Below are 226866 nucleotides of genomic sequence, written 5' to 3'. Positions count from 1 at the left end.
GAGTTCATCGCTGCTCGCGTACGCGCTGCGAACCGAGAAGCTGCGCTCCTGCTCGATGTACTCCATGATCGAGCCGCCGTCGCATGCCGTGAACCGCACCGCGTTCATGATGATGTTCGAGAGCACCTCGTCGAGCACGAGGCTGGAGCTCACCGCCTCGCCGACCTCGCTCAAGGCCTCCAGCTGCTCGACGCGACGCGCGAGCTCGACGCCGCGCTCCTCGAGCTCGAGCACGAGGTGCACGTTCCGGACGACGATGGCGGCCTGCGCGGCGAACGCCTCGAGGAGCGCGATCGCGCGTTCGTCGAACGGCTCGACCTCGGTGCGGACCAGCGAGAGCGCTCCGACCGCCTCGTCGTCGAGGAGCATCGGGGCCGCCATGGTCGTCCGGAACTTCTCGATCTGCTGGACGTCCTGCCGGCCGTACTCCGGGTCGGTCAGCACGTCGGCGATCTGGGAGATCTCGCGATCGAGTGTGACGCGGCCGAGGAGGGTTCCGCGGTCGATGCGGAAGGGGTGCTCGCCGATCCGGCTGACGAACTCGGGCGAGAAGCCGACGGATGTCGCGAGGGTGAAGTGGTCGCCGTCGATGAGGTAGGCGGCGGCCGCTTCGGCCCGACACAGGCGCCGAGCGCTCTCGACGACGCTCTCGAGCACCGCGTCGGGATCGGAGGACGACCGGCCGAGCGCGGTGAGCACCTCGTTCATCGCGGCGAACTGCTCGGTGGCGTCGGTGTAGTCCTGCTGGAGGCTCCGGTAGTCCTCCTCGCTGATCCGACGATCCCGCTCGGTGATGCTGGCCTCCTTCGTCAGAGACCGTCCGCGGCAGTGCGACCCGGGCGTATTCTCCTCGCGACCGGCCGGACCCGCAATGGCCCGGGACGCGGGAGGTTCGGCGCTCAGCGCGCCGGGTCGTCGTCGCGCTCGCGCTCGTACTCGGCGATGTCGCGGCCGAGGTCGTCGCGGATGAGGAGGTCGCGGCGCAGCGCGTCGGAGCGGTACGAGGCGCGGCCCAGCATGTGCGCGGTCATCGGCTGGGTGAGCAGCTGGAACGTCATGATGAGCACGACCGTCGACACGACGCCCCAGCTCGGCACGCGCAGCACGATCGCGAGGAGCACCACGGCGAGGCCGAGCACCTGCGGCTTCGTCGCGGCGTGCAGCCGGCTGAGCACGTCGGGGAAGCGAAGCGCGCCGATGCCCGCCGCCATCGACAGGAAGCCGCTGAGGAGGATGATGGCGCCCACGCCCACTTCGACGGCGCTCACGATCGGTCCTCCTTCCCGATGAACCGCGCGATCGCGATCGACCCCACGATGGCGAAGAGCGCGAGCACGAGCAGCACGATCAGCGTGTCCGTGTGCCGGTTGATCGCCATCTCGGCCGCGAGGCCGCACATCGCGATCGCGAGCAGCACGTCGGTCGCGAGGGCCCGATCGAGCGTCGTCGGCCCGCGGATGATCCGCACGAGCGCGGCGATCGCTCCGACGCCGAACATGACTCCGGCGGCGACGCCCATCACGGCGAGCGGGCTCATGCGTCCTCCTCCCGGTCCGGTATCTCGACGGGCTGGGTCTCGGACTGCGGCCGCCCCTGCGACTTCCGCTGCCGGCGAGCCTCGCGGACGGCCGCGGCCTGCTCCCGCGTGCCGATCGCGAGCACGATCCGCTCCTCGGTCGCGAGCACGTGCGCCGTGGCCTTCTCGAGGTCGGCCTCACTGCGCGTGGCGAACGCGTGCAGGTAGAGCAGGCCGCGCTCGCGGTCGATGTCGACGACGACCGTTCCGGGGACGACGGTGATCGCCTCGGCCGTGAGGGTCGTCACCAGGTCGGAGCGCGTGAGGAGCTGCACCGCGATGATCGCGTTCATCGGCTGCCAGCCGGGCTGCACGGCCCGGGCGGCGACCTGGATCGACGCGACCGTGACGTCGTACATCATGACGAAGCCGAGGAGCAGCCCGCGCCACGGGTTGAACCGCCCGCTGAGGAGCACCGGGGGCAGGTACAGCGTGCGCGTCACGACGATCGCGAGGATCACGCCGGTGGTCACGGTGAGCACGTCGACGTGGTCCCACAGGAACAGCCACAGCGCGACCAGCACCGCGAGCAGGGGCAGCTGGCGCCACACGACCTGCCAACGGGTGAGGTCCTCGCGGCGCGGCGGGGGCGGGGCGGCGGCACCCCGGTCGGCCGCGACCGGCTCGCGGGCGGCATCCGTCATCGCACACCCCCCGGGAAGACGATCGAGACGTACACGCTCGCATCGCGCAGGTTCTCGGCGGCACGACCCGACAGCTCGAAGAGCGGCCCGGCGAACACCGTGAGCGCGATGGTCAACGCGACGAGCGCGGCCGTCGCCGCGAGCATCAGGACCGGGGTGGTGCGCGTGGCCACGACCGTGGCGCCGGCGGGCGCCTCCTGCACCGAGTCGATGATCCGGGAGCGATAGCCCTCGAGCTCGGACTTCGGGCGCCAGAACGCGAGGTTCCAGAACCGCGCCAGGGCGTACAGCGTCACGAGCGAGGTCGCCGCTCCGATCGCGACCACGGTCCAGATGAGCCACGCGGGGCCGGGCGAGGACGTGCCGAGCGTCTCGGTCGAGGTCGTCCCGCCCGCGGCATCCGCCCCGGCGACGAAGAGGCCGACCTTGCCGAGGAAGCCCGAGAACGGCGGGATGCCGCCGAGGTTCATCGCCGGGACGAAGAACAGGACGGCGAGCATCGGCGACGCGCGCCGCAGCCCGCCGAGGCGGGTGATCGACGTCGACCCGCCGAACCGCTCGATGAGCCCGGTCGTGAGGAAGAGCGTCGTCTGCACGGTGATGTGGTGGATGACGTAGTAGATCGTCGCTGCGAGGCCGACGATGCTCGCGAGCCCGATGCCGAAGATCATGTAGCCGATGTGGCTCACGAGCGTGAACGACAGCAGGCGCTTGATGTCGGCCTGCGTGAGCGCACCCAGGATGCCGACGGCGAGCGTCAACCCGCCGATCACGAGGAACAGCGTCGACAGGTCGGACTCCGGGAAGAGCACCGTCTCGGTGCGGATGATGGCGTAGACGCCGACCTTGGTGAGCAGGCCGGCGAACACCGCCGTGACCGGTGCGGGCGCGGTCGGGTACGAGTCGGGCAGCCAGAACGACAGCGGGAACACGGCCGCCTTGATGCCGAACGCGATGAGCAGGAGCAGGTGCAGGATGAGCTGCACGTCCTGCGGCAGCTCGGCGAGGCGCACCGACAGCTGCGCGATGTTCGCGGTGCCGGTCGCGCCGTACACGAGCGCGATCGCGCTGAGGAAGAACAGCGACGACACGAGGCTCACGATGATGTACGTCACGCCCGCACGGATGCGCTCGCCCGTTCCGCCGAGCGTCAGGAGCACGTAGCTCGCCGAGAGCAGGATCTCGAAGCCGACGTAGAGGTTGAAGAGGTCGCCGGCGATGAACGCGTTGAACACGCCCGCCGACAGGATCAGGTAGGTCGGGTGGAAGATCGACACCGGCGTCTCACGGTGCTGGTCGGCGATGCCCTGGCCGACGGCGTAGACGAGGACGCCGAGCAGCATCAGCGCGGAGATGATGATCATGATGGCCGACAGGCGGTCGACGACGAGCACGATGCCGAACGGCGGCGGCCACGCCCCGACCGCGACCGAGATGCCCGAGCCCGACGCGTCGACCTGCGCGAGCAGCACCGCCGCGATCACCGCGACGGCGGCGAGGACCAGGGTGCTCACCGCCATCTGGGTGCGCAGGCGGCGGCCGAGCATGAGCGCGACCGCCGCGCCGAGCAGCGGCAGCAGCACCATCAGGGGCACGAGTGCGTCGGTCATCCGCGGCCCCCGTCCTCGTCGCTCGCCTCGAGCACCGCCTGCACTGCGCGGTCGTCCTCCTCGGAGCTGCGGTAGAGGTCCGCCGTCTCCTCGGCGTCCTCGGCCATCTCGTCCTCGTCGACGATGAGGTCGCCGCGCTCGCCGAGCTGCGCGAGCCACCAGCTGCGGTAGATGAGCGCGAGCATGAACGCGGTGATGCCGAGGTTGATCACGATCGCGGTGAGGACGAACGCCTGGGGGAGCGGGTCGGAGATCGCGTCGGGGTCGACGCCCTCGCCGAGGATCGGCGCCAGCCCGGGCGCCCCGGCCATGGTGAACATGAACAGGTTCACGCCGTTGCCGACGAGCAGGAACCCGATCAGCACCCGCGTGAGGCTCCGCTCGAGCATGACGGTGATGCCCGTGCCGAAGAGCACGGCGGCCACGATGACGAGGGTCAGCGATGCGGTCATGCGCCCACCCCCGCCGGGTCGGCCGGGACGGCGTCGGGGCCGGCCTCGTCGAGCTGCCGGTCGATCTCGGCGCCGAGCGTCCGGAGGATGTCGAGGACCAGCCCGACCACGACCAGGTAGACGCCGATGTCGAAGAGCGTCGAGGTCCCGATCGAGAGCGTGCCGAGCACCGGCACCTCGGTCTCGAACCAGCTCGACTCGAACACGGTCAGGCCGAAGACGAGCGAGGATGCCGCGGTGCCCGCCGCCACGAGGAGCCCCGTGCCGAGCAGCAGGCCCGCATCCAGCGGGGCGGCCTCGCCGAGTTCGTAGCGTCCGCCGGCGAGGTAGCGCGCGACCAGCGCGAGCCCGGCGACGAGACCGCCGGCGAATCCGCCGCCGGGGGCGTTGTGGCCGACGAACAGGAGGAACACCGAGACGACGATCGCCGGATGGAAGAGCAGGCGGACGAGCACCTCGATGAGGATAGAGCGGTTGCGCGGCGAGATCGTCCGGCCCGCGAGGAGCCACGTCTGGCGCGTCGCGGCGGCCGCGGACGCGGCATCCGTCTCGTTCTCGACGTCGGCGAGGCGCCGACGCGCCGAGCGCATGCTGTCGGCCTGCTCCGGCACCGGCCGGAAGCGACTCCGCCGGTCGACGCGGTCGAGGCGGGGCGCGCCGCCCTGGCGTCCGGAGACGAAGATCAGGCTCGCGACACCCGTCGCCACGGCGACCAGCACCGAGATCTCGCCGAGCGTGTCCCAGGCGCGGATGTCGACGAGCAGTGCGTTCACGAGGTTCTTCGCGTGCGCCTCCTCCGCGAGCGGGGGCAGCCCCTCGGCGATCGTCGGCTCCCTCCGCGCCCCGAGCGCGACGACGCCGACGACGGCCATGACGATCCCGGCGAGCGCGCCGAGCGCAATGCGCAGCGGCGCCCGCACGACCGCGCGGCGGTCGGTCACCCGTCGGGGGAGGCGTCGGAGCACGAGGACCACGACCACGATCGTGATCGTCTCGACGAGCGCCTGCGTGAGCGCGAGGTCGGGAGCGCCCGCCATGCCGAAGACCAGCACCATGCCGTAGCCCGTCGCGCCGACGAGGAGCACGGCCGTCAGGCGCTGCTGCACGACGACCGCGGCCGAGGCGGCGAGGATCATCGTGAACCCGATGAGGGGCTGCGCCCAGCCGTCGGCGAGGCGGATGCCGTCGGGCCAGACGCCGTTCGCCGCGGCCGCGCCGCCGAGCCCGAGAATCAGCACGGCGACGATGATCGCCAGGTATCCGGGCAGGCCGCCCGACTGGATCACGGTCGTCACGCGCGCCGCCCCGCGGTCGACCGAGCCGATGATCCGGAGGTAGCCGCGCTCGGCGTCGATGGCGTCGGGCAGGCCGGCCTGGGCGCGGGCGACGGCCTCGCGCTTCCAGACGAGCAGGGCGCCGACGCCGAACACCAGTGCCGAGATCGCGAGCGCGGGCTCGAGGCCGTGCCAGAGGCCGAGGTGGTACTCGGTCGGCCCGGGCAGGGCCGCGGCGTAGGCGTCGAGCAGCGGCTCGACGAGCGGGATGGCGAACGCGGTCGCGAGGGAGGTCGCCGCGAGGACGCCCGGAGCGAACGACATCATCGCGGGCTCGTGGTGCAGCGGCGTCGGCTCGGCGTCGCGCCTCGATCCGAACGCGCCCCACACGAAGCGCGCGCTGTAGGCGAACGTGACCATCGAGCCCAGCACGGCCGCCGTGAGCGCGACCCACGCCCAGGTCGCATCGGGCCCGCCGGCGGAGCCCGCCTCGAGCTGCGCCGTGAACACGGCCTCCTTCGCCACGAACCCGAGCAGGGGCGGCAGGCCCGCCATCGACGCGGCCGCGATCGTCGCGAAGGCCGCGAGCCACGGCATCCGTCGTGCGAGCCCCGACAGCCTGCGCTTGTCGCGCGTGCCCGCGGCGTGGTCGACGATGCCGACCGTGAGGAAGAGCGCGGCCTTGAACAGGGCGTGCGCGAGCAGCAGCGCGGTGCCCGCGAGCGCCGCGTCGCGGGTGCCCTGGCCGACGACGAGGATCAGGAACCCGAGCTGGCTCACCGTGCCGTAGGCGAGGAGCAGCTTGAGGTCGGCCTGCCGGAGCGCGCGCCATCCGCCGACCAGCATCGTGAACCCGCCGATGCCGATGACGATCGGATGCCACACCGCGAGCTCGGCGTACCCCGGCGCGAGCACCGCGACGAGGTACACGCCCGCCTTCACCATCGCGGCGGCGTGGAGGTAGGCGGACACAGGGGTCGGCGCCGCCATCGCCGCGGGGAGCCAGAAGTGGAACGGCACGAGCGCGCTCTTCGAGACGGCGCCGACGAGGACCAGCGCGATGCCGACCTCGGCCGCTGCGCCGGTGACCGGATCGGCGACGAGCTCGGCGAGGGAGGTCGTGCCGCCCGCGACCGTGAGCAGGACGAGGCCGACGAGCATCGCGAGTCCGCCGAACGTCGTGACCGTCAGGGCCTGCAGCGCGGCGCCGCGGGACTCCCGCTTCGTCGCGTCGTGCCCGATCAGCAGGTAGGAGAGCACGCTCGTGGCCTCCCAGAACGTGAAGAGCACGAACACGTCGTCGGAGGTGACCAGCCCGAGCATGACGCCCGCGAAGCCGAGCAGGAGGGCCGCGAAGCGGCCGAGCGACGGTTCGTCGTCGCGGAAGTACCACGTGCAGTACAGCAGCACGAGCGCGCCGATGCCGGTGACGATCAGTGCGAGCAGCAGCGACAGCGGGTCGAGCCGGAACGAGAGCGCGATGTCGAGCGACGGGATCCACTCGATGCGCTCGGTCACGACCTCGCCGCCCGAGACGGCCGGCACGAGCGTCAGCAGCCAGGCGAACACGATCGCCGGCACGAGCGCGATGATCGGGAAGACGCGACGGCCCAGGGGCCCTGCGGCGAACGGCGTGACGAGGGCCACGGCGGCGAACGCCACCAGGGAGAGGATCATCCGTACTCCCCCCGAACGCGCGCCGACCGTCCGAACAGTCTAGGCGAGGCGCGGCAGGAGGACCGGGCGCGGCACCGCCCGGACCGCGTCGGCCGGACGACCCGGCACGGCCGGGCTGCGAGGATGGCCCCATGCCGATCCTCATCGATCCGATCGACCTCGCCGCCCGGCTCGACGCGGAGCGCGGGGCGCCGGCCGGGGCGCCGCTGACGCGCGTGCTCGACATCCGCTGGACGCTCGCCGAGCCCGACGGGAGCCGCGCATACCGCGCGGGGCATGTTCCCGGAGCGGTGTACGTCGACCTCGACGCCGAGCTCGCCGACCACTCCGCGACCGGCCAGGGGCGGCATCCGCTGCCCTCGGAGCCGGCGTTCGAGCGCGCGATGCGGCGCTGGGGCCTGCGTGGCGGCGACACGGCGGTCGTCGTCGACGATGCGGCCGGCATGTCGGCGGCGCGCGCGTGGTGGCTCCTGCGGCACGCGGGCTTCGGCGACGCGCGCATCCTCGACGGCGGCCTCGCGGCGTGGCGCGCGGCGGGACTCCCGCTCGAGCAGGGCGACGTCGTCCCCGAACCGGGTGACGCGACCGCGCGGTTCGGCGCCATGCCCGTGATCGACCTCGACGAGGCCGACGCGCTCGGGGCCGCCGAGGGCGGCGTGCTGCTCGACGCGCGCGCGGCGGAGCGGTACCGGGGCGAGGTCGAGCCGATCGACCCGAGGGCCGGGCACATCCCGGGCGCGGTGTCGGCACCGGCGGCGGGGAACCTCGACGGCGACGGCCGGTTCCTCCCGCCCGACGAGCTCCGCGCGCGCTTCGCCTCGCTCGGGGTCGACGTCGACCACCCGGTCGCGGCCTACTGCGGCTCGGGCGTCAACGCCGCGCACGAGGTGGCCGCGCTCGCCATCGCCGGCATCGAGGCGGCGCTGTACCCGGGGTCGTTCAGCCAGTGGTCGAACCACCCGGAACGGCCGGTCGCGACGGGGGCGTCGCCCGGCGGCGACGCGTAAGTCCTGCTATCCCTCCGCGAGCCCGCCATCGACCGGGGCCTCCGGGCGACGGCCGATCCCGATGAGCGTCGTGATGTCGACGGATGCCACGCCGCGCTCCTCGATCGCCGCGAGGTAGCGGTCGCGCACGTCCTCGATCGCCGCCTCGTCGAGGTCGCCGAGCATCGCGCGCATCCCGGTCCCGACGACGAGGGCCCACGACACGTCCGGCGTGAGGTCGAGATGCCGCGGCACGGCCTCGGCGCGCACGTCGACGAGCCCGCGCTCGACGAGCCAGTGCGCGAGCCCGCCCGCCGTACCGGCGCCGGGCATGGCGGGTCGGTCGTCCTCGTCGAGGGTCGGCACGCGCGCGTCGTCGTCCGGCAGGACCGACGCGAGCACCTCCGGGAGCGGCTCGAACGCACCATCCGCCCACACCGTCACCGCGACCCGCCCGCCGGGTCGGGCGCACTGCACGAGGTGCTCGACGCCGGCCGCGACCTCGTCGAAGAAGAAGACTCCGAGCACGCACTGCACGAGGTCGTAGCCCGTGTAGGGCCAGGTCGACGCGTCGGCCACGTGGACCCGCAGCCAGGGCATGTGCTCGCCCGCGCGCTCGCGCAGGGCCGCCAGCATCTCGTCGGAACGGTCGACCGCATCGACGAGCCCGCCCGGCCCGACGAGCTCCGCGGTCGGCAGGGCCGAGGCACCCGCACCCGCGCACGCGTCGAGCACGCGCTCGTCGAACCGCGGCGCCGCGCGCAGCACCGTCGCCCGCGAGATCGGGTCCCACAGCACCTCGTCGAGCTCGGTGAACGTCGCGGCCGCCTCGCTGAACACGGCGGCGACGTCGGGCTCGGTTCCGACTTCCCCCATGTGCACATTGTCACTCCCGCGTCACGCATCCGTGAAGACTCAGGCAATCGAGACATCCGCCGTGCAGACTTGAGGTTCACGTCTGCTTTCGAATCTGAAACGAGTACCCTCCATGAATCGTGCCCTGCGTCGTGGCGCGCCCATCGCGCTCGCATCCGTGGCCGCCCTGCTCCTCGCCGGATGCGCGGGCGGCGGCGAGGCCCCCGAGCCCACGTCGACGGATGCCGCCGCGGCCTGCCTCGAGGTCGAGGCCGGCGAGCAGAGCGACGCCATCGAGGTCTCGGGCGACTTCGGCGCCACCCCGACCGCCACGTTCGACACGCCGCTGGAGGCGGACGAACTGCAGCGCACCATCGTGATCGAGGGCGACGGCGACGCGACCGTCCCCGGCGACCAGGTGAGCGCCCAGGTCACCGCGTTCTCCGGGAGCACCGGCGAGCAGATCTTCTCGCAGCCCGCCACGCTCGAGCTGGAGGAGGGCACGCTCTTCGACGGCTTCCGAGCGGGCGCCGACTGCGTCCCCGTCGGCTCGCGCGTCGTCACCGTCGCACCTGCCTCGTCGATCTACGGCGACGAGGGCAACGAGGGCATCGGCGTCGCGCCCGGCGAGACGCTCGTCATCGTGACGGACGTGCAGGAACTCGTCGAGCTGCCCGTGCCGAGCGAGTGGACCGAAGACGTCCCGACGGTCGAGTACGACGCCGACGGCGCCCCGACCGTGACGATCCCCGACGCCGAGCCGTCCGACGAACTGCTCGTGGCGGTCCTCGAGGAGGGCGACGGCGACGTCGTCGCCGAGGACGACGTCGTGACCGTCGACTACCAGGGCGTCGTCTGGGAGACCGGCGAGGTCTTCGACCAGAGCTTCGGCAACGCGCCCGTGCCGTTCTCGATCTCGGGCGTGATCCCGGGCTTCGGTGCGGCGCTCGTCGGCCAGCCGGTCGGCACGAAGCTGCTCGTCACCATCCCGCCGGCGCTCGGCTACGGCGAGGAGGAGTCCTCCAACGGCCTCGGCGGCCAGACCCTCGTCTTCTACGTCGAGATCACGGAGACCCGCGCCGACGGCTGACCCGTCATCGGCTCGCCGCGCCCGCGGCTCGGCGAGCCGACGCAGCCTGCTCGAGTTCGGCGGCGATGACGCTCACGCCGTCGACCTCGGCGATGCGGCGCGCCATCGCCCGGGCGCGCTCGCGGAAGGACGGCTCGGCGAGCACGCGGTCGACGGCGGCCCGGACGGCGGACGGCGTCGGGCTCCCGGTCCGCAGGGTCAGCCCGGTCCCCGTCCACTGGACCCGCATCGCGACGTCGGGCTTGTCCTCCGTGTCGCCCGCGGCGACGATCGGGACGCCGTGGCTCAGGGCGTACTGGGTGCCGCCGAATCCCGCATTCGTCACGAAGACGTCGGTCTTCGGCAGCAGCAGGTCGTAGGGCAGGAACTCGGCCGCACGGGCGTTCGCGGGAAGCCCGCCGAGTTCGGCGACCGGCCGTCCGCCCGTGGCGGCCACGACGAGCACGTCGCGGTCGGCGAGTGCGTCGAGCGTCGGGCGGATCAGTCGGGTGAAGTCCTTGTTGTCGATCGTGCCCTGGCTGACGTGCACGACGGGCCGGTCGCCGTCGAGGTCGGGCCACCAGTCGGGCAGCCCGGCGGGCGCGGGCGACGGCGGCAGGACGGTGCCCGCGAACCGCACGTTCGGGCTGAGATCGCTGCGCGGGTACTCGAACTCCGCGGGCGAGAGCTGCAGGAAGCGATCGCACCGTGTCGTGAAGTCGAACAGGAACTCCTCGAGTCCCGGCCGGCCGAGCTCGCGCACGGTGCGATCGGCGAGCGCCTGGGTCCTGCGGAAGACCACCTTCGCGACGAGCGCGTTCAGGACCCGGTTCCGCAGTCGCCCGACGGCGTCGGAGCGGGGCGGCAGGCCGAGCCCGCCCGGCGCGGTGTCGACGCTGCGGTGCGAGAGCGGGATGACGCCGACGCCGATGACCGGCGGACGTGAGGCGGGGTCGTCGAGCAGCAGCGGGATGACGCCGGTGAAGGCGGCCTCGTGGAGGATCGCGTCGGGTGCCAGCTCCACGATGAGCGCTTCGAGCGAGCGGAACTGCTCCGGCATGGGGCGCACGAAGATCCGCTGCACGTCGTACTCGAGCTTCGCGATGCCGTGGTGCCGGTCGCGCTCCGGCAGGTGGTCCTGGATGACCCGGTCGTCGAAGTCCGCGACGCCGGTGAGCGCACGGTGGCGCGCGCCCGCCGCCTCGACCGCGTCGCGGAACCGCGAGCCGGTGAGCACGGTGACGTCGTGGCCGCGCGCGACGAGGTCGTGGGCGATGGCGATGACCGGGGCGGCGTGACCCTGGATGGGGCTCGCGCAGAGCAGGTACGTGGACATGGTCGGAGACTTCCTGGAACGACGGGATCGCCCCGCAGGGCGGTCGTGCCGGCATCGTTCGACGGCACCCGGCCGACGCTACGGCTGCGCGTCCAGCGGAGGATCAGGGATATCCATGGAGATCCGGAGGGTTGCCACCGAGACTCGGGAATGCCCCGGTCAGCCCGGATGTTGTACCTGTATCCGGCACCCCTATGGCCGGACGGAATGGAGGACGAGTGGGCATCAGCTACGTCGAGTTCGAAGACGATGCCGGCATCCTGCGCCGATACCGCAAGCACGTGAACGGTCGCGGCCTCGTGGCGACGACCGCGAAGGTGGACGCAACGGCATTCGTCGACCCGACCGCATACGTCGATCCCGGCGCGGAGGTGCAGCGGGGCGCGACCCTGTCGCACGGCGCCTGGGTGGAGCAGGACGCGATCGTCGCGGAGAACGCGACGATCGGCGTGAACGCGCGCATCGGCCGCGGCGCCGTGATCGGCCGCTTCGCCGTCGTCGGGCCGTACGCGGCCGTCGGCGCCGGAGCACGAGTGCAGAACGGCGCACGCGTGCCGCGCGAGGCGACCGTCGCCGAGGGCTCCGAGCATCGGGCCTCGGGCGACGACCTGCGCCGCCTCGGCCTCGCGGCCTGAGCCGCGCATCGAGCAGCGGATGCCCCGGGCGCACGCCCGGGGCATCGTCATGTCCGGCCGATCCGCGCGACCCGACTCGCTCGACGGACGGATGACGTGACGCGCTCGGCCTGCGAGGATCGGGGCATGGCGAACGAACGCGAGCCCAGGCATCCGTCGACCGCCCCGGACTGGTGGAAGTCCGCCGTGGTCTACCAGGTGTACCCACGCAGCTTCCAGGATTCCGACGGCGACGGGATCGGCGACCTCCGCGGGATCCTCCAGCGCCTCGACCACCTCGAACGCCTCGGCGTCGACGTGGTGTGGCTCTCGCCGATCCACCGCTCACCGCAGGCGGACAACGGGTACGACATCAGCGACTACCGCGACATCGACCCGACCTTCGGCACGCTGGCGGACTTCGACGCGCTCGTCGCGGCGATGCACGAGCGCGGCATCCGCCTCGTCATGGACCTCGTCGTGAACCACACGTCCGACGAGCATCCGTGGTTCGTCGAGTCGCGCTCGAGCCGCGAGAACCCGAAGCGCGACTGGTACTGGTGGCGCCCGCCGCGCGAGGGCGCGCACGGCGGCGATCCCGGCGCCGAGCCGACCAACTGGGAGTCGTTCTTCTCCGGCTCGACGTGGGAGTGGGACGAGTCGACGGGGGAGTACTACCTCCACCTCTTCGACGTGAAGCAGCCCGACCTCAACTGGGAGAACCCCGAGGTGCGGCACGCGGTGTACGAGATGATGCGCTGGTGGCTCGACCGCGGCGTCGACGGTTTCCGCATGGACGTGATCAACCTCATCTCGAAGCATCCGCACCTGCCCGACGGTCCGGTCCGCGCGGGCCGGCGCTTCGGCGACGGCGGCGCGGCCTACACGAACGGGCCGCGCCTGCACGAGTTCATGCAGGAGATGCACCGCGAGGTGTTCGACGGGCGCGAGGGCCTCATCACGGTCGGCGAGACGCCCGGCGCGACGATCGAGGAGGCGATCCTCTTCACCGATCCCGAGCGGCGCGAGGTCGACATGGTCTTCCACTTCGAGCACGTGGGCCTCGACCACGGCGCGACGAAGTTCCACCCCCGGCCGCTCGCGCCAGGCGAGCTCGCGGCATCCCTCGCCAAGTGGCAGGAGGGCCTCGCCGACCGCGGGTGGAACAGCCTCTACCTCGAGAACCACGACCAGCCGCGTTCGGTCAGCCGCTTCGGCGATGCCGAGGCGCACTGGTACTCGTCGGCGACCGCGCTCGCGACCGTGCTGCACCTGCAGCGCGGCACGCCGTACGTCTACCAGGGCCAGGAGCTCGGCATGACGAACGCGCCGTTCGCGAGCCTCGACGAGTACCGCGACGTCGAGTCGCTCAACGCGTACGCCGAGGCCGTCGCGAGCGGCACGGCGGTGGCCGACGCGCTCGACGGGCTGAGCCTGATGAGCCGCGACCACGCCCGCACGCCGGTGCAGTGGGATGCCACGCCGAACGCGGGCTTCACGAGCGGCATCCCGTGGCTCGCGGTGAACCCGAACCACGTGACCATCAACGCCGCCGCCCAGGTCGGCGACCCGGGGTCGGTGTTCGAGTACCACCGGCAGCTCATCGCGCTCCGACACGGACGCCCCGTGGTCGCCCACGGGTCGTTCGTGCGGGTGGACGCCGGGCACCCGGCGATCTTCGCGTTCGAGCGCGTGCTCGACGAGGACCGCCTGGTCGTCGTGGTGAACCTCTCCTCGGTCGAGCACGACCCGGTCTTCGCCGAGGGCCTCGCGGATCGCTGGCGGGACTCGCTTCCGGTGCTCACGAACACGCTGCCCGACGCGCCGGGAGCGTTCGACGCGCCGCTCGGTCCGTGGGAGGCGCGGGTGAGCTCACTCGCCTGAGCGCCCGGGCGCCCCGCGCCCCGACTACGCGGCGAGGCGCTCGGCGAGCAGCTCGAGCGTGCGGACCCGGCCCGGCGCGACGTCCGCAGACTCGGCGGCATGCGCGCCCGCGATCGGCGCGACCATGACCTCGTCGATGCCGTGGCGCTCGGCGAGGGTGCGCACGGCGGATGCCGCGGCATCCGCCTCGCCGATGACCCACCGGGTGCGCATGCGCGCGATCACGTCGTCGGAATCGGAGTCGCGCGGTGAGGCCTGCGCCTCCTCGACGGTCTCGAGGGGACGCATCGGGCGGTTGAGGCGCAGTCGCGCCATCGCGCGCAGCTGCGGCAGCGCGCGGGCCTCCGCTTCGTCGACCGTGTCGGCGACGACCGCATTCAGCGTGAGGATCGTCTGCGGCGACGGATGCCGCTCGCTCGGGCGGTAGCCGGAGCGGTAGAGCTCGAGCGCCTGCTCGAGGCCCTCGCCCGAGAAGTGGTTGGCGAACACGTACGGCAGGCCGAGCTCGGCCGCGAGCCTCGCCGAGTAGTCCGAGCTGCCGAGGAGCCACAGTTCGGGCACCGCGGTCGCCGCGGGCGTCGCCTGGATCGGGTACTCGCGGCCGCTCGTGAGGCGCAGCGTCGCTCCGTCGGGCGAGAGCAGGCTGAGGATGTCGGCGACGTGGTCGGGGAACCGGTCGACGTCGGCCGTCGGGCCGCTCACGCGCAGGAGCTGCGTGATCACGGGATCGCTCCCCGGCGCCCGCCCGATGCCGAGGTCGATGCGGCCGGGTGCGAGCGCCTCGAGCGCCGCGAACTGCTCGGCCACCACGAGCGGCGCGTGGTTCGGCAGCATCACGCCGCCCGAGCCGACGCGGATGCGCTCGGTGCGCGCCGCGGTCGCCGCGATGAGCACGGGCGGCGTCGTCGACGCCACCGACGGCATGTTGTGGTGCTCGGCGAACCAGTAGCGGGTGAAGCCGAGCCGGTCGGCGGCCTGCGCGAGGCCGACGGATGCCGCGACGGCCTCCGCCGAGGACTGCCCGCTCCGGACGGGGACGAGATCGAGGACCGAGAGGCGCGGCATGAGAGACATCCCCACCTGCAACCGGCCCCGCCGGCGCGCTATTCCGCGGGGTCGAGGGGTCGGCGGATCGCGTCCGGAAGCTCGGGATAACCCTGAGCGGATCGGCGGGATCGTCCTGATCCTCGTCCTTCGTCGGCGCCGTTGTATGGAACCTGCGTCGCGAGCGCCCCCGGTCATCCGGGCGGCCGTCGGACCAGGCCGTGACGGCCGCCGCCCGGCCCGCGACCCCTATCCCGTGAAAGGACCACCAGTGAACCCGCTTGCCTCCGAGACCGTCGCGGCCGAGACCGCGGCGGCCCCCGAGACCACCGCCCCGGCCGTCCAGGCCGAGTCCGCCGCGCCGTCGATGTCGCTCCGCGAGTCGTTCGCGATCCTCGCCGAGCGCCTCGACGGCCGCCTCTCCCTGCCGGGCGAGCCCGACTACGACGCCGACCGCCTCGCATGGAACCTCGCCGTCGACCAGCGTCCCGCCGCGGTCGTCGTCGCGGCATCCGTCGCCGACGTCGCCCGCACCGTGCGCACCGCCCGCGAGCTCGGGCTCGGCGTGGCGCCGCAGGCCACCGGCCACAACGCGGGACCGCTCGTCGAGGGCCACGGCCTCGCCGACGCGATCCTGCTCCGCACGCACGAGCTGCGCGGCGTCGAGGTCCGCCCCACGCAGCGCATCGCACGCGTCGAGCCCGGCGTGGTCTGGGGCGACGTCGTCGCCGCGACCGCCCCGCACGGGCTCGCCGCGCTCGCCGGATCGAGCCACGACGTCGGCGTCGTCGGGTACACGCTCGGCGGCGGCGTCTCCTTCCTCGGTCGGGCGCACGGCCTCGCGGCGAACCACGTCGTCGCCGTCGAGCTCGTGACCGCCGACGGCGAGTTCCGTCGGGTCGACGCGCAGCACGACCCCGAGCTGTTCTGGGCCGTGCGCGGCGGCGGCGGCGACTTCGGCGTCGTGACGGCGCTCGAGTTCGGGCTCTTCGAGATCGAGCAGGTGGTCGCCGGTGCGTTGTTCTTCCCGATCGAGCGCACCGAGGAGGTGCTGCAGGCGTGGGCCGAGTGGACGCGTTCGGTGCCCGACACCGTCACCTCGGTCGGTCGCGTGCTGCGCTTCCCGCCGATGCCGGAGCTGCCGCCGTTCCTCTCGGGGCAGTCGTTCGTGCTCGTCGAGGCCGTGATCCAGGACTCGGCCGACCGCGCCGACGCCCTGCTCGCGCCGCTCCGGGCCCTGGGGCCCGCGATGGACACCGTGCACCCGCAGGCGCCGGCCGAGCTGCTGCAGCTGCACATGGACCCGCCCGGACCGACGCCGGGCCACGGCGACGGGATGACGCTCGCCGACCTCCCCGCCGAGGCGGTCCGCGCGTTCGTGGCGGCCGTCGGACCCGACGCCGACACCGCGCTGCTGTCGGCCGAGATCCGCCACCTCGGCGGGGCGTTCGCGCCGTCGGCCGCGCTCGAGGTCGCCGCCGATCGCGGGCTGCCGATCCCCGGCGCGGTCGGGGGCTTCGAGGCCGAGTACCTCGTCTACGGCGTCGGCGTCGCCGTGCCCGAGACGATTGAGGCCGTCGTCGCCTCGCTCGGACGGCTGCTCTCGCGCATCGAGCCGTGGCGTGCCCCCGTCGAGTACCTGAACTTCGTCGAGCGTCGGACGACCGGGGCGCGGTTCTTCGGCGACGAGGGCCGGCTCGCGCGACTGCGCGCGATCAAGCACGCGGTCGACCCGACGGGGGTCATCCGCTCGAACCACCCCGTCGGCCGCTGACGCGGCGACGCAGCGTACGGGCCCGGCGATCGCGCCGGGCCCGTACTCGTGCCGGCCCCGGGTCGGCGCGACGAATGGGTCTGTCGGTTCCGCGCCGAGGTTCCTAGGCTGGGGGACACGCGACGACGTCGTCGCCGGACCTGGGGGAGGGACGCATGACCGTTCACCATGAACTGCCCACCACGACCGATTTCTCGACACTGGCGGGCGAGCACCATCCCGCGATCACGATCTACGCGGCCACGTCGCCCGTGGTCAGCGAGCGCGAGCGCGCCGAGGTCGCCGTGAAGAGCGCGTTCGACGAGGCCATCGACCGGATCCGCAGCGACGGCGCCGACTCGGCCGAGGTCGACGCGCTCAAGGCCGAGCGCGACGCCGTGCTCGCCGACCGCTCGCTGTGGGCCGGGCTCTCCCGCTCGCTCGCGATCTTCGTCGCGCCGGGCTTCACCGACGTCTACGTGCTGCCGAACCGCCTCGACGACGCGATCCACGTGGGCTCGCACTTCGTGCTCGGGCAGCTGCTCCGGGCGCCCAGCCAGGATCAGGAGGCCTTCGCGGTCACCCTGTCATCGAACGAGTGGGCGCTGTGGCACGCGCTTCCGACCGCGCGCGCCGAGCAGATGCCGCTCGACCCCGAGCTGCCGCGCAACCTCGACGATGCGGCGAACCGCGAGGCCGGCGAGGGTCTGCGCCGTCGCAGCGGCGGCCACGGAGATCGGGGGACGAACGAGGGCGACCGGCGCCCCGAGATCCACGACCTCTACGCCAAGCGCGTCGCCGACGCGGTGTGGCACGAACTCCAGGAGCACGACCCCGACGCGAGGGTGCCGTTGTTCGTCTTCGCCGCCGAGCCGCTGCTCACCTCGTTCCTCGACCGCGCCCACAACGGGCGGCGCGTGGTCGGCGTGCAGGGCGGGCCCGACCGGCTCGGCGCCGCCGAGATCGACGGGGAGCTGCGCCAGCAGCTCGCGCAGCTCAACGTGAACGAGGCGAGGAGCGCGCTCACCGGCCTCGCCGACGGCAGCGCCGGGCGCGTCGAGCGCGACCTCGCGGCCATCGGGCGCCTCGCCGCCGACGGGGCCGTCGAGCGGCTGTGGTTCGACTTCACGACCTCGGTCAACGGCACCCTCGACCACGAGTCGGGTGCGATCGAGTTCGCGACCGACCACGGCAACGGCGATGCCCTTTCCGACGGCCGGCGCGCCGGGGACCTCCTGCCGCAGATCGCGATGCTCGTCATCGCGCGCGGCGGCAAGGTCGTCACGGTGCGCGGCGACGACCTCGAGCACGCGGTGTGGAGCGGGCCCGCGATGGCGGAGCTGCGCTTCGCGCTGGCCTGATCCGGCCGCCCGCCCACGTCGGCCGCACTGCGCCGCGTGGGCGGCGTCGCCCGTCGTTCAGACGGCGACCGCGAGCCCCGGCGCGAGCGTGGCGAGTCGCGTGCGCAGCGCGTCGATCGCGCCGCGCGCGGCATCCGTCATCGCGTTCGCGCCCACTGGCATCGCCCGGCTCACGGGCATCGCGCGGCCCGCGACGCCGACGCGGCGCCGCGCCGTGGCGCGGGCTCCCGCCCCGAACGAGTCGTCGGCCTCGAGGACCGGAAGCACGACTGCGGGCTGGCACTCGAGGTGCACCTCGACCTCGTGCGTGCGCTGGTCCTCGATGATCGCCTCGAACGGCACGCGGACCGTCCGGAAGCGGCCGCGACGACGCGGCGGCGCGGACCGCAGGCCGATGGCCAGGCGGTCGGTCGGCGCACCGGCGAAGGGCGCGCGCGCGACCGCGACGACGTCGACCCTCCACAGTTCGCTGGGACAGGTCGCGACACCCGAGAGATGGATGACGCGGATGCCGCCGCTCGTGACCGCGACGGCGGCGAGGTCGTCGACGATGACGTGCGCGTGATCGATCGTGTGGGCCATGTTCGCCGACGCTACGGATGTCAAGGCCCCCCGACATCAGTGCTGGCGCTGAGAACGGCGACCATAGGCTGGCCGGATGCGATTCGGATTCTTCGTTCCCCAGGGCTGGCGTCACGACCTCGTCGGCATCGATCCCGCCGACCACTGGTCGACGATGCACGGCCTCGCCGCCTACGCCGACCGCGACGGCTCGCCGTGGGAGTCGATCTGGGTCTACGACCACTTCCACACCGTGCCCGTGCCGAGCGAGACGGAGGCGACGCACGAGGCGTGGTCCCTCATGGCCGCGTACGCCGCGTCGACGTCGCGAGTCCGCCTCGGCCAGATGTGCACGTGCATGGCCTACCGGAACCCGGCGTACCTCGCGAAGGTCGCCGCAACCGTCGACGTCATCTCCGGTGGCCGCGTCGAGATGGGCATCGGCGCCGGATGGTACGAGCACGAGTGGCGTGCCTACGGGTACGGGTTCCCCGACGCGCCGGCCCGGCTCCGGATGCTGCGCGAGGGCGTCGAGGTCATGCACCAGGCATGGACGACCGGGAGGGCGAGCCTCGACGGCGAGTTCTACACGGTCGACGAGGCGATCGTGCAGCCGCAACCGCTGCAGCAGGGCGGGATCCCGATGTGGGTCGCCGGCGGCGGAGAGAAGGTCACGCTGCGCATCGCGGCGAAGCACGCCGCGTACACGAACTTCTACGGGAGCCCCGAGGAGTTCAGCCACAAGAGCGAGGTGCTCCGCGGGCACGCCGATCGCCTCGGTCGCGACTTCGGGTCCATCGTGCGCAGCGCCAACTTCAACACCGTGATCGGCGAGACCGATGCCGACGTCGAGCGCCGGCTGCAGGCCATCGAGGCCCGCCTGGCGGGCTCGGCGGGCCCGAAGGCCGCGGCGAAGTTCATCCACGAGTTCCGCTCGGATGCCGCGATCGCCGTCGGCACGCCGGACCAGGTCGTGGAGAAGCTGCTCGACATGCGCGAGCGCGGGCTCGGGTACGCCATCCACTACTTCCCGGAGGCGGCGTACGACCGCTCGGGCCTCGAGCTCTACGAGCGCGAGGTCGTGCCGGCGCTCGCCTGAGTGCGGCGGCGCCGCGCGTCAGGCTGCGGCGCCGTCCTGCTCGCGGTCGACCTCGTCGAGCTTCGCGTCGAGCTGCGCGTCGGTCGGCTCGGTGAAGTGCGTGCCGTCGGGGAAGACGACGACGGGGATGTTGGTGCGGCCCGAGATCGCCTTGGCGCGGTCTGCGCCGTCGGCGACGACCATGAGGTCGACGTACTCGTAGTCGACGCCGCGGCGGTCGAGCAGCGCCTTGGAGCGCCGGCAGTCGCCGCACCACTCGGCGCCGTACATCGTGATTCGGGCGGGGTTCAGGTCGGTTGCAGTGGAAGTCACCCCGATAACCTACGCGGGTATCCTGTGCGGCATTCCCAGCTGCGCGGATGCCTCGGTCAGGGGCTCCGTCTTCGGCCGGTCGGGCGCTACCCGACCGGCTCGCGATCCCACGCCGGGAGTTCGACGCCGACGAGCCGTGCGAAGGCGCTGAGCTGCGCGACCCCCTGTGGCGTGCGCGGAAGCGCGTCGAGGAGGCCCGGCGAGTGGATGAGGTAGGCGGCGACCTGCGCGCGTGAGATCGCGACGTTCAGACGGTTCTTGAGCAGCAGGAACTCGACCCCGCGCGGCGCGGCAGCGGCGGATGACGCGGCCAGCGAGACGATCGCGACCGCGGCCTCCTGCCCCTGGAACTTGTCGACCGTGCCGACCGGGACCGCGGTGTACCCGGCGCGATCGAGTGCGTCGCGAACGACCGCGAGCTGGGCGTTGTAGGGCGTCACGACGATGACGTCGGACTGCTCCAGCGGCCGGGGCCGGGCGCGGTCGGGTTCGCCGTCGCCGTGCGCGATGTCCGTGAACGCGCGGCCGAGCAGCGACCCGACGATGCGGACGACCTCGGCGGCCTCTTCGATCGACTCCGTCGTGTTGCCCTCGTGCTCGATCGGCACCGGCGTCAGGCCCGGCTCGACGCCGTCGATGCCCCGAAGCGCCGCGGACGGGTGAGACGCCAGTTCGCCCTCGTACGACAGGGCCGAGACCGACGCCGCCAGGGCGGGGTGCATGCGACGGCTCTCGGCCAGGAAGTACCCGAACTCCGATGGCAGCACGTCATGGCCGTCGGCGACCCAGCCGAGGGCGGACATGTCGACGGGTTCGGGGTGGGTGCCCTGGCTCACCTGCGGCAACTGCTGCGGGTCGCCGAGGAGGAGGAGCCTGCGCGCCGCGACCGAGGCGGCGATGGTCGATGCGAGGGAGAACTGGCCCGCCTCGTCGACGACGAGCACGTCGAGCGCACGTCGAGCGACCCGGTCGGCGTTGGCGAAGTCCCACGCGGTCCCGCCGACCACGAAGCCGTGATCGCGGTTGGCCGAGATGAACGACGTCATCGCGTCCTTCTCGATCGCGGTCCAGCCGCGCTCGGCGCCATCGCTCCGATCCTTCGGCGCCTTGGCGATGCGACGCGGGTCGAGCCCTGCGCCCACGACGGCGTCGAGCAGGTGCTCGACGACCGCGTGCGACTGCGCGACGACGCCGACCTTCCAGCCGTGGTGGCCGACGAGGCGCGCGATGACGTGCGCCGCGACGTAGGTCTTGCCGGTGCCGGGTGGACCCTGCACCGCGAGGTAGGAGTCGTCGAGGTCGCCGAGCGAGCGCACGACCGCGCCGACGTACTCGTGGTCGGGCAGCGGGGCGAGTGCGCCGGAACGCGTGCGCGGCGGGAGGCGGCGCAGCAGGTCGACGCCGGGGTCCTTCGGCCACGCCGGGTGCCGGTCGACGATCGGGCGCGCCCACTCGGCGATCGCCGCCTTCTGCCGGCCGGCGGGAGGCGGGTTGCCCGGGACGAGTGCGAACGGCAGGTCGCGCCACGTGTCGTCGACGGTCGACCGCTCCTCGATGCGGACGCCGTCGGGCGTCGCCTCGAGCACGGTCGCCTTGGCCCAGGCCCGCGAGCCGGGACGACGCGAGAACGACGGGAACGGGGCAGGCCAGTCGTAGAGCAGGTAGAGCTCGGCGCCCGCGCTGAACCGCGAGCCGGGGGCGATGCGGCCGCGGAGCAGCAGTTCGCGGCGGTCGAACTGCTGCCGGCCCTCGCGGTACCAGTCGTGCAGCACGACCGTGCGGGCCGGATCGACGACGAGCACGTCGCGGTGGTCCTCCCACGCCTCGAGCGGCTGCTCGACCCGGAAGAAGTGCCCCCACCAGAACGTCTTGAGCTCGCGTTCGTGGTAGTCGATCGCGGCGGAGGAGAGTGCGAGCGCCGTGCGGTCGGGGTCGTCGCGACGCTCGTCGGCACCGCCCGCGAGCGCGGACAGCGCCGTCGCGAGCGGACTCGCCGCGTACTGCTTGACGGTCGGCTCGGCGAGCAGGAGCGCCGGCACGGGCGCGACGCCGTTCGACCTGGCGAGGCCGAGCAGCCAGTCGCGCAGGCGGAGCGTCGAGACGCAGTCGTACTCGTTGTACTCGGCGAGGTCGTCGAGCACGAGCTGCGCCGCCTCCGCGTCTCCGGTCGCGGCGAGTTCGCGCGCGCGCACGTACTCCAGGATCGAGTCGCCGCCCGACTTCACGTCGGCCTCGCGGAGCCGCTCGCCCATGTAGAGGGGTTCGAGCTTCTTGATCGAGTACGAGCGGCTGCCGACGCGCACCGCGCGCTTGACGATCGGGTAGAGGTCGACGAGCACGCCGTCGGCGAGCAGCTGGTCGACCTCGGCCTCGCCGACGCCGTGGCGTGCCGCGATCGACGTCAGGTGCGTGCGCTCGTAGCTGGCGTAGTGGTAGATGTGCAGGTTCGGGTGCCGCTCCCGACGCTCCTTCACGAGGGAGAGGAACTGCACGAGCGCCTCGCGCTCCTCGGCGAACCCGTGCGCCCAGATCGGCGTGAACCGCTCCTCGACGTCGATCATGCCGAACAGGTAGTCGAGACCCCACTCCGTCGCGGCGCCCTCGGTGTAGAGCGGGTCGCCCTCGAAGTCGAAGAAGAGGTCGCCGGCGTCGGGCTCGGGGATCGCCGCGAGCGCGCCCGGCTCGCGCACCTCGACGGGCGGCGGCAGCGGCGGATCGTCGGGCGAGCGGTCGCCCGACGCCTCGGCGGCGAGCGCTTGGGCCTCGGCGGCGAGCTGCAGCCGGGCCTGCACCCGCAGGCCCTCGAGCGTGGCCTCGAGCACGCCGTCGACGGGCCCGGCGGATGCCGCGAGCTCGTCGATCGTGGTGATGCCGGCCGCATGGAAGTGCGCGCGCTGCGTGATGCGGAGCCCGGCGACGAGCAGGAGGTCGCGGTTCGCCTGCACCTCGAGGTCGCACGTCGGGCATCGCCCGTCGAGCGCGTAGCGCGGGTCGCCCCACGCGACCGGCCCGTCGTCGGCGAGCCGCTCCTCGACGATCTGCCGCAGCCGGTCGCGGCGGAGGAGGAACACCGGCTCGATGTCCTCCAGCCGGTGCGAACTGGTCGTGCCGTCGCCGAGCAGCAGCTCGACGGTGTCGGCTCTCGGGATGCCGATGCGGTCGAGCTGCGCCGCATAGGCGGCGAGCTGCAGGAGCGCCGTCACCCGCGCACGCCGCGCGAGCTTGGAGTCCTGGACGAGGTACCGCCCGTCGGGCTGTCGCACGATGAAGTCGGCGAAGCCGACGAACCCGTCGTCGACGAAGGTGGCCTGGAACACCACGGGTGCGCCCGACTCGAACGCCGCACGGGTCGCCGCGACGGCGGCCTCGAGCTGCTCGGGATCGCGCAGGTCGGGTCGCGCGATCTCGACGACGCCGTCGCCGAACTCGTCGCGATAGCGCTCGAGGACGCGCAACTCGTGTGCGTCGCCCATGCGACCGGCGCGCTCGAGCATGGCATCGGCGACCGGCTCGAACAGCGTCTCGCGCCCGAGCTTCACGTCGAGCTCGCGCAGGAACGCGAACTCGCAGTCGGACGCCTTCTTGAGGTCGCTCGCGCTCGTGACCACCGTGCCGTCGGCCAGGTACATCGGGCTCCCTCCGCCGTCGTCGTGGTGCCCACGCTAGCGGCGGCATCCGACATCGCGGCCGGCGCGGCGTAGGTGCGGCCTCCGACGACGGAGGCGAGCTCCGGCACGCGCGTGGTCAGTCCGGGACGGTGAGCGCACCGCGCTGGAGGCCGAGCATGCCCTCGACGGCCCCGTGGATCAGCGACCCGCGCTCGCTCGCGTCGCCCCAGCGCACGAGCGCCTGCGCGTTGAGTCCGTCGACCATGCCGAGGATCTGCCAGGCCGCGGCATCGACATCCGGTGCGCGGAACCCGGCGTGAGCGACTCCCTCCTCGATGATCCGGCGGAGGAGGGCCTGCCAGTCGTCCATCTGCGTCCGGACGGATGCCGCGAGCGCGTCGTTGCGACGGCCGAGCGCCCAGGCCTCGACCCACACGATCGTGACGTCGTCGCGTGTGCCGTCGAGCAGCGTGTCGAGCAGGGTGCCGAGGCGCTCGCTGGGTCCGGGGAGGGACGCGAGGAGGCCGGAGAGCTCGTCGAGCTCCTCTGCGACGATGTGCGCGAAGGTGTCCGCCACCAGCGCGTCCATGCTCGGCTGGTAGTGCGCCACGAGCGCCGGTGCGACGCCCGCGCGTGCGGCGATGGCGCGCAGGGTGACCGCCGTGAGGCCCTGTTCGAGCGCGACGAGGCGCGCGGCCTCGACGATCTCGGCGGATCGCTCTGCGGGGCTCTTGCGCGCGGCGCGGGTGCGGACGGGTGTTGACATCGTGCTGCCAGTCTAGGTAATCTCCCACCTTATTGATCGCATGATCAATATATCGATCCGCTCGATCGAACATCCCGCCGTCGAACGATGAGGTTCCGCACATGAGCATCCAGACCCCGGAGGAGATCCGCGCCGCAGACGCCGCGACGTCCTCCGCAGCGCCCGCCGCGACCGCGGCATCCGTTCCCGCCCCCGCGACCGACCGAGTCGGCCACGTCGAGCAGCACGGCACCGAGCACGTCCCCGCCTCCGAGCGCCACGGCCGCCCGTCCAGCCTGTTCTGGGTCTGGATGTCGGCGAACGTCGGCTACCTCTACTTCGTCGTCGGCGGCGTGCTGATGCTCCTCGGCCTCCCGCTCTGGGAGGCGCTCGCGATCACCGTCGTCGGCAACCTCTGGTGGGCGCTCGTCGGGTGGCTCGCGGTCAGCGGTCCCGCCTCGGGCTCGCCGAGCGTCGCGATCATGCGGGCGTTCTTCGGCATCCGGGGCAACAAGGTCTTCGGCGCCGGGCTCGGCGTGCTCATCGGGCTCTTCTACGAGGTCATCAACGTCGCGTTCGCGACGCTCGGCGCGATCGCGCTGCTCGCGCACTTCGGCATCGGGCTGCCGGCCGGCGGCGAGTGGATCGTCCTCGCCGTGATCGGCGTGCTCAGCTTCGTGATCGGCGTCTACGGCCACGCGACGATCCTCGCCCTCGCACCGTGGTTCTCGGCGGCGCTGGCCGTCGTGTTCGTCGTGCTCGCGGTCTTCGTGTTCGGTGCGGCCGACTGGGCGTACACCGCCGAGCCGCTGCCCGTCGCCGACCACTGGGCGCTCGTCATGCTCGGCTTCGCGATCGTCGCCTCGAGCCCGCTCTCCTGGGGCATCGGCGCCGACTACGCCCGGTACCTGCCGGCGGACGTCTCGAAGAAGGCCGTCGCCTGGTACACGGCCCTCGGCGGCTTCGTGCCCGCCCTGCTCATCGGCGCACTCGGCGTCATCGCCGGCACCGCCATCGACATGACCGATCCCGAGCTCACGATCGGCGAGATCGTGCCCGCGTGGTTCACGCCGCTGTTCCTCGGCATGATCGTCCTCTCGAGCATCACCAACAACGTGCTCGTCGCGTACTCGACCGGCTTCTACGCGCAGGCGCTCGCCGAGCGCATCTCGCGACCCGCGACCACGATCGTCACCGGGATCGTCGCGACCGCCGCGGCCGGCTGGGTCCTCTTCCTCAGCCCGAGCTTCCTCGATGCGCTGAGCGCCTCGCTCGAGCTGTCGGTCACGGTGTTCGGCCCGCTCGTCTCGATCTACGCGATCGACATCGTGCTCCGTCGCAACCGCTACCGCGGCGCCGACCTCGACGACACGCGCAAGGGCAGCCCGTTCTGGTACCGCGGCGGCTGGTTCCTCCCCGGCGTGGTCGCCATGGTCGGCGCGATGACGATCGCCGTGCTCTCGGCCAACACGACGCTCTACGTCGGTCCGATCTCGGCCGCCCTCGGCGGCGCCGACCTCTCCGCGCTCGTGGGCCCCGTGCTCGCCGCCGGCATCTACGCGATCCTGTGGCTGACCACCGACCCGTACCGCGATCCCGCGAAGCGGCCGGGCGCGGCATCCGCTGCCATGATCGAGACGGATGCCGCGGCATCCGCCCGCACCGAAGGAGTCGACGCATGACCTGGCGCATGCCCGCCGAGACCGCACCGCACGAGCGCACCTGGATGGCGTTCCCCCGCGAGGGGATCACGCTCGGCGCCGAGACGTCGGAGCGCGAGGAGGGCTACGCGGCCTGGACCGCCGTCGCCCACGCCGTCGCCGAGTTCGAGCCGGTCACGATGGTCGTCGACCCCACCGAGCTCGGCCGCGCGCGCCGGATGCTCGGCTCGCACGTCGACATCGTGGAGGCCCCGCTCGACGAGTTCTGGATGCGGGACTTCGGCCCGACCTTCGTGCTCGACGACGAGCGCCCCGGAGTGCTCGGCGCGGTCGACTGGGTCTTCAACGGCTGGGGCGCGCCCGAGTGGGCCGAGTGGAAGGTCTCGGCCGAGATCGCCCGCTTCGCTGCCGCGCACGTCGGCGCCGAGCTCGTGAGTTCCCTGCTCGTGAACGAGGGCGGAGGCATCCACGTCGACGGCGAGGGCACCGTGCTGCTGACCGAGACCGTGCAGCTCGACCCGCGGCGGAACCCCTACGCCGACCGGGCGCGCGTCGAGGCCGAGATGGCCCGCACCATCGGCGCGACCAAGGCCATCTGGCTCCCGCGCGGCCTCACGCGCGACTACGACGACTTCGGCACGAACGGCCACGTCGACATCGTCGCGACGATCACCTCGCCCGGACGCGTGCTCCTGCACCACCAGGCCGATCCGGCGCACCCCGACTTCGAGGTCACGCGCGCGCTGCGCGCGCAGCTCGAGGGCGAGACGGATGCCGCGGGCCGAGCGCTCGAGGTCGTCGACCTGCCCGCGCCCGCGACCCTCCGCGACGAGGAGGGGTTCGTCGACTGGAGCTACGTCAACCACCTCGTGGTGAACGACGGCGTCGTGGCGTGCGGCTTCGGCGAGCCCGAGGCCGACGAGCGCGCCGCGACGATCCTCGCCGACGCGTACCCCGGCCGGAGGGTCGTCACGATCGACGCGCGCCCGATCTTCGCGCGCGGCGGCGGCATCCACTGCATCACCCAGCAGCAGCCCGCGCTGCCGAACGAGGAGACGGAGCGATGATGAGCGACACCCGCACCGAGTCCCGCACCGACACCGGCTTCGACGTCGTCGAGGCCCCGATCGCCGACCTGCGCGCCGCGCTCGAGGCCGGCCGCACGACCGCGGTCGAGCTCGTCGAGGCGTACCTCGCGCGCATCGACGCCTATGACGGGCCCGACACCGAGACGGCGCTGAACGCCGTCGTCGTCCGCAACCCCGACGCGCTCGAGGAGGCGCGCGCCTCCGACGCGCGCCGCGCGCGCGGCGAGCTGCTCGGGCCGCTCGACGGGATCCCGTACACCGCGAAGGACTCCTACCTCGTGAAGGGGCTCACCGCGGCATCCGGTTCGCCGGCGTTCGCCGACCTCGTCGCGCAGCGCGACGCGTTCACGATCGAGCGGCTGCGCGGCTCCGGCGCGATCTGCCTCGGCCTGACCAACATGCCGCCCATGGCGAACGGCGGCATGCAGCGCGGTGTCTACGGTCGGGCCGAGAGCCCCTACAACGCGGCGTTCCTGACGGCCGCGTTCGGCTCGGGCTCGTCCAACGGGTCGGGCACCGCGACGGCGTCGTCGTTCGCGGCGTTCGGCCTGGGCGAGGAGACCTGGTCGTCGGGCCGCGCGCCCGCCTCGAACAACGCGCTCTGCGCGTACACGCCCTCGCGCGGCGTCATCTCGACGCGCGGCAACTGGCCGCTCGTCCCCACCATGGACGTCGTCGTGCCGCAGACGCGCACGATGGCCGACCTGCTCGAGGTGCTCGACGTGATCGTCGCCGACGACGTCGAGACCCGCGGCGACTTCTGGCGCGCGCAGCCGTGGATCGAGCTGCCTGCGGCTTCCGCGGTCCGGCCCGCCTCGTACCCGGCCCTGGCGACGGATGCCGCCGGAGCCCCCGCCGCGCTCGCGGGCACGCGCATCGGCGTCCCGCGCATGTACGTGAACGCCGACCCCGATGCTGGCACGGCTGCGCCCGGGGAGTCCGTCGGCATCGGCGGCGCGACCGGGCAGCGCATCGAGACCCGGGCGTCGGTCATCGAGCTCTGGGAGGCCGCGCGCCGCGACCTGGAGGCGGCCGGCGCCGAGGTCGTGCTCGTCGACTTCCCGGCCGTGACGAACTACGAGGGCGACCGCCCCGGCGCGCCGACGATCGCGACCCGGGGGCTCGTCTCGCCGGAGTTCCTGAAGCGCGAGATCGTGGACCTCTCGGCCTGGGGCTGGGAGGACTTCCTGCGGGCCAACGGCGACCCGGCTCTCTCGTCGCTCGCCGACGTGGACGGCGCGCGCATCTTCCCGCACCCCGAGGGGGCGCTACCCGACCGGTACACCGGCTTCGACGACGACATCGCCGAGTACCCCGACTGGGTGCGCGCGCACCCCGACGCGACGTGGGACGACATGCCCGAGCTCGAGGAGGGGCTCCGCGGCCTCGAGGAGACCCGCCGAGTCGACCTCGAGCAGTGGATGGACGAGCTCGGCCTCGACGCGGTCGCGTTCCCGGCGGTCGCCGACGTGGGTCCGGCCGACATGGACGTGAACCCGGCATCCGCCGACCTCGGCTGGCGCAACGGCGTCTGGGTCGCCAACGGCAACCTCGTGCCCCGGCACCTCGGCATCCCGACCGTGACGGTGCCGATGGGGCTCATGGGCGACATCCGGATGCCGGTCGGCCTCACGTTCGCCGGTCGCGCGTACGACGACACCGCCCTGCTTCGCCTCGCCGCCGCGTTCGAGGCGCTCGCACCACGCCGCACCGAACCGCCCCGCACGCCGCGCCTCGGCTGAGCGATCGCGCCCCCTCACCGCCCCGGTCCCGGGGCGGGTCAGGGGGGCGCGACTGCTCGAGGGCCCTGCGGAGGCGGGGCTTGTCGAAGAGCTGGAGCATGGTCGTCGAGATCACCTCCACGCGGAGGCCGAGGAGCCGCGACGCGACGTGCGAGAGGTCCCAGGCGGCCTGCCCGCCCTCGACGATGTCGGTCTCCGCGAGGAGCACGAGTCCCGCCTCGCCCGGTCCGGCGGGTCCCGTGTCGAGCAGGCGGATGCCGCCCGCCCCGTGCGTCGCGAACGCACGCACGAGTTCGGTGCGCCGAAGGGCGAGTCGCTGCAGCGGCGCCAGGTCGAGGACGGTCGGCCGAGCGCTCGCTCGGGCGTCGCCGGTGCCGTGGTCGCCGGGCGCCGCGCGCTCGCCGCCACCGTCCTGCGGGCCGAACTCGCCGTCACCGCCTCCGCAGCTCGCGGTCGTGGCCGTGAGGTATCGATCACGCTGCTCGGAGTACTCGGCGACCGCGATCGCAACGACGGCCTTCTTCGTGGTGCGCAGGAAGTACGCGAGCTCCGAGACCGTCCGATCGGTCGCCGCATCGACCTTGATCGGCTTCTCGTTCATCATGGGCGCTCCGCTTTTCTTCTCGGTCCTTCGTCATCGTCGCGGGGGAGGGCGACATCGTTTCCGGACTCGGTACCGAAGTACCGAAGTACCGGGCTTCGCCGGACACGGACAGCCTGCGCCGCGGCTCGACGTCGGGCCGGCGCGCAGCGGAGCCACGTGGAACGTGACGGCGTCGCCCGAGCAGTGGAGGAGGAGACGGCGCGAGGTCGTCAGCGGACGTCGAAGGTGCGCTCGTGGTGGCCGGTCGCACCGTCGGGGGCGACCGGGGCGCTCTCGGCCGTCTGGACCTCGCCGTCGGCGGAGATCGCCCGGACCCGGATCGTGTGGCGACCGGGCGCGGCATCCCATTCGTACCGCCACTGCACCCAGGTGTCGGCCGAGATCGCGGTGGCGAGGGTCGCGGGCTGCCAGGGGCCGTCGTCGATCCGGACCTCGACCGCCGAGACACCCGTGTGCTGCAGCCACGCGACACCGGCGACGACGACCGTGCCCGCCTCGACGGACTGGCCCGCGCGCGGCACGTCGATGCGCGACGAGAGCTTGATCGGGCCGCGCTCGCTCCAGCCGCGATCCGACCAGTACGCGCGGTCGCGATCGAACCTGGTGACCTCGAGCTCGGTCACCCACTTGGTCGCCGACACGTAGCCGTACAGGCCGGGCACGACCATCCGCACCGGGAAGCCGTGCTCGACCGGCAGCGGATCACCGTTCATGCCCACCGCGAGGACCGCCTCGCGGGCCGGGTCGGTGAGCGCGTCGAGCGGCGTCGACGCCGTGAACCCGTCGATGCTCCGCGAGAGCACCATGTCGGCGTCCGCGGTCGGGGCGGCCCGCGCGAGCAGTTCGCGGATCGGGTAGCCCAGCCACACGGCCGTACCGATGAGCTCGCCGCCGACCTCGTTCGACACGCACGCGAGCGTCGTCACGCTCTCGCCGAGCGGCAAGGCGAGCAGCTCGTCCCAGGTGAGCTCGAGCTCCCGGTCGACCATGCCGTGGATCCGCAACCGCCACTCCGCCGGATCGACCTGCGGCACGTTCAACGCGGTGTCGATGCGGTAGAACTCGCCGTTCGGCGTGATGACCGGCGCCAGCCCGTCGATGCCGAGCTCGGCGGATGCCGGAACCGACGCCGTCGTCGCGGGCGCGGGGAGCCGGAGCGCCTCGCGGACCGTGCTCACCGCGCGCGACCCGGCCGACAGCGCGGTCGAGGCGATCGCGGCGAGGACGCCGACCGCGGCCGTTCCCCCCGCCCACACGAGGAAGCGACGCCGGTCCACCCCGTCGATCGCCCCGCCCGGCTCGTCGGACGCGTCCGGATCGGCCGGCGCGCCGGCCGATGCCCCGGCCGGGACGGACGCCATCGCGGCAGCGCGTGCCGCGGGCAGCCGCGTCAGCAGCATCGACAGCGCGCCCATCGCCGCGAGCGCACCGACGGCGGCCGGCAGCACCGCGAGGAGCGACGCGCTCGCCCGGGTCGCCGCGGCGACCGCACCGAACACGCCGAGGAGCGCGAAGATCCCGCGACCCCAGCGCGGATGCCGCGACTCGAGCACGCCCGCGAGGGCGCCGACGACCACGAGCACCACGCCCACGCCGATGAGCAGGGCGGCCTTGTCGGCCGTGCCGAAGAGGGCGATCGCGGCATCCTTCGCCCACGGCGGGGCGAGATCGATGAGCAGGCCGCCGATCGACGTGAACGGAGAGGCGGTCGCTGCGATGATCGCCGCCGTGAGCTCGCCCGCTCCGGCGCCGAACGTCGCGGCCGCGACGCCCGCCAGCGCGGGACGCAGCCGTCCGCGGGGCGCACGCTCGGTCGGCATGCCCTCAGGCTACGTCGACCGAGCACGCACGGCGCCCGCGAGGGCGCCGCCGTAAGCGGTTCGTAAGGAGAACGGGTCGGGCCTCGAACCTCGACGAGGAACCGACCCCGGCTAGGGCAGCAGCGGGAGCAACTGATCGGTCAGGAACGCGAGCGACTGCGTGACCGCGCTCATGATCCATCCCAGCAGCACGACGGCGGCGGTGACAATCCAGGCGATCGTCTGCTCCTGCCGGGTGCCGATGACGCGCCGGCCCTCGGCGTCCTTCGCGGAGTTCGCGAGCGTGAGGACGAGGTCGACGAGCCACCAGATGCCGAACCCGCCGATGGTGAGCAGCTTCAGGATGCCGGTGCCGACCTTGCCGAGGTAGAACCGGTCCACGCCGAGCACGCCGAGCAGCCACGCGAAGAGCCACGTGGCGATGAACGCACGCTCCGAGGTCGCGGCCCCTGCGGCATATGCGACCTGAGGGTCCTGGCCCGACGCGGGCGCGGGCGGATAGGCGGTCATGGCGATCCCCCTTCGTCACCGTCCACGATGCCGTTCGGGTGGCTCGCTGTGCGGGGCCTAGGTCCTGCGGACGGGATCAGGTGTGCGCCGCGAGGAACGCGGCCACCCGCGGTGCGAGTCCGGCGCCGATCTCGGCGGCGGGGCGCTTCGCGCCCTTCACCTCGAACGAGTGGTTGGCGCCGTCGATCCAGTCGAGCACCGCCGACGGGGCGAGGTCGGCGACGAGCCGATCGAGCTGCTCGTTCGGGATCGCGAACGGATCGTTGCGGCCCTGCAGGAACAGCATCGGCACGCCGGCGAGCTGGGGGAAGTGCTCGTCACGCGACTTCTCGGGCCGCCCGGGCGGGTGCAGCGGGTACCCGAGGAACACCAGCCCGGCAGCGTCCATGCCGTCGGCGACGGCCATGGACGCCATGCGCCCGCCGAACGACCTGCCCGACGCCCAGACCGGCACGCCGTCGCCCGCTGCACGACGGGCGGCGTCCACGACCGCCCGCCAGGTGGCGATCGCGACCGGAGGGCGGTCCGGGAAGCGCCGCCCCGCCGCCCGGTACGGGAAGTCGAAACGCAGCGTGGCGACGTCGAGGTCGTCGAGCGCCCGGCAGAACCCGGTGAGGAACGGATGGTCCTTGCCGGCCCCCGCACCGTGCGCGACGACGAGCGTCGCGGTCGCGCCATCCGGTCGCCGCAGGACCGCCGGCACTTCGCCGATGCCGTCGCCGACGTCGATGGAGAGAGGCCGTTCGTCGTCGCTCATGCGTTCCATGGTGCCCGAGCGGGTGCCGGGCGCACGACCCGCGCGAGCCGGCATGACGACGGCGGGGCCGGGACGACCCGAAACGCCCCGGCCCCGCCTGCTGCGCCCCCGCGCAGCTCCGTGTCACCCGTGCCCGGAGGTCCCCACCCCTCGGTCGTCGCGCGTGGAGCGTCCGGCTCCGATCCGCGCGACGAGGGTGACCACGATCACGACCGACGCCGCGATCGCCGCGGCGATGCCGGTCGACGCCGACGCCGGTTCGTCGGTGAGCCTGCCCACCGCGACCCACGAGAGACCCCAGGCGAGCGACAGCGCCGGGGCGATCCGGCCGCGGCCCCACAACGCCAGCGCGACGCCGACCACGGCCGCGGCGGCGATCACGCCGATCGCCCACGCCTCGGCCGGGAGCCCCCACCCGTCGAAGCCGGCGGCCTGCAGCACGGCGGTCGCGTTCGCGGCGGTCGCGACGACCACCCAGCCCAGGTACAGCCCGATCGAGCCGTCGGTCACGACCGCGTCGACGACGCCGCTCGGAGGCATCCGTCGCAGCTGCACGAACAGCCACGCGAGGACGACGAGCAGGGCGACGATCACGGGCAGGCTCGCCCACAGCAGGTCGAGCTGCACGACGCCGATCCACACGGCGTTCAGCACGAGCGACGCCGCGACGGCGTAGCCGATCCGACGGTGCCGCGCGCTCGCGCGCTGGGCGGGCAGCACCTGGAAGATCGCGTAGGCGAGCATCCCCGTGTAGATCACGCTCCAGATGCCGAACGCAGACCGTGCCGGCGCGATCAGCGTGGAGTCGGCGTCGAGCCATCCGCCGGCGGCGTCCTGGATCGGCGTGCCGCCCGCGGCGCCGGATCCGATGAATGCGGCCACGATCGCCAGGAGCGACGTCACCAGTACGAGGATCTGGCGCACCGTGTCGGCGGCCGTGCCGCGTGCGCTCGGTCGGGTCTCGGAGCGGGTCTCGGTCGATGTCACGGGTGCCTCCCTCGGCCTGCTGCCGCGATCGTCCGACTCGTGGTCGAGGACCGATCGGGCGTTGGTGCGGCCAGCGTACGAAGGAGCGGCGGCGGCGGCGTCAACCGTTCGATTGAATCCGGCGGCCGCGGTCCCACGAGGGCCCGGGCGAGCGCCCGCCCATGAGGCCCGCGGTGCGGCCCGGGTCGGACGACGTGCTCGCGCGCGCGGTGATCGTCGCCGCGAACAGGCGCCGGAGGCCGGCGACCCCGCCCCGGTTCCACGCGGCGAGCTGCCGGCTCGCGCCCGTGCCGTCGCGGAGCAGGCGGCCGAGCAGCTGGCGCACGAGCTCGCGGTCGCCGGTTCGCTCGAGCGGCTCGGCGAGGTGCCGCTCGAGCCGGTGGACGAGGTCGTGGGCGGGCGCGAGCCGACCGCTCGCGGGATCGAACGCGCCGCCCGACAGGCCGGCGTGCGCCGCGTGCAGCGTCGCCGCACTCAGGAGCTCGGGCGGCACGTCGGGGTCGGGTTCGTCGAGCGACCGCAGTGGACGGGCGACCGCGGGGTCGGCGCCGAAGCGGTCGTGCTCGTCGATCGCCCGCATGACGAGGGCCCGGCACAGGGCCGCGACGAGCAGCGTGTCGTCCGCGGTGAGCTGCGCGTCGGCCATCCGGAACTCGATCGTCGGCACGTGCTCGGAGAGGCGCACGTTCCACGCGATCAGCGCGAGTTCGACGAGCCCGCCGAAGCCGAGCATGTCGTGGATGCGGCGGTCGTACTCCGCGGCATCCGCGAATCGGGGCGGGCACCCGGCCGTCGTCCACCGGCGCAGCTGCACGGTGCGCCAGCTCTCGTAGCCGGTGACGGCTCCGCGCCAGAGGGGCGAGTTCCCCGTCATCGCGGTGAGCAGCGGCAACCAGGGTCGCACGGCGTTCATCGCGGCGATGCCGTGCTCGCGACTCGGGATGCCGACGTGGACGTGGAGTCCGCTCATCTGGTGGTCGGCGATGATGCCGGCCATGTCGCGCACGATCCGGTGGTAGCGATCCGTGTCGGTGATCGACGGGAACCGGGGCGCGTCGGGCGAGGTGCCGATGCTCGCGACGCAGACCGCGTGGCGGCCCGCGTCGGCGTCGACCTCGCGGCGGAAGGCGACCAGCTGATCCGCCGCCTCGGCGAGGCTGTCGAACACCGGCGTCGCGAACTCGACCTGGGATGCGAGGAACTCGGGGTGGACGTGCTCGCCCCAGCGCGGGTCCGCGGCGAGCCGGTCGTGGACCTCCTCCGCGATGTCCGCGGGGAGCATCGTCTCAGGGTCGAGGAAGAAGAACTCCTCCTCGATGCCGAACGTCGTCATCGTCGCTCCCGTCTGAGGCGCATGCCGCCGGGAGCGGTTCCGTGCGCCTCATGCTCGCAGCGTGCGACGCGGCGCCCACGGTGTCAAGGGGCTATCCGCGGACGGTGCGGGTGTGCCTGCGGGGCGCGTCGACGGCACTCGTGGCACCCTCTTGTGCCGTCGCCGGCGGTCACCGGCGCCCTGCGTTCACCAGCCCTCCGCGAGCACCCGGTCGAGCATGGCGACGAAGAAGTCGGCGCTCTCGCGCGTCACCACGAGCGGCGGCTTCACCTTGAGCACGTTCTGGTGGTCGCCGGTCGGCTGCATGATGACGCCGAGCTCGCGCAGCCGGTCGCAGATCGCGGCCGTCTCCTCGGTGGCGGGCTCGAGGGTCGCGCGGTCGCGGACGAACTCGACGCCGAGGTAGAGCCCGAGGCCGTGGACGGCCCCGATGAGCGGATGGCGCTCCGCGAGCGCCTCGAGCCGCGACTTCAGGTGCGCGCCCGTCTCGGCCGCGTTCCGCTGCAGCCCCTTGTCGCGGAACGCGTCGAGCACGGTGAGCCCCGCGATGCTCGAGGCCGGGCTGCCGCCGGTGGAGGAGAAGAAGTACCCCTGGGTGCGGAACCGCGCCGCGATCTCGCGGGTCGTGATGACCGCGCCGAGCGGGTAGCCGTTGCCGGCGGCCTTCGCGACCGCGATGACGTCGGGCACTACGCCCTGCTGCTCGAAGCCCCAGAACCACCGGCCGAGCCGGCCGTACCCGGCCTGCACCTCGTCGGCGATCGCGAGCCCGCCGGTCTCGCGCACGGCCGCGTACACCTCGGCGAGGTAGCCGTCGGGCAGCGGGATGCCGCCGGCGTTGCCGTAGAAGGTCTCGGCGATGAACGCCGCGGGCGGTCGACCGGATGCCGCGAGCTCCCGGATGCGCTCGGCCGCCTCGGGCGCGTACCGCGCGGCCTCTTCGCCCCGGTACCGGCCGCGGAAGGGGTTCGGCGCCTCGACCGCGTGCACCCAGTCGGGCCGGCTGGCGAGCGCGTTCGGGTTGTCGGCCGTCGACGTGCTCACCGCGTCGGACGCGTAGGTCCAGCCGTGGTACGCCTCGAGCACCGAGACCACGTCGCGGCGCCCGGTCGCGGCCAGCGCGACGCGGATCGCGAGGTCGGTCGCCTCCGAACCGGAGTTGACGAGGAAGACGGTGTCGAGGGGGTCGGGCGCCATCGCCGCGAGGCGCTCGGAGAACTCGACGACTGCGCCGTAGTTGAACCGCGAGTTCGTGTTCAGCGTGCGCAGCTGCTTCGCGACCGCGGCGGCCAGCGCGGGGTGGCCGTGGCCGAGCGGCGTCACGTTGTTGACCATGTCGAGGTAGACGCGCCCGTCGGTGCCGACGAGGTGCTCGCGCCACCCGCGCTCGATGCGCGGCGGTGCGTCGTAGTAGTGCTCCTGGACCTCGGCGAAGGTGCGATCGCGCCGGGCGACCAGGTCCGCGGCGTCGCGCGCCGCGTCGCCGCGGTCGCGCGCGCTCGGCGCGAGGCCGATCGCCACGGCCGGGTCGGCCGTGAGGGCGAGCCACCCCGGGGCGACCTCGGGCCGCACGAGGTGCGGCACGTGGGCCGGCGCATCGGGAGCCTCGAGCCGGATCCGGGCGCGCGTGCGCGCCGGCACGGTGCCGTCGAGGATCGTCATGCCGTCGGCGGCCTCGACGACGAGCCGCGCGTCGTCGCCCCCGGCGGACACGCGGGTGGCGACCGCGAACCACACGTCGATGCCGGTCGGCACGGTCTCGGCGGAATCGGGTGAGTGCGTGCGGCTCGCGGTGAGGCGGGGCGTGGCCCGCTCGAGCCACGCCATCGGCGCGCCCGCGTCGAGCGCCGCCAGGGCGAGCCGATCCTCGAGGCCGGGCGCGAGCCAGGCGCCCGCGTCGACCTCGTCGGAGGTGATCGACACGTCGAGATGGACCGTCCGGGCATGGTCCGGTGCCGGGTCGAGGCCGATCCGGGTGGGGCGGTGGCGCGAGGCATCCGCTCGCCCGTCGGCGAGCTCGACGCCCAGCGCTTCGGCGATCAGCCGGGTCATCACGGCCGACGGAACCGAGGTCGCCTGCTCGAAGATGCGCCACTCGCGCTCGACGCCCTCGGCGGCGTACGCGTTCGCGCCGCCGTCGATCTGCACCTGCTGCTCGCCGCTCACGACGAGCACGGCGCCGCGGAGCACGACGAGCGGCCACAGCGCGCGCACCTCGGAGGCCGACAGCGGACGCAGCGCGTGGAACGCCCGCACGGCGGGCAGCACCGAGACCGGCTCGGCGCCGGCGTGGTGCAGCACCGACGAGATCGTGATCGCGAGCTCGGACACCGCCCAGCTGCGCGTCACGTCGCCGAAGTCGATCATCCCGTCGGGCAGGCGGATGCCGCGCTCGGTCGTGCACACCACGTTGTCGTCGGTGAGGTCGAGGTGCACGGCCTGCTGGGGGAGCTCGCTCGCGACGGCCTGCACGTCGGCCCAGGCGCGGGCCGCGGCATCCGTCACCCGCTCCCGCTTCGCGGGGTCGGGGTGGTAGCGGGCGAGCAGGTCGACCACGCGGTCGGCGACCCGGAGGTCCCACTGCAGCACGCGGTCGAGGCCGGGGTGGTCGAAGCCCGAGAGCGCAAGGCTCGCGTGCGCCGCGACCTCGCCCATGCGCGCCACGACCGCGCGGGAGAGGTACGTCGGGCCGGTGAGGGTGCCGCCCGGCAGGTACTCGAGGAGCCGGACGGCGAGCGGCCCCTCGCTCGTCTCGGCCACGATCGACCGGGGCGAGCCGTCGTCGGCGACGCTCGTCGTGGCGATGCGGAGGTGCGGCGCCGCGTCGGCGATGCGCGAGGCGGCGTGGTCCTGCGCGTCGAGCTCGTCCGCGGTGAACGCGGGGTTCGTGATCTTCACGACGCCGATCGGAGCGTCAGGCTCGCCCGCGTCGTCGGCGCGGTGCGCGGGCACGCGCGCACGAGCGAGGAAGTTCTGGTCCTGCTGGCTGCCGAGCCCGTCGAGCTCGACGTCGAGGCCCCAGTGCTCGCGCACGATCGCGACGACCTCGTCGGTCGGCAGCGCGGGGGCGGGCAGCTCGCCCGCCGAGAAGAAGTCGAAGCCCCGGGTGTTCGCGGGCTGGCTCATGTTGGCCCCTTTCCGCCTCGAACATAGTCAGGGCGGATGCCTTCGGCCGAGCGCCGCCGTGTCGATCCTCGTGCCGTTCGTCCACCGACCGGGCGACGCGCGGGACGCCTGCGATGGATGTCGGCGGTCGCTCGTACCGTGAGGGCCATGACGAACCAGCCGCTTCCGACGCTCGAGCCCGACGTGCTCGACGAGCCCTGCCTGCGCTGCGGCTCCGCCGCGGTCCGGGTCATCGTGTACGGCCCGCTCGATCTCGAGGTCGAGGCCGATCTCTCGGCCGCCGGCCTCTCCGGCGAGGCTCCGATCTTCGACTGCCGCGACTGCGGCTTCGAGTGGGGCGAGGCGGTCCGCGACCTGCTCGCCTGAGGTCCGGAGGTCGGAGGCCGGAGGCCGGAGGTCGGCGTGCCGGCTATCGGTCGTCGGCGCTGCTGCGGTCGGTCCGCAGGGTGAGGATCGCGGCGCGCGCCACGAATGCAGACCACGCGAGCAGTCCGAGCAGCTTCGCGCCGTCCTCCACGAGCACCGAGGCTCGGGTGGCCGGTTCGACGAGGACGTCGACGATCGCCGAGGTGCCGAGGCCGGCGAACATGGCCACGAGCAGCGCCGCGTCGAGGCGCTCCACGATGAGGTCGCGGAAGCGGAGGGCGAAGGCGAGGAAGGCGATCGCGTAGGCGGCGGCGAGCACGAGGCCCGATCCCGGCCCGAACGCGGCCGTCTCGTGGAGCAGGAGCAGGTCGTCCAACGCGACGACCAGCGTCAGCGTCAGGCTCCAGGCGAGCAGGCGGCGGACGTCCCGGCGGCGGGGACGGAGGAGGAGCGCCGTGCACGCGGCACCGGCGGCGAGCAGCATCGCCACGATGCCCAGGTTCGAGACCAGTCCGTACGCCGGGCTCGCGTTGCCGCGCGCGGCCGCGACGACCTGGGCGTCCCGGACGAGGTCGGTCGGCACCATCCACGGCTGGGTCGCCACGACCGCCATCGCGATGACCACGGCTGCGGCGATCGCCGCGAGGAGCCAGCCCGGGGTGCGATGGAGCGCGTCGCGGATCCGTTGCGGCGCGCGGGTCTCGGTCGTCGTCGTGATGGTGTTCCTTCCCACGCCGCGATCGCGGCGCTCCGACCGTGCGAGCGTAGTCGCGACCTGCGCAAAGGCGAAGTCCTTGACATCCGGGCCCCGGCGCGACATCGCGGGAGCGCGCGTCGTCGCGGGCGCGCGGCGTTCAGGAGTAGATGCGTCCGCCGAGGTACTTGAGACCGTGGTCGCAGGCGATGGTCACGACGCGGTGGCCGGCGCCGAGTTCGACCGCCAGGTCGATCGCGGCGCTGACGTTCATGCCCGTCGAACCGCCGGCGAAGATGCCCTCGGTGCGGGCGAGCCTGCGGCAGGTCTCGAACGCCCGCTCCTGTCCGATCGTGCGGATGCCGTCGAGCACGCCGCGGTCGAGGAACGGCGGGTCGGGGAACACCGCGACCCCCTCGACCGCGTGACCGTGCGAGACGCCCTCCGTCAGCAGGGGCGCCTCGGCGGGCTCGAGGGCGACGACCTGCGGTTCGAGGCCCGCGCCGTGGAGGCCGCGGAGCGTGCCCATGAGCGCGCCGCCCGTGCCGACGCCGGTGCAGAACACGTCGATGCCGTCGCCCAGCGCGGCGCCGATCTCCTCGCCCATGGAGGCGTACCCGGCGATGACATCGGGCGAGCCGAACTGGTCGGCGTAGTAGTGGCCGGGCTGCTCGGCGAGCGCGTATGCACGTTCCCGCATCCGGCCCACGAGTTCGGGCGTGATCCCGTCGCCGTGGCTCGCCTCGACGAGGACCTCCCCGCCGAACGCCTCCATCGCCTGCTGCTTGCTCGCGGAGAACGCGTCCGAGAAGACCGCGGTGAAGCGCAGCCCGAGCACGGCCGCGACGAACGCGAGCGAGGTGCCCGTGCTGCCGCCCGTGTACTCGACCACGGTGTCGCCGGGCGACACGTCGCCCCGGGCGACCGCCGCCGAGAGCACCGACACCGCCATGCGGTCCTTGTAGGACCCGGTCGGATTCGCGCCCTCGATCTTCACCCAGACCTCGGCGGCGCCGTCGGGAACGAGCGACTCGAGCCGGACGATCGGCGTGCCGCCGATCGCGTCGAGCACCCCGTTGTCGTCGTGCGCGTCCATGGCGCCTCCCGTGCGCAGGCTACTCCCGTGCGCGGCGCGCCGTGGGTTCCGGTGGGAGATCGTCCTCCAGGAGCTCCTCGCGGATGCGGCGGAGGTCCTCCATGAGCGAGCCGATGAGGATCCAGTGGTCCGACTTCGGCGGCGCGATCTGGAGCGGCGCCGTGAGTGCCGGGATCGCGGAGGTCAGGGGCTCGGGGTCCACCTCGGCGAGGTGCACCGCGAGCCGGATGTCGTGCGCGACCCGCTGCAGCTGCTCGGCGATCGCGCGGACGGTCGGTTCGGCGGCGAGGTCGTCGTCGTAGTGGTCGACGAAGGCCCGGGTCATCCCGCCGACCTGGGTCACGATGGGACTGAGCCGTGCCAGCAGGCGATGCTGCTCGACGATGCCGCTGCGATGCGCCGACCGTCGCGGGTTCAGGGTCAGCGACTCCTCGGCGTCCGCGATCGCGGCGGCCGCGGCATCCCGCATCGGCCGCATGAGGCGGACCTCGAGCATGAGCTCGGTCAGGTCGGCGGGGCGCTGCGGGGCGCGCAGCGCCTCGGCGAGTCGGTCGGTGGATGCCGCGAGCTCGCTGCCGAGCCGCGCGAGGTGCTCGCGGGCGGGGTCGACGAGCACGGGCGGAACGATGAGCGCGTTGACGACGATGCCGATCACCGCTCCGATGAGCGTCTCGAGCACGCGGTCGAGGGCGTACTCGGGCGAGGTGCCGCCGAGCGCGAGCACGAGCATCGCGCTGATCGCGACCTGGTTCGAGGTGCCGGCCGTCATCCGCAGCGCCCACGCGACGAGCAGTGCGATGAGGATGGCGGCGAGGATCACCCAGCTCGTCGGTCCGAATGCGAGGCCGAGGAGCGAGGCGATCACGACGCCCGCGATCACGCCGACGCTGCGCTCGAGCGCCTTGCCCAGCGACTGGTTGACGCTCGGCTGCACGACGAGGAGCGCGGCGATCGCGGCGAACACGGGCAGCGGACCGGGGATCAGCCACCCGGCGAGGAGCCACGCCGCGACCGTCGCCACCGCGGACTTCAGCACCTGCAGGATCGGCGCCCGCTTCGTGGCGCGGAACCGTTCGGACAACCGCATGCGACTCACGCTAGCGGTCGAGGGGAGGGCACGCCCGGTGTACGACGCGGGCCCGCGACCGTGCGGTCGCGGGCCCCGTTTCCCCCGCTCAGCTCGCGGCGGCCGTCTCGGTGCCGGCGGCGTCGCGCTTCGGCAGGCGCCATCCGGGCCGGACGAAGTGGCAGGTGTAGCCCCACGGGATGCGCTGCAGGTAGTCCTGGTGCTCGGGCTCGGCCTCCCAGAACTTGCCGGCCGGGGCGACCTCGGTCACGACCGGGCCGGGCCAGATGCCGGAGGCGTCCACGTCGGCGATGGTGTCGATCGCCGTGTCGTACTGGGCGTCGCTGGTCGGGAAGATCGCCGAGCGGTAGCTCGTGCCGACGTCGTTGCCCTGCCGGTTCTTCGTGCTCGGGTCGTGGATCTGGAAGAAGAACTCCAGCAGCTCGCGGTAGCTGAGCTTCGTCGGGTCGAACACGACCTCGAGCGCCTCGGCATGCGAGCCGTGGTTGCGGTAGGTCGCGTGGTCGACGTCGCCGCCGCTGTAGCCGACGCGCGTGTCGATCACGCCCGGCAGCTTGCGCACGAGGTCCTCCATGCCCCAGAAACAGCCGCCCGCGAGGACCGCGGTCTCGGCTCCGGGAACGGTGGTGATGGCGCCTGGGGTGGTCATGCGGTCTCCTCGGTGATGGTGACGAACAGGGTGAGGTACTCGCCGTAGCCCTCGGCCTCGAGGTCGTCGAGGTGCACGAAGCGGAGCGCGGCGGAGTTGATGCAGTAGCGCAAGCCGCCGGCATCCGTCGGCCCGTCGTCGAAGACGTGGCCGAGGTGGCTGTCGGCGCCGGCCGAGCGGACCTCGACGCGCTTCATGAAGAACGAGCGGTCGACGTGCTCGGTGACGGCCGCCTGGTCGATCGGGCGCGTGAAGCTCGGCCAGCCGGAACGGCTGTCGTACTTGTGCACGCTCGCGAAGAGCGGCTGGCCCGAGACGACGTCGACGTAGAGGCCGGGCTCGTGGTTGTTCCAGTACTCGTTTCGGAACGCCGGCTCGGTGGCGTCGTCCTGCGTGACCTTGCGCTGCAGCGGGGTGAGGCGGTCGAGCGCCTCGGGAGTCCTGCGATAGTCCTGTGACACGGTTGCTCCTTCTCCGGCGACACCGGCTGTGCCGCCCCGGACCGGGGACACCGGCTGTGCCGGTTACTCCTGCGTCCATGAGGAAGAACCCCGTTCGGGCGGCCGATGTTCCGCAGGATGCGCCCCCACGCTGTGGGTTCGCTGTGAGCGCCCGGAGCGCGCGCGACGGGTGCTCGAGGTGCCGGTCGTGCCGATGCGGGCGTGCCCTCGTCGGGCGGTGGTGGGAGGATCGGCGCATGGCCGACCGACTCATGCTCCTCGACACCGCCTCGCTGTACTTCCGGGCGTTCTACGGCGTGCCCGACTCGCTGAAACGGGCCGACGGCACGCCCGTGAACGCGGTGCGCGGGCTGCTCGACATGATCGCCCGCCTGGTGTCCGAGTTCGAGCCGACGCATCTCGTCGCATGCTGGGACGACGACTGGCGGCCGCACTGGCGCGTGGAGCTCATCCCGAGCTACAAGGCGCACCGGGTCGAGCAGGTCGTGCCCGCCGGGCCCGACATCGAGGAGGTGCCCGACCCGCTCGAGGCGCAGCTGCCCATGATCCGCGAGACGCTCGGCCTGCTCGGCATCCCGATCGTCGGCGTCGCCGCGCACGAGGCCGACGACGTGATCGGCTCGCTCGCGACGCAGGCGACCATGCCGGTCGACGTCGTGTCGGGTGACCGCGACCTGTTCCAGCTCGTCGACGACGACCGGGGCGTTCGCGTCATCTATACCGCCCGTGGCATGAACCGGCTGGAGCTCGTCGACGACGAGTGGGTCGTCGCGAAGTACGGCATCGAGGCGTCGCAGTACGCCGACTTCGCGACGCTCCGCGGGGACTCGTCCGACGGGTTGCCGGGCGTCGCCGGGATCGGCGAGAAGACCGCGGCGGGCCTGCTCGGCGACTTCGGCTCGCTCGATGCGATGCTCGCGGTGGCGTCGGGCGACCCGGATGCCGCGGCCGCCGCGCCCGCGACGATGTCGGCCTCCATGCGGGCGAAGCTCACCGGCGCGCACGAGTACCTCGCGGTCGCCCCGACCGTGGTCAACGTGGTGCGCGACCTCGACCTGCCGTCGGCGGAGGAGCTCGACGCCCGGCTCGCGCCAGTGACGGGTGCCCGCCGCGAGACCCTCGAGGACCTCGCGGAGGAGTGGAACCTCGGCGGTGCGGTGCAGCGCGTGCTGGCCTCGCTGGACCGTGCGTCGGCGGAATAGCGGGCGCGTCGACCCATCGCGTGCGGGACGTGAGCCTCGGGGGGAGGTTCTCCCGCCGAAACCTCGGTACCGAAGTACCGAAGTACCGAAGTACCGAAGTACCGGGCGTCCTGAACCCGGACCGCCCCGCCGCTCAGCAGCCCGGGCCGTCGCGGACCGCGCTGCAGTCGCCGGTCACCAGGACGGTGTCGAATTCGCCGACGAGCACGTTCATCTGCGGTGCCGGCAGGCTGAGCGTCCCGTCGATCCATCGCCAGGCCGAGCCGTCGAATCGGTACTCCGCCACGTAGACGACGGTCGGGTCGACCGTGTACCGACCGGATGCCGCATACGCGTGACTCGTCGGCGTCGTCGTGAACTCGGCGACGCCGAGGTCGTCCCAGGTCGCACCGGGATCGGCGGAATGGACGAGCCCTCCGTCGGAATGCGACCACCGGTAGGCGACCGGGTGGAACCGCACCTCGGCGGGGCGACCGAGCAGCGTGCCGGAACGCGTCTCGACGGACGCGCGCCCGATGAAGTTCGCCGGGAGCCCGACGACCGCCCACCCGTCGGGCTGCATCTCGCCCGACGGCACGTCCGGCCGGAACGAGGCGATGTCGCGCAGCGTCACGGTCGGCTCGCCCGGCGCCGGCGGCTCCGGCTCGGCGCCCTCGAACGCGCAGACGGTCGGATTCTCGGGATTGCACACGTCGCGCGGCGGCTCGGCCGGTCGTTCGGGTTCAGCCGCGCTGATGGTGTCGACGTCCGGCGTGTAGCCATCTGCGGAGGAGTCATCGGTGGTCCGGCTGCCCTCGGCCACGGAGGAGTAGTCGCCTCGAAGCTCGACCGAATCCTGTGTTGCGGACCCGCTCACCTCGCAGAGTTGTGCCAACTGCATTGCGACCGTGCAACCGGAGGCTCCCGCGGTCGGCCCAATGGACGTCACGAGAGCGGCGCTCAGCAGAAGTTCTCGCCAGACCACACTTCGTTCCCGTCGATCAGTAGATCCTCGTCGCCGAGTGAGACTGCCTTGATTAGGAGCGCAGTACGTGCTTCTCGATCTGCTGGAGTCACATCTTCGTCCGCCGCGTTGAGAAGCTTCACGTCGGAAACGTCTTGACAGGCATAGAAGGCAACGTAGCCCGCGGAAGATTCCGCAAGCCTCGCCGAATCGACGGCTGAGCGTCCATCTGTACGTAGTCCGGCGTCTTGAAACGCTGCGAAGTCGATCTCGCTGAATTCAGCGAAATCGGGTGTCGTAACGTGTCGGATTCGAGCAGAGTTGGTGCCGCCATCTGCTGTGATGCTGTCGCTTACCGCGAGATACGCCTCATACGCCTCGACCGCCGCCGCCAGCGCCTCCTCGTCGGATGCGAACAGCGGCGTCTCGGAGGCATCCGTCGTCGGGAGCGGGGACGGAGTGGTCTGAGCCGCGGCGCACCCGGTGAGGGCGACCAGCGCCGCGCCCGTCAGGGCGAGCACGACGAGGCGGCGGAGGCGTCGGGGCATGCGGACCAAGGTAGGCGATCCGCGAGCGGGGGCCCGGCGTCATCCACAGGGTGCGCACAATGGGAGGCGGCGGCATCCGTCGACGAAGGGGGAACCGGATGGGCGAGGCGAACGGCATCGACGAGCACGACCTGGCGCGGCTGCGACGATGCGTCGAGTTGGCGCGGGCCGCGCGCGAGCGCGGGGACCATCCGTTCGGGTCGATCGTCGTCACCGGTGACGGGCGCGTCGTCGAGGGCATGAACACGGTGGTGACCCGGCGCGACCCGACCGGGCACGCAGAGACGAACGTCGTGCGCGATGCGGCAGCCGTCCTCGACGAGCGCGAGCTCGCCGCGGCGACGCTCTACACGAGCACCGAGCCGTGCGCGATGTGCTCGGGCGCCATCTACTGGAGCGGGATCGCGCGGGTCGTGTTCGCGCTCTCGGAGGCCGGGCTCCGCGACATCGTCGCCGAGCAGGAAGGCGTGCCGACGCTCAGCCTGCCGTCGCGCGAGGTCTTCGCCCGCGGCGGACGGTCGGTGATCGTCGACGGACCCGCCGACCTTCCCGAGGCCGCCGCCGTCCACGACGGGTTCTGGACCTGATCGCGGGCCGCGCCCCTCAGGAGCGTCGTCCGACGATCGTCCAGGCTCGCGCGTTCAAGGCGATCGACCCGTCCGGCCGGGTCGCCGGCTCGACGGTCGTGCGCATCCGGTCGCGGACCGCCGTGCGCGCGGCATCCGTCGCCGACGCGAGGTACGACGGCGCCGGACCCTGTCCGCCGAGGAACGGGGACCACAGGTCGTCGAAGTCCGAGAACACCGTCTCGACGTCGACCGCGTCGACGCGGACGGAGTCGCCGTCCATGCCCGGCGCGGCCGACCAGAGGTCCCGGAGCGGCTGCGGGTCGCAGATCGGGAAGCGCCGCCCCTCGTCGAGGGCGACCGCGGCGGGGTCGACCGCTGCCGCGGCATCCCAGAAGTGGCGCAGCATGCGCATGCCGCCGGAATAGTCCCAGACGTAGGCCGCGACGAGTCCGCCCGGCGCGGCGACGCGCGAGAACTCCGCCACGGCGGCCGCGGCATCAGGCACGAAGTTGAGCACCAGGCCGGACACGACGGCATCCGCGGCCCCGTCCGGCAGCGGGACGTCCTGCGCATCGCCCTCGACGAACCGCACCTCCGGACGGCCGACGATCCCGGGCCGATCCCGCGCTGCGGCGAGGAAACCCTCGGACGGGTCGACGCCCACGATCGAGCTCGGTGCGTACCGTTCGACCACGGCGGCGGTGAGCGCGCCCGTGCCGCAGCCCACGTCGACCCAGCGGATGCCGCGTTCCGCATCGAGCGCTTCGAGGAACCGGTCCGCGACCGGCCTGCTCCACCGTCCGATGTACCGCTCGTACGGTCCCCCGTCGTGCCATCGGTCGGCGACCACCATGACGCGTGTCTACGCCGTGCGGCGTGGTGCCGCAACCCGGCCCGCATTCAGGGCCAGCCCTGTGCCGGCTGCGCGGAGCCGGCGGATACGCTCGCCGGGTGGATCCGAAGCCCAGCGCCCGCGTGCGCTCCCGTACCGGAACGGCCCTCCTCGGGGCCATCGCACTGACCGCGCTGCTCGCGGGGTGCACGGCGACCGGGACGCCGTCGCCGTCCGAGGCGCCCCCCGCGACGACGCCGGTGCCGACCGCGAGCGACATGCCGCCGGCATCCGACGGACCCGGCGCGGCCGTCGCCGATCGCCCGCTCGAGGCGATCGATGCATACGCCCTGTGCCGCGCGCAGACCTACGCGTTCTACCCCGGAGACTTCGCACTGCTCGAGTACGCGCCGTTCGACGAGGCATCCGTGCTGCTCCGTGGTGACGGGCTGTGGTTCGTCTACATCGAGGTCGACGACGGCAATCGATCGGCCGACCTGGTCGAATCCGGGGCGAGCAACTGCATCGTCGGCGGCACGATCGGCGAGCCCCAGTGGGAGGTCTTCGGTGTCGTCACCCGGGGCGACGACGCCGTCGACGACTACGACGCGCCGCTGCCGAGCGCGTGACGAACGAGCGCGCGGTGTCGCGGCTCAGGTGGGCACGCCCGGCGCGGGCGCGGTCGGACCGAGCCAGTACGACGGCGCCGGCAGCTCGACGCCGCCGCTCGCCGCGACGATGACGATGAACGCGTAGATCGCGACGCCGATGGCGAGCGCGCCGAGCACCGTCGCGAGCGGCACCGCCCATGACACGCGCACTCCGGCTCGCCGGTAGCGCGCGGGCGCCATCCACGCGACCCACATCGCGGCGGCGCCGAAACCGGCGATCCACACCGTGCGCAACGCCTGGCCCTCGAGCGGCGCGAACAGCGCGATGCCGAGCGCGCCGGCGCCGAGCAGCACGGCGGCCCACGCGAACAGCCGACCCATGCCGAGCCCGCCCACGTCGTACTGGTCGCCGAACCACGGCGTCGGCGCCTGGCCGGTGGGGCCGGTCGCGTCGCTCACGCCGTCGTGCTCGTCGTGGTCGTCGGGCTCGCGTCGGGCGGGATCGGTCATGTGGTCGATCGTACGGGCGCGGGATGCCGCGGTGCCCGCCACGGGCGACTCCCTGCTCGGCTGGGGTCGCTTCGCGGGCCGATGCGCAACCCGGGTGACGCCCCGGCCGTGTCAGGGCAGGATGGGGACCCGGGGACGACGACGAGGAGGGCATCCATGCCGAAGCGGATCTGCGTCACTGGCGCGTCAGGGCTCGCAGGGCGGGCGGTGGTGGCCGACCTGCTGGAGCACGGGTACGAGGTGCTCGCGACCGACGTCACGCCGCCGTCGCCGAAGCTGCCGGCCCGATGGTCGCGGCCCGACCTCGTGTACACGCAGGCCGACCTCACCGACTTCGGCGACACGGTCGAGGTGCTGCAGGACGTCGACGCGGTCGCCCACCTCGCCGCCATCCCGGCGCCGACGATCTTCACGCCCGCGCGCACGCTCAACGTCAACAACGCCATCAACTCGAACGTCTTCCTCGCGGCGGCCAAGGTCGGCCTCGAGAAGGTCGTGTGGGCCTCGAGCGAGACCACGCTGGGGCTCGACTTCGGCCCCGACGGGCTGCCCGACTACCTGCCGCTCGACGAGGACCACTACCCCAAGCCGAACTCGACGTACTCGCTGTCGAAGGTGCTCGGCGAGACGATGGCCGAGCACGTGGCCGACTGGACCGGCATCCCGTTCGTCGCGCTGCGCTTCTCGAACGTCATCGATCCGGAGCGGTACGACGAGTTCGCGGCGTTCGAGGACGACCCGCGGTCGCGGCTGTTCAACGCGTTCGGCTACATCGACGTGCGGGATGCCGCGCAGTCGGTCCGTCGCGCGCTCGAGGCCGACGTCGACGGAGCGCGCGCCTACGTCATCGCGAACGCCGACACCGTGATGAGCCGGCCGACGCGCGACCTGGTCGAGGAGTTCTTCCCGGGCGTCTCGCTGAAGCGCGACTTCGAGGGCACCGAGTCGCTGTTCTCGATCGAGCGGGCGCGTGACGAGCTCGGCTTCGAGCCGGAGCACGGCTGGCGGGAGGGGCGCTCGTGACCGCGCGCTCGGTCGGCTGCAAGATCCGGTTGGATGTCGACCAGCCCGTGCGCCTGGCGTTCCAGGTCGCGGTGGCGAGCGACGTCGAGGCGGTCGAGCGCCTCGAGTTCCGCACCGACGGCCGCCCGATCGATCCGACGGAACTGACGGATGCCGCGGGCAACCGCCTGCACGTCGTCGATGCGCCGGCCGGCTCGCTCGAGTGCTCGTACACGGCCGAGGTGCCGGGGCGCGCGCGCGAGGCATCCGTCAACGCGGCCGACCTGCTGACGTACCTGCGACCGAGTCGCTACGCCGAGTCGGATCGCCTGGCCGCGACGGCGGCCGCCGAGTTCGGGGGCGTCGAGGGCGTCGACCGGCTCGCGGCCGTCTCGTCGTGGGTCGGCACCCGGCTGTCGTACGTGCCGGGTTCGAGCAGTCCGACGGATGGCGCGGTGCAGACGCTCCTCGCCCGTCAGGGCGTGTGCCGCGACTACGCCCACCTCGTGGTCGCGCTCCTGCGCGCCCTCGACGTGCCGGCGCGGCTCGCGGCGGTGTATGCGCCGGGCCTGGATCCGATGGACTTCCACGCCGTCGCCGAGGCCTGGGTCGAGGGGGCGTGGCACGTCGTGGACGCGACGACGCTCGCGCCCCGGGACACGCTGGTGCGGATCGCGACGGGGCGCGACGCGGCCGACACCGCGTTCCTCTCGGCGTACGGCGGCGCGATCCGTCTCGAGTCGGTGGAGGTCAGCGCGGTGGCCGACGAGCTGCCGGACGATGACGTGCGGCGGCTCGTGCGACTCGGCTGATGCGTGGGCTCAGCCGGCTGCGCCGGTCGAGCTCGGCATGAGCAGTGCCGGGAGCACGGAGATCCCGACGATCGCGAGCGCGCCGACACCGAGCCACACGGCGGCGATCGCGGCCGTCGACGGCCGTTCTCCCGCACGGCGGGCGCGGCTGCGCGCGACGAGGCCGAGGGTCGACGTGAAGACCGCGAGCGCCGCGAGCAGCGCGGAGCCGAGCGACTCGCGGTAGGGCGTCGCGAACGCGAGGATCACGGCGGTGAGGCCCAGGACGAGTGCGGCGGACCCGACCGTGCGGCCGGAGGACGCCGAGGGGTCGCCGACGCGCAGGCGGTCCTCGCCCGACTCGTGCGACTCGGCTGCCGACATGGTGATCCCCCGGGGTGCTCGCGTGACGACGCCGCGGGCCGGGAGATCCGGCACGTCGTCGTCCCGGCTCGCGGTGATGCTCACGACATCCTCCCGCGATGCACGGGCGTGCCACGCCGGTTTCCGCCGCCTGGCGGTCTCGATCCGGTCACGACGGTCTCGATCCGGTCACGACGGTCTCGCCCGCATCACGAGTCGAGGTGCGTCTCCGGTTCAGCCGGCGCTCAGGTCGATGTCATCGACAGGTGTTGATCAGGGGTCATCCGCGCGTCGTCGCGTGCTCCCCCGTCCGTTCCGGTCAGGCGCGGACGAGGCCCAGGTCGAGCAGGCTCTGCGCCGAGGCGAGGATCGCCTCCTCGCGGGACCGCGGCGTCCAGCCGAGCATGCGCGTGGCCTTCCCGTGCGACGCGTCGCCACGTCGGCCGAGTTCGCTCGCCATCAGTCGGAGCTCGCGGCTGAAGGGCGCGCCCGCCTTGACGACCCAGTCGGGGATGACCCGGGTCGGCGCGCGCCGGGCCCGCTCGCCGAGCCGGTCGCGCAGGAACCGCGAGAGGTCGAGGTAGGTGATCGCATCGCCCGAGACCGCGAGGAAGCGCTCGCCCGCCGCATCCGGGTGGCGCATGGCGAGCACGTGCAGGTCGGCCACGTCGCGCACGTCCACGGCGCTGACCGTGCCGTTGGGCACGACGGGGTAGCCGCCGTCGAGCAGCTGCCGGAGCAGTTCGAGCGAGGTCGAGAGGTCGGTGCCGATGGCCGGGCCGAAGATCCCGACCGGGTTCACGGTGGCCAGCTCGAGCCCGCCGCCCTCCCGGTCGATGAACTGCCACGCCGCATGCTCGGCGAGGGTCTTCGACCTGATGTACGGAGTGACCCCCGGCCCGTCAGGGTCCGTCCAGTCCTCCTCGGTGTACGCGCGGCCGGGGTTCGGGCGGCCGTATCCGATCGCGGCGAACGACGAGGTCTGCACGACGCGCCGGACCCCTGCGTCGCGTGCGGCGCTGAGCACACGGAGCACGCCCTCGCGGGCGGGCGCGATGAGCTCGTCCTCGTCCTTCGGCTGGCGCACCGGGAACGGCGAGGCGACGTGCAGCACGTGCGTGACGCCGGCGACCGCGTCCGGCCACCCCGCGTCGTCGAGCAGGTCGGCGGCCACGACCTCGACGCCGTCCGGGTCCGCGCCGCCCAGCCGGACCAGCTCGCGCAGGTCGTCGGCGCGCGCGAGGTCGCGCACCGTCGTCCGCACGCGCGTGCCGTCGGCCAGGAGCCGGATGATGCAGCTGACCCCGACGAAGCCCGTGCCGCCGGTGACCAGGATCGTTCCCTCGTCCATGCGCACCTCCCGCGTCGGACCCTACTCCCCTCCGCGACCGCCGGGGCCACCCGAGGCCGCCGACCGGATCTCGCGCCTCATGCCGGGGTGGTGGCCGCGCGGCCGGTGACCGCTGACCAGGCCGACCTGCTCCGGGAGTGTGGATGCGCGATCCTTGCGATCGGTGGCATCCTTGCCACGGCGGGCACGCGCAGGTCGCGCGGCCCGCATTCGGGAGGTGCGGGTGATGTCGCGGTCGAACCACCGGGTCGCGGTGCTCGTGCTCGAGGGTGCGAAGCCGCTCGACGTCGGGATCCCGGCGCAGACCTTCACGACGCGCGCGAGCATGCCGTACGAGGTGCGGGTGTGCGGCGCGCGCCCCGGCCCCGTCACCGGCGGCGACGGGCTCTCGTACCACGTGGCCGATGGGCTCGAGGCGTTCGAGTGGGCCCAGACGATCTTCATCCCCGGTTACCGGCACCCCGACCGCGAGGACCCGCCCGCCGCGGTCGTCGACGCGCTGCGCGCCGCGCACGCGCGCGGGGCACGGCTCGCCGCGATCTCGACGGGCGCGTTCGCACTCGCCGCGACCGGGCTGCTCGACGGGCGCCGGGCCACGACGCACTGGCACTACACGCGGGCGCTGCAGGCGAGGCATCCGCTCGTCAGGGTCGACGAGAACGTGCTGTTCGTCGACGAGGGGCAGGTGCTGACGTCGGCGGGCGCGGCATCCGGCATCGACCTCTGCCTGCACCTCGTGCGACGCGACCACGGCGTCGCGGTCTCGAACCACGCCGCCCGCCGGCTCGTCGCCGCGCCCTACCGGAGCGGCGGCCAGGCGCAGTACGTGCCGCGCGCGCTGCCCGAACCGCTCGGCGAGGTGTTCGCGGCGACCCGCCAGTGGGCGATGGAGCACGTGCAGGATCCGCTGACGCTCGCCGACCTGGCGCGGAACGCGAACGTGTCGCCGCGGACGTTCTCACGACGGTTCGTCGAGGACACTGGCTACACGCCGATGCAGTGGATCCTGCGCGCCCGCATCGACCTCGCCCGCGAGCTGCTCGAGCGCACCGACCTCGGAGTCGAGCAGGTCGCCGATCGGGTCGGCCTCGGCACGGGTGCGAACCTGCGGCTGCACTTCCACCGCATCCTCGGCACGTCGCCCACCGAGTACCGGCACACGTTCTCGGCGTGAACGCGGGGTGAAGGGCGTCAGCCGCGGTCCGCGGGCGCGCGGCTGCGCGCGCGATCGTCCGGGGTGATGCGGATGCCGCCGGTCGCCGTCCGGGTCGCCTGCAGCGGCGACGTGCGCGTCGCCTCGCGCGCGTACGCCGCGCGACGACGGGCCTTCAGTGCGGCCGGGATGCTCGCGATCGCGTCGGAGATGCGCGCGATGAGGATGCCGATGACGGCACCGAGCGTATTGGCGACGAGGTCGCGCGGGTCGGAGATGCGGTCGGCCATCGGGATCTGGGCGACCTCGATGAGCAGGGCGAACCCTGCGCTCATCACGGCCGGCACGATCGCGGGCGCCCCGCGGAGCGCGAAGGCGAGCAGCGCGCCGAACGGCACGAACAGCAGCACGTTGAGCTCGAACTCGGTCTGCGAGCCGATCGTCCACGTGTCGGAGTCGAACCAGATGCGGGGATCGAGGATCCCGCGCGTGGCCTGGTTGCCGGATACGGCGCCGGGCGCCGGGCCGAGCGTGACCCACATCATGACGACGGCGTACGCGAAGAGCAGCACGGCGGCGGTTCGTGAGGGGCGCATCCCTCGATCGTCGCGAGCCAACCTTTGTCCCTCCTGTGCGTCGGGTGGGAGCCGGATCGGCCTCTTGGCGAGATCCTTTCGCATGCTGTCGCTCCAGCCACTGCCGCGGCATCCGTCCCACCATCATGCTGGATCACGCAACAGAGGAAAGGACCCTGACGTCATGACCCGCATCGCCGTCAACGGATTCGGCCGCATCGGCCGCAACGTCGTCCGCGCGCTCATCGAGCGCGACGCCGACTTCGAACTGGTCGCCGTGAACGACCTCACCGAGCCCGCGGCGCTGGCGCGCCTGCTGAAGTACGACACCGTCGGCGGCCGCTTCGGCCGCCCCGTCGAGGTGGACGGCGACGTCCTCGTCATCGACGGGCACCGCGTGAAGGTGCTCGCCGAGCGCGACCCCGCGAAGCTGCCCTGGGGCGAGCTCGGCGTCGACCTCGTCCTCGAGTCGACCGGCCGGTTCACCGACGCGGAGGCCGCGAAGGCCCACCTCGAGGCGGGCGCGAAGAAGGTGCTCGTGAGCGCCCCGTCGAAGGGTGCGGACGTCACGCTCGCCTACGGCGTGAACACGGACGCCTACGACCCGGCGTCGCACACGATCGTCTCGAACGCGTCGTGCACCACGAACGCGCTCGCACCGCTCGCGAAGGTCCTCGACGACCTCGCCGGCATCGAGCACGGCTTCATGACCACGATCCACGCGTACACGCAGGACCAGAACCTGCAGGACGCCCCGCACTCCGATGCGCGACGCGCTCGCGCCGCCGCCGAGAACATCGTGCCGAGCTCGACCGGTGCCGCGAAGGCCATCGGCCTCGTCCTGCCGGGCCTCGACGGCAAGCTGAACGGCGACTCGATGCGCGTGCCGGTGCCGGTCGGCTCGATCGTCGAGCTCAACGCGACCGTGTCGAAGGACGTCACCCGCGACGAGGTGCTCGCCGCCTACCGCGGCGCCGCCGAGGGCCCGCTGAAGGGCGTGCTCGAGTACTCCGAGGAGCCGCTCGTCTCGAGCGACATCGTCGGAAACCCCCACTCGTCGATCTTCGACGCCGAGCTGACCCGAGTGGACGGCAAGCACGTCAAGGTCGTCGCCTGGTACGACAACGAGTGGGGCTTCTCGAACCGCGTCATCGACTCGCTCGGGCTGCTCGCCGCGGCCTGATCGCACCGACTCCGGTCGGCTCGGGGGGCGGTACCCGGGCCGATCGGCCAAGACATCGCGTCGGCGGGGGAGTGGAGCCCCCGCCGACGCGATTCACATGCCGGGCGCCGTCGCGGGCTCAGCTGTACTGCGAGTGGTGCGGCGAGAAGTCGATGCGCTCGACCTCCTCGAGCACGCGGTTCGCACGCTCGGCCGCGCGGCTGGCGAACTCGGCCGCGTCGCGAGCCTGGGCGGACCTGGTCGTCGCCGCCGCGGCGCCGATCTCGTCGAGGATCCCGCCGATGACGGACGCGAGGCCGTGCTCGAGCTCGCTCAGGTTGGTGCCGCCGATGAGGAGACGGCGGTCGGCGGGGCGCAGCGTGACGTGCGCGTACCCCGCCTTGGCGAGGGCGGTGTCGACCTCGGGGGCCACGAGCAGCTCGAGCTCCTGCGGCAGCGGTCGACGCGTGAAGACCGCCGTGACGGTGTAGCGCTCGGGTGCGTCGACGGTGCCCAGCTCGGGCGGCAGCTCGGTGACGAGGATGCGGTCGACCGCGAACGAGTCCGACTCCTTCGCGGTCTGGCTCGGCGGAGGAGGGGTGGTCTGGGAGTTCGCGTTCATCTTCGGAGCGTAGGCCTCGAACATGTACTCCCTCACAGTTTCGCGGCGCGTGCGCGGAGCTCATCGGCGGGCTCGTTCAGGGTGAAACTGAGAGTTCCTCTGGACTTCGGGGCGGCCCCGGAAAGCGGACGTAGCCTGAAGGAAAGGCAGGACCGGCAGGCGCCGGATGGCGACGAGAGTAGTCCCGCCGGCGCACCGTCGGTGCGGGGAAGCAGGTCGTCATGACCGGAATCATCGAGGTCGCGACCAGGACCGCCGGACGGCGCCCGGCTCAGACCAACAGCGACTTCACGGATCTCGCGCGGCTCGTCAAGGCCGCCGGGCTCATGCGGCGGCGCTACGGCTACTACTGGACCAAGCTCATCGCCGTGCCGCTCTCGTTCGCCGCAGCCATCGCCGTCTTCATCTGGATCGGCGACACCTGGTGGCAGATGTTCACCGCCGCCGGATTCGCGGTGCTGTTCACGCAGACCGCGTTCCTCGGCCACGACGCCGCGCACCGCCAGATCTTCCGCTCGGGCCGATGGAACGACTGGATCAGCCTCATCATCGGCGACCTGTTCGTCGGCATGAGCTACGGCTGGTGGCAGCACAAGCACACCCGTCACCACGCCTCGCCGAACCAGATCGACGCCGACCCCGACATCGACCTGCCCGTCGTCGCGGTGACCCCCGAGCGCGCCGCGCGTGCCCGCACGCCCGTGATGCGGTGGATCATGTCGCACCAGGGCGTGTTCTTCTTCCCGATCCTGCTGCTCGAGGGGCTGTCACTGCACGCGTCGAGCATCCGCCGCGTGGTCGTGCGCGACCCCGTCGCACGACGCCCCGTCGAGATCGCCTTCCTCGCCGTCCGCATCCTCGGCTACGTGACGCTCGTGTTCCTGGTGCTCTCGCCCGGCGTCGCGGCCGCGTTCCTCGCCGTGCAGCTCGGCCTCTTCGGCGTGTACATGGGAATGTCGTTCGCACCGAACCACAAGGGCATGCCCATCGTCCCCAAGGGGCTCCGGCTCGACTTCCTGCGCCGCCAGGTCCTGATGAGCCGCAACATCCGCGGAAGCCGGTTCATCGACGTCCTCATGGGCGGACTGAACTACCAGATCGAGCACCACCTGTTCCCGTCGATGCCGCGGCCGCACCTGCGACGCGCGGCGCCGATGATCGAGGAGTACTGCCACGACCGCGGCGTGCGATACACGGTGACCGGGCTCTGGGAGAGCTATGGGATCGTGCTGCGCTACATCAACCGCGTGGGCCTCGGCGAACGCGACCCGTTCGCGTGCCCGCTGGTGGAGCAGCGGGCGAGTCTCACGGCCTGACGGCCCGCCCGCGGTTCGGTTCCACTGGGTCGAACGAGCTGCCTCCGGACGTGTGTCGATTCCGGGGCGCCTCGTTCGACGTCCAGAATGAGAGGCACCTCCGCCTCGCACGAACCGAGCAAAGGACGACCCATGCGCACCCTCATCGTGACCGAGTTCATCACCCTCGACGGCGTCATCGACTCCCCAGGAAGCGGCGACCACCCGCGCGCCGGCTGGACCTTCAAGGAGGTCCCGTTCGTCGAGGAGGCGTACGAGATCAAGGGCCGTGAGCAGCTCGAGGCGGGCGCCATGCTCATGGGCCGGGTCAGCTACGACGAGTTCGCGCCCATCTGGCCGACGATGACCGAGGACTTCGCCGAGTACAACGCCATGCCGAAGTACGTGGTCTCCTCGACGCTGACCGATCCCGAGTGGGAGGGCACCACCGTGCTCCGCTCGCTCGACGAGGTGGCGGCGCTCAAGGAGGGCGACGGCGATCCGATCATCGTGCACGGCAGCGCGACGCTCGCGAAGGGCCTCGCGGCCGCCGGCCTCGTCGATCGGTACCACCTGCTCGTGTTCCCGGTCGTGCTCGGCGACGGCAAGCGGCTCTTCGACGGCAACGAGCAGGGCACCCTGAAGCTCGTCGAGCACGAGGCCTACTCGAACGGCGTGGTCAAGAACGTCTTCGACGTCGTCCGGTGAGCGAGCGGATGCCGCCGGCCCCGCCAGGATCGGCCTCGGTGCTCGCGCAGGCCTGAGCGGGCGCTGGGCATCGCGGATTCCGGGAACAGTGCGCCCGAGGCATCCGTTGGCCACACCATGACCACTCTCGGAATCATCGGAGCAGGACACATCGGCAGCCAGGTCGCCCGCGCGGCGCTGGCCAATGGACACCAGGTGGTGATCGCCAACTCGCGCGGGCCGGAGACGCTCGAGGCGCTCATCGAGGAACTGGGCCCGCGGGCCCGCGCGGCGACCGCCGCCGAGGCCGCCGGGGCAGGAGAGGTCGTCGTCGTGACGGTGCCGTTCCGGGCGTACGGGGCGATCCCCGTCGAGCCGCTCGCGGGCAAGGTCGTCATCGACACGAACAACTACTACTGGGAGCGCGACGGACGCGTCCCGGCGCTCGACGAGGGCCGCGCCACGGTCTCCGGCATGCTGCAGGAGCACCTGCCCGAGAGCCGCGTCGCGAAGGGCTTCAACCACATCCGGGCTGCGGAGATCACCTCCGACGGCCGCCCCGCCGGGGACCCGCAGCGCCGCGCGCTCGCGACCGCGAGCGACTTCGAGGAGGCCGCGGCCGTGGTCGCGCACCTGTACGACGAGTTCGGCTTCGACACCGTGAACGTCGGGCCCCTCGAGGAGAGCTGGCGCGTCGAGCGAGACCAGCCGGCGTACGGCGTGCCGCAGACGCGCGAGGAGCTCGTCGCGAACGTCGCCCGCGCGGAGCGGCCTGCCGCTGCAGCCTGACGCCTGCCGCCCGCCTGCGGTCCGGGTGCGCGTGCCGCGCGCATCCGGACAGCGGGCCGGGAGGGCGGCGTGCGAGGCGCCCGCGCCCATCCCCGGGTCGTGCGATGCGGGCCGAGGGCCGACCGGACGGCGCCCCGACCGTTGCAGAAGGTGACGGCGACACGTCCACCTTCGACTTTGCGGTGACGCCGGGACGCGGTATCTTCCTCTCCACCGGTTGACGACGACGTCATGATCGCTCCGACGACCGAAATGAGGAGACCATGATCTACGAAGACCGGGACCGATTGAAGCGAGCCCTGCAGGCCAGCGCCGAGGGCACGCATCGTCAGGTCGAACTCGATGAGGCGGCGCGTGAGTGCGCCGAGGCCCTGCTCACGGGCTCGATCGACCTGGCGCAGGTCCATGCGAAGCGGTACTCCGACCTGAAGGGCGAGCCCGCCGCAGCGCCGGCCGGAGCCTGACGCCGGAGCCCGGCAGTGCCGTGCGCGAAAACCGCGCGAAACGCGCCGGGTGCATACTGATCCCGAGCACCGGGCCCGACTTCCCCCGACCGGGACCCCGGCTGGGAGGAGACCCGGCATGAACCGATCCGTGCGCTTCGACGACATCCGCGCCCTGCTCGTGTGCCATGTCGACAACGCCGGCATCTCGCGCGTGAAGGTGCTTCCGCACCGGAAGCTGCTGTCGGCGAGCACGCACGGCGTCACGATCTCGAACAGCGCCGGCGTGCTGTTCTCGGTCGACGACCACCTGAATGCGACGGCCGACGTCGACCCGGTGGTGGGCGACCTGCGCGGCATCGCCGACACGTCGTCGATGGCCATGCTCGACCGCGAGGCGCGGCTCGCATGGGCCCCCGCCGACCTGTTCTCGCTCGACGGGTCGCCGCACCCCACGTGCCAGCGCACCGCGCTGCGGCGCGTCGTCGACGACGCCGAGGACGCCCGGCTGACCTTCGTCGTCGGGTTCGAGCTCGAGTGCACGGTGTTCCGCCCGTCGCCCGTCGAGGGCGAGCCGCCCGTGCCGGCGACGACCGGTCCGGCCTACTCGACCCGCGCACTGCTCGAGATCGAGTCGTTCGCGTTCGCGGCGCTCGAGGCGCTCGACGTGGCCGGGGTGCCCGTCGACCAGATGCATCCCGAGTTCGGAACCGGCCAGCTCGAGTTCGCGTTCGCCCCGCGCGACCCGCTCGCCGCGGTCGACGACCTCGCCCTGGCGCGCGTGGTGCTCACCCGCGTCGCGCAACGCCACGGACTCATGGTGTCGTTCGGCCCGGTGCCGATCGTGGGCGGTTCGACGAACGGATGCCACGTGCACCTGTCGGCGCGACGCGACGGGCGCAACGTCTTCGCCGACCCGAAGGCCAAGTTCGGCGTCACGCCCGTCGGCGCGAACATGATCGCCGGCATCCTGGACCGCCTCGAGGAGGGCGTGGCACTGCTCGGCGGCAGCGTGCTCTCGTTCCACCGGCTGCGCCCGCACGCGTGGGCGGGCGCCGACGTCTGCTGGGGCGAGGGCAACCGCGAGGCGGCGATCCGCTTCGTGCCCGGGCAGGCGGGCATGGGCGCCGAGCAGTCCAACATCGAGGTCAAGCCGGTGGACGGCGCGGCGAACCCGTACCTCGCGGTCGCCGCGATCATCGCGGCCGCGGTCGACGGTGTCGCGCGCGACGCGACGCCCCCGAAGCCGGTGCGGGTGGACCCCTCGACGCTCACGGCCGCGCAGCGGCGCACCGCCGGCATCCGCCCGCTGCCCGCCGACCTCGGCTCGGCGCTGCACCGGCTCGAGTCGAGCGAGTTCTACCGCGGCGTCTTCGGCGACGTGCTGGTCGACGCGTACGTCGCGGTGCGCCAGCACGAGTGGGAGGCGTACGGCGAGCACGTGCCGGAGGACGTCGCCGAGCTCGTGCGCTGGAAGTACTGAGCCTCGGCCTTACCGCGTCGGGCGCGTCGTGGCGGCTCCGAAGAGTCGCGCGATCGCCGCCAGCAGGCCGCCCTCGCGGGCGGGTCTGGGTTCGCCATGCAGGTGCACGGGGCCCATGAAGGCCATCGCACCAGACCACCCGGGGTCGGCCCACGGGTCGGCCCCGCCGTGCTGGTGCGTCCGGGGGATGCTCGTCGCAGCGTTCATGAAGTCCTCCTCGACCTGTCGTCGTCGACCGTCGGATCGCGCCGACGCTGCCCGACCATTCTCCTCCTCTCGGCGCCCGACCGCGCGGGGATTGCGCGGAACGCCGCGGACGGGGCCGCGCCGCGGACCGCGCCGCGGCCTTGCCGGGTGTCGGCCGGTCCGGCGAGCATGGGCGCATGGATGCCACCTCCGAGCCCGGGCGCACGCCGGCCGACCCGCCCGAGGCGATCTCGCCGCAGCGGTTCCACGACGCCGAGGGCGTCGACGACTGGCGGGTGCTCTACTGGGGTGCGCACGCGTTCTTCCGGGCGGCGTCCTATGCGGCGGGCGCCGCGTTCGTCGCCGCGATGACCGCACGCGACGAGGTCGCCCGGCACGAGCCCGACGTCGACCTCCGCCGCGAGGGCGTCGCCGTGAAGCTCATCAGCCGCGACGTCCGCGACCTGAGCACGCGCGACGTCGAGGTCGCCCGGCTGATCTCGGCCGTCGCTCGCGAGCACGGCCTGGTCGCGGATGCCTCGGTGCTGCAGGTCGTGCAGACCGCCGTGGCGTCGCCCGAGGGGGCCGACGTGACGGCGTTCTGGACGAGCGTGCTCGGCTACGTGCGCCCGAACGAGACGCACCTCGTCGACCCGCTGCGGCGAGGCTCCTCGGTGTTCCTGCAGCCGACCGACGCCGTCGGCCCGCAGCGCGGGCGCATGCACGTCGACGTGTGCGTGCCGCACGACCAGGTGCACGCGCGCATCGAGGCGGCGCTCGCCGCCGGCGGCCGCATCGCCGACGACTCGTTCGCGCCCGAGTGGTGGACCCTCGCCGACGCCGAGAACCACAAGATCGACGTCACGACGTGGTGGGGGCGGGAGTCGACGCGACTCGAGGAGGAGCGCCCGCGGTAGTCCCGGCGGTCGTGCGGGCGCCCGCCCGGTCGGCCTAGGCGAGCGCGAACACGATATCGCCGTCGGCATCGACCGCGACCGTGGGGCAGAACCCGCCCGTGCCGAAGGTGAACGAGGGCACGATCGGCTGCAGCGACCGCTCGACCTGATCGGCGATCCAGTCCTCGAGTCGCCAGAACTGGCCGAACGACACCACCGTGCCGAGCACCTCCGTCAGCACGTCGAAGTCGACGTTCGCGTGCAGGTCCTCCGCCGTGATCGAGAGCGTCGCCGTCTCGTCCGCCTGGTTGCAGCTCATCGCGAAGCGCAGCGTGAAGTCGATGTCGATCTCCGGATCCGCGAGCACGGGCACGTCGGCCTCCAGGTCGATGTCGACGTGCAGGCGTTCCGCGTCGAGGAACGTCGCCTCGACCCACGCAGGGCTGTGGTACTCGCCCCAGTGGGCGGCGCTGCCATGGATCGCGTGGCCGACGAGGGATTCGACCCGGCTGACGACGTCGTCGTTGGGGATGCGGAACGGCGGCTGGTGGTTCGCCGTCTCGAAGGCCTGCCACTTCGGGTCTGCGCGCAGCTCGCCGTGCCAGATCGTGTGCTGGGGCTGGTGGCCGTCGCCGTCGTCGATCCAGAGGCAGGATGCCGCGGTCTCGCCGAACACGCGACTGAACACCTCGGTCCCGTTCACGAGCAGGCCGAGCTCGGCGATGCCGACCGCGTCGGTGCCCTCCTTGGCGAGCGTCAGCATCGAGATGTCCGACAGCTGGCCGATCGCGCCCTGGTCGAGGTCGTACGTGAACTCCCGGTCGCGGCCGAAGTCGTCGCGCCATCCGAACGGCCCGGCGCCCTCCCAGCGCGGACCGTAGTCGAGCCACCTCCGGTTGCCGTTCGGCGAGAAGGTCCGCAGCGGCGAGGTCAGGCGCGCCTCGACGGGGTCGGTGGTGCCGGCGTTCGCGACATCGGCCGTGCGCACGCGCAACTGCACCCGCCACACGCCGACGGGGTCGACCGCGCGCGTGTAGCCGCCCGCGCGGTCGTCGAGGCCGGTGGTGACGATGCCCTGGTCGTTCTCCGACCGTACGCGGTAGCAGTACAGGGTGTCGTCGTCGAGTCCGTCGTCGACATGGGTGGTCCAGCCGGTGAGGTCGTCGAACTCGGCGACCTGATCCCAGGGCCCGGCCTCGCGCTGGCGCAGCAGCACGTTCCGGGAGGCCGAGGTCGTCGGGTTCTTCCAGGTCACGGTGAGCGAATCCGACGCCCGGGCGGTGACGCGGATGGTCTTCACGCGATCGGGCGGGCCGGCCCAGGTGGGGTCTCCGACCGGGGGATCGAACGTCGGCGGGGCGAGGACGTCACCGAGGTGCGCCCCGATCCGGCCGCTGCCGACGGAGATGCGTCGGCGCAGTTGCACCACGCCCTGGTCGCCCCGGCGCGTCTCGTCGACGGCGCGGCGGAGTTCGTCGACCTCCGCTCGTGATGCGCGCAGGGCCTCCGGCGGCGCGGTGTCCTCCAGTTCGCGGATCGCGGTCTCGAGGGTCGCGATCGGCCCGCGTTCGAGTCCGAGCAGTGCGGCCTCGTCGAAGGCCTTGCGCGCGGCATCCGCCTCGGCCTGCGCGGCGACGGCATCGCCGCGTTCGGCACGGAGCACGGCGTCGCGGTAGTGCCGCTCCGCCTCGCCGAGCACGTCGGGCGCGTGGAAGCGGTCGCGCTCGCTGTACATCGCGCCCACCCTCCGTCGGGAGACGTCGGCGAGCAGGTCGGCGGATCGACTCGCGCGGGCCTCGGCCTCGGAGAGCGCCGCGACCGCCCTCTCGATGCTCGCGTCGCGTTCGGCGTCGGGCGCGGCGACCGCCGACCGCCAGGCGGCCATCGCCTCGTCGAACGCGCGTGGCGCGTACGTCGGGATGTCGGCTCGGCGTGCCCTCGCGAACGCTGCGGCGAGCCCGCCCAGGTCGGTCGGCGGGCGTCGTCGCCCTCGATCGCTGCCGGCCGTCGTGGATGTCTCGGTGTCGGTCATCAGACCCAACTTCCCTGTGTCGGCGCAGACCCGCTGGTCTCTCGCATCAGCGACTCCAGGCTCGGCCAGTCTGGTCGCTGCGCGTCGGCCTGTCGAGGGGCGACGGGTCGCATGGCACGGATGACGGCCCGCGGGCCGTTCGACCCGCGTCCGCCGGGGTCGGGCGCCTAGGGTGGCGAGAGACGCGGAGGAGGCTCGTGATGATCCGGAAGCGTGAGTCCGACGACGACGCGCAGACCGAGGCGGAGGTCGAGGCGGAGGCGGAAGCGGAGGCCGAGGAGGTCTGGGACGACGAGGGCGGAGCGGACGGTTCAGCGGAGCCGCAGGCCGGGACGGAGTCCGCGGCGGAGGCCGAGACCGAGACCGGAGCCGAGTCCGAGGCCGAGTCCGTCGACCGGGCCAAGCGGTGGACCGACGAACGCGCTGGGCACTGGCACGGCGCGTCGTCGTCGTCGACGACCCAGGATCGCGCCGACACGGAGTGACCGGACCGACGCCGTGGGACGCTCGGCCGTAGCCGCAGGCCGTCGACGGCGTTACCCTCCTCCCGTGGCCCACCTCCACGAGGCATCCGCTGCCCGCCGGATCGACCGCGCCGACCTCGACGCGGCCCGGAACTCCGCGCTCGTGCGCCGCATCCGCGAGTCGGTCATCGGCGACGACCAGGTCGTGCCGGGACCGTACGGGCCGCGCCGGGTGACCTACGCCGACTACACGGCATCGGGTCGGGCGCTGAGCTTCATCGAGGACTTCATCCGCGACGAGGTGCTGCCGCGCTACGCGAACACGCACACCGAGTCGAGCGGCACCGGGCTGCAGACGACGCGGCTCCGCGAGGATGCGCGCGCGACGATCCGCGACGCCGTCGGCGGCGACGACGACACGGTCGTGATCTTCACGGGGGCCGGCTCGACGGGCGCGATCGACAAGCTCATCGGGATGCTGGGGCTGCGCGTGCCATCCGCCCTCGACGACCGGTACCACTTCGCCGCGTCGATCCCGCCGGAGGAGCGGCCGGTCGTGTTCATCGGCCCGTTCGAGCACCACTCGAACGAGCTGCCGTGGCGCGAGTCGATCGCCGACGTCGTGACGATCCCGCAGGACCCCGACGGCCGCATCGACCGGCGCGTGCTCGAGGCCGAGCTCGTGCGGCACGTCGACCGGCCGCTGAAGATCGGCTCGTTCTCGGCGGCGAGCAACGTGACCGGCATCGTGAGCGACACCGCGGGCATCTCGGCGCTGCTGCACGAGTACGGCGCGCTGTCGTTCTGGGACTTCGCGGCGGCCGCGCCCTACGTCGACATCGAGATGACGCACGGCGACCCCGCGATGGCGCTCGCGACCGGGAAGTACAAGGACGCGATCTTCCTCAGCCCCCACAAGTTCATCGGCGGGCCGTCGACGCCCGGCGTGCTGATCATGCGTCGCGGACTCGCGACGAACCGGGTGCCGGACGTCCCGGGCGGCGGCACCGTCGCGTTCGTCAACCCGACCGAGCACGAGTACCTCGCCGATGTCGCGCACCGCGAGGAGGGCGGCACGCCCGCGATCGTCGAGTCGATCCGCGCCGGCCTCGTGTTCGGCCTGAAGGACGCGGTCGGCGTGCCGACGATCCGGGCACTCGAGGAGGACTTCCTGCGCCGCGCGATCGCCGCCTGGCACGACGAGCCCGCGATCGAGGTGCTCGGCAACCTCGGGGCCGAACGCCTGTCGATCGTGTCGTTCGTCGTGCGCGCCCCGAGCGGGAGGTACCTGCACCACAACTTCGTGGTCGCGCTGCTGAACGACCTGTTCGGCATCCAGTCGAGGGGCGGATGCTCCTGCGCGGGCCCCTACGGACACGACCTGCTCGGCATCGACATCGAGCGGTCGCACGAGTTCGAGCGCGAGATCGCCCGCGGCTGCGAGGGCATCAAGCCGGGCTGGGTGCGCATCAACTTCAACTACTTCATCTCGGAGGGCGTGTTCGACTACCTCGTCGAGGCGGTGAAGCTCGTCGCGCGCGACGGCTGGCGGATGCTGCCCGACTACACGTTCGACCCCACGAGCGGCATCTGGCACCACCGGCGCGGGCCGTCCGAGCCGCCGCTGCGTCTCTCCCAGGTGTCGTACGACGCCGACGGCCGGCTCGTGTACCCACACCACGAGGACCGCGCGCCCGAGTCCGCGCTCGCCGGGTACCTGGCCGAGGCCGAGCGGGTGTTCGCGGCGGGGCCTGTCGGGGTCGGGTCATCCGCCGCAGCCACCGCGGGCGACGAGACGACGGATGCCGCGCCCGCGCGCCTCTCGGACGACTTCGAGCACCTCCGCTGGTTCGACCTGCCGGCGGTGTGCCTCACGGAGTGACGGCCGCGCGACGCCCGTGATCGAGCACGTCGTGCCCGGCGCGCGCGGGTCGTGGCATCCGTTTCGCATCGCCCGGTACTTCGGTACTTCGGTACTTCGGTACTTCGGTACCGGGTTCGCGCGCGGAACAGGTCGGCGGCGACGCCGAGCGCCGAGCGCCGAGCGCCCGGGCGAACCGCTAGTCGGCCGCGCTCGCCCGCTTCTCGACCTCGCGCGCGTAGTCGGGCACCGAGTTCGTCCACTGGCGCGGCGGGCGCTCGTAGCCCGTCGACGGCGGGCGGTCGGGGATCTCGATCGGCACCTGCGGCACGGGCTCCCACGGCACCTTCGAGAGGATGTGGGCCATCACGTTGATGCGCGAGCGGCGCTTGTCGTCGCTCTCGATCTCGTACCAGGGGGCCTCGGCGATGTCGGTGTGGAGGAACATCGTGTCCTTGGCGCGCGAGTAGTCCTCCCACTTCGTGATCGAGCTGAGGTCGGTGGGGCTGAGCTTCCAGCGTCGCATCGGGTCCTCCAGGCGCGAGCGGAACCGCTCCTCCTGCACGACGTCGGACACGCTGAACCAGTACTTCAGCAGGATGATGCCGTCCTCCACGAGCATCCGCTCGAAGATCGGCGCCTGGTGCAGGAAGCGCTGGTACTCCTCGTTCGTGCAGTACCCCATGACGCGTTCCACGCCGGCGCGGTTGTACCAAGAGCGGTCCATGAGCACGATCTCGCCTGCGGCCGGCAGGTGCGGCACGTACCGCTGGAAGTACCAGCGCGTCTTGTCGCGCTCGCTCGGGGCCGGCAGCGCGACGATGCGCGTGACGCGCGGGTTCATGTACTCCGACACGCGCTTGATCGCGGAGCCCTTGCCCGCGGCATCCCGCCCCTCGAAGATCACCACGACGCGCGCGCCCGACTGCTGCACCCACTTCTGCATCTCGACGAGCCGCGCCTGCAGGTCCGTGAGTTCCTGCGTGTACAGCGGCTTCGGCATCCTCTTGCCCATTCGCGCACCCCTGCACCGAAGCCTAGGGCGGATGCCGCGCCAGGGCGCCGCACTGCGGCGCGGCGCGCTGCCGTGCGGGTGGGGTGGTCCACCGAGCCCGCCCCTCCGGCCTGCCTGCTGAGCCCGCCCGCGCGGCTCAGCGGGTTGCCGCTTTGGTCGGGAACGGTCGCCGCGTTCCCGGCGGAATCGGCAATCCGGTGTGGTGGGGGGTCGGAGGCGCGGGTGCGGGGTGCGCGTCGCGCGGCGCGGCAGGAGTACGCTCGCGCCTAGCGGCTGCGATACGGCGGATGGCGCGTCCCGGCCGCGGCGAGGAGGCGGAGATGACGGTCCCCGAGATCAACTACTGGGCGGTGCTGCTGGCGACCCTGTCAAGCATGCTCGTCGGCACGATCTGGTACGCCCGCGGGGTGTTCGGCACCCGCTGGTCGAAGCTCGCCGGGGTCGACATGGACCGGCCGGGCTCGAGCGCCGTCGGCCCGATCGTGGTGACCGTGCTCGTCAGCTTCGTGACGGCGTGGGTGCTCGCGGGCGCCTCGACGATCGCGTGGCACTTCTACGGCGGCAGCTACCTGATCGCCGCGCTCTTCACGGCGATCATCCTCTGGGCGGGCTTCACCGCGGCGCGCGTCATCACGCACGACGCGTTCGAGGGGCGCCCATCGTCGCTGACGATCCTCAACATCGCGCACGAGCTCGTGACGGTCGTCGTGATGGCGATCATCATCGGCGTGTGGCCGCCGGCCGGCACCGTCTGAGCAGGGCCCGCGCTCTCGGCGAAGGCTCGGCGGGCCGACCCTAGGATCGAGGCATGGCCGGGTTCTGGGGCAAGCGCAAGCGCGAGGAGCAGCAGCAACTCGAGGCGCTCGACGCCGACCTCGCGATCCGGGCACGAGCCGCGCTGGTCGCCGCCGACGAGCGCATCCGCGTCACGACCGACGAGCTCGGCTTCGCCGAGGCCGAGCTGGGAGCCGAGTCCACCGAACCGCTGCGCGAGGCGCTGACCGCGGTGCGCACCCACCTGGCCGAGGCGTTCCGGCTGCACCAGCTCAACCACGACCACATCCCCGACACTGCCGAGGAGCTGCGCACGCGCAACGCTCGGATCGTGCAGCTGTGCGATTGGGCGGAGGAGGTCCTCGACGATCGGACCTCCGACCTCGCCGAGCGGATCGCCCGGGCGCGGCGCGCCCCGGAGATCATCGCCGGCATCCGCGTCGACATCGACCGCCTGCGCGCGCGCATCCCGCACGCTCGCGAGACCGTCGACCGGCTCGCCGTGCGGTACGCGCCCGAGGCGCTCGCCCAGGTCGACGCGAACCCCGCCGAGGCCGACCAGCTGCTCGGCTTCGCCGAGCACGGCGTGGGCGTCGCCGAGCGCCGACGCGAGGCCGGGCAGCGCGAGCAGGCGAACCTCGCGCTCGAGGCATCCGCCGAATCGGTTCGTCGCGCGACGACCCTGCTCGACGCGGTCGAGACGTTCGAGGTCGAGGCGCTGCGCGCCGAGTCGACGCTCGCGGCGATCGTCGAGGACTCGCGCGGCGACCTCGTCGTCGCGCTCAAGGAGCCGCACTCGCCGGGCGTCGCGCAGGCGATCGCCGACCTGCAGGCGGCGCTCGCGAGCCTGCCGCCCGCGGGCGTCAACACCGACCCGTTCACGCACCTCGACCGGTTGCGCGAGGCGAACTCCGGGCTGGATGCCGCGATCGCCGCGGCGCGCGAACGGGCGGCGCGCCCGATCCCGCCGCTCGAGCACGTGCGCCACGCCATCGACGATGCCGACCGGCAGCTCGCCGTGACGCGCGACGTCATCGCAGGCCACCGCGGCTGGATCGGCGCCGACGCCCGCACCCGGCTGGCCGAGGCCGAGCGCACCCGGCAGGACCTCGACCGCTACCTCGGCGAGCCCGCGGCGACCGCCATCGTCATCGGCGACGACCACCGCGAGCACGCGATGGCGATCGCCCGACGTGCCGCGGCCCTCGCCGGCGAGGCGCTGCACCTGGCGCGGCGCGACATTGACTCGTCGCGGCCGCAGGATCCCGGACAGTGGGGCGGGCCCGGCGGCGGGCCGGGCTGGGGCGGCGGGCGCCGCGGTGGGGGATCCGACGTGATGGGCGGCATCCTCGGCGGGCTCGTGATCGGCAGCATCCTCGACGGGATCTTCGACTGACGCGTACCGGGGCGCCGCGCCGGGTCGCCGCGCCGTGGCTCGCCTCCCGCTCGGTCGCGGGCGGTGCATCCTGCGCGCTGCGGCCCCCGGCCTCGCCGCCCGACCCGCCATGGCGCCTGTCAGGCGGCGCTCGTAGAATTCAGGCATGGCCGGGTTCTGGGCCAGGCGCAGGCGGGGTGCGCCCGAACTTCAGGTCCACGACGCCGACGCAGGGTTGGCGACGCGGGTCGGCTCCGCCCTGGTCGCCGCCGACGATCACCTCCGCGCCGCCGCCGACGAACTCGGCTTCGCCGAGGCGGAACTCGGGTTCGACGCGACCCTGCAACCCGCCGAGGTGCTCGCGGTCGCCCGCCGGCAGCTGAGCGAGGCGTTCCGCCTCAACCGGCGCAACCACGAGGCTGACGCAGGATCCGCCGACGAGGTGCGCGCGCGGTACTTGCGCGTCGTCGACCTGTGCGAGGCCGTCGAGCGCGTGCTGGACGAGCAGGCCGCAGACCTGGCAGAGCGGATGTCGCGGGCGCGACGAGCCCCCGACCTCATCGCCGGCGTGCGCGCCGACATCCTGCGCCTGCGGGCGCGCATCCCGTACGCCCGGACCACGATCGACCGGCTCGGGGCGCGCTACGCGCGCGCCGCGCTCGCCGACATCGAGGCGAACCCCGCGGACGCCGCCCAGCTGCTCGCCTTCGCCGAGCACGGTGTCGGCGTGGCCGAACGCCGGCGCGAGGCCGGTCGGCGAGACCACGCGGACGTCGCGCTCGAGGCATCCGCTCGGGCCGTTCGTCGCGCGGCGGCGCTGCTCGACGCCGTGGAGACCTTCGAGGTGGAGGCGCTGCGCGCCGAGGCCACGCTGGCCGCGCTCGCGGACGAGTGCCGCCGGGACCTCGCCGCCGCGCTCGGGGCGCCGCGCTCGCCGGCCGCTGCCGACGCGATCGCCGAGTTGCAGTCGGCGCTCGCCACCCTCCCCGTGGCCGGCGTGAACACCGACCCGATCGCGCACCGGCAGCGGCTCCGCGCGGCGCGGAACGCGCTCGACAGGGCGCTCGCGGCGACTCGCGAGCGCGCGACGCGCGAACCGTCGTCGGTTCCTCCCGTGGTGCACGTGCGCCACGCGGTCAGGGACGCCGACCGCCGCCTCGACGTCGCCCGCGATGCCGTCGCCGGCCACCCCGGCTGCATCGGCGCCGAGGCCCTGGCGCGGCTCGCCGAGTCGGAGCGCATCCGGGTCGACCTCGGCCACTACCTCGGCAGCGCCGCGGCGGAGACGACGGTCGCGACCGCCGACCTGACGCACCGGGCGCACGTGATCGCGCTGGCCCGGCGCGCCGCGGCGCTCGCGAGCGAGTCGCTCGCGCTCGCCCGCCAGGACATCGGCGCGTTCCGCGCGCAGCGCCTCGGCGCGTAGGCCGGCCCGGCCCGGCCCGTGCCGCCCTCGAGGTCGATTTCTGCGCTGGAGTGCCGTTTCGAATCGACCTCGAACGCAGAAGCCGACCGTGGATGCAGCGCACTCCGCGCGGGAAGGTCGATCAGTGGTCGGGCGACTCCGTGCCATCCGCCGTCCGCAGGAAGGTCAGGACGGCGAGCACGCGGCGGTGGATGCTCTCGTCCTCGCCGAGGCCGAGCTTGTTGAACAGGTTCGTCACGTGCTTCTCGACCGTCCGTTTCGCGGTGGATGACGCGGGGCTGGTGCTGTCCGACGCCGAGGCGCCGTACGAGAGCGACGCCGTGCTGTTCACGGACTTCACGTGGACGCGCGTGTTGTAGCGGGCGGCGGTACGGAGGCGGGTCGCTCGGGCGGCCCGCCTCCGGCGCTGCGCGTGTGGCGAAGCGCGGTGGCGCGGAAGCACGTAGCCGCCGCCGCGTTCTGGCTCTCATGCGGCCGACCTGGACGCGGGCAGCGCGAAGCGCGCGCGGCCGCCGAGTCGTGGCACGCGATCGGGGTCGACGTGGGGTGGAGGGATGAACCACACCTCGGTTCGGGTCGCGCGGATGCCCCACCCCTCACGGTGGACGCGGTTGTGGCAGAAGGAGCAGAGCATGACCCCGTTGGCGAGATCGGTCGGGCCGGCGTCGCGTTTCCACCACCTGATGTGGTGGGCGTCGACGTAGGCGATGTTCTGGCCGCAGGAGGCGCAGCCGCCGTCGCGTTCGGCGAGTGCGAGCCGTTGGGCCCGGCTGAACAGCCGAGCGGAGCGGCCGAGGTCGAGCGGCTCGCCGTCGCCACCGAGCACCATCGGGATGATCTCGGCGTCGGCGGACATGCGACGGGCTGTGGTCGCCGAAATCGGGTGCTCGATGCCGTCGATGCGCGCGGCACCGAGCCCGTCGATGAGGGTCGCGTGGTCGAGGCGCACCACGACCGTGGTCTTGGTGAGCGGAGCGAGGGTCTGCTCGCATCCCAGGCTGTGGCGCGCGATTGCAGCGAGTGCATCGGCCTGGATCTGGGGGATCGAGCGCTGATCGTCGATGACGGCGGCTCGAACCGGAGCCTCGGGATCCCGTCGGCGCAGCGCATCGCGCACAAGCGACTCGACCGCTGCCTTGATCGGCGCCGCGGTCTCGGGATCGAGCCGAGCGTGCAGGTGAACCATGCCGGCCGCGTCTTCGCGCATCGTGAGCGATCGTTCGCCGCGCAGCCGCTCTTCACGGGGCTCGACGCCATCGCGGTCGAGCCTCGTCTCGGCTTCACGGACGCCCCGCATGAGCAGGTCGAGCGGCACCCGCGCAGCGAGTTCGACCAGGGCCGCCTCGACGGTGTCGGCGAGCTCCGGGTCGGCGCGCCTGCCCACCCGCTCGAGCATCGAGGTGATCGCCGACGCCGCGTCGAGGCCGATCGCGGCCGACTCGAGGGCCGACGCGACGTGCGGATGCCGCGACGGCAGCCGTTCACCGCTGAACGTCTGCCGCTCGGCCGTGGAGGTGCCGACCGCGATGAGCTTCGCCGCGTCGCTCCGCGACGCTCCGGTCGACGCGGCGATCAGTCGCACCGGGTTGTGGAAGCCGTGGGCTCTGGCCAAGCTCGCTTCGCCTAACTCGGTGCTCGATCGCTTCGAGACCTCGGCGGCGACTCGAGCGAGCAGTGCGTCGGCGTCGCGGCGGACCCGCGCGAGCGCGTCGGTCACCCGGACCAGCCCGGCGTCGCTCATCTCGGCGATCTCGGCCTGCGTCGTACCCTCGATTGCCCCAGACAGCGCCCCGCCGTCGGTCGTCCCGAACGGCGGCATCGCGCCTATCCACGCCGTGCGCAACGCCTCGACGTCTCGGTCGAGTGCGCTGAGCGGCGATTCCATGTCTCGATTCTGCAGGCACCCACTGACATCCGCCGGCCATCGAAAGCACGGCTGACCGGGGAAAACGCCTGTGCATCGATGCGGCCGCAACCGCGCTGTGGAGGACGAGTCGTCGTGCGTGACGGTGTCGCCCGCCGCAACCGCGACGGATGACGCAGGCCCGCTCTGGTCATGCCCGGTTCACGAGTCGCAGCTGTCGATTCCTGGCCGACCGCCCGTCAACGCCCTTCGTCGAGCGGGGTACCCCGGGGAAGATCCGGCACGCGGCATCCGTCTCGAGCACCTCGCCGGCGGTGACATGCCTCGTGCGCTCGCCGTCGACGAGAAGGCGGTGAATCGTGGCGCGTCAGCCGCCGTCGCCCCTCACCCCACCGCCGCGGTCAGCTCCGCGAACACCTCGCCCGCGTCATCCCGAACCGCGAGCCGCCCCGACTGCCCCATCCACAGGGACTGCAGGTCGCCTCGACCGACGCGCACGGCCTCGGCGCGGAAGCGCCCCGTGATCCAGTTCTGCATCGGGAACGGCGCCCTGCCGCCGGCCGCGGTCAGCTCGCGCACCGCCCGGTTCTCCGCGCCGCGCGCGAGCCGACCGCTCATCACCCGCGTCAGCACCGTGTCCTCCGCGGCCGTCGCGACGATCGCGTCCCGGTGAGCATCCGTCGTCGCCGACTGCCGGGTGCGAAGGAACGCCGTCCCGACCTGAACGCCCGCCGCCCCGAGCGCGAGCGCGGCCGCGACGCCGCGACGGTCGGCGATCCCGCCCGCGGCGATGACCGGCACCTCGACCGCGTCGACGACCTGCGGGATGAGCGAGATCGACCCGACCAGTCCCTGCTCCGGCTCGCGCAGGAACGCGACCCGGTGCCCGCCCGCCTCGAGCCCGGTCGCGACGACGGCGTCGATGCCGCCGTCCTGCAACGCGACCGCCTCGGCGACCGTCGTGGCCGTGCCCACCAGGCGGATGCCGCGCTCACGAGCGCTCTCGACCACGCTCGCCGGCGGCACCCCGAACACGAAGCTCGCCACCGCAGGCCGCACCTCGAGCACGGCCGCCCACTGCTCCTCGAACGTCGGCAGGAACCGCTCGGGCGGCGACTCCGGCGCCGGCACCCCGAGCTCGTCGAAGAACGGGCGAGCGGATGCCACGGCCCGCTCGAACGCGCCGGGCTCGGGCGCGGCATCCGTTGCCATCGGCAGCCAGAGGTTGAGGGCGAACGGACCGTTCGTCGCGGCCCTGATCGCGGCGGCCGTCTCGCGGATGCGAGCGGCGTCGTACCCGTAGAGACCGTACGAGCCGAGGCCGCCGAGCTCGCTCACCATCGCGGTCAGCTCGGCGGACGACAGCCCGCCGAACGGGCCCAGCACGATCGGATGGCGGATGCCGAGCAGCTCGGTCAGCCGGGTGCGTGCGTCGGTCATGGTGCTCCTCGATTCCTCCGGATCAGAACGGCCAGATGAGCGGGACCCACAGGACTGCGATCACCACGTAGGCCAGCCCGAGCGGGATGCCGAGGCGCCAGTAGTCGCCGAAGCGGTACCCGCCGGGCTCCATCACCATGAGGTTCACGGGCGTGGCGATGGGCGTGAAGAAGGCGGCCGCGCCGACGACGGTGAGGGCCATCATGAACGGCTGCACCGAGGCATCCAGGGTGGCGGCGACCGAGACGGCGATCGGGATCATGACGAGCACCGTCGCCGTATTGCTGATCACCTGCCCGAGCGCGAGCGTGAGCAGGCAGAGTGCGAGTAGGGCGAGATGCGGACTCGCCGTGCCGACGAGGTCGAGCAACGCGCCGGCCACGAGTTCCGCGGCGCCGGTCTCGATGAACGCGGTCGACAGGGGGATCAGCCCGGCGATGAGCACGACCGTGCTCCACTGGATCGACCGCCACACCTGCGGCAGGTCGAGCACGCGCAGCAGCACGAGCGCGCCCGCCGCGAGCAGGCCCGCGACGACGGGAGGCACCAGCCCCGACGCGAGCAGCACCACCATGGCCGCGAGGACGGCGATCGCGCGCCGAGCGCCGCGACCGAGCGGCACGGCCCGGCGGAGCGACTGCGGCGTGGTGACCGGGATGATGCCGGGCAGTCGCACGTACCGCTCGAGGGCATCCCACGGGCCGCGCACGAGCAGCGAGTCGCCCGGGCGCAGCGCCTCCGCGGAGTCCTCATCGGGGGACGCATGCCGCTCGCCGTTCCGCCGGATCGCGATGATCACGAGGTTCTCGCGCAACGTGGTCATGCCCGGGAACACCTTGCGCCCGATGTACTCCGAGCGCGGGGCGATCATCACCTCGGCGACCCCCTCGTCGGGCGTGTAGAAGGTGCCGGTGTCGAGGGTCAGGTCGTAGCTGCGGCGGAACTCCCGTGCCATGGCGTCGGGGTTCGCAGGTGGGGTGTCGGCGAGCTGGTCGGCCTTCCGTTCGGGCAGGAGCCGGTCGCCGAATGCGACGAGGATCGCGATGCTGAGCGCGAGCAGCGGAAGGCCCGCCAGCGCGAATTCGAAGTACCCGAACGTCCTGCCGCCGGCATCGGCCGCGGCAACCGAGACGAGCACGTTCACCGGGGTGCCGGTCAGGGCGAGCAGGGAGCCGGCGTGCGACGCGAACGCGAGCGGGATGAGCAGACGGGATGGCGCGATGCCCGCGTTGAGCGCCACGACGACGACCACCGGCAGCAGCGCGGCGACCGCGCCGTTCAGGCTGATGAAGGCGGTCAGGACCGCCACCATGAGCGCGATGATGACGGTGAGCTGCCGACGGCCGGTGCCGGCCCGGCCGATCACCTGCTGCCCGGCCCACGCGGTCACGCCGGTGGCGTCGAGGGCTTCGCTCACGACGAACAGCGTCGCGATGAAGACGACCGTCGTATCGCCGAAGCCGGCCAGCGCCTGGGGCAGCGTGATCACGCCGGTCGCCCACAGCGCGAGCGCCACCCCGACGGCGACGATCGCGATCGGGACGCGGCCGGTCACGAACCCCACCATCGCGAGCCCCAGGATGATGAACGTCGCGACGATCGGGTCGACCATGACTCGACGCTAGTCGGCGCAGGCGGTGGTTGCATCGGGATTCTGCTCGGGTTCGGCCCGGGGCGGCCGCGCGCGGCTCGCGGCCAGTCACGCGTCGGATGCCCGGTGCGATGTCGTCAGCCTCCGCTATCGTCGTGTCCAGGTTCACGAGTGGCAGCTGTCGGTACCTGGCCGGCTGCCCGGCAACCCCCTCCGTCGAGCGGGGTGCCCCAGGGGAAGAACCGGCCCGCGGCATCCGTCTCGGGCAAGTCGACGGAGGTGACGCGCCTCCGAGCGAGAGGAGTTCACCATGCCCGCAGACGAGTACTTCATCCGCCACGACGGCCCCCGCGAGACGGCACAGGAGGCGGTGGAGCGGTCGCCGGGCTACACGCCCGAGCGGCGCCGCAACCCGTGGGGGGAGGTCCCCGAGCCGGCCCGGCTGGACTGGTGCCGGGCGCTGCTGGACTTCCCGACCTTCTTCCCGGGCCCGCTGGCGATGGGGTTCGCGGCGCGGACCATCCGCGCTGACAAGGCCACGGCTGCGGTCGCGCAGTGGGCGTGGCAGGCCGACGACTTCCACCGCGCCGGTTTCACGGCCGATGACTGGTACCTGCTGCGGCTGTGCGTCGATCGCCGGCTCGAGTCGCTCCTCGCTCGCGAGGACGGCCGGTTCGTCATCGACACCACGCGCATCGGATACCGGTCGATCGCGCTGATCGCCGAGGACTGGGCCGACTGGCTCACGCTCCGTCGAGCCGGCCTGACCCCGAAGCGGGCGCTCGACCTGCTCGTCGACGGCGACCGCCGGTCGTGGCCGGGCGGTCTCGTCATCGACGGCGACGGGAAGATCGTCCTGTCGTCCTGAGCGGATGCGGCGCCCGGCTGCCTCGCGATGCACGTGCACTGCGGGGCAGCCGGGTCACGCTCAGAGCCCGAGCGCGTCGGCGAGCTGCCGCTTCAGCGACCGGATGTACGCGTGCGCGTCGGGCAGCAGCGTCTCGACGACGATGTCGACGAGGAGGAACGCCTCGTCCTCGTACCCCGGGCACTCGGGATCGGTGCACCGGCACGGGTAGTTCATGCTCAGGAACTCGGCCACTCGGGCCACGGCGATCTGCTGGTCGGTCATCTCTCGCTCCTCGATCGGTCTCGGCGTACGCCGACCGGCCGCAGGACGCGGCTCGGTATCAAGGAGCGGATGGCTCGACGGTCATGCTTCCACGGGCCGCCGACAGTCTGGGTGTCGCCGTGATGCCGCGACGGTGGATTCGCCCAGCCGCCGCGTCGAGTGCTGGAGGTTCGAGGGGCGCGCCTATGTTCGTCGAGTGATCGATTTTCAGAACGGAACGTTCGTCAAGCTGTCGAAGGCGGATGTCGCCAGCATCGAGCCCAGCGTCCGCGACCTGTACGTCGACGGCGAGACGTCGATGGTCGCGGCGAAGGGCATGCGCGACTTCATCATGTTCACGAACAAGCGGATCATCGCCGTGAACATCCAGGGCATGACCGGCAAGAAGCGCGACACCACCTCGCTGCCCTACTCGAAGATCCAAGCGTTCTCGATCGAGACCTCGGGCACCTTCGACCGCGACGCCGAGCTCGAGATCTGGCTCAGCGGCCTGGGACGGGTGCGGCTCGAGTTCGCCGGCAACTTCGATGTCGGCTACCTCGCGAAGCTGATCGGGTGGGCGGTGCTGTAGAGCGGATGCCGCGTGCCCGAGGAGGACCGCCTGGCGTGCTGCCGGCCCTTTCCGGACTCCTGCAGGGCATCCGGTCCGTGGTGGATCCGCAATTCGTCGCGTTGTCCTCGCTCCAGCACTCCTAGGATCAATTCGGCGCACAGCCAATTTCCGCATCCAAGGGAGTCGCATGAAGATGTCTGTCCGGAGCGCGGCCGCTTCCGCAATGATCTGCGCAGCCCTTGTTTTCGTGGGCTGCGCAGCGGCGGACAGCGGCGCGTCCGTCAATGGGGTCGATTCGACTGATGGTCCCATCGAGGTGGAGGAGAATCTGGCCACCGTCGACGTGAGGATCGCGCGGTCCCTGGCTGATCCCGAGGGCTCGATGTCGGACGAGGAGATCGTCTCCGCTGCTGCTGAGAAGGGGATGACGGCTGCTGTCGACGGCGACGCCGTCATCTACACCCTGACCAAGACGCAGCGCGACGAGATGCTTGACGAGTTGCGATCGTCCGCCCAAGACGCCGTGGACGGCATCATCGCGGACGACTCGAATTCCGTCACCGCTGTGGAGTTCAACGATTCGATGACCGCATTCAAGGTGTCCGTCGACGCCGAGCGATTCTCGCCCTTCGAGAGTCTTCTCGTGATCGGCTTCTACCTCCAAGGCGCGCTCTACCAGCAGTTTGCGGGCACCTCGGCAGATGATCTCGATGTCGTTGTTGAATTCGTCGATGACGCGACCGGTGAGGTGCTCGAAAGCGGCTCGTATCAGGAGTGGCGCACGAACCTCGAGGGATGAGGGCAGCGGCGCAGTTCGGGCCGCACACCCGAGTTCAGGGCTCTGGGGGCTGAAGGTCAGGCGCGCAAGGCGCGTCAGTTCGGTTCTCGAGCGACGCGCCGGAACCTTGGCCTGATCCCAGTTCGATGGGCACCGCGTCGTACGTGGTCAAGGGCCAGGGGATCGAATGTTGTTGAACGCTTCGCCGCACGGTGCGGGCCGGACGTAGTCGCGCTCCGCCGCCCGGCGGACCTTCACGCAGGATCAGCTGCGGGAGGCGATGGCCGGCATCGAGTTCCGCGACACCGCCGCGTTCATCGACGAGATCCCTGCAGCGTACAAGCCGATCGACCGAGTGATGGCGGATGCCGCGTCGCTCGTGCGGGTGCGGCACACGCTGCGGCAGGTGGTGAACGTGAAGAAGGGGGACTGAGGGGTCGGTCGCGACTGCTCAGAAGGTGACGGATGCCGCGGCTCGCGCCCGCCCGGAAAGGGGAGGGTCCAGGTCCGCGGTCTTCCGACTTTCCCTGCCGACTGAGAAGGCACCCATTGCGCGCTTCATTCAGGCGGGGCGCGCACAGGCGACAGGGGGTGGCTGTCCACAGGACAGTCACCCCCTGGTTCGGGTCAGTAGCCGACGGCCTTCAGGCCGTACTCGGCCTGCTCGGGGGTGAACTGTCCGCCGTACTCGCTGGTGAGCTGCTCGTACAGGCCCTGTCGAGAAAAGGAGGAGTAGTCGAGGTACTCCTGCGCCTGCTTCGCGGCCTGTTCGTTCCAGTCCACCTTGAGGTAGTCGACGGCCCAGGTGGATACGTCGACCGGGAAGCCCGATCCGTACTCGCTGGACATCTGATCGATCAGGCCCTGCCGCGAGAACGACGAGTAGGCGAGGTATGAGCTCGCCTGATCCAGCGCGTTCTCCTGCTCGAGTGAGAGCTTCGGCTTCTCCTCTGCGGTGACGGTAACCACGGTGCCCTCCTCGACCTCGGTGCCGGCGGCCGGGTCGGTGCCGGTGACCGTAGCGTCGCCGTTGTTCGTCGTCTGCGGGTTGAGGTTGGCGACGGTCAGGTCGCGTCGGGCGTCGCTGACCGACTTGCCGACGACGTCGGGCACGGACACCATGACGGGCTCGGGCTCGGGCTCCGGCTCGGCCTGCTCGGTGACCTGCTCGGTGAGGGTGGGCTTGGCGTCCGCGACCGGCTCGGCGTCGCTGTTGCCGCGGGTGGCGTTGCCGATCGCGCTGATCACTATCAGGCCGGCGACGACGCCGGCGGTGATTAGCACCCACCGACGCTTCCAGAACGGCGGCTTTGCCTCGGCAGTCGGGGCTTCCAGGGCAACCGGCTCCCAGGTGTTCTGTTCGGTCAGCACGTGACCGTTGACCACGTCGCCGACCTTGTGGGCCGGCTGCTCGTTGAGGGTGTTGCTGGCAGCCGGGGTCTCCGGGGCCACCGGCTCCCACGTGTTCTGTTCGGTCAGCACGTGACCGTTGACCACGTCGCCGACCTTGTAGGCCGGCTGCTCGTTGGGTGTGTTGCCCTCGGACATCTTGCTCCTTCTCGGGTGTTCCCTGGCGCCGGTTGCGGCAGGGCGGAGGGGCATGCGGACTCCACCGCTCGCCCCTAGGGTTGTCAGTCCCAGAGCACCGTCCGGGCCTTCGCGTCGTCGGTCGACGGCACGGCGCCGACCACCAGATGAGCCACGTTCACGATGTGCACGCCGGCCCAGATCGCCCCCGAACCGAACGTCTCGGCGTCGTCTTCGTCGATGACGGCCCCGTCGTCGTAGTAGGCGAACCGGGCCTGGTTCGCGTTCCTCGATCCGATACGGTGAGCACCTCGTCGCCCTCGAGCGTGCCGAGGAACAGCAACTGCCCCTCGGTGGTCAGGCCGTCGTCGGATTCGAGTCGGGCCTCGATCCATGCCGCCAAGTCGAGCATTTCAATCCTTCGTAGGGGGGATATGTCTCCGAGGCTAGGAGTGCGTGGGTGGCGAGGGCGAGGGCGAACCGCACTGAGTCCCTCGAACTGGGGGCATGTGAAGTCGGCCGGGCCTAATCCTGGGTTCGATGGGCACCGCGTCGTACGTGGTCGAGGGCCTAGGTGATCGGATGTCGCTGAACTCCTCGCCGCACGGTGCGGGCCGGACCTACTCGCGCTCCGCCGCCCGGCGGACCTTCACGCAGGATCAGCTGCGGGAGGCGATGGCCGGCATCGAGTTCCGCGACACCGCCGCGTTCATCGACGAGATCCCTGCAGCGTACAAGCCGATCGACCGAGTGATGGCGGATGCCGCGTCGCTCGTGCGGGTCCGGCACACGCTGCGGTAGGTCGTGAACGTGAAGGGGGACTGAGGGGTCGCTCGCGACCGCTCAGGGGTGACGGATGCCGCGGCTCGCGCCCGCTCGGAGACGGGCGGGTGCGGGCCGCCGGCAAACAGGACCGGCCGCCGGCTCGCTACGCGGTCGCAGCTCTCCCGGTCGCCCTCCGCAACATCTCACCGAGCCCGATCGAGTCGGCGAGTTCGTAGAGCTCAGCCTCATCCGGATGTGACGGGAGCACGGAATCCCATGCAGCGAGCGCCAGCGCGAAGCTGATCACCTGCGTTCCGAGCGCGAACTCGAGGTGGTCGTAGTGCGGTCGTTGGACGAGCGCGATGCCCTCAGGGTTGGACGTCGTCGCAGGCACCTGTCTGGAGTACTCGTTCAGGAGTGGCACGCCGCCGTGGGATGCTTCGGAGAGGAGCCGGTAGTACGTGTAGAGCCGCTGACCATCGGGAATTGCCCTGCATCGACGTTCGAACACGCGGGCCTCCGTCTTCACGAAGTCTGAGTTGGCGCTGAGGACCCGATCGATCGAGGCGGTGTCCGAGGGAGCGTTCGGTCGGAGGCGCGCCATCGCACTCGCAAGATGCCGGCTTTGGCGAGCTGCCTCATGGACCGAAGCGCGAACTCCGGTCGGGTCCGACGCCCACCACACCGCGTTGACCGCACACTCGAGGCTGAGCCTGATCAGGGGCGCGGTCGACAGGTAGATGTTGCTGCGGATCAGCTCGATAACCGAGGCGGTCAGTTCCGCGATGTGCTCGACCTGCACGTGGATCGCCATGCCGGGCATCGGAGTCCCATCAAGCCACGGAATGCTCGCGCCACCGTCACGTGCGTGCCAGATGCCGAGCAGACGGTGCAGCACCGCGATCGACTCCTCGGGGCTCGGAACCTCGGCTTCGGATCTCACTGCCCGCCTCCGAGATTGCCCACGAGGAGGTTCAGCCCGACGATCGCGGCGCCGACGAGCAGTGCGGTCCGAATGAGTTCGGCCCAGAGCTTCCGGCGTCGGTTGGTCTTTCGGGCGGACGGTGCGGCGCGCGACGGGCGAGCAGCTGCGACCGGCCTGGTACGGAGCCGCGATCGGCTGGTCGGGTGACTCTGATTCAGACGCTGCTCGAGCGAGGCGAACGCGGTGAGCAATGCCGCCGGGTCGGAAGCGACGAGCGGGCGAGGGCTCCACGTCTGCGGCCGCACGACGGCTTCGATGATGCGCTGCACCTGGGCGTCGCTGTACGCCCTGCGTTGCTGCAGCGCGCCGAGGAGTTCTGAGTCGCGAACGACCCGAATCCGCACGTCGCTCGGGTCAGGCTCCTGCTTGATGGTGACCTGACGTGCGCCGACGAGCACGATGAGTCCGGTCACCTCCACGGTCAGCCCGCTCTCCCGAGCCAGGAGATGTTGGGCGCGCCGAGCCTCGTGAATGGCGTTGCGGATGTAGGGCTGGTACTGGCCGTCGACCTGCAGAACGTTGCCCGCCACCCAGATCGACTTGCCGGCGTGGTGCTTCGTGTTGATCGTGAATGCCCCCGGCGGACCGACGATCACGTGATCGATGTCGCTCCCCTCCGTGCCCATCGGTACGGAATGGAGCACGGTCCACTCCGCGCCGAGCTGTTGGAGCAGCCATCCGACATGTCGCTCACCGACCGCACCGGTGTACCAGGAGCGGAGTTCCTCGACAGGTGAGGCAGTGCCGACAGCGCTGGTGCCCGATGCGGCGAGGTGTTCAAGCAGCGATTGTGCGGGGAGTCGGCCGCGCAGGTCGGTCATCAGGCGGGTCTCAGTCGCACCTTCCGGGAGGTACATCTCGAGCGCATCGGGATGACGCGGGTGTACATGCTCGGTCCACGACGTCCCGGACCACCAACGCCACTGCTCTGCTTCCCAGTCGACGTACCAGCCCTTCGGTGCAGGCGGGGGTGTGACGGCTCGACGCGATCGCTCAGCGTCCGGTGTCGTAGGGGACATTCGGTCACGGTAGCCACCTTGAGGTCAGTCTCGCTGTCCCCAGATCACGGCGCATTCAGGCCGGCGGTCGCAGCTGGGGTCGCTCGGCAGCGGCAACCACTTCATCGAGGTCTCGCTCGATGAGACGGATGCCGTGTGGCTGTTCCTGCACTCCGGAAGCCGGGGCGTGGGCAACAAGATCGCGCAGCACCACATCCGAATCGCGCAGGAGCTCTGCCGGAGGTGGTGGATCGACCTGCCCGACACGGACCTCGCGTACCTCGTCGAGGGCACGCCGGAGTTCTCGCGGTACATCGCGGAGCTGCGGTGGGCGCAGCACTTCGCGCTGCTGAACCGGGAGGAGATGATGGACCGGGTCATCCGGCAGGTCTCGGAGTGGGTCGGCGCGCCGGTGGAGGAGCGGGAGCGGATCAACTGCCACCACAACTTCACCGAGAGCGAGGAGCACTTCGGCAAGCGAGTGTGGGTATCGCGCAAGGGCGCGATCCAGGCCGATGCCGGCCGGCCGGGCCTGATCCCGGGTTCGATGGGCACCGCGTCGTACGTGGTCGAGGGCCTGGGGGATCGGATGTCGCTGAACTCCTCGCCGCACGGCGCGGGTCGGACCTACTCGCGCTCCGCCGCCCGGCGCACCTTCACGCAGGAGCAGCTGCGGGAGGCGATGGCCGGCATCGAGTTCCGTGACACCGACGCGTTCATCGACGAGATCCCGGCGGCCTACAAGCCGATCGACCGGGTGATGGCGGATGCCGCGTCGCTCGTGCGGGTCCGGCACACGCTGCGGCAGGTGGTGAACGTGAAGGGGGACTGAAGGGTCGCGCGCGACGACTTAAGAGGGTGACGGATGCCGCGGCTCGCGCCCGCTCGGAGACGGGCGGGTGCGGGCCGCGGCCAATCGCGCGATCGGGTGGGTGACACATGGGTATCGATATTGCTACCCTTGTGTCATGCCATACGGGGTCGCTGAATACGCCGCGAAGCTCGGGGTGTCCCGAGCAGCGGCGTACAAGCGCGTCCGGAGCGGCGCCGTCGGGGCGTACCGGGTGGGTTCGCAGTGGGTCGTGCCCGAACAGGCCTTGGCCGCACCGCGACCGTCTGCACGGCCAATGTCCGCTGCGAACGCCGAGATCCTGCTCGCGGCGATCTCGAGCGGTCGCGTCGCCGCGTCCGACCCGGTGGTCCGGCGGAGGATCGACGAGAAGGCGGGCCTCGTGCGGTCGGGCGATGTCGACGCGCAGCGGTTCTGGAGCTGGGTCAGGGCGCGCTCGCCCCGCCTGGCGCTCGGTGCCAACGCGGCGGACCTGCCCGGCCTGCTCGAAGATGCGCGTCTGTCGCCGTCGGGGGTCTCCGACCCGCGCGCCGGCCTGGCGGCGTCCGCTGTCGCCGAAGGCTACGTGTCGCCCGCGGATGTCGACGCGCTCGTGAAGGACTACCTGCTCGTCGAGAGCGACCGCCCGAACGTCTGGCTGCACGTGGCCGACATCGCGCTCGACGATGAGGGCCGCGTCCCGATCGGCTTCGTCATCGCCGACCTGCTCGACCACACCGGCGCGCGCGAGCGCGGGCAGGCGGAGCAGCTGTTGAACGAGCTGCGCCGGTGAGCGACGACCCCCCCTGATCGTCCTTCCGCCGCTGGCCGGCGCCGCTCACGAGTCCGGGGCCGGAATCCTCGATCTCGCCGACGAGGTGCCCGAAGGTGGTGCCTGATCGGCGGGTTCATGGTCTTGCTGCACTGCCTCGAGCGTCGCGCGGTGCCGACCCGGCCCACCGATGACGGGGATGCAGTCGTCGACGCCCGCGCGCGTCCGACGATGCTGCGGGACCTCACCGCGTCGCTCGTGCGGGTGCGGCACACGCTGCGGCAGGTGATGAGCGTGAAGGGGGCTGAGGGGTCGTTCGCTCGCCCACATCATGGGGTGACGGATGCCGCGGCTCGCGCCCGCTCGGAGACGGGCGGGTGCGGGTCACGGTGACTCGTCGAATGCGACCACTGAACTGACTGAGCGAATCACGAGCATGTGGCGCATGTGAATTGGACATCAAGAACCCGACGACGGTTGAATGCACCGCCGGACCGCCTCTTGGACCCGATCCGCGACGGCCTCGGGCGGTTCATGCTCCCAAGACCGCAGGGCGATCCAACCGGCGGCGCGAAGTCGTGCGGTGGTGTCTGAATCGCGCTGAACGTTGCGCTCGATCTTGCTGGCCCAGTAGTCCGCGTTCGTGACCGGTCGAACGTAGTGCTGCGGACAGCCATGCCAGAAACAGCCATCTATGAACACCGCGATGCGACACCGGGTGAACACAATGTCAGCGCGCCGCCGCGGTGTGGGCGGTGGGGCGAAGTCCACGCGGTATCTGAGCCCTCGGGCGTGGAGTTGGCGCCGGACAGCGAGTTCCGGGTTGGTGTCTCGGCGCCGATTGCCCAGCATGGTGCTGCGCGTCGCCGGTGATGAAGCCCAGCTCGGTCTCCCTCTGTCAGCGGGTGCCGCCATGATCTCATTCTGCGGGATGCAGGTGCCATCAGTGCCGAGAGGGTTCGACCTGGTAGCCTGGTGCTCGCCGTTACGACCAGCTCAAGTGCGCGAAGGACGAAATGATCCCTGTAATCGACCTGTTCGCCGGGCCGGGCGGGCTGAACGAGGGCTTCTCGAGCGTGCGAGCCCTCAACGGGGATGCCGTCTTCCGTACGGTGGGCTCGTATGAGATGGAGCGGGCAGCAACAGACACCCTCACGCTTCGCGCTGCGATCCACCGGGCATCCGAGCATGGGGACGAGGGTGCCTACTACCGATTCCTCCGTGACGAGATTCCATTCTCGGCCCTGACGGACGATCCGCGATTCGGTCGAGCCCTCCGAGATGCGGCCAATCATGTTCACCGCATTGAGTTGAGTGAATCGACGCGCGCGGAATATGCGGCAAGCATTCGCGCCAGCCTCAGCGGTGTCTTGAAGGGTGGAGATCCCTGGGTGCTGATCGGGGGCCCCCCTTGCCAGGCCTACTCACTCGTGGGTCGCGCCCGGCGGACTCACGATCGGGAATTCGAACAGGACAAGAAGCACTTCCTCTATCGCGAGTATCTTCACATCATCTCGGAGTTCCGACCGCCCGTCTTCGTCATGGAGAACGTGAAGGGACTGCTCTCCTCGACGCACGGCGGGACGGGAATGTTCGCGAGGATCCTGTCGGATCTGAAGCGCCCCGCTTCCGACCTCCGGTACAACGTGGTCTCGCTCACGGTCGAGGGTGACAGTGACGCGCTCGAGCCGTCAGACTTCATCATTCGGTCGGAGCAGTTCGGGGTGCCACAGGCCCGCCACCGAGTCATCCTGCTGGGCATCCGTTCGGACGTCCAATTCAACAGCGGTGGTCCATCGCGTCTGCGTCGCTCTGAGGCGGTCACCGTCGGCGATGCGCTTCACTCGATGCCGATGCTTCGCTCCGGCATCAGCAGATCGTTCGACGACGACTTCGCGTGGCATGGGCTTCGGGATGCGTTCGCCGCCGCTGCGCGCGAAGACGGGATCGACTCGCAGCCGTTCGACGATCGAGCGCTCTCGCGTGGCAAGAGATTCATGCCGTCGGGTACCGTCATGCTCGCGGGGTCAAAGGGTGGCTATGGCTCGTTCGTTCACGACAGCCGCATTGGCGGTGTGGTGCAGCACGCGACGCGCGCCCACATGGTTACTGACCTCGAGCGCTACTACTTCGCTGCCTCGTTTGCGCGACAGAATCGTCGGTCGCCCAAGCTCGGAGACTTTCCTGGCCGGTTGCTCCCCAATCATCGCAATGCGACCGCGGCGATGCGCCCTTTCGAGGATCGGTTCCGCGTGCAATTGAGTGCGAAACCTTCATCCACGATCGTCTCCCACATGGCCAAGGATGGGCACTACTTCATCCACCCGGATCCGAGTCAGATGCGGAGCCTCACGGTCCGGGAGGCTGCGCGTCTCCAGAGCTTCCCCGACAACTACTTCTTCATGGGAACTCGGACTCAGCAGTACACGCAGGTGGGAAACGCAGTCCCTCCGTACCTCGCGCATCAGATCGCGCGCATTGTGGCCGGTCTCTTCGGGGCTGCGGTCAGTTTCCCGTGAAGCCAGCGTCCTTGGCTCGCTTCTCGAGGTCGACCAGCGCCGCGGACTGGAGTTCGGACGGAACCCCGTTGCCTGACTCTCCTATGGCCACCGCGAGGATCCCTAGCTCCTTCGAGGAGACCAAGTTCAGCTTGCGCGCGAAGTCCCGAAGCCGGTTCCAGTATCGAGAGCCCTGATTCACGACATGCATCTGAGCGGCGATACCGGTCAACAACCTCTGGTCGCGCCGCTCGTCTCGTCGCGCCTGCACTGCGTCCGCTCCCGCGACTGTGTATTGCGCGAGCATCGCTCCGTCGGTGAAGCGAATCGCGCGGACGGCCTCCCACGCCTTCTCGCGCTTCGCCCACTCAGTGACATTCAGCACAGGTCGGTCCTCGTCGGTCAGGACGAGAAAGACTCTCTGAGCAAGACGGTCTGTGATCTCAAGGAGGCCTTCGTCAGGCGACTGTGCGAGCCAGATCCGACCGAAGTCGAGATCTCCTCTGCCCGAGACAGCGTGGGCTTCGTGAGCGAGTTTGGCCATCGTGTACGTGACGATGTTGGCCAAGTAACCACTGGTATACCAGTCGGACTTCATCACCCGAAGGCGTATCGCGTTGAACAGTATCCCCTTGGCAACCAAGCTTCGAAAGTAGTCGTCGCCGAACCGCTCCTTGTCTGACTTCCATGCCTCTTCGATCTGCTTGGCAAACTCGAGGAAGTTCTTCTGAGCACCCGCACTCACCACGTGGGGCTGCTGCGCCCACGAGACCAAGTACTTGGCTGCATCGGTCTTGGTGACAACCTGTGACCGGGGATACTGCGCCTCGAATTTCCGGGCACCCGCGGGCGTGAGCTTTGCCTTCTCGCTCTGATACTGCCCGCGCGTTCGCTCGTAGTACCACTTCGTCTGGAAGGCGGAGCCTGCCTGCGCCGGCGCCAACAGCCTCCGGGACTTCTCCTCCATCCGCTGGTGGAACTCGTGATTCGAGAAGAAGTCGGCCTCGCTGACAGCGTTCTGGGAGTTGGCGAAGCGGCTGATCTTGGGGACGAGATCCGTCTCGAACTCACCCTCGACGATGATGAGCTTCATCTGCACGAAGACGTTCGTCAAGTCGGCGCTCTTCTCGTCCTTGTCCACATAGAAGAGTGATGCGGTCGTCTGGCCACCGTTCACGATCTGAAGGTCTCGGATCGAGGTGAGTACTGGGCCGTCTGGTGTGCTGTCGATAGTCACCCGACTGGCAGTTGCGGTGATTCCGTTGTTGTAGCTCAGGAACATCTCTGGTTGCTGAAGCAGAGTTCCCCGGATCCCCTTGTTCACCTTCCCCCGAGTGCTCAGGAACGATCGGACGTTCGATTCAAGGACGCGTGTGCCGTAGCGACGATAGATGCCGGCCAGTACCGATCCGGGCACAACGGCGAGCAGCGTGGACACCTCTGCTGAAGTGATGGCCGCGCGGAGGAAGCGGATTCCGTCGGGCGCCCATTCTCGAAGATCGACGTCGATCTCCTCCCGTCCCAGACTTGAAGCTTCCACTCGGTGGAAACGGTCGATGTCCCAAGGGTGGAACTCGAACGTAATGCCTCGCTGTTGAACCGAGGGGAACTCCTTGATCTTCGAGCTCAGTCGGTCGTTCGTGAGCAGGTAGATCCGAACCTTGAAGAGCTGCTCCCGCCGCTCCCTGAGGGATTCCGCGACTTCGAATGCCTGGCTGCTCTCCTCCAGCAGATCGAACAGGCTCCCATCGAGCGCACTCTCAACCCAACCTTGTGCCTGACCGAATCGCCGAGTGGCCTCTGCGTTCGTGACCGTTTGAATTTCATCGGATTCTGAGAAGGCCGCCACAGCAACGACGGCGTGGCCATCCTCGTCGTCGAAGTCGTAGGCATCGATGCGAAGGCGCTTCCCTCTGCCGCCGGTGCCCTCGAAATAGCACGGGGTCAGCGCGTTGACCTCCTCGGCTTCCGAGAGCTTCGCCGCAAGCTCACTGACGAAGGCCTCCTCGGTGTAGGCCCCGCCCACTGACGCCGCCGCTCGAATCCGGTTGGCGAGTTCGTCTCGGTACTCTGTGATCTCGTCTGTCACTTTCGCTACGGTTCCTGTCATGCCTGCAATGGGGAGGCGCTCAGAGCGTCTCCGAGCTCAATGCTGAACGGTTCTAGTGCGGTCAGTCGAATGTCGTATCGAACATTCTCAACGCCGGCCCTCACGCTCGAAGACTCGACCCGGGGGAATCCATCGGAAGTTCTGAAGACACGAATCCCAAGGCAGCGAAATGCCAGCTCCTGGTACCGAGCGTCGGAGGTGTCGATCCCGACGGCGGCCAAGCGTCGATCGAACGCGTCGAGATCATCGGAGGAGGACCGTAGCCCGGAACGGATCTCGTCGATCAACTCGGGGAGAGTTCGAGCATCCTGCGTCAAACGCATTGGGTCCTCGGCGACCTGGATGACGACCAGGTCGACCTTCGCAGCCGGAACAGGGTCGAGCTGTTCAAGAGAGGAGATCTTCACGCGCTTGCCGTCGAGCCCTACGGCCTTGACCTCGAAGTTGCCCAAAGCGAAATGCCTGAAGTCCTGACCACCGCCCAGTGGCCCATCCCAAGACTGGACCATTTCGCGGAAGGAGGTCGCGCGACCGAGCTCCAAGCCGAACGTCAGCTCGGCGAAGAGGCCTCGCATCTGCTCGGGCGACAGACTGCGCATCGTCAGGCCGGCCAGCATCAACTGCCAGTGATTGAGGGTCGCATCGAAGAGTCCGACTGCTTCCGCCTCGCCGACGGCGTGGGCCGTCCGGCGCGCGAGCTCGAGGCACATGCCCATGAAGGCATCGGCGTAGTCGGAGGACGACAGCGAGAGAACGGCAACCCATTTCCCGTCCTCGCGACGGCGTACCTGGATCGTGACGACCCCACTGATTCTCGGGGGCTTGGGTTGCACCTCGCTCACAAGAAGGAAGACTGGGGAGCCAGCACTCTCGATGCCGAAATACAGGTGAAGGGGGTGTTCGTCCATCAAGCGGTGCTGATGGACTCCCGACTCGAGCAGCTCGAGCCAGACCCGCCCAGCCTCGTCAATACTCGTCATCTTCCTCTCCGTAGGTGTCGAAGTCGGGGAACCACAAGCGCTTTGCGACCGCATTCAGCCAATACGTCACCTGATCGGGGGATGAGGTCGAGCTTCCACTCCCCGGCACGCCAATGACGATCGCCACGAGTGTCTCGGCCTCGCTGGGAGCGGCGTGATTCTTGTCGTTCGAGTCGCGCCGTTCGACGGGGTAGACAAGCAGAGTTGGGCGATCGAGCCGCTGCACGAACTCCGTGTCCGGTGCGCGATTCGCGTCGCTATGCGTCTCGAGAAACGCCGCCTCGATCTCGGCCCGCCTCTCTGCGCTCAGAGGCGTAGCGATATCCCCGGGGCCGGCGACGCGGCGGTTCGCTCCCGAAATGACCCACGTTCCGCTGGAAAGTGAAGCGCGACGGACCGGGCGCTTGATCGTCACGCCGCCCAGACTGATCTCCTCACCGGTTCCACCGACGAGGACTACGTCCCAGTCTTGGAGATCGTCAGCCTGCGCGTTCAGCGCGAACTTCGCCAGTGCGTTTCCATAGAACAGAGCGGCGGAATCAGACGCCGTGAAGCCCTCCAGGAATGATGCGATCATCTTCTTCGGCACACGGCGCCAGAGTCTGCGATTGCCCCTACCGACAGCTTGGGCTTCGATGCCCGCCGACCGGATCGCTTGGAAGAGCTCGTCAGCAGCACGGATATTGTCGGCAATGCGCTTCTTGCCCGAGGACAGCGTCGTCGACTCGATCGGTCTACCGCGTAGGGAGATCGACTTCTGCCCGATCTCGGCCGACCGCATCTTGTTCCGAGCTGTGATGAGCAGCGCCCCAGGGTGGTTGCGCACAGCCAAGCCATACTGTTGGGGTGTGAGCTTCTGATCGCGCATGCGTTCAAGTTCCAAGCGCAGGTCGAGCAGAGACTCAGCAGTCTGAGCGTACGCACTCACAACCTCTGCGGACAGCCACAGCCTGCAGAGATCCTCATAGCCGTCCCGATAGCCGAACCACCGACCCATCTGCATCAACGTGTCCGAAGCGGCCGTGCGGCGGTAGAAGTAGCTGACGATCAGGCCTTCGAGGGTCAGCCCTCGGCTGAGCAGGTCGCCGCCGATGGAGATCTGCCGGGGGGCATCCTCGTCGCGAAGCTCCTTCTCCTCCTTGGCCTTGTCTCGCTGCGAGTTGACCACTTTCAGCTCGATGTCTGCGACGGCTGCTGGAAGTGCGCCAAGCACCTTCGACCAATCGAACCCCGTGGCTCCGAATTCCGCGTGGAACGTGTCTCTCAACGCTTCCAGCTCGGCGTTAGGTCGCCCATTCGCAAAGGTGACCGCGTGACTGTTGATGGCATTGCGGTATGCGGCGAGCTCACCTAGGAGCAAGTCGCCGAGGCGCTTCTGGACGGCATTGAAGCGCGACACGTTGACGAGCATCGACCGAGGTGTGCCCGCTTCGCCGCGCAGGTCTCGAATCGCGTTTGCAAGCAGGAAGGTGCGCAGCGCCTCCAGCAGGCTCTCCGGGAGCCCGGACACGGCGAGGGTGCTCTTGTGACTTGCGGGGAAGTACTCCTCGGCATCCTCGAGGATTCGGATTGCGTCGTCATCACCGGCGACCTCGTTGTCCTCAGCATCGACGGATCCGAACATTCTGGTGGCGCCGCGGTAGTTCGTGGGCGCGTCCAGCGCGTAGATGAAGTCACGAGGAAAGAGATCCTTGTCGTCCTCGTCGTTGATGAAGATGTTCGCGAAGGGGGTGGCGGTGAACCCGATGTAGGAGTTGCGGCTACTCGTTGCCAAGATGCGACGAATCGCATTGTTGATCGCAGTGGGATCCAGTTCAGGCTTGTTCGTGTTGATCGACGCGAAGTCAGCTTCGTCATCGAGGAACAGGAGAGGGTGCTTCAACTTGCCGCCGTGCTGCTGACTCTCCAGCCAGTCCGCGATCCGATCGAGGACAATCTTGTTCTTCTTCGTGACGAAGACGATCGAAAGCCCTTCGCCGGGCACGATGTTCATCGCCTCAGCTGCAGACTTCTTGAAATCAGTCAGCATGGTTGTCGTTGACGCAATCGAAGAGTTCGACTCGAGCTTGAGCCCGACTCCGAGGCGGTTGTCCTTGTCGCCCGCCACCCCGCGTCGTGCTCCCAAGAGAGCAGCCGCCGAGTCCCTCCCGATCATCCCCTCATCGATACGTGCTTGTGTCTGACGGCGGAGCGACTCAGTGTTCCCGGTCAGGACGATGAATATTCGGTAACCGGCATCCGCGGCCTTGTCCATGAGGCCGATGTACGTGCTCGTCTTGCCCGACTGGACGTCGCCAATGACGAGCCCACGGCGCTCCCAGGGCTCGGAATCTCCGGGATCTCCCATGTGGTCGAGGATGATGTCCAACGACCTGTTGAGCTTGTCGAGTACCAACGGGGAGCGGCCGTGCTCGGCCAAGTACGCCGAGTAGGCGTCCCACAGGCGCCAGTCGATCGCGGATCGCCTATTCTCCACCCATGGGAGGTGCTGAGCGCCTTCGATAACGGCGCCCATATCCATCCTGATGCTGAGAATCCGAGAGACGTTGTCGAAGACCGAATCGATGTCGTCGCTGTTCAAGTCCGGCGCGACCAACACTTTCATGCCAACCAAGATCGCGCGGACGGCATCCTCGTCCGGAACGGTTGAATTCGTTCCAGCCCAAGTCAGGACAACCTTTTGAAGCTGTTCTTTCTGGGCGGACGTGTTCACATTCGTCATCCGTTGTCCATCTCTGTGCTGCTCTGGGTGATTCGATCGAGGGCCTGTCCTCGGTACTCAACCAAGATGTTGAAGGGCTCACTGCCCATCATCATGTCGACGAACTTGGCGGGGTCTCCAGACTTGCCTGTGAGCGTCCATGACTGCACCAAGGCGTCGAGAAGCTGCTCGACAGGCGTCTCGGCAGCTTGATTGACAGGTACGTCGTTGGACATCCGATTGAAGACATCTTGAACAGGGAACGTTGATTCGATGACCAAGAGAGCTTCCTCGAGCAACCCTGTGCCCCCAGATGGCAGCGCGTCGAAAAGCTGCTGCAACGCCGGATGACCTCTGTTGATCTCATAGCGCGTTGAATCCCGGTCCTCGACCACCGACCACGTTCGGACGATGCCCGTCGTGTCAACCGCCTTTCTGCCCCGGAACGTGTGGATACGATTGCTCGGCTCCACGAACTTGGTCGCAAGTTCTCGGAGGCGGTTCCGAACAACTGTGGGCGGCACTGCCGCGGACTTCTTGATGTCAAGACTCCAGAGGTGGTCAAGGGAGTTGGGGATGTCGACTCTGACGCGCGTGAGGCGGCCCATCTCGTTCTTCGGCGTGAGGCGAAACCATGTTCCCCACACCACCAGACGACCCGCGCGGTAGATGTAGAACCCCTGCGAGTCTCGCAATGAGCCATGAGTGGTTGCGTCCTCGCGCTCACGCTTCGACATCCTGTTGATATACGGCAGCGTGTACGCCTGCACCTCGACTCGCTCGTCACCAACGTTGACCGTCTCGCTTCGGTGCACCTGCGTGCCCTTCGACTTCGACAAGAACGGGTCGAGGGCTCTCAACTCCCGGTAGTTCAGCTGGATGCTGACTCGTCGTGACGCGTCCCCGGTGAGGAAGCGGTGGAACACGAGCGACAAGTGCGCGCGCACTAGCTCCATCTGGCTGTCGAGGTAGCGCCCCTTGTCATGTTCCTCGCCCAGCAGACGGTCGAGCTTCGTCCACACGACGAGAGTTCCGTGTTCCTGGGCCAGTAGGTCGTTGGCATGCGGGACCTGAGCGAGCTCGCCCTCTTCGTGCACGAGAAGCGACCACCCGCTCGACTCCTCGACGACGTCGAGATCCCAGCTGAGCGCCGTCGTCACACCGCCTCGTTTGGTGATCAGTGTCACGCGCCGGCACTGGGAGAGCGATGCGGTCTTCAGGCCTAGGCCGAATCGACCCAGGTCGGCAGCGTCGCGTTGCTCGTTCGCGTTCGTTCCAGCGAGCTGCATCGCTGATCTAGCGGACTCCGGCCCCATGCCCCATCCGTTGTCGAGGATGGCCACATAGGGATCCTCTGCGGAGCCGTCGAAGAGCACGTTGACTGTAGTTGCGTGGGCAGCGATCGAGTTGTCAGCGACGTCGGATATTGCAGTTGGCAGAGAATATCCGACGGCTCTCATGGACGCCAACAGCATCCCACTTGGCGGGCAGTCCTCAGTACGCATGGGCCTCCCTCGCAGGGGTCGCCAGCGATCGGGTCGGATTCACAGCGAATTGCGTTTCAGCGCGCACGAGTTGACCCTATCGAGCCAGAAATCGACCGTGTTGTCGAACGGCCCGCGCCAAACTCCGGAATTCGTTCCATCGCCGAGCCCAGTTCGCCGATCGCCGCGCGGTCACATCACGGGCCATGCCACGCTGCATCGCGACGCTCTTTCCAACAGACTCTGCGACTCTGCGAAGATGCACTCGCCAGACCAGCTGCGTCCGCATTGCCGGCGAGCCGAGGCGTCGGGCGAAGGACGAGTCGCGCGTACTCGTGCATGTCGGCGCCTGGTCGGAACACGCCGGCCGAGGTCGGCTGTTGCGCTCGTGCGTGGGGCTTCGCGATGTCGGAGGCTGGTTCGCCCCCTCGAGAGCGGTCAAGAAAAGTAGCTGTTCGCCAGTGGAACTGAGTGATCGGATTCGAGCCGGGTCTCGATCCATGTGGTGGAGGGAGAGCATCCTTGGTCCTTCGTAGGGGAGGGAGACGCCTTCGAGGCTACGGGGGCCGGGGCGTCCGCGGGAGGCCGAACAGTCTGGAGACCCTCGAACTGGGGATATGGTTCTGCTGAGATGAGTTGACCCTTTGACTCAGCGATCTCGGAGTGGGTCGGCGTTGCCGAGGGCGAGCGGAATCGGATCAAGTTCCACGCAACTGCACCGATCGCGATGTGCAATTCGGCAAGCCGACGCACACCGACCGCGCCTGTTCCCGGCATCGCAAACAACACAGCACGCGCGGTTGAGGGACCTAGTTAGCTGAATGTCGCTTTGGGTCCTCGCCCCTCGCGCAGCGGGCCTCCACCCAGGATCAACTGCGCGAGGCGATGGTCGCGGCCCGAACGTGATAGGTCGTGCGGGACTTACGCTGCATAATTCAGAGGTCCTCAAGTATTCCTGCTGCGAACTCAGCGGTTCGAGCCTCGATCAGTTCTCGAGTCCACTCGTCAACCTGCAGGGTCTGGAGGCTGCGTGGAAAATCCGAAACTCGCGGAATAAGGTAGGTCTGCTTCTTATCGGAAAAGTCCCTGTTCTGAGCACTGGAGTTCTTGCTCTTGCTGAGGAGCACCAGATTACCGGCTTGGTGAACAACGTCGGCGATATCCTCCGCAGAGAAATCGTTCAGCCATTGACTGTCAGCGCCCGGGTTCTGAGGGAGGACGTGCTCGATCGACTTGACAGCAAAGGATCGTGGCTCATTCAGTTCGCTCGCCAGCATTTCTGCCCGCACCAACAGGTACTTCGCGTAACCCGCGGTGTAGAAGTTCTTCACACGGCACCCTTCGCGGATGGCCTCTAGATCCGCAGATATCAGCTTGGTGGCCATGGTTCCGGTCTTGGCAACCTCTATGCCCTTGAGGATGTCCGTGTAGGTTTCGTAGCGCTCGTCCTTGCGCATCCCGCTAACCCAGTGCTCGAGATACACCTTCTCGATCTTCAGTGCGAACTCGTAGATGCCGGCCTTCCCGAACTTCCTCGCATACTGCAGCAGACATGCGCGCCATTCACTTGCGCGGAACTCTGATGTCATCGCGTTCAGCAGTGTGGTGAATCTGCTTGCTTCAGGCGTTTCGTCGAGATAGTCGCGGGACACGAAGAGATGATCGTAAAGCTCGACATACTGACCAAGTGTGTCAATGAAGTTCGAGCCCCGCGTCGGCCTCCCTGGTTTGCCAAAGATTCGCGCTTCAAACTCTTTCAGAAGGTCACCCTGAGGCTTGTCTTGCACATATATCAGACGCAATGAATGAAAGATATCCTCGAAGTGAGCTTCGCCGATCTCATCTTCAAGCCCCTCCCACTTCTTTGCATACGCTGCACGGAGTGTGGGATCCGAGATGACGTCAGGGGAGACGTTCTGCGCTTTGAGAATGTCAATGCGTCGGAGTTGCTTCCCGCGATCGTTGACAACGGTGAAGAGTCGGAACGCGTCATCGAAGCTCTTCGCTGCTAGGAAGATGACGACACAGCGCTGAATAATGAACGACGCGAGGTCTTGGACTTGTTGGTCGGTCATCGCGGCTAGGCCCGCGTGAAAGATCTGCACCGCATTGCGGTACCGCGAGCCCTCGTTGCCGGTTAGCGATTCGAGCCCTAGTTGGTCGGCCGTGCCGCCATCGGTGCCAACCACATCATTGAAGGCGGTAGTGGCCTTTACATGAAGTCTCGGCTTAGCTTGGATTCCCGCTAGAGGACGAGCCGGCTGGACAAGCATGTCCTGAAGTTCTACGACATCCACAATCTTGCCGGTATCGCGAATGCAGGCGATGAGTATGCACAAGGCCGTGAGGCGTTGTTGGCCATCGACTACGTCGTATGTTGCCTCACCGACCTCGTGCAACACGAGCGTGCCGAGGAAATAGTCCGCATCGCGTGGTGCGGCCGTCAGGTCGTCGATCAGGTCAGTGAGGTTGTCCACATCCCACGAGAACGGTCTCTGGTAGTCAGGGATGTGGAAGTAGAAGTCCTGACTAAATAGGCGACCTACGTTGATCGTTTGGCTGTTGAGCTCAGGCAATTCAGGTCCTCTCTTCTGTCCCTCATCAACGCTAGTGCGAGCCCTAGCACGCTGGATGATGATGCGTACGAGGGCCCCTCAACCGGCCGGGCTGGCGATGGCTGGGCGGAAGGGAACTCGCACTCTCTGTTCCACGAAAAAGTCCGCGTGACTTGGAACGTGCGCGATGCACCGCTGACAATACGCCCTTGGGGTGGACGTGGGGACGAGCTCCGGGTCCACCCCGATGCATCCGCTCTTACCTAGGCGCATGATCCCTACGGAGCCAACGGCCGGCCGCCCGCGCGCGGCGCCCAGCGCACGCGCGCGCACGACCGCCATCCGCAACGGAGGGGAGCGGATCATGGGCATGATCGACGGCACGGAGCTCGACCCGGTCGACACGCCGGACGTGCAACCGCGGGTGGTCGTCAAGGTCACCGATGCGGCGCGGCGCGAGCGGGCGCTGAAAGAGCGTCCGGGTGAGCGGCGGGCGGGGGAGCAGGAGGACGACGTCGGCCGTGAGCTGGTCGATGCGGTCGCGTACCTCGGCGATGTGATCGCGGAGTACCAGCGGCGGGTGGCCGGGGAGGCGTACCTCGAGCCGATGGTGGGGCGCGACGAGCGGGAGCGGCTCGGGCGGGGGCGGCGGGCCCGGTTCGACGGGTATGCGGCGATCACGGTGCGGGACGAGGCATCCGCTGCCGAGCTCGCGAAGGAACTCGACGCGCGCGACGACGTCGAGACCGCCTACGTCGAGGGCGGGCCGACGCCGCCGCCGGTGAACGCGGGCGACGACCCGCGCAGCGGGAACCAGCGGTACCTGGATGCCGCGCCCGACGGCATCGACGCGCGGTGGGCGTGGGGTGCGGCGGATGGCGCGGGCATCGGGTTCGTCGACCTCGAGCAGGGGTGGACGCTGAACCACGAGGACCTCGCGGCGGCCGGCATCACGATCATCTCGGGCGTGAGCCAGGCGTACCACGGGCACGGCACCGCGGTGCTCGGCGAGGTCGTCTCGGTCGACAACACGAAGGGCGGCGTGGGCGTCGCGCCCGGGGCATCCGCTCGGGTCGTGTCGCAGTACCGCACATCGACGAGCTACAGCACCGCGGCGGCCATCATCTCGGCGGCCGACGCGATGTCGCCCGGCGACGTGCTGCTGCTCGAGGCGCAGACCACCGCGGCCGGGTCGTCGACGTCGTACCTTCCGGTCGAGGTCGAGCAGGCGGTGTTCGACGCCATCCGCGATGCGGTCGACGCCGGCATCGTGGTCGTTGAAGCGGCCGGCAACGGCGGCAACGACCTCGACGACTGGACGGATGCCTCCGGCCGCCACCTGCTGAAGGTCGGCGACGACGACTTCCGCGACTCCGGGGCGATCATGGTCGGCGCCGCGTCATCCGCCGCGCCGCACTCGCGGCTGTCGTTCTCGAACCACGGCAGCCGCGTCGACTGCTACGCGTGGGGCCAGAATGTCGACACCACGGGCGACGGATGGACGGGCACCTCGACCACGGCGTACACCGGCGGGTTCGGCGGCACGTCGGGTGCCAGCCCGATCGTCACGGGCGCCGCGGTGCTGCTGCAGAGCTGGCGGAAGGCGCAGAAGGGGCATCCGTTCGACCCGGCGACCGTGCGGTCGTGGCTGTCGTCTTCGCTCAACACGCCCAGCGCTGACTCGGCCACCGATCGCATCGGGGTCATGCCGGATCTGCGCGCGATCTTCGATCGCATCGAGAAGAACGAGCGGTTCCGCATCGATCGCCGCTACCTACTGTGGGTGTACATCCTGTTCGGCGTCATCGACGATGCGCCGGGCGTGATCTGGGTGCCGGGCAAGGGCCCTGTTCCGGTCGATCCCGACTGGCGTTCGCAGGCGGTGAGCGGGCGACGTGAACTCGTCGCGGCGATCGCGAAGGAGGCGCGGGCGTTCGATGGGCGGTTGACGCCGAAGCAGTTGGACCGGATCGCGGAGAAGGCGTTCAAGAACCTCGGGCGGTGAAGGGCGGATGGCCCGGGGAACGGGCTGGAAATCCGCCGGCTCCGTGCAAGACCACCCATTCCCGCGCCGAATCCACCCCGTGATCCGGCACTGACGTTCCTTCTGGGACTCGTCGACGACCGGTCACGGGTGTAGATTTCCCGTGCGAACGAGGCATCGGCCTGGCTCGAGCGGATGCCTCGGGATGGTGGCGCGCATGAGTGCGGCGATGCTCTTCGACTGGGCGGCGCAGTCCGAGTCCCGTGCGACCGTGGCGCTCGTCTGCGCTGTCGCCGGTGGACTCTGCGTGGTGCTCGCAATCGGGTTCCTCATCGCCGACCACATCTCGGAACGACCCGGGTCGATCTCGATGACATCCGATGCGCCGACCGTCCCTGAGCACGCCGGACTCCAGGCGACCGCGTTGGTGACGGTGGGCGCTGAACGATGGGTCCCGGCGGCGATTCTCCAACTCAGCTGCACCGGTCGACTCGCCGTCATCGATCGACGCACCGTCGACCTCGGCCAGACCGGAGTGTGGGACCGCTCCGTGCTCTGGCTGGAATACACCGAAGATCCGGGCGCGATCGCGCTGCTCCGAAGTGCCGGCGAACCCGGACAACGGTTGATCCGAGCGCTCTATGGGGGAACGCCAAGGCTGGGCGAGCAGGTCGAGCTGATGCTGACGGACGCGGTCGCGGCCCGACTCGGCGACCTGAGCATCGCGGGCTACGAGCAGAGCCGAGCCGCGTATGCATTCGAGCCACTGCGGGACATGCGCGGGGGCAGAGCGTCCGTCGTCACGTTCCTCGCCGGAGCTGCTGGGCTCGCCGCGGTCGTCTTGGCGCTGGTCGAGCGCGACGGGGTCGTGGCGGGAATCGGCTTGGGCGTCCTGGCGACGAGCGTCGTGACCTACGCCGCGGCATCGATCATGCGGATGCCCCTGCCGGGAGATGCGTTGGAGACGCTGAACGAGACCGGCGAGTACCTGCGCGCGAACGCCGAATGGAGGCGGGCGGAGGTCGCCGGTGCCGAGTGCGCGAGCGTGTCCGAAGTGGAACAGGTCCTCCCGTGGGCGGTGCTGTTCGACCTCGGCCGTCCCGTCGAGCGACTCGGCGAGCTCATCGACGTGACGGGAATCGTGCCGACCTGGTATCGATCGGACGCGCCTGCCACAGGACGACGTGTCGTGTCGTGCATCGACGACCTCGTGGCGCGCATGCGCACGCCGCTCGCTCCCAGGCCCTACTGACATCGCGGCGCGACGGGGCCGGCGTTCCGGCCGCAATTGGCATCTCGATCACGACCCCGGCTCGCCCTGCAGCGCCCGCACCTCGATCGGCGTCCGAAGCGCGCGCGACGCACGAGTCGCCCACTCGACCGCCGCCGTCTCGTCGGCCGCCTCGATCACCCAGAAGCCGCCCACGTACAGGGGCGCCTCGACGAACGGCTCGTCGAGCACGCGCGGCTCGGCGCCCGAGGCATCCACGGTCTTCGCGGTCGACGGCGGTGCAGGCCGCCGGCGAAGCGGAACGCGCCCGACTCCACGAGCGCGGTGTTGAACTCGTCGACCGCGGCCATCACGGAGGCGAGCTCGGCCGGGTCCACGGCCTGCATGGACTCCATGGTCGGCTCGTCGGCCGAGTCGTGGGGCATGGTCAGGAAGTACTGGGTCATCGGTCTGTCCTCTCGTGGCGGGCGGATGTCGCCCTCACTGAAGACGTCGAACGGGAAGCGGGTCGATCGACACGGGGCGCCGCGGCGGCGGCCTACTCCGCGACGGCTGTCGGCCAGTTGACGTCGCTCGCGAGCGTCCTGACGGTCCGGTCGAAGAGCTCAGACGGCGAGGCGGTCACGAGGGTCGCCCCGGCCTCGCGGAGCCGCTCCGCGTTCCGCATTCCGCGGGAACTCGCGTAGATGAAGATCGGCGGATGCGCTTCGCCTCGCTGCACCACCTGCTCGATCAGTTCGAGGCCGGCCATCGACTTGAACGCGCCGTTCTCCTTGCGGCCGAGGTCGCTGATGATCAACCCGAACTCCGCTCCGTCGAGGGCGCGGAGGGCCTCCTCCGTCGACGTGGCGAGCCGGACCTCGATGTCGAGGTCGCGGAACGCCCGGATGAGCTCGACGTTGTTGTCGGGTCGATCATCGACCCACAGCAGGGAGGTGAACGACCCGGCGTTGCGGGCGATGCGGTCGGCGCTCCGCGCCGCGCGGGTGATGTCGGAACGCGAGTCCGCGTCCTCCGCGTCGTTCGAGGCGTTGGACAGGCGGCGGACCAGCAGGTCGCGTCTCGACTCCTCTTGGGCATCCGCTTCGCTCGTCTCGAGGAGCACCCGCAGCCGTAGCCTCGCCCAGAGGTAGGCGAGCAGGAAGCCGACGCCGAAGCCGTAGAGGACGATCGCGACCGTCACCTGCGGACCGGCTTCGCCGAGGTCGCCGCCCAGGTAGTCGCCCATGCTGCGGAGGGCGCCCGGCACCGCCGCCAACTGCACCAGTCCCGCTCCGACGAGGATCTTCGTCAGCCAGTCCGAGATCTGCTCGAGGTTCGAGTTCGGCTCGAACCTGATGAACGCCGTGCGGTCGTCGTCCGCGGCATCCCCGGATCGGTCGGCATCGACCCGGGCGACGACGGGGCGCGCCCGCGGCACGCCGAAGATGAACCCGAGGATGCCGGCGACGGCGACCGCGGCGAACATGAACAGGATCAGCTGGAACGCCTGGGGCCACCGCGGCCAGCCGTTCTCGCCGAGCGTGACGACGACCGAGACCACCGCCCCGGCGAGCACCGCCACGGCGCCGGCGATCGAGACCCAGAACCGCTGGTGCCGTGCGCTGTTTCCCCCCATGATTCCTCCCACGGAACGAGCATCGAACCGTCGTTCGACGGATATTTCGCCTGACCAGCCATATGAGGGAACTTGGCGGCATCGTATCGGCGGGTCGGCCAGGCTGTCCACCGATCTCGACGAGCGGCATCAGGCTCGCCCTCCCGGGGTTCGGGGCGGGTCCTCGGGGGCGACGGCGTCAGCGCCGCGCGCGGTCGGGCATCGTGCTCCAGACCGCCCACGCCACGAGCACCGGCTGCAGGAACAGCCGCAGGAACCGCGCCCGGTCCGTGCGCATGAGCGGCACCGAACGTCCGGTGCGCCAGTGGTGGATGTTGCCCGGGAACACCGCCACGAAGAACGCCGCGATCGCGAGGCCGACGCGACGGCGCTCGCGGGGGAGCGCGATCGCGGCCGTGCCGAGCATGATCTCGGCCGCGCCCGACGCGATCACGACGGCATCCTTGTCGGCCGGCTCGGTCGCCACCCAGTCGGGCACCGCGATGCGGAACCCCTTCCGCGCCCAGAACAAGTGCGAGAGCCCGGCGAACACCAGCATGCCCGCGAGCACCCAGCGTGCGACCGTGCGGATGACGGTGAGCGGACCGGGTCGGCGGGGGCGTCGGGTTCGCGCGGGGCGTCGGGTGCGGGTCGGCATCGGGCCAGTCTGGCAGTCGTGCGCGCTGATGGGCGGCCGGGGCCCCGCGCCGGTTCCGGCAGGGCGCCCGCGCGAAGCGCCGCCTACTCCTCGACGCCGGGGTCGCCGCCGTCGAGCCCGCCGTCCGTCGACTCGCTCATGGGCTGGGCGTCGCCGGTCTCCGACGTGCTGCCGTCGCGCACCTCGTCCGGATCCTCGGTGCGCTCCCGAGCGTCCTCGTAGCCGTCGGGTCGCTCGGGCATCTCGGCTGATCGATCCGTGTCGCTCATCAGCGGCTCCCTTCCTCGGGGACGGCGACGCGGTCCGAGCCGCGCGGCCGTCGCGTGATCTCCGTTCCAGCCTCGCCCGATCTGCGCGGCACCGGCAGGGCTTGACACCCGTCGCAGGTCGCGTCCGGGCGAGCATCCGCCCACGCGACCCTCACGACGCCGGTTCGAAGTCGGATGCCTCTTGCCTCGCGACGATCAGTGCAGAGATCTTCCACGTGGGACGCGCTCCGCTCGTCGTAATGCCACTTCTGCGCCTTTCGCTATCTGAGTTTCCGGGGAAAGCGGCAACCCGCGAGGGCGACGAGAGGGCGGGCCGCGGGGCGGGGAGCAGCAGCGGGTGGGCACGCGCTCGGCGGGAACGCGAGCGAGGCCGCGCGAGTGCTCGTGCACCCGCGCAGCCCCGTGGCATCCGCTGCCGCCCCTCAGCGAGGCGCTCAGCCCCGCCTCAGACCAGCGCGGCCTCCCGCTTCGCCGCTTCCATCCGGCCGAGTCGCTGCCACGTCTCGACGACCGTGTCGGGGTTCAGCGAGATCGACGAGATGCCCTGGGCCATGAGCCACTCGGCGAAGTCGGGGTGGTCGCTCGGGCCCTGGCCGCAGATGCCGACGTACTTGCCGCGCGAGACGCACGCCTCGATGGCCATGCTCAGCAGCTTCAGCACCGCGGGGTCGCGCTCGTCGAACACGCGGGACATCTCGGCCGAGTCGCGGTCGACGCCGAGCGTGAGCTGGGTGAGGTCGTTCGAGCCGATCGAGAATCCGTCGAAGTGGTTGAGGAAGTCGTGCGCGAGCACCGCGTTGCTCGGCACCTCGCACATCATCACGACCTGCAGTCCGTTCTGCCCGCGCACCAGGCCGTTCTCGGCGAGCGCCGCGATGACGGCCTCGGCCTCGGCGATCGTGCGCACGAACGGGATCATGATCTTGATGTTCGTCAGCCCCATCTCGTCGCGGGCGAACTTCAGCGCCTGGCACTCGAGGTCGAAGCACTCGCGGAACCCGGGCGAGACGTAGCGCGACGCGCCGCGGAACCCGAGCATCGGGTTCTCCTCGTCGGGCTCGTACCGCTCGCCGCCGATCAGGTTGGCGTACTCGTTCGACTTGAAGTCCGACATCCGCACGATCACCGGGTTGGGGGCGAACGCGGCCGCGAGCGTCGAGACGCCCTCGGCGACGCGCTTGACGAAGAAGTCGCGTGCGCCGGAGTACGGCGCGATCCGCCGGCGGATCTCCTTCGCCACCTCGGGGGCCTGGTCGTCGACGTCGAGCAGCGCCTTCGGGTGGATGCCGATCTGGCGGTTGATGATGAACTCGAGGCGGGCCAGGCCGATGCCGTCGTTCGGGGTCTGGGCGAAGTTGAACGCCTGCTCGGGCGTGCCGACGTTCATCATCACCGACGTCGGGATCTCGGGGAGGTCGCCGAGGTCGGTGTACTCGATCGAGTAGTCGAGCGTGCCGTCGTAGACGTACCCGGTCTCGCCCTCGCCGCACGAGACGGTGACCTGCTGGCCGTGGACGAGGGCCGAGGTGGCATCCCCCGCACCGACGACGGCGGGCACGCCGAGCTCGCGGGCGATGATCGCGGCGTGACAGGTGCGCCCGCCGCGGTTGGTGACGATGGCCGAGGCGATCTTCATCACCGGCTCCCAGTCGGGGTCGGTCATGTCGGCGACGAGCACGTCGCCCGGGTTGAACTCGTGCATGTCCTCGATCGAGGTGAGCACGCGCGCCGGCCCGGCGCCGATCTTGTGCCCGATCGCGCGCCCCTCGGCGATGACGGTGCCGCGCTCGTCGAGGCTGAACCGCTCCGTGCGACCCGTCCGCCGGGCGACGACCGTCTCGGGTCGGGCCTGCACGATGTACAGGCGGCCGTCGATGCCGTCCTTCGCCCACTCGATGTCCATGGGGCGGCCGTAGTGCTTCTCGATGCTCACCGCGTAGCGGGCGAGCTCCTCGATCTCGGCGTCGTTCAGGCTGAAGCGTCGCGCCTCGGGCGGGGTCACCGGCACGAACTCCACGGTGCGGCCGACGGTCTTCGACTTCGTGTAGATCATCTTCGTGGCCTTCTCGCCGACCGTCCGCTTCAGGATGGCGGGGCGCCCGGCGTTCAGCGCCGGCTTGTAGACGACGAACTCGTCGGGGTTCACGGCGCCCTGCACCACGCCCTCGCCGAGTCCGTACGCCGACGTGATGAGCACCGCGTTCGAGAAGCCCGACTCGGTGTCGAGCGTGAACATCACGCCGGAGGAGGCGAGGTCGCTGCGCACCATCCGCTGGATGCCCACCGAGAGCGCGACGTCGAGGTGCGCGAAGCCGTGGTGCACGCGGTACGAGATCGCGCGGTCGTTGTAGAGCGACGCGAAGACCTCGTGCACGGCGCGCAGGATCTGGTCGATGCCGCGGATGTTGAGGAACGTCTCCTGCTGGCCGGCGAAGGACGCGTCGGGGAGGTCCTCGGCCGTCGCGCTCGATCGCACGGCCCAGGAGACCGGGTCATCCGGGTCCTCGCCCTCGGTCAGCGCCGCGTACGCGGACCGGATCTCGGCCTCGAGGTCCTCCTGCAGCGGGGTGGAGATGATGTCCTCGCGGATGGTGCGGCCGGCACGAGCCAGGGCCAGGGTGTCGGAGCTGTCGAGCCCGAGGAGCGTCGCGGCGATCCGGTCTTCGAGGCCGGTCTGGGCGAGGAACGTGCGGAAGGCGTCGGCCGTGGTGGCGAAGCCCTCGGGCACGTTCACGCCCGCAGCCCCGAGGTTGTGGATGAGTTCACCGAGTGAGGCGTTCTTGCCGCCCACCTTCCCGATGTCGTCGAGGCCGAGGTCGGAGAGCCAGAGGATGTTGGTGGTCACGGTGGACTCCCTTTCGTGAAGTGGCGGGGACCGGGGTGTTCCGGTGATTCGAGATTGCCTCACGAATGGAGCGCGCCCCTGCCAGAACGGCGCGAAAGAATCGAGGAAATTACGCGAATCGTGCGGAAATCGCGCCATTGACCTGCCTGACACGCAAAGAACGCGTGAATATTTCGTGCGTATTACACGATCGGGTGCGTGGCGAGGTGCGCGCGGCCGTCAGGCCCCAGCGGGCGGCGTCGCCTCGCGCAGCAGCCGGAACTCGTGCCGGCCGAGCAGCCTGAGCACCCACTCGGCGGGCGGCCCGAACGCCCGGAGACCGGCATCCGTCGCCATCGGCTCGGGCGCCTCGACGGCGATCTCGCGACGCTTCCAGCCCACGGTGCCGCCGCCCGCGGCGATGAGGTTGCGGTACCAGTTCACCTCGTCGCCGTAGGTGAGCTCGGCGACGAACCCACCCGGCACGCGCGCCAGGATCAGCGGCGTCTCGAACGTACGGCCGCTCCTGCGCCCCACGGTGCGCACGAACGAGAACGGCGGGATGCCGCGGCGCGCCATCCCCAGCGTGACGTGGTTCAGCGTGTGCTTGATGAACGTCAGCCACCCGCGCGTGAACCGTCCCATCGCCATGCTCCGACCGTACGGCGCACCGAACGCGGCGTCGAGCGGATGCCCCGCGGTTCGCGGTGCGTGCGGGCGCCGTGCCGCGGCATCCGTCGTCGTCGCCGGAGCGGGCGGTGCCCGCCCGACCTACCGGTGCAGGTGCGCCGGCTGCCCGGTCGCGCCGCGGATGTCCTTCTCCGCGGTGTGCAGCATCCGCTCGGCGAGGTTGCGGAGCGCGCGCGAGACCGCGAGCTCATCGCCGATCTCGGGCACGCTCGGATCGAGCGGATTGCGCTGCGCGTGGCCGTCGCCGGTCACGTCCAGGCCCGCGGGCGTGTGCAGGCTGACGTGCGCCCACGTCGTGTCCTCTTGCTCGTCGATGTCGACGGTGACGCTCCACTGCTTCGTCGCAGTCATGGAACTCACCACCCCTCCCCGGTCGGTTCCATCGTCAGCGTAGCGACGGGGCCGGAGGGCGGCGGCAAGTCCGTGCAAGGTGTCCACCCGGCGGCGATGCGGGTGCGGATTCGCAGGATGAGCCGGGCGATGGGGGCGTGAGCGGATGGCTCGGGCGCGTCATCCTGCGAACTCGGACCTTGCGCGAGATGACCGCGCCACCGCACCCGCGCCACCGCCCGCGCGCTACCGCACGAGCCCGATCGCGAGCCCGTCCCACCCCTTCGCGCCGACGGTCTGCAGCGCCGTGGCATCCACCCGCGGGTCGCTGCCCAGCAACTCGAGGCCGCGCCTCGTGCCGACCACCATCGGGTCCACGCTGCCCGCGTCGGCGACCTCGCCGCCGCGCCCGACGTTGTCGACGACGATGACGGTGCCCGGATGCCCCAGCCGGATCGCCCAATCGAGGTAGAGCGCGTTCGACTCCTTGTCGGCGTCGATGAACACGAGGTCGAACGGCTCCTCGCCCTGCCCGGCGAGGCGCTCGGCGAGGAGGGGCAGCGAGTCGGCGGCGCGGCCGACGATGATCTCGACCCGGTCCGAGACCCCCGCCCGCTCGAGGTTGGCGCGGGCCACGGCGGCGTGCCGCTGCTCGAGCTCGAGCGTCACCACCTGGCCGCCGGGGCGGATGCCGCGGGCCAGGTGGATCGTCGAGTACCCGCCGAGGGTGCCGATCTCGAGCGCACGTCGGGCTCCCGTCATGCGCGCGAGCAGGGTGAGGAACGCGCCGGCGAGCGGCGTGACCTCGATCGCCGGGAGGCCCGCGGCGAGCGAGTCGCGACGCGCGGCGACCAGGTCGGGGTCGTCGTCGAGCAGGGTCGCCGCGAGGTAATCGTCGACCCGGCGCCAGTTCTCGAGGGTGGGTTCGGTCATGGCGTCAGCATCGTCCGGGTGGGGTGCGGCGTCAACGGGGTGCCGAACGGCCACAGTCCAGCCAGGCCCCGAGCTTCTCCGGGTTCATCACGATCCACACGTCGACGACGCGCCCGGCGACCACGTTGAGGTTCACGATGCCGATGAGGGAGCCGCCGCGGACCACCGCGAAGCCCGTGCCGTCCGTCGTCGCCCGCGGCTCGATCCGGTCGCTCGGGTTCTTCGCGAGCAGCCCCAGCAGGAACCGCGCCACGTTCTCGGCGCCGAGCACCGGCTTGCGCGCCGCCGAGACGACGCCGCCGCCGTCCGAGCGCAGCATCACGTCGGGGTCGAGCACGCGGGTGAGCGCGGCGAGGTCGCCGGCCTGCGCGGCGGCCGCGAAGGCGGCGACCACGGCGTCGTGCTCCGCACGCGAGACCCGGCGGGAGCGTTCGGCCGCGACGCGCCGACGGGCCGACGTGGCGAGCTGCCGCACCGCGGCGGGGGAGCGGCCGACGATCTCGGCGATCTCCGGGAAGGGCACCGCGAACACGTCGTGCAGCACGAACGACACGCGCTCGGGCGGCGTCATCGCCTCGAGCACGACGAGCAGCGCGCTCGACACCGCCTCGTCGAGTGTCACCCGGTCGAGCGGGTCGGCCGCGACATCGGTCTGGGCGGTTACCGAACCGTCTCCGACACCGGCTGAGGCGGTCGCAGCGGATGTCGCGGCCGCGCCGGTCCCGGCCGCGAAGAAGCCCGCGGGCAGCGGCTCGGGCAGCCACGGGCCGACGTACCGCTCGCGCCGGGCCCGCGCGGTGCCGAGGAGGTCGAGGCACACGCGTCCCGCGACGCGCGTCAGCCAGCCCTGCGGGTTCGCGATCGCGGCGCGCTCGGCGTCCGACATCCGGTACCAGCGCACGTACGTCTCCTGCACGGCGTCCTCGGCATCGCCGGTCGTGCCGAGCATGCGGTACGCGAGCGCGAGCAGGCGTCGGCGCTCGTCGACCACGTCGGCGAGGTCGTCGCGGGCGCGGTCGTCGCGGGCGCGGTCATCGGTGCCGTGGCCGGCGGTCCGCCCCGGGTCATCCGTCATCGTCGTTCCCCTTCCCTTCACCAGCATGACGACACCGCGCCCGGAATCGTGAGGCGCCTCACACATCGCGCCGCCGTTTCGTCAGGTTGGCATGAGCAGAATCCACACGGCCGCGCTCGCAGCATCGGCGGCCATCGCGTTCCTCGTCGGCGGCTGGGCGTGCTTCGCGCCCCGCTCCTTCTACGACTCCTTCCCCGGCGTGCTCGGCACCTGGATCTCGACCGACGGGCCCTTCAACGAGCACCTGATCCGCGACGTCGGAGCCCTCTACCTCGGGCTCGGCGTCGCGAGCGTCGCCGGACTCGTCTGGCGGACCCCCGCGCTGTTCCGCGCGCTCGGCCTCGCCTGGACGGTCTTCGGCGCGCTGCACCTCGGCCACCACGTCACGCACCTCGGCCACCAGGACGCCGCGGACGACATCGCCGCCATCACCTCGCTCACCATCGCGCTCGCGCTCGGCGTCGTGCTGCTGATCCCGGGGCGCGATCGAGGGCGAGCGGATGCCGCGGCGTCGACGGATGGCGCGACGGGCGCGGATGGCGCGGCGGCACTGGATGTCGCGACCCCGGGGGCGGCGGACGGTACGTCGGGGGCGCCGCACGCCCGGACGTCGGATCCCGCCGACGTGGGCGCCCCGCCATCCGTGCCGGCCCAACCCGCCCGCACGACGGAGGTGACGCGATGAGGATCGCGATCGCCGGAGCGACCGGCGTCGTCGGACGTCACGTCGTCGCCGCCGCGGAGGCGCGCGGGCACGACATCCTGTCCCTGACCCGCCGGACCGGGCACGACCTCGAGCGGGGCACCGGGCCTGCCGGCTCGTCGCTCGCGGCCGCCCTCGACGGGGTGGACGCCGTGATCGACGTCACGAGCGTGGGAACCACCTCGGCGAGCCGGGCGCGCGAGTTCTTCACCGCCGTCACGCAGAACCTGCTGCGCGCCGAGCGCGACGCCGGGGTCGGCCACCACGTCGCACTGTCGATCGTCGGCATCGACGGCGCCGACGCCGCCTACTTCGCGGGCAAGCACGCGCAGGAGCGGCTCGTCGCGGCCGCCGACGTGCCGCACACGATCCTGCGGGCGACGCAGTTCCACGAGTTCGCCGAGCAGATGACGGCGCGGCTGTCGCTCGGACGGATGCTCACGCCGATCCCCGTCGGGCGCTACCGGCCGGTCTCGGCGCGCGAGGTCGGCGTGCGACTCGTCGAGGTCGCCGAGGCCGGGGCGATCGGACGGGCCCGCGACCTGGCCGGTCCGCGCGAGGAACGGCTCGCCGAGATGGTGCGGCGCATGTTCGCGCACGACGGCGTCCGGCGGCCCGTGCTCGAGTTCCCGCTGCCCGGGCCGTACGGGCGTGCGTCGGCGTCGGGCGCGCTGCGCGGCGGCGCCGACGCCGACCACGCGGCGATCACGTTCGACGAGTGGCTGCGGTCTGCCGACCACACGCCGATCGGGGCGCGGGCGGATGCCGCGGCATCCGCTCGGGGTTCCCGCGCCGACGGCCCGCGAGCGAGGGGCTGACGGCCTCGCGGCGGCGGGTATGCAGGATGAGCCGCGTCATCCGCCTCGCAAGAGGTGCGTGAGGCGGCTCATCCTGCGAACCCGCTGGTGGCATCGACCGCGCGACGCGAGCCCGGCGCATCGGTCGGCCGAGTATGCAGGACCAGCCGTGTCATCCGTCGTCGGCGGCGCCCATGAGCGGCGTCATCCTGCGAACTCGGCGAGGCGAGGCGCAGCGCAAGCCGGCATCCCCGTACGCGCGATGCGACCGCCACGTCCGATTCCCGCCACCGAACTCCGCCTCGCGCGCCGCGCGACGCGCGAGAATCGACGCATGCCCCGCCGCCACGCCACGCTCACGACCGGGATCGGCGACCTGCTCGTGGTCGCCGACGACGGCGGGCTCGCGGGGCTGTACTTCCCGGGCCACTGGCATCCGCCCGCCCCGGAGTCGCTCGGCATCGTCGTCGATGCCGCCGACGATCCGCTGTTCCGCCGGCTCGGCGTCGAGCTCGACGAGTACCTCGCGGGGCGACGCATCCGCTTCGACCTGCCGCTCGCGCCGACCGGCGACGAGTTCCAGCATGCGGTGTGGGGGATGCTGCGCGAGGTCCCGTTCGGCGAGACCGTGGCGTACGGCGAGCTCGCCGACCGGCTCGGCGGCCGGAACCTCGCAAGGCGCGTGGGCGGGGCCGTCGGGCGGAACCCGATCAGCATCATCGTGCCGTGCCACCGCGTGGTCGGCGCCGACGGGTCGCTCACCGGCTACGCCGGCGGGCTCGAGCGCAAGCGTCGGTTGCTCGAACTCGAGGGCGCCGAGGTCGTCGCGCAGCGCCGCCTCTTCTGACGCGCCGCGGGCGCCGCGGCGTCATCCGTCACCTGTCACCTCTGTCACCTGGTCTCACCGGAGTGCGGTTTCTGCGTTGGAGTGCGGGTTGGTTCCGTACTCGAACGCACAAGTCGCACTTGGATGGGGGGCGTGGCGTGCGGTGAGCGCCGAGCGCCGAGCGCCGTTCCGTGCGAATGCAGGACGAGACGCGCTGCGGCGCCTCATGTACGCCCATGATCCGCCTCATCCTGCGTATTCGGCCGGGTCGGTCGGGTCGGGTCGAGCGCGACCCCGACCCGCGCGGTGCGAACGCACCATCCGCCCTGCCCGAAGGCGACGGCCGCGCCGACGCCGCGTCACGCGACGGAGAGCGGCGTCCGGATCGCGCCGATCAGAAGGTACCTGATCGAGACACGCCGGAAACACTGCGGCGATACGGTGACGTCACCGCTGAGGCCCGAGCGCGGTGAGCAAAGCCCCCAACGCCCGTGCAGGACCCATCGGAAGAGGCACGTCATGAAGCTGCTCCACATCATCGCCAGCCCGCGCAGCCAGGCATCCAACACGCTCCGGGTCTCGAACGCGCTCCTCGACGCGCTCGGCGAGCGGATCGCCGACCTGGAGGTCGAGGAGGTCGAGCTGTTCCAGGCCGACCTGCCCGCCATCGCGGGCGACAACATCGAGGCGAAGTACACGCTGATGGTCGGCCAGCCCATCGACAAGAGCCACGCCGAATCCTGGAAGCAGATCGAGCGCGAGATCGACCGGTTCACGCACGCCGACGCCTACGTGATCTCCACGCCGATGTGGAACCTCAGCATCCCCTACGCGCTCAAGTACTACATCGACTGCATCGTGCAGCCGGGATACATGTTCCGCTACGACGAACTCGGCCGCGCGCTCCCCCTCGTGCACGGCAAGAAGATGGTCGTCGTCACGTCGCGGGGCGGCGACTACTCCGAGGCGAGCCCGCTGCATGCCTTCGACTTCCAGGAGCCGTACCTGCGTGCGATCTTCGCATTCGTCGGCATCACCGACGTGACCTTCGTGAACGCGCAGACGATGGATGTCTCGCCGGAGTTCCGCACGGCCTCGACCACGAACGCGATCGACGAGGTCCTGCGCGTCGCGGGCTCCGAGGATTGGGCCACGCTCGGCGGCGCCGCCGCCTGACGGTTTCTCGGCATCGGCCGTACCTCGCGCCCGGGCGCGTCGGTCCTGCCGGTGAACGCAGGATGAGCCGCGTCTCGGGCTCCGAACGGGGACCCATAGGCCGGCTCATCCTGCGAATTCAGGGGGCGAGCCCCGCGCGCCGAGTGGAAACTGCGCGCGAGCGCGGGAATTGAGACGGGTGTGGGACGCGAACGCAGGATGAGCTGCGTCACGGGGTCGAGCGAGGGCACATGGTTCGGCTCATCCTGCGAACGCGGCTGCCCGAGCCTGCGCCGAGTGAAGCCTTCGAGCGATCTGCGCGTATTGAGACGAGTGTGGGACGCGAAAACAGGATGAGCCGCGTCACGGCCTCGCAAGAGGTCCCGTAGTGCGGCTCATCCTGCGAATGCGGATACCCGAGCCCGCGCGTCCGCCGCGACACCGGCCGGGGCCCGGGAGGGCCGCGCGCGCGCCCGCGCGGCCCCCCGGCCGGCGTGATCGCCCTCCGCGAACGGCGGGCCCAAAGTCTTAGCACTCTCACGTCGAGAGTGCTAATCTCGGATCAAGTTGAGTCGAGGGGACTCAACTCCAGATCTCACGAGAGGAGACGCTCATGGCAATGAGCTGGGACCCGTTCCGCGACCTCGACCGTCTCGCGGCGAGCATGATCGACTCGAGCCGAGGCCCGCGGATGATGCCGATCGACCTGCACCGCGACGGTGACCACTACGTCCTGTCCGCCGACCTGCCCGGGGTCGACCCCGGTTCGATCGACATCGACGTCGACGGCCAGCTGATGACCATCCGCGCCGAGCGCACGCTGCGCAACGACGAGAACGTGCGGTGGCTCGTGCACGAGCGGCCGAGCGGGTCGTTCCTGCGCCAGCTCACCCTCGGCGAGGGCATCGACACCACCGGCATCAGCGCCCACTACGACAACGGCGTGCTGAGCGTGATCATCCCGGTGTCCGAGCGCGCGAAGCCGCGCAAGGTCGAGGTGCGCTCCGCGGCCGACGACGTCGTCACGCCCGAGGTGACCTCCAGCGGCAGCTGACCCGGCGCGCCCCGCGAGGGGTCGTCGGGCCGACCGGCACGGCGGGGCGGATGCGCGGCATCCGCCCCGCCGCCGTGTGTCCGGCCGGGTTCGTGACGCCGCCCGGGCCGCCCGGCACTGCGCGGGCGGCCGCGGCCCGTGACCGTCCGGTCGAGTTCGGCCGAACCGCGCGTGAAGGGCAGCGGAGAATCGGTCGAAGCCGTACGATCGGCGTACGCGCGAGCCCGCGCACCCGACCGCCACCCCACGCCGACCCGCGGCGCCCCGCCGCTCCGCCGACACGACGCCCCCGATCCCCTCGGAGCACCCCGTTGAGAGCCCCCGCCGATGACGAGCCCATGCCCGACTTCGGTGCGCCCGGCGACCGCCCGGGCCACGCTCAGCGCGGCCGACGCTCGCGCGACGGGGGCGCGTCCGACGAGGTCGGCGTGCTCGAGCGGGATCGCTGGGCCATGCGTGCGAGCGCGAGCCCGGGACGCCGTCCGCGCCGCCGCGCCGCGACGGTCGTGCTCGACTCCGACGAGCACGCGGATCCCGACCGGCGCCGGTATTTCCTGAGTTCGCTGCAGCCCAGCGGCGACTACGAGGCCGTGATCGTCGCGATCACCGATGGCTCCAGCCGCCGCTACTTCAGTTCGCGCGACGGCTCGCACTTCATCGAGGTCGACGAGCTCTCGTTCGAGCAGCGACGCAAGAGCGGAACGCGATCCCTGCTCGAGATCGGCGAGCACGAGCTGCGCGAGCTCGAGGGTGCGCTCATCTTCGTGCGGCCGCTCGACGGTCGCGACCCGATCGCCGAGGTCGCCGCAGCGAAGAAGGCGTCGCTCGAGGCGACGCGTCCGTTGGCGATCGTGCCGGTGACCGCGCCAGGCGCGGTCGATGCGACGACGGATGCCGCGGCCGGCGGCTCCGCGGACGCCCTCGGGTCGGGCGCCGACGCCGCGCCGGCCGAGGCCGCAGCGGATCGCGCCCACTCCGAATCGTTTGGGTCTGCTGCGGCGGTCGAGTCGTCGGACGCGGACGCGGACGCGGACGCGGATGCGGACGTGCCGCCGGGGCCGCGGCGCTCGACGTTCGAGCCGGTGGTGCCGAAGCCGTCGGCCGGCGTGCCCGCCGACGACGCGGATGCCGCCGCGGGTGCCCCTGCGGACCGCGACGCAGACGCGGGGGACGAAGCCGAGTCACCGGCCGGAGCCGAGTCGCCCGCCGACGCCGGATCGCCGGTCGGAGCCGGATTACGCGTCGGAGCCGAGTCGCTGGCCCGAACCGAGTCGCCGGCCGGGGCCGAGTTGCCCGCCGAAGCCGAGTCGCCCGCCGAAGCCGGATCGCCGGCCGAAGCCAAGTTGCCCTCCGAGGCCGAGCCGCACGCCGAAGCCGAGCCGCCGGCCCGAGAAGAGTCGCCGGCCGAAGCCGAGGCCGAATACGCTGCCGCACCCGACGCCGCTGTCGAAACCGACGCCGTCGTCGATGGCCGCACCGCTACGGCCGAGGCCGGCGCCGCCGACGGAGTCCACCCGGCCGCCGTCCACGACCCGGCGGCATCCGACCGGGCGCTCGCGCCCAGCCCCGCGACCACGGCACGGCCCGATGCCGTGCCTGCCGAGGCATCCTTTGCCGACGCCGTTGCCGACGCCGACGCCGACGCCGACGCCCCAGCCCACGAGCCGGCCGCGCCGCACCCGGCCGCGCCGCGCTCGCACGGGTCGCTCTCCGCGCTCGACGCCGTCGCGCAGGTCGCGCTCGCGAAGGGCATCGCGTTCGCCGCGCACCGCGGCCAGCTCGACAAGAGCGGCACGCCGTACATCGACCATCCGGGTCGTATCGCCGAGCGGTTCGATCCGGTCACCGACCCGATCGCGGCGGCGGCGGCGTGGTTGCACGACGTGCTCGAGGACACGCCGATCACCTCGCGCGAGCTGTTCGAGGCGGGCGTGCTGCTCGAGGTCGTCGGCGTCGTCGAGCTCCTCACGCGCCGGCCCGAGATCACGCCCGACGAGTACTACGCGCGCATCCGGCGCCATCCGGTCGCGCTGCGCGTCAAGCTCGCCGACATCGACGACAACACCGCGCCCTGGCGGCTGCGCCGCCTCGACTTCGCCAAGCAGGCGCGCCTCGCCGAGAAGTACCGCCACGCGCGTCGCGCGCTCGGCGTGGACTGACGGGCCCCGGGACCTTCGGCCCGGGTGGCGCGGCCGCCACCGCGAGTAGCGTGTGGCCCGCGTCCGGCCGAGCCGTGAGACAAGAGCGGGAGTACCGGGTTTCAGGCGGCCTTCCCTTCGGGGCTGCGCCAAGCAGAGCACGGCTGGTCCCACCCGCCGCCGGACGCGATGTCGCGGGTGGGCGCCGACGGCGTCAGGCGGATGCCGCGGCATCCGCCCGGTCGAAGACGAGCGCCTGCAGCAGCAGCTCGAGCGAGTGCTGCACGCGGTCGTCGGGCCAGCCCTCCGGATCCTCGACCGACTTCACCTCGTAGCCGCGGCAGTAGAGGTAGAGGATGTCGGCGATCCGTGCGGCCTCCTCGCGGTCGGCGGCGCGTGCGCCGTCGAGGAAGCTCTCGTAGGTGGCATCCGTCACCGTGCGGAGCAGGTCGTAGGCGCGGTCGTGGCCGGCGCGCACGTCGGCGATGACCTCGATCCAGAGGCTGCGGAACACGGATTCCTCGGGGGAGGAGGTGCACATCCAACGCGTGAGGGCGGCGAGTCGCTCGACGCCGACGAGGCCGCCGAGCTCGTCGCGGCGCTCGTCGTCCCAGCGGGCTCGGGCGAGTTCGAGGGCGTTCGCCATGAGCTCGGCGCGGCTCGGCACGAAGTGCGTGATGAACGCGGTGGAGCGGCCGAGTCGCTCGGCGACCGCGCGCAGGGTGACCGCGTGCGTGCCGCGCTCCTGGGCGACGGCGACCGTGGCGCGCGCGATGTCGGCCAGGCGTTCGGCGGTGTCGACTTCGGCCGGCAACGGCGGCTCCCTTCCGGCGGGGCGGATGCCGCGGCATCCGCTCGTTGACATTCCGACGGGCACCACACTAACGTCGCTGCAGGTGTTGTGAAACACTGTTTGAAAAAAGATGGAGGACGTGTGGCGGGCGACGGAGTCACCAATGGCGGGGTCTCGTTCTGGATGCAGCAGGTCGGCGTGCCGGCCGAGCGCCCCGCGCTCGCGGGCGACCTCGACGTCGACGTCGCGATCGTCGGCGGCGGCTACACCGGCCTCTGGACCGCGTACTACCTCAAGCGCGACCAGCCCGACCTGCGGATCGCGGTGCTCGAGCAGCGGTTCGCGGGCTTCGGCGCCTCCGGCCGCAACGGCGGATGGCTCACCAACTCGGTCACGGGCGGTCGCGAGCAGTACGCGAAGAGCCACGGCCGCGACGCCGCGATCGCGCAGCAGCGCGCGCTGAACGAGACCGTCGACGAGGTGATCCGCGTCACGGGCGCCGAGGGCATCGACGCCGGCATCCACAAGGGCGGCGAGCTCGAGATCGCGACCGCGCCCGCACAGCTCGCGCGCCTGCGCGCCGCCGCGGCGGCCGAGCGCGAGTGGCCGGCGACGGATGTCGAGGAGCTCGACGCCCGCGAGACGGCGGCCCGCGTGAACGTGTCCGGCGTGCTCGGGGGGCTGTGGCATCCGCACTGCGCCCGCGTCCATCCCGCGAAGCTCGCGCTCGGGCTCGCGGCGACCGTCGAGCGGCTCGGCGTCGCCATCTACGAGGGCACCCGTGTCACCGAGATCGCGCCCGGCGCGGCGCGCACCGAGCACGGCACCGTGCGCGCCCAGTACGTGCTCCGCGCGACCGAGGGGTTCACGCCGAACCTGGCCGGCGAGCACCGCACGTGGCTGCCCATGAACTCGTCGATGATCGTGACCGAGCCGCTCGCGGCATCCGCCTGGGACGAGATCGGCTGGAATGGCCGCGAGACGCTCGGCGACTTCGCCCACGTCTACATGTACGCCCAGCGCACGGCCGACGACCGCATCGCGTTCGGCGGTCGCGGCGTGCCGTACCGGTACGGCTCGCGCGTCGACGTCGACGGCGCCACCCAGCCGCGCACCATCGAGAGCCTCACCGAGCTGCTGCGCCGGTACTTCCCGGCCGCCGCGGGCGCCGCGATCGAGCACGCCTGGGCGGGGGTGCTCGGCGTCCCGCGCGACTGGGCCGCGACGGTCGGTCTCGACCCGGCGACCGGGCTCGGCTGGGCCGGCGGCTACGTCGGCACGGGCGTGACCGCGACGAACCTCGCCGGCCGCACGCTCCGCGACCTCGTGCTCGGCCGCGACACCGAGCTCACGCGGCTGCCGTGGGTGAACCACCGTGCGAAGCGGTGGGAGGTCGAACCGCTGCGCTGGCTCGCCGTGCAGGCCATCTACACCGCGTACCACGCCGCCGACCGCGCCGAGCTGCGCGGTCGAGCGACCACCTCGCCGATCGCGAGGGTCGCCGACCTCGTCGCGGGCCGCTGACCCGTCGCCTGCCGCTGACCCGTCGCCTGCCGCTGACCCGTCTCAGGCGGGCTGCACCTCCGGGAACATCCACGACCCGTCGAGGACCTCGGTCCGGGGCCGGTACATCCGCACGCCGTAGTTCCAGCCCTCCATCAGGCCGAGGCGGTTCGGTCGGCCGTCGTCGGGCCCCCCGAAGTTCACGGTCGTCGTGCCGTCGTCGTTGCGGGTCGCGGTCGTGCTGTTCACGCTCACCAGGCCGTCCGTGACCTCCATGAAGCCCTTCGGGTTGTACACCGTGACCGACCAGAACGCGTCGACCGGCACGTCGCCGAGCTCGAGCCGATAGGCGCCGAGCGGCAGCTTCGGTTCGACGTTGAGGTAGAACGCCTCCGACTTCGGCAGTCCGCCCCACCCGACCGCCGTGCCGATCAGGTGGTGCACGGGATCCACCTCGTCGCGACGGCCGAACGCCGTGGTGAAGCCCCGCACGCCTCGGCCGAGGGCGAGCAGTGCGTTCCGCGTCTCGGCGAGCGACGCCTCGTCGTACTCGGGCATCGGGAACGGCCCGCCGGTCGTCGCGTCGAGGACGAGCCCGTCCTGGAGCGCGTTGACGGCGGCGACATCGTCCGGGTCGTCCGGGTTCACGAAGATCCGGGGCACGAGCACGACCCACTGCGTGTCGAAGTCGTCGGCGGTCAGCCGGTGCTCGCCGGGCTCGTGGAGGATGGTGGGGATGTAGTGGTCCTGGTCCACGATCATGAGCGACAGGTATCGGTCGCCGGGGTCGGGGATCGTGACCGTCGCGCCGTCGGTCACGTCGATCACGGCCATGCTGTACAGCGTGTCGCGGTTCTGCCGGACGACCGGCTGGTTGTCGAGCGGCGTGGGCGTCCGACTGTGCACCCAGCGCCCGGTGCCGCCCGATTGCGCGGCGAATGCCGCGAACATGCGATTCGTCTCGGCGCGTGCGAAGTTGTCGACGTTGACGAGCTCGGCCATCTCGGTTCCCCCCGGATCGGTGGACGGTCGGGCACAGCCTAGTGTGCGACGGATGCCGCGGGGGACGTCGGTCCCGCGCGGCCGCCCAGACGTGCGCGGCCGTCGAGGACCGCGTCGCACGTGGTCCCGGGCCCGCGATCGGAGTACCGTGCGAGTCAGCGGCACGCACGGTCGCGCCGAGTCGGGAGCGACGGATGGACCTCGCTGCGTCGGGCGGGAGCGGGCTGGGTCTCGCGGTGCTGCCGCTCATCGCTCTGTTCGCATCGCTCGTGGCTGCCACGGCCGTCGGTTCGCTCGTCGTCGCGTGGTTCCAGAAGCCGCGCGCCGCGGCGGACCCGTCGCTCGTCGACCCGGAGACGGTCGGACTGCTTCCGGTCGCGTACGTCTCCGGTTCCGCATCCAACCGTTGGCTGCCCGCAGCCGTGGTCGAGCTCGCGCTCGACGGCGTGCTCACGATCGAGGACCGTCGCCCGGGTGGCGCGAGCGAGGACGTCGATTCGGCTCGCGGCATCCGCCTCGTCTACGCGTCCGACCTGCCCTCGTCGAGGGCGGGGACTCCGCGCGACGCGTCGCCCGACCTCGTCCTCGCCGTCTTCGGGCCGGGGGCCACGGGCACGGCCTCCGTGATCGCGCACGGCGCCACCGTTCCCGTCGACCGCGTCGTGGTGCAGAACGGCGAGCTCGCCTGGGCCACCCGCCGACGGTTCCTCGACACGGCCGGGCGCTACCGCGAGCCGCGGCCCGTCGGACGATTCCGCACGGCATCCGTCGCCGGGGTCGCCGGCGTCGTGCTCGGCTTCGTCGCCCAGTTCATCGGGAAGGGGACGGATGACTCGATCGCCTGGATCGCGCTCGCCGTCGGTGCGGTCTCACTCGTCGTACGTGCCGTGCTTCCGCGCTGGATCCCCCTCAACGCGACCGGACTCGCACTGCGGGAGCGGGCGAACGACCTGCGCGAACGGATCGCCGGCGCCGACCTCCGTGACGTGGCCGCCGCCCGATCGGCGCTCCCGTGGGCCGTGCTCTTCGGCCAGGACGAGGTCATCGCACGGGCGGCCGCGACGCTCACGCTGCGCGATGCCGAGTCCCGCTGGTACGGCTCATCGGAGCCGGCCACTCCGGAGCGGCTCGCGTCGTGCCTCCGAGTGGCCGCCGGGGCACTCGTCCAGCCGATCGCCGTCGGCGACCGCGACGACGGGCGACTCGGGAATCGGCTCCTGGAGCAGCGGGGCCTGAACACCGATGGCGGGTACTTCAGCGAGACCAGGGGGTGGGGGCGGGGCGCGATCTACGGCGGCGCCGCCGGCGACGGGTTCGACGGCGGAGGCATCGGTGGCTTCGAGGGCGGCGGTGGCTTCGACGGCGGTGGCTTCGACGGCGGCGGTGGCGGCCCGTAGGGACGGGAGCGGGCGGTCGTCCCGTTCGGCGCGTCGGTACCGAAGTACCGTGGATCGCGTGAACCCGCCCATGCCGCCTGCGCCGGAGCGGGTCGGCGTGCGGGGCGTCGCTGCGATCGCCGGGCTCGTGCTCGCCACGTTCGGAGCCGTGCTGCCGCAGGCGATGAGCGCCCCGACGCTCGCGCTCACGGCCGAGTCGTATTCCGCCACGGTCGCCGAGTCGAGCTGGGCGCTCACCGCGACGCTCATCGTCGCGGTCGCCTCGACGCCGGTCCTCGGCCGACTCGGCGACGCGTTCGGTGCGAGGCGGATGCTGCTGATGCTCCTGCCCGTCGTCGCGATCGGCCTCGTCATGGCGGCGCTCGCTCCCGACCTCGGCTGGCTCATCGCCGGGCGCGCCGTGCAGGGACTCGCGGGCGGGGCGTTCCCGCTCGCGATCGCCTGCGTACCCCACGTCGTGCCGACGCGTCGTCGCGCCGCCGCGGTCGGTTTGGTCACCGCGACCTTCGCGACCGGCACGGGCTTCGGCGTCGTGATCGCCGGGCTGCTCGTCGACCACGTCGGCGTGCGGGCGCTGTCATGGGTGCCGCTCGCGTTCCTCGCCGCCGCGGAACTGCTCATCGCCGCGTCGCTCCCGCACATCCCGACCCACCCCGACGTGCACCTCGACGTGCGCTCGGCGGTGCGGCTGTCGCTCGGGCTCGCCGCCCTCCTCGTCGCGCTCACCGAGGCGCCGCAGTGGCCGCTGCCCGCGGTCGCGACGGCCGGATGCCTCGCGCTCGGCGCCGGCCTGATCGCGGCGTGGCTCGTCCGCGAGCACCGCAGCCCGGATCCGCTCGTCGATCCGCGGACGCTCCGGCGACGCGGTGTCTGGTCGACGCACCTGACCGCCATGCTGCTCGGCGCCACGCTGCTCGGCAGCTTCGTGCTACTGCCCGCCTTCGCTGAGGCCCCCGCCGAGACCGGACGCGGGCTCGGACGAACGGTGACGGATGCCGCGCTGCTCCTGCTGCCGGCATCCCTCGCGATGCTCGCGGTCGGGCCGCTCTCCGGCGTGCTGCGCCGCCGCATCGGCACCCGCGCGCCGGTGCTGCTCGGCGCCGTGACCGCCGCCGCCGGCGGGTTGGTGATCTTCGCCGCGACGCGCGACTTCGCGGCGCTGCTGGTCGGGACCGTGCTCCTCGGCGCGGGCATCGCCGTGGCCTCGGCGGGCATGGTGAACGTGCTCGTCGACCAGGTGCCCGACGACGAGGTCGGCGTGACGACCGCCGTCAACGTGGTGGCGCGGCAGGTCGGCGGCGCGCTCGGCGCGGCGGGGGTCGCAGCGGCGCTCGCCGTGGGCGGCGCGGGGCCGGACGACGCCGACTACGGCGCGGCGTTCGCGGTGCTCGTCGTGCTCGCGGGGCTCGGGGTGCTCGCGTCGCTGTCGATCCCGCGCCGGGCCGGCGTGCCTGGAGCCTGAGTCGCCGCCCGGCTGAACCCGACTCGGGTCGTCAGGGCGACCACGCCGGCAGCGTGATGCGGGTCCCGGTGGACCCGCCGTGGGCGATCTCCTGGTGCGCGACGACCGTCTCGGCGGCGTCGACCGCGGGTTCCCCGGTTCCGGGGTTCCGCGCGAAGCGCGGGTGCGCGCCCGAGCCGACCTGGACGCCGAGGCGGTGTCCGGCGGCGAACCGGTGGAAGGTCGGCCACAGCGTCACCGCCACCTCGCGGAACCCGTCGTCGTCCGGGTCGGGGTCGGTCGCGACCGTGCCGGCCGAGCCGATGCGTCGGATCCCGTCGCAGACGGTCATCGAGCGTCCGTCCGGGTGCACGTCGGTGATGCGGACGAACACGTCGAAGCTGGGCGCGCTCGATCGGACGCGCACGGTCGCGACGGGCTCGCCCGCGACGTCGAGCGGCGCGCTGAGCGGGCCGGATCGGTAGGTTGCGACATCCGGCCGCTGCTCGTGCTCGGCATTGTCGACCGGTTCGGCACCCCGCTGTCGCATCGGACCGCCGACGGCGGGCGTGGGGTGCTGCGGGTCGTACGTGTACGACGTGATGCCCGGCGCCGCGGCATCCGGGGCCATCCCGAGGTCCGCGCCCAGGTGCCAGACCCGGTCGGCGGTCGGCGGCGGCCACTCGGGAAGGTCATGCCAGCGCTCGGCCCCCGTCTGGTACGCGCGCACCGGCGCCGGTCGGTCCCACGCGTCGCCGAGGAACGTCTCGCGGAGGAAGGCGACGGTGTCGGGATGCGACGCGGAGGCGCGTTCCGGCGATCGGTGGCTCCAGGCCCCGATGGTCAGGCGCGGCGGGTTCCCCGCCTCGACGAGGCGCCGGTACGAGCGCAGGTGCGAGGGCAGGAAGAGGTCGTACCACCCGGTGGTCATGAACACCGGTGAGGTCACGTCGGCGACGGACGCCGCGTGCGACTGCCGCGTCCAGTACTCGTCGGCGAGGTCCTCGTGCCGGAGCCACTGCTGGTACCACTCGATGGGATGGCCGGCGGCGGCGGTGTCCCCCGCGCCGAGCGGCAGGACGTCGAGGGCCTGCTTCAGCGCGCGATCCGGCAGGAGCATCCCGAGCATCGCCGCGGGGCCCTGGCGCAGGCGGTCCATTCCCCGGCTCCAGCCCAGCGCGGTGTTCAGGGCGAACGCCCCGTTCTCCCAGGCGACCGAGCCGAAGTCGGTCAGCGCCACCTCCACGACGAGCGCCTCCGGCGCGTCCTCCGGATGCTCGCGCTGCAGCGTTCCCGCGGCCGCCCACTCGGCGTAGGCCATGTAGCTCTCCCCGGTGGTCGCGAGACGACCGGTGAACCACGGCTGGCGCCGCACCCAGCGGTAGGTCGCGATGGAGTCGCGCTGCTCGTCGACCCACGGACTGAACTCGCCACCCGAGCCCCAGGTCCCGCGGCAGCTCTGGAACAGGACCGGGAACCCGGAGTACGCGAGCACGCGGGCGATCGTGCCGATCCCGCCGCGCCGACCGTACGGGCCGCGGATCACGATGGTCGGCATGCGGCCGTCGACGTCGACCGGGAGATAGAGGTCGCCGAGCAGTTCGACGCCGTCGTCCATGGGCGTCCGCAGGTCGCGCTGCACGGTGATGTCGTGCGAGCCGAGCTCGACGCCGCGCCAGAGTCGCCGGTCCAGGGCTTTCGTGATCCGCCAGCGCGTCGCGGTCATGCCGTCTCCTCACGGTCGCCCGTCCCGGGGCCGGGCCGGCGCCGCCCCCGCGCTGTCAATGTAGCGCGCGCCCGCCGCGACCGGACGTCCCCGAGCGGGTCACGCCTCCACGAACGCCCGACCGTAGAGCGCCTCGGCGTTGCGCCACGCGATGCCCTCCGCGACGCGGATCGCCTCGTCGATCGGCCAGCCGTGGTCCTCGACGTACCCGCCGAGCACGCGCGCCGCGGCATCCCGCCACAGCCGTGCGCCGAGCAGCACGCGCTCGGGAACGCCCCACGCGTCGGTCGAGAACAGCACGCGCGAGAACGGCGCGAGGTCGAGCGACTCGCGCACGACCGAGTCGGCGTTCGCGCCGAGGAAGCCGACCGCGAGCCCGACGTCGAGGAAGACGTGCGGGAAGACGTGGGCGAGCCAGCCCGCCTCGCGCACGTACGGGTAGCAGTGCAGGAACGCGATGCGCCCGCCGGTGCCCGCCGTGGCCGCGACGAGCGGCTGCATGCGGGAGGGATTCGCGCGCTCGAGCACTAGGTCGGCGTCGCCGAACCCGGCGTGGACCTGCAGGACCGCACCGCGCTCGAGCGCCCACCAGATGAGGCGGCGGATGATCGTCGGGTCCGTGAGGCGCGGGCGGGCGGATGCCCCGGGGCCGGCGGCCTCGGCGAACCACGCGTCGGCCGCCGAGCGCAGCTCGATCGAGGTCGGCTTCGACGGGTCGAGGTCGAGGCCGCACCGATGCGCGGCGACGGTCTTGAAGCCGACCGCGTCGGCGGCGGCCTGCTCCAATGCGGGTTCCAGCCGGTCGGCGAACTCGGCAGCTGATGCGCTCTGCGCGAGCACGGTCTCGGCGATGGTCTCGAGCCGGGCGACGCGATGCGTGGGCGCGCCGGCCAGTCGCGCCATCCGCTCGTCCGCCATCAACAGGTCGGGGCGGTGGCCGTCGTCGACGAGGTACGCGGCGACGCCGGAGGCGCGGAGGAGCCGGCGGGCGACGTCATCCGGTCCCAGCGCGCCGCGCGCGGCGAGGTAGTCGTCGGGGCTCGCGAAGGCCGGCAGTCCGAGGAGCGGCGCGCAGTGTCGTCGCAGCGCGAACCCCTGCGCGCTGTCGAACACGTCGGCGGGCGACGCGGTGTGGTCGGCCTGCGTGAGCGCGCCGAGCAGGTCGGCCGCGGTCGGGTCGGGCAGCATGCCGTGCACGTGGTGGTCGACGAGCGGCATCCGCTCGATCGCCTCGGCCAGGTGCTGCACGGTATCCGCGCCCATGCCGCGATCCTCTCGCGATCCGGTCGCGGCGACTACCCGAGGCGCTTCTCGAACCAGAAGTCGGCGTAGGGCTCGCCGTTGAAGTCGGGGATCTCGACGTAGCCGTGCGAGCGGTACATCGCGATCGCCTCGGTGAGCGTGCGGTTCGTGTCGAGCCGGACGGCGGCCACCCCGAGTCCGGCCGCTGCCGCCTCGATCTCTCGGAGCAGCCGCGCCCCCAGGCCGAGGCCCCGCGTGCTCGACGCGACCCAGAGCCGCTTGACCTCCGCGGGCTCGTCGCCGTGCAGCTTGAGGCCGACGCAGCCGACCGGATCGCCGTGCAGGAACGCGACGAGGAACGTGCCGTTCGGCTCGCGGAACTCGTCGTCGGGCGTGGGACGGGTGCGCGCCGGGTCGAAGCCGATGTCGAACCGCGAGGCGAGTTCGGTGAAGTACGCGGCGACGCTCGCCCGGGCCGCCGGGTCGGCCGGGTCGACGGTGCGGACCTCGACCGCCGAGGCGGTCATCAGGCGCCCGACCTCGTCCATCGCGGCGAGCAGCCGTTCCCGCTGCCGGTCGGTGAGCGGGTCGAGGATGCCGCCGACGAGCGCGTCGGACGAACGGTCGAGCTCGGCGCGCTCGGCGACCCCGGCGGGCGTGAGTCGCGCGACGCGCACGCGCGTGTCGTCGGGCGACGTCTCGACGCGCACGAGCCCATCGGCCTCGAGTGCCCGGAGCTGCCGGCTGAGGTAGCCGCTGTCGAGCTCGAGCCGCTCGCGCAGCTCGCGGAGCTGCGCGCCGCCGTCGCCCGAGGCGCCGATCTCCCACAGCAGTCGAGATTGGCCGAGGGGCCGGCCGCGCGAGAGGTACCCGTCGTCGAGCGCGCCGATCCGCTCGGTGACCGTGCGGTTGAACTGCCGCACCCTGGCGATGGCATCCATATCTCTGACTCTAGTCAGAGAACTGCGGGATGTCAGCCCGGGCAACTTCTCGGACGGGGTCCGCCGACCGCGACGGCACGAGTTCGCAGGATGGTGCGGCTCATCCTGCTCGTATCCGACTCATCGACCGGCTCATCCTGCATATTCTGGCGGCGCGCCCGGCCTGCGGCCGCCGCCCGGACCCCCGCCGCCGCCCGGCCTGCGGCCGCCGCCCGGCCTGAGGTACCTCAGGCCCGTCCGACGCACGGCGGCGGCCCAAGATAGGACACCCTCCCGATACGCGTGGCCCACCTCAGCGAGGAACCTGAGTGCAGGTGGTCAGCCACCGCACGAAGGGATCGGGATCATGGACCTCGCACACGGCTTCCTCGCACAGCAGGTGACCGAGCACGACCAGCGCACGGCCGAGTTCGTCGCCGAGCGCCGCATGGCGCGCGCACGCCGCGGCGCGGCCCGGGTCGCCGAGGCCGTCGCCGCACCCGGCCGAGGCGCCCGCGGCGCGGGCCTGCTCGCCCGACTCCAGTTCGGTCGGGCGCGCAGCGCGCACTGATGCGGCCTCAGCCCCCGGCGTTCATCCGCACCGACGGGATCCACTCGACCTCGACCGTCGACGGGTCGACCCCCGCCGTGGTCAGCCGATCGGCGAGGTCCGCGACATCCGGTGCCTGGTCGCCGCCGGTGATGCGCACGAGGTACGACAGCGCCGAGACGTAGTCGACCGAGATCACGTCGAGGTCGCTCGTCAGGGCCCACGCCCTCGCCGCCTGCGTGATCGTCGCCTGCTGCGTGTTCAGGGTCGTCGTGATCCAGGTCGACACGGTCAGGGGGATCGCGACCAGCACGAGCATCCCCGCGATCGCGAGGTTCGACCGCTTGCGGTTCACGGTCTTGGTCCCCGGGGGCGGGGGCTGGTGCCCGATGCGTCCCCATCGCTGCACGCGGTAGACGGCCATGATCACCACGCCGGTGCCGAGGATCGCCGCGACGTTCGCGATGAACAGGATGAGGGAGCCGATCGAGCTGCCCCAGTCGCCGGACTCGGCGGCGATGCCGACCACGACGAGCGGCGGGACGAGCGAGATCGCGATCGCGACGCCGGGCAGCGTGTCGGAGATGTCCTTGCGGACGAGTGCGATCGAGCCGACCGCTCCCGTCGCGAGCGCGGCGAGGAGGTCGATGAGGCCCGGCGTGGCGCGGGCCGCCACCTGCGAGTTCGTCTGCTCCGTGATCGGGCTCGCCGCGAGCAGACCGACCGCGTAGCCGATCGCGATCGCGGCCGCCGCACCGCCGATCATCATGAGCAGCGACAGCGTGAGGTTGCGCCGGTCGCCCAGCACGGTCGCGAGCATCGTGCCCTGGATCGGGAGCATCATCGGCGCGACGATCATGGCGCCGATGACGGTCGCCGTCGAATCGCCCACGACGCCCGCCGCGGCGATCACGGACGAGAGCGAGAGCAGGATCCAGAAGCGCTGGATCTTGCGACGGCGCTTCGGCCCGTCCAGGAACACCGACTCGCGCATGTCCTCGATGCGGTTCAGCGCATCGGAGGGCGGAGGCGGGTAGACGGGTTCGTGCTCCGGCGACGGCTGCGCGGCGGGAGGCTGGGACATGGCTGGCTCCTCGGCTCGACCGGGGCGCGATCCCGGTGCTCAGCCGAGCGTACGACGGGCGGTGGCGGATGCCGCGGCACGGTCGGCCGCGGCCGCTCGTGTCGCGGCATCCGCCTCGCCATCGATCGCCGGATGCGCTCAGGCGGCGGCGCGCTGCGTCTCCACGAGGTCCCGGAGGGCGTCGACGAGCGGCGTCGTGGGACGCCCGATGAGGCGCGCGAGCGTCCCGTCCGACTCGGCGAGGTCGCCGCGCGCGATGCCCTCGTCGATCGCCGCGACGAAGCCGGCCGTGCCCTCGTCGAGGCCTGCCTCGATGAGCGAGGCGATGCGCTCCTGCGGCGTCTGGTCGGCGAACGCGACCTCGCGGCCGAGCACCTCGGATGCCGCCGCGGCGAGTTCCGCGAACGTCCAGGGCTCGTCGCCGCCGAGCTCGTAGACCTCGCCGACGTGCCCCTCCTCGAGGAGGACGACCGCTGCGGCCTCGGCGTAGTCGCGGCGCGGTGCCGACGCGACCCGACCGGTGCCGGTCGCCGCGGCGATCACCCCGGTCGAGGCCGCGACCGCGACATCCTGCGCATAGTTTTCGGTGTACCAATTGTTGCGGAGGATGACGGCCGGGACGCCGACCTCGGCGATGACCTCCTCGGTGCCGCGGTGCTCGGGCATGAGCACGAGGTCGCTCGTGGACGCCTTGGGTCCGCTCGTGTAGGCGAGCTTGGCGACGCCGGCCGCCTTCGCCGCCTCGATGACGGTGCGGTGCTGGGCGACGCGCTCGCCGAAGGCGGTGCCGGAGACGAGCAGCACGGCGTCCACGCCCTCGAGCGCGGCGGCGACGGTGTCGGGTTGGTCGTAGTCGACGACGGCGGTGCGGATGCCGCGTGCCGCGAGGTCGGCGAGCTTGGCCGTGTCGCGGGCGCCGGCGATCACGTCGGCGGGGGAGGCGCCGCGGGCGAGCAGCGCCTCGACGACGAGGCGGCCGAGGTTGCCGGAGGCGGCGGTGACGAGGATGGTCATGGGGAACTCCGTTCGATCGGTTCCGACGGTGTCGGTTCACCGAGGCCAACCGGGCGGATGCCGCATACCTTCCCTTTCGGCGGTACCCACTTTGAAGTAAGGTACGCACATGGCGGTAAGTCTTGCTCAGATCCGGGAGACGTCCGGCGAGGTCTTCATGGAGGGCTGCCCGACGCGTGTCGTCCTCGACCACATCATGAGCAAGTGGGGCGTGCTCGTGCTGCTCGCCCTCACCGACGGCACGCTCCGCTGGGGCGAGCTGCGCCGAGAGGTCGAGGGCATCAGCGAGAAGATGCTCGCCTCGACGCTCCGGACCCTCGAGGCCGACGGGCTCGTCTCCCGTACGAGCTACCCCGAGGTGCCGCCCCGCGTCGAGTACTCGCTCACCGACCTCGGGCGCGAGCTGATGGACCGGATGCTCCCGCTCGTCGAGTGGGTCGCGTCGCACGCCGATGGGATCGTCGCGCGCTGACGGGTGCCGGGATCACGATCGGGGCCGACTCGGCCGAGGGTCGCCCGGCCTTGCCGCGCGACCCGTGACGTCGTAGCGTCCGGAGCAGCGGCATCCACCGCCGACGACCGGGGGGCCGACCCGCCCTCGGAGCCCGCACGACGCAAGATGCCGCCGGTCCGAGGTGAGGAGGCCGGCAGCCGTGGACGGCGACGAGGTCGACCGGCGGATGGACGACGCCGCGTCGGCGGTGGCCGAGGCGCGGTGGGAGGATGCGCGCCTCGCGTTCACCGAGGTGCTCGCCGTGCGGCCGAGTGCCGCGGCGCTCGACGGCCTCGGCCGGGCCCTGTGGTGGATCGGCGAGACCGCGGAGGCGATCGCGATGCGCACGCGCGCCTACACGGCGTACCGCCGGGCGGGGCGGGATGCCGATGCCGCCCGGATTGCGACCTGGCTGGCGATCGAGCTCGCGTCGACGCCCGGCCGGGAGGCCATCGCCCGGGGATGGCTCGGCCGCGCCGAGCGACTCGCGTCCGGCGGCGACCCGACGGCGCGAGGATGGTTCGCGCTCGCCCGCAGCACCCTCGAGACCGACCCCGTCCGGATCGCGGCGTCCGCCGAGGAGGCGCTCGCCGTCGCCCGTGACACGGGCGACGCGGCGCTCGAGATCCGGGCGCTCGGGCGGTCGGGACTCGGCCTGGTGCGGTCCGGGCGCACGGACGCCGGCATCGCCCGGCTCGACGAGGCGATGGCGGCGGCGTCGGCGGGCGAGGCGGAGGAGCCCGAGGTGTTCGCGGAGACGTGCTGCGACATGGTCGCCGCGTGCTACGAGACCCTCGACGGACGACGGCTCGAGCAGTGGGGCGGCGTCGCCGAGCGATTCCTCGGGCTTCGACCGCACCCGACCCTGCTCGGCTTCTGCGGGTCGTGCTGCGCGGGCATCCTGGCGGCACGCGGCGACACGGCGGGCGCCGAGCGCTGGCTGACCTGGACGATCGACCGGATGGAGACAGGCGGACACGCCTCGCGCTGCGTCGAACCCGCGGCGCGGCTCGCCGAGCTGCGGGTCGCCCAGGGCCGGCTCGAGGAGGCCGAGCGGCTGGTCGTGGGCGTCGAGGGCCGGCCGGAGTGCGTGCGGGCCGTCGTCGGCATCCACCTCGCCCGGGGCGAGACCGGCGCGGCCTCGTCGGTGCTGCATCGCCGCCTCGGAAAGGTCGGAGCGGACTCGATCGCCGCGATCCCCGTCCTCGCGATGCTCGTGCCGGTCCAGGTCGACCGACGCGACCTCGCCGGCGCCGAGACCTCGGTCGACCGGATCTCACGGCTCGCCGCGGCATCCGGCGACGACGCGCACCGTGCGCTCGCCGACGTCGCGGCCGCACGCCTGCGCCTCGCCCGCGGCGAGGCCGATGCCGCCGGGCAGGGGTTCCGATCCGCGGCCGAACGGTACGACCGCCTCCGCATGCCGCCGGATGCGGCACGGGCACGGGTCCTGCTGGCGGAGGCGCTCGCCGCGTCCGGGGACACGGGCTCCTCGGCCGCCGAGGCTCGGGCGGCCGCCGCGGTGCTCGACCGGGCGGGCCTCGTCGCCGAGGCGGACGAGGCGGACGCGCTCTCCAGGTCGCTCGGCGGGCGCGGCCGCGTCGGGCCGAAGCGGGTCGGCACGCTGACCAAGCGCGAGCGGGAGGTGCTCCTGCTCGTCGCCGAGGGCCTGACCAACGCCGAGATCGCCGAGCGCCTCCACATCAGCCCGGTCACGGCCGGCCATCACGTGAGCAACGTGCTCGGCAAGCTCGGCGTGCGGAGCCGGACCGAGGCGGCGATGCACGCGCACCTGCTCCGGTCCGGCTGACCGCTGGACGGGTCAGTCCGCGCCCGCGTGCTCGAAGGCGCCGATCTGGTTCATGAGGCCGAAGAGGTCCGGGACCGACCACGACTCGGCGATCGAGTCGCCCTCGACGCGGAAGATGTCGATCTCGTCGAGCTCGACGGTCCGCCCGGTCGACGGGACGCCGAGGAACTCGCCCAGGTGCGTCGCGGTCGCGTGGGTGCGCGCGACGACCTTGTCGCCGTCGGCGATCAGGTCCTCGATCGAGACCCGGGCGTCGGGGAAGGCGCCGAACCAGAACCGCCCCTCCTCGATGACGCCCTCCCGGCCCTGGCTGGTCGACGAGTTGTTGACGAAGTCGTCCGTCACGAGGCCGGCCGCCGTGTCGAGGTCCTGGGTGCTCCAGGCCTCGAGGAATCGGCGTACGACGTCGGTGGTGTCCATGATCTGCTCCTCTCGCTGCGTCGGGACACCGCCAACGCTCCCACCGCCCCGTCGTTCGAGCATGGTGAGGATTCGCCATTCCGCGCGGCGCCGGATGCCACCCGGATGCGGGGCCACGAGGGGCTTGCCCCGGGTCGCGATCGGGCCGTAGCCTCGCGCGCAGCAGCATCCGTCGCGACGATCGGGGGATCACATGGCCGCGTCCGCACTGCCGCCCAGCGGCGACCGCCCGGGCGGCCGCCCCGGCGGGTCGGCGAAGACCTGCGACGCCCGGGGCATGATCGAGATCCACCGGATGTTCCGGTCCGAGTTCGCCGAGGGGCCGAAGCTCGTCGTGCGGGTCGCCGAGGCCGACGCGGCGCACGCCGACGTCGTCGGCGACCACCTCTCGCTCATCTCGGGGAGCCTGCACGCGCATCACGAGTTCGAGGACGAGCACCTGTGGGACACGCTCGACGAACGTGCGCCCGCGTGCGCCGGCCACGTCGAGCGGATGAAGGCGCAGCACGCCGAGATGCTCGTGCACCTCCGCGAGCTCGACGCCGCGCTGCCGGCGTGGCGTTCGAGCGGGCGCAGCGTCGACGCCGCTCCGGTGCTCCTCGCCCTCCACGGTGTGAACCGCGCGCTCGCCGTCCACCTCCCGGACGAGGAGTCGACCATCGTGCCGGTCATGGAGACCGTGCTCACCCAGAAGGAGGTCGACGCGGCAGGCGTCCACGGCAGGAAGGCCACGCCGAAGGGCAGGACCTGGCAGCAGCTCGGGGCGATCCTCGCCGCGCAGCCCGACGGCGGCGACGAGTGGCTGCACGAGCACCTTCCGGCGCCGGTGCGGCTCGCGTGGCGGTTCGTCGGGCGCCGCGACTACGCGGCGAACCGCGCGGCCCTCTGGGGCGAGACCTCCGGCTGAGGTCGGGCTCAGCCGACCTCGACCTCGACCTCGTCGCCGATCGCGATGCGGTGGGCGGAGGCCGACGCGCCGGCGCCGTCGAGCTCCGGGATGAGGCGGACGCCGAACCACGTCGCGCCGTCCCACTTCCGGTGCTTCGCGAGGGTGCGGATCGGCTCCTTCCCGCGAGCGAGGGTCTCGGGGTCGATCGTCGTCATGACGCAGCGGTCGCAGACCTCGCCGAAGCGGAAGCGGACGCCGCCGATGCGCACGCGGGTCCAGGCGTCCTCGGCGAACGGCGCGTCGCCGTCGACGACGACGTTCGGACGGAACCGCACGATGTCGAGCGGCGGCACGTCGTCGGGCGTCCAGGCGTCCAGCTGCGCGAGCGACGCCTCGCTCGCGAGGAGCAGGGGCCCGGCGTCGGCGAGGCTCAGCCCCTCGCCGGGCCGTCCGCCGTGCGCGGGGTTCACGGGCCGGTGCCGCGGGTCGGGCTGCCAGACGAGCCGCAGCGGCATCCGCATGCGCTCGCTCAACCAGGCATCGGCCTCGTCGCCCGCCGGCAGTGCCTCCTGCTGGCGGGAATGGCCGACCGGGATCGGCGCCGCGCCGAGCGGCGGGTCGACGCGCAGCGGTTCGGCATCGCCGGGCGCGGAGAGCAGCAGCCCGCCGTCGGCGAGCGGTTCGGCGGTGAGTGCGAGGAGCGCGTTGCGCTCGCGCGCGGTCACGGGCGTGCCATCGGGTTCGACGACCCCCCAGCGACGGTCGCCCTCGAGCCCCCACGGCCGCACGACGGCCGACGTCGCATCGCGGCCCGCGAACGACTTGACGGGGTAGACGCGGAGGCGGGTCACCTGCATCCCGCCACGCTAGCCGACGCTCGCGCCCCGGCCCCGACCCACCGCGCCGCGTCCCACGCGAGCCCGTGGGACCGAAGCCCCGGCCGCGACACCGCGCGACGGCGAGGCTGGTGCCGGCGACCTGACGGCGCGCGCGCACGGGTCGATGGTCGGCCGTGCGTGCGAGCATGGACCTCATGCCCGCCGACCGTACGCCCGACTGGCGGGCCGCCCTCGTGGGCCTCGACGCGGGCGGCGCCGCTCCGGCGACCGACGAGCCGACGGATGCCGCATCCGCGCGCGGAACGGCGGATCTCCGGCCGCTCGGGCTCCAGTTCGAGCTGCGCCGCCGCGTCCGCCGACGCAGCGACGAGTGGCGCGGACCGCGCGACGAGCCCGCCCGGCGGGCGTCCGGGGTCGACCGGCTCGCCGTCCGGCCGGTCGCGCAGGGCGCCCGCGGCGCCTGGGTGAAGAACGGGCTCACCTGGCAGAACATCGCCTACCAGGCCTCCGCCGCGGGCGTCGACCCGGCGCAGTCGCGCTGGTTCGCGCAATTCGCGATGCTCAAGGGCACGACGCCGTCGGTGCACGTGTACGGCTCCGAGTGGATCACGCTCGACGACTTCGAGAGCCCCCTGCTCTGGGCGCTCCTCGTCGAGGCGGGCCGGCTCGGCATCGCCCTCGTCGGGTCCGACGTCACGCCCGCGGTCGTGCTGCACGGATCGGCGACGCTCGGGCTCGACGCGAGCCGCGCGGACGGCGACCTCGTGCTCGCGCCGACCCTCACGCTCGACGGTGAGCCGCGACCGCTCGGCGACGGCTCCGGGAGCACGGGCGCCGGCGCCGGCATCCGCCCGATAGTGGCGCACGGCCTCTACCGCTTCGACCTCGACGCGGGGCGGATCGAGCTCGCGCCCGTCGCGGGCGGTCTCGGCCCGGCCGAACTCGCCCTCCTCGGCGCGCCCGAGACGATCCGGGTGCCCGCGGCCGACGTGCCAGAGTTCCTCGCCGCCCACGTGCACCCGCTCGCCCGCACGCTCGCGATCACGAGTCGCGACGAGAGCTTCGAGCTCCCGCCGACGCCGCCCGCGACCCTCGTGCTCGACGCCCGGTACGAGCCCGACGACGTGCTGCGCCTCGCATGGCGGTGGGAGCACGCCGACGGCCGCACGAGCGAGGTCGACCCGTCTGCCGGGCCCGACCCGGAGCTCGATGAGGACCTCGTCGCGCGAGTGGCCGACGAGCTCGGCTGGGTGCCGTTCGAGGCCGTCCTCCTCCGCGGCATCGACGCGGCAGAGTTCGCGATCGAGCGGATGCCGCGGCTCGAGGCCCTCGTCGGGCGGAACGCGGGCGGGTTCCGCATCGACGTGCGCGGCGAACGCCCCGACTACCGTGAGGCGACCGAACGACCCGAGCTCGCCGTCTCGCTCGTCGAGAGCCGCAAGCGCGACTGGTTCGACCTCGGCGTCGTCGTGACGGTCGGCGGCCGCCGGGTCCCGTTCATGCCGCTCTTCCGCGCACTCGCCACCGGCCGCAAGCGCATGCTGCTCGTCGACAAGTCCACGCTGTCGCTCGACCTGCCCGTCTTCGACGAGCTCCGCGACCTCATCGAGGAGGCGGGCACGCTCGACGAGTGGGAGACGGGCATCCGCATCCACCGGAGCCGCGCGAGCCTGTGGGCCGACTTCGAGGACCTGGCGGACGTCGCCGAACCCGCGCTCGCGTGGCGGGCGACGGTCGCGGGGCTCGAGCATGGCGAGGTGCCCGAGCTGCCGCCCCCTGCGGGCCTGGCGCTGCCGCTTCGGCCCTACCAGCTCGAGGGGTTCCGGTGGCTCGCGTTCCTCCATGCGAACCGGCTCGGCGGCGTGCTCGCCGACGACATGGGCCTCGGCAAGACCGTGCAGTGCCTCGCGCTCGTCCAGCACGCGCTCGAGCAGGCGGCGACGGATGCCGCGGCGGCAGCGGCCCCCGGCGCCGCCCCCGGCGCCGCGCGCCCCTTCCTCGTGGTCGCCCCCACCTCGGTCGCCTCGAACTGGGTCAGCGAGGCCGCCCGCTTCACGCCCGGCCTGCGCGTGGCATCCGTCACCGCCACGACCGCGAAGCGCCGCCGCACGCTCGCCGCGATCGCGGCGGGCGCCGACCTCGTCGTCACGACGTACGCCGTGCTGCGGCTCGATGCCGAGGAGTTGGCCGACGTCGAATGGGGCGGGCTCATCCTCGACGAGGCCCAGTTCGTGAAGAACGCCGCGACGCGCGTGCACGAGGCCGCCCGCGGCATCCGCGCGCCGTTCCGGATCGCGGTGACCGGCACGCCCCTCGAGAACCACCTCGGCGAGCTGTGGGCGGTGCTCCGGATCGTCGCGCCGGGCCTCTTCCCGTCGCGGCGCGCGTTCGACGAGCGCTACCGCCGGCCGATCGAGGAGGACGGCAACCGCGAGCGCCTCGACCGGCTGCGCCGCCGCATCCGCCCGCTCGTGCTGCGCCGCACCAAGGAGGCCGTCGCGCCCGAGCTGCCGCCGAAGCAGGAGCAGGTGCTCGAGGTCGACCTCGCGCCCGAGCACCGGCGGCTCTACGACGTCGTGCTGCAGCGCGAACGGCAGAAGCTCCTCGGCCTCCTCGACGACCTCGACCGGCAGCGGTTCATCGTCTACCGGTCGCTCACGCTGCTCAGGCTCCTCGCGCTCGACGCGAGCCTCGTCGACGCCGAACGCCACGCCGGCATCCCGTCGGCGAAGCTCGACGCCCTGTTCGAACAGCTCGACGACGTGCTCGCCGAGGGTCACCGCGCGCTCGTGTTCAGCCAGTTCACCACCTTCCTCGACCGCATCACCGCTCGCCTCGAGGCGGCGGGCGTGCCGTACGCGCACCTCGACGGGTCGACGCCCGCGAACCGCCGCGACGAGGAGGTCGCGCGCTTCCGGGCCGGCGAGGCATCCGTCTTCTGCATCAGCCTGAAGGCGGGCGGGTTCGGGCTGAACCTGACCGAGGCCGACTACGTGTTCCTCATGGACCCGTGGTGGAACCCTGCGAGCGAGGAGCAGGCGGTCGACCGTGCCCACCGGATCGGGCAGGACAAGCAGGTCATGGTCTACCGCCTCGTCGCGGCGGGCACGATCGAGCAGAAGGTCATGGACCTCAAGGCGAAGAAGGGCGAGCTCGTGGCATCCGTGATCGACGGCGGCGACGCCGCAGCCGACGGCGATGGCGACGGGGCCGTCTCCGGCGCGGGGTTCGACGCCGACGACCTGCGCGGCCTGCTCGAGGGGTAGCCGCTAGGACGCGGTCGCCAGGGCCCGCTGCTGCTCCGCCATCCGCTCCCGCTCGGTCGCGCGGAGCCGTCGGATCCACTTGTCGCCCTCGACCGCGACGATGAGGAACAGCAGCAGCACGATGCACTCGAGCCACTGCCACCCCGTGAGGGAGACGGTGCCGAGCAGCTGCTGCAGGAAGCCCAGCTCGGTCGAGAGCACGATGATCACGACCGGCCACACCAGGAACTTCGCGATCGCCGCGATCGGCGGCACGAGTCCGGACTCGGGCGAGCGGCGCATGAGCAGTGCGCTGACCACCGTGGCCAGGCCGACGACGACGTAGGCCATGGTCATCGAGGCGGTCGGCCCGTCGGCACTGGGCTCGTCCGGACCCCAGACGAGCGGCACGAGCGTGATGAGGAAGATCACTGCGCCGTAGCCGAGCCACTCGGCGACCGAGTGCGGGTTCACGATGCCGAGCTTCGGGTTCCGCGGCGGCTCCGTCATCGTCGCCGGCGGCGGTGCGTCGGCCGCGATGCCCAGCACCGCGAACAGCGTCACGAAGAAGTTCAGGAACAGCACCTGCTGCGGGAAGAGCGCGACGCCGTCCGCGATCTGGAACGCGCTGGCCGCGAGGAACAGCAGGATCAGGCTGATCAGCTGCGTCATCTGGAAGCGCAGGTACGCCGTGATCTTGGCGTACACGATCCGACCGAGCTCGACCGCATGGACGAGCGTGGCGAAGTTGTCGTCGGTGAGCACGAGCTTCGCGGCCTGCTTCGTCACCTCGGAGCCGGAGCCCATCGCCACGCCGACGTCGGCCTGCTTGATCGCCGCGGCGTCGTTCACCGCGTCACCCGTCATCGCGACGATCTCGCCCTGCGCCTGCAGCAGCCGCACGAGACGGAGCTTGTCGTCGGGGGTCACCCGCCCGAAGACGTGGAGGTCCGGGAGCCGCCGGGTGAGCTCCTCGTCGCTCATCGCCTGCAGCTCGGCGCCGCTCACCGCGCCTGCGCCGAGCCCGAGCTCGCGGCCGATCGCGCCGGCCGTGACCGCGTGGTCGCCCGTGATCATCCGCACCTCGATGCCGGCGCTCGCAGCGACCTCGACGGCCGCCTTCGCCTCGGCGCGCAGCGGGTCGACGATGCCGACCAGGCCGATCAGCGCCAGCTCGTCGACCCACGACATCGGGTCGGCGGCGACGCGGCCCTCGTCTGCGTCGTCGACGAATCGCGCGGCGACCGCGAGCGTGCGCAGGCCCGTCGCCGACATCTCCTCGAGCTCGGCGGTCGCGCTCGCGGCATCGACGGGTGCGAGTTCGCGCTCACGCGTGAGCATGGTCGTGCAGCGGCCGAGCACGACGTCGGGTGCGCCCTTGACGAGCAGGACCAGGCGGGTCTCGCCGCGCACCGGCATCCGCTGCAGCGTCGCCATGAACTTGTAGTCGGAGTCGAACGGCACCTCGGCCAGGCGCGGGAAGTCGCGGCGGGCGGCATCCGCGTCGATGCCGAGCTTCGCGCCGAGCACGATCATCGCCGCCTCGGTCGGGTCGCCGACCACCGTGCCGTCGGTCGACACGGTCGCGTCGTTCGGCAGGCTGATCGCGAGCCCCAGCGTGGCGGCCTCGACGGGCTCGTCGGTCGCGCCGAGCATGCGCCCGTCGAAGGAGTAGCCCTCGCCCGTGACGCGGAAGTGGTCGCCGCCCATCCACGCCGTACGGACCGTCATCTCGTTCATCGTGAGCGTGCCGGTCTTGTCGGAGCAGATCGCGCTCGTCGCACCGAGCGTCTCGACGTCGTTGAGGGAGGCCACGATCGCGCGCTGGTCGGCGAGCTTCGACGCGCCCCACGAGAGCAGGCCCTGCACGAACACCGGCAGGCCGGTCGGGATCGCGGAGATCGCGACCGCGGTGCCGAGGAACAGCAGTTCGGTCACGCTCTGCCCGCGGAACGCGCCGATCGCGATGATGACGAGGACCGCACCCCAGGCGATGACGCCGAGCACCTTCGTCAGCCCGTCGAGCTCGCGCTGCAGCGGCGACTTCCCGGAGTCCACCTCGGTGAGCATCGACGCGATCCGGCCCATCTGCGTGCGCATGCCGGTCTCCGCGACGACGATGCGGGCGGTGCCACGGGTCACTGAGGTGTTCTGGAACACCATGGCGGTGCGATCGGCGAGCGCCGTGTCGGGAGCGTTCGCCGTCGGGCCCTTCGGGATCGGCAGCGACTCGCCCGTGAGCGCGGCCTCCTGCGTCTCGAGGTTCGCCGCCCGCAGGATGCGCCCGTCGGCGGGCACGAGGTCCCCGGCCTCGAGGTCGACGATGTCGCCGGGCACCAGCTGCGTGGCGGGCACCAGCGCGATCGAGCCGTCGCGCAGCACGCGCGCCTGCGGGGTCTGCAGCTTCGCGAGCGCGTCGACGCTGCGGCGGGCCTTGAGCTCCTGCCGGGTGCCGCTGATCACGTTGTAGAGCACGAGGATCGCCACGATGATCGCGGTCGACACCTGTCCGATGAGGAGCGACACGACGGCGACGGCGATGAGCATGAGCGTCATCAGCTGCCCGACCTGGCCGAGGGCGATGCGCCACATGCTCGGCGGCGGCGCGCTCACGAGCGCATTCGGCCCGACGTCGGCGAGGCGGGCCGCCGCCTCGGGCGCCGCCAGTCCGCGTGAGCCGTCGGTCCGCGCTTCTGCGATCGCCTCGTCGGGCTGCAGCGCCCACCAGCCGGTCCCGGACTCCTCCGGCGCCGGCGACTGCGGCGACTGCGACGTCGTGTCGATGCTCACCGGACCCCCTCGGGAACTCGTCTGGCCACACCCTAGCGGCGCGGCGCGCCCGGCACAGCAGAATGGACGGCGGAGGTCGACGATGATCACGCACGAGGTCCTGAACCAGGTTCCGCCCCGCGAGGGCGTCGACGAGTTCGCCGCGAACGTCCCGCTCGTCGAGTCGGTCGCGAGGTGGGGGACGGCCGCGTTCCCGGGTGCGGCGCGCGCCGAGGCGGATGCCGCGCCGCCGGCGCTGCACGAGCTCGGCCGCATGGTCGGCCGGGCGGCCTTCCAGCGCGACGCCGAGCTCGCGAACGCGAATCCGCCGCGGCTCGTGACGCACGACCGCTGGGGCACGCGCATCGACGAGGTCGAGTACGACGAGTCGTACCACCGCATCATGGCGGCCGCGCTCGCCGCGGGCGCCCACACGTCGGCATGGGCCGACCCGCGCCCGGGGGCGAACGCCGACCGCGCCGCCGCCTTCCTCCTCCTCGCGCAGGTCGAACCCGGTCACGCGTGCCCGGTGTCGATGACCCACGCCGCGGTCGCGACGCTCGAGCACGCCGCCGACGGCCTGCAGGCGGAGTGGATGCCACGCCTCCTCAGCCGGACGTACGAGCCCGGGCTGGGCGGCGGCGCCGGCTCCGACGCGGCGCCCAAGTCCTCCGCGCTCGTCGGCATGGCGATGACCGAGAAGCAGGGCGGCTCCGACGTCCGGGCCAACACGACCCGGGCCGTGCCGCGCGCGGCAGGCGGCATCCGCCCGGAATGGGGCGCCGAGTACGGCCTGACCGGGCACAAGTGGTTCTGCAGCGCGCCCATGAGCGACGCGTTCCTCGTGCTCGCGCAGGCGCCGGGCGGGCTGTCGTGCTTCTTCGTGCCGCGCGTGCTCCCGGACGGATCGCGCAACGTCGTCCGCATCCAGCGGCTTAAGGACAAGCTCGGCAACCGGTCGAACGCGTCCGGCGAGATCGAGCTCGACGACACGACCGGGTGGCTGGTGGGCGAGGAGGGTCGCGGGGTGGCGACGATCGTGCAGATGGTGACCCGCACGCGCCTCGACTGCGTCATCGGCACCGCGGCCGGCATGCGGCAGGCGGTCGCCGAGGCCGCCTGGCACGTGCGTCACCGTCGAGCGTTCGGCGCGCTGCTCGTCGACCAGCCCGCGATGGCGGCGGTCGTCGCCGACCTCGCGATCGAGTCCGAGGCGGCGACGCTCACCGCCCTGCGGCTCGCCCGCGCCTACGACGTCGACGCGAGCGAGTCCGAGCAGGCGTTCCGACGCCTCGCGACCGCGGTCGCCAAGTTCTGGATCTGCAAGCGCGGGCCCGATCATGCCGCGGAGGCCCTCGAGTGCCTCGGCGGCAACGGCTACACGGAGGCGTTCCCGCTCGCCCGCCGCTACCGCGAGCAGCCGCTGCTCGCGATCTGGGAGGGCTCGGGCAACGTCATCGCGCTCGACGTGCTGCGCGTGCTCGCCCGCGAACCCGAGGCGTTCATGGCGTTCTTCGACGTCGTCGGCGAGGCGGCGGGCGAGCACCCCGCGTTCGACCTCGCGCTCGCCGAGGTCCGAGCCGTCGTCGGCGAGCTGAGCGGGGCGGATGTCTCGGCCGCCGCGTTCCGCGCGCGCGAGCTGACCGAGCGACTCGCGCTCGTGCTGCAGGCGGCGCTGCTGCTCCGGCACTCTCCCGGGCCCGTGGCGGACGCGTTCGTGCGGTCGCGACTGGAGGGCGACGGCGGATCGATGTACGGCGCGCTGCCGCCGGGCGTCGACGTCGCGGCGATCCTCGCGCGCGCCTGACGCGGAACGTCGTGCGTCGGCACCGCCGCGTGGCGGGTTCGCCCTCCGGCGCGAGAGGATGGGCGGGTGAAGGATCGCGCGAACTGGCTCGTCGTCGCGCAGTTCGTGCTGCTCGCGCTCCTGCTGCTCCCCGGCGATCCGCTCTGGGCCGGTCGGCAGGCGACCGTGCTCGCCGTGCTGCTCGTCATCACGGGGCTGGTGCTCTCCGGCGCCGGCGTGGTCGCGCTGGGCCGCGACCTGGTGCCCTGGGTCGCGCCGCGCGAGGGCGCGACGCTGAAGACCGACGGCGTCTTCCGGCTGACCCGGAACCCGATCTACGTCGGGCTCCTCATCGCGGCCGCCGGCTGGGTGATCTGGCGGGCGCGCATCGAGCTCATCGTCGTGTGGGTGCTCCTCGCGGTCGTGCTCGTCGTCAAGGCGCACCTCGAGCAGCATCGGCTCCTCGACCGGTTCGGCGACGCGTACCGCGAGTACGCCGACCGCACGCCGCTGCTGCTCTGGGCCCGCGGCATCCGCTGAGCCCGCCGCGCGAGCGGCACGACATCACCCGGTCGGATCGCCCGCCGGCGCCGCCGAGGCATCCGCCGCGTCGGCCGACGCCTGCAACGGGCCGGTCTCGAGCAGGTGCGCGATCGCGCGCAGCGGGATCGGCGCCCAGTCCGGGCGGTTGCGCGTCTCGTAGATCGCCTCGTAGACGGCCTTGTCGAGCTCGAACGCCGCGAGCAGGTCGCGGTAGGCGCTGAGGTCCATACCGGATGCCCCGACGTAGCCGTCGATGAAGGCCTGCCGGGCGGAGGCCGCCCACGCGCGCGCGTCGTCGGTTCGCTCAGGATGCACGAGCTCGGTGGCCCCGGCGACGTAGTCGAAGGAGCGGAGCATTCCCGCGACGTCGCGCACGGGGAGATCGGGCCGTCGCCGCTCGGCCATCGGCCGCATCGGCTCGCCCTCGAAGTCGAGCAGGAACCAGCCCCGATCGGGGGCGAGGATCACCTGGCCGAGGTGGAGGTCGCCGTGCACGCGCTGCAGGGCGGGCCACGCGCCGGCCTCGGCCCGCGCGTAGACCGCGGCGATCGCCGCCTCCTGCGGCTCGAGCGCCGGGACCTCCGCGACCGCGATGGCGAGCCGACGGCGCCACGCCGCCGCGACGGCGGCGATGAGGTCGGGCGACGCGGGCTCGTGCCCGAAGCTCGCGCCGAGCGAGGCGTGCACCTCGGACACGGCTGCGCCGAGGGCGCGCGCCTCCTCGGTGAAGTCGCGGGCGGATGCCGCGGCGAGGAGGGCCACGCGCCAGGCGTCCTCGACGCCGGGGAGGAACTCCTGCGCGAACGCCAGGTGCCCGCGTGCGCGTCCTTCCGCGCGGCCGACGTCGTCCCACTCGCCGAGCACGTCGCCGACGACGGGCGGGATGTGCGGCGACCCGCCGATGCCGAGCGCGGTCTGCAGGGTGACGTCGGGGTTGTCGCCGTGATGGAGCTGCCGGAACACCTTGCAGATCACGGGCGGGGCGCCTTCGGGCCGGTACACGATGGACGTGTTCGACTGCTCGCCGCCGAGGACGCCGGCCGGAACTCGTCGCGCCCGTCGCGCGGCATCCGTCTCGGGACCTCGCCCGTCGGGCGCGTGCGCGACCGGGTGCCCCATCGCCGTCGCCCCGTGCGCGACCGCCCGACCGCCGCTCGTGATCAGCTCGAGGAGGGCATCGGTGAAGGCCGGGTCGTGCGGACCGTCGTACAGGCGCGTGCCGTCGTCGAGCACGCCGATCAGGTGCGCGTCGTCGGCGGGGCCGGGCGTCGCGCGCTCGACCACGGGGACCTGGTAGAGCACGGGCGGCTCGGGGGCGTCGTCCATGACGAGCATCGAGATCACGCGCACGCCGGGCTCGTCGACGGGGAGCTCCCAGGCACCGATCCGCCGGAGGGACGGGGCGTGGCCCTTCCCGGCGAACCATCGCTGGTCGGGCATCCATGCGGCGATCGCGGCCAGCGCGCTGTCCATGCCTGAACGATATTGCCGCCCGTCCGTGCCGTCGAGGTGCCACACGCGGCGTGGCCCCCGGACGGGGCGCAGGAACCGCGAGGCGGGTGCGGCCTCAGGGCAGGCGGTCGGTGCCGCGGTCGCGACGCCGCGAGCGCGGCTCGTCGAGGCCGATGTGCACGCGCGTGCGCCGCCGCTCGATGACGATGAAGAGCGAACCGAGCAGCCACAGCGGCACCTGCGTCAGGAACGCGATGCGGAACGCCTCGAGCGTGTAGGTGTCGGGCGTGCCCGCGCCCTGCGCGTCCATCGCGATGCCGATGAGCAGGATCGCGAGCAGCGCCGCGAGGAACCCGCCGACGTTCGTGATGCCGGTCGCGGTGCTCAGTCGGTGGCTCGGGTTGAAGGTGCGCGCGTGGTCGAAGCCGATCATCGACCCGGGTCCACCCGTGCTCATCGCGAACGCGATCACGAACAGCAGCCAGAGCGGCGCCGGGCCGGGCCAGGCGATGACGGTCAGCCAGGCCAACGCCTGGATGCCGATCACCGGCAGGACCAGCAGGCGGGATCGTCGGGTCGGATGGCGCGACGAGAGCGCGCCGATGACGGGGCCGACGAGGATGCCGAACACGACGTAGACCGTGAAGAGCAGTGACGCCGTCGCCGTCGACAGCCCCTCGCCGACGGTGAGGAACGGGAAGCCCCAGAGCAGCACGAACGCGGTGCCCGAGAAGGGCGTCGTGAAGTGCGACCAGAACGCCAGCCGCGTGCCCGGGTGCGCCCACGACTCGCGGAAACCCGTGCGCAGGTCGGCCGAGGATCGAACGACGTGGATGGCGCCCGTGACCGTGTCGACCGAGACGTCCTCCACCCGGCCCGGCGGACGGTTCCGGATGACGGCGAACGTGAGCACCGTGAACAGGGCGCCGAGTCCGGCGAGGGAGCCGAACGCGATCGACCACGTCGTCGCGTGCAGCAGCGCCGCGAGCGGCAGCACGGCGAGGATCTGCCCGGACTGGCCGATGAGGCCGGTGAGCTGCACCATCACCGGCGCCTGCCGTTCGGGGAACCACACCGCGATCACGCGCAGCACGCTCGGGAAGACCGCCGCGTCGCCCGCGCCGAGCAGCATCCGCGCGAAGATCGCCCAGCCGACGTCGGGTGCGAACGCGAGCACGAGCTGGCCGACGGCCATGAGCGCCATGCCGATCGTGATCATCGGGCGGGCGCCGAAGCGGTCGAGCAGCAGGCCGACGGGGATCTGCATGCCGCCGTACACCGCGAGTTGGATGACGGCGAACATCGACAGGGTCGAGGCGTCGGCGTCGAAGCGCACCGCCGCGTCGACGCCCACGGCGGAGAGCGACGAGCGGTTCGTGACCGAGACGATGTAGGCGGCGACGCCGACGCCCCACACCAGCCACAGGCGCCACGTCGGGGCGATGGGGAGCGGGGTGGGGATCGTCACGGCCCTACGAGGCTACCCCCGGGTGCGTCACTCAGATCAACGGGGTGTCCGCAGCTGCCTCCGCGGCGCCGTCGAACCCGAGCACCGACTCGCCGGGGGTGCCGACGGCCGCCTCGGCCTCCATCGCGAGCTCGGCGTCGACGTCGTACGCCGCCTGCTCGAACTGCGAGTTGTAGAGACGGTAGTACGCGCCCTCGGCCGCGATGAGCTCGTCGTGCGTGCCCTTCTCGACGATGTCGCCGTGCTCCATCACGAGGATGAGGTCGGCGTCGCGGATCGTCGAGAGCCGGTGCGCGATGACGAAGGACGTGCGGCCCTCGCGCAGCGCCGCCATGGCGTGCTGCAGCAGCAGCTCGGTGCGCGTGTCGACCGAGCTCGTCGCCTCGTCGAGGATGAGCACGCTGGGCTGCGCGACGAACGCGCGCGCGATGGTGATGAGCTGCTTCTCGCCCGCTGACACGTTCGACGCGTCCTCGTCGAGGACGGTGTCGTAGCCGTCGGGCAGCGAGTGCACGAACCGGTCGACGTAGGTCGCACGCGCCGCGGCCGCGATCTCGTCGTCGGTCGCCGTCTGGCGGCCGTACCGGATGTTCTCGCGGATCGTGCCCCCGAACAGCCACGGGTCCTGCAGCACCATCCCGGTGCGGGCGCGGACGTCGCGGCGGGTGAGCTCGGAGATGTCCTGGCCGTCGATGAGGATGCGGCCGCCGTCGAGCTCGTAGAACCGCATGACGAGGTTGACGAGCGTGGTCTTGCCGGCTCCGGTCGGGCCGACGATGGCGACGGTCTGCCCGGGCTCGACGCGGAACGACAGGTCGCGGATGAGCGGACGGTCGGGCGTGTACGAGAACGAGACGTGGTCGAACTCGATCACGCCGCGACCGTCGACGGCTGCGGGCGCATCGGCCGCGTCGGCCTCCTCCTCGTCGGCGTCGAGCAGCTCGAACACGCGCTCGGCCGAGGCGGTTCCGGACTGCACGACGGCGGCCATCCCGCCGAGCTGCGAGAGCGGCTGCGTGAACTGCTGCGAGTACTGGATGAACGCCTGCACGTCGCCGAGCCGGAGCTGGCCGCCGGCCACCATGAGCCCGCCGAGGACCGCGATGCCCACGTAGGTCAGGTTCCCGACGAACATCATGCCCGGCATGATGATGCCGGCGAGGAACTGCGCCTTGAACGCGGCCTCGTAGAGCTCCTCGTTCTCGGCCCGGAACTTCTCGCTCGCGTCCTGCTCGCGGCCGAACACCTTCACGAGCGCGTGGCCCGAGAACGATTCCTCGACGCGCGCGTTCAGGCGACCGACCTTGCGCCACTGGATGCCGAACGCGGCCTGCGACTTCGGCCCGATGATCCCGAAGATGACCGCCATGAGCGGCAGCGCGACGAGGGCGACGAGGGAGAGCTGCCACGAGATCGAGAACATCATCACGAGCACGCCGATGACGGTGAGGACGCTCGTCAGCGCGCTCGAGAGGGACTGCTGCATCGTCTGGGTGATGTTGTCGATGTCGTTGGTCACCCGCGAGATGAGCTCGCCGCGCTGCGTGCGGTCGAAGTAGCTGAGCGGGAGGCGGTGGACCTTCGACTCGACCTGCTCGCGCAGCCCGTACATCGCTCGGACCATGATCACGTTGATCACGTAGCCCTGGACCCAGGACAGGATCGACGCCACCACGTAGAGCAGCAGCACGATGACGACGAGCTGGCTGAGCCGCACGAAGTCGATGCCCTCGCCGGGCGTCAGGGTCGCGGCGCCGACGATGTTGGCGAGGTCGTCCTGGCCGGTCGACCGCAGCTGCTCCACGATCTGCTGCTGGGTCACGCCCGCGGGCAGCTGGAGCGAGATCCACCCCTCGAAGATGACGTTCGTGGCCTCGCCGAGCACGCGCGGGGCGATCACGGTGAGCACGACGCCGATGGCGCCGAGGAGCGAGACGAACGCGAACGACCACTTCCACGGAGCCAGGAGTCCGAGCATCCGACGGAAGCTGCGGCCGAAGTCCTGCGCCTTGCCCGGGGCGACGGAGTCCCACGATCCGGAGTTGATGCGCGCCTCCTCGGCGAGCTGCTGTTCCTCGAGCTGCTCGAGGGTGGGCTGCTGCGCCGCCTGCGCCGCCGCCTCGGCGCGGCCCCGCCCGCCGCGGCCCTTCGGGGTGCTGGTGTCGCGGCTCATGCCTGGGTCTCCACTCCGAGCTGGGATTCGACGATCTCGCGGTAGGTCTGGCACGTCTCGACCAGTTCTTCGTGCCTGCCGAGCCCGACCACGCGGCCGTCCTCGAGGACCACGATGCGGTCGGCGTCGGTGATGGTCGACACGCGCTGGGCGACGACGACCTTCGTCACCTGCGGGAGCTCGCGCCAGAGCGCCTGCCTGAGCCGCGCGTCGGTCGTCAGGTCGAGCGCCGAGAACGAGTCGTCGAACACGAGGATCTCGGGCCGGTGCACGATCGCGCGCGCGATCGCGAGCCGCTGACGCTGCCCGCCCGAGACGTTCGTGCCGCCCTGCGAGATGCGGGCGTCGAGCCCGCCCTCCATCGCGGCGACGAAGTCGCGGCCCTGGGCGATCTCGAGGGCGTGCCAGAGTTCGTCGTCGGTGGCCTCCTCGCGCCCGAACCGCAGGTTCGAGGCCACCGTCCCGGCGAACAGGAACGGCCGCTGCGGCACGAGGCCGATCGTCTTCCAGAGCGACTCGAGGTCGGCCCCGCGCACGTCGGTGCCGTTGACCAGCACCGCGCCGCCGGTGACGTCGAAGAGCCGGGGCACGAGCGAGACGAGCGTGGTCTTGCCGGCCCCGGTGGAGCCGACGATCGCCACGGTCTCGCCGCGCTCGGCCCGGAACGAGACGCCCTCGACCACGGCGTGCTCGGCGCCGGGGTAGGCGAAGGCGACGTCGCGGAACTCGACCGTGCCCGGCGTCGGGAACTCGTCGATCGGCTGCTCGGGGCGGGGGAGCGTGGTCTCGGTGGCGAGCACCTCGCCGATGCGCTCGGCCGAGACGGCGGCACGCGGGATCATGATCGTCGTGAAGGCGGCCATGAGCACGCCGCCGAGGATCACGCCGACGTACTGCATGAACGCGAAGAGCGTGCCGACCTGCACGCTGCCGGCCTCGACCTCGGCCGCGCCGAACCAGATCACGCCGATGACGGTGACGTTCAGCACGAGCATGAAGAGCGGGAACAGCGTGATGAACAGCGTGCCGACGCGGCGACCGACGTCCATGATGTCGTGGTTGGCGCCCTCGAACCGCTGCTGCTCGATGGGCTCGCGGACGAACGCACGCACGACCCGGATGCCGGTCAGCTGCTCGCGCAGGATCCGGTTCACGGCGTCGAGGCGCTTCTGGTAGCTGCGGAAGAGCGGAACCATGCGGCTGATGACGAGCCCCGCGACCACGAGGATCGTCAGCACGGAGACCCAGATGAGCCAGCTGAGCCCGACGTCCTGCTGCAGCGCCATGATGATGCCGCCGACGGCCATGAGGGGGGCGCTCACGAGCATGGTCGCGCCCGTCATCGCGAGCATCTGCACCTGCTGCACGTCGTTCGTGTTGCGCGTGATGAGCGAGCCCGGGCCGTACTTCGAGACCTCGCGCTCGCTGAACGCGCTCACCTTGTCGAAGACGTCGTTGCGGATGTCGCGACCGACCCGCATGGCTGCCTTGGCCGCGAAGTACGTGGCGATGATGGCTGCGACGATCTGGCCGAGCGAGATCGCGAGCATGAACGTGCCGGTCGACCAGATGTAGGCGGTGTCTCCCGTGGAGACGCCCTCGTCGATGATGTCGGCGTTGAGGCTCGGCAGGTAGAGCGTCGCGAGCACGGACATGAACTGGAACAGCAGCACGCCGGCGATGAGCCACCGGTAGGGCTTCAGGTAGCGGATGAGGAGTCGTCCGAGCATGATTCTCCGCGAGGTGCGTACGGGGTGTGCGAGCGCGGGATGCCGCGTCGCCAGGGCTCGGGTCGAATTCCGAGTCGCGTCGTCAAGTCTGCATCCAATCGGATGCCACCGACATCCGTCGGGCGGCCGATATCGCTGATGGCGGAATCGAAACGGAGATGATCCCCCGCCGAGGGTCGGAGCGCGGATCGTGCTCCACGCTCGCCCGGACATGATGATGGGACGCGCACCCCCGCGATGCGCGCCCCATCAGTGGTGGGCCGTTACGAGCCGAAGGCGTCCTTCACGTTCTCGCCGGCCTGCTTGAGGTTGGCCGCGGTCTGATCCCTGCGGCCCTCAGCTTCGAGGCGCTCGTCGTCGGTCGCCTTGCCGGCGGCCTCCTTGGCCTTTCCCTTGAGTTCCTCGGCCTTGTTGCCGATCTTGTCGGACTCACCCATTCGGGGCCCCCTTCCGATCGTCGCGTCGCGTTCGGGTGCGACGTCGATGGCCACGTTACGAGCGCCGCGCGTCCGAGCACAGCCCTTGTCAGGTGCGAATGCCTCTGCTAGCGATCCGACCGGATTCCCCGCCGACTCCGCGTCGATGTCGAAGACCCGCTGCCGGCCTCGACATACTGATGGGGACGAACTTCGCCCCCCGCACACCAGTCAAGGAGCGAACCGTGAAGTACCTCATCCTCATCCAGTCCAACCCGCAGTGGGGCGCCGCGTGGGAGGCGTTCACGCCCGAGCAGCAGGCCGAGGCCATGGTGGTCTACGCGGACCTGGTCGACGAACTCCGAGCGTCGGGAGAGCTCGTCGACGCGGAGCAGCTCGCCGGTCGCGAGACCGCGCGGGCCGTTCGGTCGACCGACGGCGTCGCCACCGATGCACCCCTCGCGGAGACGAAGGAGTTCCTCTCGGGCTACTACCTCGTCGACGTCGAGTCGTACGACCGTGCCGTCGAGATCGCGGCGAGGCTGCCCGAGGCCTCGTGGGGCGGCGTGCACGTCCACCCGATCCTCGCCGAGGACGCGGAACCCGACGTCTCGGTGGCGTGAGCGCCGACGCGCCGAGGGAGCCGGCGCGCAGCATCGAGTCGGTGCTGCGCGCGGCGGCTCCCTCGGCGCTCGCGGTCCTCGTCCGACGCATCGGCGACTTCGACTCGAGCGAGGACGCGCTCCAGGAGGCGCTCATCGCCGCTGCGGCGCAGTGGCCGAGCGAGGGCGTGCCGGAGCATCCGCGCGCCTGGCTCGTCGCCGTGGCGCATCGCCGCCACGTCGACGCCGTTCGCAGCGCGATCGCGCGCCGCACGCGCGAGGAGCGCGACGCGGTGCTCGAGCCGATCGATGCGGAGGGCGGGACCGTGGTCTCGGCACGAGACGACTCGCTGGCCCTGTTCGTGCTCTGCTGCCACCCGGCGCTCTCACGGGCGTCGCAGCTCGCCCTCACGCTGCGCGCCGTCGGCGGGCTCACGACGGCGGAGGTCGCACGCGGCCTGCTGGTGCCGGAGTCGACCGTCGCCCAGCGCATCTCCCGCGCGAAGCAGCACATCCGCGCGGCGGGCGCCCGGTTCCGCCGGCCGGAGAACGCCGAGCTCCCCGAGCGGACCGCCGCGGTCAGGCAGGTGCTCCACCTGATGTTCACCGAGGGCCACACCGCCAGCTCGGGCGACGTGCTCGCGCGGCCCGACCTCTCCGCCGAGGCCATCCGGCTGACGCGGATGCTGCGCGACGCCACGCCGCCCGCGGCGTCGTGGGCGGCCGAGACCGACGGCCTCCTCGCGCTCATGCTGCTCACGGAGGCGCGTCGCCCTGCCCGCCTCCGCGGATCCGGGCCGGAGGAGCTGCCAGAGCTCGTTCCGCTCGACGAACAGGATCGGACGCTCTGGCGCCGCGACCTCATCGACGAGGGCGTGGCGCTGGTCGAGCAGGCGCTCGCGACGGGCGAGCCCGGACCGTTCCAGCTCCAGGCCGCGATCGCCGCCGTGCACGCCGAGGCGCCGTCGACGGACCGGACGGACTGGGTCGAGGTGCTCGCGCTCTACGACCTGCTGCGGGTGGTCGGGCCCGGGCCGATGGTCGAGCTCGGGCGGGTCGTGGCCGTGGCGATGGTGCACGGACCGGACCGCGCCCTCCGCGACCTCGAGTCCGTCGCCCTCGAGCCCGCGCTCGCCGGGCACTTCCGCGTGCACGCCGTGCGCGGCCACCTGCTCGCGCTCGCCGACCGGCCGGACGAGGCGCGCGCCGAGTTCGGCATCGCCGCGCGCACCGCGCTCAACGCGACCGAGCGCAGGTACCTCGAGGGCAAGGCGCGAGGCTGAGCGGCAGCGGAGTCGACGGCGGCGCCGTTCGGATCACAGCGGCCGCGTGAACGCGACGCGGTGCTCGCCGGGGCCGTCGTAGTCCCGCCACGCGCGCACGCCGTCGATGACCGTGTCGCCCGTCGCGTCGAAGCCCATCGCGCGGTGGAAGTCCTGGGAGCGCACGTTCGGCGGCCCGGTGATCGCCTCGACCCTCTGGCATCCGCTCGCCCGCATCGCCTCGAAGAACCGCTCGTAGAGCGTGCGCGCGAGGCCGGTGCGCCGCTGGTCGGGGCGGACGCCGACGAAGTGGATGTAGGCGACCTCGGGCCGGCTCGCCGAGCGGAAGCCGATGAGGAATCCGGCGAGCTCGCCGTGCTCGTCGTCGACGACGGTGGACGTGTCGGCGAAGTGCTCGAAGAACAGCCGGGGCAGGAGGAGGGCGAGCCGGTCGGCGTCCGGCCGCTCCCACCAGGGTCCGATGACCGAGACGACCCGGGCGTGGTCGCCGACCCCGGCACGCCTGAAGGTCAGTGACGGATGCCGCGGGTCGGCGTCGAGGCGGGGGGCGGATGCGTCGCTCATGCGCCGCCGGCCCTGCGGGCCCGGATCGCCCGGACGGACAGCTGGGCCGCCGCCACGACGAGCAGCGCGGCGAAGAGCCATCCGCCCACCGCCGGGGGGATGAGGAAGGCGAGTGCGACGCCCGGCAGCGATGCGAGGGTCGCGGCGATGCCCACGACGAGCGCGATGCGGAGGTCGACGAGCCGGCCGCGCAGGTTCTTCACCGACCCGCTCACCGCGGTCGGGATCATCGCGACGAGCGAGGTCCCACGGGCGATCAGGTCGCCGAGTCCGAAGAGCGTCATGAATGCCGGAACCATGATGAGTCCGCCGCCGACGCCGAAGAGGCCGGAGGCGATGCCGACGACGAGGCCGAGCCCGACGAGGCCGAGCGCCGGGCCGGCCTCGAGCGGCACGGGGTCGGCGGCGCGGTCGGGGGCGCCGAACGCGAGGCGGATCGCCACGACGACGAGCATCGCGATGAACAGCCAGCGCAGCCATTCCAGCGGGAGCCGTGCGAGCAGCGTCGCCCCGATCCAGCCGCCGACGATGCCCCCGGCCGCGACGAGGGCGGCCGCGACGAGGTCGACCTGGCCGTTCACGAGGTAGGCGATCGAGCCGACGAGCGCCGTCGGGACGATCGCGACGAGCGAGGTCGCCGCGGCGCGGCGCTGGTCCATGCCGGCGAGGAGGATGAGGAGCGGGACCATGACGATGCCGCCGCCCACCCCGAACAGGCCCGAGAGGAGCCCCCCGAGCACGCCGACGACGACGAGCCGCCATGCGGCGGGCGCGGCCGGTGTCGCTTCGGGGTCGGGTGCTGGGGTCGGCACCCGGTCACTCTAGCGGCGGTCGAGGCTCGGGCCGACGGGGGCGGCGCCGATGCGAATGTGACGGACGTGACGGCGACGTCCTGCAGACGCACAGCCGGATGGGATACGCTGAAGGTTCCTCCATACGCGGGCGACCGCCCGTATCACGATTGATTGCCCGGAGGCGGCACGTTCCGCAGGCATGACCCGAGACCGAGGGCAGCGCACGCGAAGCGTGGCCGGCCCCTCGGACCACCCGCCCGGCAGTCAAGAGTTGCCGGGCCTGCGGACGGCCGAACGGCCGAACGTGACGGGCCGAATCGTTCGGCCCGGTTCGAACGAAGGAAAAGCAGTATGGCTACCGGAACCGTCAAGTGGTTCAATTCCGAAAAGGGCTTCGGCTTCATCGCTCCCTCTGACGGGAGCCCCGACGTCTTCGCGCACTTCAGCGCCATCACGGGCAACGGCTACCGTTCGCTCGAAGAGGGCCAGAACGTCGAGTTCGACGTCGTGCAGGGCCAGAAGGGCCTGCAGGCGGAGAACATCCGCGCGATCTGATCGCCTGCGGGCGCAGGCGCCCGCGCACCCGAACGCCGGGTCGGACACGTTCCGACCCGGCGTTCGCCGTATCCGCCGGGTGCGCGTCGAGGGATCGGGTGCACCCCGACGCGCTCGGATCAGGCGTCAGCCCTCGACCGGCCCGGCCTGGCCGATGTTCACCATCCACTGCACGCCGAACCGGTCGGTCAGCATGCCGAACGCGTCGCCCCACGGCGACTGCTCGAGCGGGAGGACCACGGTGCCGCCCTCGGCGAGCCCTTCCCAGTACCCGCGGAGCGTCGCCTCGTCGTCCGGGCCGCCGCTGAGCGAGACCGCGAAGTTCGTGCCGGCCGCGTAGGGCATCTCGTTCGGGGTGTCGGCGCCCATGAGCGTCAGGCGGTCCGACGTGAGCCGGCCGTGCATGATCTTGTCGGCCTCGGCCGCCTCGTCGCCCTGGCCGAACTCGGCGAAGGTGCTGAGCTCGAGTTCGCCGCCGAGCACCGACCGGTAGAACTCCATCGCCTCGCGCGCTTCGTCGCGGAAGCTGAGGTACGGGTTGAGCGTGACGGACATGGCGACTCCTTCAGGGTCGTGGGCGGGCGGAATCGCCCGCACCGCCGATCCTGCACCCGAGGGGTGACATCTGCGAGAGCCCTTGACGGAGCGGGCGTGCTCGTCGTACGTTAACAACCATCTAGTTGATCAAGCGATTGGTTGAATAATGGATGCCGCAGCCGCCGACGATCGGCTCGACCGCGCCTTCATGGCGCTGGCCGACCCGGTGCGCCGCAGCATCGTCGCCCGGCTCAGCCGTGGGCCGGCGACCGTGACCGAACTCGCCGAACCGTTCGACATCACCACCCAGGCGGTGTCGAAGCACATCCAGGTGCTCGAGACAGCAGGGCTCGTCACCCGGAGCCGCGACGCGCAGCGTCGCCCCGTGCACCTCGACGCGGCCGCGCTCGAGACGCTCACCGAGTGGATCGACCGCTACCGCCTCATCCACGAGCAGCGATTCCGTCGTCTCGACGCGCTGCTCGCCTCCGCCGACGGCGGCGACGCCGCGGCATCCGCCGAACAGGACTGACACCATGACCACCGAGACCACCAACCCCGTCACCATCGACGCCCCCGAGGGTCTGCCCTACGTCGACATCGAGCGTGTCTTCGACGCGCCCGTGGCCGCCGTCTTCGACGCCCACCGCGACCCCGAGAAGGTCCGGCAGTGGCTCGGACCGAACGGCTACGACATGCAGGTCGAACGCTGGGACTTCCGACCGCAGGGCGGCTACCGCTACGTCCACGTCGACCCCGACGGCGGTCGCTGGGCCTTCAACGGCACGTTCCACTCCATCCGCGAGAACGAGATCGCCGTGCAGACGTTCGAGTTCGAGGGCGCGCCCGACATCGTCAGCATCGAGTCGATGACGTTCGAGGACCTGGGCGACGGCCGCACGCGCCTGCGCGGCCACGCCGTCTACCCGAGCCTCGAGGCCCGCGACGCCATGGTCGAGCACGGCATGGCGAAGGGCGTCATCGAGGGCTACGAGCGGCTCGACGCGGTGCTCGCGGGCTGAGCCGCGGCATCCGTCGACCGCCTCGCACCCACCGAGAGGAGCTCACCATGGACTGGACCCTCGAGGTCGTCATCGTGCCCGTCGCCGACATCGACCGCGCGATCGAGTTCTACCGCGACAGGGTCGGGTTCGCCCTCGACCACGACACGCACGCCGGCGAGCACCGGTTCGCGCAGCTCACGCCGACCGGCTCCGGCTGCTCGATCGTCCTCGGCACGCTCCCGGCGCAGAACGAGATGGCGCCGGGCTCGCTGAAGGGCGTGCAGCTCGTCGTAGCCGATGCCGAGGCGGCGCGGGCCGAACTCGTCGCCCGCGGCGTCGAGGCGAGCCCGATCCAGGTCATCGACCCGCGCGACGGCGGAACGTTCTTCGGGTTCGCCGACCCCGACGGCAACACCTGGGCCGTGCAGCAGATCCGCGCACGCGCCGATCGGCCGCTCATCCCGGCCCCCGACGGCGACAGGTGAGATGACGCGAACCGCTCCACGAGCTCCCACGTCGAGCGGTTCGCGTCATCTCGAGGCCGCCCGCGGGCAGGCCACCGGTGCGGAATCGGACCGCGACGAGGCGGGGGCCCGCGAGCGACCATGGGAGCATGCCCGCACAGCCCGAGATCCTCCGCTACGCCGCGTTCACGACCGACCCCGCCGGCGGCAACCCCGCCGGCATCGTCCTCGATGCGGCCGCGCTCGACGACGCCGCGATGCTCGCCGTCGCCGGCGAGGTCGGCTACGCCGAGACGGCGTTCGTCGCAGGCGGCGACGGCGAGGTCCGCGGCATCCGCTACTTCTCACCCGTCGCCGAGGTGCCCTTCTGCGGCCACGCGACCGTCGCGACCGCGGTCGCCGTCGCCGAACGCGAGGGGCCGGGCCGCATCCGGTTCGCGACGCCCGTGGGCGAGGTGGCCATCGAGACCGCCGAGGTCGACGGACGCATCGTGGCCTCCTTCACGAGCGTGGAGCCCCGGGTCGAGCCCATGCCGGCGGAGGTCCTCTCCGAACTGCTCGACCTCGTCGGACTCGACGCGGGCGCCCTCGACGAGCGCCACCCGCCGCGGATCGCGTTCGGGGGCAATCGCCACCCGGTGCTCGTCCTCGCCGACTCCCGGGCGTTCGACGACTTCACGTTCGACCCGGGCCGGGCCCGGGCGCTCATGGACGAGCACGGCTGGCCGGCGACGATCACCGTGCTGCGCCGCCTGGCCGACGCGCCCGACGGCGGCCTCCGATTCGAGGCGCGCAACATCTTCCCGGTCGGCTCGATCGTGGAGGACCCGGCCACCGGCGCCGCTGCGGCCGCGGTCGGCGGCTACCTGCGCGAACTCGGCGCCGTCGCGCCGCCTGCGCGCGTCGTCATCGTGCAGGGCCGGCACGTCGGGCGCCCGAGCGAGCTCGTCGTCGACGTCCCGGCGACCGGCGGCATCGTCGTGAGCGGGTCGGCCGTGCCGATCGCCTGACCGAGCCGCCGCCGTCGCGCGCTCCGCCGCCGGCTCGGCCGTTCCGGTCAGTGCAGCGGATCGCGCCCGTCGTCGTCGGTGGTCCGGTCCGGGACCTCCGCCACGTCGCCGCGCGCCCGCGGGTCGTGGTCGACGATGCCGTCGACGTCGTCCGTCGGCACGCCCGTCGACTCGGCGTTCAGGGTGTCCATCGCCCGCTGCGACGCGTGCCGCAGCGTGAGCTCGCCGTCGATGTGCGTCAGCACGGGGTGGAGCGGCGGCTCCGCTCCGGGCGCCTTCCGGATCGGCATCGTCGGCAGGTCCTGCCGGATGCCGAGACGCCGCTGCAGCTGCCGCATCCACCTCGGGCCCCGGCCGATCGCGCCCTCCTCCAGCGGCGCCTCCACCTCGAGCCCGTAGTACTCGCCGATCTGGTCGACCAACTGCGCGCGCCGCGCGAGCTCGTACGCCCGCCGTTCGCGACTGAACGCGATGATGGTCGACCAGCAGATCATGAGCATCACCACGCTGAACGGCAGCGCGATGATGATCGCCGCCGTCTGCAGGGCGCGCAGCCCGCCCGCGAGCAGCAGCGAGATCGACAGCAGCGCGGTGATCAGCGTGAAGAAGGTGCGCACCCACTTGCGCGGGTTGATCTGGCCGCCGGTCGCGATCATCCCCATGACCAGCGCCCCGGAATCGGACGAGGTCACGAAGAAGATCGTGATGAGCAGGATGACGCCGAAGGTGAGCACGGTCGAGCCGGGGAAGTAGCCGAGCAGTGCGAACAGCGTGCCCTCGATGTCGACCGCGCCGTCGGCGCCGACGAGGCTGCCGGGTTCGGTGAGCTCGAGGTAGAGCGCCGAGCCGCCGAGCACGCTGAACCACAGGATGCCGATGAGGGTCGGCACGATGATCACGCCCGCGACGAACTCGCGCACCGTCCGGCCGCGGGAGATGCGGGCGATGAAGATCCCCACGAACGGCGCCCACGAGATCCACCAGCCCCAGTAGAACGAGGTCCACGACGCCTGCCACGCCTCTCCGGCGGCTCCCTGGAACGCGCTGACGTTGAACGAGAGGCCGATGAAGTTCTGGATGTAGGTGCCGATCGACTGCACGAACTCGCGCAGCAGGAACTCCGTCTGGCCGAACACCAGCAGGTAGAGCACGAGGATGCCGGCGAGCACGAGGTTCGTGGAGGACAGCCACTTCATGCCGCGCGTGACGCCCGAGAGCACCGACGCGAGCACGAACACCGTGATCACCATGATGATGACGACCTGCGTGGTCTCGGTCGGCTCGACGATGCCGGCCGCATCGAGGCCGGCGCTGATCTGCAGCACGCCGAGCCCGAGCGACGTGGCCACGCCGAACAGCGTGCCCGCGAGGGCGACCACGTCGATCACGTTGCCCCAGGCGCCGCGCACGCGCTTGCCGAGCAGCGGCTCGAGCGTCCAGCGGATCGAGATCGGCCGCTTGCGCCGGTGGATGGCGTAGGCGAGCCCGAGTCCGACGACGACGTAGATCGACCAGGCGTGGACGCCCCAGTGCAGGTAGGTCTGGCTGAGCGCCGCCGACGCGAGCTGCTCGGGCGTGCCGGAGACGCCCGGCCGCGGCGCGACGAAGTGGCTGAGCGGCTCGCTCGCGCCGTAGAACACGAGCCCGATGCCCATGCCCGCGGCGAACAGGAGCGAGAACCAGGCTCCGAGGGAGAACTCGGGTTTGTCGTCGTCCTCGCCGAGGCGGATGTCTCCGTAGCGACTGAACCCCACGAACAGGCTGAATGCGACGAAGAACGCCGCGATGAGCACGTAGTACCAGTTGAACGCGTTGACGATCGACGCCTGGACGGCGCCGAAGAACGTCTCGGCGAGGTTCGGGGCGAGGAGGGCGAACCCGCTGAACGCGAGCACGACCGCCGCCGCCGGCCAGAACACCCATCTCTCGATCGACGTCTTCGGGAGTCGGGGCCGTCGCCGGCCGTCGTGGTCGCTGGGCTGGGTCCGCGGCGTCCCGTCCATGCCCGCCACGATACGCCGCGGGCTAGGCTCGGTCGGGACATCCGTCGAAGAGGAGCAGAGATGCAGACCCGCACCCTCGGCCGCACCGGCCGCACCGTCTCGGTCATCGGACTCGGGACCTGGCAACTCGGAGCCGACTGGGGGGATGTCGACGAGGCCGACGCGCTCGCGGTGCTCGACGCCTCGCACGAGGCCGGCGTCACGGTGTTCGACACCGCCGACGTGTACGGCGACGGCCGTTCCGAGTCGCTCATCGGGCGCTGGCTCGCCGCGAACGCCGGCTCCGGCGTCACCGTCGCGACGAAGATGGGGCGGCGGATGCCCCAGGAGCACGGCAACTACGTCCTTGACAACTTCCGCGCCTGGACCGACCGGTCGCGCCGCAACCTCGGCGTCGAGACGCTCGACCTCGTCCAGCTGCACTGCCCGCCGACCTCCGTGTACTCCGACGACGCCGTGTACGACGCGCTCGACACCCTCGTCGCCGAGGGCGCGATCGCCGCGTACGGGGTGAGCGTCGAGCGGGTCGACGAGGCGCTCGCCGCGATCGCGCGTCCGAACGTGGCGACGGTGCAGATCATCCTCAACGCGTTCCGGCTGAAGCCGGTGGAGGAGGTGCTGCCGGTCGCGCGCCAGTACGGGGTCGGCATCATCGCGCGCGTGCCGCTCGCGAGCGGCCTGCTCTCCGGCCGGTACACGCTCGAGACCGAGTTCGCGGCGAACGACCACCGGTCGTACAACCGGCATGGCGAGTCGTTCGACGTCGGCGAGACCTTCTCGGGCGTCGACTACGCGACCGGCGTGCGTGCCGCCTCCGAGTTCTCGGCGCTCGCGCGCGAAGCGGCGCCGGATGCCACGCCGGCACAGGTCGCGCTGGCCTGGGTCGCGCGGCAGGACGGCGTCTCGACCGTGATCCCGGGGGCCCGCAACCCCGAGCAGGCGCGCGCGAACGCCGCCGCCGGTTCGCTCGAGCTCCCGGAGTCGTTCGACGCGGCCGTGCGCGACCTCTACGACCGCGACATCCGCTCCTCGGTGCACCACCGCTGGTGACCGGGCGGGACCCCCGGGGCGGAGCGAGGTCGCTCCCCCCGGGTCCTCCCGACTCCACGCCGGGCGGTGACGCGTGATCGACATCCTCACCGGGTTCGCGGTCATCGCGCTCGCCATCGTGGTCGGCTGGATCGCGGGGCGGACCGGCGTGCTCGGCCCGAACGCGCGCCCCGTGCTCGCACGGCTCAGCTTCAGCGTGCTCTCGCCGTTCCTGCTGTTCTCCGTGCTGTCGACGGCCGACGTGCGGGCGCTGTTCTCGGCGCTGCTCCCGGTCTCGGCGATCGCGGCGGTGTCGGTCATGCTCGTCTTCTCGGTCGTGTCGATCCTGCTGCTGCGGCGCGGCGTGGCCCGCACGACGATCGGGGCGCTGGCGAGCGGGTACGTCAACGGCAACAACATCGGCATCCCGATCGCGCTCTACCTGCTCGGCGACGCCGCGTACTCGGCCCCCATCGTCCTGCTGCAGCTGCTGCTCTTCGCACCGATCGCGCTCGCGGTGCTCGGAGCGACCGTGCAGGGGCGGACCTCGGTCGTCGGCATCCTCCGCTCGACCGTCACGAACCCGATCATCATCGGCTCGCTCCTGGGCGTGCTCGTCTCGGTGTCGGGCATCGAGCTGCCGCCGATCGTGCAGGACCCGATCCGCCTCATCGGGCAGGCGGCCGTGCCGCTCATGCTCATCGCCTACGGGCTCTCGCTGCACGGCACCCGACTGCTCGAACCGGGCACGGGCCTGCGCGACGTCGTCGTCGCGGCGACGCTCAAGCTCGCCGCCATGCCCGTGATCGCGTGGGCGCTCGGTGCGTTCGCGTTCGGGCTCGAGGGGCGCGACCTCTACGCGGTCACGGTGCTCGCGGCGCTGCCGACCGCGCAGAACGTGTTCAACTTCGCGCAACGGTACGAGACCGCCGAGGTGGTCGCCCGCGACGCGGTGTTCGTGACGACCATCGGGTCGGTGCCCGTGCTGCTGCTCGTGTCGGTGCTGCTCGGCTGACGCGGCGATCACCGAGCGAGGTCGCCGGGTATCGCGGTGACGGCCGGAGGCGGCAGGATGGTGCAACGCACTGAGGCGAGGAGACCCGAATGCCCTTCCTGCGCGAGGACGGCGGACCGCTCGACGAACTGCCGCTCGCCCAACGCCCGGCCGACGGGTACCGGTTCGCGCTGCGCGCCCCGATCGTGTACGTCGACGACCCGAGCGGCCGCAGGTACCGTGCGCCGGCCGCGGGCGAGGGGCCTCCGCCCGTCGGGATCACCGACCTCGCGTCGGTGCCCACGCCGTTGTGGGGACTCATCGCGAGCTACGGCCGCCAGTCTGCGCCGGCCGTGCTGCACGACGCGCAGTCGATCGCCGCGGCGGAGCTCGACGACGATGCGGCCGCGCTCGCGCAGCGTCGCGAGGACGACGACGTCTTCCATCGCGCGCTGCGCGAGCAGGGGGTCCCGGTCCTTCGCGCCCGGCTCATGTGGGCGTGGGTGTCCGCCGACCGCGAGCGCACGTACGCCGGATGGCGCGGATGGCTCCTGCTCGCCCAGGTCGCGCTCGGCGTCGTGGCGGTGGTGGCCGCCATCGTGCTCGCCGTGGTCGCGCACCCGGCGTGGCTGCTGCTCGCCGTCGTGCCCGCGGTCGCCGCGCTCGCGTGGGGCGGGCTCGCCCGCCTCGTGATCGCCCTCACCTACCCGCTGGCGCTGCTCGGACCGGTGCTGCTGGTGCAACTGCTCGCCGTCGGCGTGTTCCGCGTGGTCGAGGCGATCGTCGAGCTCGTCGCGGGCGGAGACGTGCGGTCGGTCGTGCGGCCGACGGTGCGCCCGCCGGATGCGGGCGACCTGACGGGGAGGTCGTGATGCGCGCTCGCCGAACGCCTGGCCCCGTCGTCGTGATGGGGGTCTCCGCATCGGGGAAGTCGACCGTGGGGGCGCTGCTCGCCGAGCGCCTCGGCGTCCCCTTCGTCGATGCCGACGACGTCCACCCGCCCGCGAACGTCGCGAAGATGCGGTCCGGCGTCCCGCTCGACGACGCGGACCGCGAGCCGTGGCTCGACCAGGTGGGCGCGGTGCTGGCCGGCGCCGGGGACGGGGTGGTGGTCGCCTGCTCGGCCCTGCGGCGAACGTACCGCGAGCGCCTGCTCGCGCTCGCCCCGGCCACCCGGTTCGTGCACCTCGATCTCTCGGAGGCCGAGCTCGCACGCCGGGCCGGAAGCCGCGTCGGCCATTTCATGCCGCCCAGCCTCCTGGCGTCGCAGCTCGCGACGCTCGAGCGGCTGGCACCGGGCGAGCCGGGCATCGTCGTCGATGCGGACGGCCCGGCGGACCACGTCGTGGACCTGGTCACCGCTGCGCTCGAGGCGGACCCGTCGTGACACCCGGCCGCCGCAGGGTTCAGTGCTGCCCCTGATGCCCGCCGCGCGCGGCATCCGTACCGTTGACCTCGGTCGCGCACCGCGGACACGCAGGGGGAACTGTCACCGCGGTGCCGACCGGAGAGCCGGCCGCGCTGGACCCGACCCGAACGGGCAGCGCAGGCCGGCTCCCCCCTTCTCGGGCGGCTTCGCGGCCGGCGCCCGTGCGAGCGCGCCGCGCGGCGATGCGGCAGACTCGGACGGATGACCGCCACCCTGCTCGACGCCGCCCCGCGCCCGTACGACGCCGACGCGATGTACGACGCGTTCGTCGACTGGGCCGAGGGCCGCGGCTTCTCGCTCTACCCGGCGCAGGACGAGGCCGTCATCGAGCTCGTCTCGGGCGCGAACGTGATCCTCTCGACCCCCACGGGCACGGGCAAGTCGCTCGTCGCCGTGGCGGCGCACGCGGCATCCGTCGCCCGCACCGCAGCCGACCGCGATGCGGGCCGGCCGTGGGGCCGCACGTACTACACCGCGCCGATCAAGGCGCTCGTGAGCGAGAAGTTCTTCCAGCTCGTCGACATCTTCGGCGCCGCGAACGTCGGCATGGTCACCGGCGACAGCTCGGTCAACGCCGAGGCGCCGATCATCTGCTGCACGGCCGAGATCCTCGCGAACCTCGCGCTCCGCCAGGGGGCGGATGCCGCGGTCGACCAGGTCGTGATGGACGAGTTCCACTACTACGGCGACCCCGACCGCGGATGGGCGTGGCAGGTGCCGCTCATCACGCTGCCCCATGCGCAGTTCGTCCTCATGTCGGCGACGCTCGGCGACGTGACCGCGATCGCCGACGACCTCTCGCGCCGCGCCGGCCGCGACACTGCGCGCGTGACGGGCGTCGAGCGACCCGTGCCGCTGCACTTCTCGTACGCGAAGACGCCCGTGCAGGAGACCGTGGAGGAGCTCCTCGAGACGAAGCAGGCGCCGGTGTACATCGTGCACTTCTCGCAGGCCGCCGCGATGGAGCGGGCGCAGGCGCTCTCGTCGATCCGGGTCGTCACGCGCGAGCAGCGCGACGAGATCGCCGAGGCGATCGGCGGGTTCCGCTTCACGACCGGCTTCGGCAAGATCCTCTCGCGCCTGGTGCGCGCCGGCATCGGCGTGCACCACGCGGGCATGCTGCCGCGCTACCGGCGCCTCGTCGAGACGCTCGCCCAGCGCGGGCTGCTGCGCGTGATCTGCGGCACCGACACGCTCGGCGTCGGCATCAACGTGCCGATCCGCTCGGTGCTCATCACCGCGCTGTCGAAGTACGACGGGCAGCGGATGCGGCAGCTCTCGGCGCGCGAGTTCCACCAGGTCGCGGGGCGGGCGGGCCGCGCCGGCTACGACACCGCCGGCACCGTCGTCGTGCTCGCTCCCGACCACGAGATCGAGAACGAGACCGCGATCCGCAAGGCGGGGGACGACCCGAAGAAGCTGAAGAAGATTGTCCGCAAGAAGCCGCAGGCCGGGTTCGTCACCTGGGGCGAGGGCTCGTTCGAGCGCCTCGTCGACGCGGAGCCCGAGCCGCTCGTGCCGCAGCTGTCGCTCAGCGCGGCGATGCTGATCAACGTGATCGGCCGCGGCGGCGACGTGGCCGGCGCCATCCGCTCGCTCGTCTTCGACAACCACGAGCCGCGCGCGCGGCGGTTCGAGCTCGCGCGTCGCGCGCTCGGCATCCTGCGCACGCTCCGCGACGCGGAGGTCGTGCACATCGTCCCCGCCATCGAGGCCGGCCGGACGTTCGGCGTCGACCTGCGGCTCACGGTCGACCTGCAGCCGAACTTCGCGCTGAACCAGCCGCTGTCGCCCTTCGCGCTCGCCGCGATCGAGCTGCTCGACCCGGAGACGAGCGAGCAGGGCACCGGCCACTACTCGCTCGACGTGGTCTCGATCATCGAGTCGACCCTCGACGACCCGCGCCCGATCCTCTCGCAGCAGCAGTACAAGGCGCGCGGCGAGGCGGTCGCCGCGATGAAGGCCGACGGCATCGAGTACGACGAGCGGATGGCGCTGCTCGAGGAGGTCACCTGGCCGAAGCCGCTCGACGAACTGCTCGCCCACGCGTTCGAGACGTTCGCCTCGAGCCAGCCGTGGGTGCGCGACTTCGAGCTCAGCCCGAAGTCCGTCGTGCGCGACATGTTCGAGCGGAGCATGTCGTTCGGCGAGTACGTCTCGTACTACCAGCTGCAGCGCAGCGAGGGGCTCGTGCTGCGCTACCTCTCCGACGCGTTCCGCGCGATCCGGCAGACCGTGCCGGACGAGCACAAGGACGAGGAGCTGCTCGACCTCATCGAGTGGCTCGGCGAGCTCGTCCGCCAGGTCGACTCCAGCCTCGTCGACGAGTGGTCCGAACTGGTCGACCCGACCGCGCACCTGCCCGAGGACGAGGCGCCGGTCGTGCCGCCCGCGCCGCCGTCGGTCGTCACCAACCGCCGCGCGTTCACGGTGCTCGTGCGCAACGAGCTGTTCCGCCGCGTGCAGCTCGCGGCGCTGCAGCGCGACGACGAACTCGCCGAGCTCGACCCCGACGTCGACTGGCCGGACGCGCTCGACCGGTACTACGACGAGCACGACGGCATCCTCACGGGCGGGCCCGCGCGCTCGCCGCGGCTGGTCACGATCGACGACACGGATGCCGCGGCCGGCACCTGGCGCGTCGAGCAGGTGATCGACGACCCCGCGGGCCACCACGACTGGCGGATCCGCGGCGAGGTCGACCTCGAGGCGTCGGCCGAGGAGGGCACTGCGGTCGTGCGGATCGCGGAGGTCGTCCGGCTCTGACGGCGCTCGCGCCGGCTGCCGGGGCACACCATCGCGGCGCGGCGCCGCTCAGGCCAGTGCCAGCAGGCCCGCCGCGGCGAGCGCCAGCGCGAGTCCCGCCCACTGCACCGGCGCGATGCGCTCGCGCAGCACGATCGCCGCGAGCAGGATCGTGCCGGCCGGGTACATCGCACCGAGAACGGCCGCGACGGCGAGGTCGCCAGCGCGGATGCCGAGCAGCAGCAGCACGTTCGCCGTGGCGTCGACGACGCCGCAGGCGAGGGCCAGCGCGAGTGCGGTCCGGAGCGCGCCGCGGTCCCGTGCCGCGCCCCTCGACGATCCGGCGCCGGCGGCCGCCCCGGGGTCCGGCGCGGAACGCGCACGGACCGCGGCGAACACGGTCACCGCGCCGAACGCGGCGAACAGCACGGTCGCCGAGACGACGCGGTTCGCGACGAGCGGGACGACGCCCGAGGCATCCGCCGTGTGGGAGATCGCGATGTAGTACCCGCCGATCGCGAGCCCGGAGCCGATCGCGAGGAGCAGGCCGCGGGCGCTCGGCCGGACGGCACCGCGCTCGGGCACGAACCCGACGAGGACGACGGCGACCAGCGCGACGCCGATGCCCCAGACGCCGAGCGGTCCGAACCGCTCGGCACCGACGAGCGTGCCCCAGAGCATCGGGGTGACGGCCGACATCAGCGCGGTGAGCGGCGAGAGGATGCTCATGGGGCCGATCGCGAGGCACGCGTAGAGCAGGGCGATCGCGACGGCGCCGATCACGCCCGAGAGCGCACCCCAGCCGAGGTCGGCGACGGTCCAGGCGCCGCCGAGCACGGGCAGTGCGGCGAGCATCGTGACGAGGCCCGCGACCGAGGCGATCGCGGTGGCGAGGAGTGCGCCCAGGCGTCGCGCGGCGAGGCCGCCGAGGAAGTCCGCGGCGCCGTAGACGATCGCGCCGGAGAGCGAGAGGACCGCGGTGAGCATCGTCGATCAGCCTAGGCGCGACCGCCGGTGCTGCTCATCTGAGCGTCGGCCGCTGCTCATCTGAGCAAAATCGGCGGATTCATTGAACGCCGCGTGACGAGTGGGTCAAGTCCCTTCCCTCGGCCGAGCCCCCGCCATAGGCTGCGAAGCAGTGCCCGCCCGAACCCGGGGCGGCCACCTGCGACGCCGGGGGGCGCGAAGGCCTGTCTCCCGCATCCGCCCTTGCAGAGGAGATCACGCAATGCAGCAACGTTCCCCCGGTGCGGCTCGGACCCGCGCCACGTCCCCCATGCGCTCACGCGGCCGCGCGGCCGCAGGAGCGCTCGCCGGAGCCACGGCGCTCGCGCTCGCCCTCGGCGGCGTCGCCTCGGCCCAGGCCGTCCCGCCGGACGGGCTCCCGCCGAAGGCGCAGGCGAAGGCCTTCGTCGACCTCAACCTCGTCACGGTCAACGACTTCCACGGCCGGATCGAGGAGAACGGCTCGGCGGCCGGCATCGCGCGGCTCTCGTCCGCGGTCAACGAGATCCGCGACGCGAACCCGAACACCGTCTTCGCCGCAGCCGGAGACCTCATCGGGGCATCGACCTTCACCTCGTTCATCCAGCAGGACGTTCCGACGATCGAGGCCTTCAACGAGGCGGGGCTCGACGTCAGCGCGGTGGGCAACCACGAGTTCGACAAGGGCATGGACGACCTCACCGATCGCGTCATGCCGCTCGCGCTCTGGGAGTACCTCGGCGCGAACGTCTACGACAAGGCGACCGGCGAGGCCGCACTGCCCGAGTACTGGGTGGCGGAGTTCGAGGGCGTGCGCCTCGGCTTCGTGGGCGCCGTGACCGACGAGCTCCCGTCGCTGGTGAGCCCCGCGGGCATCGCCGACATCGAGGTCGGCCCGCCCGTCGAGGCCGCCAACCGCGTGGCCGACCAGCTGAGCGACGGCAACGACGCGAACGGCGAGGCCGACATCGTCGTCCTGCTCGTCCACGAGGGCGCGGCCGACACGACCGTCGCGTCGGCGACCGACCCGAACTCGCGGTTCGGCGACATCGTGCTGAACGCCAACGACAACGTCGACGCCATCGTCTCGGGCCACACGCACCTCGCGTACAACCACGTGATCGACGGCCGACCCGTGATCTCGAGCGGACAGTACGGCGAGCGCTTCTCCAACATGGAGATCACCTTCAACAAGAAGAGCGGCAAGATCGCGCGGATGAAGAACACCATCTACACGATGGCGGTCCGCGACGCCGACGGGAACATCACCGGCTACATCGCCGAGCCCGACCCGGCGCTCGTCCCGCTCGTGGCCGAGGCCACCGCCGTCGCCAAGGAGCTCGGCAGCGTCGAACTCGGCGAGGCGACCGCGAACTTCGGTCGCGCGGTCCGCGCGGACCCGGTCGGGGCGCCGTCCTTCCCGGAGAACCGCGGAGGCGAGTCCACGCTGGGCAACTTCGTCGCCGACGTGCAGGAGTGGGCGCTCAACGTCGACGGCACGCGCGACGTCCAGATCACGTTCATGAACCCGGGCGGCCTGCGCGCCGACCTCGCTTCCGGCGTCGTGACCTACGCGGAGGCCGCGGCCGTGCAGCCGTTCGCCAACACGCTGGTCTCGTTCGACCTCACGGGAGCGCAGATCAAGCAGGTGCTCGAGGAGCAGTGGCAGCCCGAGGGCGTCAGCCGTCCGTTCCTCAAGCTCGGCGTCAACGAGGAGTTCACGTACACCTACGACCCGACCGCGCCGAAGGGCTCGCACATCACCGAGATGTGGCTCGAGGGCGTGGCGATCGACCCTGCGGCGACGTACTCGGTCGGTGCCAACTCGTTCCTCGCGTCCGGCGGTGACAACTTCTCCACCCTGGCCGAAGGCATGAACAAGGCCGACAGCGGCAAGATCGACCTCGAGTCGATGGTGGACTGGTTCGACACGTTCGGCTCCGCGACGCCCGACCTCATGCAGCGCGCGGTCGGCGTCCACCTCCCGGGCGGCACCTCGGTCGCGGCAGGTGCGTCGGTGACCGTCGACCTGTCGTCGCTCGACTTCTCGCGCGACGAGATCGACGCCGACACGGCGATCGTCTCGAGCGGCGGAGTCGAACTCGGCAGCGCGCCGATCGACACCGCGTACACGCCGAACTTCGACGAGATCGGCCAGGCGAGCGTCATGTTCACCGTCCCGGCCGGTGCGAGCGGACCGACCACGTTCGACGTGTTCGTGCCCTCGACCGGCACCACCAGCTCGTTCACGCTGAACGTGGGCTGACGCCGGTACCCAGTGGAACGGCCCCGGGCGCACGCCCGGGGCCGTTCCCGTACCCGCCGGGCGGTTAGGCTGGTCGGGTGACTTCCCGGGGTGCACGCGCGGCTCGCGGAGCGGCTGTCGCCGCGTTCGCGGTGCTCGCGGCATCCCTCGCGCACACGGTGGGCGGCGGCACGCCGCCCGGACCGGTCGCGCTGGCCCTGGCGTTCGCCTTCTCCGTCCCGGTCGCGATGCTCGTCGTCGGCGGGCGGATGCCGCTGCTGCGCGCCTCGGTCGCCGCACTCGTCGCACAGGCCGCCCTGCACCTGCTCTACGCGGTGGGCACGCCCGGGTCCGTCGCACTCAGCGCCGCGGGCGCCGACGCGCATGCGCTCCACGCAGGCGGCACCATCCCGCTCGGCGCGTTCGTCGCGGTCGAGCACGGGCACGCGGCCATGCCGGTGGCGCACGTGGCCGCCGCGGTGCTCACGGTCGCGTTCCTCGCGGTGCTCGGCCGATCCGCCGCCGCCATCGCCACGGTCGCCGGCGCGCTCGCGCGCGGCATCCGCCTGCTCGTCACGGTCCTCACGGGCGCGGCCTCGCCCGACCGGCGCGACGCCACGCGCCCCGTCTCGCGCCGCGACGGCCCGCCCGCCCTCGGCATCCTGCTCCTCTCCTCGCTCCGCCATCGGGGTCCGCCGGCCGCACTCGCGGCCGCCTGAGCGGTCACGACCCCGAATCCGTTCGCGCCGACGCGCCGAACCACTGCCGACGACACGGCAGCGCGTCCGCGCACCCCCACTTGGAGAAGAACACACCGATGCGATCCATCACCCGCACCACCGCCGCCGCCGCGACCGCCCTCGGCGCCGGCACCCTGCTCGCCCTCGCCGTGCCCGTCGCCGCGCAGGCCCATGTCAATGTCACGCCCAGCTCGACCGCCGCCGGATCGTACTCCGTGCTGGAGTTCGCCTCGGGCCACGGCTGCGACGCCTCGCCGACCACGTCGTACGCCGTCGAGATCCCCGAGTCGATCCTGTCCGTCACCCCGACGCTGAAGCCCGGATGGCAGGTCGAGAAGGTCATGGTCGAGCTCGACGAGCCGCTCGAGGGCGCCCACGGCGACGTCGTCGCCGAGCGCGTGGGCCAGGTCGTCTACACCGCCTCGACGCCGCAGCCCGACGGCTATCGCGAGACCTTCCAGATCCAGGTCCTGCTGCCCGAGGACGCGGCGGGCGAGCGCCTCGAGTTCCCCGTGCTGCAGTCCTGCGTCGAGGGCGAGAACGACTGGAGCGAGCCGTCGGGCGCCGACGGCGACGAGCCCGAGCGCCCGGCTCCGGCGATCGAGGTCACCGAGTCGACCGGCGACGCGCACGGCCACGACGATGCCGAGGCGTCGTCGGACGAGCACCCCGAGGCGCACGAGGCCGAGCAGACGGCGGCGTCGCAGGCCCCGGTCGACGTCGTCGGCCGTGTGCTCGGCATCACCGGCCTCGCAGTGGGAGCAGCCGGCCTCACCGTCGCGATCGCCGCGCGTCGCGGGAAGAAGGCCTGACGACCATGTCGCGCCGGAGCATCCCGCTCGCCGTCGCCGGGGCGGCGCTCGCCGCCCTGGCCGCGGTGGCCGGCCCCGCACTGCCCGCGTTCGCGCACAACACCGTGATCGCGATCTCGCCCGACGGCGAGGAGACCGTCACCGAGCAGCCGGGCGTCGTCTGGCTCGAGACGAACGACGCGCTGCTCGACGCCGAGGGTGCGGCGGCCATGGACGTGGTCGGCCCCGACGGGCGGCACTACGCCACGCAGTGCGCCACGGTCGACGGCGCGATCGCGAGCGTCGCGGCCGAACTCGGCGAGCCGGGCGAGTACACCGTCGTGTGGCGCGTCGTCTCGGCGGACGGCCACCCGATCTCGGGCGACTTCGGGTTCGACTGGGAGCCCGCGGACGGCGAGCCCGTGGGCTCGGGGGCCGACGAGTCGCCGTGCGCCGACGCAGCGGGCACGGCCGAGGCCGGTGGGACGGACGAGGGCGGCGACACCGCGTCGAGCGGTGCCGCGCAGGACCTCGTGTGGATCGGCGCGGGCGTGCTGGCGGTCGCTGCCGCCGCCCTGGTGGCGTTCCTGTTCGTCCGCCGGACGTCGCGGGGCCCGGATGCCGCCGACGGCTCGTCCGGGCTCGACGCGGGGGAGCCGTCCGACGACTCGCAGCCGCGCGACTGACGTGCGCTGCCGCTCGGCGCGGCCTCGGTGCCGACTCAGGCTCCGATGAAGGCGTCGGGCGGCAGGCTCGTCGAGCCGTCCTCGATCGCGCGGACGAGCCGATCCGCGACGTTCGCGGGGTCGTGCCCGTGCGGGAAGCGCGGCGCCGTCCCGAAGAGCGGGCGGTCCGCGAGCCCGGTCTCGGTGTGACCGGGCCGGGCATCGACGAGACGGATGCCGCTGCGCCGGAGTTCTCGCCCGGCGGCCGCGACGTACGCCGCGAGCGCCGCCTTCGATGCCGAGTAGCTCGCGAGCCCGGCCGTCGGGAGCTCCGAGACGATCCCCGAGATGGTGAGCACCACCGGCTCGTTCCCCTCGGCGGCCGAGTCCCGCAGGCTCGGCAGGGCGACCGAGATGATGCGCATCGGCGCGAGGGCGTTGACGGTGAACATCGTCTCGAGATCCCGCTCGGCGGTCTCGGCCACGCCGTCGAACCCGACGACGCCTGCCGCGACGACGATCGCGTCGAGCCCGCCGAGCGCCCCGACGGCTCGATCGACGATCGTCTCGGGAGCGTCGGCTTCGGTGAGATCGACCGCGACGGTCGCGGCGCCTGCCGGGGCGCCGAGACGCGCCGGGTCCCGGCCGTGGAGGACGAGCCGCGCTCCGCGCTCCGCGAGGCGCTCGGCGATCAGGGTTCCCAGCGCGCCGCTGGCCCCGACGACGAGGATGCGCGCCTGCTCGATGCGGGTCATGGCGCGAGCCTAGGTCGACGCGGCGCACGCGACGGACCTTCACAGCAGACTCGCACCGCGACCCGTCCTCCCCGTCGGGGCACGAGCCCTCGGCCCTCCGGGGTCCGGCCGGCCTGTCGGGACCGCCGGGTAGGGTCGACGGGTGACCTGGAGCGAGCACCCCGAATCCGCCGGCGCACCCGCGTGGGCCGACGAGGTCCCGTGGGATCCCGACGAGCTCGCGCCGCCCGAGGACGAGTGGGCGCCGCCGCCGCCGTCCGACCCGACCGGCGGGTCGGCGACGAGCGAGCGGATGCCGCCGGCCGGCACCGCGACGGCCGCGCCCGTCCGCTTCGCCTCGTCGATCGACGCGCTCCGTACGGTCTACGGCTACGACGGGTTCCGCGGCGAGCAGGCCGCGATCATCGACCACGTGGCGGCCGGCGGCGACGCGGTCGTGCTCATGCCCACGGGCGGCGGCAAGAGCCTCTGCTACCAGGTCCCGGCGCTCCTCCGCGAGGGCACCGGCGTCGTGGTGTCGCCGCTCATCGCGCTCATGCACGACCAGGTCGATGCGCTCGTCCGCAACGGCGTGCGCGCGGGCTACCTGAACTCCTCCCAGACGCCGGCCGAGCGGGCGAGCGTCGAGCGCGCGTACCTCTCCGGTGAGCTCGACCTCCTCTACGTCGCACCCGAGCGGTTGGGCTCCGAGCAGACCAAGCGGTTCCTCGAGCGGGGGACGATCGCGCTGTTCGCGATCGACGAGGCGCACTGCGTCGCGCAGTGGGGGCACGACTTCCGACCGGACTACCTCGCCCTCGCGGAGCTCGCCGAGCGCTGGCCCGAGGTGCCGCGCATCGCGCTCACGGCCACCGCGACCGAGGCGACGCATCGCGAGATCACGACGCGACTCTCGCTCGGCGACGCGCGCCACTTCGTCTCGAGCTTCGACCGGCCGAACATCCAGTACCGCATCGCCCCGAAGCTCGACGTGCGCCGACAGCTGCTCGACTTCGTGCGCACCGAGGGCCGCGACGCCGACGGCAACCCGGTCGCTGGCATCGTCTACGCGCTCTCGCGCGCGAGCACCGAGAAGTTCGCCGCCTTCCTCGCCGCGAACGGCGTCGACGCGATGCCCTACCACGCCGGTCTCGATGCCGCCACGCGCCGCCGCACCCAGGAGCGCTTCCTCCGGGAGGACGGCGTGGTCGTCGTGGCCACGATCGCCTTCGGCATGGGCATCGACAAGCCCGACGTCCGCTTCGTCGCCCACGTCGACCTGCCGAAGTCGGTCGAGGGCTACTACCAGGAGACCGGCCGCGCGGGCCGCGACGGCCTGCCGTCGACGACCTGGCTCGCGTACGGGCTGCAGGACGTCGTGCAGCAGCGCCGCATGATCGACGAGAGCCCGGGCGACCTCGCCCACCGCCGCAGGCTCGCGTCGCACCTCGACGCGATGCTCGCCCTCTGCGAGACGGTGCAGTGCCGACGCCAGAACCTCCTCGCGTACTTCGGCGAGCAGAGCACGCCGTGCGGCAACTGCGACACGTGCCTCGAGCCGCCCGCCTCGTGGGACGGCACCGTCGCCTCGCAGAAGCTGATGTCCACGATCGTCCGGTTGCAGCGGGAACGCGGGCAGCGGTTCGGCGCAGGCCACCTCGTCGACATCCTCCGCGGCAAGCGCACCGCGCGCGTCGAGCAGTACGGTCACGACGCGCTCGCGACGTGGGGCATCGGCGACGACCTCTCCGAGGCGCAGTGGCGAGGCGTCGTGCGCCAACTGCTCGCGCAGGGCCTGCTGCAGCCGGTCGGCGAGTACGGCGTCCTGACCCTGACGGATGCCTCGGCCGAGGTGCTCTCGGGGTCCCGGCAGGTGTCCTTCCGCACCGAGCCGGAGCGTCCGGTGCGCGCCTCGCGGTCGAGCCGCGCCGCGGCCCCCGCGGCGGCCGACCTCGAGCCGCGCGACGCGGAGCTGTTCGAGGCGCTGCGTGCCTGGCGCGCCTCGGAGGCGCGCGAGCAGGGAGTGCCCGCCTACATCGTGTTCGGCGATGCCACCCTGCGGGCGGTCGCGGTGCGTCGGCCGGCCGCGATCGCCGAGCTCGACGGCATCTCGGGCATCGGCGCGAAGAAGCTCGACGCCTACGGCGAGGCGCTCGTGCGCGTCGTGGCCGAGCACGCCGGCTGAACGGGGGCCGGATCGCGACACGAGGCGGACGACCCTCGCGCTCGCGGGTCCGCCATCGCTAGCATCAGGGCCATGGGCCGTCACGGCGGCGGCGCGATTCGGGGGAGCGCATGTCCACAGCACAGGGAAGCCGTCCGGTCACGATCACGATCGTCGGGGTCCTCGCGTTCATCGCGGGCGCGATCGACATGGTCTCCGGCGTGATCCTCTTCTTCCTCCTCCCGGTGCAGGAGGTCGTCGACGGCTTCGGAGGGACCGGCCCGCTCATCACCGCGGCGATCGGCTCGATCATCGTCGGCCTCATCACCGCAGTCCTCGCGGGCGGACTCCTCCGCGGGAGCCAGCCGGCGCGACTCATCGTGACCGTGCTCCAGGTGCTCACGATCATCGGGTCGCTGTTCCTGGCGGTCGCCTACCTCGGCATCCCGGTCGGCGAGTGGATCGGCCTCGCGGTCTCGGCCCTCGTCGTGATCCTGCTCTGGACCCCGAAGGCGAGCGCGTTCTTCACGCGGTGACGACCCGGCGCCGCCGAGCCGACGACACGACGACACGACGACACGAGGAGGACGCATGAGTGGACAGGGCATCGAGGGGGTCCGTCGACCGGCAGCGGTGACGGTGGTGGGCGCCCTCGTCTGGGTGAACGCCGCGCTCGACCTGGTGGCGGGGTTCTTCCTGCTGATCCTCGCGACGATCGGCGGTGACGATGCGGCGACGCGCACGACGTGGGCGATCATGGGCTCGGTCTCGCTCGTGCTCGGCGCGATCGCGGCGGTCGTCGCGTTCGGGCTCATGCGCGGCAATTCCGTGGCGCGCATCGCGATCACCGTGATCGAGGTGTTCTCGATCATCGCGTCGGTGAGCGCCGCGATCGCGAACCCCGCGAGTGCGGTGAACGAGATCGTGAGCGCCCTGATCGCCGTCGCCATCCTGCTGCTGCTGTGGTCGGGCGAGGCGACCCGCTTCTTCCGCGGCCTGGCGCCTGACCAGCCGTCGGAGCCGTGAACGGCCCCGAATCCTTGTCGATCATCCAAGATCGAGTGGCGGTCGGTTTGTAGAGTTCCGCAAGCGGGTTCGGATGGCCCGAACCGGTGTTTGTAGGCGACGAACGCAGTTCTCCGCCCGTCGCGGCGACCGCCGTACCGTGGGATCAGCCCTATCCCGCGTACGAAGGACGAACCGACGATGGTCGACACGGCATCCCGAACCGACGCTGCACCCGCGCCCAAGGCCGAGCGCCCCGCGACCGCCGAACGCGCGGCGGCAGCCACTCCTGCGAACACGTCGATCGACGCGAGCGACGCTCCCGTCGTCGACGTCGACGCACTCGCGCGCCAGCTCCTCGGAACCTGGCCGGAGGCTCGGCTGGCCGCGCGTGAGCGCGCCGCGCAGCCCGCATTCCAGCGCATCGACGGCCAGGACATGGCGGAGCACCGCGAGCGCGTGCTCGGCCAGCTCAAGCTCCTCGTCGAGTCGGGCGCCGTGCACAAGGCGTTCCCGAAGGGCCTCGGCGGCGAGGACGACCACGGCGGCAACATCGCCGCGTTCGAGGAACTGGTCCTCGCCGACCCCAGCCTGCAGATCAAGTCGGGCGTGCAGTGGGGCCTCTTCGGCGCCGCTGTGCTGCACCTCGGCACCGAGCAGCACCACGAGAAGTACCTGCCGGGCATCATGAGCCTCGAGGTCCCCGGCGCGTTCGCCATGACCGAGACCGGGCACGGCTCCGACGTCGCGTCCATCGGCACGACCGCGACCTACGACCCCGAGACCGAGGAGTTCGTCCTGAACACGCCGTTCCGCGGCGCGTGGAAGGACTACCTCGGCAACGCCGCACTCCACGGCATCGCCGCGGTGGTCTTCGCCCAGCTCATCACCAAGGGCGTCAACCACGGCGTGCACGCCTTCTACGTGCCGCTCCGCGACGAGCAGGGCGCGTTCCTCCCCGGCATCGGCGGCGAGGACGACGGCCTGAAGGGCGGCCTCAACGGCATCGACAACGGTCGCCTGCACTTCACCGACGTGCGCGTGCCGCGCGAGGACCTGCTGAACCGGTACGGCGCCGTCGCCGCCGACGGCACCTACTCCAGCCCGATCTCGAGCCCGGGCCGTCGCTTCTTCACGATGCTCGGCACGCTCGTCCAGGGGCGCGTCTCGCTCGACGGCGCGGCGACCCTCGCGAGTGCGATGGGCCTCGCGATCGCCATCACGTACGGCACGCAGCGCCGCCAGTTCAACGCCGGAAGCGACACCGACGAGGAGGTGCTGCTCGACTACCAGCGGCACCAGCGTCGCCTGCTGCCGAAGCTCGCGACGACCTACGCGCAGGTCTTCGCGCACGACGAGTTCCTCGTCAAGTTCGACGCGGTGTTCTCGGGCGAGGCCGACACCGACGGCGACCGCCAGGACCTCGAGACGATCGCTGCGGCGCTCAAGCCGCTGTCGACGTGGCACGCGCTCGAGACGCTGCAGGAGGCCCGCGAAGCCTGCGGCGGTGCCGGCTTCCTCGCCGAGAACCGCATCGTGGGGCTGCGCCAGGACCTCGACATCTACGTCACCTTCGAGGGCGACAACAACGTCCTGCTGCAGCTGGTCGCCAAGCGCCTGCTGACCGACTTCTCGAAGCAGTTCGCGAATGCGGATGCCGGTGCGATGGCGCGCTACGTCGTCGCCCAGGCCGCGGACCGCGCCTACCACGGCACGGGCCTGCGTCGCCTCGCCCAGACGGTCGCCGACTTCGGTTCGACCGCCCGTTCGGTGCACGAGCTCCGCGACGAGGAGACGCAGCGCGAGCTGCTCACCGAGCGGGTCGAGACCATGATCAGCGAGATCGCGGGTCGCCTCCGCGATGCGCGGAAGCTCTCGAAGCCCGAGCAGGCCGCCCTCTTCAACCGGAACCAGAACGAGCTCATCGAGGCGGCTCGCGCCCACGGCGAGCTGCTCCAGTGGGAGGCGTTCACGCGCGCCATCGCTCGCACCGAGGACGCGGGCACGAAGCAGGTGCTGACGTGGCTCCGCGACCTCTTCGGACTCGGCCTCGTCGAGCAGCACCTGTCGTGGTACCTCATCCACGGTCGGCTCTCGCCGCAGCGCGCGCAGGCCGTCACCGCGTACATCGACCGCCTGGTCGAGCGTCTGCGTCCGTACGCGCTCGACCTGGTCGACGCGTTCGGCTTCGCGCCGGAGCACCTCCGTGCGTCGATCGCGTCGGGCGCCGAGCAGGCGCGACAGGACGAGGCGCGCGCGCACTACGCCGCGCAGCGCGAGGCGGGCACGCTGCCCACGCCGGAGAAGTCGGAGAAGTCCAAGCGATAACGCGGGGATGGGACGGGCCGGGCGCGCAGCGCCCGGCCCGTCGTCGCGTGCGGCGGGGTCAGCGCCGCGACGAGCGCTGCGAGCCGTCGTCCTCCCCGGGCGGCTTCATGATGGCGCCGGCGGCGAGTCCGACCGCGAGTCCCGCGGCGAGCCACAGCCAGAACCCGGTCCAGAGGCTCACGATGAGTCCGATGACGAGCCCGACGGCGAGCCCGACGATGAGCTGGCGTCGACGAGCGGGGGAGAGGGGTTCGCGAGCGGGCATGCTGCCAGCGTAGGCGCTGCCGTCGCGTGCGACCCCCGGCAACCGACGGGGCGGGCGGATGCCGCGCGGCGAGCCGCGACATCCGTCGCCGTCAGATCAGGCCGAGCGCACGCACCGCCTCGCGCTCCTCGACGAGCTCGGCGACCGACGCGTCGATGCGCGCGCGGGCGAACGCGTCCACGGCGAGCCCCTCGACGACGGTCCACGTCCCGCCCTCGGCCACGACGGGGAACGAGGAGATCACGCCCTCGGCGACGCCGTACTCGCCGTTCGACCAGGTCGCCGCGCTCGTGCGCCCGCGATCGCCGGTGCCGAGCATCCAGTCGCGCATGTGGTCGATCGTCGCGGACGCCGCCGACGCGACCGACGACGAGCCGCGGACCTCGATGATCTCGGCGCCGCGCTTGGCCACGCGCGGGATGAACTCGTCGACCATCCACTCCCGCGCCGCATCCGTCCCGCCCAGCCGGGCGGCGAGGAGCGCGGGGACCGGGTCGCCGTCGGCCGTCGCGTGCGCGAGGTCGGGGAACTGGGTCGCCGAGTGGTTGCCCCAGATCGTGACTCCCCGGATCCCGCCGACCGGCGTGGCCACGGCGGCGGCGAGCTGCCCGAGCGCACGGTTGTGGTCGAGCCTCGTGAGCGCCGTGAACCGCTCCTTCGGCACGTCCGGCGCGTGCGACGCGGCGATGAGGGCGTTCGTGTTCGCCGGGTTGCCGACGGCCACGACGCGGACGTCGTCGGCCGCGTGGTCGTTGATCGCTCGCCCCTGCGGCCCGAAGATGCCGCCGTTCGCCTCGAGGAGGTCTCCGCGCTCCATGCCCGCGGTGCGCGGCCGCGCACCGACGAGAAGCGCGGCGTTCGCTCCGTCGAAGGCGACGTTCGGATCGGCCGTCACCTCGACGCGCGCGAGCAGCGGGAACGCCGAGTCCTGCAGTTCGAGCGCAGCGCCCTCGGCGGCGCGGAGGCCCTGCGGGATCTCGAGGAGGTTCAGGCGCACGGCGGTGTCGGGACCGAGCAGGGCGCCCGAGGCGATGCGGAACAGCAGCGCGTAGCCGATCTGCCCCCCGGCGCCGGTGATCGTGATCGTGACCGGTCTGCGGCTCATGCCCACGAGCCTACGCCGCGGCGTTCACCACCCCATGGTGCCGGGCGCGCCCTTGACCGGTCCCGCGACCATCGAGGTGATCCACCCGCCGTAGAAGCCGCCGGGCTGGGGAAGCACCCGCTCGCCGTCGACCGTGCAGGCGTCCATCGGACCCGCGTAGACGGCGACGCGGTCGCGGAGCACCTCGAACCCGGGCGAGGGCGTCGGGTAGTTCCAGGCGGCGCGGTGCGCGGCGCGATCGCCGCCCCGCACGTCGAAGTACCTCGCCGCACCCTTGAACTCGCAGAACGACGAACCCGCGGTCGGCACCAGCGCACCGGGCGCGAACGCGTGGATCGGCAGGTAGTAGACGGGCGGATGACTCGTCTCGAGCACGCGGACCACGTCGCGCGTATCGGCGATGCGGTCACCGCCGAGGTCGATCGTGACCCGCGCGTCGACCGCCTCGACGCGCGGCGGCCGCGGATAGTCCCAGACGGACTCCTGGCCGGGACCGACGGGCTCTCGTATCGGACGCATGCCCGCACGCTAGGCCGCGACGCTGGGAGGCTGCCGACACGGCCGGGCCCGGCCCCCGCGGCGGCGCGCCGCGAGCGCGGCATCCGCTCGTTCGCTAGCGTGAGCGGACAAGGGGGAATCGATGAGGGAACTGTATCCGGAGATCGAGCCGCTCGAGACCGGGATGCTGGACGTCGGCGACGGCCAGCACATCTACTGGGAGGTCTCGGGCAATCGCGACGGCAAGCCCGTCGTGTTCCTCCACGGCGGTCCCGGCGGGGGCACGTCGCCGGCGCACCGGCGGCTGTTCGACCCCGCCAGGTACCGCATCGTCCTGTTCGACCAGCGCGGGTGCGGCCTGTCCATCCCCCACGCCTCCGAGCCCGGCGCCGTGCTGTCGGCGAACACGACCTGGCACCTCATCGCCGACATGGAGCGCCTGCGCGCGCATCTCGGCATCGACCGATGGCAGGTGCTCGGCGGCTCGTGGGGCAGCGCGCTCGCGCTCGCCTACGCCGAGACCCATCCCGAGCGCGTCACCGAGATCGTGCTGCGGGGCATCTTCACGCTGCGCCGCCAGGAGTTGGACTGGTTCTACGAGGGCGGAGCATCCGCGATCTTCCCCGACCTCTGGGAGGACTTCCTCGCGCCCGTCCCGATCGGCGAGCGGGTGCACCTGATCGAGGCCTACCACCGCCTCCTGACCGACCCGGACCCGGCCGTGCACCAGCCCGCCGCGATCGCCTGGTCGCGATGGGAGTCGTCGACGATCACCCTGCTGCCGCAGGCCGACACCATCGCCCGCTTCACCTCGCCGGAGTACGCCACGGCGTTCGCGCGGATCGAGAACCACTACTTCCGCCACGGCGGCTGGTGGGACGAGGGCCAGCTCATCCGCGACGCGCATCGCCTGCGCGACATCCCCGCTGTGATCATCCAGGGACGCTACGACATCTGCACGCCCGTGATGACCGCGTGGGACCTCCACCGGGCCTGGCCGGAGGCGGAGTTCCGGATCATCGACGACGCCGGGCACGCGTTCGACGAGCCCGGGATCCTCGACGCGCTCATCGCGGCGACGGATCGCTTCGCCACTGCCGATCAGGGGCGCGCCGCCGCCGTCGACGACGGCGACGAGGGCGACGAGGACGAGGGCGACGAGGATGAGGGCGACGAGGACGAGGGCGACGAGGACGACGTCGAGGCCGAGGAACGCGAGAACCTCGAGGCCGAGGACGACGATTCCGACGACGATGACGACGACTCGGACGACGACGACGACGACGAGGACGAGGACGAGGACGAGGACGACGACGACTCGGACGACGACGATGATGACGATGATGACGATGACGACGACGCGCAGGAGCGCGCGCCCGAGTCCTCACCCCAGCCGTCGAGCGTAGCCCCGGTCGACGACGAGCGGAAGGCGGAGCCCGAGGGCGACCCGGCGCGGTAGTTTCGTGCCATGACGTTCAACCCCAAGGCCGACATCGGCGGCGGCCGCACCTCTCGGCGCGGACGGAACACCGGCATCGCCGTGGGCGGGGGCCTCGGCGTCCTGGCGCTCGTGCTGGTCGGCTCCTTCCTCGGCGTCGACCTGACCGGCCTGCTCGGCGGCACCGGCGGCGGCACCACGAGCGAGGACTCGACACTCGAGCAGTGCCAGACCGGCCAGGACGCGAACGAGCAGATCGACTGCCGTATGAAGGGTGCGGATGCCTCGCTCGACACGTACTGGTCGGAGGCGTCGCCGGGCATCGGCGTGGACTACGTGCGGCCGCAGGGCTTCGTGCTCTTCGACCAGGCCGTCGCGACCGGCTGCGGCAACGCGTCGTCGGCGACCGGACCGTTTTACTGCCCGCCCGACCAGACGATCTACATCGACACCTCGTTCTACGACCAGCTCGAGCAGCGCTTCGGTGCCGAGGGCGGACCGCTCGCCGAGATGTACGTCGTCGCGCACGAGTACGGCCACCACATCCAGAACATCGCGGGCGTCCTCGACTCGACTCGCGACGGGCAGACCGGCCCGACCTCGAACGCCGTGCGCGTCGAACTCCAGGCCGACTGCTTCGCCGGCGCATGGGCCGGCGCCGCTGCGACCACGGAGGACGCCAACGGCGAGACGTTCCTTCGGCCGATCACCCGCGAGGAGTACCAGCAGGCGATCGACGCCGCAGCCGCGGTCGGCGACGACCGCATCCAGGAGGCGACGCAGGGCCAGGTCACCCCGCACACGTTCTCGCACGGCACGAGCGAGCAGCGCGTGCGCTGGTTCGCGACCGGCTACGAGGAGGGAGTCGGCGCCTGCAACACCTTCGAGGTCGACGGGTCCGAGCTGTGATGCGTCGCGCGGGCGCCGTGATCGTCGGCGTGCTCGGCGCCGTCGCGCTCGCCGTGGTCGGCTTCCTCGTGTGGTCGCACACGGTGTTCTCCGGCGAACGCGAGGCCTCCCTCGATGCGTGGCGCTCCGCCGCGGTCGAGATCAGTCGAACCGAGAGCGGGTTCCTGCTCGAGCCGGCCGCCGGGGGTGCCGACCTGGGGCTCGTCTTCATCCCGGGAGCCAAGGTCGAGCCGAGCGCGTACCTGTACAAGCTCTCCGGGATCGTCGAGGAGACCGGGATGACGGTGGTCGTGACCCATCCGACCCTCAACCTGGCGTTCTTCGACACCCGGCCGCTCGAGGCGTTCACCGAGGCGGCGCCGGACGTGTCGCGGTGGCTGGTCGGCGGGCACTCCCTCGGTGGCGTCCGCGCGTGCCAGCTCGTCGAGGGCGGGGCGGATGACGCGGCTCCCGACGTCGTCGGCCTCGTGCTCTTCGGCAGCTACTGCGCGAACGACCTCTCGGGCACGGATCTCGCGGTGCTCTCGCTCGTCGGCGAGCACGACGGCCTGAGCACGCCCGAGAAGGTCGCGAGCGCTGCGCATCTGCTCCCCGCCGACGCGGAGTCGGTGCTCATCGCGGGCGCGAATCACGCCGCCTTCGGCGACTACGGGCCGCAACCGGGTGACGGCGTCGCCACGGCCGACCGTCAGGCCGTCCGCGACGAGATCTCGGGTGCGGTGGAGGAGTTCCTCGGGACCTCGGGGCTCGCGGGCTGAACGGGATCGAGGCCCCCGCCCTGCGCCTCGGGCGTCGAGCGCGGCCGGGGGGCCGGTGCGGCGTCCGTCCGCGGCGCCGCGGGGCGCGGCATCCGTCGACTGCTCGAGACGGCGAGGAGCACGATGCCCGACGCCAGCACGGCGAGCCCGAGCACGGCGGTCGCCGGCAGTCGCTCCTGGAGCAGGAGCACCCCGAGCAGCGTCGCCGTGAGCGGCTCGGCGAGCGTCAGGGTCGAGACCGTCGCGGGGGTGAGGCCCTTCAGGCCGGCGCCGAAGAGCAGGTAGGCGACCGTGGTCGTCACGAGTCCGAGCCAGAGCGCCATCGCCAGTCCCGGCCCCGTCGCGAGCCAGCCGGTGTCGGTCGCCAGCAGCACCGGCAGGCTGAGCGCCGCGGCGACGCCGAACATGGCGCCCATGCTCGCCGACGGGGCCCAGCCGCGGTCGAGCAGCGACTTGCCGGCGAGCGTGTAGACGGCGTAGGAGGCTCCGGCGGCGACCGATGCCGCGATCCCCAGCGGGTCCACTGCACTCGGCCCGGAGCCGCTCGCCGAGGCGAGCACCGTGACGCCGAGGGTCGCGAGCGCGGTCGCCAGCACCCACGTGCCGCCCGGGAATCGACGTCGCAGTACCCAGTCGAGCACACCCGTGAGGACCGGTGCCGACCCGAGGGCGACGACCGTTCCGACCGCCACGCCGTTCGCCGCCGTTCCGGCGAAGAACGCGGGCTGGTAGGCGAGCACGCCGCCTGCCCCGACCACGACGGCCACCCAGGCGGGCCAGCGCGGTGGGCGGACGCCGGACGTCGGGGCGACGGATGTCCCGGTCGCGCCGCGCCGACGCCCGGCGACGTGGAGGGCGAGCGCCATCGCGGCCAGGGCGCCACCGCCGATCAGGATGCGCGCGGCGCCGACGGAGACCGGATCGGCATCGGGCCCCAGCGCCTGCGCGGTGCCCGTCGTGCCGAAGCACACGGCCGCGGCGAGGACGAGCAGGACGGAGCGCATGCGGAGATTGTTACACAATCTGGCGACCGCGGGAAGTCCCGACACCGCGACGGTCGGCGGGGTCGCCGCGCCCGATAGGATTCCGGGGGTCGCCTCGCCGCGGCATCCGTCACGTCATCGCCGAGGGGGCGCGCGATCCGGCGCACGGTGCCTCGCGGCCGGCGGCCGGCCACCACCCGGAGGAGGACCTGTGCGCGCCGTCATGTATCGCGGATTCGGCGACGAACCCGAACTCGTCGAGGTCGAGCGTCCCGCCTGTCCGCCGCGCGGCGCCGTCGTGCGCGTGCGCGCGACGGGGCTCTGCCGCAGCGACTGGCACGGGTGGATGGGCCACGACGCCGGCATCGCACTGCCGCACGTGCCGGGCCACGAGTTCGCCGGCGAGATCGCCGAGCTCGGTTCCGAGGTGCCGGGCGACTCCGGCTGGGCCATCGGCGACAGGGTCACCGCGCCCTTCATCTGCGCGTGCGGTCGGTGCGCCGAATGCCTGGCCGGCAACGAGCAGGTCTGCGACGCCCAGCGCCAGCCCGGCTTCACGCACTGGGGATCGTTCGCCGACTACGTCGTCGTCGACGAGGCCGCACTCAACCTCATCCGCCTGCCCGACACGCTCGGGTTCGTCGAGGCCGCCTCCCTCGGGTGCCGCTTCGCGACCGCGTACCGTGCGATCATCACCCGCGGCCGCCTGCACCCCGGGGAGCAGGTCGCCGTGCACGGCTGCGGCGGCGTGGGACTCTCCGCGATCATGATCGCCGTCGCGGCCGGGGTCCCCGTCTACGGGGTGGACGTCTCCGACGCCGCGCTCGCCGCAGCCGCCGACCTCGGCGCGACCCCGATCCGGGGCGGCCGGGGCGCCGCGGACCGGGTGCGCGAGGCGAGCGACGGCGGGGTCGACCTCTCGGTGGACGCGTTCGGCAGTCCGGAGACGTCGTTCGCGTCGGTGCGGAGCCTCCGGAAGCGGGGCCGGCACGTGCAGATCGGCCTCATGCTCGCCGAGGACGCCACGGCGGCGATGCCCATGGACGCGGTCATCGACGGCGAGCTCGAGATCCTCGGCAGCCACGGCATGGCGGCCCACGAGTACCCCGACATGCTCGGCGCCGTCGCGTCCGAGGCGTTCCGGCCGATCGAACTCGTCGGCCGCACCATCGCGCTCGACGCCGTGCCCGACGCGCTGGCGGCCATGGGCCGCGCCGGCGGAGCCGGTTCAGGCATGACGGTGGTCGAGCTGTAGTCGACCGCTCCGATCAGGCGACGTCCGGCAGCGGCGCCCGTCGCGGCTGCCGCGTGGGCGCCGTCGGGACCCTCGTCGGCGCGGCGGGCCGGCGCGGGATCGACCGGCCATCGGGCACCTCGACCGGCTCGGGCGCGATCACGAGACCGTCGCGCGAGGCCGCGACATCCGCCAGCAGTTCGAGCCAGGCGCGGTTCATGGCGGGTCGACGCCGGTCGGCGTACCGGAACTCCAGGGCGACCGACGGGCCGAGCCACAGGCCCACCTCGCGGCCGTCGACCGTCGCCGTGAACGCGAAGTGCTCACGTCGCCGGAGCTTGCCGAGGATCACCACCTGGAGGTGTGCGAGCGTGCGGTCGTCCACGGGGATCGACAGTCGGCTGTCATAGACGAGGGTTCCCATCTCGGCCGGACTCCTTCCGACTGTGCGGGGGGTGAGGATTCGCGAGCGGTGCCGACCATCGCGGTCCCCCTCCGTCGAGGTCATGCACCGCTCGCGCTGAGAACGCTACGCCCGCGCGGGCGAGCGCTGGGCAGGCAGGGGCGGAATCTTCCGAATCCGGATATCCCGAAACTCAGGATCGGCGACGTACACTTACCCGATCCGGTACGCCCCGACGCCGGGAACGAGGGAGATGCATGGTCGGACTGGCCCGGTCCGCGATCGACACGCGCGACCCCGAGGCGGCGCGCGATGCCTTCGCGCCCATGGTCCCGCGGCTCGCCTTCGGCCGGGCCGACCCGTCCGAGTTCCGCGTGCGGCTGAGGTTCGACGCCGCGCCCTCGTTCACCGTGATCGAGTACGCGTTCTCGGCGCCCGCCGCGAGCGTCGCCGGCGCCGACGACCTCGTCGTGATCTCCGCCAAGGGCCGCGGCTTCGACCTGCGCCACGGGCGCACCCCCGTCGACACCTCGCTGCCGTACCTGCAGGCGCCCGAGGGGCTCGCCGCGACCTGGGACGCGGTCGCCGCGCGCGCCATCATGCTGGACCGCGCCGGCGTCGCCGCCGTCGCCCGGGCGATCACGGGCGACGCCGAGGTCGAGCCGGGATTCGTCACCGTCGCGCCGCGGAGCGCGGAGCTCGGTCGTCACTGGCAGCGGATCGCGCACCGGGTGCGAGAGGCCATGCTCGTCGCCCCCGAGGCGTTCGCGGAGCCGCTCATCGCCGCCGCCGCGTTCAACCGGCTCGCCACGGCCTACCTGCATGCGTTCCAGGTGGTCGCCCTCGACCTCGAGGGGCGACGGATGTCGTTCGGCGCGCGCTCGCGGACCGTGCGGGCCGCCGTCGACCACATGCACGCGCACGCCGCCGAACCGATCTCGGTGCAGGACATCGCCGCCGCGCTGCACATCTCGGTCCGCGGACTCCATTCCGCGTTCGCCGCGGAACTCGGCCAGTCGCCGTCCGAGCACCTGCGCGGCATCCGTCTCGCCGGCGTGCGCGACGAACTGCGCTTCGCGCCGCCCGACCAGGGCATCGCGGCTGTCGCCCGCCGGTGGGGGTTCGCGCACCTCTCCCGCTTCGCCGGGACGTACGCCCGCGAGTTCGGCGAACTCCCCTCGGAGACCGTGGGCGCGCGACGGCGCGCGGTGCCTACAGTCGCGCGAGGATGAAGTCCACGCGCTCCGTCGGCGGGAGCACGGGGACGCGGACGACCGGGATCGGCAGGGACAGGTAGACCTCGAGCAGGAGGTCGTGGATACGACGCTGGGCGGCGGCATCCTCGGTCCTCGCGTAGTCGGCATGCAGCGGCAGCAGGTCCATGACGAACGCCTTGCGGTATCGCACGTGCGCGAGCGCCTCGAGGAGCGCGCCGTCGGGGTCGAGGCCGAGCAGGCGGTAGTAGGCGAGCGAGTCGGGGACCGCGCGATCCAGGAACACCACCTCGTCGGGGTCGAGGTCGGCCTCCTGCGCGAGCTGGAGGGACAGCACGTTCTGCTGGAACTCCGCCTGGCGGGACCGGATCTCCTCGACCGAGCGGCCTCCGAGTCGCTGCAGGTCGATGTAGTGCCGGCTCTCCTCGATGGTGGTCCGGTAGCCGCGCTGCCGGAGGAGGTCGACGGTGGTGGTCTTGCCCGAACTCGGGCCGCCGGTGATGACGTACCAGTGGGTCATGCCCGCTCCCTCGACGTGCCGTGAACGGATGGTACCGCCGAGCGGCATCGGGCGGTGGAGCGTCACGGATTCCGCGACGCGGGCCCGTCGCCGTACGCTGGCGTGACGGCGACGACGCCGGAGGACCCATCGGCAGGAGGCGCGGCGGATGACCGGGTGGCGGATTCGCGAATTCCATCGGGATGACCTCGACGGCATCCTCCATCTCTGGGAGCACGCGACGACCTCGCCGATCGAGCCGGTCTACGGGCTCAGCGAGGTGCTCGCCTCCTGCGAGAAGGACGACGCGCTGGTCGCCGTCCACGGCGAGGAGGTCGTCGGCGCCGTCGTCGGCCGGGCGGCCCACAACCAGGGCTGGATCGTGTTCCTGGCGACGACGCCCGAGTGGCGAGGTCGAGGGATCGGCACCGCGCTCCTCGCCGCCCTCGAGAAGAAGATGGAGCCGCACGGCCTCGGCAAGCTGTCCGCGCTCGTGCCCGAGGCGGAGGAGACGCGCGTCGACGCGTTCCGACGGCAGGGCTTCGAGCTCCGCCAGCACCTCCGCTACTACGAGCGGCGCATCCCGGTCCAGCGGGAGGAGCTCAGCTCCCTCGCCGAGCTCGGCGGACGCATCCTCCCGCGCGACCTCTGGGAGGCCGTCGCCGGCATGCGCCGTGAGAAGGAGATCCTCGAGCAGCGGCTCGTCATGCCCCTCGCCGAGCCGGACCTCGCGGAGCGGTTCGGCGTGGTCCCGCCGCGCGCCGTCGTGCTGTTCGGCCCGCCCGGGACCGGCAAGACGACCTTCGCAAAGGCGATCGCCTCACGACTGGAGTGGTCGTTCGTCGAGGTCTTCCCGTCACGTCTCGCGGCCGACCCGGGCGGGCTGGCCGGGGCGCTCCGCGACACCTTCACGAAGATCGCGGAACTCGAGCACGCGGTCGTGTTCATCGACGAGGTCGAGGAGATCGCGGCGCAGCGCTCCGGCGAACCGCCGTCGCCGCTCCAGGGCGTCACGAACGAGCTCCTGAAGATCATCCCCGCGTTCCGCGAGCAGCCCGGCCGGCTGCTCGTGTGCGCCACGAACTTCATCCGCGCGCTCGATACCGCGTTCCTGCGCCACGGCCGCTTCGACTACGTCATCCCCATCGGCCTTCCGGACGAGACGGCGCGGACGGCGATCTGGCGGCGCTACATCCCGGAGGCCGTCGCCGCCGATGTCGACCTCGCCGTGCTGGTCGAGCGGACCGCGGGGTTCTCCCCGGCCGACATCGAGTTCGCCGCCCGCAGTGCGTCGCAGCGCGCGTTCGAGGCCGCGCTCTCGAGCGGGACGGATGCCGCGGCCGAGCGTCCCGGGCCGACGACCCACGACTACCTGGAGGCGATCTCCGGCACGCGGACGACGGTGTCCGCTGAGACGACGGCCGCGTTCCTGGAGGACATCGAGGCGCTCGCGCGCGTGTAGCGGGAGCGCGCCCGGGCCGACGCTGCCGACCGCGAGCCGGGTCCGGCCGGGTCGGAGCGGCACCGCTCAGGAGGGCGGCAGCGAACCGCCCGGGGTGCCGGGGCCGTTCGGCGGAGCGCCCGGCATCCCGCCCGGCGGCGGATAGCCCGCACCGCCCGTCGGGATCTGGCCGGCCGGATACCCGCCGACGATGGCCTGGGCGCCCGACGGCGTCGTCCCGACACCCTGGGCTCGCCGCGCCTGCTCGGCCTGTCGGACGAGGGCCATCCGCGTCATCTCGTCACGGTGCGCTCGCTCGGATCGCTCGATGCGTCGGCTGATCGCGGCGACGCCGGCGCCGACGGCGCCTGCGATGAGGGCGTAGATGAAGATGGCGAAGATCGCCGAGATGTCGAGGTACCCGCCGTCGCCGAGGTCGCGCGTCGGGAAGATGTCACGGAACGGATGCATGTAGGCGTCGGAGACGCGGTAGACGAAGGATGCGAACCCGGCGTCGGGGTTCGCGGCGAAGAGCAGCAGGAACACGCGGAGCGAGAGCGCGATCACGCCGATGAGCACCCAGATGTACAGGATCCATGTCGCGATCTTCAGCAGCCGGAGGTACCACGGCGGCTTCCATTCGGGTTCGGCGGCGGTGTCGGTGCGGCTCATCGGGCTCCCCCTTCACCCTCGCGGTCGCGAGGCGACCCGCCCAGCCAACCGCGCCGGCGGCTGCGACGCAAGGGACGTGGGTCCCGGCGTCCGGTCAGGTCGAGGCGAGGAACGCCGTGACCCGCTCCAGGAGCAGTGCCGCCGCAGCCGGGTCGTAGGCGTCGAGCGAGGAGTCGGCGAAGAGGTGCTGGTCGCCGGGGTAGAGGAACAGTTCGGCGGATGCCGCGGAGCCGGCGAGTTCGCGAGCGGCCGGCAGGTCCTCCCGGAAGAACTCGTCGCCCTCCTTGCCGTGGATCTGCACGGGCACGTCATCGGGCCACGCCGGGCCGAACTCCGAGATCGGGATGCAGGAGTACATGAGCAGTGCGCCTCGGGCGCCGCCGCGTGTCTGCGCGAGCTGTTGGGCGATCGTGACGCCGAAGGAGAAGCCGGCGTAGACGAGGTCGGGACCGAGGTCGTCGGCCGCGGCGACGCCGCGCTCCCGGATCGCATCGAACCCGGTCTCGCGCGCGAAGGCGAACCCGGCATCGATGGTGTCGAACGTGCGACCGTCGAACAGGTCGGGCGTGTGCACGGTGTGGCCGGCGGCTCGCAGTTCGTCGGCGAAGGCGCGCACGCCGTCGGTCAGGCCCTGGATGTGGTGGTAGAGCAGCACTTCGGCCATGTCAGCAGCGTCCTCCGGTCGTTGATCCACCATTCTGGCTTCTCCGGGCGCGGTTCAGGAGGCGGACCGCAGCTCGATCCGGGCGAGGGCGGATGCGGCCCGGCGGGCGTCGGCGTGGGCTCGCGCGCGTCCGGCCGCGGCATCCGCCGTCGCCAGGTTGGGGCGGAACGCCGCCGACGCGACGGTCTCGATGCCGGCCCATCGGAGCCAGTCCTCGAGGTAGGGCTGCTGGAAGTCGGTGCCGAAGCCGGAGCCCCGCTCCGGGCCGTACACCGCGCTCGTGTAGACGACGACGGCGCGCTTGCCGTCGAGGAGGCCGGTGTAGCCCTGCTCGCCGTCGAACGAGAAGACGGTGCCCGGCTGGCTCACGACGTCGATGAACTGCTTGAGGATGTACGGGATCCCGTGGTTCCACATGGGGACGCTGAAGAGGTAGAGGTCGGCGGCAGCGAAGCGCTCGAATGCGAGCCGGCTGCGATGCCAGGCGGTCTCCTGCGGGCCGACGGGCGTCTCGCCCGCGAAGATCCGCATCTTCGCGCCGGCGCCGTCGGGGCCGAACGAGGGGAGCGTGCCGTCCCACAGGTCCCAGGTCTGGATCTCGACCTCGGGGCGCTCGGCGCGGAACGCGTCGAGGACGGTGTCCGCGAGTGCGAGCGATTCGGATGCCTCGCCGCGGGGTGAGGCGGAGAGGTGGAGGAGCGTGGTCATGGTCGTGTCCGATCTGCGGCGCATCCGCCGCTGTCATTTATGTGCGTGTGCACGCTATCAAATATGTGTGCGCGCACGCAAATGAGTTATGCTGGGAACATGCCGAGCGATGCAGAACGTGCCTGGGAGGCACTGCTCCGAGCGCACGCGCGCCTGGTCCCGCTCTTCGACCGCGAGGTCCAGCAGGCGACGGGGTTGCCGCTCACGTGGTACGACGTCCTGTTGGAGCTCCACTCGGCCGGCGGGCGGATGATGATGGGGCAGTTGGCGGAGCGCGTGGTGCTCAGCCGCACCCGGGTGAGCCGACTGGTCGATGAACTCGCGCGAGCGGGCCTCGTCGCCCGCGAGGCCAATCCCGCCGACGGGCGAAGCGCGTTCGCGGTGATCACCCCAGAGGGCGTCCGCCGGTTCCGCGACGCCGCGCCCGCCTACCTGGGCGCCATCGACCGCGAGGTCGGCGGACCGCTCAGCAGGCAGGAGCTCCGAGCGCTGGCGACGACGCTCGAGAAGCTCGTGGATCGTTCAGCAGGGTGATCCGCGCGACCATCGGATCACGCGTCCTCCGGTGACGACCGGCACCATCCCGCAGTCGCGATCGCGCACGACGGAGCGGTCATTCGCCGTCGCAGGTCCGATCCGCTGGCGCCGGGAAGTCGGGTACGGGGCGGTCGGCCGCCTCCTGCGCGGTGGTGGCCGGGCCGTTCTCCCGGATGTCGCGGATGAGCCAGTCCATCTCGTCGATCTCGCGACGTTGGGCCTCGCTGATGCCGACGGCGAGCTCGCACACCCGCAGGTCGGTGTTCCGGAAGGGCGGGGCCGAGCTCCGCCACGCGACCTATGCGGCCTCGGCCGCGGCGCCCGCGGCCAGCGGGGTGCGCGGTCGCAGCGGCACCGAGGGCGCGTCTGCGGAATCGAGCGCCTCGCCGCGGCTCCAGAGGAATCGGGCCGCGATCGCTGCGCCCGCTGCGAGTACGGCCAGCGACGACCAGGTGATCGCGAGTCCCGCGCTCGTGCCGAGCCATCCGGCGATCGGGTACGTCAGCAGCCAGGCGAGGTGCGACAGGGAGAACTGGGCGGCGAAGACCCCTGGCAGCTTCGCGGGCTCGACCGCTCCACGCAGGATCCGTCCCGTCGGGGTGACGATCATCGCCATCCCGGCTCCGATCACGAACCACAGGATCGCCGTGCCGGCCCAGGTGATGACGCCGGCGGCGGTGAGCGCGGCGGCCGTGATCGTGGCGACCGACAGGAGTGCGGCGCCGGTCAGCATCACCGTGCGTTCGGTGATCCGATCGAGCACGCGTGGGAGCGTGAGCGCGGCGACGAGGGAGCCCGTGCCGGACGCGGCGAGCATCCAGGCGACCGCCGATTGCGAGCCGCCGAGTTCGTCGCGCACGTAGGTGACGGTGTTGACGATGACGATCGAGCCGGCTGCCGCGACGACCAGGTTGAGGGCGATGATGCCGCGGAGCCTCGGCGTGCGCAGGAACGTCCTGATCCCCGAGGTGGCACGGTCCCACGCGCCGGAGCGGGTGCCTCGACGCGCGTTCGGGATGCGGGTGGAGAGGACGAGCAACGTGGAGAGGACGAAGCCGAGCGACGTGCCGAGGAAGAGCCAGGTGAAGCTCATGAAGCTGAGCGCGATGGCGGCCAGCACCGGGCTGAGCAGGCTCTCCATGGTGTAGGCGACCTGGGAGGCGGACAGTGCCCGCGTGTAGTCGGCCTTGTCGGTCACGATGTCGGGGATCACGGCCTGGAACGTCGGCGTGAACGCCGCGGAGGATGCCTGGAGGAGTCCGATCAGGACGTAGACGTGCCAGACCTCGGTGATGAACGGGAGCGCGAGGACCACTCCGGCGCGCACCGCATCCAGGGTGACGAGGAACGCCCGCCGGGGGAGCCGGTCGATGTAGGCCGCCGCGATGGGGGCGATGGCCACGTAGAGGACCATCTTGATCGTGAGGGCGGTGCCGAGCACCAGGCCGGCCTGCGGCCCGGCGAGTTCGTACGCCAGCAGGCCGAGCGCCACCGTGGTCAGCCCCGTGCCGAACAGCGCGATCACCTGGGCGCTGAAGAGGTGGCGGTAGTCGCGGATCTTGAACAGTCGCATGGTCTTCCTCCTGCGCGGACCGGGTCGGGATACCAGTTCCAACCTAATACCCCTAGGGGGTATTCCCGATCCAGTGTCGGAGATTTCGCCCGAGAGGCGCCTCGGCGCTGGGCGAGCTGGCGGATCGCAGTTGCGGGGAATACCCAATAGGGGTATACGTTGATACCCCACAGGGGTATTGGCCCCGGAAGGAGAAAAGATCATGTCCCAACCAACCGCGGCCGCATCACGGCGCCGCTGGCTCGGGCTCGCGCTCATCGCCGCAGCCCAGTTCGTCGTCATCATGGACACGTCGATCATCGGCGTGGCCCTCCCGGAGATGCAGGCGGAGCTCGGCTTCACGCCCGAGTCCCTCTCCTGGGTGTTCAACGCCTACGTGGTCGCCTTCGGCGGCCTGCTGCTCCTCGGTGGTCGGCTGTCCGACCTCTTCGGCGCACGGCGGGTGTTCCTCGCCGGGTGGGGCATCCTCGCCCTCGGCTCGGTGCTCGCGGGTGCCGCGACCGGCGTCGGCATGGAGATCGCCGGGCGTGCCGTCCAGGGTGCCGGAGCGGCGCTGATCGCGCCCGCCGCCCTCAGCCTGCTCATGGCGCTGTTCGGCGGAACCCCGCAGCTCCCCAAGGCGTTCGCCGTCTACGGCGCCGCGGCCCCGATCGGCGGCACCGCCGGCGTGTTCCTCGGCGGAGTGCTCACGGAGTACGCGAGCTGGCCGTGGGTGTTCTACATCACCGTCCCGATCGCCCTGGCGGTGGTCCTCCTCGCCCCGGGCGCCCTGCCGCGCGTGCCCGGCCAGCGCGGTTCCGTCGACGTGCTCGGCGCCGTGACCGGCACCGCCGGTCTCGCCGCGCTCGTCTACGGCATCGTCCGCGCGCCGGAGGCCGGCTGGGCCTCGCTCGAGGTGCTCGTCGCGCTCGCCGCGGGAGTCATCCTGCTCGGCCTGTTCTTCGTCGTCCAGCGGAAGGCCCGCCAGCCGCTGCTGCGCCTCGGGATCTTCCGCACCCCGCAGCTCGGCGCCGCCAACACGGCCCAGCTGCTCCTCGGTGCGGCGTGGGTGCCGATGTGGTTCTTCCTGAACCTCTACCTCCAGCAGGTCCTCGGTGCCGGCTCGTTCGCCGCGGGCGCGGCGCTCCTGCCGATGACCGTGCTCATCGTGATCGGCATGACCACGGTCGCACCCCGCCTGCTCGCGAGGTTCGGCGTGAAGCCGCTCATCATCGCCGGGTTCGCGCTGCTCGCAGCAGGCCTGGTCTGGCTCGGCTTCGTCCGCCCCGACGGGAACTACGTCGTCGACGTGCTGCCCGCCTCGCTGGTGGCCGCCTTCGGCATGGCGCTCGCGTTCATCCCGTCACTCGGCACCGCGATCGGGGTCGCCCGACCCGAGGAGACCGGTGTCGCATCCGGGCTCGTGAACACGAGCTACCAGATCGGCTCCGCAGTCGGCCTGGCCGCCGTCACGGCGCTCAGCTCGGCCGTGGTCGGAACGGGTACCGGCGTCGTCGCACTGACCGGCGGCTACTCGGCCGCCTTCCTCGGCGCCGCGGCCATCGCCGTCGTCGGCGGCCTCATCGCCCTCGTGACGCTCCGCGGAGCCAAGCAGGCGGGCGAGACCGGCGCCGCCCAGGACGAGCAGGTTCCCGTGGGTGCCTGATCTCGACCAGCGACGGGAGGCGCGGGCCGTTCGGCCCGCGCCTCCTCAGCGTCCGTGTGGTCCGATCGGCCTACTGCCGGGAGGGCGCCGGTTCGGGGGTGCTGCGGCCGACGCGATCCCCGAGGATCGCACGCGTGCTGCTCTCGGGGCGCAGGTCGAGGCGGCGGAGCAGCTGCGCGTTCCCGGCGACGATGATGGTCGACAGCGACATCAGGATCGCGCCGACGGACATCGGCAGCACGAACCCGATCGGGGCGAGGACGCCGGCGGCGAGCGGCACCGAGATCAGGTTGTATCCCGCCGCCCACCACAGGTTCTGCTTCATCTTGCGGTAGCTCGCCCGCGACAGCTCGATCACGGAGAGCACCGATCGCGGGTCGTCGCTGGCGAGGATGACGCCGGCGGAGGCGATCGCGACATCCGTGCCCGCGCCGATCGCGATGCCGACGTCGGCCTGGGCGAGCGCCGGCGCGTCGTTCACCCCGTCGCCGACCATCGCGACCCTGCGGCCCTCGCGTTGGAGTTCCTGGACCTTCGCGGACTTGTCCTCCGGTCGGACGCCCGCGAAGTAGCGGTCGATGCCCAGATCGGAGGCGACGGACCGGGCCACCGCGTCGGCGTCGCCGGTGATCATGACCACTTCGAGGTCCAGCTCGTGCAGCGCGTCGACCGCCTCCCTGGACTCGTCGCGGATGGCGTCCGCGAGCTCGAGGGCGCCGATCACCACGCCGTCCTCGACCACGTGCAGGATGATCGCGCCGTGCTCGCGCCACTCCTCCGCGATCGGGAGTTCGTCCTCGCCCTCCTCGGCGAGCAGGTGCGGCCCGCCGACGCGGATCGTGGCGCCGTCGACGTTCGCCGTGACGCCGACCGCGGGCGCGGACTCGAACCCCGTCGCGGCGGCGACCTGGAGGCCGCGTTGCGTGGCCGACTCGACGATCGCACGTGCGAGGGGATGCTCGGAGTCGGTCTCTGCCGCCGCCGCGAGCGCCAGGACGTCGTCGGAATCTCGGCCGGACACGGTCTCGACGGCGACGACGGTCGGCTGGCCCTTGGTGAGCGTGCCGGTCTTGTCGAAGAGCACGCTGGTGACCGTCCGCATGCTCTCGAGCGCCAGCCGGTCCTTGATCAGCACGCCGCCGCGCGCGGCGCGCTCGGTGGCGATCGAGACGACCAGGGGGATCGCGAGTCCGAGTGCGTGCGGGCATGCGATCACGAGGACCGTGATGGTGCGCACGACGGCTTCGTCCGGGAGGCCGAGCATGCTCCAGACCGCCGCGGTGATCACGGCCGCGCCGAGTGCGAACCAGAACAGCCACGCTGCCGCCCGATCTGCGATGCGCTGCGCGCGCGAGGACGAGTTCTGGGCGTCCTCGACGAGGCGACGGATGCCGGCCAGGGCCGTGTCGTCGCCGACCGCGTCCACCTCGATGCGGATGCCGGAGTCGGTGGCGACGGTTCCGGCGACGACGTGGTCGCCGTCGCTGCGGCGGACGGTCTTCGATTCGCCGGTGATCATGGACTCGTCCATGCTCGCCGTGCCGGCGACCACCGTGCCGTCGGCGGGAACGCGTCCTCCGGGTCGGACGACGACGATGTCGCCGACGCGGAGGTCGGCCGGAGCCACGGTGACGGTCGTGTCGCCCTCGACGCGCTCCGCCTCATCGGGTAGCAGCGCGGCGAGCGAGTCCAGCGCGGAGGTCGTCTGCGCGAGGGAGCGCATCTCGAGCCAGTGCCCGAGCAGCATGATCACGATCAGCAGCGCGAGCTCCCACCAGAAGTCCAGCTCGTGGTCGAGCAGCCCGATCGTCGCGCCCCAGCTCGCGAGGAACGCCACGGTGATCGCCAGGCCGATGAGGAGCATCATGCCGGGCTTCAGCGCCCGGAGCTCGCTGACCGCGCCGGTCAGGAAGGGGCGTCCGCCCCAGACGTACATGACGGTGCCGAGGACCGGGGAGATCCAGGCGGCCCAGGCCCCGGCGGGCAGTTCGTAGCCGAGGAGCATGGCGAACATCGGGGAGAAGCCGACGACCGGGACGGCGAGCACGAGGTTGATCCAGAACAGCCTGCGGAACTGGCCGACGTGATCGCCGTGGCCGGCGTGTCCTCCATGCCCGCCGTGACCGGCGTGACCCTCATGCCCTGCGTGGCCGCCGTGCTCGGAGTGCTCGCCGTGACCGCCGTGCTCCTCGTGCTGCTGCATCGAGGGGCCCGCGCCCGTCGACCCGGCGTGTGCGGCGTGGTCGGCGTGGTCGGCGTGGTCGGCGTGGTCGGCGTGATCGTGATGCTCGTGCCCGACCCGTGCGGTCGGGTCCGTGTCGTTCCGTGCGCGCTCGTCCATCGTCTCGCCCTCCCGCGCCGTCAGGCGAACGGCGATCGCCGTTCGTCGGCGCCGACGAGAGCGATTATACCCCTGTGGGGTACCGTTGCAACGGTTCGCGCAGGTCTCGACGCGCCGACTCCGCGATGCTGCGCACCGTTCCCGCGGCATCGATGCCCGCGACGGCGGTGACCTGCCCGAAATGGCGGCCGACGCCCACGGCCTCGTCGCTGTCGTGGCGAGACCACTGGGTGGCCCGGGTGGCCACCCCCCACGCGGTCAGCGTCCCCCCGTGGATGCGGGCGGAGAACCCCGACTCGAATCGGTACTCGCCGGGATCGGCGGCTCCCAGGAGGTCGTGGAGGATCGAACGGGCGGCGTGCGCCCCCTGCGCCGCCGCGTCCTCCCAGTGGTCGACTCGCACGGCCGTGCCGTGGGACAGGATCGACGCGACGCCGCCCGCGGCGTAGACCCCGCGGAGTCCGGTCCTCAGCCGGGCATCGACGGTGAGGGCGCCGGTCTGCGCCCCGACCGACGGGCGACGGGCGAGCGTTCCGTGCGCGACGATGGCCACGTCGGCTTCGACGGTCTCGCCATCGGAGAGCTCGACGACGACGATGTCGGATCGCGTCGCGGCGCGGGCGACGTCTCGGCCGGTCCGGATCCGGATTCGATCGCGATGCCGGCGGAGCAGGTCCGATGCGACCGTCGGGCCGAGCTGGTCGCGCAGGGGGAGGGGTGACCGGGCGAGCAGGGTCACGTCGACTCCGGAGTCGGCGAGCAGCGACGCGGTCTCGGATCCGATCAGGCCGGCGCCGAGCACGGCGACGCGACCGCCGCTCGAGGGCAGCAGGCTGCGGATCCGCTCCGCATCCTCGATCGAGTGCAGTGGCATGATCCGCTCCGCCCCGGCGTCCCCGTCCGGGCTGAACGAGTGTCGCCGCGGCGCGCTGCCGGTCGCGATCACGACCGCGGTGGGTGCGACGCGATCGCCCGAACGGAGGTGAACCGTGCCGTCGGCCTGGACGGCCGCCACCTCGTCCTCCAGGAGCTCGGTGCCGGCCGGGATCGGTCGCCCGAGCTGCTCGCGGCCGAGCAGGCCGGTCAGCACGCCCTTGTTGACCAGCGTGCGGTTGGTCGGGCCGGTCGGGTCGACGATCGTCACCGGCCCCGGCCAGCCCGATCGCACGAGCGTGTCTGCTGCGGACCAGCCGGCGGCGCCGGCTCCGACGATCAGCGCGTGTTGTGACGACATGATGACCTCCCGGTGCGGAATACCCCAGTGGGGTATATGGTTGTCGATCATACCGCATACCCCACCCCCCTATTGAAAGGATGAGGCGATGACCGTATTCGAGTACCAGGTGACCGGGATGACCTGTGGTCACTGCGAACTCTCCATCCGCGAGGAGGTCTCCGGGATCGCCGGCGTGACGAGCGTCGACGTGTCCGCCGTGACCGGCCGGCTCGTGGTGGGCTCCGACGCCGACCTCGACGACCAGGCCGTGCTCGACGCCGTGCAGGAGGCCGGCTATGTCGCGCAGCGGCGGTGAGCTGAGCCCCGCGCTCCGACTCGGGCTCTTCGGAGTCGGTCTCGCCGGTGTCTTCGGGCTCGCCGTCGCCGTCGGTCCGGTGGTCGTGCCCTCGGACGCCGTCACCGCGTGGGCGCAGCGGGCCGAGCATGACGGACCCCACGGATCGGCCGGGGACGAGGCGTCCGAGTCGCACTCGCACCCGAGTCCCGACGAGGTGCCCGGGCTCTCCCTCGACGCCGACGGCTACCGCCTCGACGGCCTGCATGCGCCGGGCGAGACGGGCGACCCCGGCGAACTCGGCTTCCGGATCCTCGATGTCCACGACGACCCGGTGACGGACTTCGACCTCACCCATGAGCGGCCCCTGCACCTCATCGTGGTGCGCTCCGACGGCGCGCAGTTCCGTCACGTGCACCCCGAACTCGGCGCGGACGGCGTCTGGAGCATCCCGTGGGACTGGGACGCCGCGGGCGGGTATCGCCTCTTCGCCGACTTCCGGCCCGCCGGGCACGATCGCACGCTCACCCTCACCACGACCACGACCGTCAATGGGGTCCTGAGCGCCACGGATGCGCCCACGCCCGGCGAGCGGGTCGTGCAGGCCGGGCCCTACACCGTCGAGCTCTCGGGCGATCCCGTCGCGGGCACCGAGGCCGAGCTCGAGTTCACGGTCCGGCAGGACGGCCGACCCGTCACTGCGATCGAACCGTACCTCGGCGCAGCGGGGCATCTCGTCATGCTCCGCGTCGGCGACCTCGGGTACCTCCACGCGCACCCCCTCGACGAGGCCGACACCGTCGGCACGACCGACCTCGGACCGGTCATCCGGTTCGCAGCCACCCCGCCGACGGCGGGTGACTACCTGGTCTACGTCGACTTCCGGGTCGCCGGGCAGGTGCACACCGCAGCATTCACCGTCGTCGCGACACCCGGCGAGGCGGAGGCGGAACCCCACGCCGAGAGCGGCGACCACGCCGAGAGCGGCGACCACGCCGCAGGCCATTGAGCAGGACCGAGGAGGAAGGAACTCCGATGAACGAGAGCGCCCTGAAGACACCACCGCCGACCGAGGTGGTCGAACTGGACATCGGCGGGATGACCTGCGCGTCATGTGCGATGCGGATCGAGCGGAAGCTGAACAAGCTCGACGGCGTGACGGCCACCGTCAACTACGCCACCGAGAAGGCCCGCGTCGAGGTTCCGCGCGGGCCCACGACCGAGGCCGTGATCGCGGAGATCCGGAAGACCGGCTACACCGCCGAGGCCCCGGCCCCGCCCACGGCGGAGGCCTCGGGCGCACAGGGCGAGGGTGATGCCGAGGACGGCGAGCTGCGGACGCTCCGGCATCGGCTGATCGGCTCGGTCGTACTGTCCGTTCCGGTCATCCTGATGGCGATGATCCCGGTGCTCCAGTTCCCGTTCTGGCAGTGGCTCTCGCTCGCGCTCGCAGCGCCGGTCATCGTCTGGGCCGCGTGGCCGTTCCATCGGGCCGCGCTGGTGAACCTGCGCCACGGCGCCGCGACGATGGACACGCTCGTGTCGGTCGGGACATCCGCCGCGTTGCTCTGGTCGGTCTACGCGCTGTTCTTCGGCACCGCGGGCACGCCCGGCATGACCCATCCGTTCGAACTGACCGTGGCTCCCACGGACGGCGCCGCGAACATCTACCTCGAGGTGGCCGCGGGCGTGACCATGTTCGTCCTGGCCGGTCGCTACTTCGAGAAGCGATCGAAGCGCACGGCCGGCGCCGCGCTGCGCGCCCTGCTCCAGCTCGGCGCGAAGGACGTCGCCGTGCTGAAGGACGGCCGTGAGGAGCGCATCCCGATCGATCAGCTCAGCGTCGGCGACGAGTTCGTCGTGCGCCCGGGCGAGAAGATCGCGACCGACGGCGTGATCGTCGAGGGCCGCAGTGCGATCGACCAGTCGATGCTCACCGGAGAATCGGTTCCGGTCGAGGTGACCGTCGGCGACCCGGTCGTCGGCGCGACCGTCAACGCCGGGGGCAGGCTCGTCGTGCGTGCGACGCGCGTCGGCGCCGACACCCAGCTCGCGCAGATGGCGAAGCTCGTCGAGGACGCCCAGTCCGGGAAGGCGCAGGTCCAGCGCTTGGCCGACCGGATCTCCGGGGTCTTCGTCCCGATCGTGCTCGCCCTCACGGCCGGCACGCTCGGCGTCTGGCTGGGCGCCGGCTTCCCGGTCGCGGCGGCGTTCACGGCGGCCGTGGCGGTGCTCATCATCGCCTGCCCCTGCGCCCTGGGCCTCGCCACGCCGACGGCGCTGCTCGTCGGCACGGGCCGCGGTGCCCAGCTCGGCATCCTGATCAAGGGGCCAGAGGTCCTCGAGTCGACTCGCAAGGTCGACACCGTCGTGCTCGACAAGACCGGTACGGTCACCACGGGCCGGATGTCGCTGCTCGCGGTGCGGGCGGGAGCCGGCGAGGACGAGGCCGAGGTGCTCCGCATCGCCGGCGCACTCGAGGATGCCTCCGAGCATCCGATCGCGCAGGCGATCGCCGCAGGCGCCACCTCCCGGATCGGCGAGCTCGGCAGCGTGGAGTCGTTCGAGAACCACGAGGGTCGGGGCGTCCACGGAATCGTCGACGGCCACCTGGCCGTCGTCGGCAAGGAATCGCTGCTCGACGACTGGGCGATCGAGGTCCCGGAGGACCTCCGTGCGGCGAAGCTGGATGCCGAGTCCGCCGGGCAGACGGCCGTGCTGGTCGGATGGGACGGCGCCGCGCGCGGTGTGCTCGTGGTCGCCGACCGCGTGAAGGACACCAGCCGAGAGGCGATCGCGGCCCTTCGGCGCCTGGGGCTCACGCCGGTGCTGCTCACCGGAGACAATGCCACGGTCGCACGGCACGTCGCCGACGAGGTCGGCATCGACGAGGTCATCGCCGATGTCCTCCCGGCCCAGAAGGTCGGCGTCGTCCGAGACCTGCAGGCGTCCGGAAAGGTCGTCGCGATGGTCGGGGACGGCGTGAACGATGCCGCCGCGCTCGCGCAGGCCGACCTCGGCCTGGCGATGGGCACCGGCACCGACGCGGCCATCGAGGCCGCCGACATCACGCTCGTCCGCGGCGACCTCCGAGCGGTGGGCGACGCCATCCGGTTGTCGCGCCGGACGCTCGGGACGATCAAGACGAACCTCTTCTGGGCGTTCGCCTACAACGTGGCCGCGATCCCGCTGGCCGCGCTCGGCCTGCTGAACCCGATGCTCGCCGGGGCCGCGATGGCGTTCTCCAGCGTCTTCGTCGTCAGCAACAGCCTCCGCCTGCGGACGTTCCGCTCGCGGACCACCGGCGCCCCGCGCGCCACCACCGCGACCGAACCGGCGCGGCAACTCGAACGCGCATGACCCGCGCGACTGAAAGGAATCCATCCATGAGCGCACACTGCTGCAGCACCGGCAACGCCCACGGCCACGCCTCGAAGCCCGCCGAGGCGACCGACCTGCTGCGAGGCCCCGACGACCTGGCCGAGTGCCCGGTCATGCCGGGGAGCATGGTCGTCAAGGCCGACGCGGAGCAGGCCGGTCTCTTCCGGGACCACGACGGACAGCGGTACTGGTTCTGCTGCGCCGCCTGCGGTCCGCTGTTCGACGCGGACCCGCAGCGATACGCAGCCGCCTGATCCGTGGCCCGTCGGGGCCGGCCGCACCGGCCGGCCCCGAACGGGCGTTCGGCGAGCGTCGACCCCGTCGCCGTGAGCAGCCGACCGACTCTCGTAGCCGCACTCGCCCTGGGCACGTGCCGAAGGTCCCGAGTCGACGCGCGATGCACGGACTAGGTTCTGGGCCATCGAGGGGTTCGGGACGGTGATCATGTCGTATCTCCACGGTCGAGTCGTGAGGCCGCCGGTCGCGGAACTCCACCTCCACCTCGAGGGGACGCTGGAGCCCGCATTCATCATCGAGACGGCCGCGAAGCACGGCATCGAGTTGCCGTGGCGTTCCCTCGAGCATCTCGAAGCGCAGTACGACTTCACCGACCTCCAGTCCTTCCTCGACCTCCTCTACGTCAACCTCGAGGTGCTGCGCGACGAGGACGACTTCGCCGAGGTCACCCGTCGGTACCTTGCCCGGGCGTCGGCGGCAGGGGTGCGGCACGCGGAGATCTCCTTCGACGTCCAGGCGCACACTCGGCGTGGCATCCCGGCCGACACGGTGATCGGCGGCATCCGGAGCGCATTGGATCGGAGCGTCGTCGACCATGGGATGACGACGAAGCTCATCATGTCGTTCTGGCGCGACCTTCCGCCGGGGGATGCGATGGACGCCCTGACCGAGGTACTCGACGCCGGTCTGCCGATCGATGGCATCGGCTTGGATTCCGCGGAGGTCGGCTACCGGCCGTCACTGTTCGTCGACGTGTACCGGGCGGCCAGCGAAGCGGGGCTCCATGTCGTGGCGCACGCCGGCGAGGAGGGCCCGCCGGAGTACGTCTGGGAGGCCCTCGACCTGCTGCACGTCGAGCGCATCGATCACGGAATCCGGAGTCTCGAGGATCCCGAACTCGTCGAGCGCCTGGTCCGCGACCGCGTTCCGCTGACCGTCTGCCCGCTGTCCAACGTCCGGCTTCGCACGATCGACACCATGGCCGACCATCCGCTGCCACGGATGCTCGAACTCGGCCTGCTCGTGAGCGTGAACTCGGATGACCCGGCCTACTTCGGCGGGTACGTCGATGCCAACTTCGACGCCGTCGTCGCGGAGTTCGACCTCGACGAGGGAACGGTCGAGCAGCTGGCGAGGAACTCCGTCGACTCTGCGTTCCTCGAGCCGACCGAGCGCGCCCGGCTCCACGCCGAGATCGACGCGTGGAAGCGCGATCGATCCGATTGAGACCTGGCAGGTGCCCGCGGTGGAGGCGGGCGCCTGCCATGCCGTCCTGCCGCGTCTCCGCGCTGCAGGATCATGTGGACTGTGCGCGGATTGTGGGCAGTGGGCACGAATGCGACCGCCCCAGCCTTACCCGGAAACGCGAAAACCCCCGGCGAACCGGGGGTTTTCATCTGTGGCTCCGACCGGCATCGATCCGGTGACCTTTCGATTTTCAGTCCGCCCCGCAGGCCCGGAAGCGCGCGTCATCACCCCGCGAGGCCAATGGAAACGCGGAAAGGACGGCCAACATGATCAGGATGGCGTTATCCCTGATCCGGCCAGTTGTGGGCAGGATGTGGGCACGCTGACGAAGTCGTTGCGGCTTGTCAGCGCGGCCCGTTCTCGGTCACGGATCGCATCGAACCATTTGCTCTGCGCCAGGGCGCTCGGCATGCGCCATTAGCGATCAGCGAACTCTTTGTTCCAGTGTTCGCACGGCAGATCCGGATGCCTCGTAGGGTCGATCACGGGTTCACAGGCGTCTCAGGGTGACCTGTCGCGAGTCTTCGGGGGCATCGATGGCAGTAGCAAGTGTCTCGCTTCTTCCCGGGCGCAGGGAGCTGACCGATCGTCCGCGGCTGGTCGCGATTGATGTGGACCACACGCTGATACGGTCCGATGGTTCGCTCGCTACGGCGACGGTGCATGCTGTGGGCGAGGCCCGGAGTGCCGGCATCGTGGTCGCGTTGGCCTCCTCCCGCCCGCCGGGCGGACTGTGGCAGTATCTGGAGCCGCTCGGGCTGATCGAGCCCGCAGCTTTCGTCGCGTTCCAGGGCGCGCTCGTGGGCACGTTCGACGCGGCCGGCAGCCTCATCGTGCACGCCACCTCACCGCTCGATGCCGGTGACGCGGCCGCGGCCGCCGCGGCTGCGAAGTCGATCGGCTTGACCACCAACTGGTACACCGCCGACGGATGGTTCGTGGATGCGTTGACCGACTCGGTGCTGCGCGAGGCGGGGATCGTGAACATGCAGCCCGAACTGGCGAGGGACGTGACGTCGCTTCCGGCTCCGTTGAAGCTGCTCTTCATCGCCGAGCGATCGGGTCAGATCGAGGCACTGGGCCCGGTGCTCCCGGCGTCGGTGACTGCCGAGATGTCCAATCCGGCCTACTTGGAAGTCACCGCTGCCGGAGTGGACAAGTCCACGGGTGTGAGGTTTGCCGCTTCCCGCAGCGGCATCGAGCTGAAGGAGGTGGTGGCCATCGGTGACGGCCGGAACGATCTCGGCCTGTTCCGCCGGGTTGGTGCCTCCATCGCGCCGGCCAACGCGGACCCGACCGTCCTCGCTGAAGCGGACTATCTGACCGCGTCGAACAACGACGACGGGGTCGCGGTCGCGCTGCGATGGCTGGCAGGCCTCGGCACTCGGTAGGCTCCAGCTTATTCACGCCGCTGCGTGTCGATCGGGCGCTGTAACGGATCGGCGGTATTCGGGTCGGTCCGGTCGGTGGGCTCGTCAGGGCGGACCGGGTCAGTCGTGGCTCGCGGCAACTTCATCATGATGGCGTGAGCTCCGGTTGCTGCCCAGTTGAGGACACCGAACGCCCGCGGAGGGCACCGGGCCGCACTCGGCGAGGAGCGCGGGGGAGACCCGCGCTCCTCGGAGTGAGATCGCGGTCAGGCCACGCCTTCCCAGTCCGTCTGGGGGAAGCTGTTGACGCGCTTGCCGGTGCGGATACTGACGCTCTTGAGCTCGGTGAACTCTTCGAAGCCGGCTTCGCCCATCTCGCGGCCGATTCCGCTCGCCTTGTAGCCTCCGAACGGCATCTGCGGAGGTGCATCGATGGTGGTGTTCACGTAGACGGTGCCGCTCTTGAGCGCCTTGGCGACATCGAGCACGGTGTCCGTGTTCTTGGACCAGATCGTGTTGGCCAGCCCGTATTGCACCCCATTGGCAAGTCCGATCGCCTCGGAGGCCGTCGTGAACCGGGTGACGCCCAGAACGGGCCCGAAGATCTCCTCCTGGAAGATCGGTGCGTCGGCCGCGACCCGATCGATGAGCGCCGGCGCCATGAACTGACCCTTGCCGAGGGCGGCATCCGACAGCGGCTGCCCGCCTGTGATGACGTCGCCGCCGTACTCCTGAGCGCCAGAGATGAAGGACTTGACTCGCTTCAGGTGCGGCGCGTGGATCAACGCTCCCAGCTGCGTCTCACGGTCCAGTGGCTGGCCGACGCGTACGCGCTGCATCCGGCGGCTGACCTCTTGGATGAATTCGTCGGCGACCGACGCGTGCACGAGCAGCCGAGGCTGTGAGACACAGCACTCACCGTTGTTGAAGGTGACGCCGTGCACCACGCCGGCCGCGGCGTCTTCGAGATCTGCGTCGGCGAACACGATGTTGGCCGCCTTGCCACCCAGCTCGAGCGACAGCTTCTTCATGTTGCCTGCCGCGGCAGCCAGGACGCGACGTCCGGTGGCAGTGGAACCGGTGAACGAGACGAGGTCGACGTCGTCTGATTCGGTGAGCGCCTGCCCGGCGCGCCCGTCGCCGACGACCAGGTTGACGACGCCGGCCGGAACTCCGGCCTGTGCGATCAGCTTGACCAGCAGGTGCGCGCTCGAGCTGGTGAACTCGGACGGCTTCACCACGGCGGTGCACCCGGCGGCGAGAGCGAACGGCAGCTTCTGGCTGAGGATCAGGGCGGGGAAGTTCCACGGGATGATGAGTCCCACGACGCCGACCGGCTCCCGCAGCACCAGACCGGTGTAGTCGGGGCCGTTCCCGGTGAACGTCTGACCCTTCATCGTCAATGCCAGTGCCGCGGCGTACCGCCATAGCCCCGCGGCGCCGCCGATGTCGCCCTCGGCGGTCGTGATCGGCTTGCCCGACTCTTCTGCGTCGAGGCGGGCCAGCTGGTCGGCATTGGCGTCGATCAGGTCGGCTACGCGGTTGAGGTAGAGCGCGCGTTCGGCGACGGACATCTTCGGCCAGGCGCCGGAGTCGAACGCCGTGCGAGCGGCGCGTACGGCAGCGGCGACTTCTGCGGAACCGCCGGCGAGGACTTGGCTGACGACTTCGTCGGTGCCGGGTGCGCGGCGGTCGATGGCCTCGTCGGCGCGGTTGGCCTCCTGATCGGCGATGATGTGCCCGATGAGGCGGGCTTCGGTCTTGGTGATGGTGGGAGTTGACACAGGCTTTCCCTTCAGAGTGCGCGACGGTAGAGGGTGACGAGATCGTCGAGAGAGGCCTCCCGAGGGTTGCCGGGAAGGTCCGCCTGCTCGAGCGCGTCGGCGGCCAGTTTCCCGATGGCGTCCTCGGGGATGTTCAGTTCGGTGAGGGTCCGGGGGACGCGGGTCTCCTCGGCGAGGCGGTGCACGGCCTCGGACGCCTTCGCGGCGGCCGCGATGTCGTCCAGCCCCGTCACGTCCTCACCGAGGGCCTGCGCGATGCGGGCGAAGCGTGCCGGGGCGGACGGGATGTTGAAGTCGATCACGTAGGGCAGGAAGAGGGCGTTGGCAGTGCCATGGTGGATTCCGAAGTGGCCGCCGATGGTGTTGGCCAGTGCATGCACGGCCCCAAGGCCGGCGTCGTGGAAGCCGATGCCGGCCATCGAGGACGCCACGAGCATCTGGTACAGCGCGTCGGGGTCACCCTTGGACGCGGCTACGAGGTTCTTGCCGATGATCTCGATCGCACCGAGGTTGATCGCGTCGGTGACCGGATTGGCGCCCTTGGCCACGTATGCCTCGATGGCGTGTGTGAGCGCGTCCATGCCGGTGGTGGCGGCGATACGGCCGGGCAGCTTCGCCACGACGCGCGGGTCCAGGATCGCGATCCGGGGGAACATCAGGTCGGAGACGATGATCATCTTGACGTTGGTCTCGTGATTGGTGATCACGGCGCCCTTCGTGACCTCCGATCCGGAGCCGACCGTGGTGGGCACCACGAGGACGGGTAGCGGCGGGGTGGTGAACTTGTCGACGCCCTCGTAGTCGGCGATGCTGCCGCCATTGGTGGCGACGACGGCGACGGCCTTGGCCACGTCGATGCTGGACCCGCCGCCGATGGCGAGGATAACGTCTGCACCGGCTGCTTCGCGGGCGGCGGAGGCAGCGGCGACCGTCTCGACATCGGGGTTGCCGACGACCTCGGAGTAGGTGTGGATGGGCAGTCCGCTACCGGCGAGCACGTCGACGACCTGCTGGTGGATGCCGGCGGCGACGATGCCCGGGTCGGTGATGATGATGACCTTGCTGCCGAGGGTGGGCAGCAGGCCCGCCGCGGTTTCCAAGGCGTCCCCGCCGAGGATCAGGTGCGGGGGAGAGGAGAAGTGTCCGCTCATGAGGTTTCTGCTTTCGTTGTGGTGGTGGACTTGCGGTTGAGGAAGGCTTTGACGGCGGCGCGCTGCTCAGGGGTCGCGCATCGCTCCCCGACGAGTTCGGCTTCGCGGCGGAGACCGTGGGCGATGCCGTGTCGGACGCCGTACAGGACTGCTTCCTTGCATGCGGCGACCGCGCCCGGAGCGTGACGGATGACCTGAGCCGCCAGCGCGACGGCGGCCGCGACGGCGTCGTCTGCGACGACGTTGACCAGCCCGTAGGAGTGGGCGGTGGCTGCGTCGATCGGGTTGCCGGTGAGAATGAGCTCGAGGGCGCGGCCTGTGCCGATCAGTCGCGGCAGGCGCTGCGTCCCGCCCCAGCCTGGCAAGTTGGCGAGGGTGATCTCGGGCTGGCCCATGCGCGCGGTGGCCGCTGCGGTGCGCAGGTCGCATGCCATCGCCAGTTCCAGGCCGCCACCGAAGGCGACACCGTTGATTGCGGCGATGGTCAGCTGCGGGAGCTCCTCGATCCGGTCGAAGACGTCCTGCCCATGGATCATCTGCCGGCGGGCCTGGTTGGCCGTGAGCCCGTGCAGTGTCGAGATGTCCGCGCCGGCGGAGAACGCGCGGTCGCCGGAGCCGGTGATGACCACGGCACGCACCTGAGGGTGCTCTCCGGCGTGGAGCCCTGCCGCGAGGTCGCCGAGCGCATCGATCGTGGGGGTGTCCAGCGCGTTGCCCTTGTCGGGGCGGTCGATGGCGGCGATCAGGATGCCGTCGTCGCGGAGCGCAGTTGCCAGGGTCACCGGGAAACCTCCTCGAGATGGGTGGGGGCGAGCGTGAGCGAGAAGTCGGCGTTGGTGAAGATGCCGGCGTCCATTTCCTTCAGGTCCGGGCTGATCGCGGGGGTGAAGCCCATGTGGGCGATCACGTCGCGGTCGACGTCGAGGCCTGGTGCAATCTCGATGAGGGTGAGTCCTTCGGCTCCGAGCTCGAACACGGCACGTTCGCTGACGTAGAGGATGTGCTTGTGCTCGGCGACGGCCAGGGACCCGCTGAAGCTGATCTGCTGTACCTTCTCGACGAACTTCCGCAGGCCGGGCTCGCCGAGCGTGATGTGCCCGATCCCGTCGAGTGTGGGCTGGGAGCCGGCGTCGAACGTGCCGACGAACACGACGCGGCGTGCGCCTTGGGAGATATTCACGAAACCGCCGATGCCGGCGACGCGACGCCCGAACTTGCTGACGTTGACGTTGCCGATCTGGTCGACCTCGGCGAAGCTCAGCACGGCGAGGTCCACGCCGCCACCGTCGTACCAGTCGAACTGGGCGCCGGCGTCGATGGAGGATTCCGCGTTGCGGGCCAGTCCGAAATCGGTGCCGCCGGCGGGGACGCCGCCCACGTGCCCCTGTTCGACGGTGAAGAGGACTTCGCCGGCGACGCCCTCTTCGGCCAGTACGGCGGCGACGCCGTCGGGCATGCCGAACCCGAGGTTGACGACCTCTCCGGCATGGACTTCCTGCGCGGCGCGGCGGGCGATGATCTTGCGCACGTTGAAGGGGATGGGCGGGATATCGACGTCCGCGCTGCGCTCTCGGGATTCCAGCACCGGATCGCGGTCGGTCGCGAACGACAGCCGCTGCGCGGGGTTGACGACGACCGCGTCCACGAGGACGCCGGGAACGCGCACCCGGTCGGCTTCGAGGTCGCCGTAGGGGACGCGGGTGCGGACCTGGGCGATCACGATCCCACCGCTGGCCTTCGCGGCCTGCGCCGCGGCGAGGGTCTCGGCGAGCAGCCCTTCCCCTTCCATGGTGAGGTTGCCGTGCTCGTCGGCGGTGGTGGCGCGTATGACGGCGACGTCGATCGGGAAGGCGGGGGTGTGGATCCAGGTCTTCCCGCCGAGTTCGATCAGCTCGTTGACGGGCTCGATGGCGGAGAGGTTCAGTCGACCGCCGTCGATGCGGGGGTCGACGAACGTGCCCAGTCCGACCTGCGAGATGGGGCCGGGGCGGCCGCCGGCGATCTCGCGGAGTAGGTGTGACAGCGTGCCCTGGGGCAGGCAGTACGCCTGGATCTTCTCGTCGGCGGCGAGCTCCTGCATGCGGCGCGACCAGGCCCAGTGACCCCCGATGACTCGGGCGGTGAGCTTCTCGTGGGCGAGGTAGTCGATCCCGTCGCCATTGCCGGAGCCCATGCCGGAGATGTGCAGCACGGTCAGCCCGGTAGGGACCGCGGTGTTCAGGAAGCGTCGTTCGATCGCGGCGAGCACGGCGCCGGGCTCGTTGACGCCTCCCCCGGATCCGTCAACGAGCAGTGTCGTGTTGCTGGGAACGAGTTCGGCTGCCTGGTCGGCGTTGAGGAACTTCATGGGATGTCTCCGTCGACTGTGGTGACGTGTCTTTCACGGTGATGGTCATGCCCGGACGCGTCATGAGGATCAGCAGTCCGTTCTTCCTGAGTGCGACCATGGTTATCTGATCACTGGCTCTGCACTGTCCAGCAGTGGCAGTTCGTGGGGGAGCGGGAGCCCCTCCCAGTCACCTTCCGCTGAACAGACGAATGCGGCAACCCGGTTCGCGAGTTGGAGGCGTTCGCGAGGTGCCGCCCCGCTGAGGAGGGCGTGAAGGTAGCCGGCGGCGAAGGCATCGCCGGCGCCGACGGTGTCGATGGCGTCGACCGGGATTCCGGGAGCCTCCACGTCTACTCCGTCCACTCGTGCGATCGCTCCGGCGGCGCCCCTCTTGAGGACGACCTGGGTTGGTCCCAGCGCTGTCAGGGCGTCGAGTTGTGCTGCCAAGTCCAGCTGGCCCGTGACGAGTTGGGCTTCGTCTTGTCCCGCCAGGACGATGTCTGCGTGCGAGGCGAGTTCGCGCAGCACCGGCACAGCGCGGTCGATGGACCACAACCTGGATCGGTAGTTGATGTCGAAGCTGACGGGTACCGAGGCCTCGTTCGCCAGTTTCACCAGGTGGGCGACGGTCGCGGCTGCGGTGTCGGAGAGGGCGGGCGTGACGCCAGTGACATGCACGAGCGCCGCGCTCGAAACGAGCCCGACGGGGATGTCGGTCGGGTTCAGTCCCGCCCCGGCGCTGCCAGACCGGAAGTAGGTGACGTGCGAGCGGCCGGGAAGCCGTCGCCCGCGGGTCATGATCGCGGTGGGTGCGCTGCCGTCGATCGTGACACGTGCGTCGACGCCTTCGCCGCGGAGCGTTCTGACGATCACGCGGCCGGCGTCGTCGTCTCCGACGCGCCCCATCCATACGCTGGGCGTTCCCAGTCTGGACAGGCCGATGGCGACGTTGGACTCCGTGCCGCCTATCGAGAACCGGTAGTGGTCGCCAAGATGCGTCTCGCCGATCCGAGATGCTGTATACAGCCCGAGGGTCTCGCCCCCGGTCATTACGTATCCCATCGCCATCAGTCGGCCTGCCGTGCTTCTGTGGCCACGTCGACGTATCGTCGGGCCCTGTCGATGATGTCGGCGGTGGATGAGTCGCTGCCGCCGACCAGGGGTCCGCCGACGCAGACGGCGGCAGCACCGGCAGCGAGCCATGGCGAGACGTCCTCGAGGCCGATGCCGCCGGAGGGCATGAATTCCAGCTCGGGGAACGGGCCGAGCAGTTGCTTCGCCAGTGCAGGGGAGGTGGCTCCGGCGGGGAAGAGTTTCACCGCGGTGGCGCCGGCGGTGAGCGCGAGGTTGATCTCGGTCGGCGTGAGAGCGCCCGGATACACGGGGATCTTCCGGGTCCGGGCCGCGGCGACGATGGCTCGATCGATATGCGGGGAGACGATGAAATCGGCTCCTCGCTCGATTGCCGACAGCGCCTGGTCGACGGACCGGACGGTGCCGACGCCGAGTTTCGCGTCGTCGGGAAGTTCATCCTGCAGTTCGGGCATCATGTCGAGCGTGCCTGGCGTGGTCATCGTCAGCTCGATCGTACGCACGCCGCCCGCGATGAGCGCAGGCACGATCCGCTGATACTCGGCTGCCCTGTCGGCGCGGATGACGGCGATGAGCGGGAGAGCGCGGAGCGCTTCGGTGACGCGCATGGGGATCAGCTCCCTATGGCGGCGACCCGGCCCCGCAGGATCCGGTGTAGAGCCTCGACGAAGTAGTAGTCGCCCCACATCACCGACTCGTCGACGCCGACCTCGTTGTGCAGATGGTAGGTCGCATGCCGCAGGACGCCCTCCCATCCCGAGCCGGGCTGGGCCAGGAAATCTGGGCCGCTGAGCTTGGCCACCAGACGGTACGCGTACCGGCGATAGCGGTCGCCACCTGGGTCGCCGATGAGGTCCGCCAGCTGGAGCAGCGCCGACGCGACGACGGCACCGGCTGACGACTCGTACGCGAACCGGGGCTGCGGGTCGTCCCAGTCGTTCGGAGGTACCAGGCGGTCGCCGGTGCGGGCGACGTAGGTGTCGGCCAGCAGGCGAGCGGTGTCCAGAAACCGGGCGTCACCGGTCCAGCTGTAGGCGGTGCCGAAGCCGTAGACGCCCCAGGCGTGTCCGCGGACCCAGCTGGAATCGGCCCGGTACCCCTGATGTGTCGCGGTGCGCTCGAACACACCCGTCTCCGGGTCGAACCAGGCCTCGTGCACACTGGTGCCGTCGCCGCGAACCAGGTAGCGACGCGTGGTCAGGGCGTGCGCGGTTGCGATTTCAGTCAGGGTCTCATCACCGCTGAGGTGCCCAGCCTGGTAGATGATGCCGATGTTCATCATCACGTCGATGAAGGTGCTGCCCGGATGGACCCAGGTGCTCAAGTACTGGCCTCGCTCATTGAATCGGCGCGCCATCGTGCGGCCGGCCTCGATGAGGACATCGCGGGTGCGCTCGCTTGGCGCGACGGCGTGCCAGCGGCCCCAGCTCGGCGTGAATAGGAAGCCGATGTCGTGGGTGCCGTCGTCTCGCTTCCGCGGCTCGAGCAGTTCGCTGTATCGCTGTGCGTGCTCGCGCCACCAGCCGGTCTCGTCGCGGTCCGCGAACAGCCACAGCAGTCCGGTGAGGAATCCGGCGGACCAGGTTGGCGCCCACGGGTCCTCCTCGAAGTGCCAGGCGCCCGCATCGGTGAACGTGGGAAACGTGCCCGGGTGCTGACTGATGAGAGCGCGGACCTGATCACGTGCCGTCTCGAACGCTGCGCCGTACAGGCCGGCTTCGCTGAGATCCAACGATGTGGTGGTGTCCTTCTCCGTGACCGCGTCCCTGCTCACAGCTTTCCTCCGCTTCATTGCGTGACCCGCGTTGATACCTACCCGAGAACGCTAAGTTGCCCACCCTCTTCCATCAATCGCTCCTCGCGAATAGGATTTACTGACTGCTAACACTCTCCAACGGAGGAGCGATGACGAATACGGCCGATTCGTCTGGCAAGTACGAGCCCCGCACTGTGCGTTCGGTCTCGCACGCGGTGGAGCTCATGCGCATCCTCGCTCGCTCGAACAGCACTGTGACCCTGAGCGTGCTCAGTCGGAAGATCGGGCTCAGCAAGCCGGCGGTGTACAAGCTGATGAACAGCCTTCTCGCGGAGGGCCTGGTGCAGCGTGACCCGACCGGCGGGTATCGATTGGGATGGACCGCATACGAGCTCGCCGGGCAGATCCCGGAGGCGCGCGACCTCGCCCGCGCCGCCCGATTCGAGATGATGGATCTGGCCGGGACGGTCCCAGGCGCGGCACTCCTCTCGGTGGCCGACAACGACGGCGTCCTGTACGTCGACCGGGAGCAGGAGGATCCGGGCTTCATTACATTGGCGACCATCGGTCACCGTTCCCCGTTGCACGCCACTGCCTCCGGCAAGGTCCTGCTGGCCGGCCTATCGGACCGCGAGATCGCCCGACTTCTTTCTGGCCCGCTGCCACCGAGCACGACAACCACGCTCACTGAGCCGCGGGCGCTCGCCACGGAGCTGACGAAGGTGCGCGTCGAGGGCTTCGCCGCCTGCTGGGGTGAGCATGAACCGACGCTCTCGAGCCTGGCCGTTCCGGTACGCGACGAATCCGGGTCGGTGCGCGCGGCCCTCGCGGTCGCGATCTCATCCGATCTCTTGCGCAGATCCTCGCCAGCGCGGATCGTGGCGCGACTGCAGAAGGCGTCGCAGGTGATCGCCAGAAGCCTCTAGTCGTTCGCGATCACAATCTACTGTTCGCTATGAGATAACACTTCTGAGCTCCGAACGTAGATGGCGAGGCTGGCTTCGCGCGAATCTGGTGCCGTCACCAAGGTGGTTGGCACTGAGTCGGAGGTAGGTCAATGAAGATTGCCACTACGAGAATTGGTGTTGCCGCAGCATCCCTCGCGATCGCGGCAACCCTGCTCACAGCATGTTCGAACGGGAGCGAGACCGGCGGAGGATCGTCTGGAGGCGGCGGGGATGCACTCTCCATCGGCCTCCTGCTGCCTGAGACCGTTGTCGCGCGGTACGAGGAGAAGGACAAGCCGTACTTCGAGGCGAAGATCGCCGAGCTCTGCCCGGACTGCGAGGTGATCTACGCCAACGCCGACTCCGACGCGAGCAAGCAGCAGCAGCAGGCTGAGTCGATGCTCACGCAGGGTGTGGACGTACTCGTGGTCGACCCCTACGATGGCGTCGCCGCAGCGAGCATCGCCCAGTCCGCCGCCGCGCAGAACGTCCCGGTCGTCTCCTACGACCGACTGATCCAGAGCGACCAGGTCACCTACAACATCTCGAACGACTACGAGAAGGTCGGACAGCTTCAGGCGCAGACCCTCGTCGACACGCTCGAGGCCGACGGCGTCACTCCGGACCAGGGCGGCATCGTGATGCTCAACGGCGCCTCCACAGACAACAACGCCGCCGCCATCAAGACGGGTGCGCTGTCGGTCATCGACGCGAGCGGCTTCGAAGTGGTGGCGGAGATCTCCACCTGGGATCCGGTCGAGGCGCAGAATTTCGTCGCCGGCCAGCTCACCAAGGGAGACCCGATCGTTGCGGTCTACTCCGCGAACGATGGCAACGCCGGCGGTGCCATCGCCGCCTACAAGGCAGCCGGGCAGCCCGTCGTTCCGATGACGGGCCTGGACGCATCGCTCGCCGGACTGCAGCAGATCGTCGCCGGCGACTTGTTCATGACCGTCTACAACTCCTTCCGGGCTGAGGCCGAGAAGGCTGCTGAGGTGGCCTACGCGCTGGCGAAGGGCGAGACCCTCGATGGTGACACCACCGTCGATGGCATCCCGTCCACGCTGCTCGAGCCCACCGCCGTGACGGTCGACAACATCGAGGACACCGTGATCGCAGACGACTTCTACACGGTTGCAGATATCTGCACCGACGAGTACGCGTCCGCCTGCCAGGCCGCCGGCCTCGAGTGATCCTCGGGCGTCGGAGGCCGGCCTGCCGGCCTCCGACGCCGAACTCATCCATGGGAGATGACGACGTGACCAACACAACTGCACCCGTCCCGCTGCTCAGTCTGCGAGGCATCAACAAGTCATTCGGAGCTGTCAGGGCGCTGACCGACATCTCCCTCGAGATCCACGCGGGCGAAGTCGTCGCCCTCGTCGGAGACAACGGCGCCGGCAAGTCGACGCTGGTGAAGGTCCTCGCCGGCGTGCACTCCGCCGACGACGGCGAGATCTTCTGGAACGGCGCGCCGACGAAGATCGAGAGTCCGGTCGATTCCCAAGAACTCGGTATCGCCACCGTCTACCAGGACCTCGCGCTGTGCGACAACCTCGACGTCGTCGCGAATCTCTTCCTCGGCCGCGAGATGAAGAAGGGCGGGCGACTTCGCGAAGACGAAATGGAGCAGAAGTCCTGGCTGCTCCTGCGCCAGCTGTCCGCTCGGATCCCGAGCGTCCGCATCGCCGTCGCGTCACTCTCGGGCGGGCAGCGGCAGACGATCGCGATCGCTCGTTCCCTCGTGGGAGAACCCTCGATCGTCCTCCTCGACGAGCCGACCGCCGCCCTCGGCGTGGCCCAGACCGCCGAAGTCCTCAACCTCGTCGAACGCCTCCGTGAGAACGGACTCGGCGTCATTCTCATCACCCACAACATGGCAGATGTCCGCGCCGTTGCGGACCGCGTCGTCGTGCTTCGCCTCGGGCGCAACAACGGCACATTCGTGACCGACGAGGTCAGCCACGAGCAGATCATCACCGCCATCACCGGCGCGGCGGACAACGTCGTCACCCGTCGCGCAGCCGCGAAGGAACAGAAATGAGCATCACCAAGACCCCCACTGAGCTGCTCGACCTGCAGGACGAGCGGCTCGCTGTCCAGCCCGGTCTCCGGGGCGAGATCCAAGGCGCATGGCGTCGCGTGCGCGGCGGTGATCTCGGCGTTCTCCCGGTCGTCGTCGGCCTGATCCTCATCGCGATCGTGTTCCAGTCGCTCAACAGGTTCTTCCTCTCCAGCGCCAACCTGGTGAACCTCACCCTCGAGTCCGCGGCGGTCGGCACAGTCGCCCTCGGTGTCGTGCTCGTGCTGCTACTCGGCCAGATCGACCTCTCGGTCGGCTCCGTCAGCGGCCTATCCGCGGCGATCCTCGCGGTCACCTTCACCCGGATGGACTGGCCGCTCCTGCTGAGCATCTCGATCGCGATCGCCGTCGGAGCGGGGATCGGCCTGATCTACGGCGCCCTATTCGTGCGGTTCGGCGTCCCGAGCTTCGTGATCACGCTCGCGGGCCTGTTGGCCATCCTCGGATTCCAGTTGTACGTCCTCGGGACCAACGGCTCGGTCAACATCCCGTTCGACTCGTGGATCGTGCAATTCGCCCAGCAGATGTTCCTCCCGCCGTGGGTCGCCTACCTGCTGGCACTGCTCGCCGGAGGCAGCTACATCTACAACGGTCTCCGACGGGCGAGCCACCGTGCATCGATGTCGCTGAGCTCGGCATCCCGCAGCGGGATCATCATCCGAGGGGTCTTGCTCACCGTCTCCCTCAGCACCCTCACCTGGTACCTCGCCCTCACGCGTGGCGTCGCAGCGATGTTCGTGTTCTTCATCGCGCTGGTCGTGCTGTTCCACTTCCTGCTCACCCGGACCTCGTGGGGACGCGACGTCTTCGCCATCGGCGGCAACGTCGAGGCCGCCCGCCGGGCCGGCATCCGGGTGAACCGTACGTATATCTCCGTGTTCATCCTGTGCTCCACGCTCGCGGCGGTCGGCGGCATCCTCGCCGCCGCGCGGCTCGCATCGGCCAACCCGAGCAGTGGCGGCGGCGATACCAACCTGAACGCCATCGCCGCGGCAGTCATCGGCGGTACGAGCCTGTTCGGTGGACGAGGGTCGGCCTACTCGGCACTGCTGGGCATCATCGTCATCTCGGCGATCTCGTCGGGACTGACGCTGTTGAGCCTGGATTCGTCGATTCGCTTCATGATCACCGGCGCAGTGCTGCTGGTGGCGGTCATAATCGATTCTGTATCCCGTCGTTCCCGTGTCGCGCACGGGCAGGCGTAGCGCAACGAGACGAGCAACGCATGATCACACCTGACCCGGATCCGTCGTCGCCCCGGACGGTACAGTCGGTGACTCGTGCGGTCACCCTGCTCAAGGAGATCGCCCGAACGCCGCAGCCGAGCTCACTCAGCGACCTCGCCCGCGCCGCGGGCCTGAGTAAGCCGGCCGTCTACAACCTGCTGAAGACGCTCGAGGTCGAAGGGCTGGTTCGCAAAGACAACGACGCCCGGTACACGCTCACCTGGGGCATGTACGAGCTCGGCACCGCGGTGCTGCGAGGGGTCGACGTCAGCCGTGTCGCGCGCGTCCACCTCGACAACCTCGCGGTGCAGACCGGTGAAGCGGCTCTGCTCGCAATACTGGACGATGATTCCGTCCTCTACCTCGATCGCGGGCAGTCCGCAGAGACCTTCACCATGGTCGCCAACGTGGGCAGGCGGTCACCGCTGCACACCAACGCATCCGGCAAGGTGCTGCTCGCTGGTCAGTCGCCGATGTTCATCGATCGGATCCTCTCCGGAACCCTCGAGCAGCGCACACCGCGCACGGTCGTGGATCGGCGAGATCTCCTTCTCCAGCTCGAGCAGGTTCGACGCAACGGGTACGCGATCTGCGAGGAGGAGCAGGAAGTCGGGCTCTCGAGCATCGCTGTCCCTGTGCTCGACCACACCGGCGGCGTTACCGCCGCGCTGACCATCGCGGGTCCGGCCTCCCGAGTGAACGACCGTGCGTGGGACAGCCTTGTGAGCAAGCTCCGCAAGGAAGCGAAGGAGATCAGCGAGCAGCTTGGGTCGACGACGGTTGCATGACGGCCGCCGCCTCAGACGAGTAGACGAACGCCTCGCCTCGTCGTGGAACCTGGACGAGCCCGCGACATCGGCTGGAGTGATTACCTTGGGCACGCGTCGGCCGCCATGGCGCTCGACGACGACGCGGTCCTCTTCGAGAACCACTCAGACGCCGTGGCCGGTGCCCTGAACCCACACGGGATCACGCAGATCGGTCGTGAGTTGTGGGCAGTGGGCACGGAGTCTGCCGAATCGCCCTCATCCGGAAACGCGAAAACCCCCGGCGGACCGGGGGTTTTCATCTGTGGCTCCGACCGGCATCGATCCGGTGACCTTTCGATTTTCAGTGAGCCTGGGCGGTTTTCGCTCAGTTCTTGTGGATGCGATATCGCGCTGATCAGGGATTCTTCGAAACAGTCACAGTTGGTTTCAGATGGTTTTCGCGCATCTAATGGCACATTAATGGCACAAACAGCGGTGGTGAGGTGCGGACGGGCTCACGAATATGGGGTGGCAGAACACGCTTGGCGGCAAGTTCAGGAACAGCTCCGGAGTTGAGACATCGGCCTGCATGAGAGGCTCTCACCATGTCCGAGTTCGTCACTAACCCGCACGGACGGTTGCTCGTGCCCACCTACCATGCCATCGCGCCGCACGGCACAGGTCGGCTGTTGGTCGCTGGGGAAGGGGAGTGGGGCAACAGGTGCGAGGCCGGGCACCGGTTCGCTCGTCCGCGCGCCACACCAGAGGACCCAGTAGACATCTGCACCTGCGGTAAGTATCTCTCGGAAGAGCTCGCTATCCTCCCCGAGGACGCGACCCTCTTGGAGGACCCGAATGAGGCGTTCGATCGTAACTGGTGGCATGTCAGCCACAGCGCCGCACTGGCGCTGGATCCCGACCAGCCCGTTCATCTTGGTTCACGCGAGGCTGCGGACGATCGCGCAAACCTCAAGAACTATGCGCGCGAGAATCACGGCAAGTCCTTCGACCTTCACCTCTACAAGATCCGTCTAAAGGGAAGCGCCCGAATTCACCCAGACGTCCTCGTTGAGAGGCCAGGTCAGTCTTCGGACCACACGCATGCACTCTCGCTGCTTTCCGATTGGGACGTGGTGCGATACGTAAATGGAACTGAGGCGCCAGGATCCATCTCGCTCGTCGTCAACGCTCGAGCCGTTGAGAACATGGATCTCGAGATTCGCGACTACCTCAGGCGCGAGGTTTGAGAGGCCTGAAATTCTTTGGGCCTACCGGCGCGGCATTTCTCAAGGCGCCGCGCTCCGCAAGCGCTTCGATAGCTATCTCGACATGTCCCGAAAGGTAGGCTTCGGCTCTCTCTCTCTCTCTCTCTCTCTCTCTCTCTCTCTCGACAATCGTTCCGGACAGTGCAGCCAGTAGTGCGGCGCCATCGTGACCTGTGCCATGCCGGGCAACTCGCGTAGCCGACCCGGCCGTCACGCCGCATCGCGATCGTGCGACTTGGCGGATCACATGATCTGCAATCCGTCGACGACTCGTTCGCCGAGCGTGAGTCGAGCGGTGCCGAAGGGTCGGCGTACTCGGCATCCTTTTCGGGGTCGTAGCCGCCGATGGCGCGCCGCGTCCAGTGGTCGGCCGGTTTCACTCCGGCCATTCGAACTGGGTTGGCGAGTTCGCGTGGAAAGCCTCAGGGATCCGGTCCGCGATCTCACGCGAAACCCCATCCTGGATGAGCAGATCTCGAGTGGTCATCACAATCAGAAACTGAATCAACTGATGTGCTTCGAGATCCCCGTCCATGGGCGATGGCTCGCCGCTCGCCAGGTGCTTGTCGTCAAACGTCGGCGCATATTGGCCTGCGAGCGATCCGGATGGGTGAGCCGATTTCGTCTCCTCCCTCCACATGGCGTAGAGCGACCAGGGCTCGACCTCCGTCGCCTTCACCGCCGCATCCAGTTTTCGGGTCTGCTCTTGCAATGCCCCCTTCGTCGGGGAGAGGAGTTCGAACTCGTTCATCTCCGTGGGGTCGAAATCGACAGTTTGACCTAGCGAACTCAGATAGCCAAGCGTCGAGTTCGTGTCTTTCCGATCCTTTTCAAGCATGATGTCTACAGCTTGTCGCCGCTCATCTCGAGAGAGGCTAGCCAGCCAAAGGAGTCGTATAGCAGCTTCCAGAACGAGTCGTCGATTCGGTGCGGCGGAGGCTGCATTACCCGCAGCGGTAAGCATGGCAACGACTTTGCTCTGTGCGGCTGCTGCCCGACATATTCCGACTACGACCTGGGGAACCCGGTCCTTGAGCACGATGTCACCCACATCGACAGCTATAACAGCATCAGCTGCGCGACCTACACGTTCTGCATTCTTGACGTGTGTGGGTCGACTCCGTTCCGCCTGACGCTTACGTTTTGCTTGTTTGCCGCTCATGTCATCACCCACGCCTGGCCGAGCGTGGAGATACCCGAGAGCACAACGCGCTTACGCCGCGCGGCCGGCAAGGCTTTCCCACGACGCATCATCGCCCCAGATACTGTTTGGGTCGACGAATGGCTGAATCTGGTCGATGAGTTGATCCGTGCCGCCCGCTAGCGCGTCAATAGCGATCACGCGGCCCACTCCAGCGAATAGGTCTGCAACCTGAATTCGGGAGTCAGACTTTGAGTCAACCATCGTCACGCTTTGGAGCGTGACCGGGGAAACGCTGAACCCGGCGACGCTCGGCTCGGCCAATCCTCGCTTTATCGTCTGAATTCGCTCAGCGGTAAGTAGTGATGTCTCATCGTGAACGATGCGAACGGGCAGCCCAGAACGTTCCTGCCACGTGCGCGCGACTGTCGCGAGGGCGGCGAACGTAGGGTCAAGGGCGAGGTATTCAACAGACGTCGTTTTCGTGTCGGCTATCAGGTTGGCGGCCTCGCTTCGCCCTGCATGAACGAGTCTCAGGATGAGAGCCAGCTTGCCGGTCGCGTTTCCTCTCAACGTTTCGAGAGTGCTGTAGAACTCTTCCAGAGTAGCTTTGCTGCCTGACCTCACGGCGGCTCGAAGCATCGTATTGAACTCGTCAACGCCCGTATCCCATGGGCTTCCGAGTTGAGCCGGCGCATCCACAAAGAGGGTGTGCGCCATCTGACGCGCTTTCCCATTGCGATAAAGGTCATGCCCACGTTCATGGAGCACGGGCTCGACGAGCATGTCGATGATCTTCCCGCAGGCAAAGTACTGCTTGTCCGTGAAATGAATGTTCACGTTCCCTGCGAACTGTGGCTCCTCGAGGAACCACTCCAATACATCGCGGTTTGTCGGCTTTAGTAGAACGCTGCTCTTCAGCTCGCCTGCTTTCGCGCCGGTACGGGCTCGTACTTCGTCCATCACGGCTTCGGCGGCTGCGGACGAAATGTTCACACCGGCGTGGGCGAAGACGCGGCTACCAGCTCGGCTGAGGTTCTCCCCTTCATTGCCTGACTCGTCGCAAGCCACTTCAACATACTCAGTTGCCATGATTCTCCGGATCTGTTCAGCGAGCCAAAGGTCACCGTAGCTCACGGCTCATGCGTTCGCTGAGCAATCCGGAACAGCGCGGTTCTCAGAAGGTGATGGTGGGTCCTCTGGCTCTCCGCCCATCAGCGGTTCCGAAATGAGCAGGGTCGGTCGGTCGCGAAGACGCAGAGCTGGATGTGAGTCCACGCACAGACTCTTGTGCTGCGGTTGTCGCTTTCGCGAGCCCGCGATCGGCGCGATCGCGCTCCGCTGCGAGCACGAACTGCGCACGGGCATCGTACACGTCTGCTGCCACGAGATGTATGCGGTTCACGCTCCGCCCGCGCGTCATTCCTACGTAGACACCCGCTGCACCCATCGCATCGTCAACCACCGTGTCTGACTCGTCCACTGTCATGCCCTGCACGCCGTGGGCCGTGGCGGCGTACGCGAGATGCGCGTGTTCGGCGACGTAGTCCGCTGGCAGCAGCACAGATCTATGCCGATGGCCGGCGGCATCTTCGCTCGCCCACACCGCGCCATCCTCACCCACGCTCCGAACGACCCACACCTGGCGATTTGCCACCCGCAAGCCCGAGTCGTTCCGCCGCGTCTGAATCACATCGCCGCGCCCGATGCTCAGCCCATCGCTCCCGGTCACCGTGCGGCTGTCATCGACATCGCCGGCTCGCACCCGCTCCTCGCGAATCCGCGCATTCAACTCGCGCGCCTCGTCGTTCGTCGCAACGGTCATCGCGCAACCCTCGCGCCACTCCCGCGCGAGCGCCTCGAGCTGCGCATCCGGGCTTTCATGAATCGCGACGAGCCCGAGTTCGCAGAGCCGATCGAAGACCGCCTCCGGATTGTCCCCGCGCCGCACTTGCACGGTGAGCGCGGCGTACTCGGGGTCGACGAATCGGTGCACGGCCGTCATGCGGTGCAGGCGGGGGAGCAGCTGCGCGGCCAAATCGAGCACGCCACCGCGGCCGACTGCCGAGAGCTGCGCACGGTCGCCGACCAGGGCGACCGTGGCGCCGGCCCCATCGGCGATGGTCAGCAGCGCGAGCGCGGTGTCCTGGTCGAGCATTCCAGCCTCGTCGACGACGATTCGCTCGCCTCGGCGCAATCGAGCGGATGCCGCAGGGCCGGCGTACACGGCACTCGTATCGGGGTCGTGGTCGCCGATGGTGAGCCGCGTCCACACACCGTCGCGATTCCACCGCCACCCGTGCTCGTGCACGAGCTTGGCGACGCTGTCGGCCGCAACCCCGAGCTCCTGGTGCGCAACGTCGGCCGCCTTCTTCGTCGGCGTGACCACCCGGGTCTTGCGACCCTGCATCGCCGCCGCCTTGATCGCAGCGGCGAGCATCGTCGTCTTGCCCGCGCCGGCCGCACCCTCCACGACGACGAGCGCTTGAGCGGATGCCACGGCCGCAGCCGCGCGCGTCTGTGCCGGGTCGAGTCGGAGTCGCTGCGCAATGCGCGAAAGGTCCGGCGTGCGCACCTGCTGCTGCTCGGCCCGGGCCGTGAACAGATCACGCAGCCGGGTCTCGACGGCGATGACGTGCGCGCTCGTGAGGTGCGCGACGTGTTCAGGGTGCGGCCCGTTCGGCGGCAGCACCGACAGGCAGTTCTCCTCGGCCAGGTGCGTGGCGAGAGTGACGAACTCGCGCAGCGGCGTCGGTTCGGCACGCACGCCGGCCTCGGTCACGAGGTGCGACACGTGCTCCTGGATGTCGTGCACCGTCCACGTCGACGCGGCGGCCGCGCATCGATCGAGCGCGCGGGATGCGAAATCCTGCACGCTCAGCTCATCGAGCGCGACGGCCCGTTGCGCCCGCACGCGTTCGAGATCAGGTCGATAGCCGGATGCCTCGAGCTCGCGCCGCCACGCGTCCTCGCTGCCGAGCTGGGTCGGCTTCTTGTGCGGCCGCTCGTGATCCCACGCCATCACGGTCAGCCGCGATATCGCGGCGGGTCCGGGTTCCTGGTCCGGATGCGCCGCGCGCCAGTCCTTCTCGAAGTGCGCAAGGTTGCGCGCGACTTGCTCGGCACGCTTGCTCATCGCCGCGTTGAACGGCTGCAGTTCGGTGACCTCTGCCGTCACCGGGTCGAGCGTGAGGCCGTGCGCGTCGAGCGCGGCCGCGAGCTGCGGGTGCGCCGCGATCACCGCGGTGCCGAGCGCGCGGATCGCGCCTTGCTGCCGGAACAGGGCCGCGGTGTCGAGACCTCGCCACGCGGCATCCGCCCACACGCGTGTGCCGATCTGGAAGTGGATGTGCCGGTGCGGGTCGCCCGCCCGCGAGGTCTTGTGCGAGACCGCGACCGTCTCGAGTTGCTCGACCGGCACCACCCGCTGCGCCCCGCGCGGGCCGACCCGCGTGACCGAGTGCTGGCCGAGCCAAACGCGGATCTCGGCGACCGCGTCGCGCTGCGCCGCATCGAGGGCATCGGATACCTCGGGGTGCAGCGCCGCGGCGATCGACAGTGACTTCGGCGCGTTGACGACCATCTCGGCGAACCGCGGCGATCCATGGCGCGCGTCGCCGGCGTGGCGGGGCGTGCCCATCGATTCGCCGGTGAGCGGGTTGATCCAGTCGACCCATTGGGCGTACTGGTCGGGGGTGAGTGCGCCCTCGCCGATCAGGTCACCGTTGCCATCAACGACGGAGAACTCGGCCAGCGTCGTGCCGCCCTCGAGGTAGTAGTCGTCGGCGCGAGAGCGATCGGACTCGAGGTACCGGCGCGCGTCGGCCCCGGAACCTCGGTACAGGATCACTCCACCGCGCATCGCCTTCCTCCGAGCTAGCTCAGGTTCTTGCAACTACCTACGGTAGCATACGTCCATTCATGTTGGGGTGAAGTGGCGGAGGTGAGAATGGAGGAGCCGGAGTCAAAGCATTGTTGGGCGGTCGTCGGCCTTCGGGTTGGCTGGTGCGGTGGTCGGGTTCGCGCTTGGCCGTCGCGGTCGAGCGCGAAGAATGATCCCCATGCGGGCATTGCACGCAAGTGGTGCCTATGCGAGCTGTGCTGTGAGTTCGCCTCTCGTGCTCCATGAGGTCGGGCGATTGCTGGTGTGATCGGCAGCAAGAGCGCTCGTCGGCTCAGCTTTTCGTTGCCACTGCCGTCGGGAGATGTCTTCAGAATCATGCCCAGCGCGATGAGCTCCTTCGCCGCGGTAGGTTCACTGCGCGCCGAACGCACACCGACCAGAGCCAGAACTGCTGCCGCGGCAGACAAGCCCGCGAATAGCGAAACGGCGATGTCGTTATTCACGACCGCCAGCGTACGAGGCTTCGCGACCGTGCCTCGCCCACCGCCCGGAGAGTTCGTCCGAAGCGTCTAGGAGATGAAGCGACGACACCCACAACGGTGCACTTGAGGTGTCGGACGTGGCTGTCATAATCAGGGCCAAATGGGGACAACAACTACATCAGTGGGAGCGCATGCGTTTCCTTTGTGGTCAGACGAGCCAGCGGATAGGGATCTCCTGGCATTCCGCGCAGTCGCCGAAACCGTGGCAGACGCGATCTTCGACGATGACCTCGATCCGATCGCCATCGGGCTTTCCGGAGCGTGGGGGAGCGGCAAGACGAGCGTGCTTGAGCTTGTCGTGGCAGAGATCGGTGCGCGTTCGCAGGGATTCGACGGCAAGGTGCTGGTCGTGCCCACGCAGCCATGGCGATACGACCCCGCCGTCGGCCCGAAGGAGAGCCTCATCGCCGAGGTCCTCGGCGCGCTGAACGGGGAGTTCAACGAGAGCGACCCAGTCGGGCAGGCCGGGCTTCTGATGTTCAAGAAGCTCGTGCGCAAGGTCAACTGGACGAAGGCCGTCAGGATGGCGGCGCGGACCGCCATCACGTTGCAGCTCCCTGAGTTCGACGACGTCCTGGGCTTGGTCAACGACGACCCCGAGAGCCTCGAGGGCGAGAAAGGCATGGCGGCGTTCCGCGAAGAGTTCCAGGCACTCCTCGATGACCCCGCGCTGCGGCACATCTCCCGAGTCGTCGTCCTGGTCGACGATCTGGACCGCTGCCTCCCGGACACCGTCGTCGAGACGCTCGAGGCGATCCGCCTGTTCCTCTCCGCCAAAGGCATGTCGTTCGTGATCGCGGCGGACGAGGACCGCGTCGCGGAGGCAATCCAGCAGAAGTTCCATTCGCCCGACGGCGGCACGGATGACGAGTCGCCCGCCAAGCTGTACCTGCACAAGATTGTCCAGACGACGATCCCGGTTCCGGCCCTCAGCCGTTTTGACACCGAGGCGTACCTCTTCCTCCTGCTCGCGAAGTCGGGGCTTGAGGACGACGCGTACGAGGCGCTCGTTTCACAGTGCGACGGGCTGAGGATCTCGGGCGGTGGCCTCGACGCCATCGAAGTCGAGGAGGGCAGCCGGCTCGCCGACCATCTCGTCACCGCGGCGCGTCTCACGCCCATCCTCTACGAGAAGTTCCACGGCAACCCGCGCCGAATCAAGCGGTTCCTCAATGACCTCAACGTCCGTCAGAGCATCGCCCAACGCCGCGGCTTCGACTTGGCGCCGGACGCCGTCGCCAAGTTGATGGTGCTCGAGCGCATCCTCACCGAGGACTTCAAGCAGGTGCTCGACTGGCTGGCGACGAACCAGCTTCGCGACAAGCTCGAGGCACTCGAACTCGTCGCGAACGGGCCGTCCGTGCGGGTGGACGAAGAAGCCGAAGCATCGCCGGCAGCCGAACAGCCAAAGCCTCCGGTCAAGGCCAAGGTCGCGAAGGCAGCAGCCGACGAGATCGTCGTTGCCTCGGTGCCCGACGACGGCTTCACGGACACCTTGAAGCGTTGGGCGAAGCTTCCGCCCGCTCTGAACGCCACGGCAATCTCCGGGTACCTGTACCTCGCGGCCTCCTTCGCGAAGATCGAGGTCATCGACACCGGTCTTCCCGAGCGACTCAGGGACCTGGCGGCCGCCCTCACCTCCTCCCTCAAAGTGGATCGCACCGGGATCACCGACGATGCCCTTCGTGCGCTCCCGGAGACCGACGCGCGCACGCTCGTCGGCTACCTCGGGCGGCGAACTCGAGACCAGCCCTCAATCCAGAAGTTTTCGGTGGAGAGCCTGCTTCGCCTGGCCGCGACCCAGCCAGCCGTTACGGGTGACGTCGTGAGCGCTCTGAAGTCCATTCGCGGTGTTGACGTTGAGGTGGCGACCGTCGTGAAGCTGCGACCGCTCGACGGGGTGACGTATGGCCCGGTCCTTGCCGCCTGGAAATCCGGGGCAACGTCTCAACAGGTCGTGAACTCCATCGCGGTCGTCGAGAACGAATGGGCTGGCAATGGGAACTAGTGGCTCATTCGGCGGCAGCGGCGGCAAGGACGCCAAGGACCTCCGTGACAACATCGCCGGATGGCTTGACGGTGACGACGGCGGCGTCACCGGGGCCGCTGATGGCCACGCCGATGGTGACGGCGATGCGGGCGGACAGCAGTCAACTCCAGCGACGGGGGCAGGTGCGCCCGCACGGACCATCGATCTGGGCCCCGCAGTCCGCCTACTCTTCCGTTCCCGAGGCGGGGGCGGTGATGGCCCTGGCGGAGGTGGGGGCGGCGGAGCCGGCGGAGGTGGTGGCCGCTCGTCCGGCGGCGTGACGCGATCTGTCGGACGTATCTCGCGTGCGGCGGGTCGCGGCGGGAGCCTTGCTCTCGCGTACTCATCCGGCGACCGGGCCGCTCTCGACAGGGCCGGACTCAACTACGACGAGTTGCGCGCGCTCGGAGACCCGGTCGCGATCGGCATCCGGATCGTCGAGGCGGCGTTTGATGCCAAGGCCGACAGCACCATCGCGGACGCTGAGGAACGCGGCATCGTGGCCGAGGTGGTCGCGTGGATCCTCGAGCAGCCCAGCGATCGGACGCCGACTCCCGAGGAGGTCGTTCGCAAGACGATCGAGACGACGATCGCCGAGACGGCGCTGACCGAAATCGCGTCGACGTTGTATCAGCAGGGTGCGTCCTATGCCGAGCGGCAGAGCGTGGAACAACAGATCCGCGAGGTCGCCGCGGAGTACGCGGCACAGGCCAACCTCACCGCCACCGGCGCCACCGAGCAGGAGATGTCCACCGCGATCGAGACCGGCATCCGCGACATCGGAATCATCTTTGGAGTCGCGCCATGAGTCGTCTGATGCTCACCTTGTCCGAAGCCACGGCTGACGCGGCCCTCACCGACGGCATGTTCGACGAGGTGTTCCTCTGGACCGGGGCGGGCCGAACCACGTTCACCGGATCCACCGGGCCGTACCTTCACGAACTCGGCGCCGTCAACCCGATCAACGTAGATCTCGTCCGCATCGCCCTTGCCGTGCTCGCAGCTGATCGGTCGATCCTTCGGGTGGGTCGTGGCTCCGATTGGAACGCCCGCGACCTCGACCTGACCATCGACGTCGCCAACGCCGACATCTGGACTGCTCGCGCCGACGAGCTGTCAGAGCTCATCGGCTTTCTGACGGGCGACCACTGGAGCTTCATCTTCACGCAGGCTCCCGCGGCGGCCTTCCCGCCGCTCGCCGTGGAGGGCGAACGTCACGGCCGCACGGTGCTTCTCAGCGGCGGTGCCGACTCGGCCGTCGGTGCGCTGCTGTCCGCTCTCGACCTTGGAGCGGGCCGCTCGCAGGCGTTGGTGTCGCACTACAGTTTCACCGCCCTCTCCCCGGTGCAGCGAGACCTCGTCGCGGCGATCGAGGGACTTGTTCCGGGACAGGCGCAGGTTCACCACCAGTTCCATCTGAACCGTGCGAGTCGCCGTCTCGACGGCACCGGCTTCCGGAGCGAGACATCCACCAGGTCGCGCTCATTCCTCTTCCTCGCACTCGGCCTCGCCGTGGCTGAACGCGCCAACTCGCTCCTCTGGATACCGGAGAACGGTTTCGCCTCCCTGAATCCGCCGCTCGGTCCCGACCGTCGCGGGAGCCTGTCGACCCACACCACACATCCGCGGTTCCTTCGTGAACTGAGCGCTCTGGTCACCGCCGCGGGCGGGCACGGCCTGCTCGAGAATCCATTTGAACCGATCACGAAGGGGGAGATGTTCCGCCGCCATGCGGCGGCCATCGGCGTTGACGAAGCGTCCCGCTACCTCAGCGCGACCAATTCCTGCTCGCACACTGACGGCCGATACAGCGGCGCACCCGCCGGCACCGCGTGCGGTGTCTGCTTCGGCTGCCTCGTGCGACGCTCCGCTTTCGCCGCGTCCGGTGTCCCCGACGCAACGACGTATCTCGTAAACGACACAAGTCGCCGATTCGACGAGTTCGTGCGCGGCAAGAGCATCGTCGAGCCCATGCGTGACTTCGTTGCCCGCGGTGTGCGGCCGCGCGATGTTATGGCGATGTCACTTCCCGAGGGGTACAGGGCACAGGACGCGTTGACACTCTGCGCGCTCGGGGTCGACGAGCTCCGACAGGTGGTCGCGTGAGTCCGGCGCTCCCACCTCTCGATCTTCACGCGCACGTCAAGACCTCGATCCCTGCGCGAGACCTGGAGCGGCTAGGCGCGGTCGTATTCGCCGCGACCCGCTCAATCGACGAGTTCAGCTCGACCCAGCGCCGACGCGATGCCGTGACCGTCTGGGGGATCGGCTGCCATCCGGGTGTGCAAGCCGCACAGCGGGACTTCGATCCAGAGCGGTTCGCTTCGCTCGCCCGTACAACCCCTTATGTCAGCGAGGTGGGGTTGGACCGTCGGTCGCGGGTCCCCATGGCGACGCAGCTGGGGACGTTCCGTGCGATCCTGCAGGTGCTCTCTGTAAGTCCCCGGATCGCGTCGATTCACAGCAGCGGTGCGCACGCGCAGGTGCTCGACGCGCTCTCAGACACCCCGATTAGGGGCGCCATACTCCACTGGTGGCGAGGCAACCGTGAAGAGACGGCCCGCGCCGTATCTCTGGGATGCTGGTTCTCGGTTAATGCAGCCAACCTCAAATTTCCGGAGAGCGTCGCAATGATTCCGTTCGACCGCATCCTCACGGAGACCGACCACCCATCGGGGGATCGCGACTCGGCAGAACCAAGACAACCCGGGGCAGTCAATGCCATTGAGGCGTCCCTCGCTCGTGTCTACGGGGTATCGGTTCCGCGCATCCGCCGGCAGATCTGGCACAACTTCGCCTGCGTCGTCGACGAAGTCGAGGTCAGCAGATTGCTTCCGACTCCCGTTCAAAGGATGCTCACCTTCGCACGAGATGAGGACGGTGGTTAATGAGCGGTCGGCAAGAGACAGCAGCGGTCAAGCTGCCCTTTGAAGCGGGCGAGCACCTCTGCACCTGGGACCTTCCGGATGGCGAAGGCGGCATCCGGCCTGCACCTGGGCTGTTGACCGTCGAGCCCGGGCACTGGCCGAAGGCAACCGTCTACGGCGAGATGCCCATCGAGTGGCGAGGTGGCATGGCTTCGTTCCCGCAGCGCCACGAGTTCGATTGCCTCCGCGGCACCTTGTCGTCGGGCGCCCGCGTCTCACTCATGAACGGCGAGTTGAACTATTGGGTCGAGTCCCAGGGACTTGCGCTCGGGGCGTTCGCTGTCATTTCACTCGCTCCACTCCCGGCCGAGGTCTCACAGCCGATCTTCCGAGCAGTGGAGATCCAGATTGAGGGGATTGAGTCCGTGGTGGACACCGTTCCGATCGGTTCCGTAACGATGCCGAATCCGAAGACCACCGCCCAAGAGCAGGAGCGGATCTGGTCCGCCACCCTGAACAGGTCAGGCGCATCGCTGTCGTGGGAACGAGATGGCATCAACATGGAGACCTTCTACACGATCTCCATTCGAGCCTTCGATGGTTACGAGTTCGGTATGAGGTCGAGCCCTACTATTCGCCTGAGTTCCGACAACCCGATGACCGTGACGGACTGGTGGCTCGGCTGGGTGCTACCGCTTCGCAAGATGGTGTCAGCTCTCACGGGAGCCCCGCGTGCGATCCACTACTTCTTGGGGCTCGATGCCGCTGACGCGCGGGCGCGGCGAGACCAGGTCTTCGGATGGGATCTCACGCAAACACCTACCGACTCCAGCCGGGCCGAGACGCAGAAGGTCAAGTCCGCTCTCAAGGTCGTAGCCGACAACGCGAGCCTGCTCGATCTCCTCATGACCTGGCGAACGCTGGCCGAGCGCCAGCACCCACTGATCGAGATCATGGGCGATATCTCGACGATGCGAGATCAAAGTCCGCGCTCGCGCTACCTCATGCTCGTTCAGGCGCTGGAGGGCCTGAGAGGCTATGAAACTCGAGACCAGAGGGCCAGGAAGCAAGCCGAGTACACGGCGACGCGTGACGCCTTTCTCGAGCGCGTTCTGCCCACGCTTAGCGAGGAGGACGCCAAATTCCTCTCGACCCGGCTGATGAAATTCCCACCCGGCGGCCTGAGTGGTGACCTCGGGGCTGTTCTGAAGTCGCTGCCGGTCGACGTTCGACCGGAGCTGGAGTCTTTGCCGCTCGTGGCGACGGTACGCGCGATGGACGGGGTCGACGACAAGCTTCCACTGGTGGATGTCCTCGTTACGATTCGCAACAAGCTTGCTCACGGGGAAGTCCAGTTCCCGCCCGATCAGTTGCAGACCATGGTCGACGTGCTGGAGCGAGTTGTCAGGTCGGAGACGGTGAGAGTACTCGACGGTCCGATCGCGAGTCGCACGCGGGCCGCTGAGAAGCCGCAGCGTTGACGCGACGAATCCACGGCGGGCCGCCCGGGATGATCTAGTGCGCCCGAAGGCGGGTCCTCGCGCCACCCATGTTCGGGCCGAGCCTCACGCGCGCTGGTGCGCGAAATCGTGAAGGCGTAAGCCCCGCCGGTGAAGACGCCCGCACGGGCACGCCAACCGCGACAGGGATGTCTACCGAATTGATGTGGTCGCAGCTTCCAAATCGTCGCGATGTTATCCCGCTCGCCCTCGCCGTCCTGGAGGCAGGAGGCCGCGCTCGCGGGCCTTCGTGATCCAACCCTGTGCCGTCGACAGGGCGACGCCGTTGATCTCCGCCATCGTCGCGCTCGGGTTCCTGTCGCCCTCCCGGGTGAGCTGGCCGTGCTGCAGGGCGACCAGCTCGTAGAAGTCGGGCGTCTTCTTCGGGTCGCCGAGCGGGTTGAGCAGGTCGCGCTCGCTGACCTTTCGGCCGGACGGCAGCACAATCTTGCCGCCGGTGATCGTCTCGGTGCGCTTCATCGCGAAGAGGCGCTTGTTGATCGCGGCCTCGATGCGGGCGGTCGGCAGCTCGCGGAGGAGCTGGCTCGTGATCGGGTCGCCCGGGCGCCAGGGGAGGTAGATCACCCCGGTGATTCGAATCTCCTCGGGCACGGCGAACGGCTGCCGCTGCAGGCGGATCATCACGCGGGTATGCGTGACTTCGTGCTCGAGGTAGCGCCAGCGTCCGTCGATCGTCTCGTTCTGGTCGGAAGCCTTCCGTGCTGTGCCCTGATCTTCGGTATTGACCCAGTCGTTGTATCCGAGGAGTACGTCGATCTGCGCGCTCGCATCGTCGCTCCGCTCGCCGGGGAAGCGGTTCGGGAGATGCCACCCGTGGGGAAGGTCGGTCGCGTCGAGCAGTCCGTCTTGCGACTGATTCGCCCATGGGGACGGTTCGGGAAGACCCATGGCTCGAGTCTAGCCACACAACTCAGGTACTTGCCGAAACCCGCGTGCGGTGATAGCCTCAGGTACTTGCAAATAGCCGCGCCTGGGTCGGCATGCATGAGATGCCAGCTGGCGGCCGATGGGTCGAGGGGGAGCGTCATGGTCGACACCGCGTGGAGGGTCGAGTGTCTGAGCCGAGTCGAGGCGGCCGAGCGGTGTCGCATCCCGGTCTCGAGCTTCGACAAGCTGCGCCACGATGGGCTCATCCCCGAGCCCGACGCCCGCATGGGCAAGCACCTGCTCTGGAGCGCCGACACGATCGACGAGCTGCTCGCGCGGGGTGGAACGGAACACTGATGGCCGGGAGGCCGACGAAGGACACCCCGACGCGCGTCGATCCGCGCACGGGCCGGCCGCTTCCTGAAGGCATCCGATGGCG

202 protein-coding genes, 5 pseudogenes and 1 riboswitch (1 of these 208 cut by a window edge) are annotated in these 226866 nt (G+C 71.0%); of the genes and pseudogenes, 102 read left to right on the top strand and 105 right to left on the bottom strand.

Annotation, left to right across the window (positions count from 1 at the left end; translation table 11 throughout):
* The 7 genes from ACFVHK_RS07675 to ACFVHK_RS07645 form a co-directional block, all read right to left on the bottom strand.
* A protein-coding gene (locus ACFVHK_RS07675) for a hybrid sensor histidine kinase/response regulator (protein WP_376928286.1) crosses the window boundary here: on the bottom strand, positions 1-708 show its beginning. 1485 nt of this gene lie to the left of the window's left edge; the window shows 708 of its 2193 coding nt (coding positions 1-708); the start codon lies at positions 706-708; the stop codon falls past the left edge of the window.
* Between the two features lie 191 nt (positions 709-899).
* Positions 900-1268: a monovalent cation/H(+) antiporter subunit G gene (mnhG, locus tag ACFVHK_RS07670; RefSeq protein WP_376928285.1), complete on the bottom strand. Its 369-nt coding sequence runs from the start codon at positions 1266-1268 to the stop codon at positions 900-902.
* Positions 1265-1537: a monovalent cation/H+ antiporter complex subunit F gene (locus ACFVHK_RS07665; protein ID WP_376928284.1), complete on the bottom strand. Its 273-nt coding sequence runs from the start codon at positions 1535-1537 to the stop codon at positions 1265-1267. Before ACFVHK_RS07665 ends, mnhG begins: the two co-directional genes overlap by 4 nt.
* The gene (locus ACFVHK_RS07660; protein WP_376928283.1) at positions 1534-2220 is read right to left on the bottom strand and encodes a Na+/H+ antiporter subunit E; all 687 of its coding nucleotides are present in this window, start codon (positions 2218-2220) and stop codon (positions 1534-1536) included. Before ACFVHK_RS07660 ends, ACFVHK_RS07665 begins: the two co-directional genes overlap by 4 nt.
* Positions 2217-3830, bottom strand: coding sequence for a Na+/H+ antiporter subunit D (locus tag ACFVHK_RS07655; RefSeq protein ID WP_376928282.1), 1614 nt, complete (start codon positions 3828-3830; stop codon positions 2217-2219). Before ACFVHK_RS07655 ends, ACFVHK_RS07660 begins: the two co-directional genes overlap by 4 nt.
* Positions 3827-4282: an NADH-quinone oxidoreductase subunit K gene (locus ACFVHK_RS07650; protein WP_129234524.1), complete on the bottom strand. Its 456-nt coding sequence runs from the start codon at positions 4280-4282 to the stop codon at positions 3827-3829. The genes ACFVHK_RS07655 and ACFVHK_RS07650 overlap by 4 nt, the downstream gene beginning before the upstream one ends.
* Positions 4279-7233, bottom strand: a complete 2955-nt coding sequence (locus tag ACFVHK_RS07645) for a Na+/H+ antiporter subunit A (RefSeq protein WP_376928281.1) — start codon at positions 7231-7233, stop codon at positions 4279-4281. The genes ACFVHK_RS07650 and ACFVHK_RS07645 overlap by 4 nt, the downstream gene beginning before the upstream one ends.
* 131 nt (positions 7234-7364) lie before the next feature.
* On the opposite strand from ACFVHK_RS07645, the gene ACFVHK_RS07640 reads away from it, so the two are divergent.
* Positions 7365-8240 carry a sulfurtransferase gene (locus ACFVHK_RS07640; protein ID WP_376928280.1) on the top strand — a complete coding sequence of 292 codons (876 nt, stop codon included), beginning with the start codon at positions 7365-7367 and terminating at the stop codon, positions 8238-8240.
* 6 nt (positions 8241-8246) lie between these two features.
* On the opposite strand, the gene ACFVHK_RS07635 is transcribed toward ACFVHK_RS07640, so the two are convergent.
* A complete protein-coding gene (locus ACFVHK_RS07635) occupies positions 8247-9095 on the bottom strand; it encodes a class I SAM-dependent methyltransferase (RefSeq protein WP_376928279.1) in 849 nt (282 codons plus the stop codon).
* A gap of 112 nt (positions 9096-9207) precedes the next feature.
* Here ACFVHK_RS07635 and ACFVHK_RS07630 point away from each other — a divergent pair, with 112 nt between their 5' ends.
* Entirely contained in the window at positions 9208-10164 is a 957-nt protein-coding gene (locus ACFVHK_RS07630; protein ID WP_376928278.1) for an FKBP-type peptidyl-prolyl cis-trans isomerase, read from the top strand.
* Positions 10165-10168: 4 nt separating this feature from the next.
* Here ACFVHK_RS07630 and ACFVHK_RS07625 read toward each other — a convergent pair whose 3' ends face one another.
* Positions 10169-11479, bottom strand: coding sequence for a glycosyltransferase (locus ACFVHK_RS07625; protein WP_376928277.1), 1311 nt, complete (start codon positions 11477-11479; stop codon positions 10169-10171).
* A 218-nt stretch (positions 11480-11697) separates the two neighbouring features.
* Between ACFVHK_RS07625 and ACFVHK_RS07620 the strand changes: the two genes are divergently transcribed.
* Both ACFVHK_RS07620 and ACFVHK_RS07615 read left to right on the top strand, forming a co-directional pair.
* The gene (locus ACFVHK_RS07620; RefSeq protein WP_165307607.1) at positions 11698-12114 is read left to right on the top strand and encodes a transferase; all 417 of its coding nucleotides are present in this window, start codon (positions 11698-11700) and stop codon (positions 12112-12114) included.
* 126 nt (positions 12115-12240) lie between these two features.
* Positions 12241-13977 carry an alpha-glucosidase gene (locus ACFVHK_RS07615; RefSeq protein WP_376928276.1) on the top strand — a complete coding sequence of 579 codons (1737 nt, stop codon included), beginning with the start codon at positions 12241-12243 and terminating at the stop codon, positions 13975-13977.
* 24 nt (positions 13978-14001) lie between these two features.
* Here ACFVHK_RS07615 and ACFVHK_RS07610 read toward each other — a convergent pair whose 3' ends face one another.
* Complete coding sequence (locus ACFVHK_RS07610) at positions 14002-15042, bottom strand: LLM class flavin-dependent oxidoreductase (protein WP_376928275.1); 1041 nt, start codon at positions 15040-15042, stop codon at positions 14002-14004.
* Between the two features lie 250 nt (positions 15043-15292).
* Here ACFVHK_RS07610 and ACFVHK_RS07605 point away from each other — a divergent pair, with 250 nt between their 5' ends.
* Together ACFVHK_RS07605 and ACFVHK_RS07600 are read left to right on the top strand one after the other, a co-directional pair.
* Positions 15293-16795, top strand: coding sequence for an FAD-binding oxidoreductase (locus ACFVHK_RS07605; RefSeq protein ID WP_376928274.1), 1503 nt, complete (start codon positions 15293-15295; stop codon positions 16793-16795).
* Positions 16796-16950: 155 nt separating this feature from the next.
* Entirely contained in the window at positions 16951-18135 is a 1185-nt protein-coding gene (locus ACFVHK_RS07600; protein ID WP_376928273.1) for a hypothetical protein, read from the top strand.
* Between the two features lie 57 nt (positions 18136-18192).
* Here ACFVHK_RS07600 and ACFVHK_RS07595 read toward each other — a convergent pair whose 3' ends face one another.
* Entirely contained in the window at positions 18193-18717 is a 525-nt protein-coding gene (locus tag ACFVHK_RS07595) for a hypothetical protein (RefSeq protein ID WP_376928272.1), read from the bottom strand.
* A gap of 76 nt (positions 18718-18793) precedes the next feature.
* On the opposite strand from ACFVHK_RS07595, the gene ACFVHK_RS07590 reads away from it, so the two are divergent.
* Positions 18794-19795 (top strand): LLM class F420-dependent oxidoreductase, encoded by a 1002-nt coding sequence (locus ACFVHK_RS07590; RefSeq protein ID WP_376928271.1) that lies wholly within the window; start codon positions 18794-18796, stop codon positions 19793-19795.
* Between the two features lie 18 nt (positions 19796-19813).
* On the opposite strand, the gene ACFVHK_RS07585 is transcribed toward ACFVHK_RS07590, so the two are convergent.
* The 3 genes from ACFVHK_RS07585 to ACFVHK_RS07575 all read right to left on the bottom strand — a co-directional run bounded on the left by ACFVHK_RS07585 (position 19814) and on the right by ACFVHK_RS07575 (position 24481).
* Positions 19814-20065 (bottom strand): glutaredoxin family protein, encoded by a 252-nt coding sequence (locus tag ACFVHK_RS07585; RefSeq protein ID WP_376928325.1) that lies wholly within the window; start codon positions 20063-20065, stop codon positions 19814-19816.
* 128 nt (positions 20066-20193) lie between these two features.
* A complete protein-coding gene (locus tag ACFVHK_RS07580; protein ID WP_376928270.1) occupies positions 20194-23736 on the bottom strand; it encodes a TM0106 family RecB-like putative nuclease in 3543 nt (1180 codons plus the stop codon).
* A 115-nt stretch (positions 23737-23851) separates the two neighbouring features.
* Positions 23852-24481 (bottom strand): TetR/AcrR family transcriptional regulator, encoded by a 630-nt coding sequence (locus ACFVHK_RS07575; RefSeq protein WP_376928269.1) that lies wholly within the window; start codon positions 24479-24481, stop codon positions 23852-23854.
* 101 nt (positions 24482-24582) lie between these two features.
* On the opposite strand from ACFVHK_RS07575, the gene ACFVHK_RS07570 reads away from it, so the two are divergent.
* The 3 genes from ACFVHK_RS07570 to ACFVHK_RS07560 are packed head-to-tail and all read left to right on the top strand — an operon-like array spanning position 24583 to position 28951.
* Positions 24583-26142, top strand: a complete 1560-nt coding sequence (locus ACFVHK_RS07570; protein ID WP_376928268.1) for a purine-cytosine permease family protein — start codon at positions 24583-24585, stop codon at positions 26140-26142.
* Positions 26139-27188 carry an agmatine deiminase family protein gene (locus tag ACFVHK_RS07565; protein ID WP_376928267.1) on the top strand — a complete coding sequence of 350 codons (1050 nt, stop codon included), beginning with the start codon at positions 26139-26141 and terminating at the stop codon, positions 27186-27188. Before ACFVHK_RS07570 ends, ACFVHK_RS07565 begins: the two co-directional genes overlap by 4 nt.
* On the top strand, positions 27185-28951 hold the full coding sequence (locus tag ACFVHK_RS07560) for an amidase (RefSeq protein ID WP_376928266.1): 1767 nt from the start codon (positions 27185-27187) through the stop codon (positions 28949-28951). The genes ACFVHK_RS07565 and ACFVHK_RS07560 overlap by 4 nt, the downstream gene beginning before the upstream one ends.
* On the opposite strand, the gene ACFVHK_RS07555 is transcribed toward ACFVHK_RS07560, so the two are convergent.
* The 7 genes from ACFVHK_RS07555 to ACFVHK_RS07525 form a co-directional block, all read right to left on the bottom strand.
* Positions 28839-29555, bottom strand: a complete 717-nt coding sequence (locus tag ACFVHK_RS07555) for a hypothetical protein (RefSeq protein WP_376928265.1) — start codon at positions 29553-29555, stop codon at positions 28839-28841. The two genes, ACFVHK_RS07560 and ACFVHK_RS07555, sit on opposite strands and share 113 nt — an antisense overlap.
* A gap of 209 nt (positions 29556-29764) precedes the next feature.
* The gene (locus ACFVHK_RS07550; protein WP_376928264.1) at positions 29765-31375 is read right to left on the bottom strand and encodes a molybdopterin-dependent oxidoreductase; all 1611 of its coding nucleotides are present in this window, start codon (positions 31373-31375) and stop codon (positions 29765-29767) included.
* A gap of 111 nt (positions 31376-31486) precedes the next feature.
* Positions 31487-31885: a TM2 domain-containing protein gene (locus ACFVHK_RS07545; RefSeq protein ID WP_376928263.1), complete on the bottom strand. Its 399-nt coding sequence runs from the start codon at positions 31883-31885 to the stop codon at positions 31487-31489.
* A 76-nt stretch (positions 31886-31961) separates the two neighbouring features.
* Positions 31962-32642, bottom strand: coding sequence for an alpha/beta hydrolase family protein (locus ACFVHK_RS07540; RefSeq protein WP_376928262.1), 681 nt, complete (start codon positions 32640-32642; stop codon positions 31962-31964).
* 123 nt (positions 32643-32765) lie between these two features.
* Positions 32766-33629, bottom strand: a complete 864-nt coding sequence (locus ACFVHK_RS07535) for a tryptophan-rich sensory protein (RefSeq protein ID WP_376928261.1) — start codon at positions 33627-33629, stop codon at positions 32766-32768.
* A 100-nt stretch (positions 33630-33729) separates the two neighbouring features.
* Positions 33730-34962 carry a carboxylate-amine ligase gene (locus ACFVHK_RS07530; protein WP_376928260.1) on the bottom strand — a complete coding sequence of 411 codons (1233 nt, stop codon included), beginning with the start codon at positions 34960-34962 and terminating at the stop codon, positions 33730-33732.
* Between the two features lie 186 nt (positions 34963-35148).
* On the bottom strand, positions 35149-38088 hold the full coding sequence (locus tag ACFVHK_RS07525; RefSeq protein ID WP_376928259.1) for an aminotransferase: 2940 nt from the start codon (positions 38086-38088) through the stop codon (positions 35149-35151).
* Positions 38089-38235: 147 nt separating this feature from the next.
* Here ACFVHK_RS07525 and ACFVHK_RS07520 point away from each other — a divergent pair, with 147 nt between their 5' ends.
* Positions 38236-38454, top strand: coding sequence for a hypothetical protein (locus ACFVHK_RS07520; RefSeq protein WP_376928258.1), 219 nt, complete (start codon positions 38236-38238; stop codon positions 38452-38454).
* Positions 38455-38497: 43 nt separating this feature from the next.
* Here the strand turns inward: ACFVHK_RS07520 and ACFVHK_RS07515 are convergent, their stop codons facing one another.
* The 5 genes from ACFVHK_RS07515 to msrB form a co-directional block, all read right to left on the bottom strand.
* On the bottom strand, positions 38498-39187 hold the full coding sequence (locus ACFVHK_RS07515; protein ID WP_376928257.1) for a hypothetical protein: 690 nt from the start codon (positions 39185-39187) through the stop codon (positions 38498-38500).
* A gap of 121 nt (positions 39188-39308) precedes the next feature.
* Positions 39309-40244, bottom strand: coding sequence for a PLP-dependent cysteine synthase family protein (locus ACFVHK_RS07510; protein ID WP_376928256.1), 936 nt, complete (start codon positions 40242-40244; stop codon positions 39309-39311).
* 19 nt (positions 40245-40263) lie between these two features.
* Complete coding sequence (locus tag ACFVHK_RS07505) at positions 40264-41331, bottom strand: FUSC family protein (RefSeq protein WP_376928255.1); 1068 nt, start codon at positions 41329-41331, stop codon at positions 40264-40266.
* 88 nt (positions 41332-41419) lie between these two features.
* The gene (msrA, locus tag ACFVHK_RS07500) at positions 41420-41980 is read right to left on the bottom strand and encodes a peptide-methionine (S)-S-oxide reductase MsrA (protein WP_376928254.1); all 561 of its coding nucleotides are present in this window, start codon (positions 41978-41980) and stop codon (positions 41420-41422) included.
* Positions 41977-42441 carry a peptide-methionine (R)-S-oxide reductase MsrB gene (gene msrB / locus ACFVHK_RS07495; protein WP_376928253.1) on the bottom strand — a complete coding sequence of 155 codons (465 nt, stop codon included), beginning with the start codon at positions 42439-42441 and terminating at the stop codon, positions 41977-41979. The genes msrA and msrB overlap by 4 nt, the downstream gene beginning before the upstream one ends.
* 236 nt (positions 42442-42677) lie before the next feature.
* Between msrB and ACFVHK_RS07490 the strand changes: the two genes are divergently transcribed.
* The gene (locus ACFVHK_RS07490; RefSeq protein WP_376928252.1) at positions 42678-43643 is read left to right on the top strand and encodes a 5'-3' exonuclease; all 966 of its coding nucleotides are present in this window, start codon (positions 42678-42680) and stop codon (positions 43641-43643) included.
* A gap of 133 nt (positions 43644-43776) precedes the next feature.
* Here ACFVHK_RS07490 and ACFVHK_RS07485 read toward each other — a convergent pair whose 3' ends face one another.
* Both ACFVHK_RS07485 and ACFVHK_RS07480 read right to left on the bottom strand, forming a co-directional pair.
* On the bottom strand, positions 43777-44523 hold the full coding sequence (locus ACFVHK_RS07485; RefSeq protein WP_376928251.1) for a hypothetical protein: 747 nt from the start codon (positions 44521-44523) through the stop codon (positions 43777-43779).
* A 59-nt stretch (positions 44524-44582) separates the two neighbouring features.
* Positions 44583-45134: a hypothetical protein gene (locus ACFVHK_RS07480; RefSeq protein WP_376928250.1), complete on the bottom strand. Its 552-nt coding sequence runs from the start codon at positions 45132-45134 to the stop codon at positions 44583-44585.
* 98 nt (positions 45135-45232) lie between these two features.
* Here ACFVHK_RS07480 and ACFVHK_RS07475 point away from each other — a divergent pair, with 98 nt between their 5' ends.
* Positions 45233-45721 (top strand): nucleoside deaminase, encoded by a 489-nt coding sequence (locus tag ACFVHK_RS07475; RefSeq protein WP_376928249.1) that lies wholly within the window; start codon positions 45233-45235, stop codon positions 45719-45721.
* Positions 45722-45737: 16 nt separating this feature from the next.
* Here the strand turns inward: ACFVHK_RS07475 and ACFVHK_RS07470 are convergent, their stop codons facing one another.
* A complete protein-coding gene (locus tag ACFVHK_RS07470; RefSeq protein ID WP_376928248.1) occupies positions 45738-46556 on the bottom strand; it encodes a class I SAM-dependent methyltransferase in 819 nt (272 codons plus the stop codon).
* A gap of 98 nt (positions 46557-46654) precedes the next feature.
* Between ACFVHK_RS07470 and ACFVHK_RS07465 the strand changes: the two genes are divergently transcribed.
* On the top strand, positions 46655-47164 hold the full coding sequence (locus tag ACFVHK_RS07465; RefSeq protein WP_376928247.1) for a hypothetical protein: 510 nt from the start codon (positions 46655-46657) through the stop codon (positions 47162-47164).
* A 24-nt stretch (positions 47165-47188) separates the two neighbouring features.
* On the opposite strand, the gene ACFVHK_RS07460 is transcribed toward ACFVHK_RS07465, so the two are convergent.
* Entirely contained in the window at positions 47189-47656 is a 468-nt protein-coding gene (locus ACFVHK_RS07460; protein WP_129233384.1) for a hypothetical protein, read from the bottom strand.
* A gap of 156 nt (positions 47657-47812) precedes the next feature.
* Here ACFVHK_RS07460 and ACFVHK_RS07455 point away from each other — a divergent pair, with 156 nt between their 5' ends.
* Together ACFVHK_RS07455 and ACFVHK_RS07450 are read left to right on the top strand one after the other, a co-directional pair.
* Entirely contained in the window at positions 47813-48679 is an 867-nt protein-coding gene (locus ACFVHK_RS07455) for an NAD-dependent epimerase/dehydratase family protein (protein ID WP_376928246.1), read from the top strand.
* Positions 48676-49470, top strand: coding sequence for a transglutaminase-like domain-containing protein (locus tag ACFVHK_RS07450; RefSeq protein WP_376928245.1), 795 nt, complete (start codon positions 48676-48678; stop codon positions 49468-49470). Before ACFVHK_RS07455 ends, ACFVHK_RS07450 begins: the two co-directional genes overlap by 4 nt.
* 9 nt (positions 49471-49479) lie before the next feature.
* Here ACFVHK_RS07450 and ACFVHK_RS07445 read toward each other — a convergent pair whose 3' ends face one another.
* Positions 49480-49917 (bottom strand): hypothetical protein, encoded by a 438-nt coding sequence (locus ACFVHK_RS07445; RefSeq protein WP_376928244.1) that lies wholly within the window; start codon positions 49915-49917, stop codon positions 49480-49482.
* Between the two features lie 214 nt (positions 49918-50131).
* Positions 50132-51163: an SDR family oxidoreductase gene (locus ACFVHK_RS07440; RefSeq protein ID WP_376928243.1), complete on the bottom strand. Its 1032-nt coding sequence runs from the start codon at positions 51161-51163 to the stop codon at positions 50132-50134.
* A gap of 226 nt (positions 51164-51389) precedes the next feature.
* Here ACFVHK_RS07440 and ACFVHK_RS07435 point away from each other — a divergent pair, with 226 nt between their 5' ends.
* Positions 51390-52337, top strand: coding sequence for a GlxA family transcriptional regulator (locus tag ACFVHK_RS07435; RefSeq protein WP_376928242.1), 948 nt, complete (start codon positions 51390-51392; stop codon positions 52335-52337).
* 17 nt (positions 52338-52354) lie between these two features.
* Here the strand turns inward: ACFVHK_RS07435 and ACFVHK_RS07430 are convergent, their stop codons facing one another.
* A complete protein-coding gene (locus ACFVHK_RS07430; RefSeq protein WP_376928241.1) occupies positions 52355-52912 on the bottom strand; it encodes a VanZ family protein in 558 nt (185 codons plus the stop codon).
* A gap of 163 nt (positions 52913-53075) precedes the next feature.
* Here ACFVHK_RS07430 and gap point away from each other — a divergent pair, with 163 nt between their 5' ends.
* Positions 53076-54074, top strand: coding sequence for a type I glyceraldehyde-3-phosphate dehydrogenase (gene gap / locus ACFVHK_RS07425; protein ID WP_376928240.1), 999 nt, complete (start codon positions 53076-53078; stop codon positions 54072-54074).
* 118 nt (positions 54075-54192) lie between these two features.
* Here gap and ACFVHK_RS07420 read toward each other — a convergent pair whose 3' ends face one another.
* Positions 54193-54675, bottom strand: a complete 483-nt coding sequence (locus tag ACFVHK_RS07420) for a hypothetical protein (protein WP_376928239.1) — start codon at positions 54673-54675, stop codon at positions 54193-54195.
* A gap of 221 nt (positions 54676-54896) precedes the next feature.
* Here ACFVHK_RS07420 and ACFVHK_RS07415 point away from each other — a divergent pair, with 221 nt between their 5' ends.
* From ACFVHK_RS07415 to ACFVHK_RS07395, 5 genes are all read left to right on the top strand, one after another.
* Positions 54897-55991, top strand: coding sequence for a fatty acid desaturase family protein (locus ACFVHK_RS07415; RefSeq protein WP_376928238.1), 1095 nt, complete (start codon positions 54897-54899; stop codon positions 55989-55991).
* Positions 55992-56123: 132 nt separating this feature from the next.
* A complete protein-coding gene (locus ACFVHK_RS07410) occupies positions 56124-56678 on the top strand; it encodes a dihydrofolate reductase family protein (protein WP_376928237.1) in 555 nt (184 codons plus the stop codon).
* Between the two features lie 117 nt (positions 56679-56795).
* The gene (locus ACFVHK_RS07405; RefSeq protein ID WP_376928236.1) at positions 56796-57446 is read left to right on the top strand and encodes an NADPH-dependent F420 reductase; all 651 of its coding nucleotides are present in this window, start codon (positions 56796-56798) and stop codon (positions 57444-57446) included.
* Positions 57447-57709: 263 nt separating this feature from the next.
* On the top strand, positions 57710-57910 hold the full coding sequence (locus ACFVHK_RS07400; protein ID WP_376928235.1) for a hypothetical protein: 201 nt from the start codon (positions 57710-57712) through the stop codon (positions 57908-57910).
* Between the two features lie 118 nt (positions 57911-58028).
* Positions 58029-59372, top strand: a complete 1344-nt coding sequence (locus ACFVHK_RS07395) for a hypothetical protein (RefSeq protein ID WP_376928234.1) — start codon at positions 58029-58031, stop codon at positions 59370-59372.
* A 9-nt stretch (positions 59373-59381) separates the two neighbouring features.
* Here ACFVHK_RS07395 and ACFVHK_RS07390 read toward each other — a convergent pair whose 3' ends face one another.
* On the bottom strand, positions 59382-59579 hold the full coding sequence (locus ACFVHK_RS07390) for a hypothetical protein (protein ID WP_376928233.1): 198 nt from the start codon (positions 59577-59579) through the stop codon (positions 59382-59384).
* Between the two features lie 176 nt (positions 59580-59755).
* Between ACFVHK_RS07390 and ACFVHK_RS07385 the strand changes: the two genes are divergently transcribed.
* Positions 59756-60475, top strand: a complete 720-nt coding sequence (locus ACFVHK_RS07385) for a VOC family protein (protein ID WP_376928232.1) — start codon at positions 59756-59758, stop codon at positions 60473-60475.
* A 34-nt stretch (positions 60476-60509) separates the two neighbouring features.
* Here ACFVHK_RS07385 and ACFVHK_RS07380 read toward each other — a convergent pair whose 3' ends face one another.
* The gene (locus tag ACFVHK_RS07380) at positions 60510-62486 is read right to left on the bottom strand and encodes a hypothetical protein (protein ID WP_376928231.1); all 1977 of its coding nucleotides are present in this window, start codon (positions 62484-62486) and stop codon (positions 60510-60512) included.
* 200 nt (positions 62487-62686) lie between these two features.
* Here ACFVHK_RS07380 and ACFVHK_RS07375 point away from each other — a divergent pair, with 200 nt between their 5' ends.
* Positions 62687-62971, top strand: a complete 285-nt coding sequence (locus ACFVHK_RS07375; protein ID WP_376928230.1) for a hypothetical protein — start codon at positions 62687-62689, stop codon at positions 62969-62971.
* Between the two features lie 64 nt (positions 62972-63035).
* Entirely contained in the window at positions 63036-64832 is a 1797-nt protein-coding gene (locus tag ACFVHK_RS07370; RefSeq protein ID WP_376928229.1) for an aminotransferase class V-fold PLP-dependent enzyme, read from the top strand.
* 178 nt (positions 64833-65010) lie between these two features.
* Here the strand turns inward: ACFVHK_RS07370 and ppk2 are convergent, their stop codons facing one another.
* On the bottom strand, positions 65011-65826 hold the full coding sequence (gene ppk2, locus ACFVHK_RS07365) for a polyphosphate kinase 2 (RefSeq protein WP_376928228.1): 816 nt from the start codon (positions 65824-65826) through the stop codon (positions 65011-65013).
* 320 nt (positions 65827-66146) lie between these two features.
* On the opposite strand from ppk2, the gene ACFVHK_RS07360 reads away from it, so the two are divergent.
* The 3 genes from ACFVHK_RS07360 (at position 66147) to ACFVHK_RS07350 (ending at position 69401) form a co-directional block, all read left to right on the top strand.
* Positions 66147-66581, top strand: a complete 435-nt coding sequence (locus ACFVHK_RS07360) for a DUF1761 domain-containing protein (RefSeq protein WP_376928227.1) — start codon at positions 66147-66149, stop codon at positions 66579-66581.
* Positions 66582-66634: 53 nt separating this feature from the next.
* Positions 66635-67996 carry a hypothetical protein gene (locus ACFVHK_RS07355; RefSeq protein ID WP_376928226.1) on the top strand — a complete coding sequence of 454 codons (1362 nt, stop codon included), beginning with the start codon at positions 66635-66637 and terminating at the stop codon, positions 67994-67996.
* Between the two features lie 145 nt (positions 67997-68141).
* A complete protein-coding gene (locus ACFVHK_RS07350) occupies positions 68142-69401 on the top strand; it encodes a hypothetical protein (RefSeq protein WP_376928225.1) in 1260 nt (419 codons plus the stop codon).
* Positions 69402-69522: 121 nt separating this feature from the next.
* Here the strand turns inward: ACFVHK_RS07350 and ACFVHK_RS07345 are convergent, their stop codons facing one another.
* The 4 genes from ACFVHK_RS07345 to ACFVHK_RS07330 all read right to left on the bottom strand — a co-directional run bounded on the left by ACFVHK_RS07345 (position 69523) and on the right by ACFVHK_RS07330 (position 74317).
* Positions 69523-69741, bottom strand: a complete 219-nt coding sequence (locus ACFVHK_RS07345) for a hypothetical protein (protein ID WP_376928224.1) — start codon at positions 69739-69741, stop codon at positions 69523-69525.
* A gap of 126 nt (positions 69742-69867) precedes the next feature.
* The gene (locus ACFVHK_RS07340; RefSeq protein ID WP_376928223.1) at positions 69868-71286 is read right to left on the bottom strand and encodes an HNH endonuclease signature motif containing protein; all 1419 of its coding nucleotides are present in this window, start codon (positions 71284-71286) and stop codon (positions 69868-69870) included.
* 363 nt (positions 71287-71649) lie between these two features.
* Entirely contained in the window at positions 71650-72705 is a 1056-nt protein-coding gene (locus ACFVHK_RS07335) for an NAD(P)H-dependent flavin oxidoreductase (RefSeq protein ID WP_376928222.1), read from the bottom strand.
* A 22-nt stretch (positions 72706-72727) separates the two neighbouring features.
* Positions 72728-74317 carry an SLC13 family permease gene (locus ACFVHK_RS07330; protein WP_376928221.1) on the bottom strand — a complete coding sequence of 530 codons (1590 nt, stop codon included), beginning with the start codon at positions 74315-74317 and terminating at the stop codon, positions 72728-72730.
* A gap of 142 nt (positions 74318-74459) precedes the next feature.
* Positions 74460-74574, top strand: a riboswitch (SAM riboswitch).
* 32 nt (positions 74575-74606) lie between these two features.
* Between ACFVHK_RS07330 and ACFVHK_RS07325 the strand changes: the two genes are divergently transcribed.
* Positions 74607-75164, top strand: coding sequence for a hypothetical protein (locus ACFVHK_RS07325; protein ID WP_376928220.1), 558 nt, complete (start codon positions 74607-74609; stop codon positions 75162-75164).
* A 60-nt stretch (positions 75165-75224) separates the two neighbouring features.
* Here ACFVHK_RS07325 and ACFVHK_RS07320 read toward each other — a convergent pair whose 3' ends face one another.
* Complete coding sequence (locus ACFVHK_RS07320) at positions 75225-75428, bottom strand: hypothetical protein (protein ID WP_376928219.1); 204 nt, start codon at positions 75426-75428, stop codon at positions 75225-75227.
* A 196-nt stretch (positions 75429-75624) separates the two neighbouring features.
* Here ACFVHK_RS07320 and ACFVHK_RS07315 point away from each other — a divergent pair, with 196 nt between their 5' ends.
* The 3 genes and pseudogenes from ACFVHK_RS07315 to ACFVHK_RS07305 form a co-directional block, all read left to right on the top strand.
* A complete protein-coding gene (locus tag ACFVHK_RS07315; RefSeq protein ID WP_376928218.1) occupies positions 75625-75999 on the top strand; it encodes a PH domain-containing protein in 375 nt (124 codons plus the stop codon).
* A gap of 169 nt (positions 76000-76168) precedes the next feature.
* Complete coding sequence (locus ACFVHK_RS07310) at positions 76169-76780, top strand: hypothetical protein (protein ID WP_376928217.1); 612 nt, start codon at positions 76169-76171, stop codon at positions 76778-76780.
* Between the two features lie 113 nt (positions 76781-76893).
* Positions 76894-77192 (top strand): annotated as a pseudogene (locus ACFVHK_RS07305) (RtcB family protein); the annotation flags it as partial.
* Positions 77193-77386: 194 nt separating this feature from the next.
* On the opposite strand, the gene ACFVHK_RS07300 reads toward ACFVHK_RS07305, so the two are convergent.
* Positions 77387-78307 carry an Ltp family lipoprotein gene (locus tag ACFVHK_RS07300; RefSeq protein WP_376928216.1) on the bottom strand — a complete coding sequence of 307 codons (921 nt, stop codon included), beginning with the start codon at positions 78305-78307 and terminating at the stop codon, positions 77387-77389.
* 495 nt (positions 78308-78802) lie between these two features.
* On the opposite strand from ACFVHK_RS07300, the pseudogene ACFVHK_RS07295 reads away from it, so the two are divergent.
* Positions 78803-79087 (top strand): annotated as a pseudogene (locus ACFVHK_RS07295) (RtcB family protein); the annotation flags it as partial.
* A 127-nt stretch (positions 79088-79214) separates the two neighbouring features.
* On the opposite strand, the gene ACFVHK_RS07290 reads toward ACFVHK_RS07295, so the two are convergent.
* Both ACFVHK_RS07290 and ACFVHK_RS07285 read right to left on the bottom strand, forming a co-directional pair.
* A complete protein-coding gene (locus tag ACFVHK_RS07290) occupies positions 79215-79949 on the bottom strand; it encodes a hypothetical protein (RefSeq protein WP_376928215.1) in 735 nt (244 codons plus the stop codon).
* A 41-nt stretch (positions 79950-79990) separates the two neighbouring features.
* Complete coding sequence (locus tag ACFVHK_RS07285; RefSeq protein ID WP_376928214.1) at positions 79991-80857, bottom strand: nuclease-related domain-containing protein; 867 nt, start codon at positions 80855-80857, stop codon at positions 79991-79993.
* A 256-nt stretch (positions 80858-81113) separates the two neighbouring features.
* Here ACFVHK_RS07285 and ACFVHK_RS07280 point away from each other — a divergent pair.
* The 3 genes and pseudogenes from ACFVHK_RS07280 to ACFVHK_RS07270 all read left to right on the top strand — a co-directional run.
* A pseudogene (locus tag ACFVHK_RS07280) lies at positions 81114-81866 on the top strand (RtcB family protein); the annotation flags it as partial.
* Between the two features lie 136 nt (positions 81867-82002).
* A pseudogene (locus ACFVHK_RS07275) lies at positions 82003-82128 on the top strand (helix-turn-helix domain-containing protein); the annotation flags it as partial.
* Positions 82129-82161: 33 nt separating this feature from the next.
* Positions 82162-82656, top strand: coding sequence for a hypothetical protein (locus tag ACFVHK_RS07270; protein WP_376928327.1), 495 nt, complete (start codon positions 82162-82164; stop codon positions 82654-82656).
* Between the two features lie 438 nt (positions 82657-83094).
* On the opposite strand, the gene ACFVHK_RS07265 is transcribed toward ACFVHK_RS07270, so the two are convergent.
* Positions 83095-83550 (bottom strand): very short patch repair endonuclease, encoded by a 456-nt coding sequence (locus tag ACFVHK_RS07265; RefSeq protein WP_376928213.1) that lies wholly within the window; start codon positions 83548-83550, stop codon positions 83095-83097.
* A gap of 101 nt (positions 83551-83651) precedes the next feature.
* Here ACFVHK_RS07265 and ACFVHK_RS07260 point away from each other — a divergent pair, with 101 nt between their 5' ends.
* Positions 83652-85154 (top strand): DNA cytosine methyltransferase, encoded by a 1503-nt coding sequence (locus ACFVHK_RS07260; RefSeq protein ID WP_376928212.1) that lies wholly within the window; start codon positions 83652-83654, stop codon positions 85152-85154.
* Here ACFVHK_RS07260 and ACFVHK_RS07255 read toward each other — a convergent pair.
* The 5 genes from ACFVHK_RS07255 to ACFVHK_RS07235 all read right to left on the bottom strand — a co-directional run bounded on the left by ACFVHK_RS07255 (position 85141) and on the right by ACFVHK_RS07235 (position 94984).
* Complete coding sequence (locus ACFVHK_RS07255; RefSeq protein ID WP_376928211.1) at positions 85141-87222, bottom strand: AIPR family protein; 2082 nt, start codon at positions 87220-87222, stop codon at positions 85141-85143. The genes ACFVHK_RS07260 and ACFVHK_RS07255 overlap by 14 nt on opposite strands.
* Positions 87223-87239: 17 nt before the next feature.
* Positions 87240-88223: a PD-(D/E)XK motif protein gene (locus ACFVHK_RS07250; protein WP_376928210.1), complete on the bottom strand. Its 984-nt coding sequence runs from the start codon at positions 88221-88223 to the stop codon at positions 87240-87242.
* Positions 88210-90945: a Z1 domain-containing protein gene (locus ACFVHK_RS07245; RefSeq protein ID WP_376928209.1), complete on the bottom strand. Its 2736-nt coding sequence runs from the start codon at positions 90943-90945 to the stop codon at positions 88210-88212. The genes ACFVHK_RS07250 and ACFVHK_RS07245 overlap by 14 nt, the downstream gene beginning before the upstream one ends.
* On the bottom strand, positions 90942-92384 hold the full coding sequence (locus ACFVHK_RS07240) for an ATP-binding protein (RefSeq protein WP_376928324.1): 1443 nt from the start codon (positions 92382-92384) through the stop codon (positions 90942-90944). The genes ACFVHK_RS07245 and ACFVHK_RS07240 overlap by 4 nt, the downstream gene beginning before the upstream one ends.
* Before the next feature lie 959 nt (positions 92385-93343).
* On the bottom strand, positions 93344-94984 hold the full coding sequence (locus ACFVHK_RS07235; protein ID WP_376928208.1) for a DUF262 domain-containing protein: 1641 nt from the start codon (positions 94982-94984) through the stop codon (positions 93344-93346).
* Between the two features lie 349 nt (positions 94985-95333).
* Between ACFVHK_RS07235 and ACFVHK_RS07230 the strand changes: the two genes are divergently transcribed.
* Positions 95334-96968 (top strand): S8 family peptidase, encoded by a 1635-nt coding sequence (locus tag ACFVHK_RS07230; protein WP_376928207.1) that lies wholly within the window; start codon positions 95334-95336, stop codon positions 96966-96968.
* 196 nt (positions 96969-97164) lie between these two features.
* On the top strand, positions 97165-98199 hold the full coding sequence (locus tag ACFVHK_RS07225; protein ID WP_376928206.1) for a hypothetical protein: 1035 nt from the start codon (positions 97165-97167) through the stop codon (positions 98197-98199).
* A 48-nt stretch (positions 98200-98247) separates the two neighbouring features.
* On the opposite strand, the gene ACFVHK_RS07220 is transcribed toward ACFVHK_RS07225, so the two are convergent.
* The 9 genes from ACFVHK_RS07220 to sigJ form a co-directional block, all read right to left on the bottom strand.
* Entirely contained in the window at positions 98248-98436 is a 189-nt protein-coding gene (locus tag ACFVHK_RS07220) for a YciI family protein (RefSeq protein WP_376928205.1), read from the bottom strand.
* 280 nt (positions 98437-98716) lie between these two features.
* On the bottom strand, positions 98717-99796 hold the full coding sequence (locus ACFVHK_RS07215; protein ID WP_376928204.1) for a response regulator: 1080 nt from the start codon (positions 99794-99796) through the stop codon (positions 98717-98719).
* Positions 99797-99974: 178 nt separating this feature from the next.
* Positions 99975-100433, bottom strand: coding sequence for a DoxX family protein (locus tag ACFVHK_RS07210; protein ID WP_376928203.1), 459 nt, complete (start codon positions 100431-100433; stop codon positions 99975-99977).
* 83 nt (positions 100434-100516) lie between these two features.
* Positions 100517-100702, bottom strand: coding sequence for a hypothetical protein (locus ACFVHK_RS07205; protein ID WP_129233137.1), 186 nt, complete (start codon positions 100700-100702; stop codon positions 100517-100519).
* Between the two features lie 445 nt (positions 100703-101147).
* The gene (gene ppsA, locus ACFVHK_RS07200) at positions 101148-103547 is read right to left on the bottom strand and encodes a phosphoenolpyruvate synthase (protein WP_376928202.1); all 2400 of its coding nucleotides are present in this window, start codon (positions 103545-103547) and stop codon (positions 101148-101150) included.
* A 219-nt stretch (positions 103548-103766) separates the two neighbouring features.
* The gene (locus tag ACFVHK_RS07195; protein ID WP_376928201.1) at positions 103767-104177 is read right to left on the bottom strand and encodes a nitroreductase family deazaflavin-dependent oxidoreductase; all 411 of its coding nucleotides are present in this window, start codon (positions 104175-104177) and stop codon (positions 103767-103769) included.
* Positions 104178-104297: 120 nt separating this feature from the next.
* Positions 104298-104567 (bottom strand): DUF1876 domain-containing protein, encoded by a 270-nt coding sequence (locus ACFVHK_RS07190; protein ID WP_129233140.1) that lies wholly within the window; start codon positions 104565-104567, stop codon positions 104298-104300.
* 225 nt (positions 104568-104792) lie between these two features.
* Entirely contained in the window at positions 104793-105479 is a 687-nt protein-coding gene (locus ACFVHK_RS07185; RefSeq protein WP_376928200.1) for an O-methyltransferase, read from the bottom strand.
* A gap of 31 nt (positions 105480-105510) precedes the next feature.
* Positions 105511-106554, bottom strand: coding sequence for an RNA polymerase sigma factor SigJ (gene sigJ / locus ACFVHK_RS07180; protein WP_376928199.1), 1044 nt, complete (start codon positions 106552-106554; stop codon positions 105511-105513).
* Positions 106555-106645: 91 nt separating this feature from the next.
* Here sigJ and ACFVHK_RS07175 point away from each other — a divergent pair, with 91 nt between their 5' ends.
* From ACFVHK_RS07175 to ACFVHK_RS07150, 6 genes are all read left to right on the top strand, one after another.
* Positions 106646-107239: a hypothetical protein gene (locus ACFVHK_RS07175; RefSeq protein ID WP_376928198.1), complete on the top strand. Its 594-nt coding sequence runs from the start codon at positions 106646-106648 to the stop codon at positions 107237-107239.
* Complete coding sequence (locus ACFVHK_RS07170) at positions 107236-108075, top strand: SDR family oxidoreductase (RefSeq protein ID WP_376928197.1); 840 nt, start codon at positions 107236-107238, stop codon at positions 108073-108075. Before ACFVHK_RS07175 ends, ACFVHK_RS07170 begins: the two co-directional genes overlap by 4 nt.
* A gap of 313 nt (positions 108076-108388) precedes the next feature.
* Entirely contained in the window at positions 108389-108901 is a 513-nt protein-coding gene (locus ACFVHK_RS07165; protein ID WP_376928196.1) for a methylated-DNA--[protein]-cysteine S-methyltransferase, read from the top strand.
* Between the two features lie 498 nt (positions 108902-109399).
* Positions 109400-110056: an FMN-dependent NADH-azoreductase gene (locus ACFVHK_RS07160; RefSeq protein WP_376928195.1), complete on the top strand. Its 657-nt coding sequence runs from the start codon at positions 109400-109402 to the stop codon at positions 110054-110056.
* Between the two features lie 592 nt (positions 110057-110648).
* Positions 110649-111089: an Hsp20/alpha crystallin family protein gene (locus tag ACFVHK_RS07155; protein ID WP_155053148.1), complete on the top strand. Its 441-nt coding sequence runs from the start codon at positions 110649-110651 to the stop codon at positions 111087-111089.
* 311 nt (positions 111090-111400) lie between these two features.
* A complete protein-coding gene (locus ACFVHK_RS07150; protein WP_376928194.1) occupies positions 111401-113248 on the top strand; it encodes a hypothetical protein in 1848 nt (615 codons plus the stop codon).
* 193 nt (positions 113249-113441) lie between these two features.
* Here ACFVHK_RS07150 and ACFVHK_RS07145 read toward each other — a convergent pair whose 3' ends face one another.
* Entirely contained in the window at positions 113442-114041 is a 600-nt protein-coding gene (locus ACFVHK_RS07145) for a TetR family transcriptional regulator (protein ID WP_376928193.1), read from the bottom strand.
* 162 nt (positions 114042-114203) lie between these two features.
* On the opposite strand from ACFVHK_RS07145, the gene ACFVHK_RS07140 reads away from it, so the two are divergent.
* Positions 114204-115544 (top strand): NAD(P)/FAD-dependent oxidoreductase, encoded by a 1341-nt coding sequence (locus ACFVHK_RS07140; RefSeq protein ID WP_376928323.1) that lies wholly within the window; start codon positions 114204-114206, stop codon positions 115542-115544.
* A 42-nt stretch (positions 115545-115586) separates the two neighbouring features.
* On the opposite strand, the gene ACFVHK_RS07135 is transcribed toward ACFVHK_RS07140, so the two are convergent.
* Complete coding sequence (locus tag ACFVHK_RS07135) at positions 115587-116525, bottom strand: DUF1254 domain-containing protein (protein WP_376928192.1); 939 nt, start codon at positions 116523-116525, stop codon at positions 115587-115589.
* 194 nt (positions 116526-116719) lie between these two features.
* Here ACFVHK_RS07135 and ACFVHK_RS07130 point away from each other — a divergent pair, with 194 nt between their 5' ends.
* Positions 116720-117922: a hypothetical protein gene (locus ACFVHK_RS07130; protein WP_376928191.1), complete on the top strand. Its 1203-nt coding sequence runs from the start codon at positions 116720-116722 to the stop codon at positions 117920-117922.
* 58 nt (positions 117923-117980) lie between these two features.
* On the top strand, positions 117981-119384 hold the full coding sequence (locus ACFVHK_RS07125; protein ID WP_376928190.1) for an MFS transporter: 1404 nt from the start codon (positions 117981-117983) through the stop codon (positions 119382-119384).
* A gap of 31 nt (positions 119385-119415) precedes the next feature.
* Here ACFVHK_RS07125 and ACFVHK_RS07120 read toward each other — a convergent pair whose 3' ends face one another.
* The 3 genes from ACFVHK_RS07120 to ACFVHK_RS07110 all read right to left on the bottom strand — a co-directional run bounded on the left by ACFVHK_RS07120 (position 119416) and on the right by ACFVHK_RS07110 (position 123272).
* Positions 119416-121089 carry a CocE/NonD family hydrolase gene (locus tag ACFVHK_RS07120; RefSeq protein WP_376928189.1) on the bottom strand — a complete coding sequence of 558 codons (1674 nt, stop codon included), beginning with the start codon at positions 121087-121089 and terminating at the stop codon, positions 119416-119418.
* A 99-nt stretch (positions 121090-121188) separates the two neighbouring features.
* Positions 121189-122352: an amidohydrolase gene (locus tag ACFVHK_RS07115; protein ID WP_376928188.1), complete on the bottom strand. Its 1164-nt coding sequence runs from the start codon at positions 122350-122352 to the stop codon at positions 121189-121191.
* 32 nt (positions 122353-122384) lie between these two features.
* Positions 122385-123272, bottom strand: coding sequence for a bifunctional helix-turn-helix transcriptional regulator/GNAT family N-acetyltransferase (locus ACFVHK_RS07110; RefSeq protein ID WP_376928187.1), 888 nt, complete (start codon positions 123270-123272; stop codon positions 122385-122387).
* Positions 123273-123618: 346 nt separating this feature from the next.
* Here ACFVHK_RS07110 and ACFVHK_RS07105 point away from each other — a divergent pair, with 346 nt between their 5' ends.
* On the top strand, positions 123619-123822 hold the full coding sequence (locus tag ACFVHK_RS07105) for a hypothetical protein (protein WP_376928186.1): 204 nt from the start codon (positions 123619-123621) through the stop codon (positions 123820-123822).
* A gap of 7 nt (positions 123823-123829) precedes the next feature.
* Here ACFVHK_RS07105 and ACFVHK_RS07100 read toward each other — a convergent pair whose 3' ends face one another.
* Both ACFVHK_RS07100 and ACFVHK_RS07095 read right to left on the bottom strand, forming a co-directional pair.
* On the bottom strand, positions 123830-124885 hold the full coding sequence (locus ACFVHK_RS07100) for a DUF389 domain-containing protein (protein ID WP_376928185.1): 1056 nt from the start codon (positions 124883-124885) through the stop codon (positions 123830-123832).
* Positions 124886-125023: 138 nt separating this feature from the next.
* Positions 125024-125899, bottom strand: coding sequence for an SDR family oxidoreductase (locus ACFVHK_RS07095; protein WP_376928184.1), 876 nt, complete (start codon positions 125897-125899; stop codon positions 125024-125026).
* A gap of 109 nt (positions 125900-126008) precedes the next feature.
* Here ACFVHK_RS07095 and ACFVHK_RS07090 point away from each other — a divergent pair, with 109 nt between their 5' ends.
* Both ACFVHK_RS07090 and ACFVHK_RS07085 read left to right on the top strand, forming a co-directional pair.
* Positions 126009-126371, top strand: a complete 363-nt coding sequence (locus tag ACFVHK_RS07090; protein WP_129235379.1) for a winged helix-turn-helix transcriptional regulator — start codon at positions 126009-126011, stop codon at positions 126369-126371.
* Between the two features lie 181 nt (positions 126372-126552).
* On the top strand, positions 126553-128202 hold the full coding sequence (locus ACFVHK_RS07085) for a LuxR C-terminal-related transcriptional regulator (protein ID WP_376928183.1): 1650 nt from the start codon (positions 126553-126555) through the stop codon (positions 128200-128202).
* A 12-nt stretch (positions 128203-128214) separates the two neighbouring features.
* Here ACFVHK_RS07085 and ACFVHK_RS07080 read toward each other — a convergent pair whose 3' ends face one another.
* Entirely contained in the window at positions 128215-128622 is a 408-nt protein-coding gene (locus ACFVHK_RS07080; protein ID WP_376928182.1) for an ester cyclase, read from the bottom strand.
* A gap of 193 nt (positions 128623-128815) precedes the next feature.
* Here ACFVHK_RS07080 and ACFVHK_RS07075 point away from each other — a divergent pair, with 193 nt between their 5' ends.
* Positions 128816-129529: a hemerythrin domain-containing protein gene (locus ACFVHK_RS07075; RefSeq protein ID WP_376928181.1), complete on the top strand. Its 714-nt coding sequence runs from the start codon at positions 128816-128818 to the stop codon at positions 129527-129529.
* Positions 129530-129537: 8 nt separating this feature from the next.
* On the opposite strand, the gene ACFVHK_RS07070 is transcribed toward ACFVHK_RS07075, so the two are convergent.
* Positions 129538-130368 (bottom strand): MOSC domain-containing protein, encoded by an 831-nt coding sequence (locus ACFVHK_RS07070; RefSeq protein WP_376928180.1) that lies wholly within the window; start codon positions 130366-130368, stop codon positions 129538-129540.
* A 176-nt stretch (positions 130369-130544) separates the two neighbouring features.
* Here ACFVHK_RS07070 and ACFVHK_RS07065 point away from each other — a divergent pair, with 176 nt between their 5' ends.
* The gene (locus tag ACFVHK_RS07065; protein WP_376928179.1) at positions 130545-133616 is read left to right on the top strand and encodes a DEAD/DEAH box helicase; all 3072 of its coding nucleotides are present in this window, start codon (positions 130545-130547) and stop codon (positions 133614-133616) included.
* A gap of 3 nt (positions 133617-133619) precedes the next feature.
* Here ACFVHK_RS07065 and ACFVHK_RS07060 read toward each other — a convergent pair whose 3' ends face one another.
* A complete protein-coding gene (locus ACFVHK_RS07060) occupies positions 133620-136385 on the bottom strand; it encodes a cation-translocating P-type ATPase (RefSeq protein WP_376928178.1) in 2766 nt (921 codons plus the stop codon).
* A gap of 82 nt (positions 136386-136467) precedes the next feature.
* On the opposite strand from ACFVHK_RS07060, the gene ACFVHK_RS07055 reads away from it, so the two are divergent.
* Together ACFVHK_RS07055 and ACFVHK_RS07050 are read left to right on the top strand one after the other, a co-directional pair.
* The gene (locus ACFVHK_RS07055; RefSeq protein ID WP_376928177.1) at positions 136468-138171 is read left to right on the top strand and encodes an acyl-CoA dehydrogenase family protein; all 1704 of its coding nucleotides are present in this window, start codon (positions 136468-136470) and stop codon (positions 138169-138171) included.
* A 66-nt stretch (positions 138172-138237) separates the two neighbouring features.
* The gene (locus tag ACFVHK_RS07050; protein WP_129235732.1) at positions 138238-138690 is read left to right on the top strand and encodes a methyltransferase family protein; all 453 of its coding nucleotides are present in this window, start codon (positions 138238-138240) and stop codon (positions 138688-138690) included.
* Positions 138691-138714: 24 nt separating this feature from the next.
* Here the strand turns inward: ACFVHK_RS07050 and ACFVHK_RS07045 are convergent, their stop codons facing one another.
* The 5 genes from ACFVHK_RS07045 to ACFVHK_RS07025 all read right to left on the bottom strand — a co-directional run bounded on the left by ACFVHK_RS07045 (position 138715) and on the right by ACFVHK_RS07025 (position 145953).
* Positions 138715-140166 carry a maltokinase N-terminal cap-like domain-containing protein gene (locus tag ACFVHK_RS07045; protein WP_376928176.1) on the bottom strand — a complete coding sequence of 484 codons (1452 nt, stop codon included), beginning with the start codon at positions 140164-140166 and terminating at the stop codon, positions 138715-138717.
* Positions 140167-140260: 94 nt separating this feature from the next.
* Positions 140261-141613: an MFS transporter gene (locus ACFVHK_RS07040; protein ID WP_376928175.1), complete on the bottom strand. Its 1353-nt coding sequence runs from the start codon at positions 141611-141613 to the stop codon at positions 140261-140263.
* A gap of 31 nt (positions 141614-141644) precedes the next feature.
* Positions 141645-143786 (bottom strand): ABC transporter ATP-binding protein, encoded by a 2142-nt coding sequence (locus ACFVHK_RS07035; RefSeq protein ID WP_376928174.1) that lies wholly within the window; start codon positions 143784-143786, stop codon positions 141645-141647.
* On the bottom strand, positions 143783-145516 hold the full coding sequence (locus ACFVHK_RS07030) for an ABC transporter ATP-binding protein (RefSeq protein ID WP_376928173.1): 1734 nt from the start codon (positions 145514-145516) through the stop codon (positions 143783-143785). The genes ACFVHK_RS07035 and ACFVHK_RS07030 overlap by 4 nt, the downstream gene beginning before the upstream one ends.
* A gap of 263 nt (positions 145517-145779) precedes the next feature.
* Entirely contained in the window at positions 145780-145953 is a 174-nt protein-coding gene (locus tag ACFVHK_RS07025) for a CsbD family protein (protein WP_129234176.1), read from the bottom strand.
* Positions 145954-146177: 224 nt separating this feature from the next.
* Here ACFVHK_RS07025 and ACFVHK_RS07020 point away from each other — a divergent pair, with 224 nt between their 5' ends.
* Together ACFVHK_RS07020 and ACFVHK_RS07015 are read left to right on the top strand one after the other, a co-directional pair.
* On the top strand, positions 146178-146555 hold the full coding sequence (locus ACFVHK_RS07020) for a YciI family protein (RefSeq protein WP_129234175.1): 378 nt from the start codon (positions 146178-146180) through the stop codon (positions 146553-146555).
* Positions 146552-147817 carry an RNA polymerase sigma factor gene (locus ACFVHK_RS07015; RefSeq protein WP_376928172.1) on the top strand — a complete coding sequence of 422 codons (1266 nt, stop codon included), beginning with the start codon at positions 146552-146554 and terminating at the stop codon, positions 147815-147817. Before ACFVHK_RS07020 ends, ACFVHK_RS07015 begins: the two co-directional genes overlap by 4 nt.
* 33 nt (positions 147818-147850) lie before the next feature.
* Here ACFVHK_RS07015 and ACFVHK_RS07010 read toward each other — a convergent pair whose 3' ends face one another.
* Together ACFVHK_RS07010 and ACFVHK_RS07005 are read right to left on the bottom strand one after the other, a co-directional pair.
* Positions 147851-148381: a GNAT family N-acetyltransferase gene (locus ACFVHK_RS07010; RefSeq protein ID WP_376928171.1), complete on the bottom strand. Its 531-nt coding sequence runs from the start codon at positions 148379-148381 to the stop codon at positions 147851-147853.
* Complete coding sequence (locus ACFVHK_RS07005; protein WP_376928170.1) at positions 148378-149193, bottom strand: sulfite exporter TauE/SafE family protein; 816 nt, start codon at positions 149191-149193, stop codon at positions 148378-148380. The genes ACFVHK_RS07010 and ACFVHK_RS07005 overlap by 4 nt, the downstream gene beginning before the upstream one ends.
* Positions 149194-149526: 333 nt before the next feature.
* Between ACFVHK_RS07005 and ACFVHK_RS07000 the strand changes: the two genes are divergently transcribed.
* A complete protein-coding gene (locus ACFVHK_RS07000; protein ID WP_129235390.1) occupies positions 149527-149730 on the top strand; it encodes a cold-shock protein in 204 nt (67 codons plus the stop codon).
* 126 nt (positions 149731-149856) lie between these two features.
* Here ACFVHK_RS07000 and ACFVHK_RS06995 read toward each other — a convergent pair whose 3' ends face one another.
* On the bottom strand, positions 149857-150285 hold the full coding sequence (locus ACFVHK_RS06995) for a VOC family protein (protein ID WP_376928169.1): 429 nt from the start codon (positions 150283-150285) through the stop codon (positions 149857-149859).
* Positions 150286-150433: 148 nt separating this feature from the next.
* Between ACFVHK_RS06995 and ACFVHK_RS06990 the strand changes: the two genes are divergently transcribed.
* The 4 genes from ACFVHK_RS06990 (at position 150434) to ACFVHK_RS06975 (ending at position 152745) form a co-directional block, all read left to right on the top strand.
* Complete coding sequence (locus tag ACFVHK_RS06990) at positions 150434-150799, top strand: ArsR/SmtB family transcription factor (protein ID WP_129235392.1); 366 nt, start codon at positions 150434-150436, stop codon at positions 150797-150799.
* Positions 150800-150803: 4 nt separating this feature from the next.
* Positions 150804-151289, top strand: a complete 486-nt coding sequence (locus tag ACFVHK_RS06985; protein WP_376928168.1) for an SRPBCC family protein — start codon at positions 150804-150806, stop codon at positions 151287-151289.
* A gap of 47 nt (positions 151290-151336) precedes the next feature.
* Complete coding sequence (locus tag ACFVHK_RS06980; RefSeq protein ID WP_129235394.1) at positions 151337-151756, top strand: VOC family protein; 420 nt, start codon at positions 151337-151339, stop codon at positions 151754-151756.
* 128 nt (positions 151757-151884) lie between these two features.
* The gene (locus ACFVHK_RS06975; protein ID WP_376928167.1) at positions 151885-152745 is read left to right on the top strand and encodes a PhzF family phenazine biosynthesis protein; all 861 of its coding nucleotides are present in this window, start codon (positions 151885-151887) and stop codon (positions 152743-152745) included.
* A 47-nt stretch (positions 152746-152792) separates the two neighbouring features.
* On the opposite strand, the gene ACFVHK_RS06970 is transcribed toward ACFVHK_RS06975, so the two are convergent.
* The gene (locus ACFVHK_RS06970) at positions 152793-154748 is read right to left on the bottom strand and encodes a BCCT family transporter (RefSeq protein WP_376928166.1); all 1956 of its coding nucleotides are present in this window, start codon (positions 154746-154748) and stop codon (positions 152793-152795) included.
* A 60-nt stretch (positions 154749-154808) separates the two neighbouring features.
* Here ACFVHK_RS06970 and ACFVHK_RS06965 point away from each other — a divergent pair, with 60 nt between their 5' ends.
* The 5 genes from ACFVHK_RS06965 to ACFVHK_RS06945 all read left to right on the top strand — a co-directional run bounded on the left by ACFVHK_RS06965 (position 154809) and on the right by ACFVHK_RS06945 (position 160966).
* Entirely contained in the window at positions 154809-155798 is a 990-nt protein-coding gene (locus ACFVHK_RS06965) for an aldo/keto reductase (protein WP_129234826.1), read from the top strand.
* A gap of 73 nt (positions 155799-155871) precedes the next feature.
* Positions 155872-156792 carry an AEC family transporter gene (locus ACFVHK_RS06960; protein WP_376928165.1) on the top strand — a complete coding sequence of 307 codons (921 nt, stop codon included), beginning with the start codon at positions 155872-155874 and terminating at the stop codon, positions 156790-156792.
* 89 nt (positions 156793-156881) lie between these two features.
* Positions 156882-157643, top strand: a complete 762-nt coding sequence (locus tag ACFVHK_RS06955; protein ID WP_376928164.1) for a DUF1353 domain-containing protein — start codon at positions 156882-156884, stop codon at positions 157641-157643.
* A complete protein-coding gene (locus tag ACFVHK_RS06950) occupies positions 157643-158158 on the top strand; it encodes a gluconokinase (protein ID WP_376928163.1) in 516 nt (171 codons plus the stop codon). Before ACFVHK_RS06955 ends, ACFVHK_RS06950 begins: the two co-directional genes overlap by 1 nt.
* Before the next feature lie 243 nt (positions 158159-158401).
* Complete coding sequence (locus ACFVHK_RS06945) at positions 158402-160966, top strand: DEAD/DEAH box helicase (protein WP_376928162.1); 2565 nt, start codon at positions 158402-158404, stop codon at positions 160964-160966.
* A gap of 48 nt (positions 160967-161014) precedes the next feature.
* Here ACFVHK_RS06945 and ACFVHK_RS06940 read toward each other — a convergent pair whose 3' ends face one another.
* Entirely contained in the window at positions 161015-161932 is a 918-nt protein-coding gene (locus ACFVHK_RS06940; protein ID WP_376928161.1) for an EamA family transporter, read from the bottom strand.
* 241 nt (positions 161933-162173) lie between these two features.
* Between ACFVHK_RS06940 and ACFVHK_RS06935 the strand changes: the two genes are divergently transcribed.
* The 4 genes from ACFVHK_RS06935 (at position 162174) to ACFVHK_RS06920 (ending at position 166391) form a co-directional block, all read left to right on the top strand.
* The gene (locus tag ACFVHK_RS06935; protein WP_376928160.1) at positions 162174-164195 is read left to right on the top strand and encodes a bifunctional metallophosphatase/5'-nucleotidase; all 2022 of its coding nucleotides are present in this window, start codon (positions 162174-162176) and stop codon (positions 164193-164195) included.
* 77 nt (positions 164196-164272) lie between these two features.
* A complete protein-coding gene (locus ACFVHK_RS06930; RefSeq protein WP_376928159.1) occupies positions 164273-164893 on the top strand; it encodes a hypothetical protein in 621 nt (206 codons plus the stop codon).
* A gap of 98 nt (positions 164894-164991) precedes the next feature.
* Positions 164992-165726, top strand: coding sequence for a YcnI family copper-binding membrane protein (locus ACFVHK_RS06925; RefSeq protein WP_376928158.1), 735 nt, complete (start codon positions 164992-164994; stop codon positions 165724-165726).
* A gap of 5 nt (positions 165727-165731) precedes the next feature.
* Positions 165732-166391, top strand: coding sequence for a copper resistance CopC family protein (locus ACFVHK_RS06920; protein WP_376928157.1), 660 nt, complete (start codon positions 165732-165734; stop codon positions 166389-166391).
* Between the two features lie 35 nt (positions 166392-166426).
* Here ACFVHK_RS06920 and ACFVHK_RS06915 read toward each other — a convergent pair whose 3' ends face one another.
* Positions 166427-167125: an SDR family NAD(P)-dependent oxidoreductase gene (locus ACFVHK_RS06915; protein ID WP_376928156.1), complete on the bottom strand. Its 699-nt coding sequence runs from the start codon at positions 167123-167125 to the stop codon at positions 166427-166429.
* A 292-nt stretch (positions 167126-167417) separates the two neighbouring features.
* On the opposite strand from ACFVHK_RS06915, the gene recQ reads away from it, so the two are divergent.
* From recQ to ACFVHK_RS06895, 4 genes are all read left to right on the top strand, one after another.
* Positions 167418-169289 (top strand): DNA helicase RecQ, encoded by a 1872-nt coding sequence (gene recQ / locus ACFVHK_RS06910; RefSeq protein ID WP_376928322.1) that lies wholly within the window; start codon positions 167418-167420, stop codon positions 169287-169289.
* 110 nt (positions 169290-169399) lie between these two features.
* Positions 169400-169804, top strand: a complete 405-nt coding sequence (locus ACFVHK_RS06905; protein WP_129235514.1) for a hypothetical protein — start codon at positions 169400-169402, stop codon at positions 169802-169804.
* A 55-nt stretch (positions 169805-169859) separates the two neighbouring features.
* Entirely contained in the window at positions 169860-170294 is a 435-nt protein-coding gene (locus tag ACFVHK_RS06900) for a DUF7144 family membrane protein (protein ID WP_129235515.1), read from the top strand.
* A gap of 180 nt (positions 170295-170474) precedes the next feature.
* On the top strand, positions 170475-172601 hold the full coding sequence (locus ACFVHK_RS06895) for an acyl-CoA dehydrogenase family protein (protein ID WP_376928155.1): 2127 nt from the start codon (positions 170475-170477) through the stop codon (positions 172599-172601).
* Between the two features lie 58 nt (positions 172602-172659).
* Here the strand turns inward: ACFVHK_RS06895 and ACFVHK_RS06890 are convergent, their stop codons facing one another.
* The 3 genes from ACFVHK_RS06890 to ACFVHK_RS06880 form a co-directional block, all read right to left on the bottom strand.
* On the bottom strand, positions 172660-172866 hold the full coding sequence (locus tag ACFVHK_RS06890) for an HPP family protein (protein WP_376928154.1): 207 nt from the start codon (positions 172864-172866) through the stop codon (positions 172660-172662).
* Between the two features lie 91 nt (positions 172867-172957).
* A complete protein-coding gene (locus ACFVHK_RS06885) occupies positions 172958-173971 on the bottom strand; it encodes a malate dehydrogenase (RefSeq protein WP_376928153.1) in 1014 nt (337 codons plus the stop codon).
* Between the two features lie 24 nt (positions 173972-173995).
* Positions 173996-174490 (bottom strand): DUF427 domain-containing protein, encoded by a 495-nt coding sequence (locus ACFVHK_RS06880; RefSeq protein WP_376928152.1) that lies wholly within the window; start codon positions 174488-174490, stop codon positions 173996-173998.
* Between the two features lie 121 nt (positions 174491-174611).
* Between ACFVHK_RS06880 and pip the strand changes: the two are divergent.
* From pip to ACFVHK_RS06865, 3 genes and pseudogenes are all read left to right on the top strand, one after another.
* Positions 174612-175568: pseudogene (gene pip, locus ACFVHK_RS06875) on the top strand (prolyl aminopeptidase); the annotation flags it as partial.
* 369 nt (positions 175569-175937) lie between these two features.
* Complete coding sequence (ypfJ, locus tag ACFVHK_RS06870) at positions 175938-176816, top strand: KPN_02809 family neutral zinc metallopeptidase (protein ID WP_376928151.1); 879 nt, start codon at positions 175938-175940, stop codon at positions 176814-176816.
* Positions 176816-177574, top strand: coding sequence for an alpha/beta hydrolase (locus ACFVHK_RS06865; protein WP_376928321.1), 759 nt, complete (start codon positions 176816-176818; stop codon positions 177572-177574). Before ypfJ ends, ACFVHK_RS06865 begins: the two co-directional genes overlap by 1 nt.
* Here ACFVHK_RS06865 and ACFVHK_RS06860 read toward each other — a convergent pair.
* Complete coding sequence (locus ACFVHK_RS06860) at positions 177505-178578, bottom strand: DMT family transporter (RefSeq protein WP_376928150.1); 1074 nt, start codon at positions 178576-178578, stop codon at positions 177505-177507. The genes ACFVHK_RS06865 and ACFVHK_RS06860 overlap by 70 nt on opposite strands.
* Positions 178579-178768: 190 nt before the next feature.
* Between ACFVHK_RS06860 and ACFVHK_RS06855 the strand changes: the two genes are divergently transcribed.
* Positions 178769-179812 carry an alcohol dehydrogenase catalytic domain-containing protein gene (locus tag ACFVHK_RS06855; RefSeq protein WP_376928149.1) on the top strand — a complete coding sequence of 348 codons (1044 nt, stop codon included), beginning with the start codon at positions 178769-178771 and terminating at the stop codon, positions 179810-179812.
* 13 nt (positions 179813-179825) lie between these two features.
* Here the strand turns inward: ACFVHK_RS06855 and ACFVHK_RS06850 are convergent, their stop codons facing one another.
* The gene (locus ACFVHK_RS06850) at positions 179826-180215 is read right to left on the bottom strand and encodes a DUF7882 family protein (RefSeq protein WP_376928148.1); all 390 of its coding nucleotides are present in this window, start codon (positions 180213-180215) and stop codon (positions 179826-179828) included.
* A 236-nt stretch (positions 180216-180451) separates the two neighbouring features.
* Here ACFVHK_RS06850 and ACFVHK_RS06845 point away from each other — a divergent pair, with 236 nt between their 5' ends.
* On the top strand, positions 180452-181426 hold the full coding sequence (locus ACFVHK_RS06845) for a helix-turn-helix transcriptional regulator (RefSeq protein WP_376928147.1): 975 nt from the start codon (positions 180452-180454) through the stop codon (positions 181424-181426).
* Here ACFVHK_RS06845 and ACFVHK_RS06840 read toward each other — a convergent pair.
* Positions 181407-181928 carry an AAA family ATPase gene (locus ACFVHK_RS06840; RefSeq protein WP_376928146.1) on the bottom strand — a complete coding sequence of 174 codons (522 nt, stop codon included), beginning with the start codon at positions 181926-181928 and terminating at the stop codon, positions 181407-181409. The genes ACFVHK_RS06845 and ACFVHK_RS06840 overlap by 20 nt on opposite strands.
* 148 nt (positions 181929-182076) lie before the next feature.
* On the opposite strand from ACFVHK_RS06840, the gene ACFVHK_RS06835 reads away from it, so the two are divergent.
* On the top strand, positions 182077-183369 hold the full coding sequence (locus tag ACFVHK_RS06835; RefSeq protein WP_129235277.1) for an ATP-binding protein: 1293 nt from the start codon (positions 182077-182079) through the stop codon (positions 183367-183369).
* A gap of 66 nt (positions 183370-183435) precedes the next feature.
* On the opposite strand, the gene ACFVHK_RS06830 is transcribed toward ACFVHK_RS06835, so the two are convergent.
* The 3 genes from ACFVHK_RS06830 to ACFVHK_RS06820 form a co-directional block, all read right to left on the bottom strand.
* Positions 183436-184020 carry a YggT family protein gene (locus tag ACFVHK_RS06830; protein WP_129233422.1) on the bottom strand — a complete coding sequence of 195 codons (585 nt, stop codon included), beginning with the start codon at positions 184018-184020 and terminating at the stop codon, positions 183436-183438.
* A gap of 94 nt (positions 184021-184114) precedes the next feature.
* A complete protein-coding gene (locus ACFVHK_RS06825) occupies positions 184115-184717 on the bottom strand; it encodes a dienelactone hydrolase family protein (RefSeq protein WP_376928145.1) in 603 nt (200 codons plus the stop codon).
* A 21-nt stretch (positions 184718-184738) separates the two neighbouring features.
* Positions 184739-185392, bottom strand: a complete 654-nt coding sequence (locus ACFVHK_RS06820) for an FMN-dependent NADH-azoreductase (RefSeq protein WP_129233424.1) — start codon at positions 185390-185392, stop codon at positions 184739-184741.
* 99 nt (positions 185393-185491) lie between these two features.
* Here ACFVHK_RS06820 and ACFVHK_RS06815 point away from each other — a divergent pair, with 99 nt between their 5' ends.
* A complete protein-coding gene (locus ACFVHK_RS06815; protein ID WP_376928144.1) occupies positions 185492-185926 on the top strand; it encodes a MarR family winged helix-turn-helix transcriptional regulator in 435 nt (144 codons plus the stop codon).
* A gap of 79 nt (positions 185927-186005) precedes the next feature.
* On the opposite strand, the gene ACFVHK_RS06810 is transcribed toward ACFVHK_RS06815, so the two are convergent.
* On the bottom strand, positions 186006-186179 hold the full coding sequence (locus ACFVHK_RS06810; protein WP_376928143.1) for a hypothetical protein: 174 nt from the start codon (positions 186177-186179) through the stop codon (positions 186006-186008).
* Between the two features lie 48 nt (positions 186180-186227).
* The gene (locus tag ACFVHK_RS06805; protein WP_376928142.1) at positions 186228-187502 is read right to left on the bottom strand and encodes an MFS transporter; all 1275 of its coding nucleotides are present in this window, start codon (positions 187500-187502) and stop codon (positions 186228-186230) included.
* Positions 187503-187704: 202 nt separating this feature from the next.
* On the opposite strand from ACFVHK_RS06805, the gene ACFVHK_RS06800 reads away from it, so the two are divergent.
* Complete coding sequence (locus ACFVHK_RS06800) at positions 187705-189147, top strand: MFS transporter (protein ID WP_129233428.1); 1443 nt, start codon at positions 187705-187707, stop codon at positions 189145-189147.
* Between the two features lie 70 nt (positions 189148-189217).
* Here ACFVHK_RS06800 and ACFVHK_RS06795 read toward each other — a convergent pair whose 3' ends face one another.
* A complete protein-coding gene (locus tag ACFVHK_RS06795; RefSeq protein ID WP_376928141.1) occupies positions 189218-191488 on the bottom strand; it encodes a heavy metal translocating P-type ATPase in 2271 nt (756 codons plus the stop codon).
* A 64-nt stretch (positions 191489-191552) separates the two neighbouring features.
* Positions 191553-192722 (bottom strand): FAD-dependent oxidoreductase, encoded by a 1170-nt coding sequence (locus tag ACFVHK_RS06790; protein ID WP_376928140.1) that lies wholly within the window; start codon positions 192720-192722, stop codon positions 191553-191555.
* An 88-nt stretch (positions 192723-192810) separates the two neighbouring features.
* Here ACFVHK_RS06790 and ACFVHK_RS06785 point away from each other — a divergent pair, with 88 nt between their 5' ends.
* The 6 genes from ACFVHK_RS06785 (at position 192811) to ACFVHK_RS06760 (ending at position 199256) form a co-directional block, all read left to right on the top strand.
* Positions 192811-193020: a heavy-metal-associated domain-containing protein gene (locus ACFVHK_RS06785; protein ID WP_376928139.1), complete on the top strand. Its 210-nt coding sequence runs from the start codon at positions 192811-192813 to the stop codon at positions 193018-193020.
* The gene (locus ACFVHK_RS06780) at positions 193001-194008 is read left to right on the top strand and encodes a heavy-metal-associated domain-containing protein (RefSeq protein WP_376928138.1); all 1008 of its coding nucleotides are present in this window, start codon (positions 193001-193003) and stop codon (positions 194006-194008) included. The genes ACFVHK_RS06785 and ACFVHK_RS06780 overlap by 20 nt, the downstream gene beginning before the upstream one ends.
* A 26-nt stretch (positions 194009-194034) precedes the next feature.
* Positions 194035-196359: a heavy metal translocating P-type ATPase gene (locus ACFVHK_RS06775; protein WP_376928137.1), complete on the top strand. Its 2325-nt coding sequence runs from the start codon at positions 194035-194037 to the stop codon at positions 196357-196359.
* 26 nt (positions 196360-196385) lie between these two features.
* Entirely contained in the window at positions 196386-196634 is a 249-nt protein-coding gene (locus ACFVHK_RS06770) for a hypothetical protein (RefSeq protein ID WP_242492180.1), read from the top strand.
* A 214-nt stretch (positions 196635-196848) separates the two neighbouring features.
* On the top strand, positions 196849-197844 hold the full coding sequence (locus ACFVHK_RS06765) for an adenosine deaminase (protein WP_376928136.1): 996 nt from the start codon (positions 196849-196851) through the stop codon (positions 197842-197844).
* A gap of 557 nt (positions 197845-198401) precedes the next feature.
* Positions 198402-199256, top strand: a complete 855-nt coding sequence (locus ACFVHK_RS06760) for an HAD-IIB family hydrolase (protein WP_376928135.1) — start codon at positions 198402-198404, stop codon at positions 199254-199256.
* 245 nt (positions 199257-199501) lie between these two features.
* Here the strand turns inward: ACFVHK_RS06760 and ACFVHK_RS06755 are convergent, their stop codons facing one another.
* The 7 genes from ACFVHK_RS06755 to ACFVHK_RS06725 form a co-directional block, all read right to left on the bottom strand.
* The gene (locus ACFVHK_RS06755) at positions 199502-201019 is read right to left on the bottom strand and encodes an aldehyde dehydrogenase family protein (RefSeq protein ID WP_376928134.1); all 1518 of its coding nucleotides are present in this window, start codon (positions 201017-201019) and stop codon (positions 199502-199504) included.
* A gap of 11 nt (positions 201020-201030) precedes the next feature.
* Entirely contained in the window at positions 201031-202170 is a 1140-nt protein-coding gene (locus ACFVHK_RS06750) for an iron-containing alcohol dehydrogenase family protein (RefSeq protein WP_376928133.1), read from the bottom strand.
* Positions 202167-202952 (bottom strand): enoyl-CoA hydratase/isomerase family protein, encoded by a 786-nt coding sequence (locus ACFVHK_RS06745; protein ID WP_376928132.1) that lies wholly within the window; start codon positions 202950-202952, stop codon positions 202167-202169. Before ACFVHK_RS06745 ends, ACFVHK_RS06750 begins: the two co-directional genes overlap by 4 nt.
* Positions 202949-204517, bottom strand: coding sequence for an acyl CoA:acetate/3-ketoacid CoA transferase (locus tag ACFVHK_RS06740; RefSeq protein WP_376928131.1), 1569 nt, complete (start codon positions 204515-204517; stop codon positions 202949-202951). The genes ACFVHK_RS06745 and ACFVHK_RS06740 overlap by 4 nt, the downstream gene beginning before the upstream one ends.
* Positions 204518-204619: 102 nt before the next feature.
* Positions 204620-205549 carry a sugar kinase gene (locus ACFVHK_RS06735; RefSeq protein ID WP_376928130.1) on the bottom strand — a complete coding sequence of 310 codons (930 nt, stop codon included), beginning with the start codon at positions 205547-205549 and terminating at the stop codon, positions 204620-204622.
* A 17-nt stretch (positions 205550-205566) separates the two neighbouring features.
* Positions 205567-206199, bottom strand: a complete 633-nt coding sequence (locus ACFVHK_RS06730; protein ID WP_376928129.1) for a bifunctional 4-hydroxy-2-oxoglutarate aldolase/2-dehydro-3-deoxy-phosphogluconate aldolase — start codon at positions 206197-206199, stop codon at positions 205567-205569.
* Positions 206200-206204: 5 nt separating this feature from the next.
* Positions 206205-207365, bottom strand: coding sequence for a glycosyl hydrolase (locus tag ACFVHK_RS06725; protein WP_376928128.1), 1161 nt, complete (start codon positions 207363-207365; stop codon positions 206205-206207).
* Between the two features lie 131 nt (positions 207366-207496).
* Here ACFVHK_RS06725 and ACFVHK_RS06720 point away from each other — a divergent pair, with 131 nt between their 5' ends.
* From ACFVHK_RS06720 to ACFVHK_RS06695, 6 genes are all read left to right on the top strand, one after another.
* The gene (locus ACFVHK_RS06720) at positions 207497-208273 is read left to right on the top strand and encodes an IclR family transcriptional regulator (RefSeq protein WP_376928127.1); all 777 of its coding nucleotides are present in this window, start codon (positions 207497-207499) and stop codon (positions 208271-208273) included.
* A 131-nt stretch (positions 208274-208404) separates the two neighbouring features.
* A complete protein-coding gene (locus ACFVHK_RS06715) occupies positions 208405-209487 on the top strand; it encodes a substrate-binding domain-containing protein (RefSeq protein WP_376928126.1) in 1083 nt (360 codons plus the stop codon).
* 50 nt (positions 209488-209537) lie between these two features.
* Positions 209538-210338, top strand: a complete 801-nt coding sequence (locus tag ACFVHK_RS06710; protein WP_376928320.1) for an ATP-binding cassette domain-containing protein — start codon at positions 209538-209540, stop codon at positions 210336-210338.
* The gene (locus ACFVHK_RS06705; protein ID WP_376928125.1) at positions 210335-211582 is read left to right on the top strand and encodes a sugar ABC transporter permease; all 1248 of its coding nucleotides are present in this window, start codon (positions 210335-210337) and stop codon (positions 211580-211582) included. The genes ACFVHK_RS06710 and ACFVHK_RS06705 overlap by 4 nt, the downstream gene beginning before the upstream one ends.
* Before the next feature lie 20 nt (positions 211583-211602).
* On the top strand, positions 211603-212391 hold the full coding sequence (locus ACFVHK_RS06700; protein ID WP_376928124.1) for an IclR family transcriptional regulator: 789 nt from the start codon (positions 211603-211605) through the stop codon (positions 212389-212391).
* A gap of 566 nt (positions 212392-212957) precedes the next feature.
* Positions 212958-213599, top strand: coding sequence for a hypothetical protein (locus ACFVHK_RS06695; protein ID WP_376928123.1), 642 nt, complete (start codon positions 212958-212960; stop codon positions 213597-213599).
* A 394-nt stretch (positions 213600-213993) separates the two neighbouring features.
* Here ACFVHK_RS06695 and ACFVHK_RS06690 read toward each other — a convergent pair whose 3' ends face one another.
* The 3 genes from ACFVHK_RS06690 to mobF form a co-directional block, all read right to left on the bottom strand.
* On the bottom strand, positions 213994-214791 hold the full coding sequence (locus ACFVHK_RS06690) for a hypothetical protein (RefSeq protein WP_376928122.1): 798 nt from the start codon (positions 214789-214791) through the stop codon (positions 213994-213996).
* A gap of 39 nt (positions 214792-214830) precedes the next feature.
* Positions 214831-215850: a DUF3800 domain-containing protein gene (locus ACFVHK_RS06685; protein ID WP_376928121.1), complete on the bottom strand. Its 1020-nt coding sequence runs from the start codon at positions 215848-215850 to the stop codon at positions 214831-214833.
* An 85-nt stretch (positions 215851-215935) separates the two neighbouring features.
* Positions 215936-218608 (bottom strand): MobF family relaxase, encoded by a 2673-nt coding sequence (mobF, locus tag ACFVHK_RS06680; RefSeq protein ID WP_376928120.1) that lies wholly within the window; start codon positions 218606-218608, stop codon positions 215936-215938.
* Between the two features lie 636 nt (positions 218609-219244).
* Here mobF and ACFVHK_RS06675 point away from each other — a divergent pair.
* The 5 genes from ACFVHK_RS06675 (at position 219245) to ACFVHK_RS06655 (ending at position 225521) form a co-directional block, all read left to right on the top strand.
* Positions 219245-221152: a KAP family P-loop NTPase fold protein gene (locus tag ACFVHK_RS06675; protein WP_376928119.1), complete on the top strand. Its 1908-nt coding sequence runs from the start codon at positions 219245-219247 to the stop codon at positions 221150-221152.
* A gap of 298 nt (positions 221153-221450) precedes the next feature.
* The gene (locus ACFVHK_RS06670) at positions 221451-221981 is read left to right on the top strand and encodes a hypothetical protein (protein WP_376928118.1); all 531 of its coding nucleotides are present in this window, start codon (positions 221451-221453) and stop codon (positions 221979-221981) included.
* Positions 221978-223279 (top strand): hypothetical protein, encoded by a 1302-nt coding sequence (locus ACFVHK_RS06665; protein WP_376928117.1) that lies wholly within the window; start codon positions 221978-221980, stop codon positions 223277-223279. The genes ACFVHK_RS06670 and ACFVHK_RS06665 overlap by 4 nt, the downstream gene beginning before the upstream one ends.
* The gene (locus ACFVHK_RS06660) at positions 223276-224061 is read left to right on the top strand and encodes a TatD family hydrolase (RefSeq protein ID WP_376928116.1); all 786 of its coding nucleotides are present in this window, start codon (positions 223276-223278) and stop codon (positions 224059-224061) included. Before ACFVHK_RS06665 ends, ACFVHK_RS06660 begins: the two co-directional genes overlap by 4 nt.
* The gene (locus ACFVHK_RS06655; RefSeq protein ID WP_376928115.1) at positions 224061-225521 is read left to right on the top strand and encodes a hypothetical protein; all 1461 of its coding nucleotides are present in this window, start codon (positions 224061-224063) and stop codon (positions 225519-225521) included. Before ACFVHK_RS06660 ends, ACFVHK_RS06655 begins: the two co-directional genes overlap by 1 nt.
* Before the next feature lie 213 nt (positions 225522-225734).
* Here the strand turns inward: ACFVHK_RS06655 and ACFVHK_RS06650 are convergent, their stop codons facing one another.
* On the bottom strand, positions 225735-226448 hold the full coding sequence (locus ACFVHK_RS06650) for a hypothetical protein (protein ID WP_376928114.1): 714 nt from the start codon (positions 226446-226448) through the stop codon (positions 225735-225737).
* A gap of 138 nt (positions 226449-226586) precedes the next feature.
* On the opposite strand from ACFVHK_RS06650, the gene ACFVHK_RS06645 reads away from it, so the two are divergent.
* Positions 226587-226784 (top strand): hypothetical protein, encoded by a 198-nt coding sequence (locus ACFVHK_RS06645; protein WP_376928113.1) that lies wholly within the window; start codon positions 226587-226589, stop codon positions 226782-226784.
* The last annotated feature ends 82 nt before the right edge of the window (positions 226785-226866 follow it).

It is taken from the genome of Agromyces binzhouensis (genome assembly GCF_042672355.1).
Classification (GTDB): Bacteria; Actinomycetota; Actinomycetes; order Actinomycetales; family Microbacteriaceae; genus Agromyces; species Agromyces binzhouensis.
Note: the sequence above shows the minus strand (reverse complement) of the source record. Positions and strands in the feature narration are given on the sequence as shown.

Coding starts and splice junctions, on each gene's coding strand:
- ACFVHK_RS07665 (WP_376928284.1), bottom strand. CDS start 1,537: ATGAGCCCGCTCGCCGTGATGGGCGTCGCCGCCGGAGTCATGTTCGGC.
- ACFVHK_RS07660 (WP_376928283.1), bottom strand. CDS start 2,220: ATGACGGATGCCGCCCGCGAGCCGGTCGCGGCCGACCGGGGTGCCGCC.
- ACFVHK_RS07655 (WP_376928282.1), bottom strand. CDS start 3,830: ATGACCGACGCACTCGTGCCCCTGATGGTGCTGCTGCCGCTGCTCGGC.
- ACFVHK_RS07650 (WP_129234524.1), bottom strand. CDS start 4,282: ATGACCGCATCGCTGACCCTCGTCATCGTGGCCGCCGTGCTCTTCGGC.
- ACFVHK_RS07645 (WP_376928281.1), bottom strand. CDS start 7,233: ATGATCCTCTCCCTGGTGGCGTTCGCCGCCGTGGCCCTCGTCACGCCG.
- ACFVHK_RS07640 (WP_376928280.1), top strand. CDS start 7,365: ATGCCGATCCTCATCGATCCGATCGACCTCGCCGCCCGGCTCGACGCG.
- ACFVHK_RS07635 (WP_376928279.1), bottom strand. CDS start 9,095: ATGGGGGAAGTCGGAACCGAGCCCGACGTCGCCGCCGTGTTCAGCGAG.
- ACFVHK_RS07630 (WP_376928278.1), top strand. CDS start 9,208: ATGAATCGTGCCCTGCGTCGTGGCGCGCCCATCGCGCTCGCATCCGTG.
- ACFVHK_RS07625 (WP_376928277.1), bottom strand. CDS start 11,479: ATGTCCACGTACCTGCTCTGCGCGAGCCCCATCCAGGGTCACGCCGCC.
- ACFVHK_RS07615 (WP_376928276.1), top strand. CDS start 12,241: ATGGCGAACGAACGCGAGCCCAGGCATCCGTCGACCGCCCCGGACTGG.
- ACFVHK_RS07610 (WP_376928275.1), bottom strand. CDS start 15,042: ATGCCGCGCCTCTCGGTCCTCGATCTCGTCCCCGTCCGGAGCGGGCAG.
- ACFVHK_RS07600 (WP_376928273.1), top strand. CDS start 16,951: ATGACCGTTCACCATGAACTGCCCACCACGACCGATTTCTCGACACTG.
- ACFVHK_RS07595 (WP_376928272.1), bottom strand. CDS start 18,717: ATGGCCCACACGATCGATCACGCGCACGTCATCGTCGACGACCTCGCC.
- ACFVHK_RS07590 (WP_376928271.1), top strand. CDS start 18,794: ATGCGATTCGGATTCTTCGTTCCCCAGGGCTGGCGTCACGACCTCGTC.
- ACFVHK_RS07585 (WP_376928325.1), bottom strand. CDS start 20,065: ATGTACGGCGCCGAGTGGTGCGGCGACTGCCGGCGCTCCAAGGCGCTG.
- ACFVHK_RS07580 (WP_376928270.1), bottom strand. CDS start 23,736: ATGTACCTGGCCGACGGCACGGTGGTCACGAGCGCGAGCGACCTCAAG.
- ACFVHK_RS07575 (WP_376928269.1), bottom strand. CDS start 24,481: ATGTCAACACCCGTCCGCACCCGCGCCGCGCGCAAGAGCCCCGCAGAG.
- ACFVHK_RS07570 (WP_376928268.1), top strand. CDS start 24,583: ATGAGCATCCAGACCCCGGAGGAGATCCGCGCCGCAGACGCCGCGACG.
- ACFVHK_RS07565 (WP_376928267.1), top strand. CDS start 26,139: ATGACCTGGCGCATGCCCGCCGAGACCGCACCGCACGAGCGCACCTGG.
- ACFVHK_RS07560 (WP_376928266.1), top strand. CDS start 27,185: ATGATGAGCGACACCCGCACCGAGTCCCGCACCGACACCGGCTTCGAC.
- ACFVHK_RS07555 (WP_376928265.1), bottom strand. CDS start 29,555: ATGATGAACGAGAAGCCGATCAAGGTCGATGCGGCGACCGATCGGACG.
- ACFVHK_RS07550 (WP_376928264.1), bottom strand. CDS start 31,375: ATGCCGACCGAGCGTGCGCCCCGCGGACGGCTGCGTCCCGCGCTGGCG.
- ACFVHK_RS07545 (WP_376928263.1), bottom strand. CDS start 31,885: ATGACCGCCTATCCGCCCGCGCCCGCGTCGGGCCAGGACCCTCAGGTC.
- ACFVHK_RS07540 (WP_376928262.1), bottom strand. CDS start 32,642: ATGAGCGACGACGAACGGCCTCTCTCCATCGACGTCGGCGACGGCATC.
- ACFVHK_RS07530 (WP_376928260.1), bottom strand. CDS start 34,962: ATGACGACGTTCGGCATCGAGGAGGAGTTCTTCTTCCTCGACCCTGAG.
- ACFVHK_RS07525 (WP_376928259.1), bottom strand. CDS start 38,088: ATGAGCCAGCCCGCGAACACCCGGGGCTTCGACTTCTTCTCGGCGGGC.
- ACFVHK_RS07520 (WP_376928258.1), top strand. CDS start 38,236: ATGACGAACCAGCCGCTTCCGACGCTCGAGCCCGACGTGCTCGACGAG.
- ACFVHK_RS07510 (WP_376928256.1), bottom strand. CDS start 40,244: ATGGACGCGCACGACGACAACGGGGTGCTCGACGCGATCGGCGGCACG.
- ACFVHK_RS07505 (WP_376928255.1), bottom strand. CDS start 41,331: ATGCGGTTGTCCGAACGGTTCCGCGCCACGAAGCGGGCGCCGATCCTG.
- msrA (WP_376928254.1), bottom strand. CDS start 41,980: ATGACCACCCCAGGCGCCATCACCACCGTTCCCGGAGCCGAGACCGCG.
- ACFVHK_RS07490 (WP_376928252.1), top strand. CDS start 42,678: ATGGCCGACCGACTCATGCTCCTCGACACCGCCTCGCTGTACTTCCGG.
- ACFVHK_RS07485 (WP_376928251.1), bottom strand. CDS start 44,523: ATGCAGTTGGCACAACTCTGCGAGGTGAGCGGGTCCGCAACACAGGAT.
- ACFVHK_RS07480 (WP_376928250.1), bottom strand. CDS start 45,134: ATGCCCCGACGCCTCCGCCGCCTCGTCGTGCTCGCCCTGACGGGCGCG.
- ACFVHK_RS07475 (WP_376928249.1), top strand. CDS start 45,233: ATGGGCGAGGCGAACGGCATCGACGAGCACGACCTGGCGCGGCTGCGA.
- ACFVHK_RS07470 (WP_376928248.1), bottom strand. CDS start 46,556: ATGGTGGTCGCCGACCGATGGCACGACGGGGGACCGTACGAGCGGTAC.
- ACFVHK_RS07460 (WP_129233384.1), bottom strand. CDS start 47,656: ATGACCGATCCCGCCCGACGCGAGCCCGACGACCACGACGAGCACGAC.
- ACFVHK_RS07455 (WP_376928246.1), top strand. CDS start 47,813: ATGCCGAAGCGGATCTGCGTCACTGGCGCGTCAGGGCTCGCAGGGCGG.
- ACFVHK_RS07440 (WP_376928243.1), bottom strand. CDS start 51,163: ATGGACGAGGGAACGATCCTGGTCACCGGCGGCACGGGCTTCGTCGGG.
- ACFVHK_RS07435 (WP_376928242.1), top strand. CDS start 51,390: ATGTCGCGGTCGAACCACCGGGTCGCGGTGCTCGTGCTCGAGGGTGCG.
- ACFVHK_RS07430 (WP_376928241.1), bottom strand. CDS start 52,912: ATGCGCCCCTCACGAACCGCCGCCGTGCTGCTCTTCGCGTACGCCGTC.
- gap (WP_376928240.1), top strand. CDS start 53,076: ATGACCCGCATCGCCGTCAACGGATTCGGCCGCATCGGCCGCAACGTC.
- ACFVHK_RS07420 (WP_376928239.1), bottom strand. CDS start 54,675: ATGAACGCGAACTCCCAGACCACCCCTCCTCCGCCGAGCCAGACCGCG.
- ACFVHK_RS07415 (WP_376928238.1), top strand. CDS start 54,897: ATGACCGGAATCATCGAGGTCGCGACCAGGACCGCCGGACGGCGCCCG.
- ACFVHK_RS07410 (WP_376928237.1), top strand. CDS start 56,124: ATGCGCACCCTCATCGTGACCGAGTTCATCACCCTCGACGGCGTCATC.
- ACFVHK_RS07405 (WP_376928236.1), top strand. CDS start 56,796: ATGACCACTCTCGGAATCATCGGAGCAGGACACATCGGCAGCCAGGTC.
- ACFVHK_RS07400 (WP_376928235.1), top strand. CDS start 57,710: ATGATCTACGAAGACCGGGACCGATTGAAGCGAGCCCTGCAGGCCAGC.
- ACFVHK_RS07395 (WP_376928234.1), top strand. CDS start 58,029: ATGAACCGATCCGTGCGCTTCGACGACATCCGCGCCCTGCTCGTGTGC.
- ACFVHK_RS07390 (WP_376928233.1), bottom strand. CDS start 59,579: ATGAACGCTGCGACGAGCATCCCCCGGACGCACCAGCACGGCGGGGCC.
- ACFVHK_RS07385 (WP_376928232.1), top strand. CDS start 59,756: ATGGATGCCACCTCCGAGCCCGGGCGCACGCCGGCCGACCCGCCCGAG.
- ACFVHK_RS07380 (WP_376928231.1), bottom strand. CDS start 62,486: ATGACCGACACCGAGACATCCACGACGGCCGGCAGCGATCGAGGGCGA.
- ACFVHK_RS07375 (WP_376928230.1), top strand. CDS start 62,687: ATGATCCGGAAGCGTGAGTCCGACGACGACGCGCAGACCGAGGCGGAG.
- ppk2 (WP_376928228.1), bottom strand. CDS start 65,826: ATGGGCAAGAGGATGCCGAAGCCGCTGTACACGCAGGAACTCACGGAC.
- ACFVHK_RS07360 (WP_376928227.1), top strand. CDS start 66,147: ATGACGGTCCCCGAGATCAACTACTGGGCGGTGCTGCTGGCGACCCTG.
- ACFVHK_RS07355 (WP_376928226.1), top strand. CDS start 66,635: ATGGCCGGGTTCTGGGGCAAGCGCAAGCGCGAGGAGCAGCAGCAACTC.
- ACFVHK_RS07350 (WP_376928225.1), top strand. CDS start 68,142: ATGGCCGGGTTCTGGGCCAGGCGCAGGCGGGGTGCGCCCGAACTTCAG.
- ACFVHK_RS07340 (WP_376928223.1), bottom strand. CDS start 71,286: ATGGAATCGCCGCTCAGCGCACTCGACCGAGACGTCGAGGCGTTGCGC.
- ACFVHK_RS07335 (WP_376928222.1), bottom strand. CDS start 72,705: ATGACCGACGCACGCACCCGGCTGACCGAGCTGCTCGGCATCCGCCAT.
- ACFVHK_RS07330 (WP_376928221.1), bottom strand. CDS start 74,317: ATGGTCGACCCGATCGTCGCGACGTTCATCATCCTGGGGCTCGCGATG.
- ACFVHK_RS07325 (WP_376928220.1), top strand. CDS start 74,607: ATGCCCGCAGACGAGTACTTCATCCGCCACGACGGCCCCCGCGAGACG.
- ACFVHK_RS07320 (WP_376928219.1), bottom strand. CDS start 75,428: ATGACCGACCAGCAGATCGCCGTGGCCCGAGTGGCCGAGTTCCTGAGC.
- ACFVHK_RS07310 (WP_376928217.1), top strand. CDS start 76,169: ATGAAGATGTCTGTCCGGAGCGCGGCCGCTTCCGCAATGATCTGCGCA.
- ACFVHK_RS07300 (WP_376928216.1), bottom strand. CDS start 78,307: ATGTCCGAGGGCAACACACCCAACGAGCAGCCGGCCTACAAGGTCGGC.
- ACFVHK_RS07285 (WP_376928214.1), bottom strand. CDS start 80,857: ATGACCGACCTGCGCGGCCGACTCCCCGCACAATCGCTGCTTGAACAC.
- ACFVHK_RS07270 (WP_376928327.1), top strand. CDS start 82,162: ATGTCCGCTGCGAACGCCGAGATCCTGCTCGCGGCGATCTCGAGCGGT.
- ACFVHK_RS07265 (WP_376928213.1), bottom strand. CDS start 83,550: ATGGCGGCACCCGCTGACAGAGGGAGACCGAGCTGGGCTTCATCACCG.
- ACFVHK_RS07260 (WP_376928212.1), top strand. CDS start 83,652: ATGATCCCTGTAATCGACCTGTTCGCCGGGCCGGGCGGGCTGAACGAG.
- ACFVHK_RS07250 (WP_376928210.1), bottom strand. CDS start 88,223: ATGACGAGTATTGACGAGGCTGGGCGGGTCTGGCTCGAGCTGCTCGAG.
- ACFVHK_RS07245 (WP_376928209.1), bottom strand. CDS start 90,945: ATGACGAATGTGAACACGTCCGCCCAGAAAGAACAGCTTCAAAAGGTT.
- ACFVHK_RS07240 (WP_376928324.1), bottom strand. CDS start 92,384: ATGAGAGCCGTCGGATATTCTCTGCCAACTGCAATATCCGACGTCGCT.
- ACFVHK_RS07230 (WP_376928207.1), top strand. CDS start 95,334: ATGATCGACGGCACGGAGCTCGACCCGGTCGACACGCCGGACGTGCAA.
- ACFVHK_RS07225 (WP_376928206.1), top strand. CDS start 97,165: ATGAGTGCGGCGATGCTCTTCGACTGGGCGGCGCAGTCCGAGTCCCGT.
- ACFVHK_RS07215 (WP_376928204.1), bottom strand. CDS start 99,796: ATGGGGGGAAACAGCGCACGGCACCAGCGGTTCTGGGTCTCGATCGCC.
- ACFVHK_RS07210 (WP_376928203.1), bottom strand. CDS start 100,433: ATGCCGACCCGCACCCGACGCCCCGCGCGAACCCGACGCCCCCGCCGA.
- ACFVHK_RS07205 (WP_129233137.1), bottom strand. CDS start 100,702: ATGAGCGACACGGATCGATCAGCCGAGATGCCCGAGCGACCCGACGGC.
- ACFVHK_RS07195 (WP_376928201.1), bottom strand. CDS start 104,177: ATGGCGATGGGACGGTTCACGCGCGGGTGGCTGACGTTCATCAAGCAC.
- ACFVHK_RS07190 (WP_129233140.1), bottom strand. CDS start 104,567: ATGACTGCGACGAAGCAGTGGAGCGTCACCGTCGACATCGACGAGCAA.
- ACFVHK_RS07185 (WP_376928200.1), bottom strand. CDS start 105,479: ATGACCGAACCCACCCTCGAGAACTGGCGCCGGGTCGACGATTACCTC.
- sigJ (WP_376928199.1), bottom strand. CDS start 106,554: ATGACGGATGACCCGGGGCGGACCGCCGGCCACGGCACCGATGACCGC.
- ACFVHK_RS07175 (WP_376928198.1), top strand. CDS start 106,646: ATGAGCAGAATCCACACGGCCGCGCTCGCAGCATCGGCGGCCATCGCG.
- ACFVHK_RS07170 (WP_376928197.1), top strand. CDS start 107,236: ATGAGGATCGCGATCGCCGGAGCGACCGGCGTCGTCGGACGTCACGTC.
- ACFVHK_RS07165 (WP_376928196.1), top strand. CDS start 108,389: ATGCCCCGCCGCCACGCCACGCTCACGACCGGGATCGGCGACCTGCTC.
- ACFVHK_RS07160 (WP_376928195.1), top strand. CDS start 109,400: ATGAAGCTGCTCCACATCATCGCCAGCCCGCGCAGCCAGGCATCCAAC.
- ACFVHK_RS07155 (WP_155053148.1), top strand. CDS start 110,649: ATGGCAATGAGCTGGGACCCGTTCCGCGACCTCGACCGTCTCGCGGCG.
- ACFVHK_RS07140 (WP_376928323.1), top strand. CDS start 114,204: ATGCAGCAGGTCGGCGTGCCGGCCGAGCGCCCCGCGCTCGCGGGCGAC.
- ACFVHK_RS07135 (WP_376928192.1), bottom strand. CDS start 116,525: ATGGCCGAGCTCGTCAACGTCGACAACTTCGCACGCGCCGAGACGAAT.
- ACFVHK_RS07130 (WP_376928191.1), top strand. CDS start 116,720: ATGGACCTCGCTGCGTCGGGCGGGAGCGGGCTGGGTCTCGCGGTGCTG.
- ACFVHK_RS07120 (WP_376928189.1), bottom strand. CDS start 121,089: ATGACCGCGACGCGCTGGCGGATCACGAAAGCCCTGGACCGGCGACTC.
- ACFVHK_RS07115 (WP_376928188.1), bottom strand. CDS start 122,352: ATGGGCGCGGATACCGTGCAGCACCTGGCCGAGGCGATCGAGCGGATG.
- ACFVHK_RS07110 (WP_376928187.1), bottom strand. CDS start 123,272: ATGGATGCCATCGCCAGGGTGCGGCAGTTCAACCGCACGGTCACCGAG.
- ACFVHK_RS07105 (WP_376928186.1), top strand. CDS start 123,619: ATGGACCTCGCACACGGCTTCCTCGCACAGCAGGTGACCGAGCACGAC.
- ACFVHK_RS07100 (WP_376928185.1), bottom strand. CDS start 124,885: ATGTCCCAGCCTCCCGCCGCGCAGCCGTCGCCGGAGCACGAACCCGTC.
- ACFVHK_RS07095 (WP_376928184.1), bottom strand. CDS start 125,899: ATGACCATCCTCGTCACCGCCGCCTCCGGCAACCTCGGCCGCCTCGTC.
- ACFVHK_RS07090 (WP_129235379.1), top strand. CDS start 126,009: ATGGCGGTAAGTCTTGCTCAGATCCGGGAGACGTCCGGCGAGGTCTTC.
- ACFVHK_RS07080 (WP_376928182.1), bottom strand. CDS start 128,622: ATGGACACCACCGACGTCGTACGCCGATTCCTCGAGGCCTGGAGCACC.
- ACFVHK_RS07075 (WP_376928181.1), top strand. CDS start 128,816: ATGGCCGCGTCCGCACTGCCGCCCAGCGGCGACCGCCCGGGCGGCCGC.
- ACFVHK_RS07070 (WP_376928180.1), bottom strand. CDS start 130,368: ATGCAGGTGACCCGCCTCCGCGTCTACCCCGTCAAGTCGTTCGCGGGC.
- ACFVHK_RS07065 (WP_376928179.1), top strand. CDS start 130,545: ATGCCCGCCGACCGTACGCCCGACTGGCGGGCCGCCCTCGTGGGCCTC.
- ACFVHK_RS07055 (WP_376928177.1), top strand. CDS start 136,468: ATGATCACGCACGAGGTCCTGAACCAGGTTCCGCCCCGCGAGGGCGTC.
- ACFVHK_RS07045 (WP_376928176.1), bottom strand. CDS start 140,166: ATGGACAGCGCGCTGGCCGCGATCGCCGCATGGATGCCCGACCAGCGA.
- ACFVHK_RS07035 (WP_376928174.1), bottom strand. CDS start 143,786: ATGAGCCGCGACACCAGCACCCCGAAGGGCCGCGGCGGGCGGGGCCGC.
- ACFVHK_RS07030 (WP_376928173.1), bottom strand. CDS start 145,516: ATGCTCGGACGACTCCTCATCCGCTACCTGAAGCCCTACCGGTGGCTC.
- ACFVHK_RS07025 (WP_129234176.1), bottom strand. CDS start 145,953: ATGGGTGAGTCCGACAAGATCGGCAACAAGGCCGAGGAACTCAAGGGA.
- ACFVHK_RS07010 (WP_376928171.1), bottom strand. CDS start 148,381: ATGAGCGACGCATCCGCCCCCCGCCTCGACGCCGACCCGCGGCATCCG.
- ACFVHK_RS07000 (WP_129235390.1), top strand. CDS start 149,527: ATGGCTACCGGAACCGTCAAGTGGTTCAATTCCGAAAAGGGCTTCGGC.
- ACFVHK_RS06995 (WP_376928169.1), bottom strand. CDS start 150,285: ATGTCCGTCACGCTCAACCCGTACCTCAGCTTCCGCGACGAAGCGCGC.
- ACFVHK_RS06990 (WP_129235392.1), top strand. CDS start 150,434: ATGGATGCCGCAGCCGCCGACGATCGGCTCGACCGCGCCTTCATGGCG.
- ACFVHK_RS06985 (WP_376928168.1), top strand. CDS start 150,804: ATGACCACCGAGACCACCAACCCCGTCACCATCGACGCCCCCGAGGGT.
- ACFVHK_RS06980 (WP_129235394.1), top strand. CDS start 151,337: ATGGACTGGACCCTCGAGGTCGTCATCGTGCCCGTCGCCGACATCGAC.
- ACFVHK_RS06975 (WP_376928167.1), top strand. CDS start 151,885: ATGCCCGCACAGCCCGAGATCCTCCGCTACGCCGCGTTCACGACCGAC.
- ACFVHK_RS06970 (WP_376928166.1), bottom strand. CDS start 154,748: ATGGACGGGACGCCGCGGACCCAGCCCAGCGACCACGACGGCCGGCGA.
- ACFVHK_RS06965 (WP_129234826.1), top strand. CDS start 154,809: ATGCAGACCCGCACCCTCGGCCGCACCGGCCGCACCGTCTCGGTCATC.
- ACFVHK_RS06955 (WP_376928164.1), top strand. CDS start 156,882: ATGCCCTTCCTGCGCGAGGACGGCGGACCGCTCGACGAACTGCCGCTC.
- ACFVHK_RS06950 (WP_376928163.1), top strand. CDS start 157,643: ATGCGCGCTCGCCGAACGCCTGGCCCCGTCGTCGTGATGGGGGTCTCC.
- ACFVHK_RS06945 (WP_376928162.1), top strand. CDS start 158,402: ATGACCGCCACCCTGCTCGACGCCGCCCCGCGCCCGTACGACGCCGAC.
- ACFVHK_RS06940 (WP_376928161.1), bottom strand. CDS start 161,932: ATGCTCACCGCGGTCCTCTCGCTCTCCGGCGCGATCGTCTACGGCGCC.
- ACFVHK_RS06935 (WP_376928160.1), top strand. CDS start 162,174: ATGCAGCAACGTTCCCCCGGTGCGGCTCGGACCCGCGCCACGTCCCCC.
- ACFVHK_RS06925 (WP_376928158.1), top strand. CDS start 164,992: ATGCGATCCATCACCCGCACCACCGCCGCCGCCGCGACCGCCCTCGGC.
- ACFVHK_RS06920 (WP_376928157.1), top strand. CDS start 165,732: ATGTCGCGCCGGAGCATCCCGCTCGCCGTCGCCGGGGCGGCGCTCGCC.
- ACFVHK_RS06915 (WP_376928156.1), bottom strand. CDS start 167,125: ATGACCCGCATCGAGCAGGCGCGCATCCTCGTCGTCGGGGCCAGCGGC.
- recQ (WP_376928322.1), top strand. CDS start 167,418: ATGCCGCCGGCCGGCACCGCGACGGCCGCGCCCGTCCGCTTCGCCTCG.
- ACFVHK_RS06905 (WP_129235514.1), top strand. CDS start 169,400: ATGTCCACAGCACAGGGAAGCCGTCCGGTCACGATCACGATCGTCGGG.
- ACFVHK_RS06900 (WP_129235515.1), top strand. CDS start 169,860: ATGAGTGGACAGGGCATCGAGGGGGTCCGTCGACCGGCAGCGGTGACG.
- ACFVHK_RS06895 (WP_376928155.1), top strand. CDS start 170,475: ATGGTCGACACGGCATCCCGAACCGACGCTGCACCCGCGCCCAAGGCC.
- ACFVHK_RS06890 (WP_376928154.1), bottom strand. CDS start 172,866: ATGCCCGCTCGCGAACCCCTCTCCCCCGCTCGTCGACGCCAGCTCATC.
- ACFVHK_RS06885 (WP_376928153.1), bottom strand. CDS start 173,971: ATGAGCCGCAGACCGGTCACGATCACGATCACCGGCGCCGGGGGGCAG.
- ACFVHK_RS06880 (WP_376928152.1), bottom strand. CDS start 174,490: ATGCGTCCGATACGAGAGCCCGTCGGTCCCGGCCAGGAGTCCGTCTGG.
- ypfJ (WP_376928151.1), top strand. CDS start 175,938: ATGACGTTCAACCCCAAGGCCGACATCGGCGGCGGCCGCACCTCTCGG.
- ACFVHK_RS06865 (WP_376928321.1), top strand. CDS start 176,816: ATGCGTCGCGCGGGCGCCGTGATCGTCGGCGTGCTCGGCGCCGTCGCG.
- ACFVHK_RS06860 (WP_376928150.1), bottom strand. CDS start 178,578: ATGCGCTCCGTCCTGCTCGTCCTCGCCGCGGCCGTGTGCTTCGGCACG.
- ACFVHK_RS06850 (WP_376928148.1), bottom strand. CDS start 180,215: ATGGGAACCCTCGTCTATGACAGCCGACTGTCGATCCCCGTGGACGAC.
- ACFVHK_RS06845 (WP_376928147.1), top strand. CDS start 180,452: ATGGTCGGACTGGCCCGGTCCGCGATCGACACGCGCGACCCCGAGGCG.
- ACFVHK_RS06840 (WP_376928146.1), bottom strand. CDS start 181,928: ATGACCCACTGGTACGTCATCACCGGCGGCCCGAGTTCGGGCAAGACC.
- ACFVHK_RS06835 (WP_129235277.1), top strand. CDS start 182,077: ATGACCGGGTGGCGGATTCGCGAATTCCATCGGGATGACCTCGACGGC.
- ACFVHK_RS06830 (WP_129233422.1), bottom strand. CDS start 184,020: ATGAGCCGCACCGACACCGCCGCCGAACCCGAATGGAAGCCGCCGTGG.
- ACFVHK_RS06825 (WP_376928145.1), bottom strand. CDS start 184,717: ATGGTGGATCAACGACCGGAGGACGCTGCTGACATGGCCGAAGTGCTG.
- ACFVHK_RS06820 (WP_129233424.1), bottom strand. CDS start 185,392: ATGACCACGCTCCTCCACCTCTCCGCCTCACCCCGCGGCGAGGCATCC.
- ACFVHK_RS06815 (WP_376928144.1), top strand. CDS start 185,492: ATGCCGAGCGATGCAGAACGTGCCTGGGAGGCACTGCTCCGAGCGCAC.
- ACFVHK_RS06805 (WP_376928142.1), bottom strand. CDS start 187,502: ATGCGACTGTTCAAGATCCGCGACTACCGCCACCTCTTCAGCGCCCAG.
- ACFVHK_RS06800 (WP_129233428.1), top strand. CDS start 187,705: ATGTCCCAACCAACCGCGGCCGCATCACGGCGCCGCTGGCTCGGGCTC.
- ACFVHK_RS06795 (WP_376928141.1), bottom strand. CDS start 191,488: ATGGACGAGCGCGCACGGAACGACACGGACCCGACCGCACGGGTCGGG.
- ACFVHK_RS06790 (WP_376928140.1), bottom strand. CDS start 192,722: ATGTCGTCACAACACGCGCTGATCGTCGGAGCCGGCGCCGCCGGCTGG.
- ACFVHK_RS06785 (WP_376928139.1), top strand. CDS start 192,811: ATGACCGTATTCGAGTACCAGGTGACCGGGATGACCTGTGGTCACTGC.
- ACFVHK_RS06780 (WP_376928138.1), top strand. CDS start 193,001: ATGTCGCGCAGCGGCGGTGAGCTGAGCCCCGCGCTCCGACTCGGGCTC.
- ACFVHK_RS06775 (WP_376928137.1), top strand. CDS start 194,035: ATGAACGAGAGCGCCCTGAAGACACCACCGCCGACCGAGGTGGTCGAA.
- ACFVHK_RS06770 (WP_242492180.1), top strand. CDS start 196,386: ATGAGCGCACACTGCTGCAGCACCGGCAACGCCCACGGCCACGCCTCG.
- ACFVHK_RS06760 (WP_376928135.1), top strand. CDS start 198,402: ATGGCAGTAGCAAGTGTCTCGCTTCTTCCCGGGCGCAGGGAGCTGACC.
- ACFVHK_RS06750 (WP_376928133.1), bottom strand. CDS start 202,170: ATGAGCGGACACTTCTCCTCTCCCCCGCACCTGATCCTCGGCGGGGAC.
- ACFVHK_RS06740 (WP_376928131.1), bottom strand. CDS start 204,517: ATGAAGTTCCTCAACGCCGACCAGGCAGCCGAACTCGTTCCCAGCAAC.
- ACFVHK_RS06735 (WP_376928130.1), bottom strand. CDS start 205,549: ATGACCGGGGGCGAGACCCTCGGGCTGTATACAGCATCTCGGATCGGC.
- ACFVHK_RS06730 (WP_376928129.1), bottom strand. CDS start 206,199: ATGCGCGTCACCGAAGCGCTCCGCGCTCTCCCGCTCATCGCCGTCATC.
- ACFVHK_RS06720 (WP_376928127.1), top strand. CDS start 207,497: ATGACGAATACGGCCGATTCGTCTGGCAAGTACGAGCCCCGCACTGTG.
- ACFVHK_RS06715 (WP_376928126.1), top strand. CDS start 208,405: ATGAAGATTGCCACTACGAGAATTGGTGTTGCCGCAGCATCCCTCGCG.
- ACFVHK_RS06710 (WP_376928320.1), top strand. CDS start 209,538: ATGGGAGATGACGACGTGACCAACACAACTGCACCCGTCCCGCTGCTC.
- ACFVHK_RS06705 (WP_376928125.1), top strand. CDS start 210,335: ATGAGCATCACCAAGACCCCCACTGAGCTGCTCGACCTGCAGGACGAG.
- ACFVHK_RS06700 (WP_376928124.1), top strand. CDS start 211,603: ATGATCACACCTGACCCGGATCCGTCGTCGCCCCGGACGGTACAGTCG.
- ACFVHK_RS06695 (WP_376928123.1), top strand. CDS start 212,958: ATGTCCGAGTTCGTCACTAACCCGCACGGACGGTTGCTCGTGCCCACC.
- ACFVHK_RS06685 (WP_376928121.1), bottom strand. CDS start 215,850: ATGGCAACTGAGTATGTTGAAGTGGCTTGCGACGAGTCAGGCAATGAA.
- ACFVHK_RS06675 (WP_376928119.1), top strand. CDS start 219,245: ATGGGGACAACAACTACATCAGTGGGAGCGCATGCGTTTCCTTTGTGG.
- ACFVHK_RS06665 (WP_376928117.1), top strand. CDS start 221,978: ATGAGTCGTCTGATGCTCACCTTGTCCGAAGCCACGGCTGACGCGGCC.
- ACFVHK_RS06655 (WP_376928115.1), top strand. CDS start 224,061: ATGAGCGGTCGGCAAGAGACAGCAGCGGTCAAGCTGCCCTTTGAAGCG.
- ACFVHK_RS06650 (WP_376928114.1), bottom strand. CDS start 226,448: ATGGGTCTTCCCGAACCGTCCCCATGGGCGAATCAGTCGCAAGACGGA.
- ACFVHK_RS06645 (WP_376928113.1), top strand. CDS start 226,587: ATGGTCGACACCGCGTGGAGGGTCGAGTGTCTGAGCCGAGTCGAGGCG.